Raw genomic sequence first — 230,686 nt, 5'->3', positions numbered from 1 at the left:
GGGGCTCAAAGACGTGCTGGCCTACGCTTCCGTGCTGCAGGAGACTGGCTTCAGTGCCGAAGTGAGTGGCACCGCGCTGAACCGCTTGTTCAATACGCTCAGCGTGCGCACCCAGGAGAGTTTTGCCATCGCCAAGTTGGCCGACTCCAACCTGACGCTGAAGGACTTTAAAAACCTGATCAACAACGACTTTCAGGGAGCGATCAACATCTTCCTGAAAGGCTTGAACACCGGAGGTAAGACCACCACCGAGTTCAACAAGCTGCTGGCTACCTTGAAGCTGCAGTCGGGCGAGGCAAAGTCAGCCATCACCACGCTGGCCAAGAACACCGACTTGTTTGCTGAGCGGCAGAAGTCGGCCAACTCCCAGCTGGAGCTAGGTACCTCGCTAGCCGAGGAAGCCGCCATCAAGAATGACAACCTAGCTGGCAGCGTTGAGAAGACTAAGAATGCCTTTATAAATTTTGTCACGAACGGCACCGTTGCCAACGGTTTAAAGATCTTGCTAGACGGCACCCGCGAGCGGGTCACGCTGCTCACCGACGGCCTGGCCAAACTGGGTGAAGGCGTTGAGTTTATCGGGCGCAAAATCGGGGCGGTGAAGCCCCCACCCCCGAACCAGTTCGGTGACCTGGGCAACAGCACCAAAAGTTTGCTGGAGCAGTCTAAAGCCGCGGATAAGCTGCTGGCTTCCTACCAGAAGCTGTCCTCCACTCAAATCCGTTCGGCAGCGCAGGAGCAGCAGTTAGCTGATATTGCTCTCAAGCTGCAAAAGAACCTGGGCGTCAGCGTGGTTTCACTCGACAAAGAGACTGGCAAGTACAAGCTCAACACGGGGGCGGTGGAAGATGCCATCTTTGCCCGGCGTGCTTTGGCCGTGCAGAATGAGAAGGATCTGACGCGTTATGTTCGTAACGCGGAAAACGCCGTGGCCTCCACCCAGAAGCTGCAAGCCATCCTGACCAGCAGTATCGGGGATGCCCAGGCTAAGTTGGACCTAAGCGGACTCAGTGCGGCCCGTCGTAAGGAGTTAGAGCAAGCCGTACGGGATCGCGCCGCGTTACGGGAAGAGTTTGGCGCTGGTGCGACCGAAACCCAGGCCACCCAGACGTTTTCGCAGAAAGAACTGAATGCGGCCCAGGCCTTGATTGATGCCGAGGACCGGCTCAAAGCCAACGGCGAATTGCTGAAGCGGCAGCAAAAAGACCTGGCCAACGCCCAGAATGCGCTCAATGGCGTGCGCAAAGCCGGCGTTGAAGTCATCAAGGACGAGACCGTCAACGTCGATAACAGCGTTGATAAGGACAAGAAAAAGAAGGATTCTATTGCCGACATCGCCAAAGCCGAATACGAACTGCAGAAACAGCGCTTGGAGGCGAAGCGTGATGACTTTGTTCGGCAATCCGAGAATCCGGCCAACACCGAAGAAATTCGGCTCAGGGCCACCCAAAAAGCCGCCCAGACCCGGCGTGAACTGGCGAAGCTGGAGCGGGACGAACTGATCCGGGAGGCGGCTCAGACCTACAAGGGGCAGATTGGGGGCCAGATCGCCTACGAGAAAACCCGCATTCGCCTGCAGGAAGCGTTCAAAGATCAGCTGCTGGCCATTAATCGCGACCTGAGCAAAGAGGAGAAAGCGATCCGGGACGCGCTGCTCGATCAGTTAGGTGAGGTTGATAAGCTGCAGCTAGAGCAGGAAATCGCCACCCTGGAGCGCATCAGTGCGGATGAGAACAAATCCTACCAGGAGCGGCAGGATGCGGCGTTTGCCGCGGCGGCCCGTCGGATTGAGATCATCGAGATCGAGGGGCAGGCCAAGGTTCGGGCCGCCAAGGGTAATGCGGAGGAACTGGCTAAGATTGAAGCCGAACTAGAGCAGAAGCGCAATGAAGCGCTTGCCAAGCCCCAATCGTTCAACTCTGACTTTGCCAACACCGACGCGCTCAAAGGCTACGAGCAGCAGCAGCTGGCGTTGGAGCGCAACCGGGCCGACGGCCTGGTCACGGAACGGGCCTACCAGAAGGAGCTACGCAAGCTCGAAGACGACTACCTCGCTCTCAAGCTATCCAACCTCGAAAAAGACAGCAGCAAGCAGCGGGAAGCAGCCCAACTCGAGCTGGAAATTGCCCGGCGCAAAAACCAGCAGCTACTCGACGAGGAGCGCCGCATGCAGGAGCTGCGGGGGGAGCTCATCATCGAAGGTCTGCAGAATGTGCAGCAGTTGTCGGACTCGTTTTTCCAGATTGGCGCGAACCGGCGCGAGCAGGAGCTGAGCGACCTGACCCAGAAAAAGGATGCTGAGCTGCAGATTGCTGGCGAAAACGAGGAGCTAAAAGCCCAGATCGAGGAGACCTACCGCAAGCGGGAACTCGCGATTCGGCAGCGGCAAGCTAAGGCTGACAAAGCTGCGGCCCTTTTCAACGTGGCCCTGAACACCGCCATGGCCGTGACCTCGGTACTGAGCACCGGTGGTGGTACCCGTTACGCTGACTTCGGTATTTCAGCGGGCATTCTGAGTGCGTTGGTTATCGCCCAGGGTATCGCCCAGGCGGTGGCCATCGCTTCCAAACCCATCCCGCAGTACTTCAAAGGCCGGGAGGGTGGTCCGGCCGAATGGGCAATGGTAGGTGATCGAGGAGCCGAGTTGGTCTCGACTACGAGCGGTAAGGCGCAGCTCTTCTCCCAGCCTACTATCACGTATCTGCCCCAGGGGGCGACGGTACACACCGCGACCCAGACCAATGAGATTCTGCGGGAAAACCGCTTTGTCGAGAACCGGTTGCTGACCCGCTCCTATCAGAACGATTTGCATCAGCGCACCGTCGCAATTGAAAAGCCCACCCGGCCAGTGGTAGACCCCGTCGCTCGCATAGCCGAAGCGGCCCGACGCGACACCGACCGGCTTATCACGGCCCTCTATGAAAAGCCAGAGCAGCGTCTCACCGAGAACGGGCTTCGGACTTACACCCGTCGTGGCAATCATACCACGGAGCACATCAACCGCAAGTACAAACGCAACGGCTAACCCCACCCATGCGCCTCATCACTCTACCCGCCCAGCATACCATCAATCTCTATCAGACCGTGCACGAGCTACCCGCTCGTCGCCATCTGCACTACAACTGCTACCTCGTGCAGGCAGCTGGCATCGGCAATACCATCGACGATGTCAATCACCGCTTGTCTCGTCTGGGGCAACTCGTAGCCGCGGGCAAGCAGCAGGATGCCGCGGTAGAACTAGAAAATCTACACTACGCACTGCACTGGGCTATCGAGAAGTTTAGCCCCGAGCAGATGGCGTTCGGGATGCTCATCGCGGCTGTGGATGGGGTCCCGCTGACCGATTTTTCCGAGGAAAACTTAAAACGACTGCTGGATCAACTCAGCGACTGGGGCCTGACGACGGGCATGGTAACGGCGGAAGTCGAAGACGTAAAAAAAAACTCTCGGTTGAGCTAGTCAATCTGTTTCCCGAGCGCAACAACGCGGGCGAGGATATCGCCCTGGCCAGCCAGCAGCGCAGACGCGCCCTGGCCTTGTGCGACTACCTGCTCAGCGAAGACGCCCGCCACCTCGCTGTTATTCGCGAAGTCGATAAGTGGATGATGGAGCTGTCGCGCCCCGATATGTTTAGTGATGGTGATCCGGACAACGTCATCACCCAGCTGCATCGCAGCTTTGAAAACCTGTGTGCCAATCTGGCCACCAATGGCACACCTAATGCGGGTGAACTGCCGTTGTTTCAGTTTCACGCCCGCCTGAGCTGGCTGCAAAAAAAGCTGGAGCGCGAAAGTAGGTGAGCAAAATAGTAGCGAAGTGCAACTATTTCGAGTTCGATGTTTTGCGAACTTGCTACTATGAAAAAACCAACTTCCCCCCAGACTCAGGTTCAGCTTCAAGATTTGATTGAAAACGACCTCAAAAAGCGACTTGACGAGTTTTTCGCATCACACGATTTAGACCCGGAAAAGGCGGAACCGCAACGGCAGAAGCTCTTAACTTTATTTAAGTCAGAGCTTATTGCTAAGAGAGCATTTCTTTTTGCGAAGCCGAAAGAAGTGAAGCCCACTCCTCCTCTATCTCTAGACACGTTTAAACCTAGTACTTACTATAACATATAGAAAAATCAAAAGCCTCAACTTGCTGGTGGGGCTTTTGCTTTCATCAAATTAATGTATGTATTTTACATACATTCTATGCTCGACCAAAACCAGCCTCTCCTGCGCTTTTCGCTGCTCAGCCCGCTCTTTCAAGAGACGATGGTGCTGCGCTACGACCCCATCGGGTGGGAGGACCTAGGCAGTGAGCTGCACCGCGACAAGAAATACCACGGGATTGCCACCGAGTACACCGCGGAGCTTGGCTTTATCAAGGATGGCAAGAGCTACCTCTCGCAGGCCTACGATGCGGCTGGTATAGAAGCCGAAGTCGTGTTGCTCGTGCAGGTGTACGACCCCAACGCGTTTGTATGGCAGGAGTACAATCGCTGGCAGTTGGACTTCACCAACCGTAGCGAAACCGCGACCGAATTCCGCTGTCAGGCCGAAAAGACGGGCTTCACCCAGCTTTTCCTTAGCCGCGAAGACAGCACGATCAACCTGCTCGGTACCGAGTCGGTGGGCGGCATGGCCCTGCCCGCCTTGCAGCCCACGTTTGTCGAGCTGCACAGCAAGGCGATTCGCAAACGCTACGAAGCCATCACGCCGGCCGACAAGGTGCCCGCCCTGCCCGACTACATGATTGAAGGCGAGAGCCGCGCCAAAACGATGTACTTCGGCTTTGGTGGGGTCAAGCAGGACGACTTTGGTATTCAGGAAACCAACACGGGTACGGTCACGGTACCCGAAAACATTGCCAATCCGGAAGTGGCGTTTTACACCACCAAGGAACGGGGGCAGTTCGAGATTGAGTTCAACATCCTCTGCGATTTGCAGATTGCCCGGCGCGATGGCGAGGGTGATTTCGACAAGGTTGATATCGACATCTTTTTCCGCATCAACAACGAGGCCGGTACCCGGCTCTTCACCTTGCGCGATGTCAACGTAGGCGGCACCTACAACCGCTTCCTGATCGCCTACCACAAGATTTCGCGCTTCATTGATATCAAGGACCGGATCTACCTCTACGGCGTGCTGTACGTGCACGACATCAGTGGTCCGCTCATCGGCCCTTACCGGTTCACCATCACGATGAAGCTGCGCGAGGGCTCGTTTTTTCGCATGGAAGCCGACACCCAGACCGCGCCGACCCAGGCCGCGGGCTTGCTCGCCTACGAGGCGATGAACCGCGTGTGTCAGGCCGCGACCGACTCCACCACCGCGTTTCGCAGCGACTTCTTTGGCCGCACCGATACAGTGCCCGCCTACCCCGTCGACGGCCCGGGTAGCCTGCAACTGGTTACCGGTGGTTTTCAGGTGCGGGGCTTTCCCTTGCCGTCGGATAAAGTGGAAGTGCCGACTGGGCAGGCTGACCCGCGCAAATCGTTGTACGCCACCTGGAAAGGGTTGTTTGATGCGGAAGCGGCGGCGTATTGGCTTGGTGTGGGTATTGAGCGCTTGCCCGATGGCCAGGAGGTGGTACGAGTCGAGCCGGCCAGCTACTTCTATAGCTCGGAGGTAGTGTTGGAGTTGGAAGAAACCGTGCAGGATATGCTGCCCGATGCCGACGGTACGCTCACCACCAACCTCGTGCTCAAAGAGCTAGCCGACCGCTACTACATCACGGCCAAAGCGGGCTGGCAGAAGTGGTCCACGCAGGAAACCAACGGTCTGGACGAATTCAATGCCAGCCGCGAGTGGGCCCTGCCCCTGACCCGGGCTGAAGGCACCTACGATGCGGTAGGCAACTACATCACGGCCGGCTTCTACATCGAAAGTACGCGGCGCCAGCGCTACGATGCCACCTCGACCACGGATGACCGGGCCGACAACGACAACTTCCTGATTTGCTTGCTGCGCAGCCCATCTGGCGGCTTCATCACGGAGCGCAACCAGGAGTTTGCCGAAGTCAGCGGCGTCTTCTCCCCGAGTACCGTCTACAATGCCCGCTTGTCGCCGGCCCGCATGCTGCGGCGCCACGGCCCTGCCATTGCCGCGGGCTTACGCTACCAGCAGCGGGGCCGAGTCCGCTTCTCGTTTGGGGAAGGCAACAACGCCGTACGCACCCGTCTCCACTCGGAAACGCAAGCCATAGAGGAAGGCGCCGACTTTCTGGTGTCAGAGTTAGGCACGCCCCTCTGGCAGCCCCACGGCTGGAGCTTCACCGCACCCTGCACCATCGAGCAGGCCGCGAAGGTATTGGCCAAACCGCGCGGCCGCATACGCTTTCGCGACCAGCGCGGGCAAACCCAAGAGGGCTGGATTCTTGATTTCAAGCACACGCTGAGCCGCTCGTTAGCGGATTTCACGCTGCTGCGCTGCCATGCTTTAACCGACCTATAAGCCATGGCTATCCAATCCATTCGCAATTTCAGCGCGGCAGAAGCCAATCTCTACATTCGGGTATCCTACGATCCGGAAGCGCAGGGTACGACCCCACGCATTACGCATACGCAGGAGCCGCTTAATCCCGAATTGCCGACTGATACCTCGGCTATTGTGCCGGGTGATAACTTGGCTGATGGGGCTGTCATCATTGCGCAGTATTGCGACCTGCTGACCCCTACCACGGGTATTACTGTCGTGGCATCCGATCAAGCGCCCTATGCCCGCGAGATAGGTGAGCCCAACGCGGCGATGTGCGCCCCTGCTCCCTCAGACTGCACGCTCGAACTTATCGCCACGGTAAAACCAGGCAACGTGGTAAGCCTCGCCGTTACCAAGTTCAAGGGCGAAACCTGGTACAGCAGCACCGACAAGGTGGTGTACTCGGAAAAGCTGGCTACCTACACCATCACCAAGGAAACCATTATTTACGTCCGGGATGCCAATGGGTGCTTAGCGCAGCAAACCGTGCAGCCGTACGAAACTACGGGCGGGAGTGGGCTGGAAATCATTGACACCATTATCGTTGCCGGCGAAGAAATTGCGGTACGCTACAATCCGGCGGGTAACACCGGGCGCGAAGTAACGTGGAGTCAAAGCCCGAACACGAACGCAATTCCAACCCCGCTTACCGAAGCACAGCGGGGGTATGCAGAAGGCGAGTTGATCGGCAGCGCAACGCGGTGCGAGGGCACGACGCAGGTTCGCTTTCTGGCCACGCTCAGCCCTCCGTTTGCCACAGTGTCCACCACTCCCAACAGCTTGGAGTGCGGCTACGTCCCGCCTAAAACGCTGCAGGTAACGGCGAAGGGTACCGCGCCCGCCGTAGCCGGTGGCAAGGGCAGTATTTCGGCCACACCGACCGGTGGAACCGCCCCGCTCACGCTCACCGTGCTAGGCACCAACCAGACGGTGCTGGCTACGGATGGCCAGGCCAGTGAGTTCGAGAATATTGACCCGGGTACGTACCAGGTGCGCGTCACCGACAGTGCTTCGCCCGCCAAGGTTGCCTCCACCCTGGTCGTGGTACCCGCCGTGGTAGTGCGCGGTTGCACGGACCGCAACGCGACCAATTACAACGCGAATGCCACCGAGGATGATGGCAGCTGCGCGTACACGCCCCAGCAGCGGACGCCCAACTTCCGGGTGCCGCTGCTCAACAGTTTGCGATTTGTGTTGGAGGAAATCACCAACAACTGCTCGCGGTTTGAATCGCCCGACAACGTGCTGTTCTGCGAGCAGGACCGGCCCGGTCAGCAGCTGCGGCCCTTGTACCGGCAGAAAGTGCAGTATTGTGACGCGCATTCCGTGCAGGTGCACACCGATTTTGCCGGTGTTAAAGCCGAGATTCGTCGCCACCGCACCAAGGAACTGGTTCGCACCATTGAAGGCGAGATGGTGCAAAAGCTCACCGGCAACAGCGACCCACTCGCCGTGCAGCTTACCGCCTACGCTGGGGATCTGACGGCGTTACAGGTAGCTAGTGGCAGCATGCCGCTCACCTTGCGCCGGGCCTCGCGCGTCACGCTCAGCGGGGCCGCTTCGGGTAGCTACCGCGTGCAGCAGTCCACCTACAACAGCGATGGCGACTTGCAACTCGTGCTCAACAAAACCTGGGACGGGGCTCCCTCCGGCGCGGTGCAGGCGGTGTGGCAGCTGAGCACGGTTAAGTTCAACGTGTGGGAAATCGCGCTCGACTTCGAGGGTTTAGACGAAGGCGACTACCAGGTGGATGTGCGCGGCACGGATACCACCGAGGGCGACGTGGTGGCTACTTCCGAGCCGATCTGGCTGGCGGAGAAGCACGAGAATACGGTCGTGGTCGACTACCGCAACAAGGACAACGCTTACGGCATGGTCTGGACCACGGGCATTGTCGCCCGTCTGCGCTTTCCCGGCGCCTTCTTTCTGCCCGACCCAGCCGGCACCTCCACTGTGCACCGTAGCAGTTCCGGCGCGGCCGTGCTGCTGGCCAGCACCGTGCAACGCCGCACCATCCTCCGGACTGGCGCCTTGCCGGATTGGCTGCACGAACAGCTGTTTGCCGCGCTGCGCGTGGATGGGCTCACCATCAATGGCCGGGCCGTGCTTGCCGAAGGCGACTACAAGTGGGACCGGATTGAAGGCTATCCCCTCTCGGCCGGCTCGATCACGGTGGAGCTAGCCGGTGGCTTTGGCACCGGTAACAGCGATGACAGCGGGCTGCCGCTCGGTGATGACAACCTCTTACAGCTGCGGCGTGGCGGCTTCCTCAAACTGCACTAACGACTATGTCCAGGTTCTTAGACCAATTAGATCCGTGGCCGCTTAATACGCCCCTGCCCGCGCAAACCCTGTACATGGTCAGCGTAGACGGGGCAGACTACCGCATTGTGCAGGGGCAGCTACCTGGTCTCAACGGCAGTGGTGGCGCCGCGTACGCCAACGCCACCCGGGCGCAGATGCTCACCTTCCGGTTGGAAGAGACCTTCGTGCCGGGTCGGTTGTATGTTATCTACGGCCGGATGGGGGGCAAGCCCCAGATCGCCATGCACGCCGTTTCGGGCAATCAGCTCAGCGGTTATGCCAGTCAACTCGAACCCGATGGCACGGTCACGGCCGGCAGCTACAACCTTGTCACTGATGTATTCACGCCGGGGGTGGCTGGGGGCAGCAACACCATCGCGACGGCCACCAAGCTGGGGGTAGTTAGAGTTGGGGCAGGTCTGGAAATAGATCCTGTTACGGGCGTGCTGAGCGCCAAAGGCAGTGGGGCTGCGATCACGCGGTTCTCCTTCCCCGTCACTACGCCTGGCGCCCAGAGCATTCCTATCCCTGCGGGCTCGTACGATAGCCTGGCCCTGCATAAAGTATCAGCTTCTTTCACTGGCCCGGATGGCGAGTTGTCGGAGTACGTTGATTTTATTTCCGATCAGCACCACAGCCTCAATGCCGATAAGACCCGGCTGCTCATCACGGCGGATGCGGGGCTGGTGGCTGGCGACACAGTGCGAGTTCGTTTGGTCGCAGGAGGCGGGACTGGGTTGGGTGGTGACGGTGGTCCGTTCACCATCAATTCCTCCATCAACCTGGGAGGGTACCCGGCTGGCCCTTTCACAAGCACGTCCGAGGGTCATTTAAAGCGATTACTGGAAGTTTATCGGGAGCCCGGTGCTTCGCTGACGGCGCGCAATACGCCACGGCAGCCCGGTTCTCCCACGCAAGTCGATCTGCTCTATACGGCGAGTGCTGGCGATAGTCCACTGACTTCGATTACTGTGAACGGCCAGGCGCAGCCGCTGACTTCGCCATCCGGTGCGGTTACCGCAGCAACTGCCGCCAACACCGACACCACCTTCACCATGGTGGTGCGGGACACGCAGAATCACCAGGCCTCAACTTCTACAACGGTACAGTACCGGCCGCTGCGGTTCTGGTTTGTCTCGGCAACTGATCCGCTCAGCTTGTCTGATGCCGGTATCAGCGCCCTGGTTCGGGCCGCGGCTGGCTTCGAGTTCAGTAGCAGCCGCGAACAGACGCGCACTTTCCAGGCCAGTGGCCAGTACCTGTGTTGGGCCTGGATAGGCACCGCAGGCAATGGCAGCTTCAAGGTGAACGGGCTGATCAACAACGCGGTGCAGAGCCGCTCTTTCCAGTTCCTCAACTCCGTGGGCTTTACCCAGCAATTCATCATAAACCGCACCGCCCAACAGTTGACGGGCACTTTCACCACTGAAGTTTTCTAAGCAATGGCTGATCTCCTCAAATTAGGTACCGTCGTCGCGGATGCCATTGTTCCCGGCAACCTAAGTGCGGCGGCGCAATATTCTGAATACACCCAGGGTGGTTTGCATTCGGGCAAGCTGAACCTAGCGGCCATCTACGAGATTACGCTCGAGCGGCGGCAGTGGGGCATGCAGGCCAGCACGGTCACGGGCGAGACCTACGAGCTGATCCAAGGCCTGGTCTCCACCAACCTGGCCGACAACGGCAACTGGCGCTTGAAGCCGGGCGGACCGGGCAACGGGGGTCCTGATGTAGTGCAAACCACGGGCACCAGCACCGAAGACGTGATGTCGCAGGATGCCGTGACCAAGGAGCTGGCCAAGAAGGTGGCTACCACCGACCCCCGCCTCTCGGACCCACGCACGCCACTGGCCCACACGCACACCGCCTCCAACATCACCGACTTCACCCAGGCGGCGGGCACAGTAGCTGATTCGCGCATTGGGGTGCAGAAAGGCCAGCCTGGGGGCTTGGCCTCGCTCGATGGCAACGGGAAGGTATTCCTCTCGCAACTGCCGTCTTACATCTCTGACGTTCAGGAATACGACTCACTGGCAGCCTTCCCAGCGACGGGTACGCCGAACGTGATCTACGTCGCCAAGGATACCAACCTGAACTACCGCTGGACCGGCACGCAGTACACCAAGATCGGTGACGGCCAGGGCGTAGAAAGCTTCATGGGCCGCACGGGCAATGTAGTGCTCACGCAGGCTGATATTGACGCGTTTCTAGTCGACCTAAAAGCCCGAGTATTAGAAGCTGAAAATGATCTGGTACGGCTCGAAACCGATATTCTCGGCGTCGATAACCGGGTCGATACCATCGAAGGCCTGATACCAGCCAATGCCAGCCCGACCAATAAGCTAGTAACGGTTGCCGACCTAAGCAGCGGCGGTGGACCGACTACCACGATGCAGTTTAATGCGACGCGCACGGTCGGTGGCATCAATGCGGGTGACTTGGTTATTGTTGATAACAATGCTAGTGGCCAGGCGCTAAAGCTCATCTTAGCGCCGGCTAACGCGCCAAGTGCGGGGCTGTCGGCCCAGAACCCCGTGCGTCAGCCCGGCGCTAGCACGGCCGTGGTGCTGAACTACTCGGCCAATAAGGGCACGAATGACATAGCCACCGTCGTCGTGGCGGGCCAGACGGTACCACCACCCAGTGGCACGGTCAACACGAGCACTGCCGCTAATACGGACACGAACTTTACGATGATCGTGACCGACAACAAAGGCATGCAGGCCGGAGCCAGTGCGCAGGTTCTCTACCGTCCGTTGCGCTTCTTCGGGGCTTTGAGTGTCGATCCGCTCACCTTATCAGATGGGGATTTGAGTGTGTTGCTGCGGGGATTACCTGCCGAGTTCAGCGATGCGCGCCAGCAGACACGCTCGATTACGGCCAACAACGAATACATGGTTTTTGCCGGCCGGGCTGCTGGGTGGGCAGGTGCTCAGTACGAGGTGAACGGATTAAGCAATAATGCCTTCCAAGGTAAGACGTTCAACTTCACCAATTCCGAGGGGTTCACCGAAAGCTTTTATGTAGCACGCGGCGGGCAGCGTCTAGTAGGCACGTTCACCGGAACCGTAAAGTAAGATGGCCGAAGAACTCGAAAAAGGCACCGTCTTAGCGGACCCCGCGGTACCGGGCAGTCCCGACGCGGCCACCCACCACGCCAAGTACGGCGTGGGTGGGTGGCAGACGGGTCGGGCTACCCTAGCCGAGCGGGACGCGATTACGCTGGAGCGTCGCCAGTGGTGGATGGTGGTGCCTACTGGCGACGGCAACAAGTGGGAACTGGTGCCCAATTTGGTTAGCGCCAACCTACTCGACAACGGCAACTGGCGAGCGCTCTCCTTCAACGCGGGTGGGACGCCCTTCGATGGGATCGTCATTACCGATTGGGTAATGGGTCCGCAGAAGCGGGGCCAACTGGTCCGCTCTAACGGGGAAGTATACGAAGTTGTCACCAGCCGTGCGAATGGGGAGGTCCCGCCAGGCCCCACAACAACGGCAACATACAGGCTCTTTGGCGCACAAGGTCCGCAGGGTAACCCTGGGCAGATTGGACCAGAAGGACCTGCCGGTGAACCTGGCCCTGTTGGACCACCCGGTCCCGCAGGGGGTGGCAGTGGCGGGACTTCTTCCGTGCTGCCCTTTGGCCCGTTCGTTTCCAATGGCACGGCGGGCCAATTGTTCGGCCCGTTGCCGCTAGCCGCGCAAACGCTGCGGGCCGTGGTGGCGGGTCCTGCTGTGCCGGCTCAGGACTTCGATATCAAGACCTTTAAAAGTTCGCAATGGACTGTTGCCAGCGATGGCCTCTACTTTGCTTTAAACGGTATCACCATGCCCGCTGGCTGGGAAATCGAAGGCCTGTGCTGTGGCGTTGCTTCCACTGGGGGAGGCGGGGGCGGCTTCGACATCATCGATGTCATTGTAGGCGGCCAAACATTCAACATTTCTAACGTTTTCGTCGGTTAAGCTTATGCCTACGCCCGTCACCTTTGTAATCAATAACAGTACCGTTACTGCTCCTTTTGAGAGCAACCTCAACGTGGATAACCCGAGTGGCTGGACGCCGGGCCTCGTCATTCAAGCGCCGGACGGTACCTACACCCGCGCGGGCGTGCGGGCGGGTACGGTGCTGCGGGTATGGCCCAATCCCGTGGTTGTTAACGCTGGCAGTGGTAGTGGTGGCACTCCTACCCAGACGGTGGAGTTGCTCGGCATCGGCGGGCAAAGCAATGCCTATGGGCAGAGTCCACAGGCCCCCTTATATTCGCCCCCGCTTTCGCAGGTTAACCCTTCGCTCACCCGCGAATTTCAACGGGTGTACATGCTTAACGATGATACGAATACGTTCCAAAAGCTTAAAGTAGATGTTAATACGCACGGCAATAACGAGGGCGGCGACGCGGTGTTCGGGCCGGAAATCGGCTACGCGCAGCAGTGGGAAGCCAGCAACACCACTGGCAACCTCTACATATGGAAATTCGCTGTTGGCGGGCAGCCGATCACGAATTTAAACAAAGGAACGGCCAACTACACCGAGCTTCTTGAGCGCTACACGAAGGCCAAGAATCTGCTCCTTGCGCAGAGCCTAGCACCCCGTCCGCATTTCTACTGGATGCAAGGCGAGTCTGGGGGCCAGGAAGCGGGGTATGCCACCCTGTTGGCGCAGATGATGGCCGACGTGACAGCCGACATGCTGAATGCCAATTCCATTAAGGTGCTCGGCGCTATTAAGAAAACGCTGGCGGGTGATCCGGCGCAGGCACGGGCCAATCAGTTGGCTTATGTGAACTCTGACCCGCAGGCCCGGTTCTTAACGGACACGGTAAATTATCCTCTGGTAGATGATTTCCACTACAGTGCCGCCGCGCAGATATCCTGCGGGCAGAACGTGTACCGGCTCATTCATGGGCAAGCCATCGTGCCCTTTAGCGAAGTGGTTGTCAACCCGACCCGCATTGGCGTAGGGGAAACGGTACAGGAGTCAGATTCCCGTATTGTGTATGATGCGGGCGGCGCGTGGCAGACAGCCAACAATGGCAATCCGGCTTGGTATGGTGGCGGGATTAAGTTTGTGCAAGCAGCCCCCGGCCGTAATTACAGTTTCCCGATAACTGGGCCGCAAATAGAACTGGGGTTCCATATAGCCGAGGATGGGGGCCCATGTGAAGTGCTGGCAGATGGCAATGTAATAGGTACGTTTACCACGAAATCCGCCACTGGGGCGCCGGGGCAGAAATGGACTTCGCCCGTGCTTAGCAACGGGGAGCATCAGATCATCGTGCGACCCACTGCGGCCCACGCGGGCCTGTTCTGGTGCGACCAAATACGGGTGCTCGATGGCTCGGGCGCCCCAACGCCTGCCAATGCACTCGGCGTGGGCGAAGTAATACAGGAGAACGACCCGCGCATTACCTACTCTGGCAATTTCGCCTACGCGCCGGGCGGGGGTTTCTACGGGGGCGGGATTCAGTACGCGTCCTCAGCCGGTGCGTTCTACGGGCTGTTGGTGAACGGGCCGTCGCGGGTTAAAATAGGGTTCCACATTGCCAGTGATGGTGGCCTGATGGAGATACTCAACAATGGCGTGCCCATTGGCACCTTTTCCACGTACGACGCCACGGGCGCCCCTTTCCAATCCTATACCAGCCCCGTGTTGCCGAACGAATACAACACCATTACGGTGCGGCGGGCAGCGGGCAGCGGAGCGGTCTACGTGTTCTTCGATCAAGTGGAGGTGTTGCCAGCCTAAGCAAAAAGCCCCGCCAGTTGGCGGGGCTTTTTGCTTTAGCGGCCCTTAACTATTTTCTTCAGCTCGTTCAACTCCTGATCGAATTTCTGGTCGGCTTCGTGTGCCTGTTTACCAGCGTCCCACATCTCTTTGCCTTCCTTATCGTCAAAAGGAAAAGGCGGCAGATCGTCTTCGGTTAGCCGTTTCCAAACACGCAGGATAAAGTCTTTCATAACAGATTGAGGGCTTCAACTAAACAGGCGGGGAATAGAGAACAAAGATACAAGCAATCTAGGTTATAACGCTTTCACGTACATTGGGCATAATCAAGCTGACCTATGCCTCACCACGCCACCCGCCGTCGCCGTAAGCGAAAGCTAATCAGCACATCGAATTTAATAGCGGTCGTGCTAGTGGCACTGGTGTTTGGCTTTCTGATTTACATGGTAAGCCGGTACGGCTGGTAACATCTTGCCCTTTCGCATAAGCAAGCCCCAACCTTCCCAGGTCGGGGCTTTTGGTTTCTGATATTTTAAGTATGTATTTTACATACAATATCAAAGCTGGCCTACCTAGCTAAGCAGACTATGACCTACTTTTCCGACCTGCCCGCGCGCCTAGCCCGCGTTGAAGAAGCCGTGCCTGTGCTGACTGACGAGGCGGGGCAGGTTATGCCAGTGGTTTCGCAAGACGACTTGAGCGATCTGCGCGAAAGCGTTACGGGCCAGAAGGCCAGGCCCCCGAAAGGCATCGCGTGGCGGATGAGCAACAACCAATCTGCTCGACGCCTAGACGCCCTAGAGCCCACCGTAGCGGCCATGTTCGAGGTACTGACCGAGCAGATGGGTCCACAAATGCTCTTGTTGGCAGCCCAAGCGCAAGAGACGCAGGCCACGGTGGAAGCCGAGCAAGTTAAATTGGAAGCGAACACCCTGGCCGATCAAGCCAAGGATGCATGGCTAGCCCTAATAAATGCTACCGCCACGCAAGCAAAAGCCGATGCGGCCGTTGCGAAAGCTGAGGCCACTGCTGCCAAGTCCGCCACCACCGCGCAGGCTCTAGCGCTAAGTGCGGCCCAAACCGAAACCGCTACTGCCAAAGCGAAAGCCGATGCTGCGCAACTCAAGGCAGATGCCGCCATGACCAAAGCGGAAGCGGCTCAGGCCCTTGCCGCATCTGCTACGGCCACCGCGGCTACGGCCCAGGCTTCTGCTGCCACGGCGATCAACAATGCCGCTGCCGCTAGTAGTCAAGCCACGGCTGCCCAAACTACAGCCACAGCGGCGCAAACTAATCTTGATGCTTTTAAAGAGCGGTTCCGCAGCAAACGACAGACAACCCCACCTATCGCGGTTGGCGGTACCGTGTTAGTTACCGTGCAATGGGACAAGCCTTTTGCTGATGACAAGTACAATACCTTCCTCATGATCGAAGGGGCAGGACAAACCATCAAATACAAGTCCCACACCAAGGAGGCGGTCGTGGGCGAAGTGTCCAACTTGCTTGGCTTAAATGTGCTAGCGGGTGCGGGCATCATTAATGCACAAGCTTTACACGACTAATATCATGGCCAAGCAAATACGCCCTTCCGGGTCTGGCGGGGGTGGCACCGTTGACACCTCGGCAATCGTAGCCGAGCAAGCAGCCCTGCGTCAGCTTTTGCTGCAAATCAACACCACAGCGGGCCCTAGTAGTGATGGCAAGCTTTACATCGAGCGCTACCGGCAGCAAGGCGACTCCGATGTTCAAGTTTGGCGCAAGGCTGTCAATGCAATGAATGCGCTCGGCGTGCCGCTGTATGGTACCGCCGGCATCGAGTATAAATTTAATGGTGAAACAGTAGTTCACATCGGCGGCTACTGGAAGGTGTATTACGAGGGATGCTTTATCAATCAGGATCATGGCCAGCAGTATAGGCGCCTGGGCTTTGATCAGTTTGGCAATTACACGGCCCAGGATGTGACACCTGATTTGTCGTATCCTACGCCGGCAGCGCTGGGACCCTTTCGAGGTGCCGCCTTCGTGTTCTGTACTGAGATCCAGAACCGGGTCAACCATGGGGCGCGCATCAGCAACTACCGCTTTGCTTTTGTGCACCTGAGCCAGGATAACAGTCCCATTTACGTGAACTGCGACCTGTCTTATAATGACTTCGGGGTGTTCTTCTACCAAGGAGCGCAGTGTCCACAACTCATCGACACCCGCGCTACGCAGATTGGCTGTCTATTCTACGCTGCGGGAACGTGCCACACGCTGGAGAGCCCTTATAAGTATCTCGACAACTATTTCTGCGATAAGGCCACGCTCAAGAACGTAATGAATTATCCGCAGCTGAGCCGCTTTAAAAACTTGGCACAGGACAAGTGGACGGTGAAAAGCATCATTCGGCCTCGCGCGCTATCCTACGCGGCCAACAATCAGAGCCCTGGTCACACCTACAATCTGCCGGAGGGCGAGATCCAAGAGGATCATCCGGATATCCAGTGCTCCGGCCGCATTGCGTTCCTGCCGTTCCGCAACTACCGCGGCTGTTTTGATTTCATTGTCATGAATCTAGATCAGCGGGATGAAGTGGACCGGCCTTCCTACGTGATCAACACGTGGGTGAAGGGCCTGAAAGTGCAAAGTCTAGCCGCTGAAGGCTTGGAAAACGTACCCAAGAGTGTGCCGCTCTTTAAGATTGGCGCTGTCACGCAAGGCACGGCCGCAGTGGAACATGCCACTCTCGGCATTGGTAATGACCGCATTATCTTCCAATTCTCAGGCCGTGGCGTGGGCAACAACGGGGGCGGTGACATTGGGGGCAAGGAAGAATTCTTGAACCTAAAAGGCACCCGTCAGGAGTTCTGGCAGCTCTATGAACAAAACCGTTCCGGCATAGCCGCTTAATCAAAGCTCGACTTTAACGGGCCGTTGTTTATTACCTAATAATGTATGTATTTTACATACATTAAATTGTGATGCTGGCCTTAGCTGCTTTCACCTTTCCCCCTACCGTGCTCTGTGCCAACGCCTACCCCACCCGAAACAACGCTGCCACCCGAACTGGTCGACCTGGCCAAGACGGTATTGCTTGGGGGTGCTGGACTAGTTGTAGCCTACCTGAAAAAGCTGATTGATGAGTACAAAGCCGGGTTGCTGAAGAAAAGACAGAGCGACCCGCTCTACTTGGCTGACAAGCAGTTACGCCTGGATCAGTTCACGTCGCGCGCGGTGATTGAGGCCGATGCCGATCATACCTGCGTGTTCAAATTTCACAACGGCGAACACTATGCCGGTGGGGATAGCATCCTGAAAATGACCATGGCCAGCGAGGATGTGAGCAGCCCCTCCTTTGCTCGCCACAAGGAAGACTCGAAGAACATCAACACCAACGGGCATCCTACGCTAATGAATGGCGTGGGCAAACAGGCCATGTTCTGGCTGCATGCGGGCCGCTGCGAGGACTACGACACCAACCAGATGCTCGCTCGTCGGGGGCATGCCAGCTCGGTGGTGCTGCTGGCCAGGGGCAAAGGTGGGCAGTGGCTAGGCCTGCTCATGCTGAGCTGGCACAAGCTGCAAGATGAGAGCACAGTGTCTGCTGCTGATCTGGTGGCACTACAGACTGAGCTTGGCTTTTTGATGAATCCCTAACTGCACTGCCGCTATGTTCTCCAGCTTAAACACCTACTACCGCATCTTCCAAATCCTGGGCATTGTCCTCATTGTTGGGCTTATCTATTTCGGCTACAATAAAGTACTGGAAATAGCCCAGCTCAGGCGCAATCTCTACGAAACCCGCAACTACTATGCGGCTGCTCAGGACACTCTGAAGCGAGTGCGCGATGACAAGAACCGGGAAACGGTCATCTACCGGACGGCCCCGCTTTCTCCTTCCGCACTAGCCGGGTTAGAGGCCGGGTTTGCGGCTGTCGTTCGAGACCAACTCCGGAAAGAATTCAAGAGCCAGTCCGCGCAACTTCTTTTCGCCCAACGCGCCGCCACGGTCACGCAGCAAGTCTTGCCCACGGTGGCACTTAAGGACACTACGGTAAGAAGCGTGAGCTCAGCAGGTATCGTCACCACCAAGGCGGCACGAGCCGGCACTTTTAAAGACGAATGGCTGAGTTTGACCGGCATCGTCACAGACGATAGTCTGTCGGTTAAGTACTTCATCCGCAATGAATTCGACGTGCGGGCTTACTCCAAAAAGGATAAGAAATACTGGTTTCAATTCTGGAAGCCGCGCAAGGTTTACGTCGATTTAAAGAATAAGAATCCTAACACCATCACCTCCTCAATGGAGGCTGTAGTCGTCGAGAAAAAATGAAGACTCCCGAAACCAAGGCCCTGCTCTACGGCCTGCTGATGTGCTGCCTACTTGTAGGCCTATTCATAGTCGACGGCTGCACCAGGCAGCTTCCTGTCACGACTACTCAAGCCCCGGTCCACAAAAGGGGCCGCGAGCTTTCGCCCTACTATCCCTATACCCCACCCAAGCCCGTCCGAAAATTATGAAGCAGTTTTTCCTTGAGTTGTGGCAGCGATTGGGCTCTTCCACTCCTAAGTTTTTCAAGAAGCTCATTTATCTGTTCGGCTCGCTGGCCGCCACCTCAGTTGCTCTGCTTACAGCCACCGAATACCTGCCGACGTGGCTTAATCCAGAGTGGCTGAAAACTGCCATCGCCGTGAGCGCTGGGGCCATTTTCGTAGCGAAACAGGCGATCAACTGGAACAAGGTGAACCCCGAAGACGTGCCGGCCGTGCCGGCGCCGGCAGCAGTGGAGTTGGTGAACAAGGAGTTTGGCTTGCCTGCCGATAAATCCAATCCTGACTCCACCACCTAACTGCATGCACTTCTGGGAAGATTACCCCTGTCCTCTGCTACACCTGCCCTACGACATACAAAGCCATTACGGCTCCGTCTACCAAAAGATCTGGCCTATTGAAGGTGTCGTGCGCAAAGGATTTGCCGACCACCGCATTGGCATCTTCCCTGAGTGGCTGATTAGGCGCGTGTCCCTCCACCCCTCTTTTATTCCCAACCCTGCCATGACGCCGGCATTCTACGATCACATCCGTCTTAAGCTCTTCAGTGGCCGCCTCAACACCAAACAGGTTACTGGTATCGAAGCCATTGGCGACTACTACCACAGCAAATACAAAGACCTGGAAAGCCTGGCTTATATCTTCGCCACGGTCTACCACGAAACGGCGAAGACTTTCGAGCCAATCCGTGAGTATGGGCATGGAGCGAAGTACGATTACGGCAAGCAACTGAAAATGGGCAAAGGCCCTGGCAAGCGGGTGCCGTACACGCATCCCGTTCAGTTCTACTACGGCCGGGGGTTCGTGCAACTAACCTGGTACGAGAACTACGACCGGGTCGGCCAGCTCATTGGCAAGGATTTGCTCAATAATCCTGACCTGCTGCTCACGCTCGGCGTGTCGGTAAAGGTGCTGGTAGAGGGTATGGTAGGGGGGTGGTTTACCGGCCGCAAATTGGCGGATTACTTCGCTGGGCCCAAAGCCGATGCGCTTAATGCCAGACGCATTATCAACGGCATGGACCAGGCCAAGCTGATTGCTGGCTATTACGACATCTTCCTGGACGCCCTAGCACCAGGCATCAGCTCGATATGACACGCCTGCTGCTCACCTTATTGCTGCTTTGCCCACTGGTCGTGTTTGCTGCGCCCACGGATACACTGGGCGCAAAGCCACCGCGCCGCTACTCCTATCGGGAGGCCCGCAAGACCCAGCGTCGCTACAACCATGTAGTGCGCTACTACCGCCATAAGAACCGTCAGGACATTCGCGCCTTTGTTAAGCGCAGCCGTCGGTTGGAGCGGGAAATGAAACAGTCTACCACTTCTAACTAGTTACTCCCATGTTCAAGTTTAAAAACATCTCCAGTGGTGGCCTGCTGGCTGCCGTTGTGTTGTTGGCATTTGCCATCATCGCCTTTTACCTGGGCTTCAGAGACAACCACACCAATGGCGATGGCAACAGCATGTATTGGATCTGCTTTGGCTTGGTGCTAGCCAGCTTGCTCGTAGCATGGTTTGATAGTCGCCGTCACACGAAGCGGCTGGAGCGGAAAGAGCTAGAGCGCAACAAATGATCTGGCTACTACTCACCCACCCCATCGCGTGGCTGCTCTACTGGCTGCATCCTCGCATCTGGGTGAAGCTCGATGTAAAGCGCTTCACCGAGGATGGGAGCAAGAATTCACTCTTGCGCACCTTCCACCGGCAGCGGGCGACCTGGCGAGCTATCGTCACCATTGTGGTAGCCGTAGCGGCCTCACTGCCTACCTGGGGCTACTGGCTGCCGTTTGGCTTGAGCTTGATCGGCCTACTCGCACTCGCTGCGGCTTACTGGACCTTCGATTTCAATCCTCGGCTCAACGTAGCCCGGAAGCTGCCCTACGTGGGCGAGTGGCATGTGAGCTGGAATCCAAACGGGGCCTTCTTTCCCGACCGCTATATCTGGACTAGGGCGTGGCAGAAAGTTCGGGGCCCGCGCGATAGTTCTTATCCACCCGAATTCGAAGACCTGCGGGTGGTGGCAGTCGCTGGGCCCATGCTTCGGCAACTACTACACAATATTCTGGTCAATGGCATCACATTCTACTGCCTGACTCTGGCAGGGATAGCGTGGTGGGAATACGCCCAGGTGTAAGATCTACAAAAAAAGCCCCGCACATGCGGGGCTTTTTGCTTACTCTGGCTCGACGATGATAACCAGTATATCTGTTCCGTCGGCACCGCGTACGGTGTGCGTGCCCACTATTCGATAGCTTTCATCCCACAAGGCCAACCACTGCTGCATTTCACCATCACGGATTTGCTCCGCAGAAAAGAACTGTGATTTTCTCATATACAATAGGAGTAAGTAAGGTGAGCAGGAAGCTACTATTTTTTCTTCTTGTTACGGGCTTGCTTGTGGCGCACGGGGCCACCCTCCTCGGTCGACACCCAATTCGGCGTCGCCTCATATAAATCACCCAGCACCTGCTGCCAGGCCTGCAATAATTTGGGCGCTACCCGCCTGGCCTTGTCCTTGGCGTAGATATCGGTGTTGCTGTTGCCCGTGGTGGCGTGTCCGAGCAAATACCCCGACAACGACTTGTCGCCCTCGCTCCCTTCTAGGATCAGGGAGCCCGCCGTATGCCGGGCCGAGTGCGTGCCAATCAACTCGTGCACGGGCCGGTAGTTGTCGGTCATATTGCCACCACTAATGTGCAGGTCGTTGAAGAGCCGATTTAGTCCTGCCTCCTTGGCGATGCGTTTGATCCAATCGTTGCGCGTCTGGTTGGTGCGGTAGGGAAAGCTCCACTCCCACCGCTCGCCAATGGCCACCGCCATGGGTGGGATCGGCACCACCACCTGTTTGCTGGTTTTGGTCTGGCCGTGAATCAGGCCCGCCACCGAGGTCTCGTTGTCGATGCTGATGCGAGTGAGCTGCTCGGCGCGTAGCTCTTGCATGTCAGCATCGCGCCGGCCGGTGAAGCACTGCAGCAGCCAGCGGTCCCGCTCCTCAGATAGCCGCGGGTCTTCCAGGTGCACAAGGATGAGTTTGCGCAGCTCGTCTTTTTCCAGATCCAGCTGAGGCGCCGCGTTGTCGGAGTAGTGCAGCCACGAGGCTTTACTCGACAAGCCGATGCGCTCGGCCACGATGCGCAGAAATTTATACTGCTTGGCAATCGAGCCGTCGGCCTGCTTGCGCGACAACATATCTTTAAGGTATTCCCGGCAAAAGCTTTCCGACAGGTCACCGGCCACCGTCTTGGGTCGCCACGTCTCGATCTGCTCGGGAACGTGCTTGAACTTGCGCAGGTACGACTCCTTGTGAATGCCGGTGTAGTCCTTCACCCACTGCTGGTAGTGCTGAGTGAAGGTGAGTTGCTTGGGTTCGACCACGGCCACGCGCACCACGGCTTCCGGAAACATCTCCTGCTCCATCATCTCGCGCGTGACCGGCGTCAACCCCAGCGGCCCGGCTAGCTTCCAGAACGCATCCTCTATTTTTTGTTGCCAAGCTTGGAGTTGGCCGTTGAGCTTGGTCGCGTCGGGGTGGGTGGAGAGGACTCGACCGGTTTTTGGCTCAAATAATTCTTCTCTTTTTTTTCCGGTTACCCGAAAAGGCAGGATGCGAAGGCCCGGTGAAACGGAAAAATCAGTGCCGTGGAAGTAGGCGACGAGCCGGACCTGATGGAAATTTTCCTTGTCGGGACGCCTCAAATAGACGTGGATGGCTATCTTTCCATAAACTACTTGACGGCTACGGGGCATGGTGTGGGTAGGATTTGGGTATGGTTTTGTGCCGGTTATATCCGGCTAAGCCGGAAATTGAAGCGAACTAATGCGGGCAGAAACCCTTGAAAACGCGTATTGCCGCCCATTTTGAGCGGCAATACGAGGAGATAAGTGGGCCCAACTGGAATCGAACCAGTGACCTGCTGATTATGAGTCAGCTGCTCTAACCGATTGAGCTATAGGCCCGGCGCGAAAAGCAATAGAGGCAGTGCATTTCGGCTGCGCAAACTTCGGGTTTTACAATGAAGTTTGCAATTGCGAAGGCAATATTTGAGGCACAAGACGCCTTTGTTTACTTCATAAGCTGTTTCTTTCTTCATCACTGCCCGCTATGCCAGCCCAAAAACTGCCTAATCTACTCTTCGATTTCGGAGGAGTTATCATCAATATCGATTATCAGCGCACCTTGGATGCCATGCGCCGCTTGCACCCGCATGGTGATACAATTGCCTTCACGCAGGCAGCGCAAGGCGAAATTTTCGACCTTATGGAGACCGGCCGTTTGACCCCGCACGAGTTTCGGGAGGGGTTGCGCACGCACTACAACATACAGGCCACCGACGAGGAACTAGATGCTGCCTGGAACGCTATGCTGTTGGATGTGCCTGCCGAGCGGTTAGCCCTTATTGCTGACTTGCGCGCTCAAGGCCACGAAACGGCACTGCTTTCCAACACCAATCAAATTCACATTGCTACCCTCAATGAAGGGTTGCGGACACAATACGGTTTCGAGCATGGCATTGCGGATGCGCTGGACCGGGTGTTTTACTCGCAAGAGGTAGGCTTGCGCAAACCCGGCGAGGAAATATTTCAGCATGCGCTACGCGAGATGAACTGGAAGGCCGAAGAAACTCTTTTCATTGAAGACAGTTTTCAACATATCGAAACGGCTCGCCGCCTGGGGTTGCGCACGTTGTTTCTGCCCCCGCCTCATACTATCATCGACGCTCTGCCTGCCGCCATCCGTGCCTTCCCCCGAGAATACGCCCCTGCCTCTTCCCTTTCCTGACGCTCCCGCTCCTCCAGCCTTCACCTCTGTTGAGGAAGCACGAGCGGCCTTTGTGCGCTACGAGCGGCCAACCCCGCCCCGTTGGCGCACGGCACTGCTGCACCTATTGCTGTTCATTGTCACGCTCGTCACGGCTACGCTGGCGGGGCTAGAACTCACGCGGGGCAGCATTAACTTTCTGCCGATAGAGATATTCTTGTTGCCCACCGAGCAAATGTGGCCGGAGCTTCGCCGAGGCTTGTGGTTTTCGTTGCCGTTTTTGGGGGTACTTACGGTGCACGAGTTTGGGCATTATTTTACGGCGCGCTACAACCAAATCCGGGTGACGCTGCCTTACTATATTCCGTTCATACTCGGCATTGGTACGTTTGGCGCTGTTATTCGAATAAAGGACCGAATTTTTTCGCGCCGGGAATTTTTTGATGTTGGGTTGGCAGGGCCCCTGGCTGGCTTTTTGGTGGCCGTGCCCCTGCTAATCTATGGCTTTACGCACCTGCCGTCGCTAGACTATCTGTTTGAAATTCACCCAGAGTATCGCCCTTACGGGGCCAACTATGCCCAATATGTGTACCAAGGCAGCCAAGGCTTCACGCTGGCAAAACCGCTGCTGTACCAGGGCTTGGAATATTTGTTTGCTGATCCGGCACTTATCCCCCATCCGAATGAGCTGATGCACTACCCGGTGTTGTTGGCAGGCATATTGGCGCTGTTTTTTACGGCTCTTAATCTGCTTCCTATCGGGCAGCTCGATGGGGGGCACATTCTCTATGGTCTGCTTGGTTTTCGGCGCTTCAACCGGTTGTCGGGGGTGCTGTTTGTTGTGTTTATTTTCTATGCTGGATTAGGGCTGTTTACGTTAAGAACGTCGTCTGAAACCTGGCTTTACTGGGGGCTGCCTTACTTCGCCTATCTTTTTCTAGTATTCCAGAAAGCTTTGCCCACGCCACGGCGCGCCATATTGCTGAGCCTGGGCGTGTGGGCCGCGCAACTAGCTGTTACAGTGGCCTTCCCGGGAGCTATGGGCAATCCAGGGTGGTTGATATTTGGTTTGATGTTGGGTCGTCTGACGGGCATCTATCACCCGCCCGCCCCGGATGAATCGCCGCTTAGTGTTGGCCGTAAGGTGTTGGGCTGGCTGATGGTGGTTATTTTTGTGCTGTGCTTCACTCCTAGTCCGTTTCAATAAGCGGTAACTTTGTGTAATAGGGTGTTTTGCAACCATTGCAGAGTTCCCCTGCCACAATGCTAGAAATCGGAGCACGTTTCGGTTTAAAATCTCCCTAATGCTTATAGAACAGCGCCGCTTGCTGGCCGGTAGCACGCAGCTTGCCTTGCGCCCAAACGGGTTATATGTCTGCCAGCGCAACCGCGACGGTCGTCCTGTGGTGGAATTTGAAATGCCGTACGAGGAGGTATTACCTGTACGTGTAACTCGCAGACGGACCACTCCGCAGCTTACGTGGCTGCCCTTGGCGGTTCTATGGCTTTCCATCAACCTGCTCCAACGCCTTATTCCTACCACCGACTCACTTTCCGAAACTACGTGGGTGGGGCTCTTCGTGGTAGGTGGCCTGCTGGTAGCGGGAGGAATTTATGCCCAGCGCAATTGGTGGCAGCACGTCACACTCGGCACCGCCCGTGCCAATATCACCCTCGCCGACCGGCCATCTGAGCGCGCCTCCGTCGACAAATTTGCGAGGGTGCTGGAGCAGCGGACAAAAGCCTACTTGCGTGAAGAGTACGCCAACATCAATCCGCTAGGCATTATCGACACGCAACTGCATCGGCTACGCTGGCTACGCACCCTGGACGTATTGAGCGAGAAGGAAGCCCGGATACTGGCCACCCGCCTCACCGGCCGCCTAGATATGCCGCCCTTGCGCAGCATGGGTCAAGTGCTGGAAACGCCCTATGTAAATTAGTAGTAAGCTGCAAAAAGAAGCGGCGACTGTACGACTTGCGCATACTACGCAAGTCGTACAGTCGCCGCTTCTTTTTGCAACCGATGAGTTTAGCGCCCTTCCAGAGCAGCTACGCCAGGCAGGTCTTTCCCTTCCATGTATTCGAGCAAGGCCCCACCGCCGGTGGAGATGTAAGATACTTTGTCGGAGAAGCCGAGTTGGTTGACGGCCGCGGCAGAGTCGCCGCCGCCGATAAGGCTGAAGGCGCCGGCTTCGGTGGCTTCGGCAATGGCTTGGGCCACTGTTGAGGTACCGGCCGCGAAGTTGCTCATTTCAAACACGCCCATCGGGCCGTTCCAGAGGATGGTTTTCGACTGCCGCACGATGTCGGCAAAGGCTTTTTGCGACTCGGGGCCGAGGTCCAGCCCGAGCCACCCGTCGGGGATGCTGTCGTTGCTGGCTTCGGCGGTGTTGGCGTCGTTGGCAAACTTATCGGCAATGACGCTGTCGGTGGGCAATACCAGGTTAACTCCTTTGTCTTTGGCTTGCTGTATCAAACTCAGCGCTAAATCCATCTTGTCGGCTTCGAGCAAGGAGCTACCAATGTTGCCGCCTTGGGCCTTAGCAAACGTGTAGGCCATACCCCCACCGATCAGCAGGTTGTCGACCTTGTCGAGCAGCTTTTCGATGAGTTGAATCTTGTCGGAAATCTTGGCGCCGCCCATGATGGCGGTAAAGGGCCGTTCGGCGTGTTCGAGCACCTTCTGGGCGTTGTCTAGCTCCGACTGGAGCAGGTAGCCAGCCACCCGGTCTTGGGGCGCAAACTGAGCAGCCATAACGGCTGTGGAAGCGTGTTTGCGGTGAGCTGCTCCGAAAGCGTCGTTCACGTACACTTCGCCGAGTTTGGCTAGCTGCGCGGCAAAGTTTTCGTCGCCTTTTTCTTCTTCCGGATAGAAACGCACGTTTTCGACGAGCAGCACTTGGCCGGGTTGCAGGGCATAGGCTTTTTCTTCGGCCTTTAGCGCATCATCCGCAAACTGCACCTCCTTGCCATACTCCTGGCTTAAGCGCGCTACAATGTGTTGGAGCGAGTATTTGTTTTCAGGGCCACCTTTGGGCCGGCCTAGGTGCGAAAGCAGTACCACCGAGCCTCCATCAGCCAGAATCTTCTGAATGGTAGGCGTTGCGGCCCGGATACGGGTGTCGTCGGTGATGTTGAACTCCTTGTCAAGCGGCACGTTGAAGTCCACGCGTACCACGGCACGCTTGCCGTTGAAGTTGTACTGGTCGAGGGTTTTCATATGAAGATGGGGATGATGAATGAGCCTTGTACGGCGCGAATGTAGCAAGTAGCGCGCATCAGCCGCCAGTACATTGCGCAATGCCGACTCTTTTGCCCGCGTAAAATGTTGCCCTTGTTATTTACAGGAACAGGGCGAAGCTCCCCAGAATACCACTCCGTCCTAGTTTCCCTTACCTTTGCGTTATCTATGAAAATTGGCATCTTCTTCGGCGGACCGTCGCGCGAGCGGGAAATTTCCTTCGCGGGCGGCCGCACCGTATACGATAACCTCGACAAGTCCTTGTTCGAGGCTGTTCCTGTGTTTGTAGACAGCCGGGGCAACTTCATTCTGCTCGACTGGCACTACATCTACAAGGGTACCATCCGCGACTTTTATCCGCCGGTTTCGGCTTTGCCGGCCTCTACCCTGCCGGTACAGGTATACCTGGAAAGCCTCGGCGAGCTGACGCAGGACGAGCAAGACCGCATTATTGGGGAAGTGGGTCGGCGCGTACAGCCACATGAGCTACGCGAGCTGATGGACTTCGCTTTTCTGGCCCTGCACGGGCCCGGCGGCGAAGATGGCGCCATTCAGGGGCTGCTGGAGTGGTACGGCATTCCGTACTCGGGCTCCGGCATTTTGCCATCGGCGTTCGGTATAAATAAAGTGGCTCAAAAGAAGTTGCTTAAAGCCCTGGACCGGCCTACGCCCAACTTCCGCGTCGTGACGGTGGAAGAATGGGACGCGGCCGACCCAGCTTCCACACTCGACTATATGGTGCGCGAGCTAGGCTTGCCGCTGGTTTTCAAAGCGCCGCGCCAAGGCTCTAGTATCGGTGTCAGCATCTTGCGCGAAGCGGATGTCACGAAGTTTGCCGCGGCCATGGAACGCAGCTTGTTCCGCAAAACCGTTACCCGCGTGGAATGGCAAAAGCTAACCGAGCGGGATAAGCTCCAGTGGGTGCAGCAACTCGTGGATATTCGCGAGGGTATTGGTCTGCCCGTGCTAGTAGAAGTGGCAGGTACCGAAGCAATAGCCCTTGAAAACGAGGCGCCGCAACCGTCGGCCATTGTTTATCATCCTGAAGCGCTGCTCACCGCCTTGGATAAGCACTTCGAAACTGCCGAAGTGGTACGGCTGACCAACGTAGATGGGGAGGCGCAGGTACTGGTGGAGAGCTTTGTGAACGGTCGCGAATTCTCGTGCATCGTGGTAGAAGATGCTGATGGCAAGCCGTTGGCGTTGCCACCAACCGAGATTGTGAAAGGCGAGGAAATGTTCGACTACCGCTCGAAGTACCTACCTGGCTTGTCGCGCAAAATCACTCCTATTGACTTGCCGGAAGCGGACATTCAGCGCATCCGGGAGGCGTGTGAGGAAATGTTCGAGACCTTCGGCTTTCAGGTATACGCCCGTCTGGATGGCTTTATTCAAGCCGACGGCACGCTTTTCCTGAACGACCCAAATACCACGTCGGGCATGTTGCCGGCTTCGTTCTTCTTCCATCAGGCAGCGGAAATCGGGCTGAACCCATCGCAGTTTCTCACGTTCCTAATTCGCACTTCATTGGCGGCGCGGCGGCGCGGCGGCATGCAGCCAGTGCGGCTCGCCAGCTTGCTGAGCCAGCTGGATGCAGCCGTGGCTTCGCGGCAACAACAAGAGCGCACCCGCACCAAGGTGGCCGTTATTATGGGCGGCTACTCGTCGGAGCGGCACATTTCGGTGGAGAGTGGGCGCAACATCTACGAGAAGCTTAGCTCGTCGGTGAAGTATGAACCGGTGCCGGTGTTCCTGACGGGCAACAGCCAGGAGTTCCGCCTCTACGTGCTGCCCATCAACGTGATGCTTAAGGACAACGCCGACGATATTCGGGAGAAGATAGAGTTGGCAGAAGCCGGCCATGCCACGCACCCCATTCTAACGCGCATCCGCCACGAAGCCGAGGCCATTACGAGCACCTATGCCGGGCAGCCTGTGGAACAGCCGCGCCGCATCACTTTTCCGGAGCTAGCCGATACTGTAAGCGAGGTGTTTATTGCCCTGCACGGCCGTCCTGGCGAAGACGGGGCGTTGCAGCGCGAGTTAGAGCAGTACAACCTGCCTTACAACGGCTCGGGCGCTGAAAGCAGCAGCATCACCATCAACAAGTTCGAAACCAACCGCAAACTGCGCGAAGCCGGCTTGCGCGTGGCCGAGCACCGCATGGCCAACCGCTTAGAGTGGACGGCCGATCCGGAAGCTTTCTATCAGAGTTTGGAAGAGCAGTTTGCGTATCCTTTCATTGCCAAGCCCGCCGACGATGGGTGCTCTTCGGCCGTGAAGAAAATCAAGAACCGGGCGGAGCTAGCTGCCTTCAGCCGCCTCATCTTCCGCGACCAGGAAGACCTGATGCCGGCCGATGCTAGCGTGCTACAACTCGGTTTCAAAGAGGAATTCCCGCAGAAGGATGCCTTCTTGGTGGAAACCCTAATAGCGCGCGACGGAGCGGCCCATTTCTTGGAAGTGACGGGCGGCTTGCTCACGCACTGGGGCGAAAATGGCGAATTGGAAATCGAGGTATTCGAAGCTTCCGAGGCGCTGGCAACCGGGGAAGTTTTGAGCTTGGAAGAGAAATTCTTGGCCGGTGAAGGCCAGAACATCACTCCGGCCCGCTACGCCCCCGACCCGGTGGAGCGGCAGCGCATTTCCGAGGAAGTGAAAGCCGAGCTGCGCCGAGTAGCGGAGGTACTCAACATCCAAGGCTACGCGCGCATTGATGCGTTTGTACGGGTGCGCCAAAATGGCGCTGTGGAAGTACTTATCATTGAGGTGAATTCGTTACCGGGTATGACGCCCGCCACCTGCATCTTCCACCAAACCGCGCTGGCCGGCTATACGCCTTACCAGTTCATCGACCAGATTTTGGAGTTTGGAAAAGAGCGCAACGAGAAGCTAAGCGTCAAAAGCTAGAAGCGCTATTGCTTCTAACTCAGTTTCTATTGCCTGGTTCCATTCACCCTCTATCTCGCTCCCAACTTCTAGCTTCAAGCTCCTTTCATTACGATGTCCTTCCTTAAATCTGATACCCCGCTCGACCTTGTCAAACACTTAGTGGTGATGGGCCTGGCCACAGCAGCGTTGGTGTTCGGCTTTTTCTTCGTGTATCTGCCCCTCACCACCAATCACGGTGAAACGATTGTGGTGCCCAAAATCACGGGCATGAACCAAGCCGCACTCGACGATTACTTAGACGAGCGGAACCTGCGCTACTTCGTCGACGACTCCAGCTACAACCCCCGCGTTCCGCCGTTCCAGGTTCTACAGCAAGACCCCTTACCGGGCGAACGGGTGAAGGAAGACCGTAAGATCTACATCACGGTGGCCATGAAAAACCCGCCCTTAATAAAGATGCCGAAGCTCACGGAAGGGTCGGAGAAGAACGCGCAGATGATTTTGAGCAGCTATGGCCTGACCGTGGGTAAGCTCATTAAAGTGCCCGATGTGCGGACCAATCAAGTGCTACGGCAGCTAGTAAACGGCAAAGAAATTGCACCGGGTGCGCCCATCACCAAAGGCTCCCGCATCGACCTGGAAGTGGCCGATGGCCTGGGCAACCAGGAATTCCCGGTTCCGAACCTCATCAACATGCCCGCCGACGAGGCGACTACCCTGCTGGTAGGCCAAGGCTTGCAGATGGGCGAAACCTTCTACCAAGAGCCGCAGGAAGGGGAAACCGAAGGCACAGTAGTAAAGCAGCGGCCTGTAGCTGCACCGGGCGCTACCATTCGCATGGGACAGCTGGTTGACATTTGGGTGGCAGGCCAAGCACCTGTGAAGTAAAGAATTGCGTAGAAGCGCCAGGAGCGGGAAATCTGCTCCTGGCGCTTTTGCGTTGTTTGTAGTCTCAAACCATTGAGCGCCTAGATGGTCTTGAAGTCGGTGACAAACCTGTTTCGCGGTAGAGCGTAGCCAGTTGCCTCCTTACCTCTCGAAATATTCTCTACTTCCCTACGTTCAAGATCAACACGTCATTTTTTGCAGCCTAATGCGCTTGAAACCTTTACGCTATTCGCTTATCTCTCTGCTGAGTTTGATGTCGTTGGTAGGGCGCGCGCAGGACATAGCTCCCCTTACTGCCGACCCAATTCGCGCCTCGCAGCCACCTACTCCGGCTGCCACGGCTCTGCGCGGGCAGGCCCTAAGCCTGCCCTTTTTCGATGATTTTACGTCGCCGCAGGAAGGAGCCCCGAAGGTACAGAACTGGCTGCCCCAGGGCGGGGTGCTCGTCAACAACCGCATGGCTTTCGAGCCCCCTACGCGCGGTGTAGCCACCTTTGATGGTCTGCGTAGCAACGGGTTAGCCTATGGTATTGGGGGAACCAGCACCCTCGACTCGCTTATTTCGCAGCCGATTAACCTAAGTGGCCGGTCGGCAGCGGATCAGCTTTATTTTGGTTTCTTCTGGCAAGCCGGCAATATCCGGGGTGGCCTCAGTTCGAATAGCAGCAGCCGGCCCGTATTCATCCAATTAGAATTCAAGGACAACACGGGCAGCTGGCGACAAGTATGGATGGCGCGGAGCACCGGTGAGCGTACGGCATTTCGTCAGAAGTTCATTGCTATTACGCAGCCCCAGTACTTGCACGGCGACTTTCAGTTTCGCTTCCGAGTGAGTGGTAACGTGTCAACCAACGAAGACAACTGGAGCATCGACTACGTGCGGCTGGCCCCGTTAGGCCCCACCCCGCCCCGTACGGTGGTGGATACACTCTATCAGGATGTCGCTATTAGTAAGCCGCTAACCAGCTTGTTGGCTCGTGGCTCGGCTATGCCTATCTGGCAATATAACGCCGCAAGCAACCCTGCTAGTCAGCTTAATCCTGCTACGTTCACCACCGTCAACAACCTCGACAAGAGTGGTTTTCCTACTCCGCTCTTAGCTGCCGGCACTCTCCAAATACTTCCGAACGGACCCGTTGCCACCTTTCCTATTACTGCGCCTAGCACTTTGTTAAGCAATCAGCCACAGGTTCGCGTGGAAGGCAACCTGTCGGCGATGACGCTGCCTAACACGGCGGAAGCCAAGACTATTCGTCATCGGATAACCTTGGTCAGCAACGAGGTAAACCCACTCACGCTGCCTAACGATACCATCTCTCGCGTAACCGAGCTCAGCGACTACTACGCCTACGACGATGGCACCGCCGAGGCCCGCCTCAGCATCCCTCCTTACGATCAGCCGGGCAACCGGTTTTATGCGTTGCGCTTCGAAGTTAACCGTCCGGATCAGGTGCGCAGTATTCGTATTAGACCGAGTTATCCGCAAGCCGCCGGCCGCCAAATCACGGTAAATATCTGGGACGCCGACCCGATGATGAATGGGCAGCCGATGGCTACTGCCAAGGCCAGCCAGAGCGTGGTGATTCCCGCTTCCCTGCCAGCTGGACAAACTTTCCTGGAGGTAGTGTTTGCAGCACCAGTGCCGGTAAGTGGCCGGTTTTACGCCGGCTACGGACACGGACCAACGGGCCTACTGGTGGCTAATGCCATTCCTTTCGGTCTTGATTTGAACTCGCCCATGCCAGCCGATGCTTTTTGGCAATTCACGCCGGGTTGGACGCAGCCAACGGCTTATCCTCCCGGGGCGCTGATGCTGCGGCCCGTGCTTACCAACAATGTGCTAGCCGTAGCGCCCGCTTCGGTAGCAGCCACCTACAGCATCTTTCCTAATCCTAATACCGACGGGCAAGTGCAGGTGCAGGGTCGTTATGCTCAGGCAGTGGTTCTCGATGCTTTAGGGCGCGCAGTTTGGCAGCAGCCTGTTACTGAACGAGGACGTTCTACCTTAGATTTAAGTACCCTACCAGCCGGGGTGTATTTAGTCCAACTTACACGGGCAGACAACCTTACGGTTACGAAGCGTTTGGTACTAACAAAATAGCATTGGAGGAAAGTGAGAAATTGGGTAGCACATTCGACGCGTTTTCAACACCTTTGCTACCGATAAGCCTTCCATTCCACAAATAGGTAACCATCAAATGCCCGATATCACCCCTACCGAGCTGAAACAGCGCCAAGCCGCTGGTGAACAGCCAACCATAATCGACGTGCGCGAAACTTGGGAAAACGAAGAAGGCCGCATCGAAGGCAGCCAAAACATTCCGCTTGGCACGTTGCCGCAAAAGCTAGACGAGCTTGAAGATTTGAAAGAGCAAGAAATTATTGTGCATTGCAAAGGCGGTGGGCGCTCTGCTTCTGCCAAAGCCTTTCTCACCCAGCAGGGCTTCACCAATGTACGCAACCTGATAGGCGGCTTCCAGGCTTATCAGCAAGGATAACCAGCTTGCATTTCTTCTCCTCAAGGGAGGGCGTTTGGCATAGCCAAACGCCCTCCCTTGTTTATAGCCCTCCCATGATGACAATAATTCTCGATGATTTCTAGTGAGTTATAACTATTTTATAAATTTGGTTGTATACAATTAAACATTACACAACCGTATTCAGTTTATTTGCCCTAAGCGTATGCATTCTACCGAACCCACAGCCGAAACCGACTTCCTTAAACTGGAAAACCAGCTATGTTTTCCGTTGTATGCAGCTTCGCGGATGCTAACTAAAGCCTATCAGCCTCTTCTGCTGGCTCTCGACCTCACGTATCCGCAGTACCTGGTATTCATGCTGCTGTGGGAGCATGAACAGCTAACTGTAAAAGAGCTAGGCGAAAAGCTGCTGCTTGACTCGGGCACTCTTACGCCGCTGCTGAAGCGCATGGAACAGAAGCAATGGGTTAGCCGCCGCCGCGACCCTGAGGATGAGCGGTCTGTCATTATCGGGCTGACACCAACAGGGCGCGCACTGCAAGCCCAGGCCTGCCGCATACCCGAGCAGCTGCTCGGTAAGCTAGCTATGTCGCCGGCTGAAATCAGTGCTCTACGCACTCAACTCACGCACTTACTTGCTCAGCTAACCTAACCAGTTGAGATTTTCACTTCTCTTCTTTCACTTTTATGAAAATCGAAAAAGTTTTCACGGCGCAAGCCAAAGCTAAAGGTGGCCGCGACGGCCGTATCTCCTCCGACAACCAAGTGCTCGATTTAGCACTGAGCACCCCCAAGGAAATGGGTGGCCCGGGCAAATCTGGCTCTACTAACCCCGAGCAGCTCTTCGCCGCTGCTTACGCTTCTTGTTTTGAAGGAGCCCTCGGAGTAGCTGCTCGCCAAGCCCAAGTGAAATTGGAAGGCGTGACCGTGGAAGCCCTGATTGGCTTTGGCAAAGCAGAAGACGGCGGTTACGGCATTTCGGCCGATCTGCACGTAAACATCCCAGGCATCGGACAAAGCCAGGCCGAGGAGCTGGTAGAAGCCGCCCACGGCATCTGCCCTTACTCACGCGCAACCAAAGGCAACATAGAAGTCAACCTGACGACTACGACCAACGCCGCTTAAATCTGCTTCCGCAGAAGGTCATCCTGCGTTGCACAAACAACCTTATCCTGAGGTTGCGTACCTATCTACTCTCAACGTGGACAGTCCGCTTACCTAGCTAAGGTTGTTTGCGCAACGCAGGATGACTTTTTGTTTACCCCTTACGCACCTATGAAAACGCAAACCATACTGCTTACTAGCCGCCCCCAAGGCGAGCCTACAGTTGAACACTTTCAATTCGAAACCCGCGAAGTACCCGCCCCTACCGCTGGCCAGGTGCTGCTCAAGACGCGCTACGTTTCGGTGGACCCTTACATGCGCGGCCGCATGAGCGACGCCAAGTCGTACATAGTACCGTTTGAGGTCGGTCAGCCCATTGTGGGGGGCGTGGTGGCGGAGGTGGTGGAAAGCAAGAGCGAGAAGTTGCCTGTAGGTAGCCTAGTGGTTGGCAACCTAGCTTGGCAAGAATACAACCTAGCAAATGGCGCGGCCGTGCAACAAATACCAGCCGATAAAGCGCCCATCAGCTACTTCCTTGGGCTGCTTGGCATGCCCGGCTTGACTGCCTATTTCGGCCTGCTTGACATCTGTCAGCCCAAAGCTGGTGAAACGGTAGTGGTATCGGGAGCTGCCGGGGCCGTTGGCATGGTGGTAGGGCAGCTAGCCAAGATTCAGGGGGCCCGGGTTATCGGAACAGCTGGCTCTGACGAAAAAGTAGCTTATCTGAAAGAGCTAGGGTTTGATGAAGCCATCAACTACAAAACCACTCCCGACATAGCCCAGGCACTAGCGGCCGCGGCCCCCAACGGCGTCGACTGCTACTTCGACAATGTGGGTGGCACCATCACCGACGCCGTGTATGACCTGCTTAACAAGCATGCTCGTATTGCTCTTTGCGGCCAGATTTCCACGTACAATGCCACCGAAGTTGTTGTTGGTCCTCGGCCGGAGGGCAAGCTGCTCAAAACTAGTAGCAAGCTTCAGGGCTTTATAGTGTCCGATTACATGGAGCGCTGGCCGGAGGGTGTAAAACAACTTACCGAGTGGTATAGCCAAGGCAAGCTTACGTTCGAGGAGACCATCACCGAGGGCTTCGACCAAATTCCAGCAGCCTTTTTAGGGCTATTTAAAGGAGAAAATACCGGTAAAGCTGTCGTAAAAGTGGCTTAATTGCCTCTAAACAGAATTTTACTACTTATCCATTAACCCGCGGTGCTACAGCAACGCGCTACACCGAATGTCAATGAGCAAGCAAGTAGCTAATCCGGCTGAAGTATACTGCGTAGCAGCCGAGTGGCGGGCGCAGGCTGGACAGGAAAAACGTGTGGCACAGTTGCTACTGAAAATTGCAGCGGCTGTCAAGCAGCTTGAGCCAGGCAACTTGCAGTATACTGCGCACCAGGACCCAGTGGAGCCAGGCCACTTTTTTCTCTACGAACAGTATATCAACAAAGCTGCTTTCGAAGCGCACCGCCAAACAGCCCATTACCTGGAAATTGTAATCAACCAGATTGTGCCGTTGCTTGCCGAGCGCAAAGTGTTTTTCTACCTCCCGCTGGTATAGCGCTGGCCGTACTGGCTTACAGCATCCTTACCTTTTCCTCCTAAAAAACAGCACACCCATGAACATACTAATGGTTTTGACCTCGCACGATCAGCTAGGTAACACCGGCAAGAAGACCGGTTTTTGGCTAGAAGAGTTTGCGGCACCGTATTACGTGTTCAAAGATGCCGGCGCTACCCTCACGCTGGCTTCTCCCAAAGGCGGCCAACCTCCCCTCGACCCCAAGAGCGACGAGCCCGGCGCCCAAACTGAAGCCACCAAACGCTTCAAGCAAGACCCTGACGCGCAGAACGCCTTAGCCACGACCGTACCGCTCGATAGTGTTTCAACCGCTGACTACGATGCCGTTTTCTATCCTGGCGGCCATGGCCCGCTGTGGGACCTAGCCGAAGACAAAACGTCTATTGCCATACTAGAGGCTATGTATTTGGCTGGCAAGCCGGTAGCAGCCGTATGCCACGCACCGGGCGTACTGCGGCATGTGAAGTCTCCGACTGGTTCGTTGCTGGTAGAAGGCAAGGCGGTTACGGGCTTTACCAACACCGAAGAAGCCGCAGTTCAGCTAACCAACATTGTGCCTTTCTTGGTGGAAGACGAGCTAAAGAAAGCAGGCGGCCACTACTCGAAAGTGGAAGACTGGCAGCCGTACGTAGTGACAGCCGGCAACTTGATTACCGGCCAAAACCCCGCCTCATCAGAAGCCGCGGCCTTGGAGCTACTCAAACAACTAGGTAAGTAACCTCTGAACTACCGATTCCAATTACCACAGCCCCGGCAATCCACACGATGATTGCCGGGGCTGTTTGGTTTTGTAAGAACTGTAGAAAGCCGCACTTCTTTATTGCAAACGGCCATCGGGAGCGTAGCGCAGTTCTCCTAGCTCCACCAGTTCTCGTAGCTGCTCGGTTATAGAAGTTGCTTGGCCAGGCGCAAAATGCGCGAGTACTTCGCGAGGCGTTTGCGGAGTAGTGCGCAGCAGTGTTAGGAGCTGTTCGCGCAACGTTGCCGAAGGTGCTGCCTCCTGGTTTGCTTTCTTTTTAGCTAAGCAAAAGTCGCAGACCCGGCAGGCAGGGGCATCCAATTCTCCGAAATATTCGAGCAGAAGCTGCTGACGGCAACGCCCCCCGGCTGCGTACCGAATGACAAATTCTGTTTTCTTGGTAGCAAGCTCCCGAGCTTGCAGAAGACGCTTTTGGTCAAGAGGGAGCTTATCAGCATCGAAGCGCGGTGTCGTGAACTGAGCCTGCGGTGAGTCGTGGCGGGGCTGGTACTGAATGATGCCCGAGCGGTGCAAAAACAAGAGTATTTTGCGCAAATCGACTACGCTTAGCTTCAAGTGTTGGGCAAGGCTGTTTTCGGAAATTCTTTGAAAGCCCGCAAATAACTCGCCCCCGTGGAAGCGCAACAAGCTTTTGATTAGCTGGTCGTGCTGCGCATTGGCTACCTGGAACCGATAGAGGTCGGTATGGTCGATGGGAATGTGCACCCGGGCCGGATCATTGACGGCCTCGTTCACTAGCACGTATCCTTCGCGGGCTAGGGTGCGCAAGCTATTATGCGCATCCAGCGCCTTAATGCGGTAGGTTTCCGCGAACTGCTGAATATCGAAATCGAAGGCCACTAGTTCGCCGCCACCTACCGCCGTGCGGGAGTAGTTAGCCAAAGCTTGGTACACACGGCGTACTGTATCGAGCGGCGGGTAGGCTTGCTGAGTACGGCGGCGCAGCTCGTCGGCGTCGTTAGGCCCTTCTAGGAGCACAGCAAAGGCATACTTCTCGTCGCGGCCAGCGCGGCCTGCTTCTTGGTAATACGCTTCCAGACTATCGGGCGCGTCAATGTGCACAACCAAACGCACATCAGGCTTATCGATGCCCATACCAAACGCGTTGGTGGCCACTATGCACTGCACCTTGTTTTGCATCCAGTCCTGCTGAATGCGGGTGCGCTGATCGGCGAGCAAACCTGCATGGTAAGCTGCCGCGCGCAGCCCATGCTGCTGCAAATAGGCGGCCGTATCTTCGGTTTGGCGGCGAGTACGAGCATACACGATGCTCGTCTTGCCCACTCCTACCCCCCGCACCACTTCCAGCAAGCGGCGCAATTTGTCTTCTGTAGCCAACACCGAGTACGAGAGGTTAGGCCGGGCGAAGCTCTGCTGAAATATTTGGTAGCCAGACCGGAAATGCAGCTCTGTCACAATGTCCTGCCGCACCCGCTCTGTAGCCGTTGCTGTGAGGGCAATACAGGGCACGCCCGGCAGCAACTCCCGCAGCTCCGCAATTCGCAGGTACGGGGGCCGAAAATCGTAACCCCATTGCGAGAGGCAGTGCGCCTCGTCGACGGCAAGTAAACTAACTTTCATCTTACCGACTCGCGCCCGAAAAATGTCGGTCAAAAGACGCTCCGGCGACACGTACAGAAACTTCACCGGACCGTACACGCAGTTGTCTAGCGTCTGGTCGATTTCTTGGTGGCTCATACCCGCGTACACCGCTTCGGCTTTGATGCCGCGCTTGCGCAGATTTTCCACCTGATCCTTCATTAGCGCAATCAGCGGCGACACCACTAAGCACAGCCCGTCGCGGGCTAGGGCGGGCACTTGGAAACAGATGCTCTTTCCCCCACCGGTTGGCAACAAAGCGAGTACGTCCTGACCCGCTAGCACGGCCCGTATAATGTCTTCCTGCAAGGGCCGAAACGCCGTATGTCCCCACGTCTGTTTCAGCACGTGTAGTATATCGTCGGTGGGCACAGGCAAGAGAATAGTAAGCTTAGCGAAACTACGAAGGTACAGCCGATGCCTGGTAAACGAAAAGCTCGCCTTGCTAAACGTAAGCAACTAAGCTGCACAGGAAGGCAGCAGATGTTATTGCACTATATCAAGTTTTAGCTTTAGAGCTAAATGAGCAGTAAATCCTTTCAAAGTTTTATATCTCCACCAAATGGCTTGTTTTCAAGCTTATATAAGACAGATAAAATTATTGATAAATTTATTTTTGCAAGTAATAGTCCAATGAAATAAATATAATTACATTTATAACATCAAAACACCCCTCTAAGCGTCTTAGACGATCATAATCCAAGCGTAAAGCTAATTACCTCCGCCTCCGAATAGCATTCACACACCTACTTGCCGCCCTTTTTATTCACATTATCATGAGCATAGAACTATTGTCGGAAACCTCTACTGTATCCATTTCATACGACAGCCGCAACAGCTGGCTATATCTGGATTGGTTTGGGGATCTTACGCTGAGTTCGGTTCAGGAAAGCTGCTTGCTTATTGCAAGATGTTTTCTTTCTCGAAGCTGCGCACGAATTCTCAACGACAACACTAACGTAACCAGTATTACCTCCGACGTCGGTACTTGGCTAGCTAACGACTACTTGCCTTACATGCACTTGGCTGGGGTTGAGCACATGGCCTGGGTGTACTCTTCCGGCATCGATATTCAGTGCTGTACTGATGTGGCGCTGCACAATATCTCCACGCCTGTAGTAGCCCTTTTCAGCGACATAGCATCTGCTTACAGCTGGCTGTGCTCGGTTAAGTTTAAAGCGCCACCACAACCCACAGCAAAACCCGTATACCGCAATCAGCAAGAGTTGAAAAGCTACGTCTCGTCGTTATCGGCAAACGCATTGTACGTGTACTAGCATCTGTATAGCTCTAAAAACAAAAAGCCTGGCTCCAATAGGAGCCAGGCTTTTTGTTTTATAAACCAAGGACTAGTTTAGGCGGCTGCCGACTGACCATTCTCACGGTCATCGATAGCCTTCTTCAGCTTAGCGATGGCCTGGGTAGCACGCTCGTCGTCCAGACGGTTGATGTTGAGCAACATCTTAGTCTTCTCCTGACGCGTGATAACCGGATGGTTCAGCAGACGGATAATCTCTTCCTTCTGTGAAGCCGAAGCATAGGTAACAGCGGCGGGTGCTTCAACAGCAGCAGGCTCGGCTACTACAGCCTTCATAGGAGCGGTAGCTTCAGCAGCAGGGGCTGGGGCAGCAGCGGCAGGTACTACAGCCATAGCAGGCTGAGCTGCAACTGGCATGTTGCCACCGTACTCCATTTCCTCGGCAGGCGTAGGCTCGTAACCAGCAGCCCGAATAATCCAGGCCAAGATGTTACGATACGCTTTACCAATAGCCCGAGTCTGGGCCATGCTCATGATAGCAAACTCCTGATAGAACTTCTTGCCTTGCTCTTTGCTAGAGCAAATAGCGAAGCCAGCACCTACCGTCTGCCCGGAACGCATGTCGAACAGCGTCACCTTGGCTTGATACTTTAATTCTTGATCGTTTGAAACGTTGATGACATGGTCAACGATAGGCACGATGCCTAAGCGCGAACCGGCATACTGCCAGCCTTCCACGTTCACAAACTCTTTGCCTTGCACCGTAGTGGTCAGCTTGTTTTCCTTGATGAACTTGGCCAGATCGGTAGCCAAGTGCAGCGTTTCGTCGGAGCGCGAAATATCGTAGCTCTCCACTTTGGTCTTGCGAATCGGCTCTTTGATGGTCTTGGTTGCTTCGCTCATGGCGTCTGTTCTGTTATGTCCTGTAATACCGTGTTTGTGTTATGTATTGTTAACGCCCCAAGGTACGAAAAGGTGCAAAAACATATATATTTTTTTGCAAATTTTACCTCTGTATTTCAAGCACTTACAAAGCCATTTTTCGAAATCTTTAGTGAACTAACTTTTTTAGCCAAAATCATTGATTGAGGTGGTTTCTCCCGCAGCTTTTTACCTGCTGATTGGGGGTGTTTAAGCATAAGAAAACCCGCTGCTGCGTTTCCGGAAAACGCGGCAGCGGGTTACCTACATGGTCCGGGGCAACCGGACGCATTACCAAGATCGTACGCTAAGTAACAGTACCAGGAAGAAACTTCCTAGTTGCTTTATGCGAGCAAGCTAAACAGCAAATTATACTAGCTTAGTTATTGCCCTCCCAAATAAGCCCATCTTTCATCGTAATCTTCCGGTCGGCCATTTCTGCCAGCTGGTCGTTGTGCGTAACGATGACAAAGGTTTGGCCTAGCTCTTTGCGCAGTAGAAAGAAAATCTGATGCAGTTCCTGAGCATTTTGCGAGTCGAGGTTGCCGCTGGGTTCATCGGCGAAAATGATTTCGGGCGAGTTGATGAGGGCCCGCGCTACGGCGGTGCGCTGCTGTTCGCCGCCGCTCATTTCGCTGGGTTTGTGGTCGGCCCGGCGCTCTAGGTTAAGCATACCCAACAGCTCGCGGGCTCGCACCCGGGTCTCCGTTTCCGAACGGCCCGCCAAGTAAGCCGGCAAACACACGTTTTCGAGGGCTGTGAACTCGGGCAGCAGGTTATGGAATTGAAAGATAAAGCCGATATGACGGTTGCGGAACCGCGCCAGCTCCGACCGTTTCAGTGAGCTGACCGACTCGCCATCGAAGAGCACCTCCCCAGAATCAGGATTGTCGAGGGTGCCTAGAATATGAAGCAGCGTGCTTTTGCCTGCTCCCGAAGAACCTACAATCGATACTATCTCCGATTTCTCAATCGTCAAATCAATGCCCTTTAGGACTTCCAGCGTGTTATATTTCTTTCGAACGTTGATGGCTTGCAGCAAAACGGAACCAGGTAAAGTGAGCCGAGGGTATGGGAAACAAATCTACGGGTTGACCAGCAGATTACGCGGCTTCCGCTGATTTCGATACCAGCAGAACATCCGCCCGCTTGCGTAGGCGCGGCATTTGCGCTTGCCATTGGTTTTCTGCTATTTGAATTCCTTGTTTTCAACCGTGCTATGGCAGCTGCTTTTTCGTTTGTATCGGTGCGCCGCTTTTGGTGGGTGCCCTTGTTGCTTCTAGCGGTATCCGTGGCGCTGACTGTCCTGTGGTGGCATTGGCCTCGGCAGATGCTTCCCGCTGAAACACGAGTTAGCACGGTCAGCCTAGTAGGTCCGCGCCCAACCGATAACCGCTTGCGAGGAGTTAATTGGGTAGCCGCCGATTCCGTTGCCAGTTCCAACCTAGAGCCGCTAGTGCGCAGTGGCATCACCTGGATAGCCCAAACGCCCTTTGGCTGGCAAGCGGGAGCTGCCACGCCGGAAGTCCGTCTGCACACGGGCGCAGGGAACCGTGGCTACTGGGGCGAAAGTGACCGGGGCTTGGTTTATACCACCAAAATGGCTCGGCAACGCGGCATCCATACGATGCTCAAACCCCACCTATGGCTGCGTGGCGGCAGTGGCTCCTGGCCTGGCGACATCAACATGGCCTCCGCCGCCGATTGGCAAATTTGGTTTGCCAGCTATTCCACCTTTCTGCTGCACTATGCCGAGCTAGCTGAAAGCACTGGCATGGATGCCCTGTGTATCGGCACGGAGTTGGAGCACGCCAGTGTGGGGCATGAAGCGGAGTGGCGGGCCCTTATTAGCAAAGTGCGCAACGTGTACCACGGCCCCCTCACCTACGCCGCCAACTGGAGCGGTGAGTTCGAGCAAATCCGCTTTTGGGATGCACTCGACTACATTGGAATTCAGGCATACTTTCCCCTCAGCAAAACCACCCGGCCCACCAAGGCTACCTTGCTTGCTGCTTGGAAAGAACCGCTCCGACGCATTGAAGCTGTGCAGAAGCGCTACAAAAAGCCCGTGCTGTTCACCGAAATCGGTTACAAAACCACTCCCGATGCTGCTATTGAGCCCTGGGCCTGGCCCGACCGCACGGCCGTGTTCACGGAGCTGGAGCTAGACGAGCAAACGCAACGCCTCTGCTACGAGGCCATGTTCGAGACGTTTTGGCGTCGGCCCTGGTTTCAGGGCACCTTTATCTGGAAGTGGTATCCTGGCCTGCAACCCGATGGCCCCGCTCGCCGCCACCTCGACTTTACACCTCAGCACAAACCGGCCGAACAAGTAATGGCACAGTGGTATGGTAGGTGATTAACTGGATTGCTGATGCTGAGTTACTAACTCTTGGGTGCTGATTGTACCAAGCGCCTCCCGAGCAATTCAACAACCAATCCTTTAACAATCAACTTTCAACACTCGTCCCGCCAACAATCAACCGCTCAACAATCAACAATCAACTTGTTTCTACCTACTTTCGTGCACATATCGAACCACCTCCATAACTGACCTCCATGAACATTCACGAGTATCAGGGCAAAGACATTCTGAAGCGCTACGGTGTACGCGTGCAGGAAGGCATTGTGGCCGACACCGCCGATCAGGCAGTGGCAGCCGCCAAGAAGCTGAACGCTGAAACCGGCACTAGCTGGTACGTAATTAAAGCCCAAATTCACGCTGGCGGCCGCGGCAAAGGGGGCGGTGTGAAGCTGGCCAAAAACTTGGATCAGGTGAAAGAAATTGCCGACCAGATTATCGGCATGCAACTCGTGACCAAACAAACCGGCGCCGAAGGTCGCAAAGTGCATAAAGTGCTTGTTGCCCAAGACGTGTACTACCCTGGCGAGTCGGAAACCAAAGAGTATTACATGAGCGTGCTGCTCGACCGTAGCACCGGCAAAAACGTCATCATCTATACCACCGAAGGCGGTATGGACATCGAAGAAGTAGCCGAAGCGCACCCCGAGAAAATTCACCGCGAGCATATCGACCCCCGCGTGGGTTTGCGTCCATTCCAAGCTGCCAAGATTGCCTTCAACCTCGGCCTGACGGGCCCGGCGCAAAAGGAAATGGTGAAGTTTGTAACGGCCCTCTACAAAGCCTACGACGACACCGATTCGGCAATGTTCGAAATCAACCCGGTGTTGAAAACGTCGGACAACAAAATCCTGGCTGTTGACGCCAAAGTGACCTTAGACGAAAACGCTCTCTATCGTCACCCAGATTTTGCTGCTCTACGCGACACCAACGAGGAGGACCCCTTGGAAGTGGAAGCTTCGGCTTCGAACCTGAACTATGTGAAGCTTGACGGCAACGTAGGCTGCATGGTAAACGGCGCGGGCTTGGCCATGGCCACCATGGACATCATCAAGCTAAGCGGTGGCGAGCCAGCCAACTTCCTCGATGTAGGGGGCGGAGCCAATGCCCAAACCGTAGAAGCTGGTTTCCGCATCATCCTGAAGGACCCGAACGTAAAAGCCATCCTCATCAATATCTTCGGCGGCATCGTACGTTGCGACCGGGTAGCCAACGGCGTGGTGGAAGCCTACAAGAACATCGGCGACATTAAAGTGCCCATCATTGTGCGTCTGCAAGGCACTAACGCCGAGGAGGGTGCCCGCATCATCGACGAGTCTGGCTTGAAGGTATACTCGGCTGTATTGCTGAAGGATGCCGCTGAGCGCGTGAAAGAAGTACTGGCCATGTAAGCCAACAAACAGCTAAGTATAGAAAAGGCCGCTACGGATATCCGTAGCGGCCTTTTCTATACTTAGCTGTTCGCGCTTATTAGCTTTCCTTGGCTACACCGGCGTTTTCTTCTGCCTCCACCGGAATGGGTTCACCCTGCACTCGTAGCTCCACTTCCATGTTGCCACGGGTACCTACCGAGTAAGGACAGATTTTATGAGCCTGACGTACCATTTCAATGGTCTTGTCATGGTCGAACTTCTTGAGGTCTACGTCCAGTACGGCACTTAAGCCATACCCTTCTCCCTCCTGAAACAACGAAACCGAGCAGTTCACAGTAGTATCGGCATCAAGTTTATCGTTAGCCCGCTGAGCAATAACCAATAGAGCTTGTTGAAAGCAAGAGGCATAGCCAGCAGCAAATAATTCTTCGGGATTAGTAGCTCCTTTCTTTCCACCTAAGCCTTCTGGCACCGACATATCTAAGTCGATAATACCCGTGGTGGAGCGTACATGGCCGCTACGGCCGCCAATAGCAGAAGCTTCAGCCGTGTAGAGAGTTTTCTTTTCAGTAGTTGCCATAATGGATTTTGGTTGGTCGAGTTCAAGAGTAGTTAACTGAATTGACGCTCGGAAGGTTGTGGCAGGTCAGTACAGGTTTTTGTAGAAAATGCTGCATGAGGTTTGGCAGCCATGCTATTTCTGCCTAGTTTTGCCGCTCCTAATCCGGTCACGTCGTACAACGGATAGTATGAGAGTTTCCGAAGCTCTTGATCTAGGTTCGATTCCTAGCGTGACCACGAACATTGCCAATAAACGCCCTTTACGCATTATAAAGGGCGTTTTTATTTTCACTGGTAAAACAATTCCTGAAACGTGGAGCGCGTACCCGAACTGGCTTTAATCTGGCTAAGGGGCAACATCGCCGTAGCCGGGCTACAACAAGAGGAAACGATGGGCGTTTTTTGGCGGCAGCTAAAGCAGATTTCCGGCTATCATCAGCTGTGGCGCAGCGCACCCGCTTCGGTGAAGCAATGGCAGGCCTATCACTAGGTAGACCGCCAACCCAACTCCCTCGGCTACTGCTTACCTGATAACGAGTACATGGACTATCGCTACCCTACTCGTCCTAATGACGGGATGGATAGCGCCTGTAAATCCTTTTTCTCTGCCATTGCCGTACTAGCTAAACTCGCTGGCCACATGCCCAAGTCGAGTAGCTGATTGTTGAGGTAGATATCGGTCAACTCCTGACCTATGGCAAAGGCGGGCTCAATGAAATGCCGACCCCGAATGTCGTTGCGGTAAATGGCATTCTGGATCATGAAGGCGAGGCGGTTGCGCTCGATAAACTTGCCGCTCTTTTTGTTCCGGCCCTGTAGGTTGCGCTGCTTGATGAAGGTGAGCAGGGCACTGAGGGGTACTTTCTTGGCTAGCAGCTTGCGGCCTAAGTCCACCCACTGCGCATAGTCGAGCGCGTATAATTCGAGCGTACTGTTGGCCGTGTAGCCTTCGAACTAGCCAGAGCTACTGCGGCCCTGCGTCACTTTCACGGCCTCACCCGAGAGCAGTTGCTTCGCTAGGGCAGAGTTTGGGCGAAGTGGGTACATGCCATTGCTATTCAACAAGCGTACCATTTCGTGGGCTATGGCTAGGCCAATACCAAGCAACACTTCTTTTATAGGTGATGGAACTGGCATACTCACAAACGCCAGCACCTACCTTCTGTCCCAGCAAAAAGCCCTGGCCTGGGGAGGTCGGGGCTTTTGCTTACAATAACTATGAGCAATAAAGCATTATTGCTTATACGTCATAGTGAATCGCATCTTACCGTCAGTTTGCGTGGTGCACGTAGTTGTGTAAGTAATACTAGGCACCGCCACATTGTCCGTCCACGTATCTGTGTCATAGACTATGGCAGCCGGAGCTGGGGAGGCTACGCCCGTACAAACCACCATGCGGTTGCCAGAGGGAGTAACCAGAAATTTGGTGTTTGTCATCAAGGTGGTTGGGCCGTAAATGTCCACTGGCAGGCCAGTCAAGTTGTTGCCCATTTCCCAGTCATATTCTCCGGCTAATTTACGGACGCCGTTGCCACACTGTATGAAAATTAAAAGCCCGTCGTTATCGGTTTCGGCTTCCGCACTAGCTGCAGTTGAGAGGTTCTCGGGAGAAACCGAATCAGACTCTTTGCTACAACTGCTTACAAGCAGGGTCGTTCCAATGGCTAGCAAAGCGATGGAGGTAGAGAGTTGCTTCATGGGAGTTTTTATAGTGTTTAACTAATATTATTTTAGATAAATATACATTAATATAACTTATATTAAAACCCTTCTCTAAAGGTTTATATTATAATTCATATGATGCTCTTATTTATAAGCATTTCAACAAAAATATATAATTATTAAAGAATATAAAGTATGGTTGAAACCTTGAAAACACTCTGCCGTGAGGAAGAACTTTTCAGCGAAAAGAGTTACCAACCATAAGGACTGATCGCAGTTACTAAAAAGAGGAAGACTATAACTACTAACGTCCAGCCCACCTTGCGGGCTAGGCTTATGGACTGTCCGTAGCAGGTTCGCCGTCGTTTACTAGGCTTTTGATCTAGCTTTGCAACCCTCATTATTTCTTCTAAATTTGTGATAGAGCAAACTACTACCAAAGCAAAGGCTTATTTCCCCGCATTAACTGGTATTCGCGCTATAGCTGCCTACCTCGTTTTCTTCTACCATTTCGGCCCTGCTCGCTTGCCGTGGCCTTGCATTGCCAAGGATTCGGGTTTGGCGGCATATATCGAGGAATGGCACGTTGGTGTTACCCTCTTTTTTGTGCTCAGCGGCTTTCTGATTGCCACCCGTTATCAAGACAGTGTGCAGTTAACTGGCAAGTGGGCTTTTCGCTACTTCCGCAATCGCTTTGCTCGAATATACCCGCTGTATTTTCTAGTCACCCTTCTGGCCTTTGTCTCCTTTCAACTAAATCCGACCTGGGACGGCACAGAACAATGGCCTAACTACGTACACTACGACAAACCAATGGTGGTCGTGCTGAACCTGACCTTCCTGCGGGGCTTCTTCGAGAAGTTTATTTTCACTGGTTTGGCACAAGGCTGGACGCTTACAGTAGAGGAATGCTTTTACGCGCTGGCCCCGTTGCTGCTGCTCACGCTGAAGCGGCGGTGGCAGTTGCTGTTTGGACACGCAGCTGCGCTACCACTACTTGGCTTTCTCTTAGTCTACGTAAGCAATGCGACGGGTCTAGCCACTCGCTATTATGAGTTCATGGGCTCGTATCAGTTCATGCTCAACTTCACATTTTTTGGGCGCTGCATCGAATTCTTTGTTGGCATGGGCCTAGCCCTTTATTTGAAGCGCTATCCGCAACAGGTTGCCAAAGGCTGGAAAATCACAGCAGTTAGCGTACTATGGATGGCTGGCTGCATTTATATTCTTTCTATGGTCGAAACGCCACTCGACCTCTTTAAAGGAACCATGGACTACCGCGGTATCGCGGTGAACAACCTGCTGCTGCCGCTCGGTGTCGTGGGATTGCTCTACGGCTTGATTTATGAACAAAATTGGTTTCAAGCCCTGCTGCAAACCCAACCCGCGCAAGCTCTCGGCAAAAGCTCGTATGCATTTTACCTGGTGCATATGAGCACTTTTCAAGTTGTCTTGCGTGAGTATGTGACCGAGAGTGTGGCAATCCAGTTTATCCTGCTTGTTGCGCTCTCTTGGGTGCTGTTCCATTTCATAGAAGAGCCTATACAGAAGAGATTAACAGGTTCCAAGTCTGTTGCGGCTAGGAAGGCAGCAGTGGACTGTGAACCCGTTACTAGGTACTAAGCATGATAACCAACGGCCCGCATTACGGTGTTAATGTGACGGCCAAGACTAGTGGGACAGTTACTACTCTTTTAACGCGTACGAAGCCTGCCACTGCTGAGCATCATATTCATCCCATTCCGCTTGCTGCTCCTTGCTTAAGGTAGACGGCAGGCCGTGCCGCTTCGTGAGGAAGTCCGTTATCGGAACTAACATAATTGTCAAAAATTCACGCAGCGCTTTCATATGCATAGAGCAGGCAAATATAACCTATTACCCACTCTATACGTCTGTCGTGAAGAAATCCTCATACTCCACGCCCAGATCACCGCAGGTGAGGCTGCAGGTGCCAGTGGTGAGCTTTTCCGCCGACGAATCAGTCACATCTACGCCTGCCACCACGGAGCCATGGCCGAGAGCACCGAAGCGAGGATGCGGTCACCAAACGCAACGAAACTTACGCTGTAAGTGGTACTGACAGTTATTGGCTCCGAGTTGACATTGCTTTGGAAAGTAAACTGTGTTACACCGGTGAGACGTTGGTCCGGAATACGCCGATGTTGACAAACTTGTTTGCATCCACGAAATAGGCCATGTAATAGTTACCCCCTGCCCAGTAGCGGCACACCAGGCCGTAGGGCTTATGCGAACCCGTCCACACGACACGGGCCGTGCCCCGTTGCCGGTTGCCGCCCTCGGAGGAAGGCCGCACCATATGTGCGGAACTAAATTTGCTTACCGCTTTGAATTTGCCGTTTTCAATGACAAACATGGCCTCATTGAGCCAGCCATTGCCCAAGGCCCCATTGGGGCAGTCGGCAGCGTCAAAGAAGGTGTACACGGGAGCGGCATCCGGCGCATCGAGGGTCGCCGTGGCGCTGGTACCAGAGAAATTAATAACGTGGCGTATACCTAACACGGCGAATGGCAACGCGCGTTCGGCAAAATTGGCTATCTCGGTCGAGCCCGCATCGGTATAGTAAATCAGGTCACGGAAGTAGGTTGTGCTAAGCGGCCCGTCGTAGCCGCCCATTTGCGGATGCGTCTGTATATCCATCAACACCGTAGCATTTTGCTCGGCATTGAAGTCGGCGCGCAGCAGGTTATTGTATTGTTTGATGCGTGTCCAGAATTCCGAGTTTTCGGGGCTAAGCGGGCTGCGCGTACCAGTAATGGTGTTGCCAATCACTAAATTACCTTGGCTCTGATAGAAAGCGACTTGTGCCTTTTGGGCATCTAATGCCGCTTGTGCACTCGCCCCATATTGCAGCTCGTTTATGCCCGCGTACAGAAACAGAATGTACTTGGTGGCCGTGTTGTTTTTTACCGCTCAGCACCTCAGCGCGTTGGGCAACCGAGTTCATTTGAATTAACGGGTCGCCTTTCGTCCAAGTGTCGCCGCCCAAGCCAAAGTCCAGCCAGCCTGTGTACTGCGGCTGGTTAGCCAACCGTACATGAAGTTGTTCCAAGAATGCATTGGGGGAGCCGTTGCGCTCCTGCGAAGCGCCCGTACTGTCGGTTTCCACCATTACCTGGTAGGTGGAACCCACCGGCACCGCCGGATTCGCCGTCACTATTACAAAGTCCTCTGCAGACTCCGCACCCTTGTTGTCGGTGATTTTAAATCCGAACTGATTAGAGCCTGCAATCAGATTGCTGGCCACTACATTCTGCGTGTTCGCGGGCAAGCAAGCCCGTCGCATTGTTAGGCCCGGTGACCTGCCACCAAGCATAAGAACTAAATGTGCGGTTTGATTTATATCCTTTTAATTCATAGGTCTAAGATTAGGCATATTAAATAGAAGTGCAAAATAGAATACTACAAGAATCAATTAAAATACTTATATCACTTGTGTATTATTCATACACCTTATATCTTAGGCACACACTAACGCCATCTACTCCAATGTGAATCGTGCCGCACGGGCTTAATGCCGCGAAATCTGTTTAGCCGAAACTACTCGGCCGGTATACTACATACTGAGCTTTCTAGGTTATGTCCCTGCGGCACCGCCGCAGACATTTGTCTGCACCCCAGTATTGCGTGCTGGGTTTAAGCTACGCCTTTCTCGGCACTGCGTTGAGCATCGGTCGTAGTCACATTTGGAGGGTATATACCCGCTTTGTTGCTTGGAGCTGCATTTCTCTTTCCTTTTAGGAGACCTCTAAACCTGTTGTGCTTTTAGCGCACTCCGTGTCGGCGTGTCTTCGTCGGGCACGGTGGTGTACTACTAAGGGCTCACTATGCTCTTCTGGTTGGCTACTCAATATGGTCAAGCCTTAGAACTAGTGGCTTCGCTTCAACTGGTTATCAACCGAGCGAGTAGCCCACGCAAGTCTTTTCGTTGTGGAAAGAGCACTGCCCTCCTACCCCAACCTTACAGACTCGTATTCATGAAACTCCCTGATCCCCTCTTTTTCCGATTAATGTCTACCTGGCGTAGATCTGAATGTGTATTCGCTAACCGCGATTTGCGCAAACTCAACAATTCATCAACCAACTATAAAGGCTGGCGCGTGGTGTTCTCACCAACTCATTTGCAACTCGACAGAGAAGCTTTAGAGCGAAGCGGCTATCCATCTTCCGCCTTGAATGAAAACTGATTAGTGCTGACTTGCCCCTCGTGGCTTGTGCTAAGCCACGAGGGTAAGCAGAGATGCACTGCCACTCTTGCAGCAAACAATTTTCTGATGCCTATAATTACTTGCTAAGTAGGCTATAGGACGAAAAACATAGGAAATAGCTTCAACCTTTCTTTTAGTAACCAAGCTTTGAACACCATTGAGGTAGCGTATCAACACACCTCTCCCATGAAGCCATTTTAAACAGTAGTTACCCCAACAACTCGCATAGTTGGATTTTCCTTGACTTGCGGGGCCTGCTGGCTGCTCATTGTTTGTTCAACGCAGTGTGCCCTCAGGGAGGTAAGCAAAACAGGTTGCCGTTTTGCTTACCTCCCTGAGGGCACACTGCGTTTTTCTACAATTACAATTCCAATAGAGTAAAGCCTGGAAAGATTAGTACTTGTCCACGCGGGAGCAATCCTGGGCTCTATAGTCCCCTAACGTGTGGACGAAGCAGTGGCAGCAAAAACACATAGCACACTGGATTATATGTACTTAGCACTGTCAACACTACTAGGAAAGCAACTAGTCACCCTATGGCTAGTGCAAGTCTGCTACTTCGTGTACCAATTTCCAGACGCGGTTATTGTCTCGTTTCCAGATGCGCAGAAAAGAGCCGGTTAGCTGCTGGTACTGGGCGTAACCGTAGGTGAAGCCTAAGTCGCCGGAGGCAGAGGTTATTGCTTTTACGGACGTGTAGGTGGCGCGACCCGTTTGCGTGGTCGCAAAGGTTGTGGCGGCTGGCCCCACGTATGGCTGGCTGCCTGTTCGATACAGTCGTACAGCTTTTGTGGGTGCTAGCACTTTCTGGTAAGCCGCCCCGAGCGAATAGGAACTAGCCACCTGCCTCATACCGGCGTCTGCACCTAATAAGTCTTTTTGGCTAACAGCCGTATCGGTAACGGCCAAAGGCTTCTTTATCGTAGCGTTTAGATCAATCAGAGAGGCCGGCGCTGGCTGGTTGGGGGCTGGGTGCGAGATGCCTACATCGGCTACAACTTTCCATTCTCCTGTGCTGGTTTTGTGCCAAACGCTGGTAAACTGCCCGAAAGCACTGGGCACATCGACTGCCCGGGGCCTTACCTCGAAAGGACCTGTCGTGTAACCAAAATCGCCAGAGGCAGCTATGTCGGCATACACAGGCCTCCAAGAAAGCACGGTTGGTTGATCGGGCATCTTCTCGTATAAAGGCTTGCCGAACTGGTAGCGGCCTTTCACCACAACTAGCGCCTCGTCGGCTAAATAACGCGTGAATCCGGCCTTGATACCATACTTGCTAGTGAATTCGGCAAAATTACGCTCCGCTGATACCAGGGTTTGATAATCTGACGGACGGCTGTCTGTGGTGGTAGTAGACGGCGCGGGGTAGCTCAGGTAATTGAAAGCTACAAAAAGCAACAGAACGCTAGGCTTGTGCATAAAGTGAAAACGAAGTGGGCGCGATGGCACGACGCCGAGCTACAGTGCCCTACAGCGTTTCAGCCAAGTCGCAGATAAAGTTGGGTAGCTTAAGATCTTGGCGGAAGGCAGCTAGCACAAGCCCAAACCCACGAGTTGAGGGAAGCAGCGCTTCAACTCTATTTTTCAATGTTTCAACCGCAACATCGACTACGGCAAGCAGTGACAGTAGAAGCCGCTTCCCGACAAAGGCGCTTTGCACAACCTAGCATTTGGAAGCAGTGGCGCTGCTCGAATTAAGGGGTGAAGCTATTAGCAGTTAACACCTGCTTTTCCTCAATTCAACCCTTGGTTCCGTCAAATCATGCAGCATTGGCTTTTGCCTAGCCTAGCTGGAAGTTTATATTTGATAAATAAGCCCCTACTCATGCCAGCCCAGCCTGCAGAACAGTTAGATGACCGGTGGATCCGCGTTAGCGGCATCGCCTTTTTCGTGATTATAACTGGCTATGCTCTCAACGTCTTTGATCACCTCTTCACCCTCGATTCCGCTAAAATCTTATTGGAGTCCCTGATCAGCTCTGCTATTACCTGGGAAGTAGACCGCTGGATTATTATCAAGTTTCAACGTCATTTTCCCGCTTTAAAGCAGGTTCGGACGCGTCTGCTGTTCATTATTCCGCTGTGCTGGGTTTTCAACGTGCTACAAGATTGGGTGCTGATGTGGCTGGTCAATGTAATAGGCTACCACAAGCCGTACAACGCGGCAGCGTTCAAGCAATCCATTCAGAGCAGCGTGATTATCGCCTTTTTAATTACGGGCATTCAGGAGGCCGTATACTATTTCTCGCGGCTGCTACAGGCGGAGAAGGAAACCGAGCAGCTCAAGAAAGAAAACCTGCAAACGCAACTCGACAGCCTCAAGCAGCAGGTCAATCCGCACTTTCTGTTCAACAGCCTCAACACGCTGTCTTACCTCATCAGTGAGGATGCCGAGAAGGCCGAGGAATTTTTGGATGAGATGTGCAAGGTGTACCGCTACCTGCTCCGCAACAATGAAAACGAGCTAACCAACCTGGCTACGGAGCTGCAATTCATCCGCTCGTATTTCCACCTGCTCAAGACCCGCTACGGCGACAGTCTGCACCTAAACTTGGCCATCGAGCCAAGCGACGAGCAACGTTTGCTGCCCTCCCTGACCTTGCAGCTACTGGTGGAAAACGCGGTGAAGCACAACGTCATTCACAAAGACCACCCCCTTACGGTGCACATCAGTACCCAAAACAACGGGCAACTGACGGTGAAAAACAACCTGCAGAAAAAGGTCCAGAAAGTGGCTTCCAACCAAGTCGGGCTTAGCAACATTGCTAGCAAGTTCAGCTTGCTCAAACAGCCCAATATCAAAGTGCAGCAGACCGAAACCGAGTTTCTGGTCACGATTCCCCTTATTCAGCCGAGTCACTAACTCACTATTTTGCTGCTCCCTTTTCGGAGTTCTTTCTCATGAAAATCCTGATCGTCGAAGACGAAGAAATGGCCGTCAAGAAGCTCACTCGGACTTTGGCCGCCGTGGAGCCCACGGCCGAAGTAGTGGGCGTGGCTGGCAGCATCCGCGAAACCGTGAACTGGCTGAATGCACACCCGACCCCAGAACTGATTCTGATGGATATCGAGCTGGCCGATGGTCAGAGCTTCCAGATATTCGAGGAAACCGAGGTGAAAAGCACGGTTGTGTTTACCACTTCCTACGACGAATATGCCATCAAGGCCTTCAAGGTCAACAGCATAGATTACCTGCTCAAGCCTATTCAGAAAGACGACCTGCGGGCCGCCCTCGACAAGTATTCGCAGGTGAAAGCCTTGTACCAGGGCCCCGCAACGGAGCCGACGATGAATGTAAGCAGCCTGATCCGGGAGCTACAGCAGCTGCAACCCAAGGAGTACCGCCAGCGGTTTTTGGTGCAGTACGCGCAGAAGCTAGTTTCCGTCGAGACACCGCAGATTGCCTACTTCTACAGCGACGAGCGACTGAACTTGTTCAAGACCTTCGACGGCAAGAAGATGGCCGTGGACTACACCCTCGACGAGCTAGAAGCCATGCTCGACCCAAGCCGCTTCTTCCGCATCAGCCGTTCGTTTTTGGTAGCTATTGACAGCGTAGAGCAAATTCAGCCCTACTTCGGCAACCGGCTGGCGCTGCAGCTCAAACCGGCCATTGATAAAGAGGTGATTGTAAGCCGGGAAAAGCTGACGCCCTTCAAAACCTGGATGGGCAAATAATCGCCCTTACCGTTTACGGCAAGTAAAGCTTGGCCATGCCTTTGCAGGGTCACAATCAAGTCCGCGCCAGCGGACTTTTTTGTTGGTGCCTGCTACGCGTAAGGTCCAACCAGCTGCAGGTAAAGCAAAAAAGCCTGTGCTGAAACAGCAGACTTCGATAGGAACACGCTAAATCCTGCTGCTTGTATAGCCTTTTCGAAATACTTAGAGAATAGAGATTCTACAATTCAAGCAGCGCTTTTCTCAATTCAAGCAGGAAGTGATTTCCGGCCGTGAGGGGGCCAAATACTTTTACAACAGTCAGCAGCGAGAACAGCGAAAACGGCCTGCAACAACACAGGTCCAAGACGCCGCCCGACTGATGTCTAAGTCTTTTTGGCCAACCCTATCAACAGCCAACTGCTATGAACCCTCTGCTACTCTTCCGCTCCACATCCGCCTCCGGCTGGAGCTTCACGTTCTTTTTGTTGGCAGCGGGCAGCACGGCCCAAGCGCAAAGCCAGCCTGGCATTGTGGGCAGCGTGCGCACTGCCGCGGGTGCACCCCTCGAATTTGCGACCATCACGCTGCACCGCGCCACCGACTCAACGGTAGTGGCCACCGAATTCAGCGACGACAAAGGTGCCTTTCGTTTAACAGCCGCCGCGGCCGGGCATTATCTGGTATCGGCGTCGCAGGTAGGGTTTGTGCGGCAGTGGAGCAAGCCCTTCGATGCAGCAACCGCAACGCAAGCCGTGACGCTGCCCCCGTTTACCCTGCCTGCCAGTGGCGCTACGGCCCTGAAAGAGGTAACGGTGCTGGGCCAGCGCCCAACGTTCGAGCGCCTCGCCGACCGCACGGTAGTGAACGTGGAAGGCAGCACGCTGGCTGCCGGCAACAGTTCGCTCGATGTACTTACCCGCTCGCCCGGCGTGACTGTGGATAGCAACAACAACCTGTCGTTGGGAGGAAAGCAGGGCGTCATGGTGCTCATTGATGGCAAGCGCCAGCCCATGACAGGCTCGGAACTGGCCGACTACCTGCGTGCCTTACCCGCCGACCAGGTGAAAAGTATCGAACTGATTACCAACCCACCCGCCAAGTACGAGGCCCAAGGCAGTGCTGGCATCATTGCCATCAACCTCAAGAAAGACCAGCGCCAGGGCAGCAATGGTACCGTCAATGCCAGCTACGGCCGCAGCCAGTACGGCAAGTTCACATCGGGGCTGACGCTGAATCATCGGCACAAGAACCTGAATTTGTTTGGCTCCTACGCCTACGGGAATCGCAACGGCGTGGAAAAGCTCAATATTGACCGCAACTTCTACCAGGGCCAAGACCAAGAGCGGACACTAGCCAGCAGCATTTCTCAGGTCAGCGTTCAGAACGTCAGCAACCGCTCGCATACCTGGAAAGCTGGCGCTGACTATAACCTGGGTGAAAGAACGGTGCTGGGCGCGGTAGTTAGCGGCCTCGACAACCAGGCTCCGCTGCGGGAAAGCACCACCCGCACTTCGCTGTTCGACGAAGCCGGCAACCCCTCCGACTCGTACCGGGCGGTTTCTGTTCGCGGGTTCAACTCGCCCAACGTGGCGGCCAACCTCAACTTCAAGCACACATTTGCGCCGGATTCCAGCGGCAGCCGCGAGCTAACCGCCGATGCCGACTACGCCCGCTACACCTCGCGCCGGCCACAGGACCTGACCACGTACTTCGAGCTGTCGGGCCGCCCGACGGTGCTGCTGAGCGGCGACCAGCGCGGTGAACTAACCATTCAATCGGCTAAAGTTGACTACACGCATCCTCTCTCGAAAAACGCCCGCCTAGAGGCCGGAGCCAAAGCCAGCCGGGTACTTTCCGACAACGACGTGCAATTCACGCAAACAACCAACGGCGAAACCACCGTGGATGCAAGTCGCACCAACCGCTTCAAATACGACGAGAACATCACGGCGGCCTATGTGAGCTTCAACCAGACGGTGGGCAAGCTGAACGTGCAGGCTGGCCTGCGGGGCGAGCATACCGCGGCAGTTGGTCGCCAAACGATTGGCAGCCAGGATTTCAAGCGCGACTATTTCCAGCTGTTTCCTAGCGCGGGCCTCAGGCAAACCCTGAACGACCGGCACGAGGTGTCGTTGTCGGTGAGCCGGCGCGTCGACCGGCCTTCCTATGGGCAGCTCAACCCGTTCCGCGTTATCATCGACCCTACCACTTCGGGGGCCGGCAATCCGGAGCTGCGTCCGCAAACCAGCTACAACTTCGAGATTGGGCACACCTACAAGCAGAAGTTCAGCGCCAGCCTGAGCTACAGCAGCACCGATCAGCCGATTATCAACGTGGTACAGCCCGAGTCGGATAGCACAGTGGTGGCACGTCCGGTGAACCTGGGGCGGCAGCAGCACGTGGGCTTCACGCTTACGGCCCCAGTAGAGCTTGCCAAGTGGTGGACCATGCACAACACGGGGGTGTTTTACTACAACCAGTTTGTAGGCAGCATTGCGGGTACATCGCTTGATGCCGGGCGCAGCAGCTTCAACTTCACCAGCAACAGCAACTTCACCTTAAGCAAGACCTGGAGTGCCGAGCTGAACGCTCGCTACCAAGCCAAAGACCGCTACGGCTTCTTTATGGTGCGGCCCTACGGACAGTTGACTATGGGTCTCCAGAAGTCGGTTTGGGAGCGTAAAGGTACTATCAAGCTGGCCGTAGCGGACTTGCTTTACACCCGCAAAATACGCGCTACCTCCACCTACGACAATTACGCTGAGCGCATCTACCAGCGCAACGACTCCCGCGTAGCAACACTCTCGTTCAGCTACCGCTTCGGCAACGACAAAGTAGCGCCCACGCGCCGCCGCGCCGGTGGTGCCGAAGAAGAAAAGAGCCGCGCCGGGCAATAGAGCCAGCGCCTTCGCGCCGCTCATGCAGCCGGGGCAAACGCCGCCAACAGCAACGCGCCACGAACCCGCTTGGATTGGCTCCTGCTGCTTGAACTATCAGAAAGCCTCTTTATCCATTGATTTTCTACCTCTTAATCAAATTCAACCATGAAAACGACTGCTGTTTTCCGCTGGAGTGCCGCGCTTTTTCTGCTCTCTTGTTCGACCCTGGCTTCGGCCCAAAGCCGGCCAACGGTGTCGGTGAGGGACGGTTACTGGAACCTTATATCCAACCTTTCGTGCCCCACCCAAGCTACCGTGCGCTTCTACAACGGCCAACATCAGCTCCTGCACGAAAAGCAAGTGGCAGGAAAGCGCTTCGTAATGAAACGCAACCTTATCCGGCCCCGCACCATGAGCGAACTGAACGCGACCTTGTACCAAGTGCTCCGCGAAACCCAACCGGCCACCGACGCTACCGTGTCGGCGCAGTAACCCCCGGTCGACCACTGCGCTTAACTGCTCGCATAGCCCTTGCGTGGTAGCTGCAGTTACTATTTACTTCGCTCAACCACTTCTTCTTTACTGTCATGAAATTATCTGCTGCTTTGCTGCTTTTGCTGACTGTTGTTGCTCGTTTGGGTTCGGCCCAAGAGCTGCCCCGGCGACCCTATGTGGGCATCAACTTGCAGGCCCTCAACGACAGCCTGCAACAGCGCTACCAGCTGCCCAACAAGAATGGCATCTTCGTGCGGGGTGTACGGGAACAGTCGTCGGCGCAGGCAGCGGGTTTGCAGGCCAACGACATCATAGTGCAGGTAGATAAAACCGAACTTGGGCCGGAAGTGGGCGCGTTTGTGAGCTTGCTGAAACAATACCGCACCGGCGACAAAGTTCCGTTTACGGTGCTGCGCAACGGCAAGAAGATCCGCAAGCAGATAGCTATCAAAGGCTTTCCTAGAGAAGTCAGCCCGTGGTACGAGACCAGCTATTCGTCGGTGCAAGCGAGCGGCAATCAGTTGCGCACCATCATCACGCGGCCCAAAGGCAGCAAGCAGCAGAAAGTGCCGATGGTGCTGTTCATTCAGGGGGTCGGCTGCTTCTCGGTGGATAATCCCCTTACGCAAGGCGACGTCACCAACCGCATCATCGACTCGCTTTCCCGGCACGGCTACGCCACCATGCGCGTCGACAAAACCGGCATGGGCGACAGCAAAGGCACGCCTTGCCAGGAGTCAAATTTCCAGATGGAAGCTAGCGGCTACAAAGCGGGGCTGGCGGCCATCAAGCAACTACCGTTCGTGGATCAGCAGAACATTTTCATTACTGGCTTCAGCATCGGGGGCATTATGGCACCGGTGGTGGCCGAGGGCGAGCCGGTGAAAGGCGTGGTGGTGTACGGCACGGCCAGCCGCAGCTTTATCGAGTATGCGGTGCAAAACAAGCGCAACCAAAGCCAACTCCAGCAGCTGCCCTACGACTCCATCAACACCCTGATGAAGACATATACGGCGGCACTGCATCTGCTGCTCACTGAAAAGCAGACGCCCGCGCAAGTGCTGGCCAAGTACCCGAATGCCAAGCAGTTGATTTCGTTTCCGCAGCACTACACCTACATTCAGCAGTGGCAGGATGTGAACTTGGCTGCAGCCTGGAAGAAGCTTGACACCCGCGTGCTGGCTCTGCGCGGCGAGGCCGACTACATTTCCTACAACGAAGACCACCAGCTCCTCGTCGACATCGTGAATCGGGAGCACCCAGGCCAGGCCACCTTTCAACTGCTGCCGAATGTAGACCACGGCTTCGCGAAGGCTAAAACGCAGCAAGAAAGCATGAAGCTGGCCGAGGCTGCAAATCCAGAGCGCAACTTCGAGTTCATGACCGTGATTCTGCGCTGGCTGGATAGCCAGCGGCACGTGTAGCGCCACTCCAAGGCGCGACAGCACTCCTAACCTATTGATTAACAAATGCGAAGCGCGGCTATTCCGCGGCTGAAGGGCAAGTTATGCTCTTACCGCTAAGGTTTCGGCGCCTGCTGAATGCGCTTTGCGGGTTCGCCAAACTGCGCCCTAGCTACGCGCCGGGCGCTTCCCTAAGTCCCTTTCCTACTCCAACCTTTCCCTTAGTTCTTATGAAAAAGACTTTGTACACTCTTGCTGTGGCCGCACTTGGCCTGAGTGCCACTGGTACAGCTTCAGCCCAGGCCGTGCTCAATGGCAACTTCGAAAACTGGGAGCAGCGCAACGGCTCCGAACGCCCCGTCAACTGGTCTACCACCGACGACCTGCTCGACGCAATTGGAGTACCCGTAATTACCAACGCCGTGAGCAAAACCTCCGACAAGCAAAACGGCAGCTTCGCGGTGAAGCTGGAAAACAAAGCGCTGTTTGGCGGTTTAGCCACGGGAGGCTTTTTGGCGCTTGGCTCGCTTTCCGATCTGGAATCCGAGGAGTTCTTGGGTGTGCCGTTCACGGGCCGCCCCTCCCACCTGCAGTTTCACTACAAGCAAACCGGCACCGACATCGCCAATGATTCGGCCCAGGTGCTAGTGGCCCTAACCCGGTATGTCAACGGCCATCGGGAAGTGATAGGCGGCGCTGAATCGTTGCTTAGGAGCGCGCCTAGCTCTTATACCTTGATGAGTTTGCCCCTGGAATACCTATCCAGTGCAACTCCCGATTCAGTTTTCATGCTTATTGAATCGGCGACGGCCGAGGAGTTTACCATCGGCAACGCCTTGTACGTCGACAACATTGCCTTTACCAGCACGGTGGCCGCTACTCACAACGCGCAGTTGGCTAAGGAAATGCAGGTATACCCTAACCCAAGCGCTACGGGTTTGTTCACGTTAACTACCACGGGGCGCAACGCCGAGCTAGCTGGCACAACGCTCACCGTGACCGACGCCCAAGGCCGCACAGTGCTGCACCAAGCCTATTCGCGCACCAGCCAGCCCCGCACCATAGACCTGCAAAGCCAGCCGGCAGGCTTCTACCTGCTGCGCCTCGATACGCCCAAGGGGGTGGTGGTGCAGCGGCTAGTGAAGTCGTAGTACCCTAGCAATTAGGCCTTTTAGTGGCCTGCCCATCAGTCGAGTTCTGTTAACGCTGCGGCTTTACCTGGCCGCTTGTAGCCTTCTCGTGCCCTTTTCTTATCCTTCCTTTCCTCCACATGCAACCAGTATTTCCCTGCTCCCTTCCTCGATTAACGTGGCTACTGCTGCCCGCTAGCGCCTTACTTAGCGCCTGTGACCCCGACCCGAACCCGGAAACTGAGCCGCAGCCCCGCCCGGCAGCGTCCTTCACTGCCACGAGTGCCGGTTGCCAGAGCAACTGCCCAGTCACGATTCAGAATGCGTCGCAGCGGGCTACTTCCTACGCCTGGAACTTTGGCGATGGTACCCAGGGCACGGAAGCCGCCACGCAATTCACGCACAACTTCGCGCAGCCCGGCACTTACCGCATCAAGCTCACCGCGCAGGGCGCCGGCGGCACCGACACTACCAGCCGAGTGGTGGTAGTGGGCAGCCCGGCCCCTAGCTGCGCCAACCCGGCCGTGGTGCAGGTAACGGGGCCCATTACGCAACCTACCACTTGGGAGCCGTGCAAAGTGTACGTGGTGAACGAGGACGTGCGCGTTTCCAACATCCTGACTATTCAGCCGGGCGCCATTGTCAAGTTCAAATCAACTTCTAGCGGCTTGACGCTGAACCCCAACGGCCGCATCGACGCGGTGGGTAGCGCTACCTCTCCCATCGTCTTCACTTCTTACCGCGACGACACGCATGGCGGTGACACCAACGGCGACGGCAGCGCCACCCGGCCCGCCAAGAAGGACTGGAGCCAGATAACGTTGAACGGCCAGACTGGCTCGCGCTTCGAGTACTGCCACTTCCAGTACGGCGGCAACAATGCTTATGCCATCACACTGAGCATCAGCACCGGTACGGGCACCGTGCGCCACTGCGCATTTACCAACAACGCCGGAGCAAGCAGCGCCAACGCCGGTGTACTGGAAGCTCGCCGGGCCGGCGCTGGCACCGTGCTTGAGGGCAACACCTTCTACCGCAACGAGCTGCCGCTCAGCATCAACAATTTCTTCGACCTCGACGACTCCAACACCTTCCACAACCCTACTACTCCCACCGAAAAGAACGATTACAACGGCGTTTGGGTGCAGCCGGGCACCACTAGCTCGCCTATGTTGAAGTGGGCCGAAACCGAAGTACCCTACGTGGTTGGCAATATCAGTTTTGTGGCTCCGCTGATTCTAGGACCGGGCGTGAAGGTGAAGTTTCTGCAAGCCGGCAAGATGCAGTTTAGCGGCACTGGCCGCCTGGTAGCGAAGGGCACGGCCAGCCAGCCCATTGTCTTCACCTCCTATCTCAACGACGCCGTAGGAGGCGACACCAACCACGACAACACGACTACCTCCCCCGCCAAAGGCGACTGGACCATGGTCACGCTTACGGGCACAACAAACTCGGAGCTGGATTACTGCCAATTCAGCTACGGCGGCCAGGACGGCACTACGCTGGACTTGTTTGCGGCCACGGCTTCGGTAACCAATTCCACTTTCGCCCACAACGGCGAAGATGTAGCAACAACTACGCACGCCGCTTTGAATGCCTACAGCACAAACGCTGGCACGGTGATTCAGCAGAACACGTTCTACGACAATATCCGTCCCCTTTCCATTGCCCCGAGCATCGACCTGGACGATACGAACGTGTTTCATAACCCCCAGAATGCCAGTGAGAAAAACACCTACCAGGGCATTGTAGTGAACTGGGACGTCAACAAGCAGAAGCCCAACGTGGTGTGGCGCGAAACCGAACTGGCTTACGTAAGCCTCTACGACATAGCCTTGGGCGCGGGCAAAACCCTGGAGCTTGGCAACAATGTAGTTATCAAGTTTTTGCCCAGCCGGCAGTTGATCATGCGGGAGAGCGGCGACCAGCTAATTAACCCGAGTGGAACGGGCATTCGGTTCACTTCCGTGAAGGATGATGCAGTAGGCGGCGACTCGAACGGCAACGGTGCTGCCAACGCTCCCGCCCAAGGCGACTGGCAGGGCGTCTACGTTAACACGTCGCCTGGCAGCTGGATGCAATGGAGCAACATCAGCTACGACAGCCACTAACTGCCCTGCTGCTGGCTATATCTCCGGGCACTATGGCTCGCTCGTCGCTTGGGCTAGGTCGTTCCCTCCTTTGCGTGCTAGTCTTCGCGGCAGTCGGCTATCTGCGCCCCGACCATCTTTTGCACCACCTCGACCAGCCGGGCTTGGCTACCAAGCAACCTGCGGCGCAACAACCGGAGGCAGTTGTTCAGTACCACGCCAGACTGCCCAGGCGCCGGCTCCACGAATGGCCCCTGTACTTGGCGGATACGCGAGCCGGTTCGACAGCCACGGCTCCGGCCGCAGCGCCAAGCAAGCGCCTGGCTTTTCAGCGCTTACGAAGTCAAAATCGCGCTAACCGCCTGAAAAACAAGGCTGGTGAGAAGAGCAGCAACACCTTAGTCAATTGATTTTGCAGTTCAGGCCCTGGTTTCCTCAATTCAGTGAACTAGCCATTTACAGCCCCTAGGCCCCAAATTATCTTTGATCCAGAAATCATTGGATAAGCAAGTAAGCGTCAACCGCCTCACGCTGGTGCCACAACGAAGCCCGCTTGCACCCTACTTTTTCTGCCGGCATTGAATACAGGCCCGCGGTGAGGTAGTAGTTCCACCCCCTTTTTCCTGAACCTAAAAAATGCGGCTTGCGGACCGCCAAGGGAATTCTTTGTCTCATTTTTTCAATCCACTTACCCTTCAGTATCTATGAAAACTTTTAAAAAACTCGCCTTCACCCTTGCCACTGCTACGGTACTAGCGGGCTCTCTTTCCAGCTGCGCCACCCTGTTTGGGGGCCGCGTAACGGCTTATCAAAAAACGCCGCCTGCTCCCGGCCAGCCTTCCCGGGAAATCCGCGTGGGGGCTCTTGTGGCCGATGTAATACTGTTCTGGCCTAGCCTCGCCGTCGATTTTGCCACCGGGGCTATCTACAAGCCCGCCCCGCGCATGCTGGCTCCCACTGCTACAGTTCCTTACGCGGCGCCAGCGGCGCCTACTGCCACCGTTCCCGCTGCGCCAGTGGCACCTACTGCTACTGTTCCCGTTGCGCCGGTAGCGCCAACGGCTAGTGCACCCGCCGCACCCGCTGCCCCAACTGCCACCGCGGCTCCGGTAGCACCAGCGGCCCCGGCTGGCAAAGCGAAACGCCACTAAACCCCTTGCGACAGGAAATAGGGCCCTGTCAACATACTGCTCGGGCGTAGGCTCGGGCAGTAGGGCGGTGCCTTCCAAAACCGCTCAGCCTTCTCGGCCTGCCTCAGCTAATCCGGCTCTTCGGCATATCACCTTTTCATTAGCAAGCCCCTTCATTGCCTTCCTTTCCATGATACTCCGCCTCAAAAACTCGTTGTTGCTGCTCGCAACCTGTACTTCCTTGCTCGGCGCCTGCCGCGAAGACGACCCCGAACCCTCCACTACCACGCCGCCTCCCAACGAAGAAGAGCCCATAATAAAGGATACCCCCACAACTTCTATTCCCGAAGAAATGGCCGGCACCTGGTTTGCCGACAACAACGATGGGCCGCTAACTGCCAACTGGGATGCAGGCACCTTTCAGGGCGAACAGGGCTTCAAGGAATTCCGGACCATGGTGTTTACCAACGACGGCAAGAGCGCCGTGGAATACACCACCGAAGTAATGAACTCCGGCGATGAGGTGAAGCGCTACTTCTACCGAATTGTGGGCAGCCTGGAATACCAAGCCGCGCCTCGCTCGTTGCGCTTCCACGCCCAATCCGGCAAGATGCGGGTGTTTAGCAACAAGTACTCGGGCTACAGAGAGTCGCCTATCAAGGTGCAAGATCTGCGTTCGTACTTCAGCGTGTTGGTTGAGCCCCAAGCCACTACGTTTACATCGGCCACCAACTACCTGAATGCCAAGCGCACGGATGGTGGCAATCAGTACTCCGTGAAATACCGCAAAGTAAGCGGCAGCACTACGCCTCCCGACAACACTGGTGGCCTGTATTCCACGCCTCCTACATCGGGCACGCACGTCAAAATCGGTACCCTCTACTATCCTACCGTAACCATTGGCACCCAGGAGTGGATGTCGGTGAACTACGCTGGCCCCGGTGGAATGACCAATGGCTCGAAACCCCATTACGGCACTTTTCTGAAGTTTGCGGACCTGTCGAGCATTCAAGTACCAGCCGGCTGGCGCGTTCCTACCAAGGCTGACTACATCAAGCTGATTAAGTCGCAGGGCATTGCCTTCGACGACTACCTGCAGAGCACCGATGGCGAAGATGTGCAGTCCAAGCGCCTGCTGGGGCAACTCATGGCTAGCACTGGCTGGCTCAAGCAAGATGGCTACGCCAACAACAAGTCGGGCTTCAACGCTGTACCCGGCAACCTCCTGGTACTCGATGGCAACCCGCACGGCGAGGGGTCGAACTGCTTGCTGTGGACTTCGGAGAAGAATGAACGAGACAATCCGGTTGCCTTCAAAATAATTCAACTGCCCAGTGACACGTACGCCCGCTTCGGCGAGTACCCTGTTAGCTACTTCCCTCCTCACCTGCCGGTGCGGTTTGTGAAAGACAAGTAGGTCGGCGCTTCGCGCTTCGGCAAGCCGTTTGCTATGAGTGACAGCCGGGCCTGCTACAACTGCTAACTCAGCAGTTGTAGCAGGCCCAACCTGGTAGCCAGACGTTGCAAGAACACTGGCTGTACTACCAGCCCGCACCTATTTATTCAACCACTACCTGACACGGCACGTCAGGACCTTTTCGCTCTATGAAAACACAAGTAATCACTGTTCTGCTGGCCTTCGGATTTTCTACGCTTGGGCTTGCCCAGTCCACTGGCAACGTTGCTCAAGTCCCTGCTGGCAGCGCCCGAAGTACGCCGTTTGCTATCAACACAAGCGCATTGAATGTAGGCCTTGGAGCTGGGCTCAACTACAGCGGATTTGGCTACAAGTACACTGCGCTTCCAAACGTGAACACCTTGCCAGCCATCAGCCTGAGCTATGAAAAAGGAAAGTTTGCGGGGGTTGGTCCGGGTATCATTAGCATCGGCGGCTTGTTGGGCTACAAGCGCTACAGCTGGCAATCGGGTGGGTACGAGGGTGCCTGGCGCGGGCTTATCTTAGCTGTGCGAAGCGCTTATCACTACGACCTTTTTCACAACCCCAAGCTTGACACCTACGCCGGCCTTTCGTTGGGTGTTCGGCAGGAAAAGTACCGCTACGAGAACACCGACAATACCGGCTATTCTTCCTATGCCCGTAGCAACACGGCGCTGCAATCGGGCGTCTTCCTTGGGGCCCGCTATTTCTTTAGCGACAAAGTCGGGGCATTTACCGAGCTAGGGTATGATGCAAGCTACCTCAAGCTCGGCTTGACCATGAGGCTTTGAGCGTGCGGCAGCGCCCCCATCAGGCCACTTAATACAGCCATGGCAGCAGCCATCGAAGTAGTGCTTAAGCAACCGCAGGCACGGCAGTAGTCGTAGCAGGTGGTACTGCTTAGTCTGTACTGCCTCCTATGATGCTACCCAACCTCCCCCCTACTGGTTCTGAAGGACGCTGCCCCTGGGCCGACCACAACGACTTGCTGCGCGATTTTCATGACCACGAATGGGGCGAGCCAGTAGCTGAGGTAGGCATCTTGTTTGAATATTTGGTGCTGCACACGTTTCAGCTTGGCTTCGACTTTCCGGTGGTGCTGAAGCGGCGCGAAGGATTTCGAGAACTGCTGGCAAACTTCGACCCGGAGCGCCTGGCCCGTTTCGGCGAAGACGACATAGCCGAACTGCTGCTGAACCCGCGCATCCTGCGCAACCGGCGCAAGCTGGAGGCCACCGTGCTAAACGCCCAAGCCTGGCTGCGCCTGCGCCAGCAAGTAGGCGGCGACGACCAGCTGCTCGCTTTCTTCTATGAGTACGTAGGTGGCCAGACCATCGACAGCCAGCGCAGTCCTTCCAACCCGGTCCCCCTCTCCACGCCCCAAAGCGAAGCCATGAGCAAAGACCTGAAGAAGCGCGGCTTCGTAATGACGGGCCCCGTAACCTGCTACAACATTTTGCAGACGGCGGGCCTCGTCAACGACCACCTGCTTAGCTGCCCGCGGCACGCCGAGTGCGCCGCCCTGGCCGAGTAGCAGCACCGAATTCTGTAATGGCTACATGCCCAGAGCCGCTACCTTTGGTGAGTACCGTTGCTTCACCCTGATCTTATGCGCACATTCAACTGGGCCATCCTGGGCCCGGGCCACATCGCCCACAAGTTCGCCGAAAGCTTAGCCCTCCTGCCCAACGCCCGGCTTCATGCTGTAGCCTCCCGAAGCTTGGAGAAAGCACAGGAGTTTGCTGCCAAATTTGGGGCGCCGCACGCCGTGGGCAGCTACGAAGAACTACTGACCGTGCCCGACATTGATGTGGTGTACATTGCCACGCCGCATTCCGAGCATCATGCGCATACCCTGCTTTGTTTGCGCGGTGGCTTGCCCGTGCTGTGCGAAAAGGCCTTTGCTCTCAACGGCCGCCAAAGCCAGGAAATGATCAGCACGGCCCGGGAGAAAGGAGTTTTTCTAATGGAAGCCTTCTGGACGCGCTTTTTTCCAGCCATCAACAAAGCGCTGGAGCTGGTAGCGGCGGGTATCATCGGGGACGTAAAGCATCTGGCTGCAGACTTCGGTTTTGTGGCAACCTACGCGCCCGAAAGTCGGCTCTTCAATCCTGCTTTGGCGGGCGGCTCGCTGCTGGATATTGGCGTGTACCCACTTTTCATAAGCAAGCTTTTCCTGGGCGAACCGCAGGATATAAAAGCCGTGTCCGTACCCGCCGCCACCGGCGTAGACTCGACCTGCGCCATGGTCTTAGCGTACGCCAGTGGCGCAACGGCTAGCCTGTTCTCCACCCTAACCGCCCAGACCGACAATCAGTGCATCCTTTACGGCTCGAAAGGGCAACTGCATCTTACCGGCCGGTTCCATGCGGCCAGCGGCATTACCCTACACCTGACTGGCCAAGAACCCCAGGCTATTCCCTGCGAAAAGCAAGGCCTTGGCTACCACTACGAAGCCCAGCACGTGCAAGAATGCCTCGAACAGGGCCTCACGGAAAGTCCCTTGTTGCCACTCCAATTCAGCCAGGAACTGATGCAGCTTATGGACACCGTACGGCAGCAAATTGGCCTGCGCTACCCAGGCGAGTAAGGGTAAGAACTCGGGAAGCAACCTACTTCTATGTGCTTGCTCAAGCCTCAAAGGTTAGAGCTCATAGCTAGTTCCCCTTTTCATCTGAGGGGTTAGGAGTAGTTTACCCACATCAGAACAATGTAGAGAAACGTCATGCTGAGCGCAGCCGAAGCATCTCGCGGGCTGACATTGTCGTGGTATGGTCATGCTGAGCGCAGTGCAACGAAGCCGAAGCATCTCGCTAGTGTGGTAAATCCTAACGCTTGCCCAACGATTCGAGCGAGATGCTTCGGCTTCGTTGCACTGCGCTCAGCATGACGGGTACTTTAGCAATGGCAGCACGCGAGATGCTTCGGCTCCGCTCAGCATGACGTTCAGTAAGGGCAACAGTAGCTCAGCCACTCATTAGCCTCAATCAGGCTTGATATTGGCTGCTTACGTTTTCAAATAATTCCTATAAAAAAAGGCCCTGCTGAATTAGCAGAGCCTTTTTTGCAAATTTCACCTGAACAGAAACCAAAATAGCTAGTCCATCTTGACGGTGACAGCGCTGCCTGAGTACGTCACGGTTTTGGCGGGGGCTGCCGTGAAGTCGATGGGAGTTGGCTTGTCTTGGGTCACCCACACGACGTTGAAGGTTCGCTCGGTTTGCATGCCCGGGAACGTGCCTTTCCGCTCGCCAATGGTGAGGGTCTTGGTTTTCTCGTTGTACGAGGTAGGGATGGTGGCAAACGAACCCTTCTCGTAGTTGTAGTTCACGCCTTCGTCTTCATACAGCGAGAAGCTGGCGTCTTTGCCGGTATATACATAAAGCGTAACCGGGTCGGTGGGCTTTTCGGAGGTATACTGGATTTCGGGTCCGAAGGGAATAATCGAGCCTTCTTTCACGAATAGCGGCATGCGCTCTAAGGGCGCTTCTTCTGTGATTTGCTGGCCCCCGGGCACGTATTTGCCGGTGTAGAAGTTAAACCAGCCTGTGTTTGCCGGCAAGTACAGCTTCTGGGTCCGGGCCTGGTATTCGGTTACGGGTGCTACCAGCAAGCTTGGGCCAAACATAAACTCCTCACCTATGCTCTTAACGGCCGGATCAGCGTTGAAGTCCATGACCAGGCCGCGCATGATGGTGGAATTCTGGTGGTGCGCCTGGCCGGCCAGTGAATAGATGTAGGGCATCAGGCGGTAGCGCAGCTTGTTGTAGTACAACATGCTCTGGTAAGCCGGGTGCGTTTCGGGCGCAATGTTGTAAATCTCGCGGAACGGAAACTGGCCGTGCGCGCGGAACAGCGGGCAAAACGCGCCGTACTGGTACCAGCGCGCATTAAGTTCACGCCACTCTTCCAGGTCTTTGGCGTTCGGCTTTTCGTAGCGCCGTTCCACCGCAAAGCCCCCAATGTCGGTGGTCCAGTACGGGATGCCGGACAGCGAGAAGTTCAAACCAGCCGAAATCTGATTCTTGAAGTCTTCCCACCGCGAACCAATATCCCCACTCCAGATAGCTGCCGCGTACCGCTGCGAGCCCGCATAAGCCGAGCGGGTGAGTAGGAATACGCGCTGATCGGGAGCGGTTTTGCGCTGGCCTTCGTAGATGCCTTTCGCATTTTGCAAGGGGTAGCCATTGAAGTACTCCGTACCCGAACCCGCGTAGGTAGGGGTCATCAGCCGCTTGCGGGTGTCCTCATTGGTGTTCGAGTAGATGTCGGGCTCGGAGGCGTCCATCCACCAGGCATCAATGCCTTTGTTGAATAGCCTGGTGTTGAGCAGGTTCCAGAATTCGTCGCGGGCCTTGGGGTTGAAGGCGTCGTAGAACGTGGAGGTATAGCCCGGCGCAATCCAATCCTTGGTGCGGTTGGCGATGTTGCGCTTGTAGAGGTAGCCCTTGGCGTTCAAATCATTATACGTCGGAATCCCTTCGTAAAACTTGCCCCACACCGAAATCATAAAGTGCATATGATCCTGGTCGTGCAAGGTTTTGATCATGGCATCCGGATTTGCAAAACGGGTTGGGTCGAACTCCTGGCTGCCCCATTCCGCCGGCTTCCAATACGACCAATCCAGCACGATATTATCAATCGGGATTTGGCGCTTGCGGAACTCGGCGGCCGTGTTCAGAATCTCGGCTTGGGTTTTGTACCGTTCGCGGCTCTGCCAAAAGCCCATGGCCCACTTCGGCATGATGGGCGCCGGGCCGGTGATCTGGCGGTAGCCGCTCACCACTTCGTCTAGGTTGTTGCCTTGCACGAAGTAATAGTTGATGTCGCGGCCCGCTTCCGACTTAAAGCCGTATTCGTGCTGGCTTTGGCCTTCGAGCGGACTCAAGCATTTCAGCCCCAAGTACGACTCCCCCCCATCCGGGTCCCATTCCAGCCTGATCGGGTACTTTTTTCCTTTCTCCATGTTGATGGCCACCACCGCCGTGCCCGGGTTCCAGGCTTGGCGCCACTTGCTTACTTGCAGCTTGCCATCAATGTAGAGTTTCGCATAGCCCGCGTTTTTGAGCAAGAAGTGGTGCAGCCCGGTTTCATTGGAGGCAATAGCGCCTTCCCAGGTTGCCATGGTTTCGCCCAATTTCACCTCGGCCGGGAAGTTCTTCATGTCCTCCAAATATTCGTAGGGCAAGGAAGACTCGGGGCGCTGTGCTACTACTTCGCTCGGCTTGTTCTTTTTGACGTAGGTGGCCGTTAGCCAACCTTCCGTACCGTCTTTGGCGTAGAGTTTCAGGGCATAAAGCGGTTGGTAGTCGCGGGTGTCACCGACGTTGGTGATAGAATAGTTGTCCCACAGAATACCGTAATTCTTGTTGGAAACGAGGAAAGGCACCGCCACGTCCGTGTTGTTGTGGGCGAGCCGTACCTGTTGGCCTTTGTAGTTCATCACCCCATTCTGGTGCTGACCTAGGCCATAAATGCCTTCATCGGCTGGGGACTCAAACACTTGCTCTATCTCATACAGCTGTTCACCTTCTACTACCACCGGCTTAAATAGCTTACCGCCGTTTTTGCGCTCCTGCAGAATAACGCGGCCCTTGGTGTCGGTAAACACAACCTCGCCGGTCGTTAGCGAGACGGTGGCATTCAAGGCGCCTGTGCTGACCACACCCTGCCCTTTCTTCTGCTTGAACTGCCACTTCGGCGCCGCCCCCGTAGGGGCAACCGTCATCAAGCTCTGCCTAGTCGATACCGAATCCAAGGGGCTAGCCTGCACATGGATAATGTTGTCGGATACAACGTGAAGCCGGATGGTGCGCACGGCGTTGTCGTTGGGTTTGGGCAGAGTTATAAGTACCCCGTCCTGCAATTGCTTAACGCTCGGCTTTTGAGCCATTGCTCCCGCTATAGGCAACCAAAAAACAAGTCCTAGAAGCGAAAGGGCATAGGTACTGCGTTGATTAGACATAAAATGCAAACGATTGCCGGTTAGGAGTTGAACAAGGTGCCACACGCTGCCGCGGCACCATTACATCGGACAGATAGCAAATACTGGAAGCGGTTCTAGCTACTTAGCGAAGAGCGTTGAAAGTTCAGAAGACAACCAACGGTGCTAAGTCAAATATTCTTGAAACCCTTGCTCACGCTCCCCTTCTAGTGGGAAGAAGTACTACAAAGGCGCGTAATAATACACATTAGCAGAATACCCGTAAGCTTTTCAAAATTCGTTTTTGGGCTCTTTGGCACGAGTTTAAGCGAAAAGTGCACGGTGTACGGAGAGTTTGTTGCTTCTACTAACGCCCAGATCAATGCCCTTGCTCTGTTATTTCAGTTTTCTTGAATGCTGAACTAGGTTCGGCTTTGTAATCGAGCAACTGCTAATAACACGTCCCTTGTTAAGTATTGCCTTCCATTGCAGTAGGCTTTTATTTACTTTGACATATTTGAGTAGCTTGATGCAGCCTTCAACAGGTTGCAACTATCCATATCTGTACATTGAGTGAGTTGCCTGTATAGCACAGCGCTTGGGCGGGCTGGCACGCGCTGCATCTGCTTGTCACAAATATTATCTTAGAAAGAACAGGCCTAGTATTCTAATCGCTACTACATTGGCTAACAAGCAGGCTTCCATTACGACCATTGCAACGCACTTAGGCCTAGCCGTATCAACTGTTTCGCGAGCTTTAAGCGACCATGCCAATATTCGGGAGGATACCAAAGAGCGGGTTCGGCAAATGGCGCTTAAGCTTAACTACCAGCCCAACCATCTGGCGGCGGGTTTGCGCAAAGGGCACAGCGGCATTTTAGGGGTAGTGGTGCCCCACATCAGCGGGTACTTCTTCCCTACGGTTATGCACGGCATCGAGAAAATGGCCTCTAAGGCCGGGTTTCACGTCATGCTTTGCCAATCCAACGAAGACGTAAAGCAGGAACGCGCCAACCTCAAAATGCTACTCAACGCTCAGGTAGAAGGCATCCTGATTTCCATGTCGAGCACTACGCACGACTACCAGCATTTCGAGAAGGTGCAGAACAAGGGGATTCCCCTGGTCTTTTTCGACCGTATGCCCGATTTGCCCACCACCAACGCCGTCGTTCTTGATGACCACCAAGGGGCCTTCGGGGTAGTGAAGCATTTGGTGGAGCAAGGCTGCAAACGCATTGCGTTTTTCTCGGGCCCTCAACACTTGAACATCAACAAAAACCGTTTTGAGGGCTACGTTGACGCCCTGGAATCTTTTGGGTTGCGCCTCGACCCGGAGTTGGTTTTTCAGTTACCTAACCTAAGCAAGGCCGCGGGTGCCGAAGGCATGAACCTGCTGCTGCAACTCGATTCGCCACCCGATGCCGTATTCTCGTCCTATGACATGCCAGCAGTGGGCGCATTGGAAGTGCTACAGGAGCGTAATATTCGGGTGCCGCACGACATTGCCCTTTCTGGCTTCAGCAACGAGCCTTTTACTACCTTAATTTGGCCTCGGCTGACCTCGGTGGAGCAACGGGGCGAATTGATGGGCGAAGCTGCGGTGCGCCTGTTTCTGCAAATGCATAAGCGCACCGACAATTACTCGCCCCAACGCATTATGCTCAAGCCTCAACTCGAAGTCCGAGGCTCGTCGTTGCGCAATCAGTAGCAGAATACTATAGCTGAGTTACGTGGCTAGGCTACAGATCAGTGCTTTGCTGTTTGATGTTGTGTTACTTGGTTTCGAAGTAAGTTATTCAAGGTTTGCTGCACACCTTCTGTTCTGCGCTCAGGCAAATTTGGCTAACAATGATTCTTTTATTTCAGACCCGCTCACTTTATCATACTATTGATTATCAATTATATAACTAAGAAAGGACTTCAGGGTCAATCTGCATACTAGTAGGCTTCGTAGGTAAAGGTTAATGTTAATCCGATATTTAATTGGATTTTCTTGTTCCACTACGCCTCCTCCCTATGATAACAAGTGAAAATTTAGCGGAAGACATCAAACGCTTCATCCTACGCAACGACCTTATTAATGTAAAGGGGGTCGGAGTTGAGCAAGAAATAAGCACAAAGTTGGCTCTACCGCGAGTTATCACCTTGGTAATGGGCAACTTGGCTGAGCTAAGTGAGCAAACTGGCGGCCAGCAGGCCGTGTACAATATGGCCAACGAGGCGAGCCAATTGGATGTGCTTGATGTAGAAAAGGCCAAACAAGAAGTAGCGCTAATGCCCGAGCGCGGAGCAGAACTGGTTAAGTCGGTGCAGAAAGACCGGTATTTTGGCACGATCAATAGCGTGGTGTCGACCACAGGTATCAAGCAAGACACCGTAGTCGACCTGATCAATCTGGTGGTACCCGTAACGCTCGGTATGCTAGGCAAACAAGTAGCCGCCAACCAGTGGGGACCCGATGAGTTAGCGCAGTCCTTGCAGACCTTGTCTCGCGAGATGCCGCCACCGGTGACCACCCAACCGGCACTGCTTCCGCTGCAAGAGCAATGGCTACCAACCTTAACCCACGAAACTACGCCCCCACCCCGGTTTCGGCCAGCATCTACGGTTTCTACTACCAACAAATGGCTGATTGCGGCCCTGGTGGTGGCCACGGCGGAGCTAGGCTATATCATAGGCAGCGAAACCAAAAAGGCAAGCAACGATACTGCTGCCATCAGTCCCAACACCGAAAGCTACGCCACCTCTACCGCTAATATGAGCAACAACGGGGTGTGGGACCCCAACAACCCGGCGGCCCTAACTGCCAACGGCAACTTCGACCGGTCGGGCGGAGGGTACGTGTATGGGGATGCCGGGGTACCCGCCGTGTTGAAGCTCAAGGATGGTTTGCAGCAAATAATTGGGGCCAATTCCACCGAAAACAAGCTGTACCAGTTCTTAGTCGACCCACGCCTCGAAGTCGATAAAGTAAGCCCCTCGAAGGGGTGGATTGGCTTCGACCGAATCTATTTCGAGTCCAGCAAGGCCGTCCTTACCAACGAATCGATGTGGCAGTTGTCGAACGTGGCTAGCATCTTGAAAACCTTTCCCAATGCCAAAGTGCGTATTGGGGGCTACACCGATACCTCTGGCGACCCTGCCTTCAATTTGAAGCTCAGCCGCGAACGGGCGGAATCGGCCCGGGCTACACTCATCAAGTTTGGGGTTGACCCGAACAGTATAGAAGCTGTTGGCTACGGCTCCCTCGACAACATTGCCAGCAACGACACCCCCGATGGCCGCTCCCTGAATCGGCGGGTCAGCATCCGCGTCATCGACAAATAAGCAAGCAAAAGGCTCGCCCTCCGTAGTGCAGGACGAGCCTTTTACTTTACGTGTTGTTTACAGCGTCTTCGTAAAGGCTACTTTGATGCGCAGCTGGAAGTCAGCTATTACCTTGAAAATTTCCTTGAGGGTGACTTGCTCTACCTGCGTCAGCACTTTGGGGTCGAGGTAGTTGGTGGGCGGAATCCGGTCGTTGATGAGCTGGCGGGCTTGCTTTTTCAAGCGCATGCCCATGAGGTAGTAGTAGGCCTGAAACAGCTCCTGGTACTCTTTCTCGGTGAACACACCCTTCTCGCGTAGCTCATGCAGCCGCTCGCCGGTGTTGGTCTTAAAAATCAGGTGCTTGAGCGCATACACCCGTACTAAGTCCACGATGGGCGTCATCGTTTTCTTTAAATCAAACACCTGCTGTGAGCCCTGCGTGAAGGTGCGGAAGTTGCGAAAAAACGTCAATGGGGGCTCATATTGCAAGGCGTTGTTGGCCATATAGTAGAAGAAGCGCTCCACGGGCCCTTGCAACACCTCGCCCATATATGCTTGCAGTTCCTCCATAATGGCCTCTTCGCCATAGAGGTAGCGGCAGTCGAAAAACGTGGTGAATTTCATCACCGTTTCGTTGTTCGACTCGCTCATCCAGCTGTTGTAGTTGCGCTTCCAGTGCGACAAGGAATGCGTCCACTTGTGGTTTTTGGCCATGAAGCCGCCCGTACAAAAGCTTAAGCCGATGTGGTTGAGTTGGTCGGAAACCGCTTCGGCAAAGCGCAGGAAATACGCCCGTACCAATTCGCGCTGCTCGTTGGCCTTGTCTTCGTAGATAATGGCGTTGTCTTGGTCGGTAAGCAGGGTCTGCTCTTTGCGGCCCTCGCTACCTAGCACCATAAACACGAACTTGGCCGGCGCGGGTCCGTGTTCGGCCAGCACGCCCTCAATGACCTTCAGCGCAATGGTATCAGCCACGGTGGTAATCACCTGATTCACGATTTCGGGCTTTACGCCCCGGCTCAGCAGCTGATTAACAATCTCGGGCACTGTTTCCCAGCGGCGCTTCAGCTCCTGCATGCTCTGCGCCGACTTCACGGCCTGAATGAACATGAACGGCGACTGCGCCAAGTCGCTCAGCAGCTTGTTACGGCTCAGAAAACCAATGAATTGCCCGTCCTTTTCAACCAGCAGATAGCGGGTTTTGGTTTGAAACATCAGCAGGATGGCCTCATACACGTAGGCCTCGTTGTTGATGGAGACAATGGGCGTATCTACCACTTCGGACACTGGCCGCGCGGCATCTAACTGCTTTGCTATCACATTGTCGCGCAGCGTAATATCAGTTAAGTAACCGATAATTTCGCCTCGGTCGTTGGTCACAAATGAGCAGCTTACTTTGGCGGCAGCCATCTGCTGTGCGGCCTTGAAAATGGGCGTACTGTGCGGTATGGCCACGATTTCGCGCACCTCTAGCGTCTCGATTTTACGCGAGTACATCTGGTCGGCGGCAATGAAATTTTCTTCGCGGGCCGACGTGGGCTTCACAAAATGGGCGTACTCCTCGTTGAGCATTCGCTCGCCGTAGAGGGCCGTGAAGAAGTGAAAGAAGGCCGGATAGGCCAGGCACAATGCTCGAAAGTCGCGGCGGGGCAGCGCGTACACCACGGTTCCCTTCTGGGCTATGACCGTGCGAATCGAACGTTTCTTGTTAAGCAGAATGGATTGGCCTCCGTAGCAGGAGCCGGCGCGCAAGGCTTCGGGGAGGCGCTTATTTTGCTCACTGTCGTAGAAGAAGGCCTCGTACTGACCCGCCACAATGATGTCGAGGCTACGCAGTTTCGACGAGTCCTGCTGATAAATTAAGGTTTCCTTGGTATAGCGTACTTCCTGCAGCAATCCTACCACTCCCAGCAGCACGTCTTCGGGCAGTAGGTTGAAAGGGGTTACCGTTTTTAAAAATTCTAAGCGGTTATCCATAGAGCCAAAATAACAGCAGTGAAAGTACCCCGACTACCAGCAAAAACAAGGGCCACAACGACCGGTACCGCTCGAACATACCTGCTTCGGCGGAGGGCACCGACAATTGCGGTTGCTCGGAGATAGTCTCGTCGCTAAGGTCGCCGAGGCGGCGCAGCTCAAAAAAGCAGCGGGCCGTTGCCTGCGCATCAATCAAGGCATCGTGCTGGCGCACCATGGGCTCCTGAAACAGATGCTCGTGCAGTTCGCCAAGGCGCAAAAAGCTGCGCTCCTTGGTTTGTGCCTGCCGCTGGCTGGTTTGCATGGTGCACAGAGTGGGTAGTTCAGCCAGCAAGTTGGGCAGGCTGGCCCGGTGAAACTCCACTCCTATCATATGAAAATCGAGGCGCATGTAGTGGCCTACTACCAGGGGGCAGTAGGTGCGCAGATCATTGAAGAAACGCTGCATCACCGTTTGGCGGTCCTCGCCGTGCTGATCCAAAAAAGCGGGCGTAAGGCCGTGAATAGCCGTAGCTGACGGCCGCATACGGCCCGCAGGCACACGGATGTAGTGATTTTCGGTTTTCACCAGTTCGCCTTCTAGTGTATACACTTCCCAGGCAAGCTGCGCGATGCACGGCCAGTTACGCTCCACCGAATACGGCTTACTCCACCCCGAAGGCAGCCCAGTGGTTTCCGTGTCTACAAACAGCAAATATTGTTGCACCCGCTTTGGTTAATAAATCAGTTCCGTTTTCCAACCGCACTAAAACCTACTCTTTGCTCTGGTGCAACGAAGAGTCCCGAATAAAAAGCTCCGGTTGCAGCACCACTTGCCGATGCGAAAACGGGCTGCCCTTGGCTTCCACTAATTCCAGAAACAGCCGAACCGCAGCCTGCCCCATTTCCTCACAACGCTGATCCACAGAAGTTAGCATAGGCTCAGTAATGGCTGTGAAAGCCTCATTGCTGAAACCGGCTAGCGCCATATCCTGCGGCACCCGAATACCGCGCTGCTTAAGTAGTTGCAGGGCCCCGAGCAACGAGGAGTCGCCGGCGGAAAACACGGCATCGGGCGGATTTGGCAGGTCCAACAAACGGCGCATACCCGCCATGCCTTCCTCAAGCGTCATGTCGCAGTACACGATGAGTTCTTCGTCGTGGGGCAGCCCGTAGAGCTGTAAGGCATCGAGGTAGCCCTGCCGACGATTCTTGTAGATATTTAAGTGTTGCAGCCCAGCAAAGTGCGCAATGCGCCGGCACCCCTGTTGCAACAAGTGCTTTGTGGACTGAAAGCCGCCATCCCGATCGTTGAGCACTACGGCATTCACGTTGTCGCCTTCCATGGTGCGGTCGAAGAACACCAGCGGAATACCCCGCTTGCGCACCTTATCGAAATGCCTGAAATCGAGCGTAGTGCGCGACAGTGACACCATAATACCCGCTACCTGCGCGCTCAGCAGCGTTTCGATATTCTTGCGCTCGTGCGCTACATCCTCGTTGGACTGGCAAATAATAACACTATAGCCGGCTTTGCTGGCGGCACTTTCAATGCCGTGCACCACCGACGGAAAGAAGCGCCCTTCGATGTAAGGCACAATTACGCCGAGCAACTTGCTTTTGCCTTTGCGCAATGCTGCCGCCAAGTGATTGGGCTGGTAGTTAAGTTTTTTGGCCAGCTTAATAACCTTTTGTTTAGTAGCCGGCCCAATACTGTGGTGGTCACTGAGGGCACGCGAGATAGTGGTCATCGATACCCCCAGTTCGCGCGCCAGATCGGACATAGACACCGGACTGCTTTGTACGCTTGCCGAGTCATTCACCTTTTTACCACGTGGGGCCATATTATTTCACTCTATAATTACTTTGCGTAAAGCTACAGCGGTTTTACAGACAGTGTATAAGCTTTTTTACTACATTCTTTGACCTTGTCTTGCCTACTCTATTGCTTAATAGTGTTTAGCTACTACTGCTGAGCAAATCCAATAGACAAAAAGAGTAGCCCAACCGTTGGCTCTACCGTTGCCGCGACACAGTACAGGCTTGTTGAAGCAACCGTGAAGAATGGTTTGTTGCTACATCGCTCGGCTTTACCAAACGAGTTTGCTTTAGTTTAGACTGATGGTAATTGTAATAGCAAATAGTGGCTCGTTGCCAACTTAAGCCGGCTTCTACTGGCTACGAACGGCTTTCTTGTTGGGTCCAACGCTTCAGCGTCAACGTGCGCCGTGCTGAGCACGGACTTCAGGCTTCGGCCTTTGAAGACGTAGTTGCTGACTGCTTCTTACCCTACCTGCAGATCAAGGAGTAGCCGTTCCGTTAAATCAGCAGGCCTAGGTTGACTGGAACCCATACCAACCAATGAACTAACTAATAAATATAAGCGAATATCTTCAAATACACACAAACGATTGTGCTATTATGCTGTTTCTAAAACAATTTTCGCCTTTTATCTACCTGAAAAAAGGCTATTAAGTTGTGATACGGCAATAATCATAGTTATACATTACCCAGAACCCAATATTTCATGACATAACGAAGAATAACAACGAGATGGAAAGTCAACTAACAGAAGAAGTATGCTACGCGATATAACCTATAGGCTGATCGGGCGGGATAAATGGTTTTCTGCTCAGGACTGAGTATCAACTAATAAAGCTTTCTACTCTTGCCGTATCCAAACCTTGTACTAAGCGAGTTGCCACACCTATCCCGAATTTAAGTATCTATGCACAAATTACACAATCGTTAATGTAGTCTTCCCACCCATGAAATTCCTACTCTCCTTGCTATTTCTGCTCGTCGGGGTTACCGCTCACGCTCAACAGGCGCAGACTCCCCTTATTTCTGCCCACGACCCGGTTATGATCCGGCAGAATGGCACCTACTACATGTTCTGCACTGGCCGAGGCATTGCCATGTGGTCATCGAAAGACATGAAGACGTGGAAGCAGGAAAAACCAGTGTTTGATACACCGCCAGAGTGGGCAGTAAAAGCTATACCTAGTTTTAAAGGCCACATTTGGGCGCCCGACATCTCTCTGCACAACGGGGTGTACTACCTCTTCTACTCCGTTTCGGCGTTCGGCAAAAACACGTCTTGCATTGGGCTGGCTACCAACAAAACCCTGGACCCTGCTTCTCCTGATTACAAGTGGGTTGACAAAGGCAAGGTTATTCAGTCGGTGCCGGGCCGGGACATGTGGAACGCCATCGACCCCAACTTGGTGCGCGACGAAGCAGGTACGCCATGGCTGGTATTTGGCTCCTTTTGGGACGGCATGAAGCTGGTGCAACTCCGCCCCGACCTCACCGCCCCAGCCCAGCCCGAACGCTGGCGCACCGTGGCAGCCCGCCCCCGCGACCAGAAACTCACCGATTCATTGCCCGGCGATGCCGCCATTGAGGGCCCTTTCATCTTCAAGAAGAACGGCTACTATTATCTTTTCGTGTCGTTTGACTATTGCTGCCGCGGCCCCCAAAGCACCTATAAGATGATGGTGGGCCGCTCGAAATCAGTTACCGGCCCTTATATAGACAAAGCAGGCACCGGCCTAGAACAAGGGGGCGGCACGCTGGTTCTGGAAGGCGACAAAAACTGGTTTGGTGTGGGCCACAATTCTGCCTATACCTTCGACAACACCGACTACCTCGTTTTTCACGGCTACGACGGCGCCGACAAAGGCCGCCCCAAACTCCGAATCGAAAAGATGACCTGGGACGCGCAAGGCTGGCCGGTGGTAAAACCCTAAAAAATCAAGTTATTTTTCCACTGAATCGATTCCGGTCGGCAGGATAAATTAGGAAATACTCTTCTTTGCATAACGGAATATTCGCCGCCGAAGAAGCGCTTCGCCTAGGTGTTCCGTTGAGCCCGCCTGGCAACCCGTGCCATCAAGCAGATCTTGTTTCCTTTGTGCGTGGGCAATGCCCCTTGCAAAACGTATAAGCTTATTCATAGACTTGCTTGTTTAGCTTAGCAGCAACACAAAAATCAGCCGCATCCATCCTATCTGAACGCGGGCCGGATGCACACATTTCTTACGCAACCAAGCACATACAACCCTTCTTCATTTCCTCATGAGTAATCCTTCTGCTTCCCTCGATCAGCAAAGTGTAAACACCATCCGCCTGCTGTCGGTGGATATGGTACAGAAAGCTAATTCCGGCCACCCAGGTCTACCGCTCGGTGCAGCGCCTATGGCTTACGTGTTGTTCTCGCGCTTTCTGCGCTTCAACCCGCAAGACCCCAAGTGGCCGAACCGGGACCGGTTCGTACTGTCGGCGGGCCACGGCTCGGCGCTGATCTATAGCCTGCTGCACCTGTATGGCTACGATTTGACCATGGACGAGCTAAAGAAGTTTCGTCAGCCGGGTGCCCGTACGCCTGGCCACCCTGAATCGAACGTGACGCCTGGCATCGAGGTAACAACTGGTCCGCTGGGCCAGGGCTTCGCCAACGGCGTGGGCATGGCGATGGCCGAAGCACACCTAGCGGCCGTGTACAACAAGCCCGGCCACGCTGTGGTAGACCACTACACCTACTCTATTGTGAGCGACGGCGACCTGATGGAAGGTATTGCCTCGGAGGCAGCTTCGTTGGCGGGTCACCTGAAGCTAGGCAAGCTCATCTACCTCTACGACGACAACGACATCTCCCTCGACGGCCCCACCAGCCTGGCGTACACCGAAGATGCCATGAAGCGTTTCGAGGCCTACGGCTGGCACACCCAGCACGTGCTGGACGGCAACAACCTCGATGAAATCGAAGCCGCTATCAAAGCCGCGCAGGAAGAAACGGAGAAGCCCTCGATTATCTCGATCAAGACCATCATCGGTTTCGGCTCGCCGCTGGCCGGCACCAACAAAGCCCACGGCAGCCCGCTCGGCCCCGACAACGTGAAGAAAGCCAAAGAGTTCTTTGGTTGGGACCCCGAGGCCAGCTTTGTAGTACCCGAGGAGGTGTACGAGCACCTACGCCAGCCCGGCCAGCAAGGTGCCGAGCTGCAAAAAGAGTGGGACGCCAAATTCAAGCAGTACGAGCAGGAATTCCAGGCTGAGGCCCAGCAGTTCCACGTGTCATTTAACGGTGAATTGCCCGAAGGTTGGGATAAGGACCTGCCTGTTTACACCCCTGCCGATGGCGAACTAGCCACCCGCCAGGCTTCTGGCAAGGCCCTAACGGCCATCAAGAAAGCGGTGCCCTTCATGTTTGGCGGCTCGGCCGACTTGGCATCTTCCAATGAAATGGACAAGTCGGGTGACGACAGCTTCCAGCCTGGCCACTACGAGCGCAGCAACATCTGGTTTGGGGTGCGCGAGCACGCCATGGGCGGTATCATGAACGGCATGTCGCAGCACGCGGGCGTACGCACCTACGGCGGTACCTTCCTCACGTTCTCCGACTACATGCGCGGCGCCATTCGCCTCACGGCCCTGGCCGAATCGGCCGCTACGTTCGTTTTCACCCACGACAGCATTGGCTTGGGCGAAGATGGCCCTACGCACCAGCCCATCGAGCAAGTAGTATCGTTGCGCACCATCCCGAACATCGTGGTGCTGCGCCCGGGCGACGCCAACGAAACCACCGAAGCCTGGCGCATTGCCATGACCACGCCCAAGTCGCCCGTCTGCCTGATTTTGTCGCGCCAGAAACTGCCGATTTTCGACCAGACGGTACTTGGCTCGGCTCGTGAGGGGGTAGCTAAAGGGGCCTACATCTTGAGCGAAGCCGACGGTGGCACGCCGCAGCTTATTCTTATTGCTACCGGCTCGGAGGTGAGCTTGGCACTGGAGTCGCAGAAGGCGCTGCAAGGCGAAGGTGTTGCCACCCGCGTGGTGAGCATGCCGTCGTGGGAGCTATTCGAGAAGCAAGACAAGGCTTACCAGCAGCAGGTGCTGCCGCCATCGGTGCGCAAGCGCGTGACCATCGAGGCCGGCTCCCCTATCGGTTGGGCTAAGTACGCTACCGACGAAGGCACCAGCATCAGCATGAACCGCTTCGGCGAGTCGGCTCCGGCGGAGTACCTGTTCGAGGAATTCGGCTTTACGGTGGAGAACGTAGTGAAAACTGCCCACTCGGTATTGCAAGAACAGCCTGCCGAAGAAGACCAAAAGCAAGTGGTTTCGTAAGGGGTAGCGCACGTAGGTGTGCGGGTTAGATTTCTAATCCGCACACCTACCTACCACTTACACCCATTCCTTTCTACTCTATTCCTTTGTCATGAACCCATTAATTGCCATCCGCGAGTTCGACCAAAGCATCTGGCTTGACTTCATTCGTCGCAAAATTCTGATTAACGGTGAGTTGAAGCGCCGCATCGACCACGAGGCGTTGCGCGGCGTTACCTCTAACCCGGCCATTTTCGAGAAGGCCATTGGTGGCTCCGACGACTACGACTCGGCCATCCGCAGCCTGGCACTGCAAAACAAGACCACCGACGAAATCTACACGGAGATGGTCATTGCCGACGTACAGCACGCCTGCGACCTGTTCCGCCCGCTCTACGACAGCCACGATAATTCCTCTGATGGCTACGTAAGCCTGGAAGTATCGCCGAAGCTGGTCAACGACACGGAAGGCACCATCGAGGAAGGCATGCGCTTCTGGAAAGCCGTGGACCGTCCGAACGTGATGATTAAGGTGCCCGCTACGCTGGAAGGCCTGCCCGCCATCCGCCGGCTCATCGCCGAAGGCATCAACGTTAACGTGACCCTGATTTTCGGGTTGGAGCGCTACCGCTTAGTGGCCGAAGCCTACATTGCCGGCCTCGAAGACCGGGTGAAAGCCGGCCTGCCCCTCGACAACATCGATTCGGTAGCCAGCTTCTTCCTCAGCCGCATCGACGTGCTGATCGACCCGATGCTAGAGAAACTAGCGGCCGAAGGTGGCGAGAAAGGCGAGTTAGCGCAGTCGATGGTGGGCGAAGTAGCCCTGGCCAGCGCCAAGCAAGCGTACCAGATCTACAAGGAAATCTTCCAGGGTCCACGTTGGGAGGAGTTGCAAAAGCACGGTGCCGATACGCAGCGCCTCTTGTGGGCCAGCACCGGCAACAAAAACCCGAAGTACGACGACCTGAAATACATCGAGAACCTGATCGGGCCGAAAACGGTGAACACCGTGCCGACCGAAACGCTGGACATCTTCCGGGAGAAAGGCCAACCCGCCGCCCGCCTGGAAGAAGGCCTCGACAAAGCCGCCGAAGTGCTGCGCCGCTTGCCCGAGCTAGGCATCAACCTGGAAGAGCAAACGCAGGCACTGGAAGTTGACGGCGCCAAGAAATTCAACGAGCCCTTCGGCAAGCTGATGGACTCGATCGAGAAAAAGCGGGTGCAAGCCCTGGCCGAAACGACGGCGCCGGCCACGTTGGCCCTCGGTCAGTATCAGGCTGATGTGGATGCCAAGGTGAAGGAGTTCAACGAGAAGAACTTCACCGAAGGCTTCTGGAACAAGCAAGCCGATTTGTGGGTGCAAGACGCCGAAGCGCAGGAAAGCATCCGTAGCTTCATGGGCTGGTTGCGCGTAGCCGAAACCATGGTGGCCGCTGTACCTGCCATCGAGCAGTTTGCGCAGGAAGTGAAGGATGCGGGCTTCAAGCACGTAGTGGTGATGGGCATGGGCGGCAGCACCATGGCTCCTATTGTCTTCACCGAGAGCTTCGAGCAAGGCGAAAACGGCCTCCCCATTTCGGTGCTCGACACCACCGACCCGAGCACGGTACACCGCATCGAAGAATCGGTGCCGCTGGCCGATACGCTGTTCATTGTGGCCAGCAAATCGGGCACTACGGCCGAGCCGCTGGCGTTTGGTGACTATTTCTACGACAAGGTAAAGCAGATCAAAGGCGACAAAGCTGGCGAGAACTTCGTGGCTATTACCGACCCGGGCTCTAAGTTCGTGGCTTCGGCTACGGCGCAGGGCTACCGCCACATCTTCCTGAACTTTGCCGAAGTAGGCGGCCGTTTCTCGGCCCTCACGTACTTCGGCTTGGTACCCGCCGCTATGTACGGGTTGAGCACCGGCGAAATTCTGGAGCGCGCCATCCTGATGATGCGCGCCTGCGGGGCCTACGGCGCCGTAGAGCAAAACCCTGGCTTGGAGCTAGGTGTAGCGCTCGGCGTACTAGCCAAGCAAGGCCGTGACAAGCTGACGCTGATTGTGCCGGAGTCGCTGAGCAGCTTCGGGTTGTGGCTGGAGCAGCTCACAGCCGAAAGCACCGGCAAGCAAGGCACCGGCATCATGCCGATTGCCGGCGAGCCAGTGCGCGAGCCTGCCCTGTACGGCCAAGACCGGGTGTTTGTGTATGTGAGCTACGAAAACGAAGCCGACGACGCCAACAAGCAGGCGCTGCAAGCCCTAGAGCAGGCTGGCCATCCGGTAGTGCGCATCACCATCAAAGAAGCACTTGACTTCGGACAGGAGTTCTTCCGCTGGGAAGTGGCTATTGCCGTGGCTAGCGCCGTGCTGGAAATCAACCCCTTCGACCAGCCCAACGTGCAAGCCGCCAAAACGGCCACCGACGCGCTGATGAAAGTGGTGGAAAAGGAAGGCAGCTTACCTGAAGGCGACGCACCCGTTGTTACTGAAAACGGCGTAGCCTACTATACCTCCGTTTCGGGCTCCGATGCCGCCGAGGTGCTGCAAGCTTTCTTCGACCAGGCCAAGGCCGGCGACTTCCTCTGCTTGCAAGCCTATCTGACCGAAACGCCGGCCCTCAACCAGAGCCTCGACCAGTTCCGGGCGCAGGTACAGGAGCAGTTGCACATTGCTACGGCTTCCGGTTATGGCCCGCGCTTCCTGCACTCTACGGGTCAGTACCACAAAGGCGGCCCCAACACTGGCCTGTTTGTGCAGTTCACCAAGGACCATCCGCAGGATTTGCCGCTCCCCGGCCGCTCATACACGTTCGGCACGTTCCAGAACGCGCAAGCCGCCGGCGACTTGCAAGCTCTGCACGACTACGACCGTCGCACGCTGCACATCCACCTCGGTGCCGATGCCGAGCAAGGTTTGCAAACCGTACTGACGGCATTGCAAGCAGCTACGCTACAAGCGAAGTAAGCTAACGAGTTAAAAACCGGCCTGGTGCTACTATCAGGCCGGTTTTTTAGCTCATTTTTAACAATCGATTGTGTAATTTCCCACCCGTTCAGAATGACGAAAAGACTTCCTAAAAAGGCTCGTTTGCTTTTCCGCCAAGCCACACTAGTTGGCTTACTTAGTTTAGTAACAGCCCCTGTGCTCCTAGCCCAAAATCCGGCTTCAACGGCTGCGGCTACGGCTGGCAACCCCATTATAAAGCAGAAGTACACCGCCGACCCGGCCGCCTTCGTGCACAAGGGCACCGTGTACCTCTATACCGGCCACGACGAAGCCCCTGCCCGGCAGGAGCGCTACGTAATGCACGACTGGCTATGCTTCTCTTCCACCGACATGGTGAACTGGACCGAGCACCCGTCCCCCCTCGCCGTGAAGGATTTCACATGGGCTAAAGATGATGCGTGGGCCTCGCAAGTGATTGAGCGCAACGGCAAATTCTACTGGTATGCAGCTGTGGAACACGCCACCATCAATGGCAAAGCTATCGGCGTGGCAGTGTCTGATAATCCCACTGGGCCTTTCAAAGACGCCCGCGGGTCGGCACTGATTTCGAGCGACATGACGCCTGACGACAAAATTAGTTGGGCCGACATCGACCCTTCGGTTTGGATAGACGAAAAAGGTCAAGCCTACTTATTCTGGGGCAATACCACGTGCTACTATGCCAAGCTCAAGCCTAATATGACCGAGCTGGATGGTCCTATCAACAAGGTGGCCCTGCCCAATTTCACGGAAGCGCCTTGGGTGCACAAGCGCGGCGACTGGTATTACCTCTCGTATGCTACGGGCTTTCCAGAGAAAATAGCTTACGCCATGAGCCGCAAGATTGAGGGACCGTGGGAGTACAAAGGCATCCTCAACGAAATAGCCGGCAACTCCAATACCAACCACCAGTCCATCATCGACTTCAAAGGCCAGTCGTACTTCATTTACCACAACGGCGCCATCAACACCGAGGGTGGCAGCTTCCGCCGTTCCGTGTGCATCGACTACCTGTACTACAACAAAGACGGCACGCTCAAGCGCGTAGTAATGACCACCGAAGGCGTTAAGCCAGCGAAGTAAAGGTATCCGTTAGCGCTTCTTTGCGCATTTGCCTAGTTGCTGAAAGGTAAAAGCCCGTCATGCTGAGCTTGCCGAAGCATCTCGCGTGCTGATGTTGGAATAGTAATCAGACGTCAGCACGCGAGATGCTTCGGCAAGCTCAGCATGACGGCCTGATTGATTAGTGAAGAGAAGTCTGTTTATGCGACTACCAAGTCAGGTGTAGTAATGACACGCCTTGGCGGGGGAGTTTGAAGCGCAGGGTGGTTTTGTTGTCTTTGGTTTTCACCCACGTTGGCGAGTCGAGCAGGGCGAGTTGACCGGCTTGTTCGAGTTCGGTGCGTTGGGCGGCCGTTACGTTTTGCGGGGAACCCATTTTCTGCCACGTAGTGTAGGAATTGCTATGCTCGCCGTCGATGCGGTAGTGCTGCACCAGGGCTTGCGGCGCGGTCAGGCCTTGCAGCTCAATTTCCACTTCGGAGGCAGCGGCGGGCAGGTCGTCGTTGTGGTAGTTCCAGACGAGGACATTGGCGGAACGGTCATTGGTGGACGCAAGGGCACTAATGTCGGCGCGCTGGCTTTGTGCGCCTTCGCGCAGTTCGGGCAAGGTGAGGGCGCTGGCGTTGCTGACGGCTACCCGCTGCCCGCCCATGAGGCCCATCATTCGGAACACGTTGAGCACGGGCTTATCGACACCGTTGGTGGCTAAGTCGCGGAAACCAGCAAACCAGGGCTGGTTCTCAAACTCGAACGACCAACTCACTGCCCCAAGTAAATTGACTTTGTACTCGTCGGCCAATTCGTAGAGGTGGGAATAGGCAGAGGCCGTATAGCTGGAATACATGGTGCCATTGCGGTAGGCATTTTCAGGGCTCAGGTCCACGGAGCAGGCGGCGCAGCCTTCGGGGTCATTTTCGCCGATGATGATAGGCAGGTTCTTGTACTGCGGAAACGAGGCTACTATTTTGAAGCCTTCGGTGATGTCCTTGAGCTGCGTGCCCATGTTCATGCGCACGTGACCGTCTACCACTTTGGGCCCGCCTTTGGCGTGAAAGGTGATGAAGTCGAGGCGGGTGCCGGTTTTGCCGGTGGCGTAATTGGTACCGGTGGCGCAATGCTGTAGGAAGTCTTTCAGGAAGTTGGCGGCTTTGTCCCAGCCAGGGCCAGTAGTTTCGGGGCCGCCAAGCTGAATGCCGGGGCAGGCCCGGTGCACGGCGTCTTCCGTGTAATCGAAAAGCTTGCTGTACTCTTCGGGCGTGCCTTTCCAGTAGCCGATGTTGGGCTCATTCCACAGCTCCCACGGCCAGCTTTTCACCTCCGCTTCGCCGTAGCGCGCTACGCAGTGCTTCACCCACTGATACACCAGCTCCGACCATTTCTTGTAGTCCTTAGGCGGATAAGCCCACCCAGTGTAAATCTCGTCGTAGGGTTTGCCGGGCTTCCAATAGTGCCGGTAGGGCACCGGGTGCGACGACAGGGCTTCCGGCATGAACCCGATTTGAGCAATAGGCTTCATGCCCCGCGCCAAGTAGGTATCGAAAATCTGGTCGACTATTTTCCAATTGTAGATGGGCCGCCCTTTTTTGTCTTCGGTGTAGGCGTTGGTCGAGCCCCATTTAAGGGCGGGCGTACCGTCGCCGGTGGTAAGTAGGTTGTGGGCCCGCACGTACACGGTGGTGGGGCTCAGGGCCGCTAGTTCAGTGAGCAGCTTCTGCCCATCCTTCATGTAGGTGTAGTTGGGCTCATCGTACCCGAAATACGCCCACATGGGGTACATCGGGCCTTTTGGCTTCGCCAAATCCACTTGAATAGTTACCGGAGCGGTAGGCGCCTGCGCCTGAACGGTGCAAGGACCGGCCAATACGCTTGCCAGGGTCAGCCAACCAAGCAAGTGACGATGCAGTGTACGCGGAGGCGAAACAAATTTTTTCATGCAGCAGAAAAGTACGGGTGGAAAGAGGCGCGGGACAAGCTACCATTCCTAGGCGGCAAACACAACCGATTGTGTAACTGCTCGTACCTTTGCAGCTGCCTAAACCCTGATATGTTGACTTCCACTACCAAGAGCCGGATTGCCGTTGCGGCTGTTTTTTTCCAAGCGGGCATCTGTTTCGCGAGTTGGGCCTCCCGCATTCCGGATATCAGTTTGAAGCTCGGCTTGAGTGAGGGAGACATCGGTCAGCTGCTACTGGCCATGCCCGTAGGGTCGATGATTGCGCTGCCGCTGGCCGGCTGGATGGTGCATACATGGGGCAGCCGAACGGTAGTTTTGCTGTCGGCGGCGTTGTACGCGGTATTTCTGCCACTGCTGGGTTGGGTGGAAAGCTTCTGGACCTTGGCCCCCGCGCTGGCCTTGTTTGGCTTCGCCGGCAATTTGCTTAATGTGTCCGTCAATACGCAGGCCATCAACGTGCAAGCGCACTACGGCAAGCCTATCATGGGCTCGTTTCATGGGCTTTGGAGCTTGGCGGGCTTCCTGGGTGGCGCGCTTGGCACACTGCTCATCGGCTGGCAGCAGACGCCCCTCTCCCACTTCTTGTTGGTAGCAGGCTTGGGAGTACTCCTTATTGCGGTGGCCCACCAATTCACCTTGCGCCAAGACGAAGGCAGCGAGGCCGGCGGCATGAGCTTGCGGCGCCCCGAACCTTACCTGTTACGCATCGGCTTTATTGCGTTCTGCGGCATGCTCTGCGAGGGCTGTATGTTCGATTGGAGCGGGGTGTATTTTCAGCGGGTGGTGCGGCCCGATGCTGCGCTGGTAACCAGCGGCTACGTGGCCTGCATGAGCACCATGGCCCTCGGCCGCTTCCTCGCCGACTACTTTACGCATCGGTTCGGGGCCACCCGGATGTTGCAAGTCAGTAGCGCCCTTATTGCCTCGGGGCTTTTGATGGCTGTGTTGCTACCCTACCTAGTGCCCGCTATTATCGGGTTTCTGCTTGTGGGCTTTGGCATTGCCTCGGTTACGCCCCTCTCCTACTCGGCTGCCGGGCAGGCGCGCACTGTAGCTCCCGGCGTGGCCTTGGCCCTGGTTTCCACTATCGGGTATTTCGGGTTTCTGCTGGGCCCGCCCCTGATTGGCTTGTTGGGCGAGGTGTTCAGCCTGCGTATTTCTTTTGCGCTAGTGGCTATAATGGGTGCCGCAGTGGGTGTGCTGGCCGCTGGCATTACCACCAAACCCGCCAAAGTGCGCACTCCGGCTTAGCAACTCTTAATGGGCCTTTGCCGCAACCAAATCCACTGATGCAGCAGTTGAGCCCCTGACAATCAACTCCGATTTGAGCTCCATGCTCTGACTTGCGGCTACAGGAATGTTCTTGGTAATGGCGCGGAACAAGATTTTGGCAGCCTCTTTCCCGATGTCATACGCTGGCTGCGTCACGGTGGTGAGGGGCGGGTCCAGCAACGATGCCGTTTCCAGATTGGAAAAGCCAATAACCTTGATGTCGTTCGGAATAGATAGGTTGAGGTTGCGGCAGGCCTCGTAGCAGCACATAGCCAAGCTCTCAACGGAGGCAAAAAACCCATCTATGTCGGGGCGCTTTAACAGCAGCTCCTGAATGGTTTGGATGTCCTGCGCCTTGTTTGCCTGCGCGTGCACCACCAGTTCTTCGTCGTACGCAATGCCGTTGGCCTGCAGAGCATCCTTGTAGCCTTGCAACCGACGCTTCCCAATGGATAAACTTTTGGAAAGATTTAGGTGAGCAACAGTCCGACAACCAGTATCGAGCAAGTGGCGCGTGGCTTCGTAGCTGCTCTCATAGTCGTTGGTTGTCACGTTGGCGGTGGCTATTTCTTCGTGCACCCGGTCGAAGAAAACCAGCGGTATACCCTTTTCCTGCAACGAATCAAGGTGGCTGTAGTCCTGGCTGCCGCTGGCCACCGATATCATGATGCCCTCCACCCGGCCGCTGGCCAATAGGCGCGCCACCGATACCTCACGCTCGTAGTCTTCGTGCGTTAAATAAATCAGTACGTGGTAGTCGTTGGCACGGGCTACTTCTTCTATTCCGTTAATTACCAACGAAAAGAAATGGTTGGCCACCTCCGGAATAACCACCCCAATGGTTTTGCTTTTCTGCCGACGCAAGCCGCTGGCGTAGGGGTTGGGCTCGTAGTTAAGCTTTCTAGCCAACTCCCGCACCCGGTCTTTGGTGGGCTGCGAGATGTCGTACCGATCGTTGAGTGCCCGTGAAACTGTGGCAACGGAAAGGTTAAGTTCCTCGGCTAAGCGTTTGAGGTTAACGGGTTTCATAACTCAAGTTATGAAGTATAAATTATACATAACGAGCCCGCGAGCAGCAAACAAGGATGCTACACGGGTCATCGTTATGACAAAACTGAGCGTACTAGAGTGATTCGCTGCCGGTTAGCTGAAATTAAACTCGGGCCGCCACTTCTCGATGGTGTGGTTGTAGATGGCTTGATTGGCCATGTACACCGCGCAGGCCACCCGCGCGCCCGTAAAGACGTTGGAATCGGGCAGCTTTTTCTCATGTACGGCCTTGTGAAACTCGTTCAGCGCGTACCAAGACCCATCTTTCAGCGGCTCGGTGGTGATGGGGATACCACCGTTCTTGTCCCAGGTGATTTTGGTGGCGCCCGTTACACCGTCCACGGTGCCGTACTGCTTCAGCGTCTCCTTTTCCGGATAATAGATGCCTTGGTCAATGAGCAGCGAAATAGTGCCCTTGGTGCCTTTGAGCTTGAACAGATACCCGTCGCGGGCGTTGCCACAAGTGGCGCCAAAGTTGCCGACCATGCCTTCACGGGCATAGCGCACCATCACTTGCACGTTGTCGTACGTTTCGCGGCCGTCCTTGTAGTAGTCGATGCCGCCGGTACCGAAGATTTCATCCGGGTACGTGTTGAAGGCCCAGTGGATGAAGTCGATCTGGTGGGAAAGCAGTTCGGCGGCCAGCCCCCCGGAATACTCGCGGTACATGCGCCAGTTGATTTTGCGCTCTAGGCTCGGCTCGGGCACCGGCCGCCGCCAGCTGCCGTTCCGGTCCCAGCGGCAATCAATCTGCGTTACTTTTCCCAAGTACCCCTGGTCTATCATTTCCTTGACACGGTAGTACAGCGGCGAGTAGCGGTACTGATGCCCAACTTGCAGAATCTGGTTGGGGCGCTGCTGCGCGATTGTCACCAGTTCCGTCGCCTGCTCGATGTTGTGGGTCATCGTCTTTTCCAGGTACACCTGCTTGCCGGCCAGTAGCGCGGCTTTGGCCACAGCATAGTGCATGTTCAGCGGCACCGAAATAATGACGGCATCCACGTTGCGCGAATCCAGGAGCGCACGGTAGTCGGCGTAGGTTTTGGCTTTGTTGGCCGAGCCTATTTTTTGCGCATCGCGCAGGCGAAATGGCAGTTCGTCGCATAGGGCCACTACTTCGTACTTATCAGGCAGCTCCTGCAAAATCTTAAGTAGACCAGTGCCCCGGTCGCCGCAGCCGATAATGCCAATTCTTAATTTATCGGCAGCCACGGGCGCGGCAAAAGCTTCTCCTAACTGGGTGCCTAGCAGCAGGCCGCCAGTCAGGAGGCCAGTTGACTTCAAAAATTCTCGTCTGGGAAGGTGGATCATGGGTGGGAGAATAATCGTTGGAATCCTTGGGAGGCAGTATCGGCTACCGTGCCGTTGGGGCGCTGATAAATGAAGTAGGCTTGAAGGTCGCGGTGCGTACGCAAAAATGCTAATGCTTTCGACAAGCCCATGCCCATCAGCGCATTATCGTAAGCGTCGGCCGTCATAGCGTCTGGCGCTACTACCGTTACGCTGATCATTTCGTTCCGAAATGGGTAGCCGCTTTTCGGGTCGATGAGGTGAGCGTTGCGCACGGCTCCTTCCTGCTTGAATTTACGATAATTACCGGAGGTAGTCACTCCACCGGCGCTTAACTCAATGACTTGCTGCATGCCCGGCAGCTGCCAGCCGCTGCTATCGGGCCGCTCAATGCCAATGCGCATCAGGTCCCCGCTCGGCTGTTTGCGCCCGCGCACCCTGATTTCGCCCCCAAGCTCCACTAAGTAATTGCGGATGCGTTTGCGCTCCAATAAGGAAGCTAGCACGTCCACGGTGTAGCCTTGAGCAATACCATTTAAGTCGAGGTGCACCGCCGCTACCTTTTTTAGCAGAGAGTCGCCGCGCAACTGAATTTTATCGGAGCCAATAGCTGGCAGAATCGCTTGGATGACGGCCGCCGATGGAGCGGTTTCGGTGGGGCGAGTGCCGAAACCCCACGCCTGCACCAGCGGCTGCACGGTGGCATCAAACAAGCCGTCGGTCTGCCGGTACACTTCCAGCGCTTTACCAACCACTACCCGCATATGCCGGTCGGCCACCACTCCAGTACCTGATTGATTGAATTGATTGATCAGCGAGTTGGGCTGATAGAGCGACAGGGATGCATCAATTTCGGCTAGCTGACGCCTTATTTCTGCGCTTGTAACGAGGCTGTCGGGGGCGTAGTAGGTGATGGAATACGTGGTTCCCTGCGCGTAGCCACTAAGCTGAAAAGGCCGCAGCGGGGTTCTATCGGCCGGGAGCAGCCATAGCACAAAGGCAAGAAGAACACCACAGTTCATGACCGAGGACAATAAGCAGGTGGATGCGTAGCGGTTGCGGCAAGGCTTGCCCTAAAATACTGCCGCCTCGCACTCGTAATCAAGTTCACTAATTAGCAAGTACTGAGCATCCTGTAGATACCGGTATTTGCTGCCGCTTGGTAATACTACTCATTACTTTAAGTATACCTGGCACTTCAGTTCCTCTATTCCAATATTCCAACGACGCTGTATTTCTTAAGCAAAAATTAGCATTCGGGAGAGTACAGGAGAGTTACAGTAAGCCATATATTTAATATAACCACCGATAGCAACTCCTTTCGCTTTTGCTCCTCTGCAGTATGCGCTATCTGCTACTGCTTTACTATCGGCACTTTATAGCCGAAGTACGCTTACTGCCTGCTGTTTCTCCTAGTTGAATTGCCAACAATACCGGAGTGCGCTTATGCTATCGATTGCATTTTCCGAAAACGTTTGCGTAACTAAAGACCCGGTTAAGCTATCTACCTGATACTGTTTGCCTCTAGCTTAGCGATACCTACTAGAGTTGCGCCTCTAGATAGCAAGCTCCTACTGGAAGCATGACTAGGACATTGCCAAACCACAGTTTTTCTTCATTCTTCCACACACCCCACCATTTTATGACTGCACTTTACTCTCCTCCCATTCGCAGAGTGCCTCTTCTGCTGTTGCTACTGCTCTTGTGTCTCGCCTCGGGGGCGTGGGCACAGCAAGGCACAACCCAAATAAGTGGCCGCATAGTTGACAGCAAAGGGGCCGGCTTGCCGGGTGTCACCATTCAGGTGAAAGGCACGACTGCCGGCACCAGCACCGACCCCGATGGTAAGTACACGGTGCAAGTACCCGCTGGAGGTACTGCGCTCGTTATTTCCTCGGTGGGTTTGGTGGCCCAGACGGTGAATATTTCTGGTCGCACGCAAATCAACGTTACGCTGCAGGAAGATTCGCAGGCGCTAGCCGACGTGGTAGTGGTGGGCTACGGCACCCAAAAGAAAAGCCAGACCACTGGTGCCATTTCCTCGGTTACGTCCAAGGAAATAGCGGAGCTGCCCGTTACCAACGCCCGCCAAGCGCTGCAAGGCCGCGCCGCGGGCGTCGACGTAATTCAGTCGGGCAGTGAGCCGGGCGGCGGCGTAACGGTCCGCATCCGGGGCCGCCGCTCCATCAATGCCTCCAACGACCCGCTGTATGTAGTGGACGGAATACCCGTTGCGGGTGGTATTGATGACATCAACCCGCAGGATATTGCCTCCTTGGAGGTGCTCAAGGATGCTTCGGCTACTGGTATCTACGGCTCGCGCGGTGCCAACGGCGTGGTGCTGGTGACCACCAAGCGCGGCAAAGCCGGTAAAACCGTGGTGAGCTACGATGCCTACGCGGGTTTCTCGAAGGCACTAGGCCAGGTGGACGTGATGAACGGCTCTGAATTTGCCGAATACAAGCGGGAAGCGTACCGCACGGCTGGCATTTACCTCGACAACGACCCAACAACTTCCGACCAAAAAACCTTCACCGCCGTGGAGCTTGAGGGCATTGCCCAAGGCCGCAGCACCGACTACCAGAAACTGCTGTTGCGCACCGGCTCCATTCAGAGCCATCAGGTGGGCGTGCAGGGCGGCAGCGAGAAAACGCAGTTTTCGGTTTCCGGCAACTTCTTCCAAGAAAAAGGCATCCTGAAACGGACCGACTTCACCCGCTACACGTTCCGCGTCAACCTCGACCACCAAATCAACGACCGGATTAAAATAGGTACCTCCACGTTCGGGGTGTACAGCATCAACAACGGCGCCGACAGTCCGATCAACAACCCGGCCTTTGATGGCTTCCCGAACCCTAACTACGTGGTTCGGGGCTTCCACCCCTTCGGTGGGGCGCTGTCGGAAAATCCGCTCGGTCGGCCCTTCGACGATCAAGGCAACATCATCTTCCTGCCTACCCCCGACGGCTTGCGTTCCAATCCGGCGTCGGAAGTGGTGAAGGGTGCCAACATTGCGGAAACCAAAACGGTCCGCATTTTCAACAGTGTGTATGGCGAGTGGAAAATCCTGGACGGGCTGAAGTACCGCATCAATTTCGGTCCTGATTTCACCAACCAGCGGTTTGGTCGTTTCACCGGCACCCTCACCAACGCCCGGCGCAATGGCGCCCCCACGGCCCGCGTCGAAAACGGCCAGCGCTTCAACTATACCATCGAGAACATCTTGACCTACAACAAGGTGTTCAACACAGTGCACAACCTGGGCATAACGGCCCTGCATTCCGTTCAGCGCGACAACTACGAAACCAGCTTCATTGATGTAAACGCCGTGTCGGCCGAGTCGCAGGAGTTCTACAACCTCGGGCAGGCCGGCTCGTTCAACGCGCCCGGTACCGACCTACAGACCTGGACGTTGCAGTCGTTTATGGGCCGGGTGAACTATGACTTCAAAGAGAAATACCTGCTGACCTTGACGGGCCGCTACGACGGCTCTTCGCGCTTTGGCTCCAACAACAAGTACGGTTTCTTCCCCTCCGTGGCCGTGGGCTGGAACTTGAGCGACGAGGCCTTCTTGGACAACCTTTCCTTCCTGGATCAGCTGAAACTGCGCGGCAGCTACGGCTCCATCGGCAACACGGGTATCTCGCCTTACCAAACCCAGAGCTTGCTGGCCCGCACCAGTTACGCGTTTGGCACGGCGCCGGCCTATGGCTACCGGGTAGGCACCATTGCCAACAACGACCTGAAGTGGGAAACCACGAGCACGGCCAACGTTGGTATTGACTTTATCATGTGGAACGGCCGCCTTTCTGGTTCGGTGGAAGCGTATCAGGCAGATACGCGCAACTTACTGCTATACAACCAGCTCCCTATTTCCAACGGCTTTGATCGGGTACTCCAGAACGTAGGCCACACCCGCAACCGCGGCGTTGAAGTGACGCTAACTACCGTCAACGTGAACTCGGCTAGCGGCTTCCGGTGGTCGACGGATTTGCAGTACACGCGCAACCGCGAAGCCATCATCGAGCTGTTCAATGGCAAAAGCAGTGACATTGGCAACCAGCGCTTTATCGGTCAGCCGCTACAGGTGTATTACGACTACGAGAAGATTGGCATTTGGCAGCTAGGCGAGGAATCGGATGCGGCTTCTTTTGGTCAGCGGGTTGGGCAGATCAAGATCAAAGACCAGAATGGCGACGGCAAAATCGACGCCGTCAACGATCGGATTATTCTGGGCTCCACGATACCGAAGTGGGCGGGCGGCGTTACCAACCGCTTCGAGTTCAAGGGCTTCGACTTGTCGTTCTTTATCTACGCCCGCATCGGCAACATGATCCGCAGCGACTTTCACACCACCAACAACAACTTGGCGGGCCGCTACAACAACCTGGACATCAACTACTGGACGCCAAACAACCCCACCAACGACTTCCCGCGCCCCAACAAAGACCAGGAGTTCCCGATCTACAACACCACGCTGCAATACTTTGATGGCTCCTTTGTGAAGGTGCGCAACATCAACTTCGGCTACAACGTCGGGCAGGGCATTGTGCAACGCTTAAAGCTTAGCGGGTTGCGCTTGTACACCAGCATTCAGCAGCCGTTCATCTTCGCCGAATACCGCTCGAAGTATAAAGGCATCGACCCCGAAACCTCGGATGTGGTCAATAACAACCAGATTCCCTCGGTTCGGCAAATCACGTTCGGCCTCAACGCCAAATTCTAAGGTTCTCAGGCCCGCACTCTCAATTAGAACGACATGAAGACCTTCGCATACAGCAAATCCATAGTAGCAGCCGTTCTGCTCTCGCTGGCCTCCACGGCCTGCAAAGACTTACTCGACGAAAAAGTGGTGTCGCAAGTTGGCGCCGAATATATTACCACGCCGGCCGGTTTCGAAGCTGGCGTGCGCGCCGTGTACTCGTCATTGCGTGACTTCTACGGCCGGGAAAACGGCATGAACTTGACCGTGTTCGGCACCGATACCTACACGTTCGGTTCGGATGGCACCTACAAGTACATAAACCAGTACACCACCCAGCTCGACAGCCGTACGCAGCCCATCATTGATGTGTGGAATGCTTTTTATATCGGCATCAACACGGCCAACGCCGTTATCGACCAAGCGCCGAACGTGACGGGCCTTGATGAAGCTGTAAAAAAGCGGCGGGTGGCGGAAGTGAAAGTGCTCCGGGCGCACCACTATTTTGTGTTGGTGCAACAGTACGGCGATATTCCGCTGGTACTAAACCAGAACATAACCGCCAACAAGGAAGCCACCCGGACGCCGGCCAAAGAGGTATACGCGGCCATTGTGCAGGACCTGGAATCGGCGCTGCCCGATCTGACGGCCACCACTCCCGAATACGGCCGGGTAACGAAAGGCGCCTGTGAACACCTGCTGGCTCGGGTGTACCTAACCAAAGCCACGTCGGTAGCCGCCGCTTCCGACGACTACACGAAAGCCGCTACGTACGCCCAAAACGTCATCAAGAACTACTCGTACCGGCTGCTGCCCGACTACGCGAGTGTATTTCAGCAGGGCGCCGGGGAAATCAACGAGGAAGTGATTTTCGCGACGCAGTACACCTCCGACCCTACCACCAATGGCGTGGGCAACGAGACGCACCTGTACTACGTGATGGAATACGATGTTCAGGCCGGAATGAAGCGCGACGTGACCATTGGCCGCCCCTTCCGGCGCTTCCGGCCCACGACGTACATGCTGGAAACGGTGTTCAAGGACCGGGTCAACGATTCTCGCTACCAAAAGAGCTACCGAACCGTGTACTACTGCAACAACCCCGGCACGTTCACCAACCTCTTCGACACGTCGAAACCATCGGTAACTCTTAAATTAGGCGACACGGCCATCTACTTGCCGGGCTATGAAATGCCACTGGCACAACGGGCCAAAAAACCTTACCAAGTGATGGTACCCAGCTTATACCGGCCTAACTTGTTCCCGACGCTCACCAAGTTTCTGGATCCGCTCCGCCCTGACTTGCAGTACCAGCCCGGCAGCCGCGACTTCCTGATGTTCCGCCTGGCCGAAACGTACCTGATTGCCGCAGAGGCGTTGCTGAAAAGCGGCAAAGCTGCCGAAGCATTACCTTTCATCAACGCCGTACGTCGGCGGGCTGCTTTCCCCGGCAAAGAAGCTGCCATGCAAATCACCGCCAACCAACTGACTATGGACTTCATCATGGAAGAGCGGGAGCGGGAGTTGCAGGGCGAGATGTTCCGCTGGTTTGACTTAAAGCGGTGGGGTCTGTTGGTGGAGCGAGTGAAACTCTACAACCCCGACGCCGCCGCAAACATCAGAGCCGGCAAGCACGAACTGCGTCCTATTCCGCAAGACCAAATTGACCGCACTGCGGGCGGTGCTGCTTCCTTTCCACAAAACCCTGGCTACTAGCGTGTAGGCGCTGCCTACTAGCAGCGCCACTGCTTCGACACTCACCTTCCAAAAGTTACCATGTTAGAAAAAGTCACAGCTGTAACCCTCGGTGCCGCATGGGCGGCCTTAACGTTTGTTGCACCCGGTCCTACCCCGGCTCCCACTCCCACCAAAGCCGCCGATACGTGGCAGAACTTGTTTGACGGCAAAACCCTGACCGGCTGGAAACGCCTGGCCGGCACCGCCGACTACAAAGTGGAAAACGGTGCCATCGTCGGGACAACGGTTATGAATTCCGGCAACACGTTTCTGGTCACCGAGAAAGAGTACGGCGACTTTCAGTTGGAACTAGACATCATGCTGGAAAGCAACGTCAGCAACTCGGGTGTGCAGACGCGCAGCCACTTCAATACGCCCGGCTTCGAGAACAAGGTCTACGGCCGGCAGGTGGAAATTGACCCTTCCGAGCGGAGCTGGTCGGGGGGCGTGTACGACGAGGCGCGCCGGCAGTGGCTGTATCCGCTGGATCTGAACCCCAAGGCCAAGCCGCTTTTCAAGGTAGGGCAGTACAACCACGTGAAAGTGGAGTGCATCGGCAACGAAATGAAAACCTGGCTGAACGGCACGCCCGTGGCTTACGTGGTGGACCCCGTAGATGCCAACGGCTTTATTGGTTTGCAGGTGCACGGCATCACCACCAAAGAGCAGGAAGGCAAAAAGGTCTACTTCAAAAACATCAAAATCAACACCACCAACCTCAAGCCGAGTGCCTTCCCCACGGACATCTACGTGGTCAACTTCATGCCCAACATGCTCACGCCCTACGAGAAAGAGCACGGCTGGAAGCTGTTGTTTGATGGTAAATCCTCGACGGGCTGGCGCAGCGCCAAAGGCACCGCCTTCCCCACCAAAGGCTGGCAGGTGAATGATGGCACCATGAGCGTGCTGCCGTCGGAGGGCAAGGAATCCACCAACGGCGGCGACATCGTCACCAACGGTCAATACAAGGCCTTCGACCTGTCGTTCGAGTTCAAGCTGACGCCGGGCGCCAACAGCGGCGTGAAATACTTCGTGACACTAGCCGAGAAAAGCGAGGGCTCGGCCATTGGGTTGGAATACCAAGTGCTCGACGATGAGCTGCACCCCGATGCCAAGCTTGGGCGCGACGGCAACCGCACGTTGGCCTCGCTTTACGACCTCAAGAAAGCCGATAAGAATCCGCGCTTCATCCACAAGATCGGCGAGTGGAACGTAGGGCGCGTGGTGGTGTACCCCGACAACCGGGTGGAGCACTACCTGAACGGCGCTAAGGTGCTGGAATATACGCGCGGCTCCAAGGAGTTTAAAGATCTGGTAGCCATCAGCAAATACAAAATTTGGCCGAACTTCGGAGAGGCTCCTGCGGGTCATATCTTGTTGCAAGACCACGGCAACAACGTCTCGTTCCGGAGCATCAAAATCAAAGAATTGAAATAAACAGTCGCCTTCCTCACCACTTCAACCTTCCTTTCTCATGTCATATCAACGTCGTGATTTTCTTAAAACAACCGCCCTGGCCAGCGCCGGGGTGATGTTTTCGCAGGTTGCTTGGTCGGCCAGCAGCTACAAACGCATTATTGGCGCCAACGACCGGGTGCGCGTTGGGGTGGTAGGCTTCTCCGACCGCCATAAAAGCTCCCACATTCCGTGTTTCATGAACCACTACAAGGAGTTGAACTTCGACGTGGTGGCCGTGTCGGACATCTGGAAAAAGCGCCGGGAAGAAGGCGCCGCCACCTGGAAAGAGAAGCTGCAGCACGACGTAGTGGCCTGCCGCAACAACGAGGAGATGTACGACAAGAAGCTAGTGGATGCCGTGTTCATCAGCACCGCCGACTTCCAGCACGCGCTACACGCCATTGAGGCCGTGAAAGCCGGCTGCGACGCGTACGTGGAAAAGCCGTTTGCCGAAACCATGGAAGACAACCGGGCGGCCCTCAAAGCCATCAAGAATTCCAAACAAATTGTGCAAATCGGCTCACAGCGCCGCAGCGGCGCCAACTATCATGCTGCCGAGGAATTCATCAAATCCGGCAAGTTTGGCCCCATCACGATGGTGGAACTGACCTGGAACGTGAACCAGCCCGGCCGCTGGCGCCGCCCCGACCTGATTCCGCAGCTCAAGGAATCGGATACGGATTGGAAGCGCTACTTGATGAACCGGCCCACTGAGGCGTTTGACGCGCGCAAATACTTGGAGTTCCGCTTGTTCTGGCCCTACTCGTCGGGTTTGCCGGGCCAGTGGATGAGTCACCAGATTGATACAGTACACTGGTTTACGGGCTTGCAGCACCCGCGCAGCGTGGTGGCCAATGGTGGTATCTACATGTGGAAAGATGGCCGCCGCAATTGGGACACTATCACCGCCGTGTTCGACTACGGCCCAACGAATGACATGAGCAAAGGCTTCCAGGTAACGTTCGGCTCCCGGATGCACAACGGCGACGAAAAGCCCACCGAAATCTACTACTCCAACGGGGGCGAGCTGAATTTGAACACCAACACCATTTCGCCGACTGGCGGGCTCACGCAAAAGATGGCCGAGGCCATGAAGATGCAACCCAATCTGCTGGCTTCGGCTAGTTTGTCGGCAGCGGAGCCGGTTATTGCCTCGGCCAACACGGGCGGCGACAAGCTGACTTCCAACCACGTCCGCAACTGGATGGAGTGCGTGCGCAGCCGCAAGCAGCCCAATGCGCCCGTTGAGGCTGGCTACAGCCACTCCATTGCCACCATCATGACCAATGCGGCCGTGCACACCGGCATGAAGGCTACTTTCGACGAGAAAACGCAGGAAGTGATGGTGGGCGGCAAAGCCTTTGTGGCCTAAGCACTTAATTAAGACCTGATGCAATTAGCCACCCTACCCTGCGCCGGCGCCTTGTTGCTGGCGCTGACTTGCATTTCCGTTGCCGAAGCTCAAAAAACCGAGCAAGTGCGCGTGGTGAAGGACCCGAAAGCCAAGAAGATTGACGTGTTTGTGGGCAAGCAGTTGTTCACCACCCTGCTATATCCCGACACGCTTGAAAAGCCGGTTTTGTACCCACTGCACGCCGCCAATGGTACCGTCGTGACGCGTGGTTTCCCGGTGGCCCCTAAGCCCGGCGACCCCAACGACCACCCCCACCACCTTGGGCTGTGGTTCAACTTCGAGAATGTCAACGGCCTGGATTTCTGGAACAACTCCTACGCCATTCCGGCCGAGAAAAAAGGCTCGTATGGCTGGATCAAGACCGATAAGATCTTGGAAACCACCAGTGGCCCCACCGGCACACTGGCCTACCACGCCAACTGGACCAACCAGAAAAACGAGATATTGCTAGAAGAAAACACCCGCTTCGAGTTCAGCGGCACCGACCGGGAACGGACCATCGACCGGGTTACCACCCTCAAGGCCAACACGGAGGTGACGTTTACCGATGCCAAGGACGGCCTGCTTGGCTTGCGGTTGGCGCACGAGCTGCAAATCCCGAGCGACAAAGACGAGAAGTTCACCGACAGCAAAGGCATCGTGACGGTGGTAAAAGCCGGTACCGACAAAGTTCCGAACGGTACCTACCTCACCAGCACGGGCAAGCGCGGCAACGATGCCTGGAGCACCCGCGCCGCGTGGTGCAAGGTATATGGCAAAATGGGCCAGGATTCGGTGAGCATCGCCATCCTCGACCACCCCAAAAACCCGAACTATCCCACGTTCTGGCATGCTCGCGGCTACGGGTTGTTTGCAGCTAATCCGCTCGGGGAAAAGATTTTCACCAACGGCGCCACCGCCAAAAACCTGCAGCTCAAGAAAGGCGAATCGGTGACGTTCCGCTACCGCGTGCTGATTGACGAAGGCAGCAAAACCCTCTCGGCCAAGCAGCTCAACCAAGCCGCCGCCGACTTCGCCAAGAAGAACGTAGCCGTGAAGTAGCAACGAACCTACTTGCCGTAGGCAGCGCCGAAACTAGGCCAAGAAAACAGGATGGTAAGAGAGCCACATTAGGTTCTTTTGCCATCCTGTTTATCTTGTGCCAAGTTCACAACTCATCAAGCAAAACCACTAAATGAAACGTGCCCTTCTTTCCCTTCTGGTGCTTAGCATAGTAGGGCTACAATTTGCGAGTGCGCAGTCGAAAAACGCGCTAACCTTCAACCACTCCGCTATTTGCGTGCGCGACCTTGCCGCTAGCAACAATTTCTACAAGTCGGTTTTGGAGCTTGAGGAAACACCCAACCCATTTAACGACGGGCACCACACCTGGCTTAAGATAGGCCCCGGTTTGCAGCTGCACATTATTCAAGGAACCTGCACAGTGACGCCCGAGAAAAACGTGCACCTCTGCTTTAGCGTGCCTTCCCTGACCACGTTGACTACCCGCCTGGAAAAGATAAAGGTGCGTTACACCAACCTAAAAGGCGACGCCCAAGCGCCCACCGTCCGGGCCGACGGCGTCAAGCAGATCTACTTGCAAGACCCGGATGGCTACTGGATAGAAATCAACGACGCCAAGTAGAGCCTTCTTAACAGAAAATACAACAGCCCATCATGCTTCGACAAGTTCAGCATGATGGGCTGTTTGTTTGATGGCAGCCTTACAAGACTATGATGCACAGTTGCAGCTAGCTCAGCACCAGAAATAGCGCCGCCGCTAGTATGCCGCCCAGAAACGGGCCTACCACAGGAATCCAAGCGTAGGTCCACTCGCTTGGGCCTTTGTCGCGGATGGGCAGCAACGCGTGCGCCAGCCGCGGGGCCAGGTCGCGGGCGGGGTTGATGCCGTAGCCGGTGGTGCCGCCGAGGCCTAAACCAACTACCCACACTACCAGGGCCACGGGCAGCGCACCTACTGAGCCTAAGCCGATGGGCGTATGGGAGGATGTAATTTCGGCTCCGGCAATAAAGAATACGGCCAGCACCAGTACCAGCGTACCAATCGTTTCGTTGAGCAGGTTGGAGGCATGGTTGCGAATGGCGGGCCCGGTGCAAAACACGGCGAGCTTTAGACGCGTTTCGGCAGTGCGGTCAAAGTGGTCTTTGTAGAGTAGCCACACCAGCGCAGCACCCACAAAGGCCCCGCTGAACTGCGCCGCTAAGTACGGCAGCACCAGGTTCCAGGCAAACTTGCCGGCCACGGCCAGCCCCACCGTCACGGCCGGATTCAGATGCGCCCCACTCACGGGCCCGGCAATCACCACGCCTACGTACACCGACAAGGCCCACGCCGTGGTAATCACCAGCCAGCCACTGTTGTGGCCTTTTGTATCGGTAAGTACCACGTTGGCTACCACCCCATTTCCTAGCAACAACAGCACCGTAGTCCCAACAAACTCTGCAACAAAAGGACTCATTAGGCTTCGGTGGTTTGGGGTTGAGTGATGGTGGATACGGACTGCTTGGCAGGGTGCGAGCCGCTGGCCCACACCTGCAAGGCTTGCACGGCGCGGTTCCAATTGGCTATGCCTTCTTGTATCTGCGGCTGCTTAGCTTGGGGGCTATACCGTGTTTCGGCGTGGTTGAGCGCCTGAATTTCTTCTACATTCTTCCAATACCCCACGGCTAGGCCTGCCAGGTAGGCGGCGCCTAGGGCCGTGGTTTCGGCCATGCGGGGTCGCACCACTTTGGTGTCCAGCACATCCGACAGGAACTGCATCAACGTTTCGTTGACTGTGGCACCGCCATCCACCCGCAACTCCGCAATGGGTAAGCCCGCGTCGGCTTGCATGGCTTTGAGCACGTCCATGGTTTGGTAGGCAATGGCTTCCACGGCCGCCCGCGCAATGTGGGCCGCCGTCGTGGCCCTCGACATGCCGAAAATGACGCCCCGCGCATATTGGTCCCAATGCGGGGCGCCGAGCCCGGCGAAGGCCGGCACGAAGCATACCCCCTCACTGCTACTGACTTGCTTGGCGAGCTGCTCTACCTCGGCCGAGGTTTTGATGAGGCCGAGGTTGTCGCGCAGCCACTGCACCACGGCACCGGCTATGAAAATGCTGCCTTCGAGCGCGTACTGCACTTGCCCGTCTATCTTCCACGCCACGGTGGTAAGCAGCTTGTTTTGCGAAAGCCGGGCTTCCGTCCCGATGTTCATGAGCATGAAACAGCCTGTGCCGTAGGTGCTTTTTACCATGCCCGAGCGTACGCACTGTTGCCCAAACAAGGCGGCCTGCTGGTCGCCGGCAATGCCCGCAATCGGGATTTTCGAGGCGAAAATGGTGGTTTTGGTTTCGCCGTACACCTCGCTCGACTGCCGTACCTCCGGCAACATGCTGCGCGGAATATCGAACAGTGCCAGCAGCTCATCGTCCCACGTGAGGGAGTGGATGTTGAAGAGCATGGTGCGCGAGGCGTTGGTTACGTCGGTGACGTGCAGCTCGCCCTGCGTGAAATTCCAGATCAGCCAGCTATCCACGGTGCCGAAGGCTAGCTTACCGGCTTCGGCCTGTTTGCGCGCGTCTTTTACGTTGTCGAGTATCCAGCGCACTTTGCTGGCCGAAAAGTAGGCGTCGAGCACCAAGCCCGTTTTGTTGCGGATGAGGTCTTCTCGCCCTTCTTGCCGCAGCTGGTCGCAGTACTCGGCCGTGCGGCGGTCTTGCCACACAATGGCGTTGTAGACGGGCTTGCCGGTTTTGCGGTTCCACACTACCACTGTTTCGCGCTGGTTGGTGATGCCGATGGCCGCAATACTCTTGCCATTCTGCCCCGCTTTCACCGTTGCCTCGGCCGCTACGCCCGCCTGCGTCGACCAGATTTCCAGCGGATCGTGCTCCACCCAACCGGGCTTGGGAAAGATCTGCGTGAATTCCTTTTGCGCCTCCGACACCATGTGCCCTTTTTGGTCGAAAAGGATGGCGCGGGAACTGGTAGTGCCCTGGTCGAGGGCAAGGATGAATTGCTGCATAGTGGGAGGTATACAGTGAGGAGGTGGAAAGAGTAGGTGAAGAAGCGCAAAGCATTCGGCATAGCAATGCTTTGCACACAAAATGGTAGCGTGGAGGTGGTATAATCAACCCCTGAGGGCCTGCTCATGAAGAACAGCTGTCATTCCGACGCCAGGAGGAATCTGACGTTAACTCGTCGAATAGATTAAGCCAGATTCCTTGTGCGTCGGAATGACAGTCACACCTCTTCTTTTACTGGAACCTCTTGGTTTTCCAACAAGTAGTGTTGCGCTACTTGCCGGAAGGCGGTTATCTGCTCTTGTTGCCAGGCGGCATCGTGGCCAAGCTCTTGGGCGAGCAAGGCGGCCACTTCCGGTGCTACCCGGATAGCAGCGCGGGCGTCGAGGAACAGTACGCGCACCCGCCGGGCCAGTACGTCTTCCACGGTGCGGGCCATTTCGTAGCGGGCAGCCCACACTACCTCGGCTTTCAGAAATTCCAGGGTATCGTCTAGCTTTTCGCCAAGTGCGGGATGCTTGGCAATGAGGTCGAGCAAAGCAGGCTGGTCGGTGCCATACACGTAGAGGTGGTTGCTTCGGTCGGGAGTGGCTTGCGCGCCGTGGATGGGCAGGTGGGCGGTCTGGCTTTCGGCGGCGGGTAGTTTGCCTAGCGCAATGGCTTTGTCTACGGTGTCCTGGCCCATGCGGCGGTAAGTGGTCCACTTGCCGCCCGTAATGGTAATCAGGCCCGCATCGGAGACAAGGATTTTGTGGCTGCGCGAAATTTCCTGCGTTTTCTCGCCCCCGCCTTCCGTTGCGGCCAGTGGCCGTAGTCCTGCAAACACGCTCAGCGCATCGCTGCGCTTGGGCGCGCGGGCGAGGTAGCGGCCCGCAGTACGCAAAATAAACTCGATTTCCTCTTCCAACGCCTGAGGCTCTTGGCTGTATTCCTTGAGGGGCGTGTCGGTGGTGCCTACTACCACGCGGTTGTGCCACGGCACCGCGAAAAGCACCCGGCCGTCGTCAGTTTTCGGAATCATCAGGGCATCGTCGCCGGGCAAGAACGATTTGTCGAGCACGATGTGGACGCCCTGGCTTGGGCGCACCAGCTTCTTGCCGCCGGGCTTATCCATCTGCAGAATATCATCGACGAAAATGCCGGTGGCATTTACTACGGCTTTGGCGTGCAGGTCGTAAATGATGCCTGTTTCCTGGTCGGCGGCTACCACGCCAGCTATTTTGCCTTGCGCGTCTTTCAGCACGTCTTTCAGCAGCCCGCGCACTTCGAAGTGGTTGAGCAGAGTACCGCCCAATTCGATGGCCGTTTGGGCGAGGTTGATGGCTAGGCGAGCATCGTCAAACTGCCCATCGTGGTAGAGTACGCCGCCTTTCAAGCCTTCTGATTTAAGGTTGCGCAGGCGCTCCAGCGTTTCTTGCTTGCTAAGGTGCACCGAGGCGCCCAAGCTCAGCTTGCCCGCCAACAGATCATACATCTTCAGCCCAACGGTGTAGAACGGGCCACCCCACCACTCATAGTTGGGGATGATGAAATCTTGATTCTTAACCAGGTGAGGCGCGTTTTTCAGTAGCAAGCCCCGTTCATACAACGCTTCGCGCACCAACGCCACATCGCCCTGCGCCAAGTAGCGCACGCCGCCATGCACGAGCTTGGTGCTGCGGCTGCTTGTTCCTTTCGCGTAGTCTACCTGTTCGAGCAGTAAGGTTTTGTAACCCCGACTGATACCATCGAGGGCCACACCCAAACCTGTTGCCCCGCCCCCAATCACAAGCAAATCCCACACAGGTTGATCCTGCAATTGCTGCAGCAGCGTTTGGCGTTCAAACAAGGTGTCTGGCATACTACCGTGCATAGCTTCGTTATCTTACGTTTACTTACTATAAAGATAAGAAAACGAAACTTAACGCAACCAGGTTCACCTAATTAACTGTAGCTTATATTTCACTTCGTTATGCATGTAACTACCATAATGTTTACTTGAAATTCTTGGAAAAGAATAGTTTTGCCTCATGAACCCTTCTAGCGCCCAAAGGCACCAACATATTCTGCAACGCTTGCAGGAGCAAAAGCACGTTGATGTTCTCGACTTATGTGAAGAACTAAATGTATCGGCAGTAACGATTCGGAAGGACTTGAAACTGTTAGAAGACAAAGAACTGCTATTTCGTACGCATGGCGGAGCGGCCCTGGAAAACCCTTACATCAAGGACAGGCCTGTCAACGAGAAGGAGTTGCTGTACGTGGAGGAGAAAGCTGGTATTGCAGCGGCAGCGGCAGCACTCCTAAAAGCACAGGAAGCGGTGATTATGGCCTCGGGTACCACCATAGTAGCCTTGGCGCGGGCCCTCCCCCCCCACCTGCCTCTGACGGTCATCACGGCGGCGCTAAATGTGGGTTTAGAACTTGTCAATCATCCGGAAATAGAAGTACTACAACTTGGAGGCTATTTGCGGCATAGTTCTTCCTCGGTTACAGGGCCACAAGCCGAACAAGTACTCGCGGATATTTCCTGCCAGAAGCTGTTCTTGGGCGTCGATGGCATCGACCTGGATTTTGGCCTCACTACCACCAATTCCGGCGAAGCTCACCTCAACCAGGCCATGTTGCGTGCCGCACAGGAAGTGGTTGTGTTAGCCGATTCCTCGAAGTTCGGCAAGCGCGGCTTCAGCCGCATCTGCGGCCTCGAGCAAGTCCACCGCATCATCACCGACCGAGGCATCTCAACCCAAGACGCCAAGGCGCTAAAAGAGCGAGGCATTAAGCTGACCATCGTGTAGGATCGTTAGCTCAATATCTCTAATGATCAGCAATTTAAATTACAAACGCCGTTAATTCCCTGCTCGAATAAGTAGAAGTCGGGTATAATTGACCACGGCATTTAAAGGCATTACCCCACGCCACTAGAACGTCATGCTGAGCGCAGTCGAAGCATCTCGCGTGCTGCCGTTACCAAACTATATCAGTCCTGCTGAGCTTGTCGAAGCATCTCGCTCGACTCGTTGAACCAATAAAGGGGTTTACCACACTAGCGAGATGCTTCGACTGCGCTCAGCATGACGTTCTGGTTATTGTGGCAACATCAGCACGCGAGATGCTTCGACAAGCTCAGCATGACGGGCTTTATAAACAGTGGCAAATCAACAATTGTAGCTCCTTAGCTAAGCTCATGTAAGGTTACCCCCTACTTCTTAACCGAAATTCGGTATAAGCCCGCGCCGTGCCGGCGAATAAAAGGCGCAAACTCCCCAGTGAACTCCCCAACCGTTTTGCCGGTCCATAGATTGCGCACGGTGCAGGCCGACGAAAAGCCGAGCTGCTGCAACGGCACCACAATGCGCGATGAATCGGCCGGGGCTGGTGTGTAGGGGCTCTTCGTGAAGATCAGGCAGTTGATGGTGCCGCCGGTATTTTGGCTGGCTGCCGCTTTGTCGAGGCCCGCGGTGGTTTTGAAGCGGGTGTAACCGGGCGGCACGTCGAACTCTATGACCGAGTTGGCATGCGTCCCGATGCCTTCGGCATACGTTTTACCGGCTACTATCAGCGGGCCGCCCGATACGCTCTTGTTCACGGTCGATTTTCCCCACCCTGCCGTGGCTTGCTTCCAGGGTATAGTGGTCAGAGACACGGTTTTGGTGCCGTTGGAGAGCGTAGGGGCTAGCCAGTTGGCGTGGTCCCAGGCGGTGTCGTCGCCGCCGTTGCGCACGTTCAGGTAGAGCTTGGTGGCGCCGGTGATGTCGATGTCGGCGGCTTTGCTTTGGTTGGGCGTCTGCCGCGTGATTTGGCCACTCGACCACGCGGCGGCACTTTCGGGCAGCAGTTCTTGGTCTTGCGCATTAAAGACGGCCAGATACTTGTCGCCGGTTTTAGGGTCGTCGGCGGTCCAAGCAATTAGGTCGTTTTTGCGAAACAGTTGGCGGTTTTTCGTGCTGCTGCTGTGCATGGCCAGCACCTCTTTGTTGGTGAGCAACGAAAGGGTGAAGGCATCGTTGCTCGGCAGGTCGCCGCCAAACATCAGCGGCGAGCGGAATATCGACCACAACGACATCAGGGTATACTGCTCATCGTGGGTGAAGCGCGTCATCCGGTCGTCGCCGCGCTCGGCCCGGATACCCAGCCGGCCCATGGGCAGCATATCGGCATCGGGCCATGCCCCCGTCATGCTATACGGCGCCCACCGGTCGCAGACCTCGAAGTGCTCTTTGAGCTGCTCCCAGCTGTCCCAAAAGTCGCCGACGGTGCGCCACATGTTGGCATTGGCTTGCACGTGCTTGGCATTGGCAATGGGCGTTTCGCCGGGCGAGGTGCTCAGCACAATCTTGCGCCCCGTTAAGTCGGTAGCCTTCCGAATCATCTCCACTTCCGGCGCGTGATACGGCGACGACAAGTCATCGACCTTCACGAAATCCACGCCCCACGAGGCATAGAGCTTGAAAATGGAGTTGTAGTACTCCTGCGCCCCGGGCTTGCCAGCTACCACCGTGTACATGTCGTGCAGCCAGGTTCCCTGCCCTTCTTTGGTGTAGATGTCGGCGGCTGTGGCCTTACTGCCCAGGATCGGCAGCTTGCGGTTTACGGCCACCACCGGCACGCCGCGCATAATGTGAATCCCAAACTTCAGGCCCTTGGCGTGCATGTAGTCGGCCAGCGGCTTGAACCCCTTGCCGCCGGCCGCCGATGGAAACCGGTTCGGGGCTGGGATGAAGCGCCCGTACTGGTCGATGTTGAAATCCGGGTCTTTTTCGTTGTAGCCGTGCGCCGTATCGTTGCCTACGTACCACCGGATATCCACCACTACGTAGTCCCAGCCGCTGCTTTTCAGGTTTTTGGCCATGTAGTCGGCGTTGGCCTTCACCTCGGCTTCTACTACGGTGGGGCCATAACAGTCCCAGCTGTTCCAGCCCATGGGCGGCGTGGCGGCCCACTGGTGGAAATCAGTTTTAGGCGCAGGTTTGGTTTGACTGAAGCCTGGGGCCGCCATACCACCCAGCAGCCCAGCGGCCACTATCGACTTGTGCAGAAGATTCATAGAAAAGTAATTGGTGGGTGCCTACGCTAGTAGGTAATAGGAAAGCGGCCTGCCGGCCACCACACTTGCCAAGGTTCCGCGCGTTGACGTTACCATGAAAATCCAACGAAAAAGCGGAGTGGCTTTAGCAACCACTCCGCTCTTCGCTTCTTTTCAATTAGCGCTTGCCAGGAATCCGGAGTACCGTGAACGAGTTAGGAGCCAGCGTGTAGCTCACCGTCGAAGACGATACTTTGAACTGTTCTTCTTTCGGAGCAAGTTTGGTAGGCTCCTGTAAGCTGTTTACGGCTTGCAGGTCATTGCTGGCAAGTACAATGGCTTTGGCCGACTTACCCATTTTCTTGACACCGGCGAGGTTCAGCTTCACCGGGCGCGCCTCCGTAGAGTAGTTCACCAGCTTCACCACAATGTCGCCGGCCTTGTCGTCGGCTACGGCGCTGGCAAAGAGGTTGTCGGTGCCATTCTTAGCATTGTTTGGCATCTGCACGGGCAGCATAGTGGTGCCCGCGTTGGTGCTGTACATCTTCTGCACGTAGTAGTTGGGCGTGCCGTAGGCCTTCAGGTTGTCGAACCAAATCATGTCGGGTGTCCACTGCCACGCATCTACGTGAGCAAACAGCGGCGCGTACGAAGCCATGTTCACCACGTCGGCGTTGCGCTCCAGGCCGGTCATGAAGGCAGCTTCGGAAATAGCGCAGTCCCAGCTGTTCTTGTTGTCGGGGCTGCCAATGGCGACACTTTGCGCGGCGTACTCACCAGCAAAGATTTTCGGACCGGTGCGGGGGTAGTTGTCGTAGCGGCCCACGTTCTGCCGGAACCACTCGGGCTTGGCGTAGTAGTGCTCGTCCACAAACTCGGCCTTCAACACCCCCAGGCGCTTGGAGGCCGCTTCAAACAACGGTCCGTCGGGGCTTGGGCCCGCACTCGACACGATTTGCATGTTTGGGTACTTGGCTTTGATGGCTTTGGCAAAGGGCTCGTAACGCTCCAGGTACTGCGGACCCCACTGCTCGTTGCCGATACCAATATACTTCAGGTTGAAAGGCGCCGGATGGCCCATAGCCACCCGCTTGGCTCCCCAGGAGCTGGATGCAGGTCCGTTTGCAAACTCGATTAGGTCTAGGGCATCCTGGATAAAGGTATCCAGCGTTAGGTCACCGGTAGCGGCATTACCCGCGTTTGGTCCAGATGCCGTGATGGGCGCCAACTCGGCCGAGTTGAACTGGCAAGCCATGCCTACGTTGAGGATGGGGAGCGGCTCGGCGCCAATGTCCTCGGAGAGCTGGAAGTACTCGAAGAAGCCCAAGCCGAACGACTGGTAGTAGTCGGGCGTGAATTTATGCTTGAATTCGGTGTTCCAGCGGTTAATCAAAGGTTTGCGGCTGGCAACGTCGCCAATGGTTTCTTTCCACTGATACCGCTCGTCCAAGGTCCGGCCTTCTACGATGCAGCCCCCAGGGAAACGGAGGAAGCCGGGCTTCATGTCCTTGAGGAGTTGCACCAAGTCGGGGCGTAGGCCGTTCTCGCGCTTCTGCCAGGTGTCTTTCGGAAACAGCGACACCACATCAAGGTCGATGGTGCCGGCGCCTTCCATTGTTAGTTTGAGCCGCGCCTTAGCGGTGGTACCCGACGATTTGAGCACGGCGGTGTACTTTTTCCACTCGTTCGTGAGACCCGTGATTTTGGTTTCCGCCAGTACTTTTCCCGACGAAGCAGCTTCCGGTCCGTTTCCGCCGCGGCCGGGCTCTTCTATCGTCACATTCAGGCCGCTTACGTTACCCGGACCCTTCCGCAAATAGACGGAGAACGTGTACTCGGCGTCTTGCTTGACGCCCATGCCCCGGAAACCCTCGTTGATGAAACCAGCATCGGGACTAGCCGTGGGGGTAGTCAGGCGCAGGAAGTGGTTGTTGGTGGCACTGATGGGCTGCTGGCTGGAAACCAAGTAGGTCGACAAGGCCGCGGCGCCTTTGATAGCGCGCCAGCCCACGAGGTTCTCGTCGGTTTCAAACGACTTGTTTTTCACCAGCTCCGGGTACAACCCGCCGTCGGCAGCGAAGTTGATATCCTCGAAAAACAAGCCGTACATGGTTTTGGCGATGGGCGCGCCCGGCTTGTTTACTTGCACCGTGATGGTGCCTGGCGCGGCTGTGCCTTGTGCCAGTGCATTGTTGGCGGCAAGAGTGCTTAAAAGCATCATGCCGGACACAATCGATTGTGAATGTAGAAAGCTGCGTTTTGAGGCCATATGTGGGATTTTTTGGGTGACTTAACTAAGAAGTACTCTATTTATTTTGCCTTACAGTTTGCAGAACCACTACTCGTATGGTCATGCTTGGCTGCCAGGCGTTGGTCGAGTAGTGGTCCTACAAAGCCCAGCGGGCAACTCGTAGGACCACTCGCTAGACCACCAATTTTTACCAAAATTTAGCGTACAGCGCTGTTATGAGCAGCAGCGTAATAACAATCAGCGACATAGTTTGGGTACTGACCTTGAACATACCCGGCGTCAGGTTGATAGCCCCCGGGTTGATGGCAGGACCAGCCAAGCTAACGACCACCATCAAGAGCACAGTGAAAGCAAACGACAAACCCATGCAAATCAGGAAGGGGATTTCGTAGCCGCCGTGGCCGTTCGGGAAAGCCGTGTAAAGAATAGTTTCGGTGCCCATTACGCCTACGGCGTAGTTGTTGAAGAACACCGACAGGATAAAGCCCGCCAGGATGCCGACAATACCCGCCGTAGCGGTAGTGCGTTTCCAGAACATACCCAACAAGAAGATGGCCAAGATACCGGGCGAAATGAAGCCCGTGTATTTCTGAATGAACTGGAACCCACCTTCGCCGCCGATACCGAGCAAATCTTCCCAGGTAAGCGCCACGCCTAGTATCACCGAAGCGAAAATAGCCAAGCGGCCAACCCACACCTGCTGCTTCTCGGGAGCGTCTTTGTTTATGTAGCGCTTGTATATGTCGAGGGTGAAGATGGTAGAAATCGAGTTGACTTTACCGGCCAGCGAGGCCACAATAGCCGCCGTCAGGGCCGCCATCGAGAGTCCTTTCAAGCCGTTGGGCAGGAAAGTTAGCACGGCGGAGTAGGCGTTGTCGGAGTTGAAAGCGCCCGTTGACGCCATTTCCTGCTGCAACTCACCGTTCTTGTAAAGCACGTAAGCAGCAATACCAGGCAGCATTACAATGATAGGCATCATCAGTTTCAGCATGCCAGCAAACAGGATACCGGTGCGGGCCGTGTGCAGGTCGGCACCGAGGGCGCGCTGCGTAATGTACTGGTTGCAACCCCAATAGTTGAGGTTCACAATCCACTGACCAGCGAAGTACATGGCAATGCCGGGCAGGGCAATGTATTTATTTATTTCTTCCTGCGGCGTATTGGGCCCAGGTTTCGGGAAGATCATTTTGAAGTGGTCGTCGGCGTTGGTCATCAACGCCTTGAAGCCCGAAATAGCACCACCGCCTAAGCCAAACTTGGTGCTTACCACGTCCAGCGCAATATAGGTGGTTACCAAACCGCCCACTACCAGCACGACCACCTGAATTACGTCGGTGTAGCCTACTACTTTCATACCGCCCAGCGAGATGAGCAAGGCAAATACGGCCAGTGCCACCATAATCAGGTGGAAGCTGCCGCCCCCAATCAGGTTGCTGATGGCCAGCGCCCCGAGGTAAAGGATGGAGGTCAGGTTAACCAGAATGTAGAGAAACAGCCAGAAGATACTCATAATCAGGCTCAGCGTGGTGTTGTAGCGCTGCTCCAGAAACTGCGGCATCGTGAAGATTTTCTCTTTCAAGTAAATCGGCATGAAGAACACCGCCACAATGATGAGTACAATAGCTGCCACCCACTCATACGCCGCCACTGCCACGCCCACATTAAAGCCGGACCCCGACATACCGATGAACTGCTCGGCCGAAATGTTGGAAGCAATCATCGAAGCGCCAATGGCCCACCAAGTCAAGGAGCCCTCGGCCAGGAAGTAGTCTTTGGTGCTTTGCTCGGCCTTTTGCTTGCTTTTGTACACGTAGTACCCGTAGGCGGAAACCCCTACGAGGTAGAAGAGAAAGACAAGCAGGTCAAGCGTGGTAAGGTTGTTACGCATGAGTTAATGAAAGGGAACGTGGGAAATGAGGAGAGTAAAAGAGAGCTTAATTTTAGTGAGAATTATTAAGACAAAATGAATGCCCTCCCCTGCAGGCGTCCTGCGGGGAGGACATTTTTTGGAATTTTTATTGCCTTAGCTCGACTAGGCTTACCCTAGGCTAGCGGCCACCGAAGGCTACCTCGTTGTAGCGCAATTCGTTCTTGAAGGTGCGCAACTTGGTGTCGTCGTCGATAAGAACGTACTCGATGCCAGCCATCTCGGCAAAATCCTCCAGGTACTCAGCCGTTAGGTTCTGGCTGAAACCGGTGTGGTGAGCCCCGCCAGCTAAAATCCAGGCTGCTGCGCCTGTTGCCAGGTCGGGCTTCACTTTCCAGAGTACGCGCGCTACGGGCAGGTTCGGCAAGTCTTGCTCGGGTGCCACGGCTACTACTTCGTTTACAATCATGCGGAAGCGGTTGCCCATGTCCACGATGGTGGCGTTGAGGCCTTCGCCGGCCGGGCAGTTGAATACCAGGCGCACCGGGTCGGCTTTGCCGCCAATGCCCAAGGGGTGAATCTCGGCGCGCACCTTGCCTTCGGCAATAGTGGGGCAGATTTCCAGCATGTGGGAGCCTAGCACTTGGTTGTTGTTGGGCGCGAAATGGTAGGTGTAGTCTTCCATAAACGAGTTGCCGCCGGGCAGCCCCGCTCCCATCACCTTCATGGCCCGCACCAGCGCCGACGTTTTCCAGTCGCCTTCGCCACCGAAGCCGTAGCCCTCGGCCATCAGGCGCTGCGTGGCAATGCCGGGCAGTTGCGCCATACCGTGCAAATCCTCGAAGGTATCGGTGAAGCCTTTGGCGCCAGTGTCCTGCAAGAACTTGCGCATACCCGCCTCGATTCGGGCCGCGTCGCGCAACGACTGGCGCTGGCTGCCGCCATCCTTCAGCGTGTCGGCTAGGTCGTACTCCTGCTCGTAGGTGGTTAGCAGCTCATCGATTTGCGCGTCGCTCACTTCATTGATAACGGCCACCAAGTCACCGATACCGTAGGTGTTCACGGAGTAGCCAAACTTGATTTCAGCTTCCACTTTGTCGCCTTCGGTTACGGCTACGTAGCGCATGTTGTCGCCGAAACGGATGAAGCGGGCGCCCTGCCAGTCGGCCCAGGCCGCCGCCACGCGCGACCACACGCTTAGGCTCTGGTGCACGGCACTGTCTTGCCAGTGCCCTACTATCACTTTGCGCTTGATACCCATGCGGGCCCCAATGAAGCCAAACTCCCGGTCGCCGTGCGCCGATTGGTTGGTGTTCATGAAGTCCATGTTGATATCTGCCCACGGAATGTCGCGGTTGAATTGGGTGTGCAGGTGAGCCAGCGGCTTTTGCAGAATCTTCAGCCCGTTGATCCACATTTTGGCGGGCGAGAAGGTGTGCATCCAGGCAATCAGACCCACGCAGTTTTCGGTGGTGTTGGCTTCCTGCACCAGCTTGTAAATCTCCTCCGGGCCGGTCAGCACCGGCTTGTAGACGATTTTGATGGGCAGCTTGGTACCTAGTTCAGCGGCAATTTCCTGCGAGTGAGCGGCCACCTGTTCCAGGGTTTCGGGACCGTAGAGGTGCTGGCTGCCCGTAATAAACCAGGCTTCGTATTGCGAAATGTCAATCATACTTGTGACGCCAAGTGCAGTTGGCAGATTAAAATGGAACACCAACGGGTAGCTGGTGAAGGGGTTGGAAGGTAGAATAAGGCGAGAAAAGCAACGGCGGACGCCGCTACTCATGGAGCGGGTTACTGACCGTAATAAGAATTTGCGCCGTGCTTGCGCTCGTAGTGCTTGCGAATGAGGGCGTCTTTCAAGCGGGGTACTTCGGGGCGCAGCGTGCAGCTCAGATAAGCCAAGCGGGCAATTTCCTCGAGCACAGCGCTGTTGTAAACCGCTTTTTCCACGGTGCTACCCCAGGTGAAGGGCGCGTGGTTGCCAACCAAAATCATTTCCACTTCGGTGGGCGAAATGCCTCGCCGCTCGAATTCCTGAATGATTTGCCAGCCGGTCTGGTGTTCGTAGTCGCCCTGGATTAGCTCGTCGGCCATGGGTGGCGCGCAGGGCACGTCGGTGGTGAGGTGGTCGGCGTGGGTGGTACCGAGGATCGGAATATCGGTTTGGGTTTGGGCCCAAGCGGTGGCATACGTGGAGTGCGTGTGCACAATGCCGCCAATGCTTTCCCACTGCTTGAAGAGCAGCGCGTGCGTTTTGGTATCCGACGACGGGCGCTTCTCCCCTTCCACGATGTTGTTGTCGTAATCCACGATGACGATGTCCTCGGGCTTCAGCTTTTCGTAGGGTACGCCGCTTGGCTTGATAGCGAAAACACCCTTGTCGCGGTCTACCACGCTGGCATTGCCGAACGTGAACAGCACCAGTCCAAGCTTGGGCAACTGCATGTTGGCTTCGTAGCAATACTGCTTTAGGTCCTTATACTGGCTGCTCATGCGTGGTCAACTAAAGTGGTTTCAGAAGTGGTTTCGCCTTCTTTCAGGGTTACCGTTTCCACGAACTTGCCGAAGGCCTGGTACTGCTCGTAGCGAGACTGGTAGTCGGCTACGCGGGCCGGGTTGGGCTCGTAGGTTTCAGCAAAACCGCTGCCCATGGCGCGCTGCGCCGTCAGTACATCTGCGTGGACGCCAGCCGCTACCGCCGCATAAATGGCGGCACCTAGGGCCGGAGCCTGCTCGGAAACGGCAATCTTGATTGGCCGATTGAGCACGTCGGCCAGGGTCTGCATCACGAACTGCGACTTCTTCGCCACGCCGCCGATGCCAATTACTTGCTTCACCGGAATGCCTTCCTGCTCGAACCGCTCCACGATTTGCTTGGAGCCGTAGCAGATGGCTTCTACCAGCGCCCGGAATATTTGCGGCGCGTTGGTGCCCATCGTGAGGTTCATCATGGCGCCTTTGAGGCCTTGGTTGGCGTCGGGCGTGCGGCGGCCGTTCACCCAGTCCAGGGCCAGCACTGCCGACTCTTCGGGGTCTACGGCGGCGGCAGCCTTGCTTAGCTCCACCAACAGAATGTCGCTCATTTCGTCGCGTAGGGCGGCTTGCTGCTCGGCATTCAGCACTTTGGAGTGAGGCAGCACGTTGTGCAACGGCCACTCCACAATCTGGCGGAACCAGGCTAGCAAGTCCCCGAAAGCCGATTGACCAGCTTCCAACCCGAGCATGCCCGGAATCACGGAGCCATCCACCTGCCCGCAGATACCAGCCACCAGGTGGCTACCCACTTCGGCGGTAGGCGCTACCACAATATCACAGGTGGAAGTACCCATTACTTTCACCATCGAGTACGCTTCAATCTCCCCCGCTACCGCGCCGGCGTGGGCATCGAAGCTGCCCACGGCTACTACGGTGTCGGTGGTCAGGCCAAGGCGCTCGGCCCACTCGGCAGAGAGGTTGCCGGCCACTTGGTCGGCGGTGAAGGTCTCTTCAAACAGACGGCTCCGCAGCCCGGCCAGTTTGGGCTCTAAGTGCGTGAGGAACTCCTCGGAAGGCAATCCGCCCCAGCTTTCGTGCCACATGGCCTTGTGGCCGGCAGCGCACCGACTGTGCTTGAACGTAGCCAAGTCGTTGCCCGTGAGCAGCAGCGTCAGCCAGTCGCAGTGTTCCAGCCAAGAATGCGCGGCTTTGAGTACAGCTTCGTCTTCGCGCACCACGTGCATGATCTTCGCCCAAAACCACTCCGACGAATAGATGCCTCCCTCGAACTTGGTGAAATCTTCGCCGCCCCAGGTGCGGGCTTTGAGGTTGATTTCGGCAGCTTCTTCGAGGGCCGTGTGGTCTTTCCAGAGCACGAACATGGCGTTCGGGTTGTTTTCGAAGCCGGGCGTAAGAGCCAGTGAAACGCCCTTCTCGTCAACGGGGCCGGGGGTCGAGCCAGTGGTGTCTACCGCAATACCTACCACTTGCGCAGCGGGCACATGGGCCACCACCTTGCGAACCGTCGCTTCCAGACCTTCAATATGGTCGAGGGGGTGTTGGCGGAATTGGTTGCGGGCGGGGTTGCAGAATTCCAGCTTTTTCCAGCGCGCGTAGTAGTGCACGGCCTGCGCTACTTCGGCTCCGGTGCGGGCATCTACCAGCAAGGCGCGCACCGAGTCGGTGCCGTAGTCAACCCCAATGACGTAAGCCGCTTGTGGGTCGGATGTTGCTGTTTGAGGAGTTTGCACGAGTGATAAAATGGTGAAATGGTGAGGACTGTGAGGCAGTGGAAAACGTCATCATGCTGAGGGCAGCCGAATGAGAAGCCGAAACATCTCACTTGCCGACGTTGCTAAAGAGTATCCGTCTCCGTCATGCTGAGCGAAGCCGGAGGCATAGTCGAAGCATCTCGCGTGGTGTCGTTGCAGAGGCATTGTCATGCTGAGCGCAGCCGACGCATCTCGCGTGCTGACACTGGATTACTAATCAGACATCAGCACGCGAGATGCTTCGACTGCGCTCAGCATGACGACGTTCTTTTGTCATCCATTTATTTGCGGACGCCGAACTTGTAGATCGTGGTCGACTTGAGGGTGTCGCCGGGCTTGAGAATGGTGCTTGGGAACGTAGGCTGGTTAGGCGAATCGGGGAAGTGTTGCGTTTCCAGGCAGAAACCAGAATTTTTGCCGTACACGGTACCGCCCTTGCCTTTCAAGGTGCCATCGAGGAAGTTGCCGGTGTAGAACTGGACGCCAGGCTCGGTGGTGGACACTTCCATGGTGCGGCCCGAAGCAGCATCATACACCGTAGCGGCGGCGTGCATGCCGCTTGGGTTGTTGAGCACCCAGTTGTGGTCGTAGCCACCGGGCACCTGCCCGATTCGCTCGCCAATGGTGTGGGGCGTGGTGAAATCGAAAGGCGTGCCTTTCACGGGCTTCAGCTCACCGGTCGGAATCAAAGTGGCATCTACTACGGTGTAGCGGTCAGCTGGCAGGGTCACTTCGTGGCCCAGAATGTCTTTGCCTGCACCGTGGTTGAGGTTGAAGTAGGCGTGGTTGGTGAGGTTAACCGGCGTGGCCTTGTCGGTGGTAGCCGTGTAGTCGAGGCGCAGGGCATCGTCGTTGGTGAGGGTATACACCACCGTTACGGCTAGGTTGCCGGGGTAGCCTTCTTCGCCGTCTTTGCTGTTATAAGTAAGTGTTAGCGTCTGGCCATCGGCCGAAGTGCCGGGCTTGGCTTCCCATATCACCTTGTCGAACCCTACCTTACCACCGTGTAGCGTGTTCGGCCCGTTGTTTTTAGCCAGTGTATACTCTTTGCCATCCAGCGTGAACTTGCCGCCTTTGATGCGGTTGCCGTAGCGCCCAATCAACGCCCCGAAATACGGGCCCGACTTCAAAAACTCCGGGCTCTGGTAGCCGCTCACATCATCGAAGCCGAGGATAACGTCGCCCATCTTGCCGGCCTTGTCAGGCACCATCAGGCTGGTGAGCGTGCCACCGTAGTTGGTGATGGTAGCTTTCACGCCGTGGGCGTTGGTGAGCGTGAAGAGCTGCGCTTCAGCGCCAGCAGTGGTTTTGCCAAAAGCAGTGGCAGTGGGCATAGCGGAAGTGGTTTGGGTGGAATCGGTGGCAGTAGCTGCGGTGCTACCTTCAGTTTGAGTGGCGGGCTGCTGGTTGCAAGCGGCTAGTGCTAATCCGGCGGCGATGCTGCCGGCGAGTATACCGGCGCGGTTGAAATTTGTCATGGGCAAAAGAAGCGGGCGTTTGAAAGGAAGAATAAAGGATACAACAATGAGTGGCTGCCTGCTAAAACCAGTTAGCAGAGCGCCGCCAAGTTAAGAGCCTTTTCTAATGCGTAAATGCATTATGCAATTGTGTATTGAATAGATGAAATCAACTCTCCCCTTATAGAGCGCCCAATTTGGTACGTAAAGTAGAAATTCTTCTTTTATTACACAATCGTTTGTGTGCATATATCCTCTATCTTGTTGCTTCTGACTTTCCTCGCACCGGTACAAACCCTTGCCTGTTAGCATCACTGGTTGGTGCCACTCAATACTTTACAAACTGAAATTGGCAAATGCACTCGATGTAACAGCTGCTATCGTTTTCCAAGGTTTTTTTGTGTTGGCCACGTTACAGGACACTGACTTTGTGGGTGGAATAACCACCATTCCGCTGCACTCGCACCTGATACACGCCTGGCCTCAACGCGGTTTCGACCACTAGTTTTGCATTTTGCCCCTCAACTGCTCGCCGATATACTTCTTGGCCTTGCAGATTGAACACAACAACCGTCACCTTTTCCGCAGCCTTATTATCACCCATATCCACCGTAAAGCTTCCGTGCTCTGCCGGCACCGGATAGATGCTGACACCGGATAGCTTCTTGCCAGGCGCCGCGGCCAAAGGTGTTGCTTGACTTATCGTCCAACGTTGCGAGGTACTGCTGGCATTATAGGCACTTAGCTGTAATGGAGAATTAGGAGTTGTAGAGCTTCCAGTGGGCTCTACCACCCGATTAAAGAACCCAAAGACAAAAGTGCCATCATGAGCACGTTCCAACTGAAACTCTTGACAAATGGACCCACTCGCTGGTTCGAGTTGCAACGGAGCACCACTGGAGGTAGAACAGTTTTCGGTGCCTACTGCTTGCCCAGTCCGAACGCCAACTACCTGATAAGTTCCGCTGGTCAATACCGTGAAATCCCACTGTTGGCAATCGAGCCCATTGGGCGCGCTTTGTATGATGCGTTGTCCGGCTGCGGCAGTACAAGCGGCTGATTGCCAATACAAATTACTATTGGCATTGCTTATAGTATAGCGCCCAGGGCTCAACCAATTTCGACTCACAATTGGCCACTCCGTAGCATCCCAGCTCAGTTTGGCAACATCAAGCTTTGCCTGACCAGAGTTGTCTAGGTCGTAGTAATGGTGCGAAAAATAGCTAACACCATTCTCCTCAAATATTCCTGCGTGACCAGGCCCTACATAACGTCCGGCAGTGCTCAATAACGTCGAGCCCCCATTGTTGTTCAAATCCACACCGTTTCTATCAAGGAAAGGCCCTGATGGTGAAGTAGAACGCCCTACTTGAATGTAGTAGGTACTGTTGGAGCCCTGGCAGCAGTTGCCCCGGTTAATGAATAGATAGTAGTAGCCGCCTCGCTGCTTTACGTAAGCGGCCTCTACTCCCCCGTTCGCTACGGCGAATTGCTGAGTCTGCGTACCGTTCAGCGGTTTGCCAGTAACTGGATTCAGCTGCAACGTGCGAATTCCTCCGAAGAAAGAACCGTAGATAAACCACACATTATTATTGGTATCCCGATATACGGCCGGGTCTATGGCGTTGGGATTAGACGAGCCGGTGGCAGTAGATGACACCACTTCCCCCTCATCAACCCAGTTGTAGTTAGGGCTGGCGGGGTCCAACGTCACATTAGTCGCTACTCCTATTCCCGATACCTGCGACCCAAACGTGGAGCAGGAATAATAGAGGTAAAACTTTCCATTCATGAAAATGCACTCTGGCGCCCAATATTCGTTTGCGAACCCGGGCACCTTGCTATTAATCCATGCAGGTTGAGTAGCAGTAGTAAAAACGGGCCTGCTACTACTGGTCCAGTTCAGTAAGTCAGTGGAGTATTTACTAGGAATGCCGGGCCCAGTGCTGAAAACCCAGTATTTGTTGCCGTCTTTGATGATACTTGATGGATCGTGCGCATCTACACTGCCTCGAATAGCATAAGCCGGGGCACCGACACTAGCCAATAGCAGCAGTAGCAACAATAGTTGCCCGTAAACAGCGCTCAGTGTACTGCGCCTAAAGAGGCCGTTGTGTATCCGGGCAACTGTTTTAGCTGTGTAAACATGTTGAAACATAGTGCTGCTGGTTGCTGTGAGCTACAGGGCAGCTATCCAATCAATTGGAAGCATACCATAAGAAGTAAGGCAAAACAGCCGCTCCAGATTGCGGCCTGGAGCGGCTGTTTTGTTGATTTAAGTCGTTCAATAGTTTAGAAACCAGGATTTTGCTGGATGCTGCGGTCAATGTCTATTTCACTCTGAGGAATAGGCAACAAACGGTTTTTGCCTACTATGAAGTTTGCAAAATCCGGATCATGATCAGCACGAGCCAGTGTGTTAACATCAGCTTGGTTGTCTAGCAATCCGTAGCGGTTGAGGTCAGCCCAACGCGGACCTTCACCTGCCAACTCTGTTACCCGCTCATGCCGTAATTGAATCCGCATCGTCTCTCGGGTAAAAGTGCCTGTCAGTGGCGTTAGGTTTACACTAGGGCGAGCCCGAACCTGGTTGATAAGCGCAACGGCGGCGGCAGGCTGGTTCTGCTCGTTTAAGGCCTCAGCTTGTAGCAACAGTACATCTGCATAGCGTATTACCCGAATGTTGATGCCCGAATGGAAGTCTTCGAAAAAAGCTCCGCCTGCACGCGGATCATTTTGATACTTGCGCCAGAGGTAACGGTTGGGGTCGATGTTCAGACCATTGTTAGCAGTACCACTGAAGGGGCGGTTGTAAACAACGGGAGTACCCACTGCACTGTACATCGTAACGTCACGGCGCGGATCAGTGGCTCCTGTTACAGTCCGGTCGCTATACTCCCGGAACACCCAAGGCCGAACTTCCACGTCTGTAAAGCCAAAACCGGGAGGTCCCCAGAATTGCGAACGTTCCTGACCTTCTGAACCACCGGGTATGTCTACTCCTACTGCAGGCAGTTTGCTGCTGCCCTCAAACTGGATTTCGAAAATCGACTCGCTGTTGTTTTCGTTGAGCTCCGTGAAATTGTCGCGGTAGTTATCCACCAACTTATACTGACCCGACGAAATAACTTCGGCAAATTGCGCAGAAGCCAATGCCCACTGCTTTTGCTGCATATAGAGCTTGCCTAGCAGAGCCGTTGCTGCGCCCCGAGTTGCGCGGCCTTTGTCAGCGGGCCCCCATTCGCTAGCTAAGGGAAGGTCAACTTTAGCCGCTTGAAGATCAGAGATTACTTGCGCCTGCACCTCCTCAATAGTGCCTTGCGGTACCCGAGTGTTGGCATCGGCCAAAGTGGTTACAAGTGGCACATTTCCAAACAGTAACCCTAGGTCATAGTAGCAAAGGCCCCGCACGAAGTACGCCTGCGCTAGCACACGCTTCTTCACGGTTTCGTCCATTGTAATGCTAGGCACCTTAGCCAACACTTGGTTGCAACGGAAAATAGCACGGTAGTAATCGTTCCACATCACCTGCGACCGGTCGGTGGTATTGGCCTGCCGAAACGTTAGAAACTGGTTGAGGTCGAGGGCAGGCGTGCGGGTCCAAGACTCATCGGAGCGCCCTTCGGTAGCAAAATGCCAGTTCAAGCTGTAGATCGAAAAATATTGCAATGGAGAGTAAAGAGCCGTGGAAGCACGCACAGCATCACTCTCGGTTTGCCAGAACTGAGCCGTACTAGGCTCGTTGGGGTTCACTGTATCCAGCAGGTCTTCCTTGCAGCTGCTGGCACCAGCCAACAGAGCACCAGTTAGAGCCGTTATTAAAAGCTTAGATGATTTCATTGTTTTAGAAAAGAGGGGCTCATGCAGCACGAAGCCGCAACGAATTAGAAGTTTACTTGCAAGCCACCCGTGAAGGCGCGCACGTTCGGGTAACTAGAGTTGTCGATACCGGGACCATAAACGCCCTGGCCGGTTGTCTCGGGGTCAAACCCGATGTAATCCGTTATTGTAAACACGTTGCGGCCAGTCACATACACGCGCACACTTCCCAAACCTGGCACTCGGCTAGCAAGACCCTTCGGCAAGGTATAGCCTAACTGTATATTACGTAGGCGTAAGTAGCTACCGTCTTCTACCCAACGAGTTGTGATAGGATTGTTGTTGTTTACGGCCTCTAGTCCACCACCTTGTACTAAGCGGGGCGTGGTGTTCGAGGGATTAGTCGGTGACCAAGGCTCGATGTCGCTGCGGTAGTTATTTACTCCGTTCAATTGGTCAAGCGCCGCCCGAGTGTTGTTGTAAATCTCGTTACCCGTCACCCCCTGGAAGAAAACACTTAAGTCAAACCCCTTGTAGGCTGCTGTCAGGTTGAGACCGTATTGCAGCGCGGGAAAAGGGTTACCTACAAACTGACGGTCGGTGTCGGCACTGATTCTGCCGTCGCCGTTCAGGTCTTTATACTTCACGTCGCCGGGCTTGGCTAGAGGCTGAATAACCCGCCCATCAGCGTTCTTGTAGTTGTCGATTTCCTCTTGGCTCTGGAAAATACCTAGCATCTCTACTAGGTAGAGGCGGCCAATAGGCTGCCCCACTGTGGTGCGGCTAACGCCAAATGGGCCCACTACATTAGGCTGTAGTTCGGAGAGCTTCAGTACTTTGTTTTTTAGCGTCGTTAGCGTCAGATCTGCGCCATACGTGAAAGCCTTCCTGTTTTCATGGTAACCCAAAGCAAACTCCAGACCCTTGTTTTGAATCTCGCCTAAGTTGGTAAAGGGATTAAGCGAACCGGAGGTGCCAAGGTAGGCTGGCAGGGGCGGGTTTACGAGGGCGTCTTTGGTAGTAGAAGTATAGTAGTCGGCCGAAAACGACACCCGACGATCAAACAAGTCTAAATCCAACCCTATATCAGTGGTATAGCGTGACTCCCACCGCAAATTGGCGCTTTCCAGGCCTAATTGAATAGCTCCGTTGACGTTAACCTGGGGAGTGCCAAGCGGATAAGTGACATTCTGGTTTACGGTAGCTTGGCCGAGATAAGAGCCTGGCAGGTTATCATTGCCATTCACGCCATAGCTGGCCCGCAGCTTCAGGTTGCTTACTTGAGGTAGTGCGTTTTTGAAGAAGTCTTCTTCGCTAATACGCCATCCTATCGAGCCGGCGCCAAAGTTGCCATACTGGTTGTTCCGGTCAACGCGAGACGAGCCGTCACGCCGGAAACTAGCCGTAATCAGATAACGATTTTTGAAGTCGTAGTTCAGCTGCGAGAAATACGAACGTTTGTTGTACTCATCCTCGGTTCCGCCTACAGTACCCGTTGATGCAGTACCTGCACTGAGCACAGGAAAGTATTGCGGCTGTGACAGAAACAGGGTGGTTCGGGCTGTAGCGTTGTTGAAGTTATACGTCTGCTCAGAGTAGCCTAATACAGCATTAATTCCGTGCTCACCAAAGCGCTTATTGAAGTTGAGCGTGTTTTCAATAATCGTGGTTGTAGTTGTACCACGGTTTTCAAACAAGTAGGTATTGTTAGGATTCGAAGCCTCACCTAACCGAATGAACCCATTCTTGCGGAAATCTTTATCATTGAAGTCATGGACCTCAAGACCTAAGTTCAGCCGATACGACAGGAAATCGGTAAACGAAAACTCACCGTTGACACTACCCTGCAGCCGATTATTCTTCTGTGTTTGATTACGGATTTCTTGAGCGCCAATTGGGTTGGTGGAATAATTGAATAAGTAGTTGTTGCTACCGTAGCCAAACCCACCCACATTTCTTGGGTCGTACACCGCAATACCGGGCAATTCTGTTAGCACGTCAATAAATGGCACCTCGTTGAGTAAGGTTGTATTGATGTGTGTTAGAAGAGCACTCTCACTTATTTTCAACCGGCCACGGGTCAGTCCCGAATTCAGGCGGACGCTATAACGCTCGAACTTAGGCCCTTTGACAATACCTTCCTGGTTGAAATAACCACCCGAAACCAAGAAGTTAGTTGCATTCTTGCCGCTGTTGCTACCACCAGAGAAGGTTAGATTGTAGTCCTGTACTCTTCCGGTCTGGAAAAATTCTTTTTGCCAATCTGTATCAATAGCATCGGTATAGGCTCCTCCTGGTCCTCTCACAGCGCCAGCCATCTGCTCCGTTATCGGATTCAGGCCCGCATTGGTATAAGCTACCACTGCCCGGTCGGCCCATTGGCTATGGTTGGTTAAGTTGTATTTTTTGTAAATACTTTCAACTCCCGTGTAACCGTTAAAGCTCAGTTTTGGCTCTCCGGCCTGGCCGCGCTTAGTGGTAATAAGAACGACACCGTTTGCTCCGCGCGAACCATAAACGGCCGTCGAGGAAGCATCTTTCAATACCGTCGCTGACTCTATATCATTGGGGCTTAGGTCACGAATGTTGTCCGTCCATAATCCATCAATTACATAGAGTGGCTGGCTGCCCGCGTTGAGGCTGCCAATACCCCGAATAGCAATGTTAGGAGTAGCACCCGGGGCACCCGATCCTACTACCTGAACCCCGGCTACGCGGCCCTGAAGAGCTTGCGAAAGGGTTGGCACAGGCGCTTTGGTAGCTTCCTTGGTATCTACGCTACTTACAGCACTAGTCAAATTCTGACGGTCTTGTGTCAGGTAGCCTACTACTACAACCTCGCTCAGTGCTTTAACATCTTCTGCGAGGGTAACCGTTAGGTTGGTGGAAGCAGCAGTTACGGGTACTTCTTTAGTGGTGTAACCTACGAAGCTGAAGGTCAACACACTGCCCTCGGCAGCTGTGATAGTAAAACTACCGTCCCCCCCTGTTGACGTTCCATTGGTTGTGCCTTTTACGAGGACCGTCACGCCAGGTAGCGGGTCGCCATTTGTCCCCGTTACTCGCCCAGCTATGGTAACGTCTGCGGTTTGAGAGGCACTAGCAATAGAATTGCTTTCGGGTGTGGTTGATGTAGCTGCATTCGCCACAAGAGGCTGCAGCGGCAAGCAGCAGAGCAGAGCCGGAATAGCAGCCCGGCGCACTTTAGGTACTGTCTTTTTCATGTGAAAAATTGTGGGAATTAATGGGTATTTCACACAAACGATTGTGCATAAATAGATACGCAAACGTTTGTGTGTTTTTTAAAGTAAGCTAAAGAGGGTTTATGGTGAAAGGAATGATTATTCTGCAGTATTTAAATGAAAAGTCCTAATCATAGGCCATTTCTGAAGCGCTGCAATACAATTTCTCGTTTTCAGTGGGTAAGATTAAGGAAATATAGACAGACTACCAACTAACTTATAACCGTTTATTCTGGAATTTTATTGGTAAGATTCAATGAATAATCGGTTGTGTAAATACTAAACACGGGTAGCCTTTTGCTAAAAGGTATAAGCTTACTTTTCTGAATAGCTTTTTTGTTAGTGATTCAAAATCGACCCACGCTTCTAACTTTTTCCAACTAGCAGCTGAACAGCTACTGTAGCTAGGCCCTGACTATCAGGACTTGTTGGTTTCAGAACTGCTTTACTGGGCTGTGAGGGCACAGTACTACTGGAAGGCTAATCGGCCGACAGGCTTTGCGGTCAAGCCCATTCTTATAAGCTCGTTCGTAAAGCCTAGGCATTTATTTCTTTTACTTTAGCCTCGGGTTTTCGTACTCATTTCAAATCAAACTTCCATCCGCTTTCCCCCAGCTATGCTTCATCAATCAGTAGCAAAGTCTTTCCAGGACCGATTCAACCATACTCCCCTGCTTGTAAGGGCTCCGGGGCGCGTCAACCTGATTGGCGAGCATACCGACTACAATGGCGGATTTGTGATGCCAGCGGCCATCGATAAGGAAATCTACTTTGCCGTTGGCTTGAACGGCACTACTACGGCGCGGCTCTACTCCTACGACCTGGACCAAAGCTACGAGACCGAGCTAGCCGAAGTAACGCGCGACAAGACTATGTGGGCCAACTACTTGAAAGGAGTGGTTGCACAGTTTCAGAAGCGGGGCCTCACCGTGCCGGGCTTCGACTGCGTGTTTGGCGGCAATGTACCTATCGGCGCGGGGTTGTCGTCGTCGGCGGCGGTGGAATGTGGGTTGGCGTTTGCGCTCAACCACCTGATGGGCACCAACCTAGACCGCATGGAGCTGGCGCACATGGCCCAGAAAGCGGAACACGAGTTTGCCGGCGTGCAGTCTGGCCTCATGGACCAGTTTGCTAGCCTCTTCGGACAGCCCGGCCACGTGATGCTGCTCGACTGCCGCTCCCTCGACTACGAGTATCTGCCCTTTGATACCAGTGCCTGCGGCATCGTGCTCTGCAATACGGGCGTGAAGCACTCTTTGGCCAGCTCGGAATACAACCTACGCCGCCAGGAGTGTGAGCAAGGTGTAACCATACTGCAGCAATACTACCCCGAAGTTGCTTCGCTACGCGACGCCACGCTCGAACAGCTCAACGCGCATCGGGAAGAGCTAGGCGACGTAGTGTATCGGCGGTGCATGTACGTGGTGCAAGAAAACTTCCGGGTGGAGGCCGCGCGTCAGCACCTCAACGACGGCGACTTGGCTGCTTTTGGCCAGGAGATGTACGCGTCGCACGCCGGGCTGCGCGACGACTACGAGGTGAGCTGCAAGGAATTAGACGTGCTGGTGCAAATTGCGAAAGCACAACCCGGCGTGTATGGTTCGCGGATGATGGGTGGCGGCTTTGGTGGCTGCACCATCAACCTGGTAGCCGTAGACCAAATCGAGGGCTTCGTGCAAAAGGCCACCGAAGAGTATAAGCGCTACTTGGGTCTAGAGCTGGAAACGTACCAGACCACCATCACCGGAGGTGTGGATATACTGCAGCCTGAAGTAGTAAGCTAAGTTGTGAGTTCCCGTTTGCCAGCGGCCGAACAGCTACGGAGGTAGCACTCGACTACTAGCAAAGGACAACTTGGGCTGGCAACTCATAACTACCAACTGAACATACACAACCAACAACAATGGCTGAATTCAACAGCGCTGAACACCCGCATCGTCGCTACAACCCGCTTTCCGGGGAATGGATACTGGTGTCGCCGCACCGCTCGAAGCGGCCGTGGCAGGGGCAACAAGAGAAAACGGCGGCAGAAGTACGCCCCGCTTACGACCCTACCTGCTACCTCTGCCCCGGCAACACCCGAGCCAACGGCGCCGTGAATCCGCCCTACGAAGGTACCTTCGTTTTCGACAACGACTTCGCGGCTCTTGTGCCCGATGTGCCTGCGGGCAGCATCAACGTGGGGGGCTTGCTCCGCGCCGAAGCCGAATCGGGAGTGGGTCGGGTAATCTGCTTCTCGCCACGCCACGACCTCACGCTCCCCGAAATGGCAACTTCCGACATTCGGCGGGTAGTGGACGTGTGGATCGACGAGTATACCACCCTCGGCAGCCGGCCAGACATCAACTACGTGCAGATCTTCGAAAACAAAGGCCAGGCGATGGGCGCCAGCAATCCGCACCCGCATGGCCAGATCTGGGCGCAGCGCACAGTGCCGGTGGAACCCGCCAAGGAAACGGTGCAGCAGGCCGCTTACTTTGCCGAGCATGGCCGCAGTCTGCTAACTGACTACCTGGCCATTGAGGTAAAAGAGCAAACCCGCGTGGTGCTCGAAAACGAGCATTTTGTGGTCGTGGTGCCGTATTGGGCGGTGTGGCCCTTCGAGACGCTGCTGGTTCCTCGCCGCCACGTACAGGACGTTACGCAGCTTACCGATGCCGAAAAGGACGCCTTTGCCGATATTCTGCGCCAGCTTACAATCCGCTACGACAACCTGTTCGAGATTTCCTTCCCCTACTCGGCCGGGCTGCACCAGCGCCCCACCGACGGGCAGGCGCACGAAAGCTGGCACTTCCACATGCATTTCTTCCCGCCGCTGCTGCGCTCGGCTACAGTGCGCAAGTTTATGGTGGGCTATGAAATGCTCGGCAACCCCCAGCGCGACGTGACGCCGGAATTCGCCGCCGAACGGCTTCGCAGCTTGCCCGATGTGCATTATAAGCAAACCGCCAAGCAAGAATAGCCTAGTTGCAATTCAAGGCACTATTTACAATCACAAAAAAGGAGGCCCTGGATACCAGGGCCTCCTTTTTGTATCTAAAAACAGACAGCTTGCTACTTGCCGTTTAGCTTTTTGATGAGGTTGATTTCGTCTTGGCGATAGGGCGTACCGTCGCGGTGGAACACTTCGTGGAACCACTCGATGGGCTCACTGCCGTCGGCCAGCGGGGTATCCCACTGGTATTTGGTGTTGGTTTTGCCATCGACCAGGCCCCAGTTGATAGCGCCTACGTTTTGCTTTTTCAGCAAGGGCATAATGGTAGAAAAACGGCTGTTGCGGGTGCGCGCCATGTACTCGGTGCAAATCAGGGGACGGTCGTGCGTTTCGAGTAGTTCTATTACGCGCTGGTGCATGGCGGCATCCTCGTAGTTATGATACGTTATGACGTCGGAATTGAGGGCCTGAAACGAGTTGAGCGCGCCATAATCCCAAGCCCATAAGCCTACACTTAGGGGCTGCGTGGGGTTTACGGCCCGCGCCCAGCTGAATACATTGCGCAGCAGCGGCATAGAAGAAACAAGCTTGCCGGAATTGCCCGGCTCGTTGTACAAGTCCCACAACAAAATGCGGCGGTCGGCCTTAAAGGTGGTCAGCACGTCCTGCACGTAGGGCTTGAGCTTGATGAACGTAGCGGAGTCGCGGGAGGCAGGGTCGCCGGGGTCTTGCAGCCAGCCGGAGTTGTGGATGCCGGTTTTGGGCGCGGGCTGTACCCCAACCTGGGACGTCTTGTTCCAACAATCGTCGAAGAAAACGAAGATGGTTTGGATGTGGTGCTTGTCGGCAATGCCGAGGTAGGTATCGACGCGCTGCTTGAAGCCCTTGGGGTCTTGCTGCCAGGCTAGGCTGTGCAGAAACACGCGCATGGTGTTGAAGCCAATGCCCTCGGCCCAGCCCAATTCCCGGTCGATGGTGGTGGGGTCAAACGTATCGGCCTGCCACATTTCCAGCTGGTTGATGGCCGTGCTAGGAATGAAGTTGGCACCCGACATCCAGGGATGCTCCCGGTACCAGGCCCACGCCTTGGTGGTCGACCAAACCTGGCCGGCCGAGGCACTGACCGTTCCTTTGGTTTTGATCTTGGTTTTTTGCGCCTGCGTGCTGCCCGAAAACAAGAGCAGCAACAGGAAGAATACTAGTTTTTTCATACTGCGGTGGGAAATAGTGATGGTGGATGCGCCCTCGAAGTAAGAGGAAAGAAACAGGCATTACAACACTGTTGGGCTTTACCTCGCAATGACCAAGGCGCATTCCGCTCTGTGTCGGCCCAAAGCCAGCAGCTAGATTTTGTCGGGAATAGATTCTGACAGCTTGAAAACGGCGTATTCGGTCATGTGAAAGCAAGCAATTCCGGAATGCAGTTGGCGAACATCCATTGCTGTGTTTCGCCCGTATAGTCAGCAAACACTACATCCGACTTCTCTCATAAATTCTCCCTCTCATGCTTAAGAACATCCTCTCTACCACGGCTCTGGCAATGGCTTTCTCGGTTGCTACGACTACTGCTTCGCTGGCGCAAGACCAAGTTAAAAGCAAGTCGGACGGCGAAAAGACCAAGGTCAAGGACGGTGAGATGGTCACCAAAACCAAGGCCGACGAAGACGGCAAAATGAAGATCAAGGGCAAGGCCAAGGATGGCAGCAAAATGAAAGCTACCACCAAGCCCCGCGAAGGCAAAGACATGAAGAACATGAAGATGGGCTCCGGCCCTTCGGCTAGCATGGATGCTTCAGGTGCAAGCGGTGTGATGGTAGGCGGCGCCATGATGACCCCTGACAAAGACATTGTAGACAATGCGGTGAGCTCTGCCGAGCACACCACCCTGGTAGGAGCCGTAAAAGCTGGTGGCTTGGTAGAAACGCTGAAGGGCGCAGGTCCTTTCACGGTATTTGCACCCACAAACGCAGCGTTTGAGAAGCTGCCCGCTGGCACTGTTAATACGCTGGTAATGCCTGAAAACAAGGACAAGCTAAGCACCATCCTCACCTACCACGTAGTGCCCGGCCGCTTAATGGCCGCCGACCTGAAGGACGGCCAAACCCTGACCACGGTAGAAGGTGAAACCTTAACCGTAGTGGCCAAAGGCAGTTCTGTAATGCTGCGCGACGCCAAAGGCGGCACAGCCAACGTCACGATTCCGAACGTGGTATCGAGCAACGGTGTCACTCACGTAGTTGATGCGGTACTGATGCCGACCAAGTAAATCGTTGAATGGCTCGGTTGTGAGCTGTTTGAATGAACCATTAGAAAAGGCCCGTTTCTGCAGAAGCGGGCCTTTTTTGTGTTCAGACAGACGTGGTGCGCCCCGGTAGAAGGCAATTCAATAATAATTTATTTATTCAACCAGTACGCTAGAATCACGTCCTTTACCAAACATCTTCCTTTTGCCCAACACCATTACATGAAACACCTTTTCTCTCGACTGCTAGGGGCAGTGCTGACGTTGAGCAGCGTTGCCGCTTCAGCGCAAGTCATGCCACCGGCCCCGCCTGTTTCGTTGCAAGGCCAGCCCCTGAAAGTTTGGCTGCGCCAAAATTGGTACGACGGCCAGCGTACCATTCTCAGCTACAGCGAGGCGCGCGGCAAGATGTACAACTACGTTGATAACCAAAACGGCAGCGTGGTGTGCGTGTACTCCGGCTACACCGAGACTACGCCCCTCGACTCCGCCAACACTAGTCCGGGCGTGGTGACGCGTATTAACTGCGAGCATACCATTCCGCAGTCGTGGTTCAACGAGGAGGTGCGGATGCGTTCCGACATTCACCACCTGTTTCCGACGTACGACACCTGGAATTCCGACCGGGGCTCCGACCCGTTTGCGGAAATTCCGGACGCGCAGACGCTGAAATGGGTGCGGGGCACGCAAAGCCAGACCACCATCCCGACGGCCAACATCAACGAGTGGAGCGAGGACACGAACACGCAGTTCGAGCCGCGCGAAGACCACAAAGGCAACTTGGCCCGGGCGGCGTTCTACTTCTACACCATGCACCAGAAGCAGAGGTTTGATCCGGGCAAAGACACCATCACGGCGCTAGCCGATTTGAACACCCTCTACCAATGGCATCTGGCCGACCCAGTGGATACCCGGGAACGGGAGCGAAACCGCCGCGCCGCCAAAAGCCAGGGCAATTTCAATCCCTACATTGCTTATCCCGACTTGGTGGCCCGGGCTTTCGGGTTTCAAGTGTTGCCTACCTTCAGCTTCACGGCTGCTACTGGCAGCATAGCCGAAGGCAACACGGGTACTACCACCTACACGGCCACAGTTACGCTATCAGCGGCAGCTAGCACGCCGCTCACCGTGCAAGTAGTTCTCGATCCTGCCAATTCCACGGCAATAAGCCCATCTGACTTCACGTTCACCTCGCCCCAGACGCTAACATTTGCCGCCGGACAAACCAGCCAGATGGTAACGGTGACGGTGAATGGCGACGCCACGGCCGAAGCCGATGAAACCGTAGTGCTACAACTGCAAAACGTAGGCAACGGCGGCGCTATCGGCGGCCCCTCGACGCACGCCCTGACCATTACCAACGACGACGGCACGCCCCCTTCGGTTCGGTTTGCAGCGGCCACCGGCTCTATTGTTGAAGGCAATGCGGGCACTACTACCTATACCGTGGATGTGACGGCCGCCAACATTCCGGCGGGTGGCATTACGGTGCCCGTAACCGTGGACGCAGTCAACTCCACCGCCACGGCCGCCGACTTCACGCTGAACACCAGCTCCCTGACATTTGCGGCGGGCACGGCTGCGCAAACGGGAACCGTAACCATCACCGTGACGGGCGACGTAACGCCGGAACCTAACGAGACGGTGCGCCTGCGCCTCGGCACGCCCAGCAATGCGGCGGTGCTGCTCGTGGCGCCCACCACCCACACGCTCACGCTGCTCAACGACGACCAAGCCCCGGCCGGCTCGCCCTGCACCGATTTGTATTTCTCGGAATACATTGAAGGTTCGGCTACCAACACCAAAGCCGTGGAGATTTTCAATCCGACCACCTCGCCCATCAACTTGGCGGGCATCCGCATCGAGCTGTACGCCAACGGGGCCAGAACCCCAACCGCCACCCAAACGCTAACGGGCACCATTGCCCCCGGCGATGTGTACGTGGTAGCCAATACCGGCGTGGTTTCGCCGGTGGTACTCGCCCAAACGGACTTGCAGTCGGCGGTGGGCTTCTTCAACGGCGACGATGCTATTGCCTTGATGGAAGGCTCCGACACGCTCGATATTATTGGCGTAGTGGGCGTGGACCCCGGCACCACCTGGACGATTCCGGGCGGCGGCTCAACCACCGACAACACGCTGGTACGCAAGCCCACCGTGGGCCGCGGCGAGGCGCGCTGGAGCGTGGGCGCCAGCACTTGGCAGGCCGTCGGCACCGACGTATACACCAACCTGGGCAGCCACAGCAGCACCGCCTGCTTGGTTAGCTCCACTACGAAGAATGCCCCCCTGAACACCGGCTTGGCTGTGTACCCGAATCCGGCAACCACGTCCGTGCAAGTGCAAGTACCCGGCCTGCGAGGGCAACACGCAGCCGACATACGCCTCTACAGTGCGCTAGGCCAACTCGTGCTAACGCAAGCCCGCAAACTAACGGGCGCCGACACCGCTACCCTGGATGTGCAACAACTGCCCGCAGGCTTGTATTCTGTACAGGTGACCGTAGACGGCATACGCTACACCAGCCGCGTAGCCGTGAAGCAGTAAACAGCCAGAATAAACAGGAAACACACGAGCCCCCTCCTGGCGTCAGGAGGGGGCTCGTGTGTTTCACTCAAAACCGGGTTACTTGTCTAGTAGCTCCTGGTATTCGGGGTGGCGCTTCACAAAAACGTCCATGAACTTGCAGCTGGTGCGCACCCGCAACCCCTGCTCTTTGGCGTAGGCGAGTCCTTCGCGGGCTAGGGCCTCCCCTACGCCTTTGCCGCGCAGGGCCTCGTCTACAAACGTGTGCGCAAAGTCGATGACTTCGGGGCTAGGCTGGCTGTAAGCAAGCTCGGCGGTATAGCCATCGACGGTGGCAGTGAATTCTTGGTCTTCGGGTTGGTGCTGAACAGAGATGGACATAGCGTGAATGGCAAGCAAATTAGTGGCAACAAGAGAGTACGTAGCCCGGATTTTTTTGGCTGTATCCTAACCGTGCATGGCTCAGTCTGCGTATGCACTCCAGGCTTGAGTACGTCTCGCCTTTCTTGTTCCCCACCCTTCAGCTTTTTCACTGATGCAGAATAGCCCCACTTCCAACAACGTCGATCCGCAGAACAACGAGGATTTCAATAACACGCCGAACAAGTATCCTGAAAACATAGAGCGCGGCGTAAACGACCCCAACGACCATAGCCACATCTCGCACAAATCGACTTTTGGCACTCCACAATACGGCGACTTCGGGCACCCCGACGCGCAGAACAGCGCGGGTACCGAGCCCGAGCGGCGCGCTGGCGCTAACCCCGATGGGCAAGCGGCACCTAGCACCGCCGATCCAAACCAACGCGGCAGCGTACCCCAGAACCTGAACCCTGGAGAAGCCAACCGGGTGAGCGACGACGACTACGAAGACCAGCGCGAAGGTTGGGCTAAAGATGACCCACGCTACGGCGGCGGCACGCGCAACTGGCGCACCAACGAACCCGCCAACCACAGCACGGGCGCCGAACCCGAAACGGACGATTCGGAGCGCGACAACCCCAACGACGGCAGCAACGATAACCCCGACGAATTCAGTGCCCTGCGCCCCGACAAAGGCGCTGGCATTCCAGGCAAATAACACCGTAGGTTGCGCGTAAACCCTTTGCCTTCATTTTACCTCTCCTATCATGGCAGATACTAAAGATCAAAACCAGAACCAGGACCCGGCAGCAGCCCTCGATTCCAACTCGGGCGCGAACCTGACGGAAGAGCAGCGCAAGCACCGTGAGGAACTGTACGGCTATAAGAAAGACGAGGAAGGCACACTTGACACCTCGGCCCGCCTAGAAGACGAAACCACCGGCATTCCCGAAGACACCAACCACGGCCCCGACGCTTCCAACACCATCAACAGAGAAGGTGAGTTTTCGGACCCAGGCTTCAACAATCCTTTCGACGACAACAACCGCTAAACCACAACCAGGTCTTGAATGACCTCGAAAGCCCTCTACAACTTGTGGAGGGCTTTTTTGTGTTAGTTGTCAACCGCATTGCTGCTCGTATGCCCGGCGACCCAGGCGCACGCTCGGTGGCAAGAGCACAGCCGTAGGAAGTACCAGTTAGCCGTCGTGTTTTTCTTACAATCATGCACCTACGCTTGTATCTTCACGGTAGCTCTACTACATCTTGAAACTTCTCCTAAAGTTCTATCGAGCATGAAGCTGCAAGCCATGACGGCCGCGCACTGGCCCGAAGTGCAAACTATTTATGTGGAGGGCATTGCCACCGGCGACGCTACGTTCACCACCACAACACCGAGCTGGGAGGAATGGGACAGCAGCCACCTCCGCCACAGTCGGTTGGTAGCTGTTGACGACGAGGCTACGGGTCACGGCCAAGTGCTGGGCTGGGCGGCTTTGTCTCCGGTGTCGGGGCGATGCGTGTATGGCGGCGTGGCCGAGGTGAGCGTGTACGTGGCCGCCGCAGCCCGCGGGCGCGGAGTGGGGCATCAGTTACTGGCGGCCTTAATCAAGGAATCCGAAGAGAACGGGATTTGGACGCTGCAAGCCGGGATTTTTCCCGAGAATAGCGCCAGCGTAAACATCCACGCCAGAGCTGGTTTCCGCGAAGTAGGTAGGCGCGAGCGAATTGGGCAGTTGCACGGGGTGTGGCGCGATACGCTGTTGCTGGAGCGGCGTAGCGCCGTGGTAGGAGCCGCTGCACTACGCCCCAGCTGTGCGAGCTGAGTAAGCAGTTCAGGGGCTATGTAGTATCACTTCGGGAGCCTGCTACTCGTATATACAACATACCCGTCTGCCCCACCCGCCCTATGCCCACCACCCTCCTTGTTCTGACCGATTTCACCGACGCTTCCGACCAGGCCCTCACCTACGCCGATGCCCTGGCCGTGCCGCTTGGCGCCTCCCTTGTATTGCTCCACATTCGGCGCGAACCCCTCCTCGACACGGAAGCCTTCAACGGCCATATTCAGTACATGAGTGAAGGGGAAATAGCGGCGGACCTGGCCTGCCGCTCTGCTGCGCTAACCTCGTCGGTGGTAGTAGAAACAGCAGTGGACAGCGTGGCAGTGGCCGTACAACAAGCCGTTGCCAAGTATCGCCCCTTGCTTGTAGTGCTAGGCAAGCCCGACAACGCTACCAGTTCCGATGAGTTAGTGGCCAGCACGCCGCGGACCCTGCTCCGGGCCACCTTGGTGCCGTTGCTGCTTGTACCTGTGGGAGCCACCGTGGCCGTGCCTCCGGCCCGGGTCACGCTGGCCGCCGATGGTCATCCGTTTCACCTGCACCCGGAAGTTCTGGAAGCAACCCGCCAGCTATTACTGGCTCTTTCGCCAACTCTTACCGTAACCTATGTAGCCAAGCCAGAAGACAGCGACAATTGCTCTGCTTCTCTTGCTACCGTACAAGACAGTGGCCTAGCAAGTGCAGTACCCGCTGTTCAAACTCACGGCGTACGCAACCGCCACGAGGCAGAGGGCATTCTGCAAGCGGCCACCGAAACTCGCGCCGATTTGCTGTTGGTAGTGGCCCGACGGCGCAGTTTCCTGGATCAGTTGTTCCATCGTAGTGTGTCCACCCAAGTGGTACTGCAAACTTCGGTGCCCGTGCTTTTGCTGTCCGCCAAAGACTAAACAGCAAACGGCGGTCAACCTGCGCTTGCGTAGGTTGACCGCCGTTTGCAGGCTGCCATTCATTTTTTATCTACAGCCGCCAGCCCACTTGCGCACCACCGTACCAGTTGCGGCCCGGAGCTGGCTGGAAGTAGCGGCTGCCAAACGCATTAAGGTCGTTGCCGAGAGAGTAACGGCGGTTGGTGGCGTTTTCGATACCAGCAAACACATCCAAGCCCAATCGGTCGAGGGTGCGGCGCCAGCCAGTACGGGCCGCGAAGGCCCAGTAGCCGGCAGCCTCCACGGTGTTGGCGTCGTTAAGGGGCACGCGGGCTTGGTGGTTGACGGTGGGACTGAGGTAAAACCCGTGTACTTCGCTGAAATCGAGGCCAGTGTTGAGCGTGTGCGGCGCGGTGCCAGTGAGGCGGTTGCCGCTGAAGTTGTTGCCAGCCGACTCGTAGCGCCCGAAACGGTAGTGGTTGTAGGCGTAGCTTGCCCACAGGCGCAGGCCATAAGGTCCGGCCGCCGTTGGGGCGGGGCCAGCCGTAGCGGCCGTAGTAGATACGTCCGCGTTTGGTGTTGTTTGCCACAGCCAACCGCTTAGCGCTACTTCGGCTCCGCGTTGGCGAGTGTTGCCGGAGTTGGCGAAAAGCTGCACGCCCGCCGTGTCGGTACGGGAAACGATGGTTTGGCGCAGCTGGAAATCGTATATGGCCACATCGAATTTCAGCTGCTGGTTGAACAGCGTACCGCGGGCGCCTACCTCGTAGCTGGTGCCGCGCTCCGCCTGCAGGTTACGGTTCAGTTGCCCGTTGGAAGTCCTTATTTCTTCTTCCGTGGGCGGCGAGAAGCCCCGGCTAGCACTGGCGTACACCGATACCTGCGGCGTAACTTCTTTCAGCAAGGCCACGCGCGGGGAAACTTCGGGCCGAAAATTTCGCTCGTACTGGAAGCCCACAAACGGTGGCGTTACGGCATCGGTCAGGCGGTTGACGCGGTAGCGCAGGCGGTTGTAGCTGGCGCCGGCCGTGAGCAGGAAGCCTGCGGGCAACTCGTAATCCGCCTGCGCAAACACGAACCCAGTAACGGCCCGAATTTCATCGTCGTAGCGCAGGGCACCGGGGTTCCCGCCGCGGTTTTGGTAGTTGCGGGAGGTTTCGAAGCCGTTTTGCAGCTCCGCGCCGCCTTGCAGCCGCAGCGTATTGCCGGCTAGTGCCGTGCGGTAGTTAAGCACCGTGCGCCCACCCCCGCCGAGCTGCGTGTTCCGCTCCAGATCCACCAGAAACGGCGTGACAATGTTGCTGCCCGTGCCGTAGAGCGTGGTCCGGCTAACAAGCCGGTCGGTGAAGCGGTACTCGTAGGTACCGCCGAGCAAGGCGGTGCGGGTGGCGTAGCCGGCCTGTTGCTCCACGGTACCGGGCGCGGTGGGCGTACCCGGCCGGGCCTGGCGCGGATTGGCCTCGAATTGGGCGCGGGTGAGGCTGCCGGGTATCTCGTAGTCGAGGTCGGTGTAGAGGGCGTGCAGGGCCAGCGTACTTTTCTCGGTGGGCCGCAATTCGCCGTCCAGCACTAGCACGTCGCGGCGGAGGCTACTTTGCTGGCGGTAGCCGTCCAGGGTCTGGCGGGCGTATTGGGCGCGGAAGTAGCCGGTAGCGGTGCCACTTTCCACCGCCACGGTGCTCCGGCGCAAGCCGTAGGAGCCCGCCGTAAAGCCAACTTGCACCCGCGTCTGACCGGGCAGTGGCCGACGGTTTTCAAGCAGCACGGCCCCTCCCGTACCAGCGCCATACACGCTGGCGGTGGGTCCTTTTACCACTTCCAGGCGGCCAATCTGGCTTGGGTCGAGCAGGTTAAGAGAAGTGCTACCACTGGCCTCCGTGAACGGAATACCCTCGTAGTATACCTTCACGTTGCGCACTCCAAACGGCGAGCGGAGCGTGCTGCCCCGCACGCTGAGGCGGTAGCTGGCCGTAGCTCGTTCCTCTAGCCGCACGCCGGGCAACGTATTCACGGCCTGCGTAAGGGCGTTCTGCGGAAAACGCTCGAAAGTAGCGGCATCCACTACTCCCACAGCAGCAGCCGTGCGGCGCAAGGGCAATTGCTGGCCGTAGCCCGTCACGGTGGTTTCGGGTAGGCGTACGGCGCGGGCAGTATCAGGAACGGCGGTTTGGGCGAAAAGGGAAGTAGGCAGCAGCAACAGTGGCGCGGCGTAGCGGTAGGGCATCAGAAACTCATATAAGATTTAATGCTGCTAACCGTTATTCAGTGGTTAGGGTTGGGGCGAGGTTGAAATCAGTGTTTAAAAATCTATGGTTCAAGCAAGTTCCTTGTTCAGCTATTGCCATGTCAACGCTTTATCTGCCCCGCCGTCACCGTCGGCCCTTGCTGTTGCCCCGCGGCTTAGTAGCGCTTGGGTTTCTGCTGTTACTAGGCTGTAGAGTGCTGGTTGATCAGCCTCGACTTCACCGCTATTCGGTGATGCAGCTGACTATGCCAACCATTTGTGGTAAGCTAAAAGAGCATTACATTTTCTGCCTGCCGTCCGCCAGAGAAATCAGAAAGATGGGAGCTTGGCAAGCTGCCGACTTCACCGGCAACGCTGCCGCCGATAGCAGTACGTTGCGCCAGATTCAGCGCCATTTGCGTGCTATGCAGAATTATTCAACCACTAGCGGTTTACGCATCCACTTCTATACCCAAGCCCGCTATGGAAGTTTGGTAGATGCGCTGGATGAGCTTAATCAATATAATATACCTAAGTATTTTATCGACATCCACTCTTGGGTCACGACGCTATACGTGCTTCCACTTCGCCGCCCGGTAGGTTTTGACGCTACTGCTGAAGCCGAAACTTCGCCTGCTGAAATACCTCCTGCTGCTACCACAGGCGTAAGGCGTTGGCTCGACCGTATCAATAGTCACTTGCAGAGCCAAGCTTGGGGCACCGTTTTGCTCGCCGGACTAAGTGTCTGGCTGCTTGTAGCACTCGGACAATGGTGGCTGCAGGAAGAGTAGCGCATTCTTGTTTCAATATCCGACTAATGACTGCTTCGCTTCATCTCCCCCGCCGTCACCGTCGGCCTTTACTATTCCCGCCGGGTCTGCTGGCGCTGGCGTGGCTATTGTGGTTGGGGTGCGTGATGCTGCCGCGTATGCGGGGAGTCCAAATAGAACACGTACTCCCAGTGCACATGCCCGAATACAGTCTATGTAATAGTACCATAACAGATTCCGATAAATCACGGGAGTTAAGACGTTGGTCTGCTTTGCATCAAATGCCTTATTGTCTTTCTCAGCAGGAGCTTTTAAAATTTCGGCCCTGGCACATAATTAATTTAACGGGTAGTTACTGGCATGATGAATTTGCTTATCGACTAGCAACAATCACAGCTAATAATCTTAATGCAGCCTCAAACCATGATGCGGGAATGAGCATAGTGCTGCCTAATCATGCTAATTATTCTCAGTTAGTGAAAGTATTGGATTGGGCCGAAAACATACATTTGAAAATGTATTGGCTGGATATTAGGCATCAACCCATAACGCTATACGCAATTACTTCTAAACCCTTACCAAACCTTATCACCATCGCAAATTCAGATAATGAGCTTCCTTCTGGCCCCGACGTTTTTTACGATAAGCTATCGGCTACCCAGCAATTTTTCAGCTGGATAACAGCTTTATTTTCTCCAACTAATTATCTCCCCCTTTTTCAACCAGACTGGCGCAACACCACGCTCCTGCTATTGTTGATTGCCGCTCTTTCCGTTATTCGCCTGTACCGCCAGCATCGGACTGGCTAGAAGCTCAGCCGTAACCCAAGCTCGACAAAAGCAGTTGAACGGAACTACTGTTTTGCTTCCCTCAACTCATGAAAACAACTGCTTTACTTGCTGTTGCCTGCTTGGCTGGCTATGCTACCGTTGCTCAAAACGTACCGCCGGAAGGCACACCATTCAAGATGACGGGCAACATCTACTTGCCTAAGAAACTTCCCGTTACCGAGGAGCGTGTAAAGGCCTTGACCGTTCCGGCTGGTTTCACCGTCAGCAAATACGCCGAGGGATTGGATATGCCTCGCATGCTTGCCCTCGCTCCCAACGGCGACGTGTACGTCTCTAACCGCGTGAAAGGCACTGTGACCTTGCTGCGCGATGCCAACAAAGACGGCAAGGTGGAAACAACCAAACAGGTAGCCCAACGCGCGCATCTGCACGGCTTAGCGCTCAAGGACAACAAGCTCTACATTGCCGCCGTGCGGGAACTGTACGTGGCCGACGTGAAGGCCGATGGCACGCTAGGTGAGCTAAAGACGCTCTACAAAGACCTGCCCGACGCTGGCCAGCACGCCAACCGCACTCTCAACTTCGGACCCGATGGCAAGCTCTACCTCTCGGTAGGCAGCACCTGCAACGCCTGCGACGAAGACAACCCCGAAAATGCCACCCTACTTCAAATAAACACCGATGGCTCGGGCCGCCGCGTGTACGCTACCGGCCTGCGCAACACCATCGGCTTCGACTGGCACCCGACCACCAAAGCCCTCTTCGGCATGGACCACGGCATCGACTGGCTCGGCGACGAAGACCAGCAGGAAGAGTTCAACCAGATCAAGGAGGGCGCCAACTACGGCTGGCCTTCCATCATCGCCGACGGCAAGCCCTACCCTGCCAACAAGCCCAAGAGCGGCGAAACCTACGAGCAGTTCGATGCTAAAGCAGTGCGTCCTTTGTTGCTCTACAAAGCGCATTCGGCCCCATTGGGCCTAGTCTTCAACCGTAGCCAGCAGTTGCCAGTTGAATACAAAAATGATGCTTTCGTAACTATGCACGGCTCCTGGAACCGCGCGCAGCCGTCGGGCTACAAAATCGTGCGGGTGCACTTCAACGAGCAAGGCCAACCCCAACAGTTCGAGGATTTCGTGACGGGTTGGCTGGTAGAAGGCGGCAAGTCGGAGTTTGGCCGCCCCTGCGCCATTGTGCAAGCCAGCGACGGTTCGTTGCTGGTGTCTGACGATGACAACGGTGTTATTTATCGGGTGGCGTATACCGGCAACAAAGTCGCCCCAAAGAAAAAGAGCTAAAAGCGAGTGTGTTAGAAGAAAGATGCTAAATCTAGCTCCCCTCCTTGCAAGAAGGAAGGGAGCTTTTAGTTTCTAGTTTTGTTTTTAGAGCAACAGCTGCCTTTTATTTCTTTATGCCCGCCCTTTCTCCCGATCTGCGCAAAGCCTTATTTACCCTTCCCCAACGCGAAAAAGACCAGCTTTTGGCCCGCCTGGTCGCCCAAGATTCTGTGCTGACCGAGCAGCTTACGTTTCGGTTACTGGAGGGGGAAGATGCGCTGGAAATTAGGCGGGAACGGCTGCGTACGCAGGTAGACGACCCCGTGCGCGGCTACCACCAAACCCCCAACGACCTGCTGCACATTGTGCGGCAGCTACAAGCCCGGCTTGCTTATCATGCTCGCATCACCGGCGACACTTTCGGCGAGATAGAGCTGACGCTGCGCTTGCTCACCAACATCTTCCGCCACCAGCCCGCCGCCGTTGCGCAATTGCACGGCCCCACCCAGCCGCTGCTCCAGCACCTGGCCCGCCGCACCCACGACGTGCTCAAGCAAATCGGTAAGCTACACGAAGACTATCATCTGGAGTTCAGTTCGGCCCTCAACGAAGTCTTGACGCTACTTTACGCTTCGGCGGCCGCGCCTCTGGCGCGTGAGTTGGGCGTACCAACCACGTTCAGCTGAGTTAGGAGGCGCTGGTATTTCAACTAGTGCGTAATGCAGTTCAGCCGGCCGATTTACCGTTCGCTGAAAATCCGTTTCAAAAGGCAGGGCAAGAGGCTAGGTTTGGTCTATCAATTCACCAAATCCTCTGGCTTTCCAATGAACCTGCTCGCCTGCATCCGCCCCCTTTCCTTCTGCACCGCCCTGCTGCTAGCCAGCACTTCCTTTGCGGCCACACCCGCGGCGGTAAGTGAAACAGCGTCTACTTCAATTCTTGGTGCTGACGTGCCCGCAGCCCATCCCAACTTCACGGTACGCGTGGTGGGCAAAGGCCGGCCCATGCTTTTGATTCCGGGCCTGACCTGCCCCGGCGCGGTGTGGGACGAAACGGTGGCTCATTATCAAAAACAGTATCAGTGCCACGTGGTATCGTTGGCGGGTTTTGGTGGCACCACGGCCGCGGCCAACACCAACCAATTGCTGCTCAACGTGCGCGACCAACTGCTGGCTTACATCAAAACGCAGAAGCTCGACAAGCCGGTGGTAGTAGGCCACAGCCTAGGTGGGTTCATGGGCCTGTGGATGAGCGTGGCAGAGCCTACCGCCCTTGGGCCGCTGGTAATTGTCGATTCGTTGCCGTTCATGGCTGCCGTGCAAAACCCCGCCCTCACAGTTGAAGCGGCCAAACCAATGGCCGAGAGTATGCGCCAGCAAACCAGCAAAGGCAAGATGGCACCCGCTATGCAGCGCCAAATGGTAGCTGGCCTCGTGACGGATACGGCCCGCCAAGCTCAGCTTGCTCGTTGGGGTCAACTCTCCGACCCCGCCACCGTGGGCCAAGCCATGTACGATATGTACACCACCGACCTGCGCCAAGACGTTGCCCGCATTCAGCAGCCGGTGCTGGTACTCGGGGCCTGGGCAGCCTACCAGCAGTACGGCTCCACCAAGGAAAGCACCAAGGCCGTTTTCGAGCAGCAATATGCCAAGTTGCCTCAGCACCGCATCGAAATGTCGGAAGCCGGCCGGCACTTCCTCATGTACGACGACACCAACTGGTTTTTCGCGCAGGCCGATGCGTTTTTAGGGCAAAACAAAGTGGCGAAGAAGTAGAGTCAGGGCTTCCGGGTCGTGGTGGGCTTGGTGCCTCTGCCGAACTCGCCACGACCCGCATATTTCACCTACTACTTCTTCAAGCACCTCCATCGATCCACTATGCTACTCGAAAAAGAATTTGCCGCGCTACAGCTCGAACTGTCGGTGAAAGCCAAGAATGGGCTGGATTTCATTGTAGCCGCCAGCCTGGTTTGGGCGGCTATTGCCTTCGTCTGGACGCTGCCTAATACGCCGGGGCTAAATGGGTTTATTACGTTTTTTGTGGGCGCGGCCACTCTGCCGCTAGCGTGGCTTTTTTCCAAAGTCTTGGGCACCACCTGGAGTATTGCGCGCAACCCACTCCAGCCGTTGGGTTTGTGGCTGAATTTTGCGCAGCTGTTTTACTTCCCCATTCTGATGTTCATGTACAGCAAGTATCCTGCGTATTTTATCATGACGTACGGCATCATTACGGGGGCTCATTTCTTTCCTTACGCCTGGTTTTACAAGGCCAAGCCTTTTGCCATTATGGCCGGCGTTATTTCTATAGGTTGCCTGCTGATCGGGGTTCGTACTTCGGAAGCAACCTTGTACTTGGTGCCGGTTTTTATGGTCTGCTCATTGGCAGTTTTGGGCGGGCTGCTTTATGTTTCGTATCGCCGAAACCAGAAAGTGTACCTTCTCTTGGTAAGGCAATCCGAGTAACTTGAGCACCGCTGCTCTTATTCCATCCTTATGTTTTCGTACGCCGCCGTTCCGCCGCCCAGCCGCCTGTACTGGTGGTGTCAGTTACTCGGGTGGAGCCTGTATTTTCTGATTTCCGTAGCAGCTTTCGCCTTTATGGGAGTCCGCTCCCGCGAGATGCTAACCATCAACTTGGTTATCGCCGCCACTATGTTGGCCATTACCCACTGGCTGCGCTACCACATTCGGGCCAACCGCTGGGAACAACTGCCGCCCTTGCCGTTGCTAGGCCGCTTATTGGTGACGCACGCCGTATTAGCCGTGATTAGCCAGGTCATCATTTGGGCGATTATCATCTTGGTGATTCAGCCCACTGGCAATGGAAAACCGCAGGGCTGGCCCCAGTTTATAGGCTATGCCATCAACGTCAACATCTTGCTGTGGCTGTGGGCCGGCTTTTACTTGGGGTGGCACTACCTAACCAGCTACAAGCAAGCCGAGGTAGACAAATGGAAGCTAAGCGCTGCCGTGCAGGAAGCGGAAATGCGCACCCTGAAGGCCCAAATCAACCCGCACTTCATGTTCAACGGGCTCAACAACATTCGGGCCCTGGTAATGGAAGACCCCGCCCGGGCCCGCGACATGATTACGCACCTCTCCGATTTGCTGCGCTATTCCATCCAACTCAACAGCGCCGAGCGGGTGCCCTTGAGCCGGGAACTGGAAATTGTGGGGCATTATCTGGAGCTGGAGGCTATGCAGCTGGAAGAGCGCCTCACCTACTCGCTCGACGTGGACCCAGCGGCGCTGCCCGTCCTCATCCCGCCTATGACCTTGCAACTGCTCGTCGAAAATGCCATCAAGCACGGCATTGCGCCCCGCCCCGAAGGCGGCAGCATTCAGCTTACGGCCCAGCTCGATGCGGCTACTGCCCAGCTGCACATTGCCGTGCGCAACACCGGCCGCTACCAGCCCAAGCCTAATCACGAGGGTGTAGGCCTACGCAATGCCCGCGAGCGGCTAGCCCTGCTTTTCGGTAGCGCCGCCACGCTGCACCTCGGCAACGATGAGGCAACCACCGAAACAGTAGTGGCGCAGCTGCGCGTGCCCGTGCATGTTACCACGGCAGTTCTTACTGCCTAATTCTGCTGCTTACCTTAACTTCCGCATGAACATCCTTCTCGTTGATGATTCCCGCTTGGCCCGTACCGAGCTGCGCCACTTGCTGCAAGCCTTCCCCGACGTGGCCGTAGTAGGCGAAGCGCGACACGCCGCCGAGGCCCGCACCCGAATTCAGGAACTACAGCCCGACTTACTCCTCCTCGATATCCATATGCCCGGCGAAACCGGCTTCGAGCTGTTGGCCTCACTCGAAGCCGCTCCCCATGTCATTTTTACTACTGCCTACGACGAGTATGCCCTTCGTGCCTTTGAGGTCAACGCCCTCGACTATCTGCTCAAACCCATCGAGGCCAGCCGACTGGCAGCTGCACTGAGCAAGGCCCGCCTCAAATTAGGTTCTGCTGCCTCGGCCGATGCGGTTCCCGTGTCCACTCCCGCACTAGCAGAACCCGCTCCCACCCCCCTAACCGAACACGACCAAGTGTTTGTGAAAGATGGGGAGAGATGCTGGTTTGTGCGGCTGACCGACATTCGGCTTTTCGAAATCAACGGCAGCTACACCCAAATCTACTTCGACCAGCACCGTCCGCTTATTCCGCGCACCTTGCAGCACTTAGAGCAGCGCCTCGACCCGCGCGTATTTTTCCGGGCGAACCGCCAGCAAATCATCAACCTCAAATGGGTTGATAACATCGAGCCCTGGTTTAGTAACTCGTTGAAAATCCAGCTTCGCGGGGGGCCTGAAGTGGAAGTTTCGCGCCAACAATCCATCCGGTTTCGTGAATTGTTGAGCTTGTAGCTTTATCATACCCACCAAAACTTGATGGGGGCTACCATTCAATTGATGTCCTAAAGCGTTGTTGTAAAGCAGAAGTCGGCCTTGGTCTTTGCAAACAATGCACGCGCTAGTAGAATGACAACCAAGCTCATGCGTATTGAAGGTTGCTTGCTGTTAGAACGTTAGTAGGCTCGTATTACGCAAGACAGCGTATCCTTTGCGCGCCAAAAGCTGTATCTTATTCTATCCGCATCTAAAACCTACCAGCTGTTCGCCATGTCTACTACTTCTCCGCAGCACGCCCGCGTGCCTTTGCACCTCTCCGACAAGGACATCCGCCAAGCCCTCGACGACCTCGACACTAAAATCAAGACGCTACGTAACCGCGCACACGCCACTACGGCCGGGGCACCACACACCTACCACGAGCACATAGCGGCTTTGGAAGTGAAGCGCAACAAACTAGCCGAGCAGCTAGGGCCAGAGCCAGCTCACGATGCAAAACCCTCCGACCAAGACCATAGCGCGTGGTCTGAGATATGGCACGGCATTGAGAACCTACGCAACGATCTACGCAACATCATCTAGCCCCTTCTTACCTCTTGATGAGCATTGCAGGGGCTGTTTACGACTATTTAGCCCTTTCTAGCCTGTTTTGAAGGCGAGTTGGAGTAATACCACCTAGTTCTTCTAATACCGAAGAGACGCTTCCATGGAAGCGTCTTTTTTTATGCTCTTACCTCATCACAAGTGCTAGTTCACTCCATCAGCACGAATGCACCGCTATTCCCGGCTACTTGTAAATCCCTGATCTGTCACGCCGCCTTTACAGGCTGAGGTAGATCAGGGCTTTCATTTTCAGCATGGCTCCGCTTTAGTAGCAATTGCGCTTCTGCTAGACACCTGTTTCCTGTTTAAAACAAAGCAGTCTTATTATAAAAAAACTAATTTCTGTAGCTTGCTATTATAATTAAATTCAGGATTGATATTGTACAAAATGCTTGCACTGCCATAAAACATCTACTACCAACTACTACATATATTACAACCTCATAAAATTTATCAATTATTGGTATTATATAAAGTTATTGATATGAATCAGCTTATAAAGCCCTTTTAAGCCGTTTTTCTTGATTAGGTTTACTAATCGAAAGTTGGATGCCTCAATGTATAATTCAACATACTTACAAAGGGCATCGTGTGAAAGGGGCGTTTAGCAGTTGGTTAATTTTGCACTATGGACAAATCTTTACCATCGTTCAAATTAGTATTATTCCTAATTCTGGCTTGGTTTCCCTTTATGGGAGTGACACAGCCTGCTACCATTCAGTCATCGCCAACATGGGGGCAAGGCGTGGCTGAAGCCCCTATCACGTTGCCTGGCACGCTGGTATTCAAGATTAAGCCAGAGTTTCGACCTCAAGCATCCTCTGATGCAGTAGCTGGCCCGGTGCTGGACGCCTTATTGCGCCGCCTTGGCGCCACGCAGATACAGCAAAAGTTTCCTAATACGATACGTCCAAACTACGAGCGGCCCGGCGCCGTCGATTTGAGCTTGGTATACCAAGTGTGGTTCAACGAGGAAGTTTCGATAAGCAAAGCGCAGAATGCGTTGCTGAACACGGGCGTGCTGGAGTACGCTGAACCGCTGTATTACCGCGCCCCCCTCTATCTGCCCAGCGATCCGCTGGCCGATTCTACGATTGCTCCTGGTCAGTATCACTTGAAAAAAATCCGCGCCTACCAAGCTTGGGATTTAACGCAAGGAGACACCACAGTCCTGATTGGCATCACCGATACCGGCTTTCGGCTTTCCCACCAGGACTTGGCCGGTCAGTGGCAGCGCAATTACCAAGACCCACCCGACGGCATCGACAACGACCACGACGGCTACGTCGACAACTACCGCGGCTGGGATTTTGCTGATCGTGACAACAACCCCGCTCCAAACTCGGCGTCACAGCCGCTACACGGCGTGCACACCGCCGGCGCAGCATCGGGCCGCGCCGACAATGGGGCCGGTATTGCCGGCGTAGGGTTTAAGTGCCGTTTTCTACCGCTCAAAATCTATCCAAGCACTGCCACAGGCAGCTTCGCTGGCTACGAGGCCATCGTGTATGCTGCCGACCATGGCTGCAAAATCATCAATATGTCGTGGGGTGGCGCCGGGGGCCGCTCCCAGTTCGAGCAGGATGCCATAACGTACGCAGCCATCAACCGCGACGTGGTGTTGGTAGCATCGGCTGGCAACACCAATGCCGAGCTAGATTTCTACCCAGCTAGCTACGACCACGTGCTGTCAGTTGGCTGGTGCGGCGCTACCGATATCCGGTCAGCTAGTGCTACCTATAGCCGCCGTATAGATCTGATAGCGCCCGGTGAAGCAATTTATACCACTTGGGGCGATACTGACGCTGATTACATCCGCGCCAGCGGCTCCTCGTTTTCGGCACCTCTGGTGGCAGGTGCAGCCGCATTGGTACGGGCTCGGTTTCCGCAGCTTTCGGCAGCGCAAGTAATTGCGCAGCTACGCGCCACCACCGATAACGTGTACAATCTGCCCGGCAACGCTGCTTATATCGGTAAGCTAGGTACCGGCCGCCTGAACGTATTTCGTGCTGTGCAAGCCAACAATCAGCACGCGGTGCGGCTCACACAATGTTTATTCAACCCAACCAAACCGATTTATCAGCTCAACGACACCATTCGGCTGACCGTCGAGATGCAGAACTTACTGCAACCGATGCAAAACTTAACCTTGACCGTTACGTCGCTTTCGCCCTACGTCACGGTGCGGCAGGGCTCGTTTACGACCACAGGGTTGGGCACTATGTCCAGGGTTTCCAATGCTGCCACGCCGTTTCAGTTGCTAGTAGCATCGGCAGCGCCTACCAATACGTCCGTGACGTTGCGCTACCGCCTCTCCGACCCTGCCACTGGCTACCAGGATGACCAGTACACTACCGTCGTTATCAATCCGGAATACGTGGTGCTGAATGCCGGTAATTTGGCCGTTACCCTTTCGCACCGCGGCAACTTAGGTGCCGATGGGCTCGGGTCAGATAAAGGGGAAGGCGTGCGCTATAAAGGTGGCAACTCTATGCTGTACGAGGGTGGCTTATTGCTCGGCACTGGCACCACTCGCATTTCCAGCCGCCTGCGCAACGACCGTAACAGCACGGATGTAGACTTCTACACGCAGGCGCAAACCACCCTGCGCCGCCAAACCGCGTACGCCAACTTAACGGCCACTGGCATCCTGCGCGATTCCTTACCAAGTGCAACCCGCAACCGCACCGTAGGGGTGCAGGTCCGCCAGCAGGGAAACTCATGGGGCCAAGGCGTGGAGCGCGACTACGTGACGATGGAATACCAGATCAAAAACGTAACTGCTGATACCTTAAAACCCCTCTACGCTGGCATATTTGCCGACTGGGACATGGGTACTTATAATCATAATGCTGTGGTTTGGGATTCGGTACGACACCTCAGCTATGCTTATAATGTGGACGCGCCCAATGCCTATGTGGGTGTGCAGTGGTTGCGGGGCGGTACCGTATCTAGCTACGCCATTGATGTAAATGCGCCCGTGGGCAGTGCAGTTCGTCTTGCCAATGGCTTCAGTCGGGCCGAAAAAATGCTGACTTTGAGCAGTGGTACCCGCCAACGCACAGCTGGCGTAGCCAAAGGCACTGACATCGCGCAGGTAGTGGCCGCTGTAATGCCTTCCCTAGCTCCCTCCGACTCAGTGGTCGTCACGTTTGCAATAGTTGCAGCCCCTACCCTAGCCCAATTACAGATAGCCGCCGACGATGCCATAGCCCGCTATACGCAAAGCCAACTATTACCCGTCCGGCCGGCTGTTGCACAGGTGGCGTGGCAGTTGTACCCCAATCCTACTTCCGGCCAAGTTCGGGTGGAAGTGCCAGCTAGTTTTGGTGGCAAACGCCTAGAGGTATTAAGCCCCCTCGGCCAACTGGTAAAGCAGCAAGCATTACTTGGCTCAACTGCCACGCTGGATTTGCAGGAGCTACCCGCTGGTGTCTATGTAGTGCGCGTACAAGGCACTACCGGTAGCTTGACCCGGCGCGTAGTACTGACGCATTAAGAGTATAACATAACGAAGCGCTCCACGCGGAGGAAAAAGCACTCTTTTTCCTCCGCGTGGAGCGCTTCGTTATCCTATGTTCGCCTACTCGCCGTAAAATGGCTGCTGAGAAGGAAGAGGGAGGAGTAAGATTCGCTCGTTATGGAGCCTGTGAGCTCGTTTAACATGACAATCCCTTCCCTTTTCTGGGACCACTTTGGACCGTTCCATGAAGCCAGTGAGCTTGTATCAGGATAGCAAAAGACTCCCTAGAAGTCCTTCTTCCCTTCACCTCTTTCTCATCGCCCAGGTATGGATCCGCAACTTCCTCTTCCCGTGGTTGGCATTGACGTGAGCAAAGCCTCGCTCGCCATCTGTTCCTTGTGTCAAGAACAGGTACAGCACCTAGAAGTCAGCAACAGCAAAGCCGGCTTTCAGCAGGTAGTGAAGGCCTGTGGGGCGCACTGCCTGTTCGTCATGGAAGCCACCGGCACCTACTACTTATCCCTCGCCTATTATCTGCACGAACAAGGCGGCCAAGTGGCCGTGCTTAATCCGTTGGTCATCAAACGCTTTATCCAGATGCATCTGAGTAAAAGCAAGAGTGACCGAAAAGATGCCCAGTGGCTGCTGCGCTATGGCCAGCAGCAAGCAGTCAAGATCTGGCAACCCGATGAGCAAGTGTTGGTGGAGTGCCGACAACTTGAGCAACTCAATGAACAGCTACTCAAGCAGAAAACCATGATCAGCAACTCCTTGGAGGCGCTGCAGCAACAACCGGTCATCAGCAAAGCCGCCCTAAAACGACTGCAACAGATCCTGAAAGCGCTCACCAAACAAGTGCAAGAAGTCGAAGCCGAGTTACTTGCCTTATTGGAACAGCGCTTTCACACGGAGATGACGCTCTTATGCTCGATTCCGGGAATTGGCCGCAAGACGGCGGGCATGCTCCTCTTGTTTGCCGGTGGCTTCACGCGCCTGGACAACTACCGTCAACTCATTGCCATGGCCGGCTTGTCCCCGCGCGAGCACACGTCGGGCACGAGCATTCGCGGCAAGGTGCGCATCACCAAAATGGGTGGGGGCTTGATCCGCGGCAAGCTGTTCATGTGCAGCTTCTCGGCCAAGAAAACGAATGCGGCTTGTAAGGCCATCTACGAGCGGCTCGTGGCGAAAGGAAAGAATGGCAAAGTGGCCCTGATTGCCGTCTGCAACAAGCTGCTCAAACAAGCCTTTGCCATCGTTAAATCGGGGGTACCTTACCAAGCCGATTTTACCTCAAAACTGGCCCTCAACTCTTGACTTTCAACACCGTTCATGTTGAGCCCACGAGTAGCAGAAATAGCAAGCACAACACCTACCTATTTCACTCTAGCTAAAAAGAATATTGCAGAGCCTCCCTTGCTAAAATAGTATGGTTTTATACACGGTGCTAAATATTTCAGTGTGCACTCAGGCTGTAAGCAGAAAACAGGTACCTACAGCAGTACACAAAAGCACATAGTTTGTAGATAGGGAACTAACCACCGGTTAACTAATATTTTTAGCATATACCTACTGATCAGCTTCAGCTTTACCTCAAGCACAGCTGTATATTGCACAACCTATATAGTTATTAAGACTGGATTAAATGGCAATTAAGGCACTTTTAATCACAAAAAAGAAGGGCTAATCTTTTTAGAATCGGTTAATATCCGTATCTTTGGATATGTCGAAAGTAAAGCTTCCCGTTCCGCCGCCTGTACAGCAATATGCTCGCTGTGTAGATGACAGCCGCCGCCCCTCCGACCACATTGGTGACTGGCCTAAAGCCGGCCAAGTGTATCCTATCCAGGTGCGCCGCAACGCGCGCACTGGGTTACCTCAAATCCATGTGTTGGGTTTCTATGCTGAGCAGCCTTACGGAGCCTTTGCCCGCCACCGCTTCGAAACGGTAGCCGAGGTTTGGCTTAACTAGGCGCTCCACCCATTTTCTCGCCATCCTCTTTCCCGGCTGCTTCCGTCTTACTAGACAGAAGCAGCCGGGTTTCTTTTTACCTATTTAGGAGGAAAATCCCATTTCCTGAAGCTGCTTATTCTGCAACTGCCTTGCTTCCTATTTCTTGGGCTGGCGTTTCCTTGGTGTCAAACATGGATTTGTCGCCGAGGTTATATATCTGTTGAATACCGTGCAGGATATCTTCGAAAGACAGTTTCAGGTCTTTCAAGAGCCCAGTCTTTAAATCGAACACCCAACCGTGCACGGTAGGATAACCGTGCTGCAGGTAACGCTGCTGCACGACGGCCGTTTTGATGACGTTTACGCACTGTTCTTGCACATTCAATTCCACCAACCGGTCGTAGCGAGCGGTAGTATCTTCAATAGCGTCTAGCTCCTGGTGGTGCAGCCGATACACGTCACGGATGTTGCGCAGCCATGGATTCATGATACCTAAGTCCTGAGCCTGCATGGCAGCCTTCACGCCACCGCAGCCGTAGTGCCCGCACACAACAATATGTTTGACCCCTAGATGTTGCACAGCATACTCAATAACCGACATTGCATTGAGGTCTATGTTGTTGACCAAGTTGGCAATGTTGCGGTGCACAAACACCTCGCCGGGCGCCACGCCCATTAGTTCTTCGGCTGTCACGCGCGAATCGCTGCAGCCGATGTACAGGTAGTCGGGGCGCTGATCACCAGCCAAGCGAGCCAGAAACTCGGGGCCTGTAGCGTTGTGCGTTTCAATCCACTTTCGGTTGTTCTCGAATATTTCGTCGTACGTCGTCATGGGAATTAGCGGTTAAGTGAAATGAATTGATGAGCCGGCAAGATAAAGCTATCTGTAATGCCAAAAGATACCTCCATCAGCCGGAGTCCAAAGACTAGCTTTCTGGCCGCTGACTTTTAGCGCTTCATTGGCCCACGTATTGCAAGTATAAAAAAGATTGTACACTCGCCTAGCCTCGTAAAACGCGTCGTAGCGGCCGTAGCTATGGCCGCTGATGTGCTGGATTTGGCCTTGCGCATCAGGCCGAAAGCTCTTTTGGATGAAGCCGATGAGCCGGGTATACTCGGCAGAAGTCAAGTATATCTTCACGCAATGCGGCCCCACTAGGGGCTTATGGTGAAACGTAGTGTGCATGGCCGAAGTACCCAACCAAAACATAGCTCGTAAAGCAGTGCTTAGCTTAAGTTCGGCCCAGGTGGGCGTGTCTAGGTAAAAGCCTTTGTCGCCCCACCCAAAGCCGATGTAGCGCCGAGTGGTGTCGGCGGCTGGGGTATCGGTATATCGAATGGTGCGGCTCCAATCAATCTGACTGGTTTGAACGGGCACTACTATATCGGTGTGGACCCCATTGGACAGCACGTACGCTTCAATGTCGCCGGATTCGGGAGTGCTACGGGTGCCCACTGGTATCACAGATAGTACTACAGCCCCCACCCCATATACTGCCACTACTCCCAACAGCCCTATGCCCGTGTACTTCGCAACTTTTGCTATTTTCTTGATAAATCCGGCCATGGATAGAGGCTTCGTATTGGTGTGTGGTGAAGACAGGCTTTATCCCGACAGTACGAAAAAGTCACCCGGCCGACTTGGAACCATTAGTTAGCGTAAGCTGACAAAGATGCTTTAATCATTAGGCGACAATCGACGGCGAGACTTATTTAGTTGTAGCTAGTGGCAAGCAAGCAATACTTCGATCAACTGAACCGCTTGCTTGAAACGTTGGGGCCATGTTCCGCTGATTTCTATCACCTCGATGCCGTAGTGCTGTAGGGTTTGGCGGTGCAAGGCGTCGAGCCGCAGCCGGTCGGCATTTGAAAGTGTCGGCCGGTTTCCTGCACAAAGGGCATATCAGCTGCTAAGTAGAGATACAAGGCGGCACGGTTGTGGGCGTGTACTTCGGGCATCACTGCCAATTGCTGCCCAAACATCAGCCTTGCATTGGATTAAGTGATATGAGAGACTACAGGCGCGGTGCTTTAAGTGCTTATAATTTCTCGGTTTACAGCATTCTACGGTAGAGAGTAATAATTCTAATTGGCATTTTATTCAACGGCGGTTTTCTTGGAATTTGGGATGAATAATTTCACTCCCAAACGAATACCTACCTCTCGATACTGAGTGCCTATTTGTCGATAGACAGCGGCAGCAACATACCGTTTGCGTTCAACTGAAATACTGTTTTGCCACTGCCAACTAGTTTGCCACCATGCTACCCGGCTCATCAAGTCTAGCCCATATCTGCGCTTTATCACCAACGTATATTGGCTACCCAATTCTACACCTATGCGCCAGTGGTCTTGCTCCTGATAATTAGCCCGACCAACTGCTAACCAGATGAAGGGCAGTTTATTTAACCCAATATTCGCACCTAAACTATAGCGTTTAAACAATACATAGGGATTATCTACTTGAAGATTCTGATACTCCAGCCCTATATCCAAGTTGAAGTTACTGCACGTAGTTATCAGCTCATCTATAGTTAGTGCCGCCGTTCGATATGAATTATGGGAACCTGTTTGATACTCTAGCTCCAGGCGCGCAGCAGGCTGCATAAAGTCATTATACAGCAGATTGGGTTGGAATAGAGTAAGTTGTCCTCCCAAAGGTGTATACCTTATTCCGCTGGTGAGTGATACGCCTACGTAACGATAATAAAAGTAATCCTGAATGCATCGGACGGGCAATTTGACCACTACACTATCACCAGTCCTTACTGTAACCTGCTGGCTTTTGAAGCCAATATAATTAAATATCAATACAGAATTAACAGTTGGTACAGCTAATTCAAAATACCCATAATAATTAGTAGAAGCACCTATTTTGCTGCCTGCAACTATTACTGTTACGCCCGGCAATGGGTGTTCACTATCCTTAGCTAATACAATGCCTCGTACTATCCCCTGTGATTTACCAGAAATCCAGAGAAACAAGAAAACCGTCGTCAGAAAATAGCACTTTCTCATAGAGCATAAATAAATTTTATACGGAATAAAGCTAAAACAACCTTTATTCCATATAATATAAAAATAGGCTTGATTTTAAAGCGGCAGCAATTGTTACAGCCAGGATAATAACCAAGCTCTATCAAGCAGCAACCTCTTCCACTACGGCGGCGGGCTTCCTTTTCCAACCAATTAAAATTACGCCTGCAATAACTAGTGCGGTTCCTATTAATTGCTCAACAACTATTTTCTCGCCTAAAATAAAATACGCCTGCATGATGGTTGAGACTGGCCCGATACCACTTATGATGGCCACATTATTAGAGCCCACGCTTTTTAAGCCGTAGGACAACATAAAGGAAGGAATAACGGTGGCAACCACCGCCAGCAACACCCCATACAACCACAGTCCGTGTTCGGCCTGAAACTTGGCGGTATCACCGGCTATTGCAAAGTGCACGAATATTCCGGCTGTAGCGGCAAGCATGGCATAAGCCGTGAATTTGGTGGAGCCAATGCGTGGAATTACTCTTCCACTGCCTACAATATACATGGCGTACGTGGTGGCGCACAAAAACACCATAAAGCTTCCGAAATAGAAATTGGGGTTGCTGGAATCTATGGCAAGTTCCCCAAAGTAGGCAAGCGCAATACCTGCATACGTTAATAGCAAGGCTACCCGCTGGACACCGGATATTTTCTGCTTGAAAAAATAAGCGTTGATAAATACGGCAAACGTCGGGTACAGAAATAGAATCAGTCGTTCGAGGCCTGCCGAAATATATTGTAATCCTATAAAATCAAATAAGCTGCTTAAATAATAACCAAGTACACCTAGCGCTAACACAAACGCCCATTCTTTTCCTTTCAATTTCACGTTGCTGCTCCGACTGCTTACGGCAAAAGCGGCAACTAAATAAAACGGCAGCGCAAACAGCATCCGTAGAGTCAGCAAGGTAAGAGCATCGGTATGCGTGCCAGCAAATGCCAACTTCACAATAATTGCTTTCGTGGAAAATAAAATTGCCCCCACCAACGTGACCACAAACCCGGCAACAGGAATAGACTGTTTGGTATTACTGCTCATACTTTATTTAGAGTAAACACTAGCTTATAAAAACAAAAAGCTGCCCTGTTTAGGGCAGCTTTTTGTTTTCAAGCAGATACTACTATTTCTGCGACAACTGAGCTGCACCCGACTCTTTCAGTCGGATTAGGTTCAGGGCCGAGCCGGCTTTAAACCACTCAATCTGTCCCTCGTTGTAGGTATGGTTGAGGGTGATGAGGTCGGTATCACCATCGGAGTGGTGCAGACGGGCTTGCAGCGGCTGACCGGGCTGGAAGTTGGTCAAACCGAGGATGTCGATGATGTCATCTTCTTCAATCAGATCGTAGTCGGCCTTGTTGGCGAAGGTGAGGGCCAGCATCCCCTGCTTCTTCAGGTTGGTTTCGTGGATACGCGCGAAGCTCTTCACGATGATGGCGCGCACACCTAAGTGGCGTGGTTCCATAGCGGCGTGCTCACGGCTAGAGCCTTCACCGTAGTTCTCATCACCAACTACCACCGAGCCGATGCCTTGGGCTTTGTAGTTACGCGCTACGGCCGGTACCGGCGAGTAAGGCGTACCCGAAGTCAGGGCATCTTTCACCGAGTTAGCCTCGCCGTTGAAAGCGTTGGTGGCCCCGATGAGCATGTTGTTGGAGATGTTGTCGAGGTGACCACGGTATTTCAACCACGGACCGGCCATCGAAATGTGGTCGGTAGTGCACTTGCCCTGGGCCTTAATGAGCAGACGCAACCCTTTCAGGTCAGTGCCTTCCCATGGCTTGAAAGGGTCGAGCAACTCCAAACGGTCGGAACCGGGGTCCACGATAACCTGCACCGAAGAGCTGTCTACAGCAGGAGCCTGGTAGCCGGCATCCTCTACAGCGTAGCCTTGGGGTGGCATTTCGAGGCCGTGCGGCGCGTCGAGCTTCACTTGCTGACCATCTTTGGTGGTCAACGTATCCACCAGCGGGTTGAAGGTCAAGTCACCAGCAATGGCGAAAGCCGTCACGATTTCGGGCGAAGCCACGAAAGCGTGGGTGTTGGGGTTGCCGTCGTTACGCTTAGCAAAGTTGCGGTTGAAGCTCGTGATGATAGAGTTCTTGCGCTTGGGGTCGTCGGTGTGACGCGCCCACTGCCCGATGCACGGACCGCAGGCGTTGGCCAGTACCACACCGCCCATTTGAGCGAACGTGTCTAGCAGACCGTCGCGCTCTACGGTGTAGCGCACCAGCTCCGAGCCGGGCGTTACAGTGAACTCGGCATTCACGGTGAGACCTTTGCTCACGGCTTGCTCGGCAATGGAAGCGGCGCGGGTGATGTCTTCGTACGACGAGTTGGTGCACGAGCCAATCAAGCCTACTTCCAGCTTCTCGGGCCAGCCATGCTCACGCACGGCGGAAGCGAACTGAGAAATCGGCCAAGCAGCGTCCGGCGTGAAGGGGCCGTTAACGTGCGGCTCCAGTTCGGAGAGGTTGATTTCGATCAGTTGGTCGTAGTACTCGGCAGGATTCGCAAACACTTCGTCGTCGGCGCGCAGGTGCTCAGCTACACCGGAAGCCAGGTCGGCAATTTCGGCCCGGCTAGTGCCGCGCAGGTAGTTGGCCATGCTTTCGTCGTAGGCAAACACCGAGGTGGTAGCCCCAATTTCAGCACCCATGTTGCAGATGGTAGCCTTACCAGTGCACGACATGTTTTCGGCACCCTCACCAAAGTACTCCACGATAGCACCCGTACCGCCTTTTACGGTCAGGATACCCGCTACTTTCAGGATTACGTCTTTGGGAGCCGTCCAGCCCGAGAGCTTGCCGGTCAGTTTCACCCCGATAACCTTCGGGAACTTCAGCTCCCACGCCATGCCGGCCATTACGTCGACGGCGTCGGCGCCACCTACCCCGATGGCAATCATGCCGAGGCCACCCGCATTGGGGGTGTGCGAGTCGGTACCGATCATCATACCGCCGGGGAAGGCGTAGTTTTCGAGTACCACTTGGTGAATGATACCAGCACCGGGCTTCCAGAAGCCGATGCCGTATTTATTGGAGACCGAAGCCAGGAAATCGTATACTTCTTTGTTTTCGGAATTGGCGATGGCCAAATCCTCATCGGCTCCTACTTTCGCCTGAATCAGGTGGTCGCAGTGCACTGTGCTGGGCACGGCCACTTTGGTTTTGCCAGCTTGCATAAACTGGAGCAGCGCCATTTGAGCCGTGGCATCCTGCATGGCCACACGGTCGGGGGCGAAATCGACGTAGGAAACCCCGCGCTTATATGCCTGCGAAACAGAGCCGCCGTACAGGTGAGCGTACAGGATTTTTTCGGTCAGGGTAAGCGGGCGACCAACGGCAGTACGAGCAGCTTCGATGCGGGAGCCCATGCCAGCGTACACCGCCTTGATCATTTCTAAGTCAAACGCCATAATGCGAAAAGGAAAAATGTGGAGGGAACGGACCTACTTATAAGAGCAGGTACGCAAATATAGGCGCCTGGTAGGGCGCGTCCCAAACTTTCTGGTCTACGCTTTCTCACGAAGCTTTAGCTTCCTGCTTTTTAAGCAAAACAGTTAACTGGCAGCCGTCCTGTGCGGTTGCACACGACGGCAAACCGGTGCTTCGTGCTACCTTGGCACTTTACCTTATTAAACCAATTTCGGCGATTTGTAGTTTAGCGCCGAACGTATTGTCTTTCTACGCTGACTATGTCTCTCTCTTCGCTTTTCCAAAAAGTGTTTCTCGGTGCCGGCCTCACGCTCCTTGTAGCTGCTTGCGGCACTGGCTCGCCCTCTGATAATCAAGCTGCTACCGGAGGCACGGCCACGCTCCTCACCGCCGGTACCTGGCGGGGTGTGCTCTCTGCACAGGGCCAAGAAATTCCCTTCTTATTTGACGTAGCTACCGACGGTGGCAAGCCTACCGTGACGTTGCGCAACGGCGAGGAGCGCCTCAAGCTCGACGAAATCACTACCGCCGGCGACTCCACTACCATCCGCTTGGGTGTATTCGATGCCGCGCTGGTTGTGCGAGCCGATGGCAATGATAAGCTGAAAGGAGCTTGGGTGAAGTACGACGCCAAAGACCCATACCGCGTGCCGTTTAGTGCTGCCAAAGCCGCATACCCAACAGCTTTGTTTGTGGGGGACGCCAAAACGGCGGCCACCTACGGCGACATGAAGAAGGGCGCTACCTTCCGCGTGGAGTTCCGGGGCGACGATGGCGAAACGTACCCGGCCGTTGGTATTATCAAGCAGGATACCACGAACAGCGCCGTGCTTACCGGCACTTTCCTGACTTCTACCGGTGACTATCGGTACTTGGCGGGCAACTTAGTGAACAAGCCCGACGGCGAACATGTGATGCTGTCGACGTTTGATGGTAGCCACGGCTTTTTGTTTGATGGAAAGCTGGACAAGCCCGGCAACATCAACAACATCAAAGGCAATTTCTACAGCGGCAAGAGCGGCCACGAAACCTGGACCGCCGTGCTCGACGCCAACGCCAAACTACCAGACGCCAACGCCCTTACCGGCATGAAGCCTGGCCAGAAATGCCTCGACTTCAAGTTCCCGAGCATCCTCGAAGGCGGCAGCATCTCCCCCACCGACCCCAAGTACAAAGGCAAAGTAGTGGTAGTGCAAATCCTGGGTTCCTGGTGCCCCAACTGCATGGACGAAACCAACTTCTTGGCGCCCTGGTACGAGAAAAACAAGCAGCGCGGCGTTGAAATCATTGGCCTAGGCTACGAGCGTACCCCCGACCAGAAACTAGCGTCGCAGAAACTGCTCAAGATGAAGCAGCGCCTCAATGTAGGCTACGACTTGGCCGTGGCCGGCATAGCCAACAAGGATTCCGCCAGCACTTCGCTGCCACAGCTAGCCAAAGTCCTGGCCTTCCCCACCACCATCTTCCTAGATAAGAAAGGCGAAGTCCGAAAGATTCACACCGGCTTCTCCGGCCCCGGCACCGGTAAATACTACCAGCAAGAAACCGAGGAATTCGAGAAAACAGTGGCTAGCTTGTTAGCGGAGTAAACTCGTTTGCTTACCAAGTTAGCTTTAACACTAGCAAGCTAGTTCCCCTCCTCGGATGAGAGGGGAACTAGCTTGCTGGCTTTAGTTTCTTAAGTAATAACGCTTTTGTGAAGTAAAGCTCGTGGAGGCTAGCCCTTTCGGAAACGGAGTGGCAGTTCTCCTTGCGGGCGTAGCGTGACCAGGGGCATGAGTACCGGGGGAGTGTCTGTAGCGGGTTCGATGCTAAAGTGACGCAGTGTTTCCAGCAACACCAGCTGGATTTCGGTGAGGGCGAAGTGGTTGCCGACGCACAGGCGCGGACCGCCGCCGAAAGGCAGGTAACCATACGTGGGTACCACTGGGGCAGCACCCGGCGCAAACCGTTCGGGCCGAAATTCCTCGGCATCAGGCCAAAGGGCAGTGTGGTGGTGCAAACCGTAGAGATAAAGCGAGAAGAGGGTGCCTTTCGGAATGGGCTGCCCCTGAAATTCGTCGTCTTCCAAGGCTACGCGGTCCAGAATCCAAGCGGGAGGGTACAGGCGCAAGGTTTCCTGTACTACGTACATCGAGTAAGGCAACTTAGGCAAGTCGCTGAATTCGGGGGGGCGGCCAGCGAGTACGCTGTTCATTTCGGTGCGCACGTTGTCGGCAACGGCAGGGTGCCGGGCCAGCAGATAGAACATCCAACTTAGCGCGTTGGCCGACGTTTCGTGGCCCGCCACTAGCAGGATATTGACCTCATCAAGCAGTTGGTTTTCCTGCATGGGCTCCCCGGTGTCCTCGTAGCGGGTATCGAGCAACATTTGCAGCAGGTCGTCGGGAGCTTGGGCGGGATCGGTGGGTGGATGCTGGCGGCGCTGCCGGATGTAGCCCCGAATTAGCTCACGTAGCTCCCGGCTAAGTACGTCGTGGTGGCGGTAGCTACCCCGGGCGCGAAACCATGGCCGCAAGTACGGCTGCCGCACGGTGCGCACATAGAAGGCCTGAATCCGGGTTAAAATGTCGGCTAGCCGCTCCCCTTCCGCTTCGGAAAGGCTGGCGCTGAAGGTAGCCCGTGCCACAATACGGAACGCCACCCGCGTCATGGCTTCGTGAATATCCACTACGGCCGTCCCGTCGGGTGTGGCGGTGCGGGCCGTTAGCTCGGCAGTCCATTCTTCGGCGGCCGTTTGCATCAGACGGGTCAGGCCGGCTAAGCGCTGCCGATGAAAGCCCGGCTGAATCAGGCGGCGCTGCCGCAGCCAGTCGGCCCCTTCGTTGGTGAGCAGCCCGCGGCCTAAGTAGCGTATGAGGCCGTGCGTGAGGTCAGACTTCAGGTAACGACGGTGGTTTTTCTGGAGAATGTGCTGCACCAAGGCCGGGTCGCGGGTGACAATACCCGGCCGGACTCCACCCAGATACACCCCTACCGTGTCGCCATAGTCAGAGAGAATGCCGTTGAGTCGGCCAATAGGGTCACGCGTGAAAGCCACCGAGCCGAGCAACGTGCGCCAGCGCGGTACCCATGGCACTGTTTTTTGGGAAGCCGTAGCGGATTCAACGGGAGAGATAGGCATATCTAAAAAAGATTGGGATAATCAGGACAGAGCGGCCGCAAGTGTAGCACTTGGCTAGCAGACATCCAGCGCCTCAGCCGTATTATCTCTACCTCCCAGACAACATAAACCCATAAGTGGTGCGTACACAACTACTGGTAGGCGCCTTTAGTAGTGGCCTGCCGCCGCTCTGCTCTCCTTCCTTTCTTGAAAACCAAACTAATTTCTTATGTGGATTCAACAGAAAACCACCCCCGCCCCTCTCGATGAGCTCCAAGGCCGCACGGTGGGCCTCAAGTTCGAGTGTAACCAGTGTCATACGGAAGTATTTACCGACTTGCTCGGTGTACCTGCCGCCGACCACCTGGCCAATTCCACCGAAGACGATGGGCAGTTCGAAACCGAAGAAATCAAGTGCCCCGGCTGCGACATGATTCACGAAATTACCGTCAAGAGCACCTTCGACGGCGTGACGTTCGAGGTATCCGAAGTGGCACCCGAAAGCGTGGAATATCAAGTCCAGGCATAACATACGAAGCATAAAAAAGCGCCCCGGTAGCTTAAGCTACCGGGGCGCTTTTTTATGCCCTATACCAACGATGCGCACTCTAGTTACTTCTCCCGCTCAATAGTGTAGTTGATGAGCTGCTCCAAAGACGAGCGGGAAGGTGAATCGGGGAAAGTGCGAAGTATAGTCAGCGCCTCGTCCCGATATTTCTCCATTACGCCAATGGCATATTCTAGCCCACCCGTCTTCTTCACGAACTCAATAACGGCCTGGACCCGGTCTTTGCGGCCGTCGTTGTTTTTGACGTTGTAGATGACGCGGCGCTTGGTTAGCCAATCGGCCTGCTGCAGCGAATGGATGAGCGGCAGCGTCATCTTTTTCTCTTTGATGTCGATACCGACTGGCTTGCCAATTTCAGCCGTGCCGTAGTCGAAGAGGTCGTCTTTAATTTGAAAAGCCATGCCTACTTTTTCACCAAAAAGCCGGGCGCGCTCAATGGTTTCGGCATCAGCCCCGGCCGATGCCGCCCCAACGGCGCAGCAAGAAGCAATAAGGGAGGCTGTCTTTTGCCGGATTATATCGAAGTACACATCCTCGGTGATGTCGAGGCGGCGGGCTTTTTCGATCTGGAGTAGTTCGCCTTCGCTTAGCTCGCGCACAGCATTGCTTACTAGCTTGAGCAGTGCGTAATCGTCGTTTTCGAGGCTTAGCAACAGCCCTTTGCTCAGCAGATAATCACCGACGAGAACAGCAATCTTGTTTTTCCAGAGGGCGTTGATCGAGAAGAAGCCGCGCCGGTAGTTGCTTTCATCTACCACGTCGTCGTGCACGAGCGTGGCGGTATGCAGCAACTCGATAAGTGCCGCGCCACGGTAAGAAGCTTCCGGGAGCGGGTCGCCCCCGCTGATTTTGGCCGTGAAAAACACGAACATGGGCCGAATCTGCTTGCCCTTGCGCTTCACGATATAGCCCATGATTTTATCGAGGAGCAACACCTTGGTTTGCATGGACGCCCGGAATTTTTGTTCAAATTCCGCCATCTCGGTGGCAATTGGCGCCTGTATTTGGTCCAGCGTAACGTTCATGCAGCGGTTTTGGGCGCTGCAATGATACGGGGAAAATGGTGAAATAAAGAGGTGGCGCAGAGGTGAGTTCTCGACTTAGTGAAATGGTGAGTACGACGGTCTAAACGTTGGTATCAGCTCCAGCGGAACATCATCCCTTCACCGCGTATCTTCGCCACTATGCCTACGCAACCTGTCCGCCTCGATTTTCAACTGACCAGCTCCCGCCATAGCCGGCCCTTCACCGCCGACGCCCGCTACCTGCCCGACGGTCAGCCCAAGCCTGTGATAGTGTTCGTGCACGGCTTCAAGGGCTTCAAAGATTGGGGACATTTCAACCTACTGGCTGATTATTTTGCGCAGCAAGGCTTTGTATTCGTGAAGCTCAATCTGTCGCACAACGGCTTGGTGGTCGGCGGCACCGGCGACCTGGAAGACCTGGAAGCCTTCGGCCAGAACAACTTCTCGCTGGAACTCGACGACATCGGCACCCTGCTGGATACGCTGGAACAACCTTCTCAAACAGGCATCCCGGCTGTTGAAACCGACCTTGCGCGCCTTGCCCTGATAGGCCACAGCCGCGGCGGCGGCTTGGTGCTGCTTAAGGCTGCCGAGGACCCGAGGGTGCAAGCAGTAGCAACGTGGGCTGGCATCAACAATATAAACCCCGGCTGGTCGGACGAGTTGATGCAGCATTGGCAGCAGCAAGGCGTTTACCACGTCGAAAATAGCCGTACCAAGCAGCAATTGCCGCTTTACTACCAGATTGTAGAAGACTACCATGCCAACCGCCTGCGCCTAGACATCCCACATAGTGTGCGCCGTAAGCTGCACAAGCCCCTGCTCGTCCTCCACGGCGACCAAGACGAAACCGTACCCGTGCAGCGCGCCCACGAGTTGAAAAGCTGGAAACCCGAAGCCGAACTGCTCATTCTGCCTAACATCACGCATAACTTCGGCGGTGCTCACCCATGGACATTAAAGGAATTGCCCGCGGATGCAAAGCAAGCTGCCGACGCCACTGTCGAGTTTTTCCGTCGGGTGCTGCCATCAAGCAGGTAACCTTTACCATCTACCGACTCTTATCAGATGTCAACCGCTTACCTTCTGCTTGGCTCCAACCTTGGCGACCGGCTTGCTATTCTTAAAGAGGCGGTACAGTATTTGGCAGCTACTGCTGGCTCCCTAGAGGCCGTATCGGGACTATACGAAACTGCCGCGTGGGGTCTGGAAGATCAGCCCGCGTTTCTGAATCAAGCGGTGCACCTCTGTACTTCTCTTCCAGCCGAAGCGCTACTGAATGTGTGTCTGCGAGCAGAGCAGCAAGCCGGCCGCGAACGAAAAGTACGTTGGGGAGCCCGCACCCTCGATGTCGATATTCTCTTCTACGACAGCCTTGTACTTGATACGCCCCGTCTTACGGTTCCCCATCCGCGCCTGCCTGAACGTCGATTTGCGCTGGTGCCACTAGCAGAAATTGCCCCTGAAGTTGTGCACCCGGTACTACATCAGACGGTAGCAGAGTTGTTGGTCGCCTGTAAAGATGACTTAGCAGTGATACGAGCAGAAGACGTGTGAAGCCTTTCTTGCACTCTTGCCAGCATCCAAACCCCCTAAACCACAACGACCTCCTGAGCTATCAGAAGGTCGTTGTGATTTAGAGTGTTCTCAGCTTGTCACCGAAGTTGCTACCGCTCAACCGCGACGATTGTTAGGTACATCTTTCAATTGGTCTGAGCAATTACCGGGTGATTTGGACCCATCCTTTATAGGTGCGCTTAGTGTTGGCCACATCGCCAAACTCGACCTCGGCCTGGTAGTAGTAGACGCCCTCGACCACACTCGGCGAGGCCCCGCCCTCGCTGCGGCTGCCGCCCCCGCTCCAGTTGATGAGCGGGTCGGCGCTGCTCTCGTAGATCTTGACGCCCCAGCGGTTGAAGACCGTGAAGTGGGTGCGCCGCAGCGGGGTGAAGACCTTGGGCCGGAACGTGTCGTTCTTGCCGTCGCCGTTGGGGGTGAAGATGTTGGGCAAGAGGAAGAGCTGGCAGTCCTCTTTGCAGGCGCGGTTGCTCAAGGCGCTGCGCGTGCCGCTCGAGTCGACGGCCTGCACGGCGTAGCAGCCTGCTTCTGACAGCAGGTTGCGGTGCACATAACTCGTTTGTGTGCCCGGTACCGTGGTCAGGAAGCGCAACGAGTCCTGGCCGGCGGGGGCATAGTAGAGATTGTAAGCCGCAATGGCGCGGCTGCAGTCGGCGGGGGTGGTGCTTAGCTGCCAGCTCAGAGCGTTGGCATAGACCGGGCCGCTGAGGGGGGTGGCCGGCAAGTCGAAGAGGCGGCTGGCTAGGCTGTCGCAGTTGGCCTGCTGCAAGCGCAGCACCGGCGCGCACGGCACGTTACGCACGGCTATACACTGCTGCTGACTTAAATTAACAAGTGAGTCAGGCAATGTAGGGGCATTATAGGTGCCATTCGTCTCGACGTAGTAGCAGTAGGTCCGACCCTTAAGTAGGCGTTGGGCGGCCGTGCCCTGGTCGCGGTAGCTGCCGCCCGTGGTCGTGCCCGTCACCGTGGCAATGCGCACGAACGGGTCGTTAGGGTTTTCCCCTTTGCGGTAAATTATTGTGGGCCGCCGACTATTGTCCCACGGCACTGTGTACGTCCAGCGCAGATCAATGGCATTTTGCTCGTTCGGGTTGATTGCCTCAACAGCTGTGCCGTCAAGCCGTACGCTCGAAGCCGAAGCCGACGTTTCGGCCACCAAGTTCTGACTTAGCAGTTCCACCTTGTAGCTGTACGTCCGATTCTGCGTATCCAGCGCCGGATCCTTGTCCACATACCTGGTTGTGTCGCCATTATTTATCAAGGCGACTGGCGCGAATGGACTTGTTCCTACAGCGCGGAATAAGCGGTACTGCAGCGGCTCGGGATAAGGAGGGGTACTGGTCGGTTTGGTCCAGCGCACCGTAATTTGGCCGTTAGTAGGTGCGGTGCGGTCTACTGTTACGTTTCGCATGAGCAGCGGACTACCCGGAAACTCGACACACGCCTCCTGCGACGCTAGACTCTCGCCCCCCGCCGGCCGGGGAAAATCGACATAGATGCGGTAGCAGTAGGTCTTGCCTCGCTCCAGACCTTGCCCACCGTTGGTATCGGTGTAGTCGACGATATCGGTCGTGCCCGTGTAGGTGAGAGAAGCAATCTGCACGTAACCTGAGGAGGCCGGAATGCCCGTTACACACTCGCCGAAGTCGCCTCCATTCGAGTTTTCGCGCCGGTAGATGAGCACCCGCGCCCCGGGCTTGCGGCAGATGTAGCTGTTCCACGTCAAGCGGGCGTTGCGGGCGTTGCTGACGCCAATAACTGGCGCCACGCGCAGGTTCTGCGGCGCCGGCCCAATCACCCTGATGCGCCACGTACGAATGTCCGTTAATTGCGCTGAAGTGTTTACTCCCGGATCATCTACGGCAGAGAAAACTACCTGTGTTGGGTCGGAAGCAATATTGTTACAGTCGGGCGTCCAGTTGAAAGCACCTGTTGCGGTAGGCGGCCCGAACGAGGATTGGACGAAGGTGGCTGGGGGTAATACTCCGCTGCTAGCCGAAAGCGTGATTCTCTGCCCGTCGGGGTCAGTAGCCGTCACGTTACCCACAACCGGAGTGCCTGCTACCACGCACAAGTCGGGCGGGATGACCAGTTCAGGCCGCTTGTTGTTACTGGCTCGCACCGTCACCTGTAGGTCGCGAATAATAGTGGAGATGAGACGATAAAAACGCCGGCCGCTCACCACCGTGCGACGGTACTCATAAATAGCAATAGCGAAGTTATATTCACCAGCCACTGCCGGTGCATTCCATACCAACTGGCCTCTCTGATCTATCTTAAAGATAGCAGCTTTGCCACCCGGCTCCCATGCTGGTGGCCCCGTGAAAGGCACTTGCACCCCGCTACCAACGGCATTAGGGAACACAAAACCAGGTACCGAAGCGGGCGCCGGAGTACAGGTAGATGCCGCTATTGCTGCGTTGGCCTGTTGACTATTCACTAATTCGTATCCCAAAGAATCGCCGTCAGCATCAAAGGCGTCGGGATTATGCTGAAACACTTCATTTACCGCTCCATTATCGATGGCCGGGTACCGAAGCACTGGCGAACGATTCTGTAGTAACGCTGGATCAATGGTAACGGTAGTAGAGATATAAAATGTTTGCTGATCGGAAAGACTCATATTCAACACTCCCCGGTTGCGGTTTTCGCCGATAAAGCTGACGACATAGGGCCGGCCAGGCGGACTAGCGGCCCCGTATGTGTGCTCGAACTCGTAGGTATAGCGCTTTATATCGGGCCGGACGAGCACGTTGGTGGTGCGCGGCACTTTCAAATCGCAACTGCCGTCGCCGAAGAATATAGCTGCATCTGCCTGGTCAGGGGGCTGCATCTGGCCAGGAACGGATGGGCCTGCAGGGTCTCGACAATAGAGAGTCAGCCGAAAATATACTCTTCGGGGATTATTGGTGTCGATAGTTGATTGAATCTCGCCAGCTCGAATGTGAGAGGCTTGCGCCGAAACAACCAAACTCAAGCTCCACAATAACAACCAAAAAGCTTTAACCCAAGCTTTGGGAAATAGTAAAGTATGTGACATAGAAGCAAGTAGTAAGCGAATGCCCTGCGCTAGGACCTATCTAACAGCCTATATAAATAAGCCAACAAAATCTAAATCTTTAGAAAAGCAATATAGTCTTTCTAGAGGCTATATTGCTCGTTACTGCCCTGTTTATTAGAGTGCCACTATCAACTACTTTGTTTGTTGATTAGCAGCTTACATCTAAAAGCAAAGGCCCCGTGATAACACCACGAGGCCTTTGCTTTTAGATGCTGCTTCTTATTACACGGCAGAACTTACTGTTACTTCTGGTGCAATCTTTTTAACCAAACCTTGCAATACTTTACCCGGTCCACACTCCACAAATTCGGTGGCGCCATCCTGCACCATGCGTTGCACACTCTGCGTCCAGCGGACGGGCGCAGTTAATTGCCGCACCAAGTTTTCCCTGATTTCGTCGGGGTCCCGGTGTGGGGCGGCGTCCACGTTCTGGTACACGGGGCAGATACCAGCCGAGAAAGTGGTTTTGGCAATAGCCTCGGCCAAAGCAGCTTCCGCCGACTGCATCAACGGAGAGTGGAAGGCTCCTCCTACTGGCAGCGGTAGGGCACGCTTGGCACCAGCAGCTTTTAGTTGCTCGCAGGCCAACTCTATGCCCCGCTGGGAACCCGATACCACCAGCTGCCCTGGGCAGTTGAAGTTGGCGGCTACCACTACGTTACCCGCTGCCGTTATTTCCTGGCAAATGCGAGTCGTGGTATCGTCGTCGAGGGCCAGGATGGCAGCCATCGTGCCGGGCTGCTCCTGGCAGGCCGCCTGCATAGCCTGGGCCCGCTGGGCAACTAGTCGCAACGCATCCTCGAACTGCAACACCTTGGCCGCTACCAAGGCCGAAAACTCGCCTAGCGAGTGACCAGCCACCATATCAGGATTAAGGTTAGGCAATACAGCAGCTAGCGCGACAGAATGCAGAAAAATAGCGGGTTGCGTGACGTCTGTACGGCGCAGATCATCCTCGGAACCGGTGAACATAACGTCAGTGAGCTGGAAGCCCAGGATTTCATTGGCTTGATCCATTAGGTGCCGCGCCGCGGGGTACTGCTCGTACAGATCACGACCCATACCGCTGAATTGGCTGCCCTGGCCCGGAAAAACAACTGCTTTCATAAGAAGAGAAACGGAGGAAAAGATGGGGGGGCAAGATAACAGGAATAAAAAAGCCCGCTGCCGAAGGGCAGCGGGCTTTGCAAATAGGTCACTCAGCGTAAGCTAAGTCGGCTACCGGGTAATTTGGACCCATCCTTTGTAGGTGCGCTTGGTGTTGGCCACATCGCCAAACTCGACCTCGGCCTGGTAGTAGTAGACGCCCTCGACCACACTCGGCGAGGCCCCGCCCTCGCTGCGGCTGCCGCCCCCGCTCCAGTTGATGAGCGGGTCGGCGCTGCTCTCGTAGATCTTGACGCCCCAGCGGTTGAAGACCGTGAAGTGGGTGCGCCGCAGCGGGGTGAAGACCTTGGGCCGGAACGTGTCGTTCTTGCCGTCGCCGTTGGGGGTGAAGATGTTGGGCAAGAGGAAGAGCTGGCAGTCCTCTTTGCAGGCGCGGTTGCTCAAGGCGCTGCGCGTGCCGCTCGAGTCGACGGCCTGCACGGCGTAGCAGCCTGCTTCTGACAGCAGGTTGCGGTGCACATAACTCGTTTGTGTGCCCGGTACCGTAGTCAGGAAGCGCAACGAGTCCTGGCCGGCGGGGGCATAGTAGAGATTGTAAGCGGCGATGGCACGGCTGCAGTCGGCGGGGGTGGTGCTTAGCTGCCAGCTCAGAGCGTTGGCATAGACCGGGCCGCTGAGGGGGGTGGCCGGCAAGTCGAAGAGGCGGCTGGCTAGGCTGTCGCAGTTGGCCTGCTGCAAGCGCAGCACCGGCGCGCACGGCACGTTGCGCACCGCTATGCACTGCTGCTGGCTCAGGTTCACCAGCCCGCTCGGCAGCTTCTCCGCATTATAGGTGCCTGTCGTCTCGACGTAGTAGCAGTAGGTCTGCCCTTTGATCAGGCGCTGGGTGGCCGTGCCCTGGTCGCGGTAGCTACCGCCCGTGGTCGTGCCCGTCACCGTGGCAATGCGCACGAATGGGCCTGTGGCCTCCGGCCCGCGCCGGTAGATCACCGTCGGCTGGCGCGTGTTGTCCCACGGCACGTTGTAAGTCCAGCGCAAGTCAATCGTGTTCAGGTCGGCGCTGCCCACAGCTGGCGTGGCCGTTCCCTCTAGGCGTACACTCGAGGCAGCAGTGGCCGTTTCTGTCACCACATTCTGGCTCAGGAACTCCACCTTGTAGGTGTAGGCCCGGTTCTGCGTGTCCAGCGAAGGGTCCTGATCAATATAGGTTGTGTCGTTGCTATTGTTGGTCACGTTGATCAACGGCCCGACCTGCGTGAAGGTCGCCGTGCTGGCCTGCCCCTGCGCGCGCAACACCCGGAATTGCTGCGGGCTGGCAAACTCGGGCGTGCTGCGGGGCTTGGTCCAGCGCACGGTGATCTGCCCGCCGCTGGCCGCGGTGCGGTCCACCGTCACGTTGCGCATGAGCAGGGCCCGGCCCGGAAACTCGACGCACGCCTCTTGCGAGGCCAGACTCTCGCCCCCAGCCGGCAGCGGGAAGGCCACGTAGATGCGGTAGCAGTAGGTCTTGCCCCGCTCCAGACCCTGCCCGCCGTTGGTGTCAGTATAATCGACGATGTCGGTCGTGCCGGTGTAGGTGAGAGAAGCAATCTGCACGTAACCTGAGGAGGCCGGAATGCCCGTCACGCACTCGCCGAAGTCTCCCCCGTTTGAGTTCTCGCGCCGGTAGATAAGCACCCGCGCCCCGGGCTTGCGGCAAAGGTAGCTGTTCCACGTTAGGCGGGCACTTCGGGGCGGGCCAGCGGCTACTGCCCGCAAGTTCTGCGGCGCCGGACCGATAACCCTAATGCGCCACGTACGGATGTCCGTTAGAGGTATTCCATTAGCCATTGGAAGTTCATCCGTAGCATTGAAGACTACCTGCGTTGGGTTGGAAGCAATGTTATTGCAGTCGGGCGTCCAACGGAAAGTACCGGTGGCAGTGGGCGGGCCAAACGAGGACTGAACGAAGGTGGCCGGGGGCAAAATCCCACTGTTAGCCGTGAGCCGTACGCGGTTGCCATCGGGGTCAGTAGCCGTCACGTTACCCACAACCGGAGTGCCTGCTACCACGCACAAGTCGGGCGGGATGACCAGCTCGGGACGCCGGTTGTTGCTGGCTCGCACCGTCACCTGTAGGTCCCGGATGACTTCTGCAATCAGACGGTAATTGCGTTGCCCTCCCACTACTACACGGCGGTACTCTTTCACCACTAAGGCAAAATTGTATTCGCCTGGCGAGCTAGGAGCATTCCACACCACTTGTCCCGTAACAGGGTCTATTTGGAAAATAGCGTTGTCTCCGGGTACTCCTACTGGTGGCCCAGTAAACGGCACCTGTACGCCAGGAGCAACGGCATTAGGTAGTACGAAAGCAGGAACAGATGCAGGTGCAGGAGTGCAGTTCACTACGGCGGTGGCATTTCCAGCTTGCTGGCTGTTCACGAGGGCATACGCCAAAGAATCCCCGTCGGCGTCATACGCCGCGGGGTTATGCTGGAATACCTGGCCAACCACCGCGTTGTCGATGGCAGGGCGCCGAAGAACCGGGGAGCGGTTCTGCAAGAGCGCCGGGTCAATGGTAACCGTAGTGGAAATGTAGAACGACTGGTTCACCGAGTTCGCCATGTTCCTGATTCCCGCATTCCGGTTCTCTCCGATAAAGCTAACCACGTACGGCCGGCCTGCCGGACTTGGCGCCCCGTAGGTATGCTCGAACTCGTAGGTATAGCGCCGTACGTCTGGCTGAAGCAACACATTAGTTGTGCGAGCCACGTTGAGGTCGCAGCTACCATCGCCGAAGAAAATGGCTGCGGTAGGCTGGTCAGGCACCCCATTGGCTGGGTCCCTACAATAAAGGGTCAACCGAAAGAATATACGGCGCGGATTGGCCCCGGCAGTGGTATCAACCTTAGATTGAATATCACCGGCCCGGATGTGAGTTGCTTGAGTTGGGAACGCCAAAGTCAATAATCCCACCAAAAGCAACAGCAATGACCCAAAACGGGTCAAACGGAATAGTAACGAACGCAACATAGAGGCGGGTAATGAGGGAAGGAAGGGCCTACGGCTGAACAACAGCAAAACCTTAGGACTAATCTAACAAAAATCAGACCTGTAGGTTGGTAAAAGGATCAGCAAACTCCATTTATCTAACGGAGTAGCGCGCATATTGATTCATGCGAGCTAACGCGGGAACGCCGAAGTTTATTTCAATTGTTTCCTACTAGGTTGCCATGTACCTTTGGCAGCTACAAATGACCTCAACAAACCCCTTTAGCAGCTTCTATGAGTTGGATTAACAAGACGGTTACCAGTAGCATTGGCCGCAAGGTTATTATGTCCGTGACCGGACTTTTTCTTTGCTCGTTTCTGGTCGTGCATCTGATTGGCAACCTGCAACTTTTCAAAGGCGACGGAGGCCTAGCCTTCAATACCTACTCGCACTTCATGAGCACCAACCCATTGATTCGGGTAGCCGAAATCATATTGGTGGCTGGCTTTGGCTTTCACATTTACGAGTCTTTTGTGCTGACGCGTCGCAACCAAGCGGCTCGGGGCAATCAGAAGTATGTTGTCGACAACATCGGGCAAAACAGCGACTGGAAGTCGCGGAACATGGGCCTGCTAGGCTCTATTATTTTGGTTTTCCTGATTGTGCACCTCTACAACTTCTACTACCGTTTTCACTACGAGCCGCTTCCTTTCGACTCGCAGAACAATAAGAATTTGTATGGGGTGGTCATGACCTCGTTCCAGACGTGGTGGTACGTGCTACTGTATGTACTGGCCCAAGTGGCGCTCTGCTACCACCTGCTCCACGGCTTCGCCAGCGGATTTCAGACGTTAGGTTTAAACCACCGCAAGTACACGCCTGTTATTAAAATAGTCGGCTACGCTTTCTCCATCATTGTTTGTGCTGGATTCGCAGCCATGCCGCTGTACTTCTTCATCTTCAAGTCCTAATCTGCCTAGCTGATGTTTCAGGATTCCAAAATTCCCGAAGGCCCCTTGGCCGAAAAATGGGAGAAGCATAAGTTCAACGTTAAGCTCGTTAACCCAGCCAACAAACGTAAGTACGACATCATTGTAGTAGGTACGGGCTTGGCAGGTGGTGCAGCCGCTGCTTCCTTGGCGGAGCTAGGCTACAACGTAAAGGCTTTCACATACCACGATTCTCCTCGTCGTGCGCACTCCATTGCTGCACAAGGAGGTATCAATGCTGCTAAAAACTATCAAAACGACGGTGACTCCATTTTCCGTCTGTTTTACGATACAATCAAAGGTGGTGACTACCGTGCCCGCGAAGCCAACGTGTACCGTTTGGCGCAGGTATCCGTCAACATCATCGACCAGTGCGTAGCCCAAGGTGTACCGTTTGCCCGCGAATACGGCGGGTTGCTGGCCAACCGTTCGTTTGGCGGTGCTCAGGTAAGCCGTACGTTCTACGCCCGTGGCCAAACCGGACAGCAATTGCTGCTAGGCGCCTATTCAGCTCTTTCGCGCCAGATAGCCTACGGTAAGGTGAAAATGTACACCCGTTCCGAAATGCTGGATCTGGTGGTGGCCGATGGTCAGGCGCGCGGCATTATCACGCGCAACCTGATTACCGGTGAGATAGAGCGGCATGCGGCTCACGCGGTGGTGCTAGCTACGGGTGGTTATGGCAACGTATTCTACTTGAGCACCAATGCTAAGTATTGCAACGCCACTGCCGCTTGGCGGGCCCACAAAAAGGGAGCCTATTTTGCTAACCCTTGCTTCACCCAGATTCACCCGACCTGTATCCCGGTGTCAGGCGACTACCAGTCGAAGCTGACGCTCATGTCGGAGTCGTTGCGTAACGACGGCCGCGTATGGGTGCCCAAGACGGTAGAAACTGCTGAACGCCTACGCAAAGGCGAAATCACGGTAAACGATATTTCTGAAGAAGACCGGGATTACTTCCTGGAGCGTAAGTACCCTGCTTTCGGTAACCTCGTACCACGCGACGTTGCTTCGCGCAATGCCAAGCAAATGTGCGACGAAGGCCGCGGCGTAGGTTCATCGGGCTTAGCCGTATACCTAGACTTCGCCGACATCATCAAGCGCACTGGTGCCGATTCTGTAAGCCAGAAGTACGGTAACCTCTTCGCTATGTATGAGAAAATTACTGGCGAAGACCCCTACAAGCAGCCGATGCGCATCTACCCTGCTGTGCACTACACGATGGGCGGCCTGTGGGTGGATTACAACTTGCAAACCACTATTCCTGCTCTGTACGCTACCGGAGAGTGCAACTTCTCTGACCACGGTGCCAACCGCCTCGGGGCCTCGGCTTTGATGCAAGGACTTGCTGATGGCTATTTCGTAATTCCGTACACCATCGGTGATCAGCTGGCACAGACCCCTCCTACCCCTGTTAGCACCAATCATTTGGCTTTCGAAGAAGCCGAGGCTGGAGTACGGGAGCGGATCAACAAGTTGCTGAGCATCAACGGTACTCGCAGCCCTGGTGAATTCCACAAGGCTCTTGGCCACATTATGTGGGAATACTGCGGTATGGCTCGCAACGCTGAAGGCCTGCGGCACGCCAAGCAGGAAATTCAGAAGCTGCGCCGCGAGTTCTGGTCCGATCTGAAACTGACTGGTACCGACCAGGAGTTGAACCAGATGCTGGAGAGTGCCGGCCGCGTAGCCGACTTCATCGAGCTAGGCGAGCTTATGGTTGACGATGCCCTGCACCGCAACGAAAGCTGTGGTGGTCACTTCCGCGAAGAATACCAGACTCCCGAAGGTGAGGCATTGCGCGACGACGAGAATTTCGCTTATGTAGCTGCTTGGCAATACAACGGCGAGAACAAGCCCGAAATCCTGAACAAGGAAGAGCTGTCGTTTGAAAACGTGAAGCTCACGCAGCGGAGCTACAAGTAGTGGATTTATAGAGCTAAGGCTTCTGAAGGCGTATGTTTTTAGGAGCCTTAGCTTCTAGTCCGCACTTAATCTCCCCCTCAATTGTTTCAATTATAAATACTGCGGGGACCAGGGCCTAGGGCTGATGATGCCAATCAAGACCCTACGTTCCCAAGACCCTAAGACCCCCTATACTAATGGCCGGAAGTAACCCCAACGCCAAACCAATGAACCTCACGCTGCGCGTGTGGCGGCAGAAAAACCGCACCACAGCCGGCAAAATCGTGGATTACCAAGTGCGCGACATCTCTCCCGAAATGTCGTTCTTGGAAATGCTTGACGTTCTGAACGAGGATTTGCTGCGCAAAGGCGAAGAGCCCGTAGCATTCGACCACGACTGCCGCGAAGGTATTTGTGGCTCGTGCAACCTCTTCATCAATGGCCGGGCTCATGGCCCGGAGGCAGGTACAACCACTTGCCAGTTGCACATGCGCAAGTTCAGTGATGGTGATACCATTACTATCGAGCCTTGGCGTTCAACTGCATTTCCAATTAACAAAGACCTGAGTGTAGACCGTTCTGCATTCGACCGTATTATTCAGGCGGGCGGCTACGTAAGCGTAAATACGGGTGGTGCCCCCGACGGCAACGAAATTCCGATTCCTAAGGAAATTGCCGACCGTGCCTTTGAAGCAGCTACTTGTATTGCGTGCGGTGCCTGCGTAGCTTCTTGCAAAAACTCGTCGGCAATGCTGTTTGTAAGTGCAAAAGTAAGCCAGTTGGCTTTGTTGCCACAAGGACACGTAGAGCGCAAAACCCGTGTTGAAAACATGGTAGCGCAGATGGACAAAGAAGGATTCGGTGCTTGCAGCAACATAGGCTCCTGCGCTGCAGAATGCCCCGTTGGCATTTCGCTGGAAAATATTGCCATCCTGAACCGTGAATTCTTGTCAGCTAAAGCCACGTCCAATAACCTAGCATAGGTAATGCTGGTTGTTCAACAAATTTGTAAAAGCGAAACGGCCTACCGTTTCGCTTTTTTGTTGCCTTACTTTCCTCCGGGACGTAACTGCTGACGCCTCATACGATCTGTTTTACTGCTCAGTTTGCCGTCCGTATTTTCGTTCTTTCTTTACTTCGACTCCATGATAACAGTCATTGCTGGTACCAACCGGGCCAACTCACGGGCGCGGCGCATTGCCGACTTATACATAAGCTTGCTGCGCAACGAAAACGCAGAGTGCCAATTACTAGACCTGGCTCTGCTACCTGATGACGTGAGCGTTTCGGCCCTCTATGGAAATGTAGGCAACCATGATGGCTTCAACGAATTGGCTAATTTGGCCAGCGCGGCAGATAAGTTGGTCTTAGTGGTTCCCGAATACAACTGCTCGTATCCGGGAGTGCTCAAAACGTTCATAGATGGCTTACCTTATCCTGGTGGCATTCGTGGAAAGAAAGCGGCCTTAATTGGCTTGTCCTCCGGAGGCCAAGGTGGCCTGCTGGCCCTAAGTCACCTATCCGACGTGCTTATGTACTTGGGTACGGCTGTATTACCAGCACGCGTACGCCTTCCGTTCATTGATAAATACTTGAAAGAAGATGGCACACTCGACCATCCTCTCTATCAGCAGTTGCTACAAGAGCAAGTAGAACAACTGTTAGTGTTCTGAGAACTTTCTTGTAGTGGCTTCACTTGTTTCCTAGTGGAGCTGTTTTGAATATTCTAGCAAGCCAGCCGGCTTCAGCCTATTCTTTCGGTGCATTACGGTATCGTGCCAAAGCACAGCGTTTTCACTTTCTAGATTTTGGTGGTGGTTACTAGTTCGAAATATTCTCTCTGTTTTAGTGGCCTCGCTTCATCATAGAATTACTACGCCCGCGTTACATGCTGGAACCTGTAGTCCGGCGTGAACATGACTTTTCTGAAAAGCACTTGAAGATGAAAGCAAATTTCCCTTCTCTCCTTTGGCTTGCCCTGCTAGCCTTTTCGGTAGTTTTTACTGCTTGCAAAGAAGACACGGACGTACCAAGCCCTACTGATAAGAAGGGTAAAGTAACCTTGCTGTTTGAAAATGTAGTAGGTGACGAACCACTGGTATTAAACAGGAGGGCGTCCTACTTCACTCCTTCTGGCGATGACTTCACGGTTAGCGTTTTTCGCTATTACATTTCCAACATCAAGTTGAAACAAGCAGATGGCACGGAGTTTATCCAGCCTGAAAGCTATTACCTACTTGATCAAGCCCGGGACGCTTCCCTCAAGTTCACTATCCCTGATGTGCCCGTTGGCAACTACAACAGCTTAACATTTACCATTGGCGTGGATGCTGAACGTAATGCTGGAGGTGCCCAAACGGGTGCCCTAGCTATCAGCGACATGTTTTGGACTTGGGATACAGGTTACATTTTCACTAAGCTGGAAGGCCGCTCTACCAAGTCACCCAATGGAGGCTTAATATTCCACATTGGAGGCACTGCAAACGAAAAGGCAGCGGATCCAGCTATGAATAATAGAGTCATTCAGGTGCGAGAATCACGGACTCCGGGCGTACATGTGCGGGCCGATGTACTTAGAATGTTTACAGGGCCAGTAACCATACGGTTCGATACCTCTAACAACGTTATGGGCGGTCCTGATGCGGCAAAAATTGCTGAAAACCAGAAGGCGGGTATGTTCACAGTCAGTGCTGTCGATACTGAATATAGTGAATAGGTAGCTGAGGTTACGACCGTGAAATCTACTTTCTTGCTTGTAGCTGCTTGGAGCCTTTTAGGCACAGTGGGGTTGGCCGCAACGAGTTGCCGACCTGATACAGACGTCCTGCCAAACAAGCAAATACCGGGCACTCAACTGCCTAGTAACTTTCCTGCGCCGGTGTACGGATTAGATGAAAATCCGCCTACGCATGCAGCATTCGAGTTGGGCCGTAAGCTATTTTATGACCCTCGTCTGTCACGCACCGGCAAGGTTTCGTGTGGTAGTTGTCATCAGCAATCCTCGGCTTTTGCTGATGCAGGACACCATTTAAGTCAAGGGGTTGATGGCCAGCTAGGGGCTCGCAATACTCCGGCGCTACAAAACCTGCGTTGGAAACCTAATTTCTTTGCGGATGGAGGACCTAAACACATCGAAACGATGCCGCTGGCTCCCATCACGAATCCGCTGGAAATGGATGAAACGCTGGATAACGTACTTGGCAAGCTCAATGCCGATGCGGAGTACCGCCGTCGGTTCACGCAGGTTTTTGGCGGCAGTGGCCCCATCGATTCTTATCAATTTCTACGGGCATTGGCGCAGTTCACGGCGTCGCTTACCTCCAGCAACTCCCGTTACGACCACTACGTGCGCCATGAAGCAGGTGCCAGTCTTACGGATGTGGAACTGCGTGGCCTAGCTGTACTGCGTCAAAAGTGCGGAAACTGCCACGCTGGCGAGCTATTCACCGACGAATCATTCCGCAATAATGGCTTGGACCGCAGCTTCCCGCAGGATTCGGGGCGGGCTCACATCACTCGAAGCAGCCACGATGCAGGACGCTTTAAGGTACCTAGCCTGCGCAACGTGGCGCTTACGGCACCATACATGCATGATGGCCGCTTCAATACACTACCCGAAGTGCTCGATCATTACAACCATGGCATGGTTGAGTCATCTACTCTAGACCCGCAACTACGGCGAGCGGGACAGGGCCCTGGTATTGCTCTTTCCGTTGAAGAGCGTCAGAGTCTGTTGTCTTTTTTGGCCGCTCTCACCGACGAGCAATTTATAAAGGACCCGCAGCTAGCCGAACAGTAGCTACGTGCAGCATAGAATCAAGACGCTATAATTGAACTGCTGCTCGTAGTCAAATAACTCATTATATTCTGGCGTTACAGGTACGGCTTCTAGTTGCGTTGCAAATCAGTATCTTGAAGTATAAGCCTGCCTCTTCTTATGTATTCCCACTTTACTTATCGACATCTTAGTTTGCTACTATCAGGAGTATTGCTCCTCATGGCTGCCAGTTGTGATAAGAAAGATCCTGAGCCGCCGGTACCCCCCACTACGCCAGCAACACCTTACAACCTGACGCTGCCTACGCAGTTGCCCCAAGATGTTGTGCTGCCCACCGACAACCCCATGACCGTGGAAGGCGTGGACCTGGGCCACAAGCTGTTTTATGAAGTTCGCCTTTCGCGCGACAACTCTATGTCATGCGGCAGTTGTCACCAGCAAAGCAAAGCCTTTACCGACGGTCGGGCTCGGGCAATTGGGGTTGATGGCGTAGCGCACCAGCGCAATACCATGTCGTTAGTGAATTTGCTTTGGGAGCCTAATTTAAATTGGGATGGGTCGGCTAACAGCTTCGAGAAGCAGGCACGTACACCTATTGAAAATCCTGTTGAATTGCACCAGAGCCTAGCCGATGGCGTGCGCAAACTGCAGCAAACTACTTTATATCCGCCGCTGTTTGCTAGCGCGTTTGGTTCTGCTACCATCACCGAAGAAAACGTACTGAAGGCGCTGGCGCAATTCGAACGCACGCTAATTTCTTCGAACACGCGCTATGAAAAGTCGTTGCTACCGGGTGGGCCACGGTTGACAGCTGATGAGCGTGCGGGCCGTGTCCTCTTCTTCAACCATCCTGGCGAGGGCGGTAATATATTGGCCCGCGGCGGCTCCTGCGACCATTGCCACAACGGCAATAACTACTTGTTTACCTCCACCAACTTCACTGCCCCCGGCGGCCTGACGCAGTACTTCAACAACGGCTTACCTCTTGCCACTGACCTCGGCCGCTTCGGCGTAACGGGCATTGCGGTCGACCAAGGCAAGTTTCGCGTGCCCACCCTCCGCAACATTGCCCTGACGGCTCCTTATATGCACGATGGCCGTTTTCAAACCCTAGAGGAGATAGTAGACCACTACAACGAACACATCGACCCCAACAGCGCCGAGCCTATTCTACTCCTTTCCAACACGCCGGGCGGAACCAAGCTTGGCCTTACCACTACCGAGAAGCGGCAGCTGGTTGCCTTCCTGAAAACGCTCACCGACTCCACTTTTATTCAGGACCCACGGTTTTCCAATCCATTTTAGGTGGAGCTTCTGTTCAGCTGAATTTGCGAGAACTGAAAACGAGGTAACTTACCCACTAGCCTTATCTCCTCTTTTCATTTCTATGCCGCCTTTAGCTGCACAAACCACACGAGCTTCTTCTTACTTACCTGCATTCACTGGCATTCGAGCCGTAGCGGCCTACATGGTGTTTTTGCACCACTTCAACCCTTTCTCCCAAGAAGGCTCATTGCCTTTGCTGCATAATCTTCTAGTAGAGTTTCACATAGGTGTACCCGTTTTCTTTGTACTCAGCGGCTTTCTAATCACGCTGCGCTACATCGACAACATTCGCTTTACTACCACCTGGTGGAAGCAGTACCTGCGTAACCGCTTTGCACGCATCTACCCGATGTTTTTCCTGATAACGTGCCTCAATTTTGCCTGGCTCTATCAGCAGGAAGGCACTCTGGACTCAACCGTTGTGCTAACCAACATACTGTTGTTGCGCGGCTTCTTCGAGTCTATCATCTACTCAGGCATCCCGCAGGGCTGGACCCTTACCGTCGAAGAATGCTTCTATCTGATGGCGCCAGTTATCTTCTGGCTGCTACTCAAGCGCCGGATTCGACTTTGGTTTATGCCATTCGCCTTGCTGGCAATCGGCTGCGGATTGGTTTTGCTCCTCGGTCCGCTTGGATACTATGGGCTGTTTGCCAACTTCAAATTCATGCTCCTCCTCACCTTCTTTGGGCGGTGCGTAGAGTTTTTTGCCGGCATCCAACTGGCTCTTTGGTACCGCCGTGGCCAAATACGCCACTACACGATACCTGGCTTGCTAACTGGTCTCGGCTGCTTGCTGATTATCACTGTACTGGCTGGACTGGTTTTGATACGGGGCCCTTACGCTTATGGGCAAGAACATCCTTTTGGCGTAGCCTTCAATAATGTGGCTTTGCCAGGTGGTATAATTGTGCTGTTTGCGGGGCTGCTCACCGAGCAAACTTGGTTGCGCCAGTTGCTGTCGGGCGCTCTATTGCAGGTATTAGGCAAAAGCTCGTATATCTTCTACCTAATTCACTTTGGCGTTGTCCAGCAATTCGTGCACGACCTTGTCCCATTTGAAAACAGGTGGTTAAGTTTTATATCTATCTTCCTGCTGTTGAATCTGCTGGCAATTGCCTTGCACTACCTTATAGAACAGCCGCTTAATAACCTGATTCGCCGCCAACCAGTGGTTGCGCAGCAGCGCTTACCCTCAGCCCAGGTGTCATGAAGCACTTACTTGCTCTGCTATTTCTAGTTTGCGCATCAGCCTTGCTGGTTTCGTGCTCCACTATGTCCTCCACTCGGCAGCTTAGCCCCGACCGAGAGCCTGACCTACCGCACCGCCTACCAGCATCCGACTCAACAGCGCCACCGGCAGACTCTTTAAAGCATCCTTAAAGTAGGTGCAATACATATTTGACTTTCATAAAACAAAAAGGCCGTTGAGATATCTCAACGGCCTTTTTGTTTATTATAAATTCGGCAACTAATCCACGTTGTCGTGCAAGAAACGGTTGTCTCCTAGCAGTTCATTGTCATCGGAGAGGTTGAAGCGGCTGATGTTACGCTCTGATGAGGGCGTCACGTTCTCAAGCTTCACTTGCCGACGCAGGTAAGCGGGCGTCTCCAACTGATCTTTGATAGCTTCGTTGGATAAACCATTGCTTAGTTCCTGCAGACGACGACGGCGCTCTTCAGCTCGGGCATCGAGTGCCGGACGGCCGGGCAGCGGTGGCGCAGGTTGTGGCGCCTGATACACTACCGGGTCCGGAGCAGGCGAAGAGGGCGCCGCTACGGGCGGCATAGGCGCATTGTAAGGCGACGTCTCGAGATCAAACTTTATGGGCTGCGGCTCAGGAGCAGAAACCGGAGCCGGTGGCGGCGCTGGAGCACTCGTGAATGACGGAACCACGGGAGCACTCGGTACTGACTCCTGCCGATCCTTATCAAAAATATTGATTTGGGGGTCGGGCTCGGTTACTTCAGGCTCTGGCTGCCGAGTAGTAGATGGAGTTACCGTAATAGTGTGCGCCTCACGGGCAAACCCGGTGGCAATTACCGTTACGCGGATGCTCTGGCCCAGCGAAGAGTCGATGCCGTGGCCAAAGATAACCTCGGCATTCTGGCCTGCTTTGTCCTGGATGCACTCGGTGATTTCCGTCAACTCGTCCATTTCCAGTTCGGCTTGGTCGCCAGACATGATGCTGAGCAGAATGCGTTGCGCACCGTGAATATCGGTGTTGTTGAGCAGCGGCGAGGCCAAAGCTTCCTCGGCAGCACGGCGGGCGCGGTTCTCGCCATCCGTGATGCTGCTGCCCATAACGGCAGCGCCACTGTCTTTCATCACCGTTTTCACGTCTTCAAAGTCGACGTTCACATCGGCCGTTACCGTAATAATTTCGGCAATGGATTTGGCGGCGGTGCTCAGTACGTTATCGGCTTTGGCGAAGGCCGAGCGGATAGGCAAGTTGCCGTAAATCTCGCGGAGTTTGTCGTTGAGAATTACGAGTACCGTGTCGCAGTTTTCGCTCAGTTCCTTGATACCCAATTCAGCTTGCTGGCGTTTCTTTTTGCCTTCAAACATGAAAGGCGCCGTCACGATGCCTACAGTAAGAATGCCTAGCTCCTTGGCTACTTTGGCAATGACAGGGGCTGCACCAGTGCCGGTGCCGCCGCCCATACCAGCCGTAATAAACACCATCTTGGTGCCGTTGCTGAGTAACTCGCGGATTTGCTCCCGGCTTTCGATGGCGGCTTGCTTGCCCCGCTCGGGGTTGGCACCGGCACCAAGACCTTCCGTCAGGTCCATCCCGATTTGCAGCCGGTTTGGCACCGTCGAAGAAGCTAAGGCCTGCTTATCGGTGTTGCAAATGACGAATTCTACGTCTTTTATGCCCTGGCCAAACATGTGGTTGACGGCGTTGGAGCCGCCCCCACCCACGCCAATCACCTTGATGATGGACTTGGATTGCGCCGGGATGTCGAATTTATAATTCATGAAGTGGGTGGCTAAATGGTTGTGTGGTTAAATTGTTGGTCGTTCAACGACAACCATTTAGCAATTCAACCATTTAACAGATTAGTACTTGGTGTCGTCGAAGTCGTCAATTAGCAGTCCTTTGGTACGGCTGATAATGTCCTGGAAGAACTTACCAGCGCCAGATGGCTTCTTTGGCTCTTTGGGTTCCGCAGGTTTTTGAGCCACGGGTTTAGGGGCAGGAGTTGGTGCTGGTGCCGGAGCAGGCGCTGGTGCTTGGTAATACGGCGCTGGCTGCGGAATGTGTTGCTCCTGCTCGTAGTTGTTGCGGTTCAAACGCTCGTCGAGTGAACGGTAGCCAGCCAACACGAGACCTACAGTAGTAGCAAACATCGGCGACTTAACTGCCTCGATCTTGCTCTTACCAAGGTGCTCATTAGGGTAGCCAATGCGCGTATCGAGGCCAGTTACATACTCGGTGAGTTGCACCAGGTTCTGGAGTTGCGAACCACCACCCGTCAGCACGATGCCGGCAGCCAGTTTGTCGGCGTGGCCAGTGCGCTGAATTTCGGCGTACACCAACTCGATGATTTCCTCCATCCGGGCCTCGATAATGTAAGCCAGGTTTTTGAGGGAAATTTCTTTGGGTGCCCGATCGCGCAAGCCAGGAATGCTTACGATTTCATAATCGGAAGCTTCCTCGGCAATGGCTTTGCCAAACTTCACCTTCAATTGCTCGGCCTGATTTTGCATCACCTGGCAGCCCAACTTGATGTCGGAGGTCACAATGTTGCCACCGAAAGGCAGTACAGCCGCGTGGCGGATGATGCCGTCTTTGAAGATGGCCAAATCGGTGGTGCCACCTCCAATATCAATCAGGGCCACGCCAGCTTCCTTCTCTTCGTCCGACAGCACGGACATAGAGGAAGACAGCGGCTCCAGAATCAGGTTATCGATTTCCAGGCCCGCCTTGGTAACACACTTATTGATGTTGTTGATGGCCGTGCTCTGCGCCGTAATGATGTGGAAGTTGCCTTCCAAACGCACGCCCGACATGCCCACGGGGTCCATAATGCCTTCCTCGTAATCCACCTTGTAGTCTTGGGGCATTACGTGGATGATCTGAGAACCGGGCGGGGTTACGAGACGGTACATGTCGCCGGTGAGACGCTCCACGTCTTCCTGCGTGATTTCGCTGTCGGCGGAGGCGCGGGTGATGCTGCCGTTGTGTTGCAGGCTCTTGATGTGCTGCCCGGCAATACCCACGTTTACCACGCCAATATTGATGCCCGACATTTCTTCGGCCTGCCGAATAGCGCGCCGAATAGCATCCACCGTCTTGTCGATGTTGGACACAATACCGCGCACTACGCCTTCCGACACGGCTTTACCCATACCTAGTATTTCGAGTTTGCCGAACTCGTTTTTGCGGCCTACAAGGGCACAGATTTTCGTGGTTCCAATGTCGAGGCCGACTACAATCTTATCGTGTTGCATGGGGAAGGGTCGGGTAAAGCTGGCGGGGAAATAGCAGTTGGATGCGGTGTGACTTGGCAAAAATAGGCTTTTTAGGGCCTCAGGAGCAGAAAAATCTACTCACAAATGATTTGATCTTTGAACTCTACGTTGACGCGGTGGTACGTATCCCAGCCTAGCGCCGGTGGAATTTGACGGTAAAATACCATCAGTTTCGCGAATTTCTCCGAAATATTCTCGGGAAAGCCAAATTCTACTCGTTGGTCACCCACTTGTTGCGTGAAGGAAACCTTGCCGTTGGCAGCAATGAATACTTCAGCTATTTGGGCGCGCCAGAAGGGTTTTTCATCAATATAGCGCAATAATTCGAGGTAACGCTGACCAGTGGAATCCTGAAAGAAGGAAGCCGCCAACGGAGCGCCATTCTGCCGGGCCACCGGCACCACCCGCGCCGTAAATAACGACGAGAGGGGCAGCTTGTGACCGTCGGCATCGAGGTAGGAATCCAGACGCGTATTCGGGTGAACGAGACGAGCTATAGGACGGTTTTGACGAACGTCAGCGTGTAAGTTGCCCGACAAGTCGCGGTACACTTGGGCATCCTTTACGAAAGAATGCGCTTTTAGGCGAGCTTCAAGGGCTGGTAAATCCAACCCGTCGGGGGTGCTGCCTTCAATGCGTTCCTCGCCGCCACGAGTGAGGAGGCTGGTTACTTCTCGCTCGCTGATGAAGAAGTTATTGAACTCGTTGCTGATCGTGACGATAACTTGACCAACAGGTCGGTTGGCTTGCCGTATGCCGGCAAACACCGCCAGTCCACCTAATAGCATCAGGCAACTAGTTGCAAATAAGACATTTTGAACCTTACGCTTGAGCTTCATTCCAGCGAATATGTAGAATATTCTTTAAATCAGGAACCAACTTATCGATATCCCCCGCCCCAACTGTTGCGAGTACGTCGAAATTAGAATCGATACCAGCATTTGCCAAAATTTTGTCTACCGTTTGCAACGACTTTTGAGGGGCCGTTATTTGGGACAAAATCAATTCGGAGGTCACCCCTTCCAAGGGCAACTCCCGAGCCGGGTAGATATCCATCAGGACCACTTCATCAGCTAAACTTAAGCTCTCGGCAAAGCCAGGAGCAAAGTCGCGGGTGCGGGTGAACAAGTGGGGCTGAAACACAACCCGCAGCTGCCGCCCCGGGTATAGCGCCCGCAGAGAACGTAGAAATGCTTCGATTTCGCGTGGATGGTGAGCATAATCATCCACATATACTTTCGGCTGCTCAGCCGACCCGGCCGTTACGATAAATTCGAACCGCCGCTTGACGCCCTTGTAGGCCGCCACGGCAGCTTGTAGTAACTCAGGTTTTACGCCTTCAAGTTGGGCCACGCAAGCGGCTGCCAGCATATTCTCTACGTTGTGGTAGCCGGGCACCGCTAGTTCCAAATCATCGACTACTCCTTGTGGCCCATGCAGCGCAAAACGAAATTGGTGCCCTTGCGCCGTGATATCCGTAGCGTACAGTTCGGGCCCTTGTTCAGGAGTGAGGCCATAGTGGATGACTTGGACCCCAGTGGGTACGGCAGCCGCTACGCTAGCATCGGCGGTGTGGTTGATGATGAGCGTACCGCCGGGCTGAATCTGGCCCACAAACTGCCGAAACGACTCTACTAGCGCATCTTTATTACCGTAGATGTCGAGGTGGTCGGCGTCAGTGCTGGTTACAATGGCAATGTTGGGGTGCAGGGTCAGGAAGCTCCGGTCGTATTCGTCAGCTTCCACCACGATGGGCACATCCGGATTGTCGGCCGGTGGCAGCAACACGTTCGAGCCTAGGTTCACGGAGATGCCCCCGAGAAAGGCGGCAGACGGTACGCCGGCATGGTGGAGCAAGTGCGCCACCATGCTGCTCGTGGTGGTTTTGCCGTGGGTGCCCGCTACCGCAATGGTGCGGTGTCCTTGCGTAAGCACACCGAGTACCTGGCTGCGCTTGCGAATGTCGTAGCCGTTGTCGCGCAGCCAAGCCCACTCTTGGTGGTCTTTCGGGATGGCGGGTGTGAGCACGACCAGCGTTTGCGCCTTATTCTCGCGCACAGCCGCCGGGATACTTGTTACGGCATCCTCGTAATGCACGGCAATGCCTTCCGCCACCAGGGCCTCGGTCAGGGGCGTGCTGGTTTTGTCGTAGCCCGCTACGGTGTGCCCATTGGCTTTAAACCAGCGCGCCAGCGCGGACATGCCAATGCCCCCAATACCGAGGAAGTAGACGTAAGGAAATGCGGCGACGGAACTCAAGGCAATGACGGGTATAGAATTAAGAAGTATGAACCTGGGCTTTGCCAACCAGCTTCAACAGCTCATCGACAATGGTGGTAGTAGCAGCGGGACGGGCCAATTGCCGCACCTGGGCCGCTAGTTGCTGTTGCTGCGTGGAGTTCTGGAGCAGTGCCAGCGCCGTATCGTAGAGCTTGGCAGGCGCTTCGGCATCCGATACCAAAAGGGCAGCGTCTTTGCGGACCAGCGCCATGGCGTTTTTGGTTTGGTGGTCTTCCGCCACGTTGGGCGAAGGCACCAGAATGCTTGGTTTGCCTGTGAGGCACAGCTCTGACACGGACAGCGCCCCGGCCCGGCTGACCACCACGTCGGCGGCAGCGTAAGCCAGATCCATGCGCTGCACGAATTCCAGCGCCTTTAAGTTGTCGGCGGCGAAGGCAGCGGCTTGCTGCGAGGCTTCAGGATAGTACAGCTTACCGGTTTGCCACAGCAGCTGGACACCGGCCGCTTTAAGGCGCGGCAGCGCCGCAGCGGTAGCTTGGTTCAGCGTACGGGCCCCGAGACTCCCTCCTATTACGAGTAACACGGGCTGATCTGGTGCGAGGCCGAAAAACTGACGTGCTTCCACACGGTTGCCGCTGGCTATTTCGGTACGAACGGGGTTGCCGGTGAGCACTAGCTTTTCCTGCGGGAAAAACTTCTGCATGCCGTCGTAGGCCACGCAAATTTTGTTGACGCGACGACTCAGCAACTTATTTACTAAGCCAGCATAAGAATTCTGCTCTTGAATAAGGCTAGGAATGCCACGCGAAGTGGCCGCCAGCAGTACCGGCGCCGAGGCATAGCCTCCCACCCCTACCACCACATCGGGCCGAAATTGCTCGATTAGCTTACCCGCCTTGCGAACGGCCCGCATTACCCGAATAGGAAATATCAGGTTCTGAGGGGTAAGTCGGCGCTGCAAGCCGGCAATGTCCAAGCCCACTATTTCGTAGCCAGCTTCAGGTACGCGCGTCATTTCCATGCGGCCGTTGGCGCCTACAAACAGGATTTCAGCATCTGGCTGGCGACGGCGCAACTCATTGGCAATAGCTACTGCCGGGAAGATATGCCCGCCCGTGCCGCCACCGCTAATGATGACTCGTAAGGAATTTGAGGCAGTATGGGGCTTCTTGTGGGGCATTTTTTGATTCTCGCAGGATGGCGCAGCGCGTACTACTTGGGTTTAGAAGAACTAGTTGGGCTAAGCGTACGATGATACTTTCGGTATCCGAGCTGTGTCGGCGGGCTCGCCGGCTACCGGGCGAATTTCCCGCTCCCCGCGGCTAACGGCTAGGATGATACCGATACTGATACCCGTGAAAATGAGCGACGTACCGCCCATACTCAGCAGTGGCAACGGCAAGCCCGTAATCGGGCCTAGCCCCACGGCCACGCCCATATTCACCATGGCTTGCAACACCAAACTGAAGGTGAGGCCCGCCGAAAGCAGGCCGCCAAAGGCGCCGTAACTATTAACAACCGTTAGTAGCCCTCGATAGAGAAAGGCTAAGTACAGAAAGACTACAAACGCGCCGCCTACCATACCGTACTCTTCGATAATAACGGCAAAGATGAAGTCGGAATATGGGTGCGGCAGGATGTTACGCTCGGTGCTGTTGCCGGGGCCTTTGCCCGTCACACCGCCCGTGGCAATGGCAATGTAGCTGTGCTCTAGCTGAAAAGGCACCGGCTTGCTTTTGTCGGTGAAGTTCTCGATGCGAGAAATTACCGTTTTCATCCGTTGGCCTGTGGCTAGACCTACGCCGCCCACTACTGCGCCAATAGCCACCATTACGGCCATCTGCTTGAGTGGCACGCGCCCAATAAACATCAACAACAGGCAGGTTGCAAATAGCAGCAGGGCCGTAGAAGCGTTACTTAAAATGATGATGCCGCATATCAAGCCAACCCACAGCATTACGGGCAGCAGCGTGGTTTTGAAGTCCTGCACATTCTGCTGGCGGCGGCTTAGCATAGAGGCCACGTGCGCAATCAAAGCTAGCTTGGCTAAGTCGGAGGGCTGGAAGGTTTGGTTGATAACCGGAATGGTAAGCCAGCGCGACGCCTCGTTGATATTCGAACCCATGAAGAAAGTGAATATCAGCAGCGGCACTGAAATCAGTAGCGCGTACAACGACAGCCGCGAATAGTAGCGGTAATCGATGCGGTGCGCTAGCCACATGAAGGCCAGCCCCACGAAGATCAGGCCGGTGTGCTTGAGCAGGAAGTATTCGGTATTGCCAGCGCGCTGCTTATACGCCAGCGTACCAGTGGCCGAGTACACCACAGCGATACTGATCAGCGAAAACAAAATCACGATGCCCCACAGTACTGGGTCACCTTTCAAGTTCTGCCGCAGCCAGTTTTTGACGATGTCCATATAATATAAGGAGTTGTGAAATGGTGGTTCGGTGATTGATATTAAGCGGATGAGGTTAAAGCAAAGCCTACTGTTTCTCTAACTCCCTAACTGCAGCAGCAAATTGACGGCCCCGGTCTTCGTAGTTTTTAAACAAGTCGAAAGAGGCGCAAGCGGGCGAAAGCAAGACAACGTCGCCGGGTTGGGCTAGCTCAGTGGCGCGGCGCACAGCGGTTGTCACGCTTTGGGTTTCTTCTAAAAAAGGAACCACGGACTGGAAAACGGTGCGCAACTTTTCGTTGTCGACACCCAAGCAAATGAGGGCTTTCACTTTCGATTCCGCCAGTGGCAAGAGCGTGGTGTAATCGTTGCCTTTGTCGGTGCCGCCTGCAATCCAGATAATAGGTTGCTTGATACCGTCGAGGGCATACCAAGCCGCTTCTACATTGGTGGCCTTGCTGTCGTTGATGAAGCGGACGCCGTTGATTTCGCCTACGGGTTGCAAGCGGTGGTCGGCGTTGTGGAAGGTGGCTAATCCTGCTTCAATTTTACTAGTCTCCACACCGGCTATGCGGGCGCAAAGCACGGCTGCCATCATATTCTGGCGGTTGTGCTGACCGATAAGCGGCGAACTTGCAGTGCTAACTTTTTCGGTTTCACTTGGGTAGCCGGGCTTCAAATCCACGAAGATGTTTTCCTCGTCCAAGTAATAGGCTCCTAATTGGTAGTCGGAGCGGTGGTGGAGGCTGAACGGTAGCTGCTGAACCGAGCGAAGGGCCGCCTGGAAGTAGCGCTGGATGTTTTCGTCGTCGGCGTTGTAAATAAAATAACCGTTGCTATCCTGGTTGCGCATGATACGCAGCTTGGATTCGGCGTAGCTGGCCAACGAGTAGTTGTACCGGTCGAGGTGGTCGGGCGTGATGTTGAGCAGCACCGAAACCCAAGGCTGGAAATGGTAGGTATCGTCGAGCTGGAAGCTGCTTAGCTCTACCACATAGTAATCAAACTTATCCTCGATAATCTGCTCGGCGAGGCTGTAGCCCACGTTACCGGCCAAGCCCACGTTGTAGCCAGCCTCTTTCAGCAGGTGATAAGTCAGCAGCGTGGTAGTGGTTTTGCCGTTGGTGCCGGTGATGCAGATGCACTTGGCTTCGGTATGGCGACCCGCAAACTCGATTTCTGAAATTATGGACGTGCCTTTCTCGCGCAGGGCTTGAATGACGGGCGCCTTCTCCGGAATGCCAGGGCTCTTAATTACTTCCTGCGCCTTCAGTACTTCCTCTAGCGTGTGCTGGTTTTCTTCGAAGGGAATACCGGCTTGCGCCAGCTTTTCCTTGTATTGCGGCTGAATCGGGCTTTTATCGGATACGAACACAGAGTGGCCTTTGGCTTGCGCTAACAGCGCAGCTCCTACTCCACTTTCGGCCGCTCCTAATACTACTATATGCATGGGTTGCTTGCTGAATTGTTAAATGGCCGCTTGTTGAACTCAGACCACTCGGGTTGTAAGATGAAGCTGGTCAACCAGCCATTTAGCAATTCACTTATTTATCTCAATTTCAAAGTAACCAAGGTCAGGACGGCCAGCATGATGCCCACAATCCAGAAGCGCGACACGATTTTGGACTCGTGGTAGCCTAGCTTCTGGTAGTGGTGGTGCAGCGGCGACATGCGGAGCAGGCGCTTGCCTTCGCCGTACTTGCGGCGCGTGTATTTGAAGTAGCTCACCTGCAGCATCACCGACAGGCTTTCCACCAAAAACACACCGCACAGCACCGGAATCAGTAGTTCCTTGCGAACAATCAGCGCCAGCACGGCAATAATGCCACCAATAGCCAACGAGCCAGTGTCGCCCATGAACACCTGCGCCGGAAACGAATTGTACCACAGGAACCCCACGCAGGCTCCCACAAAAGCGGTACAGAAAATTACCAGCTCGCCGCAGTTGGGAATGAACATGATGTCGAGGTAGTCGGCCAGTAGCGCGTTACCACTTACAAAGCAGAAAATTGCCAACGTCGTCCCGATAACGGCTGAAGTACCCGCTGCCAGCCCATCGAGGCCGTCGGTGAGGTTAGCACCGTTGCTGACGGCCGTAATAATGAGGATGACAATCGGGATGTAGAAGAAGGCGTAATACTCGTTGAAAAAGTCGCCGGCTGTGGCAAACAGGTCGCCGTAGTTCAGTTCGTTGTTCTTCAGGAAGGGCACCGTGGTAATCATCAGCTTCACATCCTGATACACTGTGCTGGCATCCACGGCCGAGAGCTGGCCGTTGGGAAGCAGATATTGGCGTACGGTTACGTCGTTGGAGAAAAACAGCACCCAACCCACCGTGAGGCCAAGACCTACCTGCCCCATAATCTTGAAGCGGCCGGCTAAGCCTTCCTTATCCTTCTTAACTACCTTAATATAGTCGTCGACAAAGCCAATCAGCCCAAGCCAAACCGTGCTGAGCAGCATAAGCACGATGTAGATATTATCGAGCTTGGCAAACAGCAGCACTGGCACTAGAATAGCGAGCAGAATGATAAGGCCGCCCATGGTTGGCGTTCCCTTCTTCGCTAGTTGTCCTTCTAACCCCAAGTCGCGTACGGTCTCTCCAATCTGGGCACGCTGCAACACCCGAATTAGAGGTTTGCCGAAGAATTGTGCAATAATGAGAGAGGTAACTACCGCCAGTGCTGCCCGGAACGTAATGTATTGAAACACGCCCGTTCCGGGTATGTGGTGCACTTTGTAGAGATAGTTGAAAAGATAATACAGCATGAGCGCGGGGTTAGCAGATTGCAGTCAAGAAACGGGCAAGCTGCAAAGATTCCAGTTTTTTAAGGTCAAGCAAGCGTTGTGTTTTTGCAGATTTCGGTTAATGGCTCCTTATTTTCCAAGTTGTTCAAACATCTCCTTCAGCACTTTTTTATCATCGAATTCAGCCCGGACGCCCTTCACTTCTTGGTAGGTTTCGTGGCCTTTGCCGGCTACTAGCACGATGTCGCCGGGGCCGGCAAGGAGCACGGCGGTCCGGATGGCTTCGCGCCGGTCGGGGATGGTCACAACTTTGGCCAGATCTTGCGCTTTGACGCCGGCTTGCATTTCAGCGAGAATAGCCAACGGGTCTTCGAAACGCGGATTGTCGGCGGTGAGTACTACCCGATCGGATCCTTGGCAGGCGAGGTTGGCCATGACTGGGCGTTTGCCAGCGTCGCGGTTGCCGCCACAGCCCACTACCGTAATTACCTGCTGGCTCGGCTGACGGATATCGGCAATGGTATCAAGTACGTTTTCCAGCGCATCAGGCGTGTGCGCGTAGTCGATGATGCCCGTGACGTGGGACTTCGCTGAGACAATCGGCTCGAAGCGGCCAGGCGCCGACAGCAACCCCGACAGCACCGTCAGCACTTCCGACGAGTCTTCGCCTAGCAACACGGCCGCGCCATACACGGCCAACAGGTTGTAAGCGTTGAATACTCCAATTAAGCGAAACTGCACCTCGCGGCCATCTACCTCCAAGTACAGGCCATGCACCGCGTTTTCGAGCAGCTTGCCCCGGAAAGTGGCCGCGCCGCGCAAGGAATAGGTTTCGCGGCGAGCAGCCGTGTTTTGCAGCATCACCAGCCCACGCTTATCGTCGGCGTTGGTGAGGGCAAAGGCCGATTTCGGCAACTGGTCGAAAAAGCCTTTTTTGGCTTTCAGATAATTGTCGAAAGTGCCGTGGTAGTCGAGGTGGTCGTGGGTGAGGTTGGTGAAGATGCCACCCGCAAAGCGAAGTGCCGTGGTACGATGCTGCACCACCGCGTGCGAGCTAACTTCCATGCAGGCATGCGTGCAGCCCGCTTTTACCATGCGGGCTAGCAGTTCGTTCAGCCGAATAGCGTCGGGCGTGGTGTGCGTGGCCGGAATCACTTCCTCGTCAATCTGATTCTGCACTGTGCTGAGCAAACCGGTGTGGTAGCCTAGCTCCCGCAGCAGCTTATGCAACAACGTAGCGCAGGTGGTTTTGCCATTGGTACCCGTCACACCAATCAGCTGCAAGCTCCGCGACGGATGCCCATAGAAAGCCGCGGCCACATGCGCCATTGCCTCGGCCGAGTCGGGAACCTGCACGTAGGTGGTGCCGGGCTCCAGGGAAGCAGGAAGACTTTCGCAGATAACAACCGATACGCCTTGTGCTACTGCATTCGAAATGAAGTGGTGACCGTCGTTAGCGGCACCGCGCAACGCGAAGAACACGAAGCCCGGAGCTGCTTGCCGCGAGTCGAGCGTGAGAGCCTGCACGGGCACATCGGTAGCGCCGTGCTGACTTTGCACGGTTACATCGGCCAGCAGGGCGAAAAGAGGGGGCGTTATTTCTTTATCGTCTGACAAGGTGAGTCGAGTTTTTAGCCCGCAGAGGGCACTAAGAATTACGCAGCAACTAGTGGCTTTAGGCTTTCTTGGGTTTGCCAGTGGTTGCTTGCTGCGTTATCTGCGTTGGTCTTTTTGTTGGTTTGGGTTCGGCCGGCTTGGGCTTGGCAGGAGCAGTTGGCTTACTTTCCGCTTTGCGAGGCTCTGGCTTTTTATCTTCTTGTTTCTTTGCTTCGCTGGAAGCTGGTACCGCTCCTTTCCTGGCCGCTAACCGAACTTTGGCGTTGGCCGCCAACTCGCGCGTTTTTGCCTCCAGATCGGTATCTACAGGGGTCAGTAGCTTGTTCTCAGCGAGCTGACTAGGGGCAGGCGCTACCAATGGGGCCGGTGCCGCCGTGGAGCGCTGGCCAATGGGTTGCAGCGCCAGCGTAACCACAGTGCCGCGCCGTGCCGGCGAACCAGCTTCCACCGATTGCGTTTTCACGCGGCCCGTCCCGATAGCCCGCACCCGCAAACCACGATTTTCGAGCAGAAACAAAGCATCGCGCAACGTCAGGCCGTGCACGTCGGGCACCCGGCCGGGACGTACAGCAAGGGGCTGCAACGCCAAGGCATCGGCGCCGCTGTCGGCTTTGGTAGGCACCCGTACCCAATCTTCGTCGGGCGTTGCTGTCTCGTTTTTCACCCCAATTTTCTCGAATACTAGCCGTAGCTCGTCTTGCATACCCGCTTGTACCACCGGCGTTTTAGCCCGATTGATAGGCGTGCGGGCCAGCACTGGCCGCTGGCTGGCAGCATCGCGCGCCATGGCTTTGTCGGCCACTTCGCGGAACACCGGAGCCGCCACATCGGCGCCGTAGATGCGGCCTTTCTTCGGCGAGTCAACTACTACGATGCACGAATACTTTGGTTTGTCGGCCGGGAAATAGCCGCAGAAGCTAGTGGAATACGTGCGGGTGTAGGCGCCGTTCTTGAACTTCCACGCCGTACCGGTTTTACCGGCAATGGTGTAGTCTTCGGAGCGGATGCCGCGGGCCGTACCCTCGGTCACGACGCCTTCCATCATGGCTTTCACTTTGGCCAAGGTTTCGTCGGAACAGATTTTTGGGTTGAGCACCACCGGCTCGAACCGCTCCAGCACCTTGTCCACTTGCTTGATTTCCTTCACAATGATGGGCTGCACCTTCACGCCACCGTTGGCCACGGCGTTATAGAAAGCCAGCGTTTGGAGCGGAGCCAGCTTCAACTCGTAGCCGATGCTCATGGTGGTGAGCGAGGTGCGGCTCCAAGAGCGGTCCTGCGGATCTTTCACGTATGGGCGGGCCTCGCCGGCCATCTGGAAGCCGAGCGGCTTGTGCAGCCCGAACCGTTTCAGATAGTCGGTGTACTTGCCGGGGTTCTTGCTGAACTGCCGATCTACGAGCACGGCCACGCCAATGTTGCTGGACTTCTCGAACACCTGCTTCACCGAAATCTTGCCGTAGCCGTGCGAGTCCGTTTTCACGGCCCCACCGATATACATGCGGCCGTTGCCGGTATCCACCACCTCGTCGAGGCTCATCTCGGGGTTGTCTTCCAGCACGGCCATCAACGAGGCTAGCTTGAACGTAGAGCCGGGCTCGGTACGGCCTTGGTCGGCAATGGCGTAGTTGTAGTCCTCGCGGTAGATGCCCTCGTCTACTTTGCCTAAGTTGGCCACGGCTTTGATTTCGCCGGTTTGCACTTCCATCAGAATCACGCAGCCATACTGCGCGTTGTTGTCTACCAACGATTTGTAGAGGGCATTTTCTGCTACGTCCTGCAGGTTGATGTCGAGCGTCGTCTTGACGTCGTAGCCATCAATAGGCTTGATTTCGGTGCCGTCGTAGATGGGCTTATTGCCGCCGGGCAGGCGCTCAAACAATGCCTCGCCGTCTTTGCCGGCTAGGTGGCGGTTGAAAGTAAACTCCAGGCCAGCCCCGTTCTTGTCTTCGTTGATAAAGCCAATGGTGCGTTGCGCTAGTCCGCCGAAAGGACGGAAGCGCTTGTCCACTTTCTCGAAAATAACGCCGCCTTTGTTTTTGCCCGCCCGGAAGATGGGCCAAGCTGCAATTTCTTTCTTCTCTTGAAAATTGATTTGCCGCGAATTCAGACGCAGATACCGCACGTGCGAGCTGTACGCATTTTTCAGCTTGCGGCTATACTCTTGCGGACTCTTGTCACTGAAAAACCGTGACAAGAGTAAGCCCAACGAATCGGCCTTGCTATAGAAAAGTTGCTTATCCACCACGCTTGGGTCCCACGCCACCCGAAAGAAAGGCAGCGACGTCGCCATGATGCTTTTGCCATCGTCGGCCACGATGGAACCACGGGTAGCAAATACGGGCTGGTACACCACGCGACGCTCCTGCTCTAGGGCGCGCCACTTCTCTCCTTCCTTGAACTGAATGTTGCCGACCTTCCAGATAATGGCAGCCGAAAACAGGCAGACGCCCAAAAACGCCAGCCGTACTCGGGTTACGATGGATTTTTTAACGCTTCCTTTCATTGCGACGAGTGCTGTTAGCAGGTTGGGAAGCGGCCGGGTGTTCTGTCGCCGGCTCGCCGGTGGCATCCGTCCCGATAGGCACGGGCGGCGCACCTACTTCAATGTTCAACGAGTCGATGGGCGCTACGGGCACAGCGTGGCGTAGCGAATCGCGCAAGGCGCGAGCCGCCAACGAGTCGGCGGTCAGGATCGGCACTAAGTCTAGGGAAGCTTCGTCGAGGCGGCCAGAAGGCACCTCGATGCGGAATGGCGGCGACGAGCTTTCAATCAAGCCATAGGCGGCCACCTTGCGGGCTACCTCGCTCTGCTTGCTGGCCTCCATGTAGTCAGACTTTAGGGTGGTGTAGTCGGCACGCAAGTCCTCGGTTTCCAGCTTGAGTTTCTGAATGGCGCGGTTCATCCGGGTGGCGTAGTGCGTGTTGCCGATGTACACCAGAATCAGAAACATCACGAACAGCACGTGTGGCAGGTAGCGCACGGGCAGCCCTTCCCGAAACAGCCCGTCCATGCGCGTAACACGCTCCAACAGCGTGAACACACTCCAAGAGCTGCGCGGCCCAACCGGGCGCTGCGGTCGAGGTGCTTTCACCTCGGGTTGCGGTTTCTTGAACTCTGGCTCGGGTGTCGGCATCACTACCGGCTCAGGCGCAGCCACAAACTCTGGCACCACAGCACGAGGTGCGTTGGTGCGAGGCTGCTTAGCGACGGGTTTTACAGTATTGGTTGCCACTCGGTTGCTTTAAAGTTGGTTGCTGCGCAGAACGCAGAAGATGTCATTCAGAGAGTCTTTATGCTTTTCGAACCGCCACCCGCAGCTTGGCACTCCGGGCTCGGCTGTTGGCGGCTACTTCTTCGGCCGAAGCTTCCACGGGTTTGCGGGTTACTACGTCGAAGGGTTGGTTGGTATTGCCGAAGAGGTCTTTTTCCGCTTCGCCAAAGAATTTGCCTTTGGCCATGAAGTTCTTCACTAACCGGTCTTCCAAGGAATGGTAGCTCATTACCACTAAGCGCCCACCGGGGCGGAGCACCTGCGCAGTAGCCGACAACATTTCTTGTAACGCCTCCATTTCCTCGTTGGCCTCGATGCGTAGCGCCTGGAAGACCTGCGCCAAGTACTTGTTTTCCTTGCCGCGCGGCGTGCAGCTGACAATAGCCTTCTTTAGTTCGGCAATGGTCTTGATGCTTTGTCCGCGCCGCGCCGATACCACTGTTTGGGCCAAGGTACGGGCGTTGGTTACTTCGCCGTACATGCCAAAGATGCGGTGCAAGTCGGCTTCCGGGTAATCGTTGATGATGTCGGCGGCAGTGGGGCCGTCTTCGGCGTTCATGCGCATATCCAGCGGGCCATCGAAGCGGGTACTGAAACCCCGCTCCGGCGTATCGAACTGATGCGACGACACGCCCAAATCGGCCAGCAAGCCATCAACCGGCAGCGCGTCTCGCTTCCTGAGTTCGGTGTACAGGTCGCGGAAATTAGCCCGTACGAATGTGAACTGCGGGCGCGCCAGCTTCTGGGCTTCACGCTCGGCATCGGCATCTTGGTCGAAGCTGTAAAGGTGGCCGGTGGTGAGGTGCTCCAGGATACGGGCCGAGTGGCCACCGCCACCAAACGTCACGTCCACATACCGGCCGTCGGGTTGCAGGTTGAGCGCCTCTAGGCACTCGCGCAGCATCACCGGGCGGTGGTAGTCAGCATCGTTGAGGTAGTTGGGAGTTGTGCTCATGCGGCCAGGGGGCCGCCAGGGCCGTTTTCGGTGGTTAGGAATTTTTGGGCCAGCTTCGAGAAAGTTGGCTGGTCCTTGATCAGGTATTCGTCGTAGCGGGTAGGATCCCAGATTTCGCACCGGTTGCCTAGTCCCACTATAATGGCTTCCTTCTCGATGCCCGAGTAGCGGACCATGCTCCGGGGCAGCATAAACCGCCCGATGGTATCAAGTTCCACCTCCGTCATTCCCCGGAAGAAGTTGCGCTGAAACTGACGGTACTCTTCGTTGAACTCGTCGAGCGCCATCACCTTGTCGTGAATGATACGCCACGACTCGCGTGGGTACAGCACCAGACAGGGTTCAAACCCACGCACCAACACGAGCTGGTTGCCCGAGGCTTCCGGCAAGTTGCCTTTCACCTTGGCCGGCAGCACCAGCCGCCCTTTCGGGTCCAGCTTGCATTCGTATTCGCCGGAGAGCAGGTTCATGGGTTGAGGCAGGGCAGTGGGGAGGGATGTTAGCAAAAGTACACAATGCCCTAGAAAAGGCCACCACGATTTACCATTTTCTACCACTATGCAAAAAAGCTGTTTCCAAGCACTGGACGCGGTTTTCAGTACTTAACTAAAGATTTTAGCCAAGGTTATAAGTGGGCTAAACACCTGTTTTGACAGAATGTCAGTACAATAAATCTATCTCCAGCTACCGCTTACCAGAAGCCCTACTGTGGAGCTTATACCTCGAAATCAAGCCCTGTTAAAACCTAACATTCTTAGAAATCAGCTGCTCGATTCTATGGGTTGATTCACTTAAACAGCCAGCTAAACAAGGGGCTGTTGTATGGCTTAAGAAGCTTACTGTGATTGGAATTGATGCACCTCTAACTTCGTCCCTGATACCAGCTGTACCCCGCACCTTTTGGCTAGTATTATGGTTTGTACCTTTGTGCAGATGAAGCGTCCTCTCTCCCACCGGTTGTTCAGCGCGTTGCTGGCGTTGCTTGTTCTCACCGCCTCGGTGGGGATGACGGTGCAGCAGCATACCTGCCACCTAAGTGGAAACCGGACAGCTTCGGTTGTCTTCACTACACCGCAGCACCGGTGCCCCGCCCCTAAGTCAGAAACCGGGTACCACCTCCATTCCAGCCAGACCCAACTAAAAGCGGCGTGCTGCGACTTCAGCGCCCATCTGCACAAGCTGGACGCTCCTACGTCGGCGCTTACGTGGGCGAAGCTGCTACCCACGCCTTTGGTAGCTACGTGGTGGCCTACTCCAAGCTGGCCTACCTTACCTCCTGTCCTGCTGGTTGCTCAGGCCGATGCCTGGCACGCAGCCGATAGTTCGCCGCCACTGCGAGCAGGGCGAGTTTTGCTTTCGTTTATCGGGGTGCTAGTGATTTAGCATTTATTCCGCGTCAGCTCTCCTAGCTGACACACGAAAACCCACGCACTATAGTGTTGGGCTATTTTTCTCCGGAACAAATGTTAACTTGTTAGTACTATGCTCTTTCCTTTGAGGCCTCGCCTTGCCGCTACCCTTAGCCTGATGCTGAGCGGTTCGGTAGCCGCGCTGGCTCAATCTTCTACCGACGCCTTGGCGCCCGTGCGGGGTCAGGTGACCGACGCCACGGCGGCCAAGCCGTTGCCGGGCGCAGTGGTTCGCTGGCTTGGCACCGCTGATGCTGCTACCACCGACAATGCCGGCAGCTTCGCCCTTCCGCGGCCGGCCCGCGCCGAAGACAGCCGTTTAATTATCAATGCCCTCGGCTACAGTGCCGATACCGTTGCCGTAGCCACCACCGTCAGCCCGTATGTACGGGTGGCTCTGCGGCCCAGCGCCGAGCTAGGCGAAGTAAAAATAGAGGGCCGCGCGCCCTCCTACTCTTCCCTCACGCCTACCAATACACAGGTTATTACCAGCCGCGACTTAACCAAGTCGGCGTGCTGCAACTTGGCGGAAAGCTTTGAAACCAACGCGGCCGTGGAGGTTTCCACTACCGATGCCGTATCTGGGGCCAAGCAGATCCAGTTGCTCGGGCTCGATGGTGCCTACTCCTTGCTAACCATCGACAACCTACCGGCTTTGCGGGGCCTCTCCACGCCGTACCGCCTCAACTATCTCTCTGGCACTTGGATTGAAAGCATCGACATCATCAAGGGCATGGGCTCGGTGGTGAACGGCTACGAAAGCATTTCCGGCCAAGTGAACGTGCGCCTTAAGGAGCCGGAAAAAGCGGAGCGTTTGCTCTTCAACGCCTACGGCAACGACCTCGGCAAATTCGACCTCAACCTGAACCTGGCTACCCCTCTAAGCAAGAAGGTGTCCACGGCCCTGCTGCTGCACTCCGACCATCTAGGCCGCCGCGTCGACCGGAATAAGGATGGCTTCATGGACCTCCCGCTAGCCACGCAGTACAACGTGTTCAACAAGTGGAAATACCTGTCGGGCAAAGGACTAGTGACGGAAATTGGGTTGGGGGCGCTACGCGAAACGCGGGAAGGCGGACAGCTAAGCTTCCGACCCGATGCGGACGATGCGTACCGGCAGAGCTATGGCTTTACCAGCCGAACGAACCGGTACACGGGTTTCGCCAAAACGTCGTACACCTGGCCTGGCCGGCCCTACCAGAGCCTCGGGTTGCTGCTGAGCGGTACCCACCACGACTTCAACTCCACGTATTCCTACAAGCAAGCGCCTTTTGAGCCGCGGCAGTACGACGGCACCCAACGCACCGGCCTCGCCACGCTGCTCTTTCAGAGCGTAATAGGTACCACCGCCCACACCTACCGCGTGGGCTTGAGCTACTTGCACGACGACTACCGGGAGGTGTTCCGCAACGGTATCAACTACCTCAACGAAACGCCAGCGGCCCGCTACGACCGGCAGCACCGCAACCGCCTGGAGAATGTACCGGGTGGGTTTGCGGAGTACACCTACCAGAACTCGCGCAACCTGATCCTGGTGGGTGGCCTGCGCCTCGACCGGCACAATCTCTACGGCTGGCAGCTTACGCCCCGTTTCAACCTGAAGTACGATGCCACCAAAAATTCGGTACTACGGCTGGCGGCTGGTACGGGCTTCCGGGTAGCCAACCCGATTGCCGACAATATCGGCTCGTTGCTTAGTGCCCGCGAATTCGTGATTTCCCCGAACCTGCGCCCCGAAAAAGCCTGGAACGTAGGGGGTAGCCTCACGCAATACTTTACGGTAGCCGGCCGCAACGCCACCTTCGTAGCCGACTATTACCACACCGAGTTCCAGAACCAAGTGGTAGCTGATATGTACACCGTACCGAGCTTACTGCTGATCAATAACTTAGAGTCCGGTGGCCGCTCTTTCTCGCGGAGCTTCCAAGCCGAAGTACAGGTGGAACCCGTCAAAGGCCTCACGACAAAAGCAGCCTACAAGTACCTGGACGTGAAAACCTCCTACGAAGGCCAATTGCTACGGCGCCCCATGACGGTGCCGCACCGGCTCTTCTTCAATGTGGGCTATGCCACGGCTTTCGATAAATGGCGGGCTGACTTCACCGTGCAAGGCTTCGGCCAACGGCCCTTGGCGCCACACCCTGGCGAAGGTCACCAGCACGGCTCCGGCGAAATGAGCCTGCCGTATTCCCCACGCTTTGCGCTACTTAACACGCAACTTACGCGTGCCTTTAAACGGTTTGAAGTGTATGCCGGAGTTGAAAACCTAACTAATTATCGCCAGGACAATCCTATCCAAAGTGCTGCAGCTCCTTTCAGCCAAGACTTCGACGCGGCTATGGTGTACGGCCCCACGTATGGCCGCCTGACCTATGCCGGACTACGCTTTCGGATAGAATAATGGTTGGTAAATCTGTTGCTGTTGTTGGAAGCGGCACAGTATTCGTTGCTTTTTTGTTGTCTTCTCAAGCTCCTTTGCGCTTCGGCGCTAACTTTTATATCTCATGAAGTCTCTCAAAACCATCCTGCTAGCTTTGTTCACGCTGTTAACAGCTCAAGTGGCACAAGCCCAAACTGCACCCAAGGCGAAAGCAAAAGCCGCTGGTACCGAGCAGGTGCAGCTAAAGACCTCTGCCGTGTGCGACATGTGCAAGACGCGCCTCGAAAAAGCCATGGCCTATGAAAAGGGAGTGCAGGCTGCCGTTCTAGATGTGCCCACGCAGGTGCTCACCGTCACTTACCGCCCCGATAAAACCTCACCGGAAAACCTGCGCACCGCCGTGCAAAAAACCGGCTACGACGCCGACGCTCAGCCCGCTGACGCCCGTGCCTACGACCGCCTGCCCGACTGCTGCAAGAAAACCAACGCAGTTCATACCAAAGAAGGCAGCAAGTAATAGCTATCAAGCATAGCTCTTGCTCTTAAATAAAAAAGGCTCTCCTGGTGCAGGAGAGCCTTTTTTGTGTAAATGTAAATAAGACATTTGTCATTCCGACGCAAGAGGAATCTGACATAATTCTACTCAGATTCCTCCTGCGTCGGAATGACAAATGCTTGCCTTATTATCAAATTAAATTCGCTTATCGGAGTTGACACCCGGAAGCTTATTTAGTTTGCCACAGCCGCCACCACGGCAAATAGGGCTGGTCGTGGTGCTCGTAGTGGTACCCAAAAAAGTAGCAGCTCACAAAAGCCCATAAGTGGTGCCGAAACTGGCTGCGCGACTTATGCGGATTATCGGGCGCGTGCTCACCCCGGTGCGGCAGGTAAGTACCGAAAAAAAACAGCTGCAACGTAGCCAGTACGGCTGGTATCATCCAGAAGGCAATGACATTCGCTTGCGGAAAGTACAGCTTCAGCACGTTGTAGGTAGCAGCCATCAACAGCACCTGCCACACGGTTACGTAATTCCAGGCGAAGCGCACAAACCATGGCAGAAAACCAGGGTGGCGGCCGTCGTGGAAATCAGGGTCATCGTCGGTGCCTACGTGGCGGTGGTGCTGATGGTGCTTAGGCAGCATACGGGGAAACCAGTTGAAGGCAAACAAACCAGCCGCTACTGTACCGATGCTGTTATTTACTTTTTTGTTTGGGCTCACTACTCCGTGCATGGCATCATGCGCCGTGATAAAGAGGCCGGTGTACAGGTGCGTTTGCAGCAACGCCAACAAATACGGCCAAAGCGTTGTCCAGTCGGGTTGATAGACCGCCAACAGAAAGGCTAGCAGCCCGGCCCATGCAGCCACAATCAGCATCGCTACCGCCACGCCCTTGTAGCCAAGCGGCGCGGGCTTCACCCGTTTGGGAGTAGCTGAGTAACTGAGTGCCTGCGTAGTGGAGCCCATATGTTATGTACGAATAAAATCAAATCAACCGTCAGCGGCAACCTTGTTTCGTTGCTTGACTACGCCACCGCCGCAGGATACGTTCAGCGCCCGCCTCACAAACTTTAGTTTCCGGCTGTGTACCAACAACCGTAGTAGGCGCGGGCGCCCGCTGTGCTCGTACGCCAAGCAGGAGCTTAGCGGTGCCTCAATAGCCGTTCAGCTACGCTTCTACAGTGCCAGCAGCGCGTCGCGCACTTGCTCCATCAGCCACATAGGCGTGCTGGTGGCGCCACAGATGCCCACCGACTGCCCTGGTTGAAACCATGTAGGGCAGATTTCTTCTACCTTGGATATGAAGTGCGTGGCTGGGTTGGTGTCCTTGCAAACTTGATACAGCACTTTCCCATTCGAGCTTTTCGTGCCCGAAACAAACACAACTTGGTCGTACTGCTCGGCGAAGCGGCGCAAATCTTTGTCGCGGTTGCTTACTTGGCGGCAGATGGTATCGTTGGCGTTGATTTGGTAACCTCGCTGTTCTAGCTCGCCTTTGATGCGGTAGAAGGAGTCGGTGCTTTTGGTGGTTTGGCTGTAGAGCGTGATGTTGGAAGGCAGCTCGTGGCGCAGCAACTCATCGAGGCTCTCAAACACCACGGCGTTGCCGCTGGTCTGGCCTAAGAGGCCGCGCACCTCGGCGTGACCGTGCTTGCCGTAAATGAAAATCTTCTCCTGCTTGTCGTAACTGGTTTTGATGCGGTTTTGCAACTTGAGCACCACGGGGCAAGAAGCATCAATAAGCGTCAGATTGTTTTCCAGCGCCATTTGGTAGGTACTTGGCGGCTCACCGTGTGCCCGAATCAATACGGCCTCGTTGCGGAGTTGCTCGAACTGCTCGTAGCCGATGATGCGCAAGCCACGCTTTTCCAGGCGCTGCACTTCTTCATCGTTGTGCACGATGTCGCCTAGGCAATACAAGTAGCCTTGTTCATCGAGGATGTCTTCGGCCATTTGAATGGCATAGATAACGCCGAAGCAAAAGCCGGAATTGGGGTCGATACGGACACTCAGGTGTTGCGGCATAACGCAGGAATAACCGCGGATGGGGTCGGAAGGTTGCGGGGTTGCCGTTCAGCTGGCCACAAAAAATACGTAATCTTGTTTGAAACCGGATGTTGGCTCGATGGTTCAGCTTACATCCGCCGAAATACGTGCTGTCCTTCCAAGTCCCTAATTAGCTGCTCATCCAACGGACTATCCTTTACTACGGCATTATCAAGCCAAAAGGTCGGATTATAAAGCCGAGCCATTACTTGCTCTAGATCTTTGTTTTTGCGGGGCACATCGGCATAGGCATGCCCGGCTAGGCGCGGCGTGTAGTGGTAGAAAAAGAAGGTGCTAGCAATGTGCGTGCTATCTAGTTTACCATCTGCCTGTTGCGTCACGAGGGTGCACTGCGCGCGCGTGCTAGCCAGCCGTGTAAGCGAATCGGCTACGGGCGTGTAGTCGGACACCACGCGAAAGGCATCCGATTCTATATGCGTACCGGGCTGGTCATTCAACTTCAGCAGACTACTGGCCGAAAACGTCATTTCACGCCGGTGCAAGGCGGCTGTCTTCCTATCTATATAAAGTAGCCCACTCGGGGCCGTTTTAGTGGTTTGCATTTTCGGTTGAAAGTAGACTACGGCTAGTTCGCGGCCCTGGCTGGTTTGAATTTCCTTGAGCGTAAAATCAAACTGTTGAAGCGCCTGCGCCCCAAGCGGCGTCAGTAGTTTTTCACGCCGCGGGTTCTTACTAAACGTGGGCAGCACCACCCGGATAAGGGCCGAGAAATTGGTGAACGTGAAGCCACCTGGCCGCACGGCGTAGCGGCTCTCGCCTAGGTCCCACCCTTCTATTTGGCGGTTGTTGAACTTGACATCGTAGAAGGCATCGAAAAACTCGCAGTAGGTACCGTTGTAGCGGGTTTTTTGCCGATAGAACGCCTTACCGTAATACACTTGCTTCTCATACCGAAGCAGCTTGGCCGAAGCTCGCTGCACCAATTCCCGTACTTCCTGCTCGGGGTTGCGGACCCGCACTTCGGGCAGTGCCACCGCATTGGCCGGCAGCACAACCATCAAGGGCGAAGTGGTGGAGCTTACTTGCACCGTAGTGGGCGCGTAGCCGATACTAAGTACTTCTAGCTGCTGCGGCAACGAGGCCACCCGCAAGCTGAACTCGCCTGCTTCGTTGGTGGCGGTGCCTTGCTGACTGCCTTTCACGCCCACGCTGGCGTAGGGTATCGGCCGCTGCAATTCGTCTACCACAAGCCCCGTCAAGGTAGCGTTCTGTGCTACTACGGTGGGTGTGGCTAGTACTAAGGCACTAGTTATAATTGACAGCTTCATCGAATTTGATAGCAAAAGTATAGACAGCTAGTTAGCAGGGTAAGGAATGGACGCCGTTTCCACTGATTTAGTACAGTTCCGCTCGTTCAACGCTCTAAGCTACCCGTTGCGTCTGTGTAGGCTGCGCTTACATCAACCGCTGCCTAGGGTAGACAAAAAAGAAGCTCCCATTGGGAGCTTCTACTAGATTGAGTTGCTGCAGTCGGCTAGAGTTGAGCCAGCTTCTGCGCATCGGCTTCCGAAACGTGGCCCCGGTCGACCATAAAGCTGCGTACCAATCCAAACGATTCAGCGTCGAGGCCGGACTTGGGGTGTTGAAGCAGCGTGTTCAGCAGAAACTGCCGGTCCTCGTCGACGTGCTGGCTTAACCCTAAGAAAGAGGGCAAATTGCTTTCCACGCTCAGGCGCAGGAAGCGAATTTCGGCGTTGTTTGCATTCAGCTTGACCGCTTCATCGAACTGCTTGGTGGCGTTTTGCACGTAGGTCAACTTGTTGAACATCGAGGCGTCGCGGGCCCGGATGGCTTCGGCGGCAGCTTTGTAGGCTAGCACCACGGCGTCTTGCTCACGGTATACCGACATCAACTGGTAAAACTTCTCACCGGCTTCTTTGCTGGTAGCGGCCTCTTGGTACTGACGGCGCAGGTTGGAAACGGAGTAGGACATCTTTTCTATTCGGGGTGAGGAAGTGAAAATCAGGAATGGCTGCGCCGGAGCCACTGTGGATTTCACTTCAGAAAGGGAGGTAAGGCAAACAAAAGTGAGAAGACAACGAAGGTAGTACGGCTTCACTCGGCAGAGGATTCGTGGATGAATGAGCGGTTCTCCCCCACGTTGTCATTCCGTTCTTCGCTTGATACGCGGAATGACAACATAGCAAAGCAACGCTTCAAATTGCCCGAAGGCGGTAGCGAAAGTACGAACCCATCAATAAAAGCAGCTTGGTATTGTCGGGAACGCGCACCCGCTCTCCCAAAATCCGTGCCGCCGGCAGCTGCCGAATCTTATGAAACAGCTTGAGGTAGTACACATACGCCAGGTACACCCCAAGCCGGGCCGAACGCGGCAGCTGCATGATGCCCACGTAGGCGGCATCGAAATCGGCCCGTATATCGGCCTCTATTTCCCGCTTTACGGTATCGTCAAACCGCTCGTACGACACGCCGGGAAAGTATACGCGGCCTCGCTCGTCGTAGTCGGAGCGAATGTCGCGCAGGAAATTCACCTTCTGAAACGCCGATCCTAGCCGCCGCGCCGGCTCCCGCAGCCGTTGAAACATAGCTTCGTCGCCCTCGCAGAAAATACGCAAGCACATCAGCCCCACCACTTCTGCCGAGCCATAGATGTACTTCTCGTACAACGACTGGTTGTAGCTGCGGTCGTCGAGGTCCATTTCCATGCTGTACAGAAAGGCATCGATGAACTCACGGTCTATGTTGTAGGCGTGTACCACGTCCTGAAAGGCGTGCAGCACCGGGTTCAAGCTTAGTTTTCGCGCCAAGGCTTCATCCGTCTGCAGCTTGAAATCAGCAAATAGCGCCGCCTTGTCGTGGTCGTGGAAGGTATCCACAATCTCATCGGCCCACCGCACAAACCCATACACGGCATACACTGGCAGGTGAAACCGCCCTTCGAGCGTGCGGATACCGAGCGTGAAGGACGTGCTGTAGCGCTGCGTGATAAGCTTGCTGCACGCTCGGCTGGTTTCAGTGAATAAGGCGACGTGGTCCAAGGCGGGGTTGGTAACGGAGTTACTAAGTGAAGATAAATAGAACTCTCTATTCTACTAGAAAGACAAGCAAAAGCGTCCTCAGTGCGCCAACTCAGGCACAACAGGCTTTGCCGGAACTGGAAACTCTTTCTCTATTTCGCCGGCCACCACCTGCCCGGAAATAAGCGAGGGCGGCACCCCAGGGCCGGGCACAGTTAGCTGGCCCGTAAAATACAGGTTGCTGACCTTGTTGCTTTTAAGTGAGGGTTTCAGAATAGCGGTTTGACGCAAGGTATTTGCTAAGCCATAGGCGTTGCCCTTATAGCTGTGGTAGTCCTGCACGAAGTCCTGGTGAGCGTAGCTGCGCTTGAACACCACCGCGTCGCGGATGCTGTGGCCACAGTGGCGCTCCAACCGGTCCATGATGAGGTGGTAGTAATGCTCCCGGGTTTCTTCGGGGTCGGGCAGGTTGGGCGCCACCGGAATCAGCAGAAACAGGTTTTCGCAGCCGGGAGGCGCCACGCTTGGGTCCGTTACGCTGGGCGTGGAAGCGTAGAACAGCGGGCGGCTCGGCCACTTCGGCTGCTCGTATATCTCCTCGGCGTGCAGCGCAAAATCTTCGTCGAAAAACAGGTTGTGATGACGCAGCTTGTCGAGCCGCTTGTTCACGCCCAAGTAGAACAGCAGCGACGAGGGCGCCATGGTGCGCTTGTCCCAATAGGATTCGCTGTAGTGGCGCCACTCGGGAGCCAGCAGGTGCTGCTCGGCGTGGTGGTAGTCGGCGCCGGCTACTACTATGTCGGCGGGGCGGAAGCCGGTAGCGGTTTGCACACCGGTGGCCCGGCCCTTTTCCACCACTATCAGCTGCACTTCCTGGTTGTATTCCAGCGTTACGCCTTGCTCTTGTGCCAGCTTCACCATGCCCTCCACTATCTTGTGCATACCACCCATGGGGTACCAAGTACCAAGCGCCAAGTCGGCGTAGTTCATGAGCGAGTACAGAGCAGGCGTATTCTCGGAGGTAGCTCCTAGAAAGAGAATGGGAAACTCGACCAGTTCGAGCAGGCGCGCGTCTTTAAAGAACTTGCGGACGTGCTTGTGCATGCTTTGCAGCAAATCGAGCCGTACGGCATCTACCAGCAGGCGCGGGTCGGCAAATTCCAACAACGATCGGCCGGGCATGTGCACAAACTTGCCAATGCCGACTTCATACTTATACGCAGCCTGCCGCAGAAACTCATCGAGCCGTGCCCCGCTACCCGACTCATAGCGCTCAAACAACGCCCGCAACTCGCTCATGGCTGCCGGAATATCGACTGCCTCAGGGCCTTTGAACACCACCTGATACGACGGATCTAGCCGCACCAAATCGTAGTAATCGGCTACCTTCTTGCCGAAGCGGCCGAAGTATTGCTCGAAGATATCGGGCATCCAGTACCAGCTCGGCCCCATGTCAAAGGTGAAGCCCTCGGCCTTGAATACCCGCGCCCGGCCGCCAGGACCTTCGTTTTTTTCCAGAATAGTGACGCGGTAACCGCGTTGCGCCAAAGAAGTAGCCGCCGACAGGCCCGCAAAACCGGAGCCAATAACAATCACATGTTTACTCACAGACTCGAATCACTGGTTTGCGCTGGTGTATGTTGTTTCCTTGGTGCCGCTGCTACAAAGGTGAAGAATCAAGCCTAAACCTTTAGCAGCAGTTATGTAACATGCGTTGTAGCAGAACAGCATCTATAAGATACCGGCGAAGGCAGCAGAGGTTTTCGCTAGCTCGTCATTCAACGAAATAAGCTGAATAAGGGCGAAACAGCGACAAAACAAACCGGGCCGCGAACAACGCTGAAGTAGCGTCGTTCGCGGCCCGTGATACGCCCGGGGCGGGGTATACTCTCTCCCTATTCCCTACTCGCCGGGGGCGTATGTCTTAAGCGCATCCTTCAGCTCCTTGCGGGCAATGTGAATGCGGTTCTTGACGGTGCCAATCGGAATTTGCAGCTTCTCCGCAATTTCCAGGTACTTATAGCCAATGTAGTACATCATAAACGGCGTCCGGTAGTCGGCCGATAGACCAGCAATGGCTTGGTTGATGTCAGTTACTACGAAGTCGGAGGTAGCGCCGTTGTGCGTAATGTAATTTTCGTCGGTATTGAAGTACTGGAAGTACTCGGTGCTATCAATGTTGCTGTTGCGCTTCGTTATCTTATTGTAGTTATTGATAAACGTGTTGCGCATGATGGTATACAACCAAGCCTTCAGGTTGGTACCAGCTTTAAACTTGTCTTTGTTCAATAACGCTTTAAGCAAAGTCTCTTGAACCAGGTCCTTCGCATCATCAGCGTCGCGGGTCAGGTTCATCGCCACGGGCTTTAGGGAGTAGGAAATCTTCTGTACTTGACTGGTGAATTCCAAAGAGGTCATACTGTTTAGCTTTTCGTGGCAAAAGGTTAAACAAATATACGAGCCAATTTTGAAGTCGGGTAACGCCTGCTCAACTATTTTTCGCCCCTCTTTCAACTGCTAGTATAGCGTCAAGCAAAGTACGAAGCGTCTGATTATCAGGATGATTTAGGCCGTGCAAAATTCGGCAGCTCACCTATTACACCCCCTCCACTATATTGCTAAATTGCTCGATGAACCGAACTTTATTCTAGACAAACAAGGCAATTATGGAGATAAAATTTCAGGCAGAAATTTCCTTTAAACAAGTTAAATTTTTGTTACTCCTTGCTTTCAACCCCTATCTGAAGCTCGTCGGCCAAGGTTAAAAATTCGGGCATAAACCGAAAACGGGTGGCATTGCTAGGTAATTGCAGCCCTTCTATATGTGCTAATGGGCCGTAGAAGCAAAGCAATTTGTTGGGGCAGAGGGTAGTCAGGCTATTTACAAAGTCCTGCACTCGGTCCCGCTCCGGCACCGCCGTCATCACCGTACAAAGCGCATACGGCTGATACGTTTCACATACGGCTTGGAGCTCTCTGATGGGCAGGTTTTGACCTAGATACAACACGTGGTGGCCCCGAACACGCAACGCGTAGTTCATGAACAGCAACGCCAGTTCATGCATTTCACCTTCCGGCAGAAACAGCACCCAGCGGTGTGCTTTTGTAGGCTGTACCGAAGCAAGCTTATCGGTGGCGGCCATCATCTTTTGGCGCACCAGATTCGTGACCAAGTGCTCCTGCGCTGGATTTACGCTACCAGCTTGCCACATAACGCCTATGCGCTGCAGAAACGGATACACCACGTGCATAACCGCAGCCTCAAAGCCGGCCTGCTGGATGGCATGATTAAGTAGGTAGCAAAGCTGCGGCTCGTTCATATCGAGCATGGCAGCTAACAGGCCATTTACTTGCTGACAGTAATCGTGTGCGCCTTCGTTGCAGGATATAACGGCCCGGCATAGCTCTTCCTCACTTAGCTGCGCAACTTTGGATATGCGGTAGCCTTGTCCGCAAAGCGTAGCTACGTTGAGGAGCCTACGCAAGTCGTCGTCACAATAGGTGCGGATGTTGGTGGCCGTGCGAACAGGCTGCAGGATACCATAGCGCTGCTCCCACATCCGAATAGTGTGCGCCTTGATGCCAGAGAGCTGCTCTAGGTCACTGATTGAAAACTGTCCCACTACTAGCTGTCCTTTCCCTCTAATTGCTTGCTTTTGCTGCTGACAGCCGGTTGCCTAAGCGTGCGCGTAGGTGCGGGCTTGCGTAAGGCCAGCGCAAAGTAGCGCGGCGAAACCCACAGCATCCCAAACTCCTCGGAGTTGTCGCGGCTGGTGGTTTTGTGGTGCATTTTGTGAGCCATGTTCAAGGCCCGCAAGTACGTGTTGCGCGACTTGCGCCAGAAGCGCATCCGCCCATGAATCAGCACATCGTGCACAAAAAAGTACACTGTGCCATAGGCCGCAATTCCTACTCCCATCCAGAAGCGGAAATCCTTATCAGGCGTGCCGTACACGATAAGCAGCGCCGAAAGGGCACCGTAGAATAGAAAGAAAAAGTCGTTGCGCTCGAAGTGGTGCGGATGCCGCACATGGTGCGAGCGGTGCAAAAACCACAGTGGCCCATGCAACACAAACTTGTGCATGAACCACGCAATGAACTCCATTCCGAGAAAAGTAGCCGTGGTAGTGGCTACGGCTGCCATTGTTGTCATATAGTTCAGCTAACCACAAGAAGAGGTAGATGTTTGAAGAATTGACAAGGAGTAAAGCAAAAAAGTCTTAAAAACGAGGTATTTGCAGAAGGACACAACAGGCGCGCGGACTTGTTGCACACCGTTCAGCTTAGCTATCCGACAAGCTGAACACTACATTGCCAATTCGTGGTGGAGACCTTGGGGATGCCTTGCAGGGACTAGAGCCTAGAAACTGCTTTAGTTTTCCCAGTTCATCTTCTCCCTTGCCAAGAAGGCAGCAATACCGCGTCGGCAGTCCAAGGTCCCGCGCGCCTCGGCGTTCATCTGGGCAGCGTAGCGCAAACTGTCTTCCAAAGGCATTTCGGGAATGCGGGCTAGCATTTCCTTGGTCAGCTCCATGCTCTGGCTGGAATTTTCTACGCATAGCCGCCGCGCAAAGGCATAAACTTGCGTGGCCAACGTTTCGGCAGGCACTACCTCGTTGATGAGGTGCAGCTCCAGGGCTTTGTGCGCCAGCACCGCGTCGCCGGTAAGCAAGAGTTGCTTGGTGCGGGCCTCTCCTATTTTGCGGAGCAAAAACACACTAACGATAGACGGCAGGAAGCCAATCTTCACTTCAGTGTAGCCAAAACGCGCTTCGGGAACGGCAAATGCAAAGTCGCAGATAGTGGCCAGTCCGCAGCCGCCGGCTAGGGCATGGCCCTGCACCTGGGCAATTACCACCTTTTTGAGGGTGTAAATCTGGTGGAAGAGCTGCATCAGGTGCGTGGAATCGGCCAAATTATCGGTGTAGCCGAAGCCTTGCAGCTCCTGAATGTACGCTAAGTCAGCACCAGCGCAAAAGGCTTCGCCTTCTGCCCGCAGCACAATTACTTTGCAGGCCTCGTCGTCCTCCGCAAAATCAAAGGCCAGCTTCAGCTCCGTTACCATCTCGGCGCTGAGGGCATTGCGTTTTTCAGGACGATTGAGGGTGATATAGCCAATGGCGTCTTGCGCCTCGTAGCGGATGAAGCGCAACGCTTCCAGCTCTTGGGTGGGCATGTTATCCATAGGATTCCGGATTAAGTCAACGGTGAGTGCGGCGTGAGGCTAATAGGGCAACGCCCAACGGCCCGACAGCGCGAACTGTAGAATCGGTTGTAACCAAACCTAACAAAAAGGAAGCGCTCTAAAAACTATATAGCGCGCAAGCAAGCAAACCGGTTTCGCAGGAGCTTAGTTTCTGGTTGCCGCTGATGCTAGCTTATGCACGTAGGCGCCCTGCGCCGTAAGATCATGAACTTGCCAGCCAGCCACTTGCAGTTTAGAATACAAGGAATTGACGTACCAAGATTTGCAGGAAGAATCGAAAATAATCCTTGGATTTGATTTAAAAACGGCAGCCAACGTCTCAGGCCACACGCGGGCATTGCGGCGCAACACCACTATATCCACCGCGCTAGGCTGGCGAGCCGCATCAAGCCGGCCCGACACGAAAGCCACTCGCACTCCACGCCACACCGCCAGCATCACAGCACTGCTATCAACACGTTTCGTGGGTACTGAGCTGCCTTGCCAGCCGGTGTGGTAGCTCACTTGCTGGGCCTCCCGCTCAATGGTGCCAGGCACAATGCGGTAGGTACGCTCCGTCTCGCTTAGAGGCAACGAATCGACGGTGACAACGTGGGCGGCCGCGCCCTGCCAGAACCCCACCACTGACCTGCGCGGAATGCTATAGAAGACCAAGCGCTCATCGGGTGCGAGCCGCTGCGCTGCCCACACGCGGGTGCCTGCAAACACCAGCATCAGCGCGCATGCCATTCCGAGCCAAACCAAGTGCCGTCGTGCCAGAAATGCCAGCAATACCAGAATCATGGCAAAAATCAGCCAGGCCTGCGGTGCCGTAACGTGCACGCCGGAAATCAGCGCGCTCGGCAGAGCCCGGCCAATCCAGAAGATATATTCGTTGAACATCCAGATCATACGCTCGAACACCCAAGCCACTCCTTTCGGGCCCCAATCGAGCACACCAGCTAGCCCCGGTGAAAACTGTCCTATGAAGGCCACAATGCCTTTGAGTGCAAGCAGCCCTAAGCCTACATACACGGCGCCCGAAGAAATAGGCACTGCCACGAGGTTGGAGAGCAGAAAGCTGAGCGGAAACTGATGGAAGTAATACAGCCCCAAAGGAAACGTAGCTACCTGCGCCGCCAACGACAAGGCCGTAGCTTGCCAAGCCTTGTTTAGAAACCAGCCGGAAGCTTGCCAGAAGCGGTTCGTTGCTTTAGAATGCCAAGGCCGCTGCTTGGTTTGAAAATAGCCTTTCACATCAAGCCAATCCTCGATACGCGGCTGCAAATACACGATGCTGATAACGGCCAGAAACGACAACTGGAACCCCACGTCGCACAGCAAGTACGGGTCGTAGCAGAGCAGACAGAACGCCGCTACGGCCAGGGTATTGAACATGTTGGTCTGCCGTCCGCTGGCCTTTGCCAGTATGATGAATGTGAACATCACGGCCGCCCGCAGCACCGAAGCAGAAAGGCCCGTCAGGAAGGCATAGCTCCAAATGAGGCCCAGCCCGAGCAGCGCCGACACCAACCGGAACACAGCTCCGCGCCGGACCCGTATCAGACTCAGCCCCCACGTGACGGCCCCAAACAACAGTCCTACCTGCAAGCCCGATACTGCCATAATATGCGTGGTACCAGTATTGGCGTAAGCCTGCTTGGTTTCCTGATCGACATCATCTTTAATGCCGAGTACCAGCGCCGAAGCCAGCGCGTATTCGCGCTTGGCAACTACGTAGTGCCGAAATACACCATCGAGCACCCGCGCCGCCCGCATGGCTGTAGCCCGCAGGACAGAAGGCGGAGCAATGGCTATTTTCCGGTACTGGTCGGGGTGGACGAACTGCTGGTGGTACACCTGATGGTATTGCAAATAGCGGCGGTAATCGAATTCACCGGGGTTGAGCGGGGCTTTGCTCGGCGCGGGTGCGCCTCGGACCAGCCATACATCGCCGTACAGCGGGGCCACTACACCCGAATCGCGCGGCACTGAAACCCGAATACCGCCCACCGCCGCTTGCCACTTCCCTGCTACCCGAACTGCCGAAACCCGCACGGTGGTAGCGTAGGTAGCAGGGCGCACCACCGTATAGTCGTCTACTACGGCGCGGTAGAATTCCACCTTATCGCCAAACCGGTACAGGTGATTAGCCGCCCGCGACTCCGTTGCCTGCTGCGCCAGGGCGGCGCCCACTACATAAACTGTTACTATCGCCAGCAGGCCAGCCGCATCGGTAGCCGCAGTTCCAGGCTGCCGGCTCGCCCAGTATTGAGTAACCCCAAAAAAAGCCACCATGCCCACCAGTGGCAGCACGAGCGGCGGCAACAACTCTCCGAAATAGAGATAGATTAAAATACCCACCATCAGGGCCAATACCAAGCGCACGAAGGCGTAGGAAGCCCACTGAATTGTAGAAGTCACGAGTTAGCAGCTTATAAATACAACACGATAGATCTTAAATCACCTATAAATATAGTAGCACCTCGGCACTTGACTAGCGCTCTGGCAGCAGAAAAGGGGTGTCAGCACACAAGTACGATCACGCAAGCGCTGTAGGGTACTAGCTCTGCTAAACTCTTGCTTTATTAGCTCACTGCGGTACTGTGAAGAATGTTATTTCAACCTCATTAACTGGACGTGAGCATCATTCTTTTTATTGCCATCGGCAGGAGTATACGTGTCTATTACTTTGCCAACCTGCACTAAATGTTGGGCAAATCGATCTACTCCGTATCCTTCTCTGAAATCATGACCATTGTAATACCACGCTGGCTCACCTGCGTAATCACCTTGGTTCATATCCATGCTACTGTAAATTATCCACGCTCTATTTTTATTAGGTAGCGCAGTAAAATCGGCATCTATTCTCGCAAAAAAATCCGGGTAGCTACGAACCTCATGGCGATAATCTTCACCCAATACACCAGTAAACTTTAGCGCATCAGCGGCTTTATAATATTTATAACCTGCAACTGCATTCCAATACACATATACTGCATCACCCTCACGATAATTGGAATTAACATATTGTAAAGCGTCTCTATAATACGACATTTTATAACCTCCAATAAGGTAAGGGGTAATTGTATTAGCTATCGTATTTTTCACTAGACCTAATAAAAGCAACACGGTTAATCCGTACCCGAAGTATTTCCCAACAGGCCGTTTGTTGCTCGCATACTCACTACCTGCTGCGAGAAGCAGGGCTACGAGTGGAGCCAAAAAAACTGTCATTCTCTCGTAGAAGGGATACAGCCTGAGAGAAGAAGCGACGAATGCAATCAATACTGTAGCGCCAAACAGTAATAGGTACTTTTGGTCGCGCTTGAAGAAATATAGTGCGCCCAAGCAAGAAAGAATAAGCGGCACTATCGTCATGCGCTGAATAAAGCGCTGCGTATGGGTATGATTTCCCAAATCATTAACCCACGTCAGGCCAAGTGGATAATGAAAAAAAGCGAATATTTTACGTGCTGCCCACGTAACACCACTCACTGGCTGTAGCGGGAAATAACCGTCAAATTTGACAAAGAAGTATACCAGCCACCCCGCATCCGATCCTTCCTTCGCAAATAATAAATAGCTGAGAACAAAACTCAGCAACCACATGCCGAAGGGAATTAGCAAACGGAATATTTTTCCCCAATTTCCTTTTACCAAATAATAAATACCCGTTGCACATGCTATTCCTACTAGCACGAAAATACTTGGGTATGATAACCAAACGGCTAGGCTTCCTCCCAATCCCCAAATCAGTAATTTCTTTATGCTAGTTTCATGATGGTAGCGGACATACAGCCACAAAATAAAAACCGTAGTGAAAAGATCCGCGCCGTATGGCTTTGCCTCCACTGAATGATGAATAATTGGCGAAGAAATTGCCACTAAGGCCAGCGCAATAAATACGCCCAACGGTTCGAGAAAATAGCGAGCAACGGGTACGAATAAGAATAAAGCCGCAATGCTGGTTAGCAAGGAATAAAGGCGCAGTGCCATTTCATTGTTGCCAAACAGCACCACAAACAGATGCGAAATCAACAAATAGCCCACTGGAGCCTTTTGCATATAAGGCAAGGGCTTGGATAGCAATTCACTGAAGCTCATGTCTACAATGCCCGCCGACAAGTAGATTTCGTCGGTCCACAACGAACGATTGTAGAAGTAATGAAATAGCCTCAGGCCAATGCCTAAAACAATAGTAATACCAGTGGCAGCGGTATAGAAATCAACATGGTTTTGCTTCGGGAAAGCACCTGCCGCGGAGCTAAGTTGGGCCTGCATAGTATCGGACGAAAGCTAATCTACCAATGCACTTTTGTGTAAAATGCAAAGATTTAATTAACTTTTTCCAATAATAAACCCACAATAATTGTAGCTCAACGACCAAAAATACCGTTGAGTTATTGTTTTATCCTACTTGCATACAGACAGTTAGACGAAACAGGGCCTAACTATGCGGTTTAACTACAATTCTAACGACAGCAAAGCGGCCACGTTCTATACGTTAGTCCCAACTTACCCTTTCGCTGAGCGCCGGACCATCTTGTAGTGTTGAATGTCACACTCCTCGAACATCTCCCCTACTTTGTCGAAGCCATGCCGTTCGTAGAACCGTACGGCTGGCAGTTGCGCGTGCAAATACACCACCGCGCCGGGGTATTGCGCATCAACGTCTTGCAACACCTGCTCGAGTAGTGCGGCGCCCGCTTGCTGATTGCGGTAGTCGGACAGTACGGCGAAACGTTCCAGCTTTACGCCAGCCTCCGTTTTGCGCCAGCGGGCGGCGCCGCAAGGCGTACCGTCGATTGCTCGGGCTAGGTAGTGCGTAGCGCCGTTTGCGTCGTGCGCATCATATTCTTCTTCGGCGGGCACGTTCTGCCCCACCACAAACACTTCCCGACGAATAGCAAACGCGGCGTCGAGGTCTTGAGGTGCAGAAATACGTTGAGCTTTCATATAATCAGCTTTAGAAGGCTTGTTTGAGTTTTGCGGATAAGCTTCGCTTGTTGACTAGATGGCGAAAGTAGCAACGAAATAAAAAAGCGGCCCCGTAATGGAGGCCGCTTTTTGTTGTAATAAGCACCTTGTAGAGCTACCAGGTGCCTGAGGCAGCTTCTTACCGAAAACTAGAGCTGCTGCTCATGGTTTACTGGTAGCTCCTGCGTACCATCGTCCTCGGGGCGAGCATCAGGATGGCGGCTGGCGTCGGGAGCAGCAGAGCCGGGGCCGTTGGGACGACGGTACGGCTGATACTCGCGGATGGGGCGGTTGGCTTGGTTGGCTTGCTCCTGCTGCGTAGCTACGTCGTACTTATCGTAGGCCATTACAATGGACTTCACCAAGCGGTGACGCACCACGTCTTCGGAACTCATTTCTACAAAGCCAATACCGTTTACATCTTTCAGAATGTCCAGTGCTTGGATGAGGCCAGATTTCTGCTTGGTCGGCAAGTCAATCTGGCTTCGGTCGCCGTTAACCATCACCTTGGCCGAAGGACCCATGCGGGTCAGGAACATCTTCAGCTGCGAGGGCGTGGTATTCTGGGCCTCATCGAGGAGCACGAAGGCATTGTTGAGCGTCCGGCCACGCATGTAAGCCAGCGGGGCTATTTCGATGGTCTTGTTCTCCATGTAGAACTTGAACTTCTCGGGCGGCAACATATCCTCCAGCGCATCATAAATGGGCCGCAGATAGGGGTCAATCTTGTCTTTCAGGTCGCCGGGCAGGAAACCTAGACTTTCGCCAGCCTCCACGACTGGGCGGGAGATGATAATCTTCTTCACCTCCTTGTTTTTGAGCGCGCGCACCGCCAAAGCCACCGAAATATAGGTTTTGCCGGTACCGGCTGGCCCGAGCGCAAATACTAAATCGTGGCGCATGACGGCGTCAACGAGCCGCTGCTGGTTTGCTGTTTTGGCTTTGATAACGCCGCCTTTCGCCCCAAACAGAATAACGTCGGGTGAGGCCGCTAGCAAACGGTCCTGCTGATCTTCATCAGACGAGGACAGGTACTGGTACACTGTTTTGTCGGTGATTTGTCCGTACTGGTGATAATGCTCCAGTAAGGCCGACAGAATATCGTTGATACGGCTGATGACGGGCGTTTGGCCCTGTATTTTAATCTCGTTGCCGCGGGAAATAATTTTGCTACCAGGAAAAGCCGCCGCTAGCTGACGGATGTTCTGGTTATCGGGTCCCAGGAAATCAATCAGGGACACGTTTTCGAGCGTGATGACTTTCTCTACCAAATTAGGGGTGGTGGGGACTAGGGAGTTGAGTGAAATGATAGCGCTTGAACAACATCGGTTCCGGCAAATAGCCTACTTTTGCCGCCCTTACAAGGCATTAAAACAATAGTACGAAGAACTCAGAATTTCCGGCAATGGGATTGATTACGTTTCTGTCTGACTTCGGCTACCGCGACCATTACGTGGCGGCCGTAAAGGCGCGGATTCTACAATTGGCCCCGACAACGCCCGTACTCGACATTTCGCACGCTGTCGAACCCTTTAACATCGCGCACGCCGTTCACGTTCTAAATGCAGTATTTCGTGACTTCCCGGCTGGCACGGTGCACCTGATCGGCGTCAACGATTTAGGCGGCCCTCGGGCTGCCTGGCACGCCGCCGTTTATCAAGGACACTATTTTGTAGCCGCCGACAATGGCCTGCTAGCCCTGCTTTGTGACGGACAGCCCGAGGAGCTTGTTAGCCTAGGAGCAGCTGCCGGCATAACCTCCTCCCCCACCCGCGACCTGCTCGCGCCAGCGGCGGTACACCTAGCCAATGGCGGTTTGCTCTCCGACCTTGGCCCCGCCACAACGCAGCTCTACCAATTGCTCAATCGCCAAGTGCGCCTACAAGACAACCGCATTACGGGCCACGTTGTGCACGTCGACCACTACGGCAACCTCATTACTGACATCACACGCCAGGCGGTAGAGGTCATCGGCCGGACTCGTCCGTTCACGATTCATTTTGCCCGCGAAACGGTGCGCGAAATTGCGGCGCATTTCCAAGCCTCCGACCCAGGCGAAGCCGTGTGCATTTTCAACAGTCAGGATCAGCTGTGCATCGGCATCAACCAAGGCAACGCCTCCGAGCTGCTCGGCCTGCACTTCGATTCGCAAGTGGACTTGCGCTTCCCAGCCGACGGACAATAGCACTAACCAACCTGAAAATCTATACCTCATAACAAGCAGAAACCTTGTTTACGGCCTTTAAACGCGTTATTTTATTTTGTTTTTATATTATGTTAAGTAGAAATTCCGCGTAAAATAGGCTTCGCAATGCCTAGTGGCAAGCTACTTTAAACTACTTCTCGATGCTAATAAGAATTGTGCGCATGACTTTCGCGCCTGAGTTAGTCCCGCAGTTTCTAGAAATTTTTCGCGCCTCTGAAAACCAGATTCGGCAAATGCCAGGCTGCCAGTTTTTGGAGTTGTGGCAGGATGCAGAGCATGCTCACATCTACTGCACCCATAGCCATTGGGAAACCGAGGAAGCTTTGAACAACTATCGTCGTTCAAAGCTCTTTGGGAAAGTGTGGCCTGCTACGAAGGCATTATTTTCAGCTCCAGCCCAGGCTTTCTCTGCATATCAGGTTCAGCCAGCATAATAGAGCGCAACAGGCGCGGCTTTGGGTATTTATCAAGAACTTGCTGGTGTAGGTAGTGGCTAAGTTCTCTCTTCGCGCTTAGCAAACCGTTCTATTCATAGAAAGACCATTGCAACAGACAGTTGTGCCTGGTTGAATAGTTAATGAAAGCAAAAGCGCCAACCTTAATCGGCAAAGGCTGTATTGGTAGCTATGGACACCAATTATTTTGAATTCTACGACTTGCCGGAGACATTTCAGCCGGACGAGGCTGCGCTGAAGCGTCAGTATTACGCTTTGAGCCGCGAATATCACCCCGACTTTCACGCTACTGCGAGTGCGGAGCGGCAACAGGAAATCCTGAATCTGGCTACTCTCAACACCAATGCCTACCGCACCCTCTCCGACCCCGACTTGCGAATGGCCTACATTTTAGGGCGCCATGGACTGTTAGAAGAAGGAAAACAGGAGTTGCCATCAGATTTTTTAATGGAAGTAATGGAGCTAAATGAGCAGATAATGGAGCTCGAATTTGAGCCCGATCCGGAGGCTGCCAAACGGGTGGAAGACGAAGTTAACGCCTTGACTCAGACCCTCGATGCAGGTATCGAGCCTGTGCTAGCAGGGTACCCCGGTTTGCCTACTGATGCTCGGCCCCAGGCGCTACGCCAAGTACAGACTTACTATTTGAAAAAGCGTTACCTGTTGCGCATTCGCGAAAGTCTAACTAAGTTTGCAGCCCGCTCCTGAAACGAAGGAGTGAGTGAAGCCCAGATGGCGGAACCGGTAGACGCGTTGGTCTCAAACACCAATACCGCAAGGTGTGCCGGTTCGACTCCGGCTCTGGGTACCCGTAGGCACTAAAACTGCCACAATAGCCGTAAAAGCGGCCTTTCCGATCAATCGGAGGGGCCGCTTTTACGGCTTTTGGCATATGGGTGCTTAGCAAACGCTTAGCAAAGAAAAATTCAGATGAATTATTCAGCCTCTATCAAGCTCCGGCGCCCTGCTCGTACCGATGGTACCTGCCAAATCCTCCTCCTAGTGGTCATTCGCCGCAAGCCGCACCCATTAGGACTCGGTATATCGTGGTGGCCCGAATTATTTGATGAGCAAAAGGGACTCTGCCTTACTGGGCAGGCGAAAAAAGACCGGAAGCCAGGCTATGACCAGGTGCTGAGCACGGCGGTGGCCTGGGCCGGAGGCACTATTGAGAAGCTGGAGGCCAAAGCCAAGGACCACAACATGATTATCGGCAAGGCCCGCAGTAAGGCTAACGACGTGTTCGTAAATTTCCGACTCAATGATCAGCCAGTGACGAGCGAGGCCTTTCTGCTCGACTACAATACCGAGGCCAGCAAGAAAGACTTCATTTCTTATATGGAGGCCAAGATTTCCGAGCGGTACCGCAAAGGGAAGGGCCATCGGGAAGGCATTGGGGAAGTGACGAGAAAGAATCACACCAGCACGCTCAATTGCCTGAAGAAATTTCGGCCAAGTATTCCGTTTTACAGCATCAGCCCGAAGCTGGTAGATGACCTGCACGCTTTCATGTGCAAGCATATCAAGGGCATCAACACCCGCTGGACGCGGCATAAGGATGTGAAAACCTACTTGGCCCTGGCCAAGAAAGAGCGGATTCGCTTCGAAGACCCGTATGTGGACTTCGAGAACAAGAGTGTGGAAGGCACCTGGAAGCCGCTCAAGTCAGCGGAGCTGATGAAGTTGAAGGTGTACTACACGCAGCTGCCAGTAGGCTCAGCTCGTCGGCGCATCCTGCAGCGCTTCCTCTTTAGCTGCTGCTCCAGCCTCCGACTCGGTGACCTCAAGAACCTACACCAGGCCAAACTCAATGGCCAAGAGCTAACCTTCCAGATTCAGAAAACCTACGACGAGAAGTTAAAAGCCATGATGTTGCCCTTAACTAAGGAAGCACTAGGGTATTTGGAGGATTCGCGGCGGGAAGAAGGGCTGGTCGGGTTTTGGCCTTACACCGATCAATATTCTAACCGGACGCTAAAAGACATTGCCAAGGAGCTGGATATCGAAACGCACCTACATCACCACGTTGGCCGCGAAACCTACGCCACCGAGTTCATTCGCCGAGGTGGTAAGGTCGAAGTACTTCAGAAACTGATGGACCACGAGAAGATAGAAACGACGATGAAATACGTGCACGTGGATGACGACATGAAACGAGAAGCCATTCGGATGCTCGATGCTCAGAACGAAGTGCAGATGGCAGTAGTCGCCTAAACGAAAAGCCCCGCTACCAATCGTAGCGGGGCTTTGTTATCCTAATAGGCGGAAGTCCCGAATCTCACTGGACTCGATATACTCGCTAAATTCCTTCCTCATCATGGCCTCGAACCCCTTGTTGAAGGAGTCATATGACGCATTAGCTTCATCTGCTTTCCCTGGATCACTATGCAACCAGCTAAACCTCAGTGGTTCATTGCCACTATTCGCCTCGTTGCTCATAAATGCATCACTGGGTGAACCTTTACTGTCTACGAAGCGGAATTTAGGACCAATTTCCATTACCCAGTTTGGAATATGGTTAATCCTATCAATGAACAATACAATGAAGTCTTTAGGGTTTATTCCTTTTAAGGTCAATAACACTGCCATACAATAACATCTTGGTACAGGGTTAATATAGAGTATAATGTTCAGTTACATAAAAAGGCCCCGCTACCATTAGTAGCGGGGCCTTTTTGTTAGTCAGTCGCTTATAAAAGCTATCCTTTACGACATCAAAATCCAGCGGCTTTTGCCATACTTCACGCGCCGTGGGCTTGGCTTGGCGTAGTGGCGCACCGGTGCGAAAGGAGTAAAAGCAGTTTTCCGAATCTGCAGATCTTGCTTGGCCACTTGGCCAACACCTTTCGCGGGAATTTTAGACGTGGTGTCCGTAGGCTGAGCCGTTTGCTTGGCATCAACTGCAGCGGTTGAGGCTTGTGGCTGGTTGGCACTAGCGCCGGCAATCAAAAGGCCAGCAGCAGCAAGAGTAGAAAGGATGACGCGCTTCATAAATAAAAAAGTGAGGTTTGGGCTAGAAGAAGGACCCAAACCTCACCACTTTAAAAGCCAGTGCGAAGGACAGAAAAACAGCTAAAGCACGGCTTCAACCTACAGTTAGATATTTAGCTACTGTACTCGGTGACATACCCAGTGCCGTGGCAATGGCTCGGTCAGAAATACCCGTTGCCTTCAGTCGCTTGACTTGTGCCACCTTTTCAGCATCGACAGTAGGTCGGCCGATAACCTTGCCTTTGGCGCGTGCTCGGACAAGGCCAGCCTTAGTCCGCTCTCCTAGCCGCACCTTTTCCTGCTTGGCAATAGCAGCTAGGATACCGATGATGGCATCTTTAAAAATGCCAGTGCTATCTAAGTACTGCTCGGTAAAGGATAGGAATTGTACGCCGGAAGCGGAAAGCTTCTGCAAGTGATTGAGCGTTTCGCCTACTCCTTCACGGCTGAAGCGGTCGAGTGCCCAGAAGATCACCACATCAAAGCGGCCCTGGTGGGCATCTAGAAAGAGCTGCTTGAATTGAGCACGGTCCGCCTTACCTCCTGAGTCGTGGTCAGTGTACTCTTTATAAACTGTGAATCCCTTCCGAGCCGCAAAAGCACGCAATTCATGCAGCTGGTTTTCATTGTCCTGTCCTTTGTCGCGGGTGCTTACGCGGGCGTAGATAGCAGCTTTGTGTTGCACTATTTCAGGTTTATATGATTTAACTCGCTACGAAGAGCTTACAGAAAGTATCATAATCAATTATTTCAATTCCATCGAACATACGACTAGCTTCACTTATTTCTTCAACAAGTGAATTATCGTAATTACCAACAATTAACACACATTTGGGATTACTAACTGTTATACCATATCTACTATTAGCAAATGCCAAGTTTTGTGGAAGAGAAAAATACTCTCTGTAATTAGCCAATTGTCCAACGCCTTCCATAACACCATCAATAAACCTTCTCCTATTACTTTTCCCTTTCGTTACACGGCTCTTTGTTAACAATGCAGTTTTCAAATCATAAATATCATAATGCCCATCAGCACGCTTAATCATTAAGTCAGGCCTTATTTGTGAACCCTTAGGCGTGTTACGATATTCAATCCAATCAAAACTTGCCTCATAAAGAAATGCATCTGTTTTAAACACTTTCTTAATGATATCTGGATGCTGATGCAAGAATTCGCCTATTGTTGTTTCCCTTATCCCAGGCGACATATACATATTCTGAAATTGGCCAGCAACTATTAAGCTTGCTTCATCTCTTTTCACAACACTAACTCCAGCTACTAATCGTTCATTATCAACGACCATATTAGTAGCTTTTTCAAATATGTCCAGCATTTTGGGCTTACCAGCTGATTTTTTAACAATAAGCGCAGCAAGTACATTTTTACACCTAAATAAATTTTCGTACTTGTTAACTATAACACAATTCCAAATCATACAACAATTAGATTCGTCACTAAATTCGATAAGACTGCTTCCTTCTTCACTAAAATAAATTATTGATTGTCCTAATACAGTTAACGACAATTGAGGGTACCGGTTAGAAAGTTCCGATAGATCACTTGGACGAGCTAAGCATAAATGATGCATTACAAAATCTGGTCTATTGATTTTAAACCCTGGATTTGAAGCTACGTTACCAAACTGACCGAAATAACGAGTTATACTCCTCTCTTTATGTTCCTTTTCAATTAGCCCATTGAAAGAATCTACTGCACCAATAAGCTCTGCCACAAAATGGCTACCCATATCTGTCACCAATAACATGTTAGGGTACAAAATAACTTTATCGCTACTGCTACTCGCTTGAGAGTTGGGGACTTCAGAATTAGCAGCATCAGTGATTAATATCCCTGCTTTCTGTTGTTTATATATTGTATTTAAATAACCAGTCCACAATTCGTGAGCATATTTTTTGAATTCAGTAAACTTCATACAAACAAATTTTAAGTGGCATGATATGTCCAGCGGAGTGAAGCACTCCCAGTATCCTTTACTCGCTTTAGCGTTCGCTCTGTACACACTAAGGCTTAATAGCGTGAAAGACCTTTCCGCTTCGGAATTGAAATGTCGCCATAAAGTTGAACTTGTCCAAAAAGCGTTCGGTTATTGGACGGTTTCAGCACCCACGCAAAAGGCCCCGAAAACCGTGTTTTTCGAGGCCTTTTTTTACACCCTTTTTTGGACACCGATTTCGCTACCGAATCCCGCCTCCCTCCCGCGTCTGCTGTACTACCCTCAGTCCCCGCTCAACCTCCTGCAGATTGTTGTGCACCGTTAGGTTGCTCTGCCACTCCTCGACTCCTTCCAGCCGATCATTGAGCTTGCCCATCACCTGTACCATCTGGCCAAGCAGGCCGGTGATCGAGTCATCTCCAGCGGCCGTGGCTCGGCCCATCGTCGCGCCAGGAACCGTAGACCCGCCTTCGGCAAATGCTCGGCCTTTGCTGGCAATGCTGGCTTCGAGGAACCCCATCAGGTCGGCCTGTTTCGGGTCCGCATACAGCCAGTTCGGAATCACCAGCTCCGGGCCGGCCTCGCCGATCAGGCCGATGGTCGCCTTATCTACCGGGCCACCTGCCTGGAAACTTCCGCCCGGAGCCTGGCTCCCACCACTGGCGCCGCTGAGCATGGCCAGGGCCTCGCGGGTCGTGGCAATTTCCTGCACCCGGTTGGTCGGACCACCTTGCGCGTACTTGGCAATCTGAATACCGGCCATCGTAGCCCGGCCTACAGCTAGGCCGCTTTGTACCACGAGCTGCACGGCACCTGCAGCGCCAGCGGTTACGCCGTTGAGTGGGTTCTCGGCCGCAGCTTCGGCAATGGCCGATAGTTCCTTGGCCAAGTTGATGCCCAGGTCGGCCAGGGCTAGCGTCTTGCGAATGGCCTTGTACGCCTTATAAGCCCCGGACTTCTTATCGATGTTGTCCATAATAAAGGCCAGCTCGTCCGAGTCCATGATCTTGCGCACCTTCTGCAACGAGTCCTCGAACTTGGCCAGGCCATCTTTCTGGCCTTTGGTCTGCTTGATGTGCTCCGCCAAATCCTTCAGCTGCTGCGCATGGGCCTTGCGATACTCAGCCGACTCGGCCCCACTCCGCTCCTTGACCAGCGCCAGCTCACGCTCCATACCTGCCCGCTTGGCTTCCCAGACGGCATCGTCATAGGCTTGCTGCGTAAGCACGCCGTTTTCCAGATCCACCTGCAGCTGCGCCACCTTCTCATCGGTCTCGGCCTGGTTTTGCTCGATCTTCTCGTCTAACGCCTTTTGCTTCCGCTGCTGTTCTTCCTCAGCAAACTTGGTAGCTAGCTCCCGCAGCCGCAGGTCGCGCTCTTCCATGATGGCCGCGAGCTGCTCGGTGTAGTCCACTTCCTGGCCCGTAAGCTTGTTGGCTTTTTCGAGCGCCTCATCAAACAACTTCTGGCGCTGCGAGGCCCGGCGCTGCAGCTCGTCGTCCATGCCCGTCTGATCGAGCTGGGCGGATAGCGCGTTGCGGGTTTTCAGCAAGTCGCCATTCTCCTTCACCCAGTCCTTGGTGGCGTTTAGCCGCTCCTGGTCGTGCTTCTTCTGCTCGGCCAACTCCTGTTTGCGGTGTTTCTCGGCTTCTTTGCGCTGCTTCTCCAGTTCAGCCGCGGAAGGTCCACTAGACCCGGAGACAGGTGCCGCCTCACCCGGTGCGGCCGGTGCTCCACCGGTAGTCTTAGTATCCACCGTAACCGTGCGGGTAATCTTGTTGTCCTTGTTGGCATGGTAGCCATCGACGAATGCTTTGGCATTGCGCATGCCGGACTTGAACACCACATCCTCGGTGGCGTCGAAAGTCGCTTTTAGGCCGGCCTTGATTTTCTCGGTATCGAGCGTGAAGACGCCGACGATCAAGTCCCCTACCCCACCCAGATATTTCAGCGCATCGTCCTTGATGGTTTTAAAGGTGGTCGTAACGACAGCCGCCAAGCCACCAAGCACACCCCGGACGATTTCACTCTTATTATATAAGTAAACGAACCCATCGGCTAGGCCTCGCGCAATGCCAATCGTGGTGCGCAGCCCAAAAGTCAGCACCGTCAACACAGCTGTCAGCGCTTCGACCGCAATCTTGACCGTATCGGTTTTGCTGTCGAAGAGCCCCAGCCCCTCTATAATATCCCGTATTTCCTCATACAGGCCTTTCACCTCCTGGCCGATAGCGTTGAACAGGTCACCGACCGGTCCCAGGTTGTCGAGCAAACGGGTAAACCAGCCCATCAGCACCCCGAATACGGAAATGATGGCCGTGAAAACCGGCTTGAGGCCGTTGCCGATTTTCTTTTCCAATTGGTCGGACTGGTCACCTAGGTTCGACATCTGTCCCTCCAGCGTGGCACTGATCGCGGCCGTGCTGCCGGCTACGCCCTGCATCGCACCAAACGCCATGATGGCCCCATTGATGGCTTCAGGCGTGTTCTTGACGGTTTGGTTGACGCCTTTAAACGACAACGACACTTCGTCCCCGGCTTTCGAGGCCTTGATACCAAATTCCTTCAGGCGCTCGAACTCGCCGCTGCCGGCATCGAGCACCGCTTCGGTGAGTTGGTCGAAGGATTTGCCCTGGCTGGCGGCAATATCGGCCATCTTGCCCATCTCGGTCATTGACGGGTTAATGCCCCGGTTGACGAACTTGATGTAGCTGTCCGTCAGTTCATCCACCGAGAAGGGTGTTTTGGCGGCCATCGTCTCGATATCGCTCATGGCCTTGGCTGCCTTTTCTTGGCTACCCAATGCGTTTTTGAGCACGGCCTCGTACTTCTCGTACTTGGCCGTGGTTTCGAGGATTTCTTTCCCCACACTCATGACGCCATCCACGATGGCGTCCACCCCAAGACCAATGCCAGTAAAAGCTAAGGCCTTGGTGAAAAAGCTGCTCTTTTCGGCCGTTTGCCCCATCTCCAGGCGCACGCCTTCGATGCGTTGCTGCAGGGCCTGATAGTCGGCCAGCAGCTTTTTGCGGCCTGGGTCATCGGCCGACAAATCTTTGAGCTGCTTCTCCAACTGCTTGGCTGCCGCGTCCATTTCGTTGTAAGTGGCCGCGACTTTCTTGCCGTTAACCACCACCTGAATCTGCTCTCGATTGTGCTTCTCGGTCGCGGCGGCCAATGCCGCCTCCTCAGCCGCTAATTCCTCGGCCGTTTTGACGTAGGTGTTCATCTCGGTCCGAGCAGCGGCTATGCGCTGCTGGAGCACGGTAAAGTCGCGCAACAGTGCAGCCCGGCCTGGATCATCCTTGCTCATTGAAGTTAGCTCCACTTCCAGCAAGGAGGCAGCGGTCTTCATTTCTTTGAGCGAGGCCGTTTGCTGTTTTCCTTGGGCTATGGCTTCTACACGCTCTCGAGTCAGCTGCTCTTGCGCAGCCTGGAGACGCTCGGTTTCCAGCCGTTCTTCCTCCGCAGCCTTGCGCAGCTTCTCCTGTTCAGCGGCTTGCTGTTGCTGGGTTGGGATAAGCTGCCGCATTTGCTGGCGAGTCTCGGCAATCCGGCCATTCAGCTCCTGAAAATCTTGCAGCAACTTGGCCCGGCCCGGATCATCCGTACCCATCTTGCTCAGCTGGGCATTCATAACGGCCGATGCGGCCCCCATTTCTTTTAGGGACGCATTAGCCTGCTGACCTTTAATAACAATCTCTACTTCCCGTTTTTGCTTATCGTCAGCCATCAGACTTTACTTATAAGTTAATTTCTATAGTTCCTGGCACGCTATCGAGCGCCATAGCAATCATGGTCTCGCCGTAGAAGTCACTAAGCAGTGTCCCCAGTCGCTGGGTTTGCCGGCCCATTTCCTTGCTGTACCACTGGCGTTTTTTGCGAGAATAGCGGTAGAGCTGTCCTTTCTCGTCGCGGAGTTTGGCGTAGGCACTCTGGCTTTTGCGCACCCCGGCCCCCATGCCCCGCCCGACGCCCATATCAGCAAACTTGCCGTAAAGGGCGTAAGCAATCGAGAGCTTTTCCACGTCCCCATCCGAGGCTGCGACTAGGTGACCCTTGATGGAATCGAGCAGTTCATCGGTATCCCGAACTTTTTGCTTGATAACCTGCTCACGCAGGTTCGAGAGGGTGATTTCCAACCACCGCTCCACGGTCATTTTCTGCGTGGCCATCTTAGCGCAGGGTCTGGTGGTACGTGAAGCGGGCTTCCCCAATAGTGTCAGCACCGCCGAGCTGCACGCTGATGCGCTCCCACAAAAACTTCAGTCCCTCCACCATATCCTTGCGGGCCGGGTCCAGGGCCTTGAACTCAGCCAGCGTAAGCGGTACCACCCGCTCCTCTTGCCGGGCATTAGCCTGGAAATCAAGCCACCCCTTGTGCCACTGCTCATACAAACCTTGAGGGCCGTCCCAACTCAGCGCGTACTGGCCGACCGTGGCCCCGGCATAATTGACGGTCCCAGCGCTACCGAGTGGATAGCGGTAGCCCTGGCTATCGGGTTGGAGGCCCCGGTAGAAGAGAAATCGTAGTTGACCGAGACGATTGTCCTGCATGTCCAGCTCCTCCCGATCCGAGCACCCTGCTTGTTCAGCGGCCGGCACCAGCCACGCCCGGTTGGAGTTGAACAAATCGTCTTCGCGCACCATGCGCAGGGTGTCAGCTGCGGGCTTGATAACTTCCTTGCCGTTGCCGAGGCGCACTTCCGGCCAGCTGAAGTTC

At 55.0% G+C, this 230,686-nt stretch carries 184 protein-coding genes and 3 tRNA genes (2 of these 187 only partly in view); 104 read left to right on the top strand and 83 right to left on the bottom strand.

Annotation, left to right across the window (positions count from 1 at the left end):
• The 10 genes from P1X16_RS04890 to P1X16_RS04845 all read left to right on the top strand — a co-directional run.
• Window positions 1-3,025, top strand: the 3' portion of a protein-coding gene (locus P1X16_RS04890; protein WP_277226734.1) for a phage tail tape measure protein. 1,460 nt of this gene lie to the left of the window's left edge; 3,025 of the gene's 4,485 nt are visible here — the last part of the coding sequence; its start codon lies off the left edge, out of view; the stop codon is at window positions 3,023-3,025.
• An 8-nt stretch (window positions 3,026-3,033) separates the two neighbouring features.
• Window positions 3,034-3,459, top strand: a complete 426-nt coding sequence (locus P1X16_RS04885) for a hypothetical protein (RefSeq protein ID WP_277226733.1) — start codon at window positions 3,034-3,036, stop codon at window positions 3,457-3,459.
• Between the two features lie 77 nt (window positions 3,460-3,536).
• Complete coding sequence (locus P1X16_RS04880; RefSeq protein WP_277226732.1) at window positions 3,537-3,800, top strand: hypothetical protein; 264 nt, start codon at window positions 3,537-3,539, stop codon at window positions 3,798-3,800.
• A 57-nt stretch (window positions 3,801-3,857) separates the two neighbouring features.
• The gene (locus P1X16_RS04875) at window positions 3,858-4,121 is read left to right on the top strand and encodes a hypothetical protein (protein WP_277226731.1); all 264 of its coding nucleotides are present in this window, start codon (window positions 3,858-3,860) and stop codon (window positions 4,119-4,121) included.
• 75 nt (window positions 4,122-4,196) lie between these two features.
• Entirely contained in the window at window positions 4,197-6,440 is a 2,244-nt protein-coding gene (locus P1X16_RS04870) for a hypothetical protein (RefSeq protein WP_277226730.1), read from the top strand.
• A gap of 3 nt (window positions 6,441-6,443) precedes the next feature.
• Window positions 6,444-8,747, top strand: coding sequence for a hypothetical protein (locus P1X16_RS04865; RefSeq protein ID WP_277226729.1), 2,304 nt, complete (start codon window positions 6,444-6,446; stop codon window positions 8,745-8,747).
• Window positions 8,748-8,752: 5 nt separating this feature from the next.
• Window positions 8,753-10,207, top strand: a complete 1,455-nt coding sequence (locus P1X16_RS04860) for a hypothetical protein (protein WP_277226728.1) — start codon at window positions 8,753-8,755, stop codon at window positions 10,205-10,207.
• A 3-nt stretch (window positions 10,208-10,210) separates the two neighbouring features.
• Window positions 10,211-11,845, top strand: coding sequence for a hypothetical protein (locus tag P1X16_RS04855; RefSeq protein ID WP_277226727.1), 1,635 nt, complete (start codon window positions 10,211-10,213; stop codon window positions 11,843-11,845).
• A gap of 1 nt (window position 11,846) precedes the next feature.
• Window positions 11,847-12,731, top strand: coding sequence for a hypothetical protein (locus tag P1X16_RS04850; RefSeq protein ID WP_277226726.1), 885 nt, complete (start codon window positions 11,847-11,849; stop codon window positions 12,729-12,731).
• Between the two features lie 4 nt (window positions 12,732-12,735).
• Window positions 12,736-14,514: a sialate O-acetylesterase gene (locus tag P1X16_RS04845; protein WP_277226725.1), complete on the top strand. Its 1,779-nt coding sequence runs from the start codon at window positions 12,736-12,738 to the stop codon at window positions 14,512-14,514.
• A 35-nt stretch (window positions 14,515-14,549) separates the two neighbouring features.
• Here the strand turns inward: P1X16_RS04845 and P1X16_RS04840 are convergent, their stop codons facing one another.
• Complete coding sequence (locus P1X16_RS04840; protein WP_277226724.1) at window positions 14,550-14,726, bottom strand: hypothetical protein; 177 nt, start codon at window positions 14,724-14,726, stop codon at window positions 14,550-14,552.
• Window positions 14,727-15,080: 354 nt separating this feature from the next.
• Here P1X16_RS04840 and P1X16_RS04835 point away from each other — a divergent pair, with 354 nt between their 5' ends.
• The 9 genes from P1X16_RS04835 to P1X16_RS04795 all read left to right on the top strand — a co-directional run bounded on the left by P1X16_RS04835 (window position 15,081) and on the right by P1X16_RS04795 (window position 21,159).
• A complete protein-coding gene (locus tag P1X16_RS04835; RefSeq protein WP_277226723.1) occupies window positions 15,081-16,055 on the top strand; it encodes a hypothetical protein in 975 nt (324 codons plus the stop codon).
• 4 nt (window positions 16,056-16,059) lie between these two features.
• The gene (locus tag P1X16_RS04830) at window positions 16,060-17,382 is read left to right on the top strand and encodes a hypothetical protein (RefSeq protein ID WP_277226722.1); all 1,323 of its coding nucleotides are present in this window, start codon (window positions 16,060-16,062) and stop codon (window positions 17,380-17,382) included.
• A 114-nt stretch (window positions 17,383-17,496) separates the two neighbouring features.
• Complete coding sequence (locus P1X16_RS04825; protein ID WP_277226721.1) at window positions 17,497-18,129, top strand: hypothetical protein; 633 nt, start codon at window positions 17,497-17,499, stop codon at window positions 18,127-18,129.
• Between the two features lie 13 nt (window positions 18,130-18,142).
• On the top strand, window positions 18,143-18,805 hold the full coding sequence (locus tag P1X16_RS04820) for a DUF6549 family protein (RefSeq protein WP_277226720.1): 663 nt from the start codon (window positions 18,143-18,145) through the stop codon (window positions 18,803-18,805).
• Between the two features lie 184 nt (window positions 18,806-18,989).
• On the top strand, window positions 18,990-19,322 hold the full coding sequence (locus tag P1X16_RS04815; protein ID WP_277226719.1) for a hypothetical protein: 333 nt from the start codon (window positions 18,990-18,992) through the stop codon (window positions 19,320-19,322).
• A gap of 4 nt (window positions 19,323-19,326) precedes the next feature.
• Window positions 19,327-20,118 (top strand): glycoside hydrolase family 19 protein, encoded by a 792-nt coding sequence (locus tag P1X16_RS04810; RefSeq protein ID WP_277226718.1) that lies wholly within the window; start codon window positions 19,327-19,329, stop codon window positions 20,116-20,118.
• A complete protein-coding gene (locus P1X16_RS04805; RefSeq protein WP_277226717.1) occupies window positions 20,115-20,357 on the top strand; it encodes a hypothetical protein in 243 nt (80 codons plus the stop codon). Before P1X16_RS04810 ends, P1X16_RS04805 begins: the two co-directional genes overlap by 4 nt.
• Before the next feature lie 8 nt (window positions 20,358-20,365).
• Window positions 20,366-20,599 (top strand): hypothetical protein, encoded by a 234-nt coding sequence (locus P1X16_RS04800; protein ID WP_277226716.1) that lies wholly within the window; start codon window positions 20,366-20,368, stop codon window positions 20,597-20,599.
• Entirely contained in the window at window positions 20,596-21,159 is a 564-nt protein-coding gene (locus tag P1X16_RS04795; protein ID WP_277226715.1) for a hypothetical protein, read from the top strand. The genes P1X16_RS04800 and P1X16_RS04795 overlap by 4 nt, the downstream gene beginning before the upstream one ends.
• A 39-nt stretch (window positions 21,160-21,198) precedes the next feature.
• Here P1X16_RS04795 and P1X16_RS04790 read toward each other — a convergent pair whose 3' ends face one another.
• From P1X16_RS04790 to P1X16_RS04780, 3 genes are all read right to left on the bottom strand, one after another.
• The gene (locus tag P1X16_RS04790; protein ID WP_277226714.1) at window positions 21,199-21,357 is read right to left on the bottom strand and encodes a hypothetical protein; all 159 of its coding nucleotides are present in this window, start codon (window positions 21,355-21,357) and stop codon (window positions 21,199-21,201) included.
• A 35-nt stretch (window positions 21,358-21,392) separates the two neighbouring features.
• Window positions 21,393-22,772, bottom strand: coding sequence for a hypothetical protein (locus P1X16_RS04785; RefSeq protein WP_277226713.1), 1,380 nt, complete (start codon window positions 22,770-22,772; stop codon window positions 21,393-21,395).
• 136 nt (window positions 22,773-22,908) lie between these two features.
• Window positions 22,909-22,982 (bottom strand) — tRNA-Ile (locus P1X16_RS04780).
• A 145-nt stretch (window positions 22,983-23,127) separates the two neighbouring features.
• On the opposite strand from P1X16_RS04780, the gene P1X16_RS04775 reads away from it, so the two are divergent.
• The 3 genes from P1X16_RS04775 to P1X16_RS04765 all read left to right on the top strand — a co-directional run bounded on the left by P1X16_RS04775 (window position 23,128) and on the right by P1X16_RS04765 (window position 25,727).
• Window positions 23,128-23,805 carry an HAD family phosphatase gene (locus P1X16_RS04775; protein ID WP_277226712.1) on the top strand — a complete coding sequence of 226 codons (678 nt, stop codon included), beginning with the start codon at window positions 23,128-23,130 and terminating at the stop codon, window positions 23,803-23,805.
• Window positions 23,762-24,991 carry a site-2 protease family protein gene (locus P1X16_RS04770; protein ID WP_277226711.1) on the top strand — a complete coding sequence of 410 codons (1,230 nt, stop codon included), beginning with the start codon at window positions 23,762-23,764 and terminating at the stop codon, window positions 24,989-24,991. Before P1X16_RS04775 ends, P1X16_RS04770 begins: the two co-directional genes overlap by 44 nt.
• A 97-nt stretch (window positions 24,992-25,088) precedes the next feature.
• Window positions 25,089-25,727, top strand: coding sequence for a hypothetical protein (locus P1X16_RS04765; RefSeq protein ID WP_277226710.1), 639 nt, complete (start codon window positions 25,089-25,091; stop codon window positions 25,725-25,727).
• Between the two features lie 89 nt (window positions 25,728-25,816).
• Here the strand turns inward: P1X16_RS04765 and P1X16_RS04760 are convergent, their stop codons facing one another.
• Window positions 25,817-27,007: a phosphoglycerate kinase gene (locus tag P1X16_RS04760; RefSeq protein ID WP_277226709.1), complete on the bottom strand. Its 1,191-nt coding sequence runs from the start codon at window positions 27,005-27,007 to the stop codon at window positions 25,817-25,819.
• Window positions 27,008-27,196: 189 nt separating this feature from the next.
• Between P1X16_RS04760 and P1X16_RS04755 the strand changes: the two genes are divergently transcribed.
• The 9 genes from P1X16_RS04755 to P1X16_RS04715 all read left to right on the top strand — a co-directional run bounded on the left by P1X16_RS04755 (window position 27,197) and on the right by P1X16_RS04715 (window position 36,695).
• Entirely contained in the window at window positions 27,197-29,938 is a 2,742-nt protein-coding gene (locus tag P1X16_RS04755; protein ID WP_277226708.1) for a D-alanine--D-alanine ligase, read from the top strand.
• A gap of 93 nt (window positions 29,939-30,031) precedes the next feature.
• A complete protein-coding gene (locus tag P1X16_RS04750) occupies window positions 30,032-30,808 on the top strand; it encodes a PASTA domain-containing protein (protein WP_277226707.1) in 777 nt (258 codons plus the stop codon).
• A gap of 211 nt (window positions 30,809-31,019) precedes the next feature.
• On the top strand, window positions 31,020-32,909 hold the full coding sequence (locus tag P1X16_RS04745; protein ID WP_277226706.1) for a T9SS type A sorting domain-containing protein: 1,890 nt from the start codon (window positions 31,020-31,022) through the stop codon (window positions 32,907-32,909).
• Between the two features lie 97 nt (window positions 32,910-33,006).
• On the top strand, window positions 33,007-33,306 hold the full coding sequence (locus P1X16_RS04740) for a rhodanese-like domain-containing protein (protein ID WP_277226705.1): 300 nt from the start codon (window positions 33,007-33,009) through the stop codon (window positions 33,304-33,306).
• 184 nt (window positions 33,307-33,490) lie between these two features.
• The gene (locus P1X16_RS04735; RefSeq protein WP_277226704.1) at window positions 33,491-33,940 is read left to right on the top strand and encodes a MarR family transcriptional regulator; all 450 of its coding nucleotides are present in this window, start codon (window positions 33,491-33,493) and stop codon (window positions 33,938-33,940) included.
• Window positions 33,941-33,975: 35 nt separating this feature from the next.
• Window positions 33,976-34,413 (top strand): organic hydroperoxide resistance protein, encoded by a 438-nt coding sequence (locus tag P1X16_RS04730; RefSeq protein WP_277226703.1) that lies wholly within the window; start codon window positions 33,976-33,978, stop codon window positions 34,411-34,413.
• A 150-nt stretch (window positions 34,414-34,563) separates the two neighbouring features.
• Window positions 34,564-35,562: an NADP-dependent oxidoreductase gene (locus tag P1X16_RS04725; protein WP_277226702.1), complete on the top strand. Its 999-nt coding sequence runs from the start codon at window positions 34,564-34,566 to the stop codon at window positions 35,560-35,562.
• A gap of 73 nt (window positions 35,563-35,635) precedes the next feature.
• The gene (locus P1X16_RS04720; RefSeq protein ID WP_277226701.1) at window positions 35,636-35,956 is read left to right on the top strand and encodes a putative quinol monooxygenase; all 321 of its coding nucleotides are present in this window, start codon (window positions 35,636-35,638) and stop codon (window positions 35,954-35,956) included.
• A 58-nt stretch (window positions 35,957-36,014) separates the two neighbouring features.
• Window positions 36,015-36,695, top strand: coding sequence for a type 1 glutamine amidotransferase domain-containing protein (locus P1X16_RS04715; protein WP_277226700.1), 681 nt, complete (start codon window positions 36,015-36,017; stop codon window positions 36,693-36,695).
• A 99-nt stretch (window positions 36,696-36,794) separates the two neighbouring features.
• On the opposite strand, the gene P1X16_RS04710 is transcribed toward P1X16_RS04715, so the two are convergent.
• Entirely contained in the window at window positions 36,795-38,708 is a 1,914-nt protein-coding gene (locus tag P1X16_RS04710; protein ID WP_277229458.1) for an ATP-dependent DNA helicase RecQ, read from the bottom strand.
• 404 nt (window positions 38,709-39,112) lie between these two features.
• Here P1X16_RS04710 and P1X16_RS04705 point away from each other — a divergent pair, with 404 nt between their 5' ends.
• Window positions 39,113-39,613, top strand: a complete 501-nt coding sequence (locus P1X16_RS04705; protein ID WP_277226699.1) for a hypothetical protein — start codon at window positions 39,113-39,115, stop codon at window positions 39,611-39,613.
• Window positions 39,614-39,690: 77 nt separating this feature from the next.
• On the opposite strand, the gene P1X16_RS04700 is transcribed toward P1X16_RS04705, so the two are convergent.
• Both P1X16_RS04700 and P1X16_RS04695 read right to left on the bottom strand, forming a co-directional pair.
• Window positions 39,691-40,497, bottom strand: a complete 807-nt coding sequence (locus P1X16_RS04700; RefSeq protein WP_277226698.1) for a hypothetical protein — start codon at window positions 40,495-40,497, stop codon at window positions 39,691-39,693.
• A gap of 397 nt (window positions 40,498-40,894) precedes the next feature.
• Window positions 40,895-41,557, bottom strand: a complete 663-nt coding sequence (locus tag P1X16_RS04695) for an ABC transporter ATP-binding protein (protein ID WP_277226697.1) — start codon at window positions 41,555-41,557, stop codon at window positions 40,895-40,897.
• A 177-nt stretch (window positions 41,558-41,734) separates the two neighbouring features.
• Here P1X16_RS04695 and P1X16_RS04690 point away from each other — a divergent pair, with 177 nt between their 5' ends.
• Together P1X16_RS04690 and sucC are read left to right on the top strand one after the other, a co-directional pair.
• Window positions 41,735-42,874, top strand: a complete 1,140-nt coding sequence (locus P1X16_RS04690; protein ID WP_277226696.1) for a hypothetical protein — start codon at window positions 41,735-41,737, stop codon at window positions 42,872-42,874.
• A gap of 200 nt (window positions 42,875-43,074) precedes the next feature.
• Window positions 43,075-44,268, top strand: a complete 1,194-nt coding sequence (gene sucC, locus P1X16_RS04685) for an ADP-forming succinate--CoA ligase subunit beta (RefSeq protein ID WP_277226695.1) — start codon at window positions 43,075-43,077, stop codon at window positions 44,266-44,268.
• Window positions 44,269-44,347: 79 nt separating this feature from the next.
• On the opposite strand, the gene P1X16_RS04680 is transcribed toward sucC, so the two are convergent.
• Window positions 44,348-44,830 (bottom strand): organic hydroperoxide resistance protein, encoded by a 483-nt coding sequence (locus P1X16_RS04680; protein ID WP_277226694.1) that lies wholly within the window; start codon window positions 44,828-44,830, stop codon window positions 44,348-44,350.
• Window positions 44,831-44,976: 146 nt separating this feature from the next.
• Here P1X16_RS04680 and P1X16_RS04675 point away from each other — a divergent pair.
• Window positions 44,977-45,048 (top strand) — tRNA-Arg (locus P1X16_RS04675).
• A gap of 76 nt (window positions 45,049-45,124) precedes the next feature.
• Window positions 45,125-45,301: a hypothetical protein gene (locus P1X16_RS04670; RefSeq protein ID WP_277226693.1), complete on the top strand. Its 177-nt coding sequence runs from the start codon at window positions 45,125-45,127 to the stop codon at window positions 45,299-45,301.
• A gap of 62 nt (window positions 45,302-45,363) precedes the next feature.
• Here the strand turns inward: P1X16_RS04670 and P1X16_RS04665 are convergent, their stop codons facing one another.
• A complete protein-coding gene (locus P1X16_RS04665; protein ID WP_277226692.1) occupies window positions 45,364-45,705 on the bottom strand; it encodes a hypothetical protein in 342 nt (113 codons plus the stop codon).
• A gap of 339 nt (window positions 45,706-46,044) precedes the next feature.
• Entirely contained in the window at window positions 46,045-46,509 is a 465-nt protein-coding gene (locus tag P1X16_RS04660) for a hypothetical protein (protein ID WP_277226691.1), read from the bottom strand.
• 381 nt (window positions 46,510-46,890) lie between these two features.
• Here P1X16_RS04660 and P1X16_RS04655 point away from each other — a divergent pair, with 381 nt between their 5' ends.
• A complete protein-coding gene (locus tag P1X16_RS04655; RefSeq protein WP_277226690.1) occupies window positions 46,891-48,096 on the top strand; it encodes an acyltransferase in 1,206 nt (401 codons plus the stop codon).
• A gap of 63 nt (window positions 48,097-48,159) precedes the next feature.
• Here P1X16_RS04655 and P1X16_RS04650 read toward each other — a convergent pair whose 3' ends face one another.
• From P1X16_RS04650 to P1X16_RS04635, 4 genes are all read right to left on the bottom strand, one after another.
• Window positions 48,160-48,321: a hypothetical protein gene (locus tag P1X16_RS04650; protein WP_277226689.1), complete on the bottom strand. Its 162-nt coding sequence runs from the start codon at window positions 48,319-48,321 to the stop codon at window positions 48,160-48,162.
• A 277-nt stretch (window positions 48,322-48,598) separates the two neighbouring features.
• Window positions 48,599-49,264, bottom strand: a complete 666-nt coding sequence (locus tag P1X16_RS04645) for a hypothetical protein (protein ID WP_277226688.1) — start codon at window positions 49,262-49,264, stop codon at window positions 48,599-48,601.
• Between the two features lie 4 nt (window positions 49,265-49,268).
• Entirely contained in the window at window positions 49,269-49,739 is a 471-nt protein-coding gene (locus P1X16_RS04640) for a hypothetical protein (RefSeq protein ID WP_277226687.1), read from the bottom strand.
• 1,501 nt (window positions 49,740-51,240) lie between these two features.
• Window positions 51,241-52,119 carry a hypothetical protein gene (locus P1X16_RS04635; protein ID WP_277226686.1) on the bottom strand — a complete coding sequence of 293 codons (879 nt, stop codon included), beginning with the start codon at window positions 52,117-52,119 and terminating at the stop codon, window positions 51,241-51,243.
• A 406-nt stretch (window positions 52,120-52,525) separates the two neighbouring features.
• Between P1X16_RS04635 and P1X16_RS04630 the strand changes: the two genes are divergently transcribed.
• From P1X16_RS04630 to P1X16_RS04570, 13 genes are all read left to right on the top strand, one after another.
• Window positions 52,526-53,563: a sensor histidine kinase gene (locus tag P1X16_RS04630; protein ID WP_277226685.1), complete on the top strand. Its 1,038-nt coding sequence runs from the start codon at window positions 52,526-52,528 to the stop codon at window positions 53,561-53,563.
• Between the two features lie 38 nt (window positions 53,564-53,601).
• Window positions 53,602-54,378: a LytTR family DNA-binding domain-containing protein gene (locus tag P1X16_RS04625; protein WP_277226684.1), complete on the top strand. Its 777-nt coding sequence runs from the start codon at window positions 53,602-53,604 to the stop codon at window positions 54,376-54,378.
• A gap of 404 nt (window positions 54,379-54,782) precedes the next feature.
• Window positions 54,783-57,257 (top strand): TonB-dependent receptor, encoded by a 2,475-nt coding sequence (locus tag P1X16_RS04620; RefSeq protein ID WP_277226683.1) that lies wholly within the window; start codon window positions 54,783-54,785, stop codon window positions 57,255-57,257.
• A 147-nt stretch (window positions 57,258-57,404) separates the two neighbouring features.
• Complete coding sequence (locus tag P1X16_RS04615; protein WP_277226682.1) at window positions 57,405-57,731, top strand: hypothetical protein; 327 nt, start codon at window positions 57,405-57,407, stop codon at window positions 57,729-57,731.
• Window positions 57,732-57,826: 95 nt separating this feature from the next.
• On the top strand, window positions 57,827-59,158 hold the full coding sequence (locus P1X16_RS04610; protein ID WP_277226681.1) for an alpha/beta fold hydrolase: 1,332 nt from the start codon (window positions 57,827-57,829) through the stop codon (window positions 59,156-59,158).
• Between the two features lie 209 nt (window positions 59,159-59,367).
• A complete protein-coding gene (locus P1X16_RS04605; protein WP_277226680.1) occupies window positions 59,368-60,288 on the top strand; it encodes a T9SS type A sorting domain-containing protein in 921 nt (306 codons plus the stop codon).
• A 119-nt stretch (window positions 60,289-60,407) separates the two neighbouring features.
• A complete protein-coding gene (locus P1X16_RS04600) occupies window positions 60,408-62,378 on the top strand; it encodes a PKD domain-containing protein (RefSeq protein WP_277226679.1) in 1,971 nt (656 codons plus the stop codon).
• A 32-nt stretch (window positions 62,379-62,410) separates the two neighbouring features.
• Window positions 62,411-62,767 (top strand): hypothetical protein, encoded by a 357-nt coding sequence (locus tag P1X16_RS04595; protein WP_277226678.1) that lies wholly within the window; start codon window positions 62,411-62,413, stop codon window positions 62,765-62,767.
• Window positions 62,768-63,061: 294 nt separating this feature from the next.
• Complete coding sequence (locus tag P1X16_RS04590; protein WP_277226677.1) at window positions 63,062-63,508, top strand: hypothetical protein; 447 nt, start codon at window positions 63,062-63,064, stop codon at window positions 63,506-63,508.
• 169 nt (window positions 63,509-63,677) lie between these two features.
• Window positions 63,678-64,904: an FISUMP domain-containing protein gene (locus P1X16_RS04585; protein ID WP_277226676.1), complete on the top strand. Its 1,227-nt coding sequence runs from the start codon at window positions 63,678-63,680 to the stop codon at window positions 64,902-64,904.
• 188 nt (window positions 64,905-65,092) lie between these two features.
• Window positions 65,093-65,716: a hypothetical protein gene (locus P1X16_RS04580; RefSeq protein ID WP_277226675.1), complete on the top strand. Its 624-nt coding sequence runs from the start codon at window positions 65,093-65,095 to the stop codon at window positions 65,714-65,716.
• A gap of 128 nt (window positions 65,717-65,844) precedes the next feature.
• A complete protein-coding gene (locus P1X16_RS04575; RefSeq protein WP_277226674.1) occupies window positions 65,845-66,459 on the top strand; it encodes a DNA-3-methyladenine glycosylase I in 615 nt (204 codons plus the stop codon).
• A 75-nt stretch (window positions 66,460-66,534) separates the two neighbouring features.
• Window positions 66,535-67,515: a Gfo/Idh/MocA family oxidoreductase gene (locus P1X16_RS04570; RefSeq protein WP_277226673.1), complete on the top strand. Its 981-nt coding sequence runs from the start codon at window positions 66,535-66,537 to the stop codon at window positions 67,513-67,515.
• A 507-nt stretch (window positions 67,516-68,022) separates the two neighbouring features.
• Here the strand turns inward: P1X16_RS04570 and P1X16_RS04565 are convergent.
• On the bottom strand, window positions 68,023-70,818 hold the full coding sequence (locus P1X16_RS04565) for a TIM-barrel domain-containing protein (RefSeq protein ID WP_277226672.1): 2,796 nt from the start codon (window positions 70,816-70,818) through the stop codon (window positions 68,023-68,025).
• Window positions 70,819-71,530: 712 nt separating this feature from the next.
• On the opposite strand from P1X16_RS04565, the gene P1X16_RS04560 reads away from it, so the two are divergent.
• Both P1X16_RS04560 and P1X16_RS04555 read left to right on the top strand, forming a co-directional pair.
• Window positions 71,531-72,556, top strand: a complete 1,026-nt coding sequence (locus P1X16_RS04560) for a LacI family DNA-binding transcriptional regulator (protein WP_277226671.1) — start codon at window positions 71,531-71,533, stop codon at window positions 72,554-72,556.
• A gap of 308 nt (window positions 72,557-72,864) precedes the next feature.
• A complete protein-coding gene (locus P1X16_RS04555) occupies window positions 72,865-74,175 on the top strand; it encodes an OmpA family protein (protein ID WP_277226670.1) in 1,311 nt (436 codons plus the stop codon).
• Between the two features lie 57 nt (window positions 74,176-74,232).
• Here the strand turns inward: P1X16_RS04555 and P1X16_RS04550 are convergent, their stop codons facing one another.
• Genes P1X16_RS04550 through P1X16_RS04540 form a run of 3 tightly spaced genes read right to left on the bottom strand, consistent with a single transcriptional unit; the run spans window position 74,233 to window position 77,897 of the window.
• Window positions 74,233-76,134 (bottom strand): DUF294 nucleotidyltransferase-like domain-containing protein, encoded by a 1,902-nt coding sequence (locus tag P1X16_RS04550; RefSeq protein WP_277226669.1) that lies wholly within the window; start codon window positions 76,132-76,134, stop codon window positions 74,233-74,235.
• Window positions 76,127-76,840: a 3'-5' exonuclease gene (locus tag P1X16_RS04545; protein WP_277226668.1), complete on the bottom strand. Its 714-nt coding sequence runs from the start codon at window positions 76,838-76,840 to the stop codon at window positions 76,127-76,129. The genes P1X16_RS04550 and P1X16_RS04545 overlap by 8 nt, the downstream gene beginning before the upstream one ends.
• 46 nt (window positions 76,841-76,886) lie before the next feature.
• Window positions 76,887-77,897, bottom strand: a complete 1,011-nt coding sequence (locus P1X16_RS04540) for a LacI family DNA-binding transcriptional regulator (RefSeq protein ID WP_277226667.1) — start codon at window positions 77,895-77,897, stop codon at window positions 76,887-76,889.
• A gap of 984 nt (window positions 77,898-78,881) precedes the next feature.
• On the opposite strand from P1X16_RS04540, the gene P1X16_RS04535 reads away from it, so the two are divergent.
• The 4 genes from P1X16_RS04535 to P1X16_RS04520 all read left to right on the top strand — a co-directional run bounded on the left by P1X16_RS04535 (window position 78,882) and on the right by P1X16_RS04520 (window position 86,278).
• A complete protein-coding gene (locus P1X16_RS04535) occupies window positions 78,882-79,865 on the top strand; it encodes an arabinan endo-1,5-alpha-L-arabinosidase (RefSeq protein ID WP_277226666.1) in 984 nt (327 codons plus the stop codon).
• A 328-nt stretch (window positions 79,866-80,193) separates the two neighbouring features.
• Window positions 80,194-82,245, top strand: a complete 2,052-nt coding sequence (gene tkt, locus P1X16_RS04530) for a transketolase (RefSeq protein ID WP_277226665.1) — start codon at window positions 80,194-80,196, stop codon at window positions 82,243-82,245.
• Between the two features lie 91 nt (window positions 82,246-82,336).
• Window positions 82,337-85,174, top strand: a complete 2,838-nt coding sequence (locus P1X16_RS04525) for a bifunctional transaldolase/phosoglucose isomerase (protein ID WP_277226664.1) — start codon at window positions 82,337-82,339, stop codon at window positions 85,172-85,174.
• A gap of 93 nt (window positions 85,175-85,267) precedes the next feature.
• Window positions 85,268-86,278: a glycoside hydrolase family 43 protein gene (locus P1X16_RS04520; protein WP_277226663.1), complete on the top strand. Its 1,011-nt coding sequence runs from the start codon at window positions 85,268-85,270 to the stop codon at window positions 86,276-86,278.
• Between the two features lie 187 nt (window positions 86,279-86,465).
• Here P1X16_RS04520 and P1X16_RS04515 read toward each other — a convergent pair whose 3' ends face one another.
• Window positions 86,466-88,190 carry a beta-xylosidase gene (locus tag P1X16_RS04515; protein ID WP_277226662.1) on the bottom strand — a complete coding sequence of 575 codons (1,725 nt, stop codon included), beginning with the start codon at window positions 88,188-88,190 and terminating at the stop codon, window positions 86,466-86,468.
• A gap of 111 nt (window positions 88,191-88,301) precedes the next feature.
• On the opposite strand from P1X16_RS04515, the gene P1X16_RS04510 reads away from it, so the two are divergent.
• Window positions 88,302-89,462 carry an MFS transporter gene (locus tag P1X16_RS04510; protein ID WP_277226661.1) on the top strand — a complete coding sequence of 387 codons (1,161 nt, stop codon included), beginning with the start codon at window positions 88,302-88,304 and terminating at the stop codon, window positions 89,460-89,462.
• A 6-nt stretch (window positions 89,463-89,468) separates the two neighbouring features.
• Here the strand turns inward: P1X16_RS04510 and P1X16_RS04505 are convergent, their stop codons facing one another.
• The 3 genes from P1X16_RS04505 to P1X16_RS04495 form a co-directional block, all read right to left on the bottom strand.
• Window positions 89,469-90,512 carry a LacI family DNA-binding transcriptional regulator gene (locus P1X16_RS04505; protein ID WP_277226660.1) on the bottom strand — a complete coding sequence of 348 codons (1,044 nt, stop codon included), beginning with the start codon at window positions 90,510-90,512 and terminating at the stop codon, window positions 89,469-89,471.
• Between the two features lie 114 nt (window positions 90,513-90,626).
• Complete coding sequence (locus tag P1X16_RS04500) at window positions 90,627-91,844, bottom strand: Gfo/Idh/MocA family oxidoreductase (RefSeq protein ID WP_277226659.1); 1,218 nt, start codon at window positions 91,842-91,844, stop codon at window positions 90,627-90,629.
• Window positions 91,841-92,818 (bottom strand): FAD:protein FMN transferase, encoded by a 978-nt coding sequence (locus P1X16_RS04495; RefSeq protein WP_277226658.1) that lies wholly within the window; start codon window positions 92,816-92,818, stop codon window positions 91,841-91,843. Before P1X16_RS04495 ends, P1X16_RS04500 begins: the two co-directional genes overlap by 4 nt.
• Window positions 92,819-93,465: 647 nt before the next feature.
• Here P1X16_RS04495 and P1X16_RS04490 point away from each other — a divergent pair.
• From P1X16_RS04490 to P1X16_RS04465, 6 genes are all read left to right on the top strand, one after another.
• Window positions 93,466-96,549, top strand: coding sequence for a TonB-dependent receptor (locus P1X16_RS04490; protein ID WP_277226657.1), 3,084 nt, complete (start codon window positions 93,466-93,468; stop codon window positions 96,547-96,549).
• A 33-nt stretch (window positions 96,550-96,582) separates the two neighbouring features.
• Window positions 96,583-98,241, top strand: a complete 1,659-nt coding sequence (locus P1X16_RS04485) for a RagB/SusD family nutrient uptake outer membrane protein (protein ID WP_277226656.1) — start codon at window positions 96,583-96,585, stop codon at window positions 98,239-98,241.
• Window positions 98,242-98,301: 60 nt separating this feature from the next.
• A complete protein-coding gene (locus tag P1X16_RS04480) occupies window positions 98,302-99,699 on the top strand; it encodes a DUF1080 domain-containing protein (RefSeq protein WP_277226655.1) in 1,398 nt (465 codons plus the stop codon).
• A gap of 37 nt (window positions 99,700-99,736) precedes the next feature.
• Window positions 99,737-101,092: a Gfo/Idh/MocA family oxidoreductase gene (locus tag P1X16_RS04475; protein WP_277226654.1), complete on the top strand. Its 1,356-nt coding sequence runs from the start codon at window positions 99,737-99,739 to the stop codon at window positions 101,090-101,092.
• Between the two features lie 18 nt (window positions 101,093-101,110).
• A complete protein-coding gene (locus tag P1X16_RS04470) occupies window positions 101,111-102,175 on the top strand; it encodes a PmoA family protein (RefSeq protein WP_277226653.1) in 1,065 nt (354 codons plus the stop codon).
• 133 nt (window positions 102,176-102,308) lie between these two features.
• Entirely contained in the window at window positions 102,309-102,758 is a 450-nt protein-coding gene (locus P1X16_RS04465; protein WP_277226652.1) for a VOC family protein, read from the top strand.
• A gap of 106 nt (window positions 102,759-102,864) precedes the next feature.
• On the opposite strand, the gene P1X16_RS04460 is transcribed toward P1X16_RS04465, so the two are convergent.
• From P1X16_RS04460 to P1X16_RS04450, 3 genes are all read right to left on the bottom strand, one after another.
• Window positions 102,865-103,593 (bottom strand): MIP/aquaporin family protein, encoded by a 729-nt coding sequence (locus P1X16_RS04460; RefSeq protein ID WP_277226651.1) that lies wholly within the window; start codon window positions 103,591-103,593, stop codon window positions 102,865-102,867.
• Window positions 103,593-105,143 carry a glycerol kinase GlpK gene (glpK, locus tag P1X16_RS04455; protein ID WP_277226650.1) on the bottom strand — a complete coding sequence of 517 codons (1,551 nt, stop codon included), beginning with the start codon at window positions 105,141-105,143 and terminating at the stop codon, window positions 103,593-103,595. The genes P1X16_RS04460 and glpK overlap by 1 nt, the downstream gene beginning before the upstream one ends.
• 218 nt (window positions 105,144-105,361) lie before the next feature.
• Window positions 105,362-106,981 carry a glycerol-3-phosphate dehydrogenase/oxidase gene (locus tag P1X16_RS04450; RefSeq protein ID WP_277226649.1) on the bottom strand — a complete coding sequence of 540 codons (1,620 nt, stop codon included), beginning with the start codon at window positions 106,979-106,981 and terminating at the stop codon, window positions 105,362-105,364.
• 169 nt (window positions 106,982-107,150) lie between these two features.
• Between P1X16_RS04450 and P1X16_RS04445 the strand changes: the two genes are divergently transcribed.
• Window positions 107,151-107,918: a DeoR/GlpR family DNA-binding transcription regulator gene (locus P1X16_RS04445; protein WP_277226648.1), complete on the top strand. Its 768-nt coding sequence runs from the start codon at window positions 107,151-107,153 to the stop codon at window positions 107,916-107,918.
• Between the two features lie 404 nt (window positions 107,919-108,322).
• Here the strand turns inward: P1X16_RS04445 and P1X16_RS04440 are convergent, their stop codons facing one another.
• From P1X16_RS04440 to P1X16_RS04395, 10 genes are all read right to left on the bottom strand, one after another.
• Window positions 108,323-110,167 (bottom strand): NPCBM/NEW2 domain-containing protein, encoded by a 1,845-nt coding sequence (locus P1X16_RS04440; RefSeq protein WP_277226647.1) that lies wholly within the window; start codon window positions 110,165-110,167, stop codon window positions 108,323-108,325.
• Between the two features lie 157 nt (window positions 110,168-110,324).
• Window positions 110,325-112,367 carry an alpha-L-arabinofuranosidase C-terminal domain-containing protein gene (locus tag P1X16_RS04435; protein ID WP_277226646.1) on the bottom strand — a complete coding sequence of 681 codons (2,043 nt, stop codon included), beginning with the start codon at window positions 112,365-112,367 and terminating at the stop codon, window positions 110,325-110,327.
• A 217-nt stretch (window positions 112,368-112,584) separates the two neighbouring features.
• The gene (locus P1X16_RS04430; protein WP_277226645.1) at window positions 112,585-114,285 is read right to left on the bottom strand and encodes a sodium/solute symporter; all 1,701 of its coding nucleotides are present in this window, start codon (window positions 114,283-114,285) and stop codon (window positions 112,585-112,587) included.
• Window positions 114,286-114,445: 160 nt separating this feature from the next.
• Window positions 114,446-115,936: an L-arabinose isomerase gene (araA, locus tag P1X16_RS04425; protein WP_277226644.1), complete on the bottom strand. Its 1,491-nt coding sequence runs from the start codon at window positions 115,934-115,936 to the stop codon at window positions 114,446-114,448.
• Window positions 115,937-116,058: 122 nt separating this feature from the next.
• Entirely contained in the window at window positions 116,059-116,760 is a 702-nt protein-coding gene (locus P1X16_RS04420) for an L-ribulose-5-phosphate 4-epimerase (protein WP_243801302.1), read from the bottom strand.
• A complete protein-coding gene (locus tag P1X16_RS04415) occupies window positions 116,757-118,493 on the bottom strand; it encodes a ribulokinase (protein WP_277226643.1) in 1,737 nt (578 codons plus the stop codon). Before P1X16_RS04415 ends, P1X16_RS04420 begins: the two co-directional genes overlap by 4 nt.
• Window positions 118,494-118,795: 302 nt before the next feature.
• Window positions 118,796-119,848 (bottom strand): aldose epimerase family protein, encoded by a 1,053-nt coding sequence (locus tag P1X16_RS04410; protein WP_277229456.1) that lies wholly within the window; start codon window positions 119,846-119,848, stop codon window positions 118,796-118,798.
• A gap of 535 nt (window positions 119,849-120,383) precedes the next feature.
• Window positions 120,384-122,129, bottom strand: a complete 1,746-nt coding sequence (locus P1X16_RS04405; protein ID WP_277226642.1) for a family 43 glycosylhydrolase — start codon at window positions 122,127-122,129, stop codon at window positions 120,384-120,386.
• Window positions 122,130-122,263: 134 nt separating this feature from the next.
• Window positions 122,264-123,811 (bottom strand): RagB/SusD family nutrient uptake outer membrane protein, encoded by a 1,548-nt coding sequence (locus tag P1X16_RS04400; protein WP_277226641.1) that lies wholly within the window; start codon window positions 123,809-123,811, stop codon window positions 122,264-122,266.
• Window positions 123,812-123,855: 44 nt separating this feature from the next.
• On the bottom strand, window positions 123,856-127,014 hold the full coding sequence (locus P1X16_RS04395) for a TonB-dependent receptor (RefSeq protein WP_277226640.1): 3,159 nt from the start codon (window positions 127,012-127,014) through the stop codon (window positions 123,856-123,858).
• Between the two features lie 635 nt (window positions 127,015-127,649).
• On the opposite strand from P1X16_RS04395, the gene P1X16_RS04390 reads away from it, so the two are divergent.
• A complete protein-coding gene (locus P1X16_RS04390; RefSeq protein ID WP_277226639.1) occupies window positions 127,650-128,816 on the top strand; it encodes a galactokinase in 1,167 nt (388 codons plus the stop codon).
• A gap of 119 nt (window positions 128,817-128,935) precedes the next feature.
• Entirely contained in the window at window positions 128,936-129,994 is a 1,059-nt protein-coding gene (locus P1X16_RS04385) for a UDP-glucose--hexose-1-phosphate uridylyltransferase (RefSeq protein WP_277226638.1), read from the top strand.
• 92 nt (window positions 129,995-130,086) lie between these two features.
• Here the strand turns inward: P1X16_RS04385 and P1X16_RS04380 are convergent, their stop codons facing one another.
• Window positions 130,087-131,178 (bottom strand): glycoside hydrolase family 2 TIM barrel-domain containing protein, encoded by a 1,092-nt coding sequence (locus P1X16_RS04380; RefSeq protein ID WP_277226637.1) that lies wholly within the window; start codon window positions 131,176-131,178, stop codon window positions 130,087-130,089.
• A 542-nt stretch (window positions 131,179-131,720) separates the two neighbouring features.
• On the opposite strand from P1X16_RS04380, the gene P1X16_RS04375 reads away from it, so the two are divergent.
• Both P1X16_RS04375 and P1X16_RS04370 read left to right on the top strand, forming a co-directional pair.
• Entirely contained in the window at window positions 131,721-132,233 is a 513-nt protein-coding gene (locus P1X16_RS04375; RefSeq protein WP_277229454.1) for a fasciclin domain-containing protein, read from the top strand.
• 198 nt (window positions 132,234-132,431) lie between these two features.
• Window positions 132,432-134,756 carry an endonuclease gene (locus P1X16_RS04370; RefSeq protein WP_277226636.1) on the top strand — a complete coding sequence of 775 codons (2,325 nt, stop codon included), beginning with the start codon at window positions 132,432-132,434 and terminating at the stop codon, window positions 134,754-134,756.
• 78 nt (window positions 134,757-134,834) lie between these two features.
• Here P1X16_RS04370 and P1X16_RS04365 read toward each other — a convergent pair whose 3' ends face one another.
• Window positions 134,835-135,116: a GNAT family N-acetyltransferase gene (locus P1X16_RS04365; protein ID WP_277226635.1), complete on the bottom strand. Its 282-nt coding sequence runs from the start codon at window positions 135,114-135,116 to the stop codon at window positions 134,835-134,837.
• Between the two features lie 154 nt (window positions 135,117-135,270).
• Here P1X16_RS04365 and P1X16_RS04360 point away from each other — a divergent pair, with 154 nt between their 5' ends.
• From P1X16_RS04360 to P1X16_RS04345, 4 genes are all read left to right on the top strand, one after another.
• On the top strand, window positions 135,271-135,816 hold the full coding sequence (locus P1X16_RS04360) for a hypothetical protein (protein ID WP_277226634.1): 546 nt from the start codon (window positions 135,271-135,273) through the stop codon (window positions 135,814-135,816).
• Window positions 135,817-135,865: 49 nt separating this feature from the next.
• Window positions 135,866-136,150 carry a hypothetical protein gene (locus tag P1X16_RS04355; protein WP_277226633.1) on the top strand — a complete coding sequence of 95 codons (285 nt, stop codon included), beginning with the start codon at window positions 135,866-135,868 and terminating at the stop codon, window positions 136,148-136,150.
• A 243-nt stretch (window positions 136,151-136,393) separates the two neighbouring features.
• Window positions 136,394-136,924, top strand: coding sequence for a GNAT family N-acetyltransferase (locus P1X16_RS04350; protein ID WP_277226632.1), 531 nt, complete (start codon window positions 136,394-136,396; stop codon window positions 136,922-136,924).
• A gap of 83 nt (window positions 136,925-137,007) precedes the next feature.
• Window positions 137,008-137,829, top strand: a complete 822-nt coding sequence (locus P1X16_RS04345) for a universal stress protein (RefSeq protein ID WP_277226631.1) — start codon at window positions 137,008-137,010, stop codon at window positions 137,827-137,829.
• Between the two features lie 70 nt (window positions 137,830-137,899).
• Here P1X16_RS04345 and P1X16_RS04340 read toward each other — a convergent pair whose 3' ends face one another.
• Window positions 137,900-140,032, bottom strand: a complete 2,133-nt coding sequence (locus P1X16_RS04340; protein ID WP_277226630.1) for a TonB-dependent receptor — start codon at window positions 140,030-140,032, stop codon at window positions 137,900-137,902.
• 215 nt (window positions 140,033-140,247) lie between these two features.
• Between P1X16_RS04340 and P1X16_RS04335 the strand changes: the two genes are divergently transcribed.
• The 12 genes from P1X16_RS04335 to P1X16_RS04280 all read left to right on the top strand — a co-directional run bounded on the left by P1X16_RS04335 (window position 140,248) and on the right by P1X16_RS04280 (window position 153,258).
• Window positions 140,248-140,823 carry a hypothetical protein gene (locus P1X16_RS04335; RefSeq protein ID WP_277226629.1) on the top strand — a complete coding sequence of 192 codons (576 nt, stop codon included), beginning with the start codon at window positions 140,248-140,250 and terminating at the stop codon, window positions 140,821-140,823.
• Between the two features lie 176 nt (window positions 140,824-140,999).
• A complete protein-coding gene (locus tag P1X16_RS04330; RefSeq protein WP_277226628.1) occupies window positions 141,000-141,611 on the top strand; it encodes a hypothetical protein in 612 nt (203 codons plus the stop codon).
• A gap of 68 nt (window positions 141,612-141,679) precedes the next feature.
• Complete coding sequence (locus P1X16_RS04325; RefSeq protein WP_277226627.1) at window positions 141,680-142,891, top strand: PQQ-dependent sugar dehydrogenase; 1,212 nt, start codon at window positions 141,680-141,682, stop codon at window positions 142,889-142,891.
• A 113-nt stretch (window positions 142,892-143,004) separates the two neighbouring features.
• On the top strand, window positions 143,005-143,556 hold the full coding sequence (locus tag P1X16_RS04320; RefSeq protein ID WP_277226626.1) for a hypothetical protein: 552 nt from the start codon (window positions 143,005-143,007) through the stop codon (window positions 143,554-143,556).
• A gap of 138 nt (window positions 143,557-143,694) precedes the next feature.
• Window positions 143,695-144,648 carry an alpha/beta hydrolase gene (locus tag P1X16_RS04315; RefSeq protein WP_277226625.1) on the top strand — a complete coding sequence of 318 codons (954 nt, stop codon included), beginning with the start codon at window positions 143,695-143,697 and terminating at the stop codon, window positions 144,646-144,648.
• A 102-nt stretch (window positions 144,649-144,750) separates the two neighbouring features.
• Window positions 144,751-145,335 carry a hypothetical protein gene (locus P1X16_RS04310; RefSeq protein ID WP_277226624.1) on the top strand — a complete coding sequence of 195 codons (585 nt, stop codon included), beginning with the start codon at window positions 144,751-144,753 and terminating at the stop codon, window positions 145,333-145,335.
• Window positions 145,336-145,365: 30 nt separating this feature from the next.
• Window positions 145,366-146,457: a histidine kinase gene (locus P1X16_RS04305; protein ID WP_277226623.1), complete on the top strand. Its 1,092-nt coding sequence runs from the start codon at window positions 145,366-145,368 to the stop codon at window positions 146,455-146,457.
• Window positions 146,458-146,482: 25 nt separating this feature from the next.
• The gene (locus P1X16_RS04300; protein ID WP_277226622.1) at window positions 146,483-147,235 is read left to right on the top strand and encodes a LytTR family DNA-binding domain-containing protein; all 753 of its coding nucleotides are present in this window, start codon (window positions 146,483-146,485) and stop codon (window positions 147,233-147,235) included.
• A gap of 255 nt (window positions 147,236-147,490) precedes the next feature.
• Window positions 147,491-147,802 (top strand): hypothetical protein, encoded by a 312-nt coding sequence (locus tag P1X16_RS04295; protein ID WP_277226621.1) that lies wholly within the window; start codon window positions 147,491-147,493, stop codon window positions 147,800-147,802.
• A 718-nt stretch (window positions 147,803-148,520) separates the two neighbouring features.
• Window positions 148,521-151,322, top strand: coding sequence for a S8 family peptidase (locus P1X16_RS04290; protein WP_277226620.1), 2,802 nt, complete (start codon window positions 148,521-148,523; stop codon window positions 151,320-151,322).
• A gap of 291 nt (window positions 151,323-151,613) precedes the next feature.
• Window positions 151,614-152,603 (top strand): IS110 family transposase, encoded by a 990-nt coding sequence (locus tag P1X16_RS04285; protein ID WP_277226619.1) that lies wholly within the window; start codon window positions 151,614-151,616, stop codon window positions 152,601-152,603.
• A 406-nt stretch (window positions 152,604-153,009) separates the two neighbouring features.
• On the top strand, window positions 153,010-153,258 hold the full coding sequence (locus tag P1X16_RS04280) for a hypothetical protein (RefSeq protein ID WP_277226618.1): 249 nt from the start codon (window positions 153,010-153,012) through the stop codon (window positions 153,256-153,258).
• A gap of 115 nt (window positions 153,259-153,373) precedes the next feature.
• On the opposite strand, the gene P1X16_RS04275 is transcribed toward P1X16_RS04280, so the two are convergent.
• From P1X16_RS04275 to P1X16_RS04255, 5 genes are all read right to left on the bottom strand, one after another.
• Window positions 153,374-154,072, bottom strand: coding sequence for a carbonic anhydrase (locus P1X16_RS04275; RefSeq protein WP_277226617.1), 699 nt, complete (start codon window positions 154,070-154,072; stop codon window positions 153,374-153,376).
• Window positions 154,073-154,120: 48 nt separating this feature from the next.
• Window positions 154,121-154,807, bottom strand: coding sequence for a TIGR02117 family protein (locus P1X16_RS04270; RefSeq protein WP_277226616.1), 687 nt, complete (start codon window positions 154,805-154,807; stop codon window positions 154,121-154,123).
• 530 nt (window positions 154,808-155,337) lie between these two features.
• Window positions 155,338-156,258, bottom strand: coding sequence for a carboxypeptidase-like regulatory domain-containing protein (locus P1X16_RS04265; protein ID WP_277226615.1), 921 nt, complete (start codon window positions 156,256-156,258; stop codon window positions 155,338-155,340).
• A 121-nt stretch (window positions 156,259-156,379) separates the two neighbouring features.
• Window positions 156,380-157,324, bottom strand: coding sequence for an EamA family transporter (locus tag P1X16_RS04260; protein ID WP_277226614.1), 945 nt, complete (start codon window positions 157,322-157,324; stop codon window positions 156,380-156,382).
• Between the two features lie 82 nt (window positions 157,325-157,406).
• On the bottom strand, window positions 157,407-159,701 hold the full coding sequence (locus P1X16_RS04255; protein ID WP_277226613.1) for an aconitate hydratase: 2,295 nt from the start codon (window positions 159,699-159,701) through the stop codon (window positions 157,407-157,409).
• A gap of 279 nt (window positions 159,702-159,980) precedes the next feature.
• Here P1X16_RS04255 and P1X16_RS04250 point away from each other — a divergent pair, with 279 nt between their 5' ends.
• Window positions 159,981-161,309 carry a TlpA disulfide reductase family protein gene (locus P1X16_RS04250; RefSeq protein WP_277226612.1) on the top strand — a complete coding sequence of 443 codons (1,329 nt, stop codon included), beginning with the start codon at window positions 159,981-159,983 and terminating at the stop codon, window positions 161,307-161,309.
• A 128-nt stretch (window positions 161,310-161,437) separates the two neighbouring features.
• On the opposite strand, the gene P1X16_RS04245 is transcribed toward P1X16_RS04250, so the two are convergent.
• Entirely contained in the window at window positions 161,438-162,844 is a 1,407-nt protein-coding gene (locus P1X16_RS04245; protein ID WP_277226611.1) for a cytochrome P450, read from the bottom strand.
• A 208-nt stretch (window positions 162,845-163,052) separates the two neighbouring features.
• Here P1X16_RS04245 and P1X16_RS04240 point away from each other — a divergent pair, with 208 nt between their 5' ends.
• Window positions 163,053-163,352: a hypothetical protein gene (locus P1X16_RS04240; protein WP_277226610.1), complete on the top strand. Its 300-nt coding sequence runs from the start codon at window positions 163,053-163,055 to the stop codon at window positions 163,350-163,352.
• 83 nt (window positions 163,353-163,435) lie between these two features.
• On the opposite strand, the gene P1X16_RS04235 is transcribed toward P1X16_RS04240, so the two are convergent.
• The gene (locus tag P1X16_RS04235) at window positions 163,436-164,416 is read right to left on the bottom strand and encodes a polyprenyl synthetase family protein (RefSeq protein ID WP_277226609.1); all 981 of its coding nucleotides are present in this window, start codon (window positions 164,414-164,416) and stop codon (window positions 163,436-163,438) included.
• 159 nt (window positions 164,417-164,575) lie between these two features.
• Between P1X16_RS04235 and P1X16_RS04230 the strand changes: the two genes are divergently transcribed.
• Window positions 164,576-165,457: a dienelactone hydrolase family protein gene (locus P1X16_RS04230; RefSeq protein WP_277226608.1), complete on the top strand. Its 882-nt coding sequence runs from the start codon at window positions 164,576-164,578 to the stop codon at window positions 165,455-165,457.
• A gap of 27 nt (window positions 165,458-165,484) precedes the next feature.
• Entirely contained in the window at window positions 165,485-165,973 is a 489-nt protein-coding gene (gene folK / locus P1X16_RS04225) for a 2-amino-4-hydroxy-6-hydroxymethyldihydropteridine diphosphokinase (RefSeq protein ID WP_277226607.1), read from the top strand.
• Between the two features lie 163 nt (window positions 165,974-166,136).
• On the opposite strand, the gene P1X16_RS04220 is transcribed toward folK, so the two are convergent.
• The 3 genes from P1X16_RS04220 to P1X16_RS04210 form a co-directional block, all read right to left on the bottom strand.
• Window positions 166,137-168,830: a gliding motility-associated C-terminal domain-containing protein gene (locus P1X16_RS04220; protein WP_277226606.1), complete on the bottom strand. Its 2,694-nt coding sequence runs from the start codon at window positions 168,828-168,830 to the stop codon at window positions 166,137-166,139.
• 450 nt (window positions 168,831-169,280) lie between these two features.
• Window positions 169,281-170,165 carry an ACP S-malonyltransferase gene (gene fabD, locus P1X16_RS04215; RefSeq protein WP_277226605.1) on the bottom strand — a complete coding sequence of 295 codons (885 nt, stop codon included), beginning with the start codon at window positions 170,163-170,165 and terminating at the stop codon, window positions 169,281-169,283.
• 111 nt (window positions 170,166-170,276) lie between these two features.
• Window positions 170,277-173,180, bottom strand: coding sequence for a gliding motility-associated C-terminal domain-containing protein (locus tag P1X16_RS04210; protein WP_277226604.1), 2,904 nt, complete (start codon window positions 173,178-173,180; stop codon window positions 170,277-170,279).
• A gap of 252 nt (window positions 173,181-173,432) precedes the next feature.
• Between P1X16_RS04210 and P1X16_RS04205 the strand changes: the two genes are divergently transcribed.
• The 8 genes from P1X16_RS04205 to P1X16_RS04170 all read left to right on the top strand — a co-directional run bounded on the left by P1X16_RS04205 (window position 173,433) and on the right by P1X16_RS04170 (window position 182,353).
• Window positions 173,433-174,110, top strand: coding sequence for a succinate dehydrogenase cytochrome b subunit (locus P1X16_RS04205; protein ID WP_277226603.1), 678 nt, complete (start codon window positions 173,433-173,435; stop codon window positions 174,108-174,110).
• 12 nt (window positions 174,111-174,122) lie between these two features.
• The gene (locus P1X16_RS04200; protein ID WP_277226602.1) at window positions 174,123-176,057 is read left to right on the top strand and encodes a fumarate reductase/succinate dehydrogenase flavoprotein subunit; all 1,935 of its coding nucleotides are present in this window, start codon (window positions 174,123-174,125) and stop codon (window positions 176,055-176,057) included.
• Between the two features lie 206 nt (window positions 176,058-176,263).
• Window positions 176,264-177,019: a succinate dehydrogenase/fumarate reductase iron-sulfur subunit gene (locus P1X16_RS04195; RefSeq protein ID WP_277229453.1), complete on the top strand. Its 756-nt coding sequence runs from the start codon at window positions 176,264-176,266 to the stop codon at window positions 177,017-177,019.
• Between the two features lie 162 nt (window positions 177,020-177,181).
• The gene (locus P1X16_RS04190; protein ID WP_277226601.1) at window positions 177,182-177,709 is read left to right on the top strand and encodes an NAD(P)H-dependent oxidoreductase; all 528 of its coding nucleotides are present in this window, start codon (window positions 177,182-177,184) and stop codon (window positions 177,707-177,709) included.
• A gap of 215 nt (window positions 177,710-177,924) precedes the next feature.
• A complete protein-coding gene (locus P1X16_RS04185) occupies window positions 177,925-178,752 on the top strand; it encodes an MbnP family protein (protein ID WP_277226600.1) in 828 nt (275 codons plus the stop codon).
• Between the two features lie 18 nt (window positions 178,753-178,770).
• Complete coding sequence (locus tag P1X16_RS04180) at window positions 178,771-179,835, top strand: cytochrome c peroxidase (protein WP_277226599.1); 1,065 nt, start codon at window positions 178,771-178,773, stop codon at window positions 179,833-179,835.
• A gap of 198 nt (window positions 179,836-180,033) precedes the next feature.
• Entirely contained in the window at window positions 180,034-181,119 is a 1,086-nt protein-coding gene (locus P1X16_RS04175) for a cytochrome c peroxidase (protein ID WP_277226598.1), read from the top strand.
• A gap of 82 nt (window positions 181,120-181,201) precedes the next feature.
• Window positions 181,202-182,353 (top strand): acyltransferase, encoded by a 1,152-nt coding sequence (locus tag P1X16_RS04170; RefSeq protein WP_277226597.1) that lies wholly within the window; start codon window positions 181,202-181,204, stop codon window positions 182,351-182,353.
• Window positions 182,354-182,611: 258 nt separating this feature from the next.
• On the opposite strand, the gene ftsZ is transcribed toward P1X16_RS04170, so the two are convergent.
• The 13 genes from ftsZ to mraZ all read right to left on the bottom strand — a co-directional run bounded on the left by ftsZ (window position 182,612) and on the right by mraZ (window position 199,324).
• Window positions 182,612-184,123 carry a cell division protein FtsZ gene (gene ftsZ / locus P1X16_RS04165; protein WP_277226596.1) on the bottom strand — a complete coding sequence of 504 codons (1,512 nt, stop codon included), beginning with the start codon at window positions 184,121-184,123 and terminating at the stop codon, window positions 182,612-182,614.
• Window positions 184,124-184,204: 81 nt separating this feature from the next.
• On the bottom strand, window positions 184,205-185,599 hold the full coding sequence (gene ftsA, locus P1X16_RS04160; RefSeq protein ID WP_277226595.1) for a cell division protein FtsA: 1,395 nt from the start codon (window positions 185,597-185,599) through the stop codon (window positions 184,205-184,207).
• A gap of 95 nt (window positions 185,600-185,694) precedes the next feature.
• The gene (locus P1X16_RS04155; RefSeq protein ID WP_277226594.1) at window positions 185,695-186,408 is read right to left on the bottom strand and encodes a hypothetical protein; all 714 of its coding nucleotides are present in this window, start codon (window positions 186,406-186,408) and stop codon (window positions 185,695-185,697) included.
• A 34-nt stretch (window positions 186,409-186,442) separates the two neighbouring features.
• Window positions 186,443-187,885: a UDP-N-acetylmuramate--L-alanine ligase gene (gene murC, locus P1X16_RS04150; RefSeq protein WP_277229451.1), complete on the bottom strand. Its 1,443-nt coding sequence runs from the start codon at window positions 187,883-187,885 to the stop codon at window positions 186,443-186,445.
• A 13-nt stretch (window positions 187,886-187,898) separates the two neighbouring features.
• Complete coding sequence (gene murG, locus P1X16_RS04145; RefSeq protein ID WP_277226593.1) at window positions 187,899-189,041, bottom strand: undecaprenyldiphospho-muramoylpentapeptide beta-N-acetylglucosaminyltransferase; 1,143 nt, start codon at window positions 189,039-189,041, stop codon at window positions 187,899-187,901.
• Window positions 189,042-189,101: 60 nt separating this feature from the next.
• Window positions 189,102-190,280 carry an FtsW/RodA/SpoVE family cell cycle protein gene (locus P1X16_RS04140; RefSeq protein ID WP_277226592.1) on the bottom strand — a complete coding sequence of 393 codons (1,179 nt, stop codon included), beginning with the start codon at window positions 190,278-190,280 and terminating at the stop codon, window positions 189,102-189,104.
• Window positions 190,281-190,347: 67 nt separating this feature from the next.
• A complete protein-coding gene (gene murD / locus P1X16_RS04135; protein WP_277226591.1) occupies window positions 190,348-191,709 on the bottom strand; it encodes a UDP-N-acetylmuramoyl-L-alanine--D-glutamate ligase in 1,362 nt (453 codons plus the stop codon).
• A 98-nt stretch (window positions 191,710-191,807) separates the two neighbouring features.
• Window positions 191,808-193,028, bottom strand: a complete 1,221-nt coding sequence (gene mraY / locus P1X16_RS04130; protein ID WP_277226590.1) for a phospho-N-acetylmuramoyl-pentapeptide-transferase — start codon at window positions 193,026-193,028, stop codon at window positions 191,808-191,810.
• Window positions 193,029-193,136: 108 nt separating this feature from the next.
• Window positions 193,137-194,585 carry a UDP-N-acetylmuramoyl-L-alanyl-D-glutamate--2,6-diaminopimelate ligase gene (locus tag P1X16_RS04125; protein WP_277229449.1) on the bottom strand — a complete coding sequence of 483 codons (1,449 nt, stop codon included), beginning with the start codon at window positions 194,583-194,585 and terminating at the stop codon, window positions 193,137-193,139.
• A gap of 97 nt (window positions 194,586-194,682) precedes the next feature.
• The gene (locus P1X16_RS04120; protein WP_346771231.1) at window positions 194,683-197,130 is read right to left on the bottom strand and encodes a penicillin-binding transpeptidase domain-containing protein; all 2,448 of its coding nucleotides are present in this window, start codon (window positions 197,128-197,130) and stop codon (window positions 194,683-194,685) included.
• Entirely contained in the window at window positions 197,114-197,860 is a 747-nt protein-coding gene (locus P1X16_RS04115) for an FtsL-like putative cell division protein (RefSeq protein ID WP_277226589.1), read from the bottom strand. The genes P1X16_RS04120 and P1X16_RS04115 overlap by 17 nt, the downstream gene beginning before the upstream one ends.
• A gap of 58 nt (window positions 197,861-197,918) precedes the next feature.
• The gene (rsmH, locus tag P1X16_RS04110; RefSeq protein WP_277226588.1) at window positions 197,919-198,854 is read right to left on the bottom strand and encodes a 16S rRNA (cytosine(1402)-N(4))-methyltransferase RsmH; all 936 of its coding nucleotides are present in this window, start codon (window positions 198,852-198,854) and stop codon (window positions 197,919-197,921) included.
• A complete protein-coding gene (gene mraZ, locus P1X16_RS04105) occupies window positions 198,851-199,324 on the bottom strand; it encodes a division/cell wall cluster transcriptional repressor MraZ (protein WP_277226587.1) in 474 nt (157 codons plus the stop codon). The genes rsmH and mraZ overlap by 4 nt, the downstream gene beginning before the upstream one ends.
• 463 nt (window positions 199,325-199,787) lie before the next feature.
• Between mraZ and P1X16_RS04100 the strand changes: the two genes are divergently transcribed.
• The 3 genes from P1X16_RS04100 (at window position 199,788) to P1X16_RS04090 (ending at window position 203,160) form a co-directional block, all read left to right on the top strand.
• On the top strand, window positions 199,788-200,237 hold the full coding sequence (locus P1X16_RS04100) for a hypothetical protein (RefSeq protein ID WP_277226586.1): 450 nt from the start codon (window positions 199,788-199,790) through the stop codon (window positions 200,235-200,237).
• 99 nt (window positions 200,238-200,336) lie between these two features.
• The gene (locus P1X16_RS04095; RefSeq protein ID WP_277226585.1) at window positions 200,337-202,664 is read left to right on the top strand and encodes a TonB-dependent receptor; all 2,328 of its coding nucleotides are present in this window, start codon (window positions 200,337-200,339) and stop codon (window positions 202,662-202,664) included.
• Window positions 202,665-202,767: 103 nt separating this feature from the next.
• Window positions 202,768-203,160, top strand: coding sequence for a heavy metal-associated domain-containing protein (locus P1X16_RS04090; RefSeq protein WP_277226584.1), 393 nt, complete (start codon window positions 202,768-202,770; stop codon window positions 203,158-203,160).
• Window positions 203,161-203,368: 208 nt separating this feature from the next.
• On the opposite strand, the gene P1X16_RS04085 is transcribed toward P1X16_RS04090, so the two are convergent.
• From P1X16_RS04085 to P1X16_RS04020, 14 genes are all read right to left on the bottom strand, one after another.
• Complete coding sequence (locus tag P1X16_RS04085; RefSeq protein ID WP_277229447.1) at window positions 203,369-204,019, bottom strand: fatty acid desaturase; 651 nt, start codon at window positions 204,017-204,019, stop codon at window positions 203,369-203,371.
• A 300-nt stretch (window positions 204,020-204,319) separates the two neighbouring features.
• Complete coding sequence (locus tag P1X16_RS04080; protein WP_277226583.1) at window positions 204,320-205,168, bottom strand: 4-hydroxy-3-methylbut-2-enyl diphosphate reductase; 849 nt, start codon at window positions 205,166-205,168, stop codon at window positions 204,320-204,322.
• 110 nt (window positions 205,169-205,278) lie between these two features.
• Entirely contained in the window at window positions 205,279-206,478 is a 1,200-nt protein-coding gene (locus P1X16_RS04075) for a carboxypeptidase-like regulatory domain-containing protein (RefSeq protein WP_277226582.1), read from the bottom strand.
• Between the two features lie 206 nt (window positions 206,479-206,684).
• Window positions 206,685-207,209, bottom strand: coding sequence for a hypothetical protein (locus tag P1X16_RS04070; protein ID WP_277226581.1), 525 nt, complete (start codon window positions 207,207-207,209; stop codon window positions 206,685-206,687).
• Window positions 207,210-207,366: 157 nt separating this feature from the next.
• Window positions 207,367-208,209 (bottom strand): phytoene/squalene synthase family protein, encoded by an 843-nt coding sequence (locus P1X16_RS04065; protein WP_277226580.1) that lies wholly within the window; start codon window positions 208,207-208,209, stop codon window positions 207,367-207,369.
• 78 nt (window positions 208,210-208,287) lie between these two features.
• A complete protein-coding gene (gene crtI, locus P1X16_RS04060; RefSeq protein WP_277226579.1) occupies window positions 208,288-209,796 on the bottom strand; it encodes a phytoene desaturase family protein in 1,509 nt (502 codons plus the stop codon).
• Between the two features lie 294 nt (window positions 209,797-210,090).
• On the bottom strand, window positions 210,091-210,606 hold the full coding sequence (locus tag P1X16_RS04055) for a sigma-70 family RNA polymerase sigma factor (protein ID WP_022823815.1): 516 nt from the start codon (window positions 210,604-210,606) through the stop codon (window positions 210,091-210,093).
• 299 nt (window positions 210,607-210,905) lie between these two features.
• The gene (locus P1X16_RS04050) at window positions 210,906-211,811 is read right to left on the bottom strand and encodes a MerR family transcriptional regulator (RefSeq protein ID WP_277226578.1); all 906 of its coding nucleotides are present in this window, start codon (window positions 211,809-211,811) and stop codon (window positions 210,906-210,908) included.
• A 2-nt stretch (window positions 211,812-211,813) separates the two neighbouring features.
• Window positions 211,814-212,341 (bottom strand): sterol desaturase family protein, encoded by a 528-nt coding sequence (locus P1X16_RS04045; RefSeq protein WP_277226577.1) that lies wholly within the window; start codon window positions 212,339-212,341, stop codon window positions 211,814-211,816.
• Window positions 212,342-212,560: 219 nt separating this feature from the next.
• Window positions 212,561-213,373: an enoyl-CoA hydratase/isomerase family protein gene (locus P1X16_RS04040; protein WP_277226576.1), complete on the bottom strand. Its 813-nt coding sequence runs from the start codon at window positions 213,371-213,373 to the stop codon at window positions 212,561-212,563.
• Window positions 213,374-213,538: 165 nt separating this feature from the next.
• Window positions 213,539-215,797, bottom strand: a complete 2,259-nt coding sequence (locus P1X16_RS04035) for a ComEC/Rec2 family competence protein (protein ID WP_277226575.1) — start codon at window positions 215,795-215,797, stop codon at window positions 213,539-213,541.
• 192 nt (window positions 215,798-215,989) lie between these two features.
• The gene (locus P1X16_RS04030; RefSeq protein WP_277226574.1) at window positions 215,990-217,657 is read right to left on the bottom strand and encodes a glycosyltransferase family 39 protein; all 1,668 of its coding nucleotides are present in this window, start codon (window positions 217,655-217,657) and stop codon (window positions 215,990-215,992) included.
• A gap of 234 nt (window positions 217,658-217,891) precedes the next feature.
• A complete protein-coding gene (locus tag P1X16_RS04025) occupies window positions 217,892-218,332 on the bottom strand; it encodes a GNAT family N-acetyltransferase (protein WP_277226573.1) in 441 nt (146 codons plus the stop codon).
• Window positions 218,333-218,502: 170 nt separating this feature from the next.
• The gene (locus tag P1X16_RS04020; RefSeq protein WP_277226572.1) at window positions 218,503-219,624 is read right to left on the bottom strand and encodes a PhoH family protein; all 1,122 of its coding nucleotides are present in this window, start codon (window positions 219,622-219,624) and stop codon (window positions 218,503-218,505) included.
• A gap of 134 nt (window positions 219,625-219,758) precedes the next feature.
• Here P1X16_RS04020 and P1X16_RS04015 point away from each other — a divergent pair, with 134 nt between their 5' ends.
• The 5 genes from P1X16_RS04015 to P1X16_RS03995 all read left to right on the top strand — a co-directional run bounded on the left by P1X16_RS04015 (window position 219,759) and on the right by P1X16_RS03995 (window position 223,228).
• Window positions 219,759-220,538, top strand: a complete 780-nt coding sequence (locus P1X16_RS04015) for an SAM-dependent chlorinase/fluorinase (RefSeq protein ID WP_277226571.1) — start codon at window positions 219,759-219,761, stop codon at window positions 220,536-220,538.
• A 161-nt stretch (window positions 220,539-220,699) separates the two neighbouring features.
• Entirely contained in the window at window positions 220,700-220,993 is a 294-nt protein-coding gene (locus P1X16_RS04010; RefSeq protein WP_277226569.1) for an antibiotic biosynthesis monooxygenase family protein, read from the top strand.
• A gap of 192 nt (window positions 220,994-221,185) precedes the next feature.
• Window positions 221,186-221,722: a Fe-S protein assembly co-chaperone HscB gene (gene hscB, locus P1X16_RS04005; RefSeq protein ID WP_277226567.1), complete on the top strand. Its 537-nt coding sequence runs from the start codon at window positions 221,186-221,188 to the stop codon at window positions 221,720-221,722.
• An 18-nt stretch (window positions 221,723-221,740) separates the two neighbouring features.
• Window positions 221,741-221,822 (top strand) — tRNA-Leu (locus tag P1X16_RS04000).
• A 122-nt stretch (window positions 221,823-221,944) separates the two neighbouring features.
• Window positions 221,945-223,228, top strand: a complete 1,284-nt coding sequence (locus tag P1X16_RS03995; protein WP_277226565.1) for a tyrosine-type recombinase/integrase — start codon at window positions 221,945-221,947, stop codon at window positions 223,226-223,228.
• A gap of 36 nt (window positions 223,229-223,264) precedes the next feature.
• On the opposite strand, the gene P1X16_RS03990 is transcribed toward P1X16_RS03995, so the two are convergent.
• From P1X16_RS03990 to P1X16_RS03960, 7 genes are all read right to left on the bottom strand, one after another.
• Window positions 223,265-223,603 carry a hypothetical protein gene (locus P1X16_RS03990; protein ID WP_277226563.1) on the bottom strand — a complete coding sequence of 113 codons (339 nt, stop codon included), beginning with the start codon at window positions 223,601-223,603 and terminating at the stop codon, window positions 223,265-223,267.
• Window positions 223,604-223,720: 117 nt separating this feature from the next.
• Window positions 223,721-224,005, bottom strand: coding sequence for a hypothetical protein (locus tag P1X16_RS03985; RefSeq protein ID WP_277226561.1), 285 nt, complete (start codon window positions 224,003-224,005; stop codon window positions 223,721-223,723).
• Between the two features lie 94 nt (window positions 224,006-224,099).
• The gene (locus P1X16_RS03980) at window positions 224,100-224,690 is read right to left on the bottom strand and encodes a recombinase family protein (protein ID WP_277226560.1); all 591 of its coding nucleotides are present in this window, start codon (window positions 224,688-224,690) and stop codon (window positions 224,100-224,102) included.
• 19 nt (window positions 224,691-224,709) lie between these two features.
• Window positions 224,710-225,942, bottom strand: a complete 1,233-nt coding sequence (locus P1X16_RS03975; protein WP_277226558.1) for a Shedu anti-phage system protein SduA domain-containing protein — start codon at window positions 225,940-225,942, stop codon at window positions 224,710-224,712.
• A 262-nt stretch (window positions 225,943-226,204) separates the two neighbouring features.
• The gene (locus tag P1X16_RS03970; RefSeq protein ID WP_277226556.1) at window positions 226,205-229,696 is read right to left on the bottom strand and encodes a tape measure protein; all 3,492 of its coding nucleotides are present in this window, start codon (window positions 229,694-229,696) and stop codon (window positions 226,205-226,207) included.
• Between the two features lie 10 nt (window positions 229,697-229,706).
• Window positions 229,707-230,138, bottom strand: a complete 432-nt coding sequence (locus P1X16_RS03965) for a hypothetical protein (RefSeq protein WP_277226554.1) — start codon at window positions 230,136-230,138, stop codon at window positions 229,707-229,709.
• A 1-nt stretch (window position 230,139) separates the two neighbouring features.
• Window positions 230,140-230,686, bottom strand: the 3' end of a protein-coding gene (locus P1X16_RS03960; RefSeq protein WP_277226553.1) for a hypothetical protein. Its footprint extends 935 nt past the window's final position; the window shows 547 of its 1,482 coding nt (coding positions 936-1,482); the start codon falls outside the window, past its right edge — the gene reads right to left on this strand; it ends in the stop codon at window positions 230,140-230,142.

This window comes from Hymenobacter sp. YC55, from assembly GCF_029433095.1.
Classification (GTDB): Bacteria; Bacteroidota; Bacteroidia; order Cytophagales; family Hymenobacteraceae; genus Hymenobacter.
This window is presented reverse-complemented; position numbering and strand designations above follow the sequence as displayed.

Coding starts and splice junctions, on each gene's coding strand:
- P1X16_RS04885 (WP_277226733.1), top strand. CDS start 3,034: ATGCGCCTCATCACTCTACCCGCCCAGCATACCATCAATCTCTATCAG.
- P1X16_RS04875 (WP_277226731.1), top strand. CDS start 3,858: ATGAAAAAACCAACTTCCCCCCAGACTCAGGTTCAGCTTCAAGATTTG.
- P1X16_RS04870 (WP_277226730.1), top strand. CDS start 4,197: ATGCTCGACCAAAACCAGCCTCTCCTGCGCTTTTCGCTGCTCAGCCCG.
- P1X16_RS04865 (WP_277226729.1), top strand. CDS start 6,444: ATGGCTATCCAATCCATTCGCAATTTCAGCGCGGCAGAAGCCAATCTC.
- P1X16_RS04860 (WP_277226728.1), top strand. CDS start 8,753: ATGTCCAGGTTCTTAGACCAATTAGATCCGTGGCCGCTTAATACGCCC.
- P1X16_RS04855 (WP_277226727.1), top strand. CDS start 10,211: ATGGCTGATCTCCTCAAATTAGGTACCGTCGTCGCGGATGCCATTGTT.
- P1X16_RS04850 (WP_277226726.1), top strand. CDS start 11,847: ATGGCCGAAGAACTCGAAAAAGGCACCGTCTTAGCGGACCCCGCGGTA.
- P1X16_RS04845 (WP_277226725.1), top strand. CDS start 12,736: ATGCCTACGCCCGTCACCTTTGTAATCAATAACAGTACCGTTACTGCT.
- P1X16_RS04840 (WP_277226724.1), bottom strand. CDS start 14,726: ATGAAAGACTTTATCCTGCGTGTTTGGAAACGGCTAACCGAAGACGAT.
- P1X16_RS04835 (WP_277226723.1), top strand. CDS start 15,081: ATGACCTACTTTTCCGACCTGCCCGCGCGCCTAGCCCGCGTTGAAGAA.
- P1X16_RS04830 (WP_277226722.1), top strand. CDS start 16,060: ATGGCCAAGCAAATACGCCCTTCCGGGTCTGGCGGGGGTGGCACCGTT.
- P1X16_RS04820 (WP_277226720.1), top strand. CDS start 18,143: ATGTTCTCCAGCTTAAACACCTACTACCGCATCTTCCAAATCCTGGGC.
- P1X16_RS04815 (WP_277226719.1), top strand. CDS start 18,990: ATGAAGCAGTTTTTCCTTGAGTTGTGGCAGCGATTGGGCTCTTCCACT.
- P1X16_RS04810 (WP_277226718.1), top strand. CDS start 19,327: ATGCACTTCTGGGAAGATTACCCCTGTCCTCTGCTACACCTGCCCTAC.
- P1X16_RS04805 (WP_277226717.1), top strand. CDS start 20,115: ATGACACGCCTGCTGCTCACCTTATTGCTGCTTTGCCCACTGGTCGTG.
- P1X16_RS04800 (WP_277226716.1), top strand. CDS start 20,366: ATGTTCAAGTTTAAAAACATCTCCAGTGGTGGCCTGCTGGCTGCCGTT.
- P1X16_RS04795 (WP_277226715.1), top strand. CDS start 20,596: ATGATCTGGCTACTACTCACCCACCCCATCGCGTGGCTGCTCTACTGG.
- P1X16_RS04790 (WP_277226714.1), bottom strand. CDS start 21,357: ATGAGAAAATCACAGTTCTTTTCTGCGGAGCAAATCCGTGATGGTGAA.
- P1X16_RS04785 (WP_277226713.1), bottom strand. CDS start 22,772: ATGCCCCGTAGCCGTCAAGTAGTTTATGGAAAGATAGCCATCCACGTC.
- P1X16_RS04775 (WP_277226712.1), top strand. CDS start 23,128: ATGCCAGCCCAAAAACTGCCTAATCTACTCTTCGATTTCGGAGGAGTT.
- P1X16_RS04765 (WP_277226710.1), top strand. CDS start 25,089: ATGCTTATAGAACAGCGCCGCTTGCTGGCCGGTAGCACGCAGCTTGCC.
- P1X16_RS04760 (WP_277226709.1), bottom strand. CDS start 27,007: ATGAAAACCCTCGACCAGTACAACTTCAACGGCAAGCGTGCCGTGGTA.
- P1X16_RS04755 (WP_277226708.1), top strand. CDS start 27,197: ATGAAAATTGGCATCTTCTTCGGCGGACCGTCGCGCGAGCGGGAAATT.
- P1X16_RS04750 (WP_277226707.1), top strand. CDS start 30,032: ATGTCCTTCCTTAAATCTGATACCCCGCTCGACCTTGTCAAACACTTA.
- P1X16_RS04740 (WP_277226705.1), top strand. CDS start 33,007: ATGCCCGATATCACCCCTACCGAGCTGAAACAGCGCCAAGCCGCTGGT.
- P1X16_RS04735 (WP_277226704.1), top strand. CDS start 33,491: ATGCATTCTACCGAACCCACAGCCGAAACCGACTTCCTTAAACTGGAA.
- P1X16_RS04730 (WP_277226703.1), top strand. CDS start 33,976: ATGAAAATCGAAAAAGTTTTCACGGCGCAAGCCAAAGCTAAAGGTGGC.
- P1X16_RS04725 (WP_277226702.1), top strand. CDS start 34,564: ATGAAAACGCAAACCATACTGCTTACTAGCCGCCCCCAAGGCGAGCCT.
- P1X16_RS04720 (WP_277226701.1), top strand. CDS start 35,636: ATGAGCAAGCAAGTAGCTAATCCGGCTGAAGTATACTGCGTAGCAGCC.
- P1X16_RS04715 (WP_277226700.1), top strand. CDS start 36,015: ATGAACATACTAATGGTTTTGACCTCGCACGATCAGCTAGGTAACACC.
- P1X16_RS04705 (WP_277226699.1), top strand. CDS start 39,113: ATGAGCATAGAACTATTGTCGGAAACCTCTACTGTATCCATTTCATAC.
- P1X16_RS04700 (WP_277226698.1), bottom strand. CDS start 40,497: ATGAGCGAAGCAACCAAGACCATCAAAGAGCCGATTCGCAAGACCAAA.
- P1X16_RS04690 (WP_277226696.1), top strand. CDS start 41,735: ATGGCAGCTGCTTTTTCGTTTGTATCGGTGCGCCGCTTTTGGTGGGTG.
- sucC (WP_277226695.1), top strand. CDS start 43,075: ATGAACATTCACGAGTATCAGGGCAAAGACATTCTGAAGCGCTACGGT.
- P1X16_RS04680 (WP_277226694.1), bottom strand. CDS start 44,830: ATGGCAACTACTGAAAAGAAAACTCTCTACACGGCTGAAGCTTCTGCT.
- P1X16_RS04660 (WP_277226691.1), bottom strand. CDS start 46,509: ATGAAGCAACTCTCTACCTCCATCGCTTTGCTAGCCATTGGAACGACC.
- P1X16_RS04650 (WP_277226689.1), bottom strand. CDS start 48,321: ATGAAAGCGCTGCGTGAATTTTTGACAATTATGTTAGTTCCGATAACG.
- P1X16_RS04635 (WP_277226686.1), bottom strand. CDS start 52,119: ATGCACAAGCCTAGCGTTCTGTTGCTTTTTGTAGCTTTCAATTACCTG.
- P1X16_RS04630 (WP_277226685.1), top strand. CDS start 52,526: ATGCCAGCCCAGCCTGCAGAACAGTTAGATGACCGGTGGATCCGCGTT.
- P1X16_RS04625 (WP_277226684.1), top strand. CDS start 53,602: ATGAAAATCCTGATCGTCGAAGACGAAGAAATGGCCGTCAAGAAGCTC.
- P1X16_RS04620 (WP_277226683.1), top strand. CDS start 54,783: ATGAACCCTCTGCTACTCTTCCGCTCCACATCCGCCTCCGGCTGGAGC.
- P1X16_RS04615 (WP_277226682.1), top strand. CDS start 57,405: ATGAAAACGACTGCTGTTTTCCGCTGGAGTGCCGCGCTTTTTCTGCTC.
- P1X16_RS04610 (WP_277226681.1), top strand. CDS start 57,827: ATGAAATTATCTGCTGCTTTGCTGCTTTTGCTGACTGTTGTTGCTCGT.
- P1X16_RS04605 (WP_277226680.1), top strand. CDS start 59,368: ATGAAAAAGACTTTGTACACTCTTGCTGTGGCCGCACTTGGCCTGAGT.
- P1X16_RS04600 (WP_277226679.1), top strand. CDS start 60,408: ATGCAACCAGTATTTCCCTGCTCCCTTCCTCGATTAACGTGGCTACTG.
- P1X16_RS04595 (WP_277226678.1), top strand. CDS start 62,411: ATGGCTCGCTCGTCGCTTGGGCTAGGTCGTTCCCTCCTTTGCGTGCTA.
- P1X16_RS04590 (WP_277226677.1), top strand. CDS start 63,062: ATGAAAACTTTTAAAAAACTCGCCTTCACCCTTGCCACTGCTACGGTA.
- P1X16_RS04585 (WP_277226676.1), top strand. CDS start 63,678: ATGATACTCCGCCTCAAAAACTCGTTGTTGCTGCTCGCAACCTGTACT.
- P1X16_RS04580 (WP_277226675.1), top strand. CDS start 65,093: ATGAAAACACAAGTAATCACTGTTCTGCTGGCCTTCGGATTTTCTACG.
- P1X16_RS04575 (WP_277226674.1), top strand. CDS start 65,845: ATGATGCTACCCAACCTCCCCCCTACTGGTTCTGAAGGACGCTGCCCC.
- P1X16_RS04570 (WP_277226673.1), top strand. CDS start 66,535: ATGCGCACATTCAACTGGGCCATCCTGGGCCCGGGCCACATCGCCCAC.
- P1X16_RS04565 (WP_277226672.1), bottom strand. CDS start 70,818: ATGGCTCAAAAGCCGAGCGTTAAGCAATTGCAGGACGGGGTACTTATA.
- P1X16_RS04555 (WP_277226670.1), top strand. CDS start 72,865: ATGATAACAAGTGAAAATTTAGCGGAAGACATCAAACGCTTCATCCTA.
- P1X16_RS04550 (WP_277226669.1), bottom strand. CDS start 76,134: ATGGATAACCGCTTAGAATTTTTAAAAACGGTAACCCCTTTCAACCTA.
- P1X16_RS04540 (WP_277226667.1), bottom strand. CDS start 77,897: ATGTCCGATCTGGCGCGCGAACTGGGGGTATCGATGACCACTATCTCG.
- P1X16_RS04535 (WP_277226666.1), top strand. CDS start 78,882: ATGAAATTCCTACTCTCCTTGCTATTTCTGCTCGTCGGGGTTACCGCT.
- tkt (WP_277226665.1), top strand. CDS start 80,194: ATGAGTAATCCTTCTGCTTCCCTCGATCAGCAAAGTGTAAACACCATC.
- P1X16_RS04525 (WP_277226664.1), top strand. CDS start 82,337: ATGAACCCATTAATTGCCATCCGCGAGTTCGACCAAAGCATCTGGCTT.
- P1X16_RS04520 (WP_277226663.1), top strand. CDS start 85,268: ATGACGAAAAGACTTCCTAAAAAGGCTCGTTTGCTTTTCCGCCAAGCC.
- P1X16_RS04515 (WP_277226662.1), bottom strand. CDS start 88,190: ATGAAAAAATTTGTTTCGCCTCCGCGTACACTGCATCGTCACTTGCTT.
- P1X16_RS04510 (WP_277226661.1), top strand. CDS start 88,302: ATGTTGACTTCCACTACCAAGAGCCGGATTGCCGTTGCGGCTGTTTTT.
- P1X16_RS04505 (WP_277226660.1), bottom strand. CDS start 90,512: ATGAAACCCGTTAACCTCAAACGCTTAGCCGAGGAACTTAACCTTTCC.
- P1X16_RS04500 (WP_277226659.1), bottom strand. CDS start 91,844: ATGATCCACCTTCCCAGACGAGAATTTTTGAAGTCAACTGGCCTCCTG.
- P1X16_RS04490 (WP_277226657.1), top strand. CDS start 93,466: ATGACTGCACTTTACTCTCCTCCCATTCGCAGAGTGCCTCTTCTGCTG.
- P1X16_RS04485 (WP_277226656.1), top strand. CDS start 96,583: ATGAAGACCTTCGCATACAGCAAATCCATAGTAGCAGCCGTTCTGCTC.
- P1X16_RS04480 (WP_277226655.1), top strand. CDS start 98,302: ATGTTAGAAAAAGTCACAGCTGTAACCCTCGGTGCCGCATGGGCGGCC.
- P1X16_RS04475 (WP_277226654.1), top strand. CDS start 99,737: ATGTCATATCAACGTCGTGATTTTCTTAAAACAACCGCCCTGGCCAGC.
- P1X16_RS04470 (WP_277226653.1), top strand. CDS start 101,111: ATGCAATTAGCCACCCTACCCTGCGCCGGCGCCTTGTTGCTGGCGCTG.
- P1X16_RS04465 (WP_277226652.1), top strand. CDS start 102,309: ATGAAACGTGCCCTTCTTTCCCTTCTGGTGCTTAGCATAGTAGGGCTA.
- P1X16_RS04460 (WP_277226651.1), bottom strand. CDS start 103,593: ATGAGTCCTTTTGTTGCAGAGTTTGTTGGGACTACGGTGCTGTTGTTG.
- glpK (WP_277226650.1), bottom strand. CDS start 105,143: ATGCAGCAATTCATCCTTGCCCTCGACCAGGGCACTACCAGTTCCCGC.
- P1X16_RS04450 (WP_277226649.1), bottom strand. CDS start 106,981: ATGCCAGACACCTTGTTTGAACGCCAAACGCTGCTGCAGCAATTGCAG.
- P1X16_RS04445 (WP_277226648.1), top strand. CDS start 107,151: ATGAACCCTTCTAGCGCCCAAAGGCACCAACATATTCTGCAACGCTTG.
- P1X16_RS04440 (WP_277226647.1), bottom strand. CDS start 110,167: ATGAATCTTCTGCACAAGTCGATAGTGGCCGCTGGGCTGCTGGGTGGT.
- P1X16_RS04435 (WP_277226646.1), bottom strand. CDS start 112,367: ATGATGCTTTTAAGCACTCTTGCCGCCAACAATGCACTGGCACAAGGC.
- P1X16_RS04430 (WP_277226645.1), bottom strand. CDS start 114,285: ATGCGTAACAACCTTACCACGCTTGACCTGCTTGTCTTTCTCTTCTAC.
- araA (WP_277226644.1), bottom strand. CDS start 115,936: ATGATTGACATTTCGCAATACGAAGCCTGGTTTATTACGGGCAGCCAG.
- P1X16_RS04420 (WP_243801302.1), bottom strand. CDS start 116,760: ATGAGCAGCCAGTATAAGGACCTAAAGCAGTATTGCTACGAAGCCAAC.
- P1X16_RS04410 (WP_277229456.1), bottom strand. CDS start 119,848: ATGCCCACTGCCACTGCTTTTGGCAAAACCACTGCTGGCGCTGAAGCG.
- P1X16_RS04405 (WP_277226642.1), bottom strand. CDS start 122,129: ATGTTTCAACATGTTTACACAGCTAAAACAGTTGCCCGGATACACAAC.
- P1X16_RS04400 (WP_277226641.1), bottom strand. CDS start 123,811: ATGAAATCATCTAAGCTTTTAATAACGGCTCTAACTGGTGCTCTGTTG.
- P1X16_RS04395 (WP_277226640.1), bottom strand. CDS start 127,014: ATGAAAAAGACAGTACCTAAAGTGCGCCGGGCTGCTATTCCGGCTCTG.
- P1X16_RS04390 (WP_277226639.1), top strand. CDS start 127,650: ATGCTTCATCAATCAGTAGCAAAGTCTTTCCAGGACCGATTCAACCAT.
- P1X16_RS04385 (WP_277226638.1), top strand. CDS start 128,936: ATGGCTGAATTCAACAGCGCTGAACACCCGCATCGTCGCTACAACCCG.
- P1X16_RS04380 (WP_277226637.1), bottom strand. CDS start 131,178: ATGAAAAAACTAGTATTCTTCCTGTTGCTGCTCTTGTTTTCGGGCAGC.
- P1X16_RS04375 (WP_277229454.1), top strand. CDS start 131,721: ATGAAGATGGGCTCCGGCCCTTCGGCTAGCATGGATGCTTCAGGTGCA.
- P1X16_RS04370 (WP_277226636.1), top strand. CDS start 132,432: ATGAAACACCTTTTCTCTCGACTGCTAGGGGCAGTGCTGACGTTGAGC.
- P1X16_RS04365 (WP_277226635.1), bottom strand. CDS start 135,116: ATGTCCATCTCTGTTCAGCACCAACCCGAAGACCAAGAATTCACTGCC.
- P1X16_RS04360 (WP_277226634.1), top strand. CDS start 135,271: ATGCAGAATAGCCCCACTTCCAACAACGTCGATCCGCAGAACAACGAG.
- P1X16_RS04355 (WP_277226633.1), top strand. CDS start 135,866: ATGGCAGATACTAAAGATCAAAACCAGAACCAGGACCCGGCAGCAGCC.
- P1X16_RS04350 (WP_277226632.1), top strand. CDS start 136,394: ATGAAGCTGCAAGCCATGACGGCCGCGCACTGGCCCGAAGTGCAAACT.
- P1X16_RS04345 (WP_277226631.1), top strand. CDS start 137,008: ATGCCCACCACCCTCCTTGTTCTGACCGATTTCACCGACGCTTCCGAC.
- P1X16_RS04340 (WP_277226630.1), bottom strand. CDS start 140,032: ATGCCCTACCGCTACGCCGCGCCACTGTTGCTGCTGCCTACTTCCCTT.
- P1X16_RS04330 (WP_277226628.1), top strand. CDS start 141,000: ATGCCCGAATACAGTCTATGTAATAGTACCATAACAGATTCCGATAAA.
- P1X16_RS04325 (WP_277226627.1), top strand. CDS start 141,680: ATGAAAACAACTGCTTTACTTGCTGTTGCCTGCTTGGCTGGCTATGCT.
- P1X16_RS04320 (WP_277226626.1), top strand. CDS start 143,005: ATGCCCGCCCTTTCTCCCGATCTGCGCAAAGCCTTATTTACCCTTCCC.
- P1X16_RS04315 (WP_277226625.1), top strand. CDS start 143,695: ATGAACCTGCTCGCCTGCATCCGCCCCCTTTCCTTCTGCACCGCCCTG.
- P1X16_RS04310 (WP_277226624.1), top strand. CDS start 144,751: ATGCTACTCGAAAAAGAATTTGCCGCGCTACAGCTCGAACTGTCGGTG.
- P1X16_RS04305 (WP_277226623.1), top strand. CDS start 145,366: ATGTTTTCGTACGCCGCCGTTCCGCCGCCCAGCCGCCTGTACTGGTGG.
- P1X16_RS04300 (WP_277226622.1), top strand. CDS start 146,483: ATGAACATCCTTCTCGTTGATGATTCCCGCTTGGCCCGTACCGAGCTG.
- P1X16_RS04295 (WP_277226621.1), top strand. CDS start 147,491: ATGTCTACTACTTCTCCGCAGCACGCCCGCGTGCCTTTGCACCTCTCC.
- P1X16_RS04285 (WP_277226619.1), top strand. CDS start 151,614: ATGGATCCGCAACTTCCTCTTCCCGTGGTTGGCATTGACGTGAGCAAA.
- P1X16_RS04280 (WP_277226618.1), top strand. CDS start 153,010: ATGTCGAAAGTAAAGCTTCCCGTTCCGCCGCCTGTACAGCAATATGCT.
- P1X16_RS04275 (WP_277226617.1), bottom strand. CDS start 154,072: ATGACGACGTACGACGAAATATTCGAGAACAACCGAAAGTGGATTGAA.
- P1X16_RS04270 (WP_277226616.1), bottom strand. CDS start 154,807: ATGGCCGGATTTATCAAGAAAATAGCAAAAGTTGCGAAGTACACGGGC.
- P1X16_RS04265 (WP_277226615.1), bottom strand. CDS start 156,258: ATGAGAAAGTGCTATTTTCTGACGACGGTTTTCTTGTTTCTCTGGATT.
- P1X16_RS04260 (WP_277226614.1), bottom strand. CDS start 157,324: ATGAGCAGTAATACCAAACAGTCTATTCCTGTTGCCGGGTTTGTGGTC.
- P1X16_RS04255 (WP_277226613.1), bottom strand. CDS start 159,701: ATGGCGTTTGACTTAGAAATGATCAAGGCGGTGTACGCTGGCATGGGC.
- P1X16_RS04250 (WP_277226612.1), top strand. CDS start 159,981: ATGTCTCTCTCTTCGCTTTTCCAAAAAGTGTTTCTCGGTGCCGGCCTC.
- P1X16_RS04245 (WP_277226611.1), bottom strand. CDS start 162,844: ATGCCTATCTCTCCCGTTGAATCCGCTACGGCTTCCCAAAAAACAGTG.
- P1X16_RS04240 (WP_277226610.1), top strand. CDS start 163,053: ATGTGGATTCAACAGAAAACCACCCCCGCCCCTCTCGATGAGCTCCAA.
- P1X16_RS04235 (WP_277226609.1), bottom strand. CDS start 164,416: ATGAACGTTACGCTGGACCAAATACAGGCGCCAATTGCCACCGAGATG.
- P1X16_RS04230 (WP_277226608.1), top strand. CDS start 164,576: ATGCCTACGCAACCTGTCCGCCTCGATTTTCAACTGACCAGCTCCCGC.
- folK (WP_277226607.1), top strand. CDS start 165,485: ATGTCAACCGCTTACCTTCTGCTTGGCTCCAACCTTGGCGACCGGCTT.
- P1X16_RS04220 (WP_277226606.1), bottom strand. CDS start 168,830: ATGCAGCCCCCTGACCAGGCAGATGCAGCTATATTCTTCGGCGACGGC.
- fabD (WP_277226605.1), bottom strand. CDS start 170,165: ATGAAAGCAGTTGTTTTTCCGGGCCAGGGCAGCCAATTCAGCGGTATG.
- P1X16_RS04210 (WP_277226604.1), bottom strand. CDS start 173,180: ATGTTGCGTTCGTTACTATTCCGTTTGACCCGTTTTGGGTCATTGCTG.
- P1X16_RS04205 (WP_277226603.1), top strand. CDS start 173,433: ATGAGTTGGATTAACAAGACGGTTACCAGTAGCATTGGCCGCAAGGTT.
- P1X16_RS04200 (WP_277226602.1), top strand. CDS start 174,123: ATGTTTCAGGATTCCAAAATTCCCGAAGGCCCCTTGGCCGAAAAATGG.
- P1X16_RS04195 (WP_277229453.1), top strand. CDS start 176,264: ATGAACCTCACGCTGCGCGTGTGGCGGCAGAAAAACCGCACCACAGCC.
- P1X16_RS04190 (WP_277226601.1), top strand. CDS start 177,182: ATGATAACAGTCATTGCTGGTACCAACCGGGCCAACTCACGGGCGCGG.
- P1X16_RS04185 (WP_277226600.1), top strand. CDS start 177,925: ATGCTGGAACCTGTAGTCCGGCGTGAACATGACTTTTCTGAAAAGCAC.
- P1X16_RS04175 (WP_277226598.1), top strand. CDS start 180,034: ATGGCTGCCAGTTGTGATAAGAAAGATCCTGAGCCGCCGGTACCCCCC.
- P1X16_RS04170 (WP_277226597.1), top strand. CDS start 181,202: ATGCCGCCTTTAGCTGCACAAACCACACGAGCTTCTTCTTACTTACCT.
- ftsZ (WP_277226596.1), bottom strand. CDS start 184,123: ATGAATTATAAATTCGACATCCCGGCGCAATCCAAGTCCATCATCAAG.
- ftsA (WP_277226595.1), bottom strand. CDS start 185,599: ATGCAACACGATAAGATTGTAGTCGGCCTCGACATTGGAACCACGAAA.
- P1X16_RS04155 (WP_277226594.1), bottom strand. CDS start 186,408: ATGCTATTAGGTGGACTGGCGGTGTTTGCCGGCATACGGCAAGCCAAC.
- murG (WP_277226593.1), bottom strand. CDS start 189,041: ATGCCCCACAAGAAGCCCCATACTGCCTCAAATTCCTTACGAGTCATC.
- P1X16_RS04140 (WP_277226592.1), bottom strand. CDS start 190,280: ATGGACATCGTCAAAAACTGGCTGCGGCAGAACTTGAAAGGTGACCCA.
- murD (WP_277226591.1), bottom strand. CDS start 191,709: ATGCATATAGTAGTATTAGGAGCGGCCGAAAGTGGAGTAGGAGCTGCG.
- mraY (WP_277226590.1), bottom strand. CDS start 193,028: ATGCTGTATTATCTTTTCAACTATCTCTACAAAGTGCACCACATACCC.
- P1X16_RS04120 (WP_346771231.1), bottom strand. CDS start 197,130: ATGAAAGGAAGCGTTAAAAAATCCATCGTAACCCGAGTACGGCTGGCG.
- rsmH (WP_277226588.1), bottom strand. CDS start 198,854: ATGAGCACAACTCCCAACTACCTCAACGATGCTGACTACCACCGCCCG.
- mraZ (WP_277226587.1), bottom strand. CDS start 199,324: ATGAACCTGCTCTCCGGCGAATACGAATGCAAGCTGGACCCGAAAGGG.
- P1X16_RS04100 (WP_277226586.1), top strand. CDS start 199,788: ATGAAGCGTCCTCTCTCCCACCGGTTGTTCAGCGCGTTGCTGGCGTTG.
- P1X16_RS04095 (WP_277226585.1), top strand. CDS start 200,337: ATGCTCTTTCCTTTGAGGCCTCGCCTTGCCGCTACCCTTAGCCTGATG.
- P1X16_RS04090 (WP_277226584.1), top strand. CDS start 202,768: ATGAAGTCTCTCAAAACCATCCTGCTAGCTTTGTTCACGCTGTTAACA.
- P1X16_RS04085 (WP_277229447.1), bottom strand. CDS start 204,019: ATGCTGATTGTGGCTGCATGGGCCGGGCTGCTAGCCTTTCTGTTGGCG.
- P1X16_RS04080 (WP_277226583.1), bottom strand. CDS start 205,168: ATGCCGCAACACCTGAGTGTCCGTATCGACCCCAATTCCGGCTTTTGC.
- P1X16_RS04075 (WP_277226582.1), bottom strand. CDS start 206,478: ATGAAGCTGTCAATTATAACTAGTGCCTTAGTACTAGCCACACCCACC.
- P1X16_RS04055 (WP_022823815.1), bottom strand. CDS start 210,606: ATGACCTCTTTGGAATTCACCAGTCAAGTACAGAAGATTTCCTACTCC.
- P1X16_RS04045 (WP_277226577.1), bottom strand. CDS start 212,341: ATGACAACAATGGCAGCCGTAGCCACTACCACGGCTACTTTTCTCGGA.
- P1X16_RS04040 (WP_277226576.1), bottom strand. CDS start 213,373: ATGGATAACATGCCCACCCAAGAGCTGGAAGCGTTGCGCTTCATCCGC.
- P1X16_RS04030 (WP_277226574.1), bottom strand. CDS start 217,657: ATGCAGGCCCAACTTAGCTCCGCGGCAGGTGCTTTCCCGAAGCAAAAC.
- P1X16_RS04025 (WP_277226573.1), bottom strand. CDS start 218,332: ATGAAAGCTCAACGTATTTCTGCACCTCAAGACCTCGACGCCGCGTTT.
- P1X16_RS04015 (WP_277226571.1), top strand. CDS start 219,759: ATGGGATTGATTACGTTTCTGTCTGACTTCGGCTACCGCGACCATTAC.
- P1X16_RS04010 (WP_277226569.1), top strand. CDS start 220,700: ATGCTAATAAGAATTGTGCGCATGACTTTCGCGCCTGAGTTAGTCCCG.
- hscB (WP_277226567.1), top strand. CDS start 221,186: ATGGACACCAATTATTTTGAATTCTACGACTTGCCGGAGACATTTCAG.
- P1X16_RS03995 (WP_277226565.1), top strand. CDS start 221,945: ATGAATTATTCAGCCTCTATCAAGCTCCGGCGCCCTGCTCGTACCGAT.
- P1X16_RS03990 (WP_277226563.1), bottom strand. CDS start 223,603: ATGGCAGTGTTATTGACCTTAAAAGGAATAAACCCTAAAGACTTCATT.
- P1X16_RS03985 (WP_277226561.1), bottom strand. CDS start 224,005: ATGAAGCGCGTCATCCTTTCTACTCTTGCTGCTGCTGGCCTTTTGATT.
- P1X16_RS03975 (WP_277226558.1), bottom strand. CDS start 225,942: ATGAAGTTTACTGAATTCAAAAAATATGCTCACGAATTGTGGACTGGT.
- P1X16_RS03970 (WP_277226556.1), bottom strand. CDS start 229,696: ATGGCTGACGATAAGCAAAAACGGGAAGTAGAGATTGTTATTAAAGGT.
- P1X16_RS03965 (WP_277226554.1), bottom strand. CDS start 230,138: ATGGCCACGCAGAAAATGACCGTGGAGCGGTGGTTGGAAATCACCCTC.